Origin of the sequence: Paenibacillus terrigena DSM 21567 (assembly GCF_000374845.1) — a bacterium.
GTDB classification, from domain to species: domain Bacteria; phylum Bacillota; class Bacilli; order Paenibacillales; family Paenibacillaceae; genus Paenibacillus_K; species Paenibacillus_K terrigena.
Genome location: NZ_KB895416.1, coordinates 288,356 through 475,789 on the forward strand (window position 1 = coordinate 288,356; position 187,434 = coordinate 475,789).

Annotated in this window: 162 protein-coding genes, 4 pseudogenes and 1 riboswitch (1 of these 167 running past the window's edge); of the genes and pseudogenes, 136 read left to right on the forward strand and 30 right to left on the reverse strand. The window is 44.8% G+C overall.

Features of this window, described 5'->3' with window-relative positions:
* The 13 genes from C558_RS0115280 to C558_RS31105 form a co-directional block, all read left to right on the forward strand.
* On the forward strand, positions 1-891 hold the 3' portion of the coding sequence (locus C558_RS0115280; RefSeq protein WP_018757162.1) for a glycosyltransferase family 2 protein. It extends 168 nt beyond the left edge of the window; only the last 891 of its 1,059 coding nucleotides appear in the window; its start codon lies beyond the left edge, outside the window; its stop codon occupies positions 889-891.
* A gap of 89 nt (positions 892-980) precedes the next feature.
* Positions 981-2,099 (forward strand): glycosyltransferase family 1 protein, encoded by a 1,119-nt coding sequence (locus tag C558_RS0115285; RefSeq protein WP_018757163.1) that lies wholly within the window; start codon positions 981-983, stop codon positions 2,097-2,099.
* A gap of 19 nt (positions 2,100-2,118) precedes the next feature.
* Positions 2,119-3,222 (forward strand): EpsG family protein, encoded by a 1,104-nt coding sequence (locus tag C558_RS0115290; protein WP_018757164.1) that lies wholly within the window; start codon positions 2,119-2,121, stop codon positions 3,220-3,222.
* Positions 3,223-3,294: 72 nt separating this feature from the next.
* The gene (locus tag C558_RS0115295) at positions 3,295-4,692 is read left to right on the forward strand and encodes a lipopolysaccharide biosynthesis protein (RefSeq protein ID WP_018757165.1); all 1,398 of its coding nucleotides are present in this window, start codon (positions 3,295-3,297) and stop codon (positions 4,690-4,692) included.
* Positions 4,693-4,737: 45 nt separating this feature from the next.
* A complete protein-coding gene (locus C558_RS31100; protein ID WP_018757166.1) occupies positions 4,738-5,529 on the forward strand; it encodes a LicD family protein in 792 nt (263 codons plus the stop codon).
* Positions 5,530-5,586: 57 nt separating this feature from the next.
* Positions 5,587-5,979, forward strand: a complete 393-nt coding sequence (gene tagD / locus C558_RS0115305) for a glycerol-3-phosphate cytidylyltransferase (protein WP_018757167.1) — start codon at positions 5,587-5,589, stop codon at positions 5,977-5,979.
* Between the two features lie 114 nt (positions 5,980-6,093).
* The gene (locus C558_RS0115310; RefSeq protein ID WP_018757168.1) at positions 6,094-6,858 is read left to right on the forward strand and encodes a tyrosine-protein phosphatase; all 765 of its coding nucleotides are present in this window, start codon (positions 6,094-6,096) and stop codon (positions 6,856-6,858) included.
* A 76-nt stretch (positions 6,859-6,934) separates the two neighbouring features.
* Positions 6,935-9,268 carry an S-layer homology domain-containing protein gene (locus tag C558_RS0115315; protein WP_018757169.1) on the forward strand — a complete coding sequence of 778 codons (2,334 nt, stop codon included), beginning with the start codon at positions 6,935-6,937 and terminating at the stop codon, positions 9,266-9,268.
* A 90-nt stretch (positions 9,269-9,358) separates the two neighbouring features.
* Entirely contained in the window at positions 9,359-10,123 is a 765-nt protein-coding gene (locus C558_RS0115320; RefSeq protein WP_018757170.1) for a YveK family protein, read from the forward strand.
* Complete coding sequence (locus tag C558_RS0115325; RefSeq protein ID WP_018757171.1) at positions 10,104-10,790, forward strand: CpsD/CapB family tyrosine-protein kinase; 687 nt, start codon at positions 10,104-10,106, stop codon at positions 10,788-10,790. The genes C558_RS0115320 and C558_RS0115325 overlap by 20 nt, the downstream gene beginning before the upstream one ends.
* A gap of 34 nt (positions 10,791-10,824) precedes the next feature.
* On the forward strand, positions 10,825-11,862 hold the full coding sequence (locus C558_RS0115330) for a copper amine oxidase N-terminal domain-containing protein (RefSeq protein WP_018757172.1): 1,038 nt from the start codon (positions 10,825-10,827) through the stop codon (positions 11,860-11,862).
* Positions 11,863-12,004: 142 nt separating this feature from the next.
* Positions 12,005-12,751, forward strand: a complete 747-nt coding sequence (locus tag C558_RS0115335; RefSeq protein WP_018757173.1) for a sugar isomerase domain-containing protein — start codon at positions 12,005-12,007, stop codon at positions 12,749-12,751.
* A gap of 194 nt (positions 12,752-12,945) precedes the next feature.
* Complete coding sequence (locus C558_RS31105; RefSeq protein ID WP_425413945.1) at positions 12,946-13,293, forward strand: VOC family protein; 348 nt, start codon at positions 12,946-12,948, stop codon at positions 13,291-13,293.
* A 70-nt stretch (positions 13,294-13,363) separates the two neighbouring features.
* Here C558_RS31105 and C558_RS0115345 read toward each other — a convergent pair whose 3' ends face one another.
* The 4 genes from C558_RS0115345 to C558_RS0115360 form a co-directional block, all read right to left on the reverse strand.
* Positions 13,364-13,606, reverse strand: a complete 243-nt coding sequence (locus tag C558_RS0115345) for a hypothetical protein (protein ID WP_018757175.1) — start codon at positions 13,604-13,606, stop codon at positions 13,364-13,366.
* Positions 13,607-13,626: 20 nt separating this feature from the next.
* A complete protein-coding gene (locus C558_RS0115350; RefSeq protein ID WP_018757176.1) occupies positions 13,627-15,057 on the reverse strand; it encodes a membrane protein in 1,431 nt (476 codons plus the stop codon).
* 288 nt (positions 15,058-15,345) lie between these two features.
* Positions 15,346-15,849, reverse strand: a complete 504-nt coding sequence (gene queF, locus C558_RS0115355; RefSeq protein WP_018757177.1) for a preQ(1) synthase — start codon at positions 15,847-15,849, stop codon at positions 15,346-15,348.
* Complete coding sequence (locus tag C558_RS0115360) at positions 15,833-16,522, reverse strand: queuosine precursor transporter (protein WP_018757178.1); 690 nt, start codon at positions 16,520-16,522, stop codon at positions 15,833-15,835. The genes queF and C558_RS0115360 overlap by 17 nt, the downstream gene beginning before the upstream one ends.
* Before the next feature lie 317 nt (positions 16,523-16,839).
* On the opposite strand from C558_RS0115360, the gene C558_RS0115365 reads away from it, so the two are divergent.
* From C558_RS0115365 to C558_RS0115380, 4 genes are read left to right on the forward strand one after another with little or no spacing between them, the layout of a single operon-like run.
* Positions 16,840-17,571: a (Fe-S)-binding protein gene (locus C558_RS0115365; protein WP_018757179.1), complete on the forward strand. Its 732-nt coding sequence runs from the start codon at positions 16,840-16,842 to the stop codon at positions 17,569-17,571.
* Positions 17,568-19,079 (forward strand): LutB/LldF family L-lactate oxidation iron-sulfur protein, encoded by a 1,512-nt coding sequence (locus C558_RS0115370; RefSeq protein WP_018757180.1) that lies wholly within the window; start codon positions 17,568-17,570, stop codon positions 19,077-19,079. The genes C558_RS0115365 and C558_RS0115370 overlap by 4 nt, the downstream gene beginning before the upstream one ends.
* Positions 19,072-19,797 carry a LutC/YkgG family protein gene (locus C558_RS0115375; protein ID WP_018757181.1) on the forward strand — a complete coding sequence of 242 codons (726 nt, stop codon included), beginning with the start codon at positions 19,072-19,074 and terminating at the stop codon, positions 19,795-19,797. The genes C558_RS0115370 and C558_RS0115375 overlap by 8 nt, the downstream gene beginning before the upstream one ends.
* A gap of 43 nt (positions 19,798-19,840) precedes the next feature.
* Positions 19,841-20,548, forward strand: coding sequence for a FadR/GntR family transcriptional regulator (locus tag C558_RS0115380; protein ID WP_018757182.1), 708 nt, complete (start codon positions 19,841-19,843; stop codon positions 20,546-20,548).
* A gap of 258 nt (positions 20,549-20,806) precedes the next feature.
* Here the strand turns inward: C558_RS0115380 and C558_RS0115385 are convergent, their stop codons facing one another.
* The gene (locus C558_RS0115385) at positions 20,807-21,733 is read right to left on the reverse strand and encodes an AraC family transcriptional regulator (protein ID WP_018757183.1); all 927 of its coding nucleotides are present in this window, start codon (positions 21,731-21,733) and stop codon (positions 20,807-20,809) included.
* Between the two features lie 168 nt (positions 21,734-21,901).
* Here C558_RS0115385 and C558_RS0115395 point away from each other — a divergent pair, with 168 nt between their 5' ends.
* Entirely contained in the window at positions 21,902-23,056 is a 1,155-nt protein-coding gene (locus C558_RS0115395; RefSeq protein ID WP_018757185.1) for a Gfo/Idh/MocA family protein, read from the forward strand.
* A 28-nt stretch (positions 23,057-23,084) separates the two neighbouring features.
* Entirely contained in the window at positions 23,085-24,758 is a 1,674-nt protein-coding gene (locus tag C558_RS0115400) for a DUF4091 domain-containing protein (RefSeq protein ID WP_018757186.1), read from the forward strand.
* A 59-nt stretch (positions 24,759-24,817) separates the two neighbouring features.
* On the opposite strand, the gene C558_RS0115405 is transcribed toward C558_RS0115400, so the two are convergent.
* Positions 24,818-25,684 carry a glycoside hydrolase family 43 protein gene (locus C558_RS0115405; protein WP_018757187.1) on the reverse strand — a complete coding sequence of 289 codons (867 nt, stop codon included), beginning with the start codon at positions 25,682-25,684 and terminating at the stop codon, positions 24,818-24,820.
* A gap of 265 nt (positions 25,685-25,949) precedes the next feature.
* Here C558_RS0115405 and C558_RS0115410 point away from each other — a divergent pair, with 265 nt between their 5' ends.
* From C558_RS0115410 to C558_RS0115470, 12 genes and pseudogenes are all read left to right on the forward strand, one after another.
* Positions 25,950-26,468 (forward strand): DinB family protein, encoded by a 519-nt coding sequence (locus C558_RS0115410; RefSeq protein WP_018757188.1) that lies wholly within the window; start codon positions 25,950-25,952, stop codon positions 26,466-26,468.
* A gap of 326 nt (positions 26,469-26,794) precedes the next feature.
* A pseudogene (locus C558_RS34695) lies at positions 26,795-26,887 on the forward strand (hypothetical protein); the annotation flags it as partial.
* On the forward strand, positions 26,873-27,244 hold the full coding sequence (locus C558_RS35105; RefSeq protein ID WP_018757190.1) for a tyrosine-type recombinase/integrase: 372 nt from the start codon (positions 26,873-26,875) through the stop codon (positions 27,242-27,244). The pseudogene C558_RS34695 and the gene C558_RS35105, both read left to right, overlap by 15 nt.
* 173 nt (positions 27,245-27,417) lie before the next feature.
* Positions 27,418-27,531, forward strand: coding sequence for a hypothetical protein (locus C558_RS34705; protein WP_245583818.1), 114 nt, complete (start codon positions 27,418-27,420; stop codon positions 27,529-27,531).
* 152 nt (positions 27,532-27,683) lie between these two features.
* Positions 27,684-28,271 carry a stalk domain-containing protein gene (locus tag C558_RS0115425; protein WP_018757191.1) on the forward strand — a complete coding sequence of 196 codons (588 nt, stop codon included), beginning with the start codon at positions 27,684-27,686 and terminating at the stop codon, positions 28,269-28,271.
* 825 nt (positions 28,272-29,096) lie between these two features.
* The gene (locus tag C558_RS0115435) at positions 29,097-29,684 is read left to right on the forward strand and encodes a hypothetical protein (RefSeq protein WP_156826126.1); all 588 of its coding nucleotides are present in this window, start codon (positions 29,097-29,099) and stop codon (positions 29,682-29,684) included.
* Positions 29,685-29,921: 237 nt separating this feature from the next.
* Complete coding sequence (locus tag C558_RS0115440) at positions 29,922-30,383, forward strand: GNAT family N-acetyltransferase (RefSeq protein ID WP_018757194.1); 462 nt, start codon at positions 29,922-29,924, stop codon at positions 30,381-30,383.
* Positions 30,384-30,628: 245 nt separating this feature from the next.
* A complete protein-coding gene (locus C558_RS0115445) occupies positions 30,629-32,029 on the forward strand; it encodes a HEPN domain-containing protein (RefSeq protein ID WP_018757195.1) in 1,401 nt (466 codons plus the stop codon).
* A 191-nt stretch (positions 32,030-32,220) separates the two neighbouring features.
* Positions 32,221-32,667 (forward strand): SF0329 family protein, encoded by a 447-nt coding sequence (locus C558_RS0115450; protein ID WP_156826127.1) that lies wholly within the window; start codon positions 32,221-32,223, stop codon positions 32,665-32,667.
* Between the two features lie 227 nt (positions 32,668-32,894).
* A complete protein-coding gene (locus C558_RS32590; RefSeq protein WP_156826128.1) occupies positions 32,895-33,623 on the forward strand; it encodes a DUF5071 domain-containing protein in 729 nt (242 codons plus the stop codon).
* 201 nt (positions 33,624-33,824) lie between these two features.
* Entirely contained in the window at positions 33,825-34,178 is a 354-nt protein-coding gene (locus C558_RS0115460) for a helix-turn-helix domain-containing protein (protein WP_018757198.1), read from the forward strand.
* Positions 34,179-35,222: 1,044 nt separating this feature from the next.
* Positions 35,223-35,702 (forward strand): GNAT family N-acetyltransferase, encoded by a 480-nt coding sequence (locus C558_RS0115470; RefSeq protein ID WP_018757200.1) that lies wholly within the window; start codon positions 35,223-35,225, stop codon positions 35,700-35,702.
* Between the two features lie 487 nt (positions 35,703-36,189).
* On the opposite strand, the gene C558_RS0115475 is transcribed toward C558_RS0115470, so the two are convergent.
* The gene (locus C558_RS0115475) at positions 36,190-36,879 is read right to left on the reverse strand and encodes a helix-turn-helix transcriptional regulator (protein WP_018757201.1); all 690 of its coding nucleotides are present in this window, start codon (positions 36,877-36,879) and stop codon (positions 36,190-36,192) included.
* A gap of 177 nt (positions 36,880-37,056) precedes the next feature.
* On the opposite strand from C558_RS0115475, the gene C558_RS0115480 reads away from it, so the two are divergent.
* The 53 genes and pseudogenes from C558_RS0115480 to C558_RS0115740 all read left to right on the forward strand — a co-directional run bounded on the left by C558_RS0115480 (position 37,057) and on the right by C558_RS0115740 (position 73,328).
* Entirely contained in the window at positions 37,057-37,437 is a 381-nt protein-coding gene (locus C558_RS0115480; protein WP_018757202.1) for a RidA family protein, read from the forward strand.
* 45 nt (positions 37,438-37,482) lie between these two features.
* Complete coding sequence (locus C558_RS0115485; protein ID WP_211220763.1) at positions 37,483-38,748, forward strand: MFS transporter; 1,266 nt, start codon at positions 37,483-37,485, stop codon at positions 38,746-38,748.
* A gap of 40 nt (positions 38,749-38,788) precedes the next feature.
* Positions 38,789-39,739, forward strand: a complete 951-nt coding sequence (locus C558_RS0115490; protein ID WP_018757204.1) for a sugar phosphate isomerase/epimerase family protein — start codon at positions 38,789-38,791, stop codon at positions 39,737-39,739.
* Between the two features lie 215 nt (positions 39,740-39,954).
* Positions 39,955-41,361, forward strand: a complete 1,407-nt coding sequence (locus tag C558_RS0115495) for an aldehyde dehydrogenase (RefSeq protein WP_018757205.1) — start codon at positions 39,955-39,957, stop codon at positions 41,359-41,361.
* 30 nt (positions 41,362-41,391) lie between these two features.
* Positions 41,392-42,069 (forward strand): lysoplasmalogenase, encoded by a 678-nt coding sequence (locus C558_RS31120; protein WP_018757206.1) that lies wholly within the window; start codon positions 41,392-41,394, stop codon positions 42,067-42,069.
* 199 nt (positions 42,070-42,268) lie between these two features.
* Entirely contained in the window at positions 42,269-43,303 is a 1,035-nt protein-coding gene (locus tag C558_RS0115505) for an ABC transporter permease (RefSeq protein ID WP_018757207.1), read from the forward strand.
* A 1-nt stretch (position 43,304) separates the two neighbouring features.
* Complete coding sequence (locus C558_RS0115510; RefSeq protein WP_018757208.1) at positions 43,305-43,979, forward strand: ABC transporter ATP-binding protein; 675 nt, start codon at positions 43,305-43,307, stop codon at positions 43,977-43,979.
* A gap of 21 nt (positions 43,980-44,000) precedes the next feature.
* Positions 44,001-44,279: a hypothetical protein gene (locus tag C558_RS31125; RefSeq protein WP_018757209.1), complete on the forward strand. Its 279-nt coding sequence runs from the start codon at positions 44,001-44,003 to the stop codon at positions 44,277-44,279.
* Positions 44,280-44,547: 268 nt separating this feature from the next.
* Complete coding sequence (locus tag C558_RS0115520; RefSeq protein ID WP_018757210.1) at positions 44,548-45,069, forward strand: hypothetical protein; 522 nt, start codon at positions 44,548-44,550, stop codon at positions 45,067-45,069.
* A gap of 455 nt (positions 45,070-45,524) precedes the next feature.
* On the forward strand, positions 45,525-46,022 hold the full coding sequence (locus C558_RS31130) for an NUDIX domain-containing protein (protein WP_018757211.1): 498 nt from the start codon (positions 45,525-45,527) through the stop codon (positions 46,020-46,022).
* A 57-nt stretch (positions 46,023-46,079) separates the two neighbouring features.
* Positions 46,080-47,063 carry a P-loop NTPase family protein gene (locus tag C558_RS0115530; RefSeq protein ID WP_018757212.1) on the forward strand — a complete coding sequence of 328 codons (984 nt, stop codon included), beginning with the start codon at positions 46,080-46,082 and terminating at the stop codon, positions 47,061-47,063.
* The gene (locus C558_RS0115535; protein WP_018757213.1) at positions 47,057-47,569 is read left to right on the forward strand and encodes a GrpB family protein; all 513 of its coding nucleotides are present in this window, start codon (positions 47,057-47,059) and stop codon (positions 47,567-47,569) included. The genes C558_RS0115530 and C558_RS0115535 overlap by 7 nt, the downstream gene beginning before the upstream one ends.
* 278 nt (positions 47,570-47,847) lie before the next feature.
* Positions 47,848-48,423, forward strand: a complete 576-nt coding sequence (locus C558_RS0115540; protein ID WP_018757214.1) for a hypothetical protein — start codon at positions 47,848-47,850, stop codon at positions 48,421-48,423.
* Positions 48,424-48,643: 220 nt separating this feature from the next.
* Complete coding sequence (locus C558_RS0115545) at positions 48,644-49,642, forward strand: phosphotransferase enzyme family protein (RefSeq protein WP_018757215.1); 999 nt, start codon at positions 48,644-48,646, stop codon at positions 49,640-49,642.
* 35 nt (positions 49,643-49,677) lie between these two features.
* Positions 49,678-50,226 (forward strand): GNAT family N-acetyltransferase, encoded by a 549-nt coding sequence (locus C558_RS0115550; protein WP_018757216.1) that lies wholly within the window; start codon positions 49,678-49,680, stop codon positions 50,224-50,226.
* Positions 50,227-50,253: 27 nt separating this feature from the next.
* Positions 50,254-50,820, forward strand: coding sequence for a YdcF family protein (locus C558_RS0115555; RefSeq protein ID WP_018757217.1), 567 nt, complete (start codon positions 50,254-50,256; stop codon positions 50,818-50,820).
* Between the two features lie 161 nt (positions 50,821-50,981).
* On the forward strand, positions 50,982-51,413 hold the full coding sequence (locus C558_RS0115560; RefSeq protein ID WP_245583809.1) for an 8-oxo-dGTP diphosphatase: 432 nt from the start codon (positions 50,982-50,984) through the stop codon (positions 51,411-51,413).
* A gap of 25 nt (positions 51,414-51,438) precedes the next feature.
* Positions 51,439-51,987, forward strand: coding sequence for a GNAT family N-acetyltransferase (locus C558_RS0115565; protein ID WP_018757219.1), 549 nt, complete (start codon positions 51,439-51,441; stop codon positions 51,985-51,987).
* Complete coding sequence (locus C558_RS0115570; RefSeq protein ID WP_018757220.1) at positions 51,984-52,490, forward strand: hypothetical protein; 507 nt, start codon at positions 51,984-51,986, stop codon at positions 52,488-52,490. Before C558_RS0115565 ends, C558_RS0115570 begins: the two co-directional genes overlap by 4 nt.
* Positions 52,491-52,525: 35 nt before the next feature.
* The gene (locus C558_RS31135) at positions 52,526-52,879 is read left to right on the forward strand and encodes an NUDIX hydrolase (protein WP_245583810.1); all 354 of its coding nucleotides are present in this window, start codon (positions 52,526-52,528) and stop codon (positions 52,877-52,879) included.
* A gap of 283 nt (positions 52,880-53,162) precedes the next feature.
* Complete coding sequence (locus C558_RS0115585) at positions 53,163-53,666, forward strand: hypothetical protein (protein ID WP_018757223.1); 504 nt, start codon at positions 53,163-53,165, stop codon at positions 53,664-53,666.
* A gap of 157 nt (positions 53,667-53,823) precedes the next feature.
* The gene (locus tag C558_RS0115590) at positions 53,824-54,363 is read left to right on the forward strand and encodes a GNAT family N-acetyltransferase (RefSeq protein WP_018757224.1); all 540 of its coding nucleotides are present in this window, start codon (positions 53,824-53,826) and stop codon (positions 54,361-54,363) included.
* A 63-nt stretch (positions 54,364-54,426) separates the two neighbouring features.
* Positions 54,427-55,041, forward strand: coding sequence for a dienelactone hydrolase family protein (locus C558_RS31140; RefSeq protein WP_018757225.1), 615 nt, complete (start codon positions 54,427-54,429; stop codon positions 55,039-55,041).
* Positions 55,022-56,071, forward strand: a complete 1,050-nt coding sequence (locus tag C558_RS0115600; RefSeq protein ID WP_018757226.1) for a hypothetical protein — start codon at positions 55,022-55,024, stop codon at positions 56,069-56,071. The genes C558_RS31140 and C558_RS0115600 overlap by 20 nt, the downstream gene beginning before the upstream one ends.
* A gap of 202 nt (positions 56,072-56,273) precedes the next feature.
* On the forward strand, positions 56,274-56,879 hold the full coding sequence (locus C558_RS0115605) for a class I SAM-dependent methyltransferase (RefSeq protein ID WP_018757227.1): 606 nt from the start codon (positions 56,274-56,276) through the stop codon (positions 56,877-56,879).
* A gap of 294 nt (positions 56,880-57,173) precedes the next feature.
* Positions 57,174-57,440 carry a CD3324 family protein gene (locus tag C558_RS0115610; RefSeq protein WP_018757228.1) on the forward strand — a complete coding sequence of 89 codons (267 nt, stop codon included), beginning with the start codon at positions 57,174-57,176 and terminating at the stop codon, positions 57,438-57,440.
* A 140-nt stretch (positions 57,441-57,580) separates the two neighbouring features.
* Positions 57,581-58,630 carry a phosphotransferase enzyme family protein gene (locus tag C558_RS0115615; protein ID WP_018757229.1) on the forward strand — a complete coding sequence of 350 codons (1,050 nt, stop codon included), beginning with the start codon at positions 57,581-57,583 and terminating at the stop codon, positions 58,628-58,630.
* Positions 58,631-58,648: 18 nt separating this feature from the next.
* On the forward strand, positions 58,649-59,629 hold the full coding sequence (locus tag C558_RS0115620; RefSeq protein ID WP_018757230.1) for a GNAT family N-acetyltransferase: 981 nt from the start codon (positions 58,649-58,651) through the stop codon (positions 59,627-59,629).
* Between the two features lie 310 nt (positions 59,630-59,939).
* Complete coding sequence (locus C558_RS0115625; RefSeq protein ID WP_026263942.1) at positions 59,940-60,173, forward strand: hypothetical protein; 234 nt, start codon at positions 59,940-59,942, stop codon at positions 60,171-60,173.
* A gap of 25 nt (positions 60,174-60,198) precedes the next feature.
* On the forward strand, positions 60,199-60,585 hold the full coding sequence (locus tag C558_RS0115630; protein ID WP_018757232.1) for a hypothetical protein: 387 nt from the start codon (positions 60,199-60,201) through the stop codon (positions 60,583-60,585).
* Between the two features lie 301 nt (positions 60,586-60,886).
* Entirely contained in the window at positions 60,887-61,720 is an 834-nt protein-coding gene (locus tag C558_RS0115635) for a P-loop NTPase family protein (protein ID WP_018757233.1), read from the forward strand.
* A gap of 16 nt (positions 61,721-61,736) precedes the next feature.
* Positions 61,737-62,324 carry an O-methyltransferase gene (locus tag C558_RS0115640; RefSeq protein ID WP_245583811.1) on the forward strand — a complete coding sequence of 196 codons (588 nt, stop codon included), beginning with the start codon at positions 61,737-61,739 and terminating at the stop codon, positions 62,322-62,324.
* Between the two features lie 80 nt (positions 62,325-62,404).
* Positions 62,405-63,019 (forward strand): bis(5'-nucleosyl)-tetraphosphatase (symmetrical) YqeK, encoded by a 615-nt coding sequence (gene yqeK / locus C558_RS0115645; protein ID WP_018757235.1) that lies wholly within the window; start codon positions 62,405-62,407, stop codon positions 63,017-63,019.
* Positions 63,020-63,034: 15 nt separating this feature from the next.
* The gene (locus C558_RS31145) at positions 63,035-63,283 is read left to right on the forward strand and encodes an NUDIX domain-containing protein (protein ID WP_018757236.1); all 249 of its coding nucleotides are present in this window, start codon (positions 63,035-63,037) and stop codon (positions 63,281-63,283) included.
* Positions 63,277-63,456, forward strand: a complete 180-nt coding sequence (locus tag C558_RS35200) for an NUDIX hydrolase (protein WP_169445387.1) — start codon at positions 63,277-63,279, stop codon at positions 63,454-63,456. The genes C558_RS31145 and C558_RS35200 overlap by 7 nt, the downstream gene beginning before the upstream one ends.
* Positions 63,457-63,569: 113 nt before the next feature.
* Entirely contained in the window at positions 63,570-64,187 is a 618-nt protein-coding gene (locus C558_RS0115655; protein ID WP_018757237.1) for an NUDIX hydrolase, read from the forward strand.
* Between the two features lie 49 nt (positions 64,188-64,236).
* Positions 64,237-64,392, forward strand: a complete 156-nt coding sequence (locus C558_RS34285; protein WP_018757238.1) for a hypothetical protein — start codon at positions 64,237-64,239, stop codon at positions 64,390-64,392.
* A 4-nt stretch (positions 64,393-64,396) separates the two neighbouring features.
* Positions 64,397-64,933 (forward strand): YfiT family bacillithiol transferase, encoded by a 537-nt coding sequence (locus C558_RS0115665; RefSeq protein ID WP_026263943.1) that lies wholly within the window; start codon positions 64,397-64,399, stop codon positions 64,931-64,933.
* A 45-nt stretch (positions 64,934-64,978) separates the two neighbouring features.
* Positions 64,979-65,478: pseudogene (locus C558_RS31150) on the forward strand (NUDIX domain-containing protein).
* The gene (locus C558_RS35205) at positions 65,471-65,620 is read left to right on the forward strand and encodes a hypothetical protein (protein ID WP_425413942.1); all 150 of its coding nucleotides are present in this window, start codon (positions 65,471-65,473) and stop codon (positions 65,618-65,620) included. Before C558_RS31150 ends, C558_RS35205 begins: the two are co-directional and overlap by 8 nt.
* Entirely contained in the window at positions 65,583-66,116 is a 534-nt protein-coding gene (locus tag C558_RS0115675; protein WP_018757241.1) for a cysteine hydrolase family protein, read from the forward strand. The genes C558_RS35205 and C558_RS0115675 overlap by 38 nt, the downstream gene beginning before the upstream one ends.
* Before the next feature lie 38 nt (positions 66,117-66,154).
* Positions 66,155-66,661: a GNAT family N-acetyltransferase gene (locus C558_RS0115680; protein ID WP_018757242.1), complete on the forward strand. Its 507-nt coding sequence runs from the start codon at positions 66,155-66,157 to the stop codon at positions 66,659-66,661.
* A gap of 203 nt (positions 66,662-66,864) precedes the next feature.
* A complete protein-coding gene (locus C558_RS0115685) occupies positions 66,865-67,278 on the forward strand; it encodes a GNAT family N-acetyltransferase (protein ID WP_018757243.1) in 414 nt (137 codons plus the stop codon).
* A 17-nt stretch (positions 67,279-67,295) separates the two neighbouring features.
* The gene (locus C558_RS0115690; RefSeq protein ID WP_018757244.1) at positions 67,296-67,811 is read left to right on the forward strand and encodes a GNAT family N-acetyltransferase; all 516 of its coding nucleotides are present in this window, start codon (positions 67,296-67,298) and stop codon (positions 67,809-67,811) included.
* Positions 67,808-68,308: a 2,4'-dihydroxyacetophenone dioxygenase family protein gene (locus C558_RS0115695; protein ID WP_018757245.1), complete on the forward strand. Its 501-nt coding sequence runs from the start codon at positions 67,808-67,810 to the stop codon at positions 68,306-68,308. Before C558_RS0115690 ends, C558_RS0115695 begins: the two co-directional genes overlap by 4 nt.
* Positions 68,309-68,355: 47 nt before the next feature.
* Positions 68,356-68,784 (forward strand): NUDIX domain-containing protein, encoded by a 429-nt coding sequence (locus tag C558_RS0115700; protein ID WP_018757246.1) that lies wholly within the window; start codon positions 68,356-68,358, stop codon positions 68,782-68,784.
* A gap of 13 nt (positions 68,785-68,797) precedes the next feature.
* Positions 68,798-69,010, forward strand: a complete 213-nt coding sequence (locus C558_RS0115705) for a helix-hairpin-helix domain-containing protein (RefSeq protein ID WP_026263944.1) — start codon at positions 68,798-68,800, stop codon at positions 69,008-69,010.
* A gap of 255 nt (positions 69,011-69,265) precedes the next feature.
* Positions 69,266-69,802, forward strand: coding sequence for an orotate phosphoribosyltransferase (gene pyrE / locus C558_RS0115715; RefSeq protein WP_018757248.1), 537 nt, complete (start codon positions 69,266-69,268; stop codon positions 69,800-69,802).
* Positions 69,803-69,811: 9 nt separating this feature from the next.
* Entirely contained in the window at positions 69,812-70,534 is a 723-nt protein-coding gene (locus C558_RS0115720) for a hypothetical protein (protein ID WP_156826129.1), read from the forward strand.
* A 29-nt stretch (positions 70,535-70,563) separates the two neighbouring features.
* Positions 70,564-71,211, forward strand: a complete 648-nt coding sequence (locus tag C558_RS0115725) for an HD domain-containing protein (protein ID WP_018757250.1) — start codon at positions 70,564-70,566, stop codon at positions 71,209-71,211.
* On the forward strand, positions 71,201-72,214 hold the full coding sequence (locus C558_RS0115730) for a phosphotransferase enzyme family protein (RefSeq protein WP_018757251.1): 1,014 nt from the start codon (positions 71,201-71,203) through the stop codon (positions 72,212-72,214). The genes C558_RS0115725 and C558_RS0115730 overlap by 11 nt, the downstream gene beginning before the upstream one ends.
* Before the next feature lie 44 nt (positions 72,215-72,258).
* A complete protein-coding gene (locus tag C558_RS0115735; protein WP_018757252.1) occupies positions 72,259-72,738 on the forward strand; it encodes a DinB family protein in 480 nt (159 codons plus the stop codon).
* A gap of 2 nt (positions 72,739-72,740) precedes the next feature.
* Entirely contained in the window at positions 72,741-73,328 is a 588-nt protein-coding gene (locus C558_RS0115740; RefSeq protein WP_245583812.1) for a histidine phosphatase family protein, read from the forward strand.
* 86 nt (positions 73,329-73,414) lie between these two features.
* On the opposite strand, the gene C558_RS0115745 is transcribed toward C558_RS0115740, so the two are convergent.
* From C558_RS0115745 to C558_RS0115755, 3 genes are all read right to left on the reverse strand, one after another.
* Positions 73,415-74,161: an amino acid ABC transporter ATP-binding protein gene (locus C558_RS0115745; RefSeq protein WP_026263946.1), complete on the reverse strand. Its 747-nt coding sequence runs from the start codon at positions 74,159-74,161 to the stop codon at positions 73,415-73,417.
* 16 nt (positions 74,162-74,177) lie between these two features.
* Positions 74,178-74,837, reverse strand: a complete 660-nt coding sequence (locus tag C558_RS0115750) for an amino acid ABC transporter permease (protein ID WP_018757255.1) — start codon at positions 74,835-74,837, stop codon at positions 74,178-74,180.
* A 102-nt stretch (positions 74,838-74,939) separates the two neighbouring features.
* Positions 74,940-75,707, reverse strand: a complete 768-nt coding sequence (locus tag C558_RS0115755) for an amino acid ABC transporter substrate-binding protein (protein ID WP_018757256.1) — start codon at positions 75,705-75,707, stop codon at positions 74,940-74,942.
* A gap of 579 nt (positions 75,708-76,286) precedes the next feature.
* Here C558_RS0115755 and C558_RS0115760 point away from each other — a divergent pair.
* Positions 76,287-77,348 carry an AI-2E family transporter gene (locus tag C558_RS0115760; protein WP_018757257.1) on the forward strand — a complete coding sequence of 354 codons (1,062 nt, stop codon included), beginning with the start codon at positions 76,287-76,289 and terminating at the stop codon, positions 77,346-77,348.
* A gap of 4 nt (positions 77,349-77,352) precedes the next feature.
* Here the strand turns inward: C558_RS0115760 and C558_RS31155 are convergent, their stop codons facing one another.
* Positions 77,353-77,565: a hypothetical protein gene (locus tag C558_RS31155; RefSeq protein ID WP_018757258.1), complete on the reverse strand. Its 213-nt coding sequence runs from the start codon at positions 77,563-77,565 to the stop codon at positions 77,353-77,355.
* 144 nt (positions 77,566-77,709) lie between these two features.
* Between C558_RS31155 and C558_RS0115770 the strand changes: the two genes are divergently transcribed.
* Complete coding sequence (locus tag C558_RS0115770) at positions 77,710-78,267, forward strand: SLOG family protein (protein ID WP_018757259.1); 558 nt, start codon at positions 77,710-77,712, stop codon at positions 78,265-78,267.
* A 35-nt stretch (positions 78,268-78,302) separates the two neighbouring features.
* On the opposite strand, the gene C558_RS0115775 is transcribed toward C558_RS0115770, so the two are convergent.
* Positions 78,303-78,569 carry a hypothetical protein gene (locus tag C558_RS0115775; protein ID WP_018757260.1) on the reverse strand — a complete coding sequence of 89 codons (267 nt, stop codon included), beginning with the start codon at positions 78,567-78,569 and terminating at the stop codon, positions 78,303-78,305.
* A 157-nt stretch (positions 78,570-78,726) separates the two neighbouring features.
* Here C558_RS0115775 and aepX point away from each other — a divergent pair, with 157 nt between their 5' ends.
* Genes aepX through C558_RS0115795 form a run of 4 tightly spaced genes read left to right on the forward strand, consistent with a single transcriptional unit; the run spans position 78,727 to position 82,634 of the window.
* Positions 78,727-79,626: a phosphoenolpyruvate mutase gene (aepX, locus tag C558_RS0115780; RefSeq protein WP_018757261.1), complete on the forward strand. Its 900-nt coding sequence runs from the start codon at positions 78,727-78,729 to the stop codon at positions 79,624-79,626.
* The gene (gene aepY / locus C558_RS0115785; protein ID WP_018757262.1) at positions 79,623-80,753 is read left to right on the forward strand and encodes a phosphonopyruvate decarboxylase; all 1,131 of its coding nucleotides are present in this window, start codon (positions 79,623-79,625) and stop codon (positions 80,751-80,753) included. Before aepX ends, aepY begins: the two co-directional genes overlap by 4 nt.
* 28 nt (positions 80,754-80,781) lie before the next feature.
* Entirely contained in the window at positions 80,782-81,900 is a 1,119-nt protein-coding gene (locus C558_RS0115790) for a 2-aminoethylphosphonate aminotransferase (RefSeq protein ID WP_018757263.1), read from the forward strand.
* Positions 81,900-82,634 carry a YheC/YheD family protein gene (locus C558_RS0115795; protein WP_018757264.1) on the forward strand — a complete coding sequence of 245 codons (735 nt, stop codon included), beginning with the start codon at positions 81,900-81,902 and terminating at the stop codon, positions 82,632-82,634. The genes C558_RS0115790 and C558_RS0115795 overlap by 1 nt, the downstream gene beginning before the upstream one ends.
* Positions 82,635-82,764: 130 nt before the next feature.
* Here C558_RS0115795 and C558_RS0115805 read toward each other — a convergent pair whose 3' ends face one another.
* Positions 82,765-83,646 (reverse strand): AraC family transcriptional regulator, encoded by an 882-nt coding sequence (locus C558_RS0115805; protein WP_018757265.1) that lies wholly within the window; start codon positions 83,644-83,646, stop codon positions 82,765-82,767.
* A gap of 200 nt (positions 83,647-83,846) precedes the next feature.
* Between C558_RS0115805 and C558_RS0115810 the strand changes: the two genes are divergently transcribed.
* Both C558_RS0115810 and C558_RS0115820 read left to right on the forward strand, forming a co-directional pair.
* Positions 83,847-84,578, forward strand: a complete 732-nt coding sequence (locus C558_RS0115810) for a ThuA domain-containing protein (RefSeq protein WP_018757266.1) — start codon at positions 83,847-83,849, stop codon at positions 84,576-84,578.
* A gap of 270 nt (positions 84,579-84,848) precedes the next feature.
* Positions 84,849-86,045, forward strand: coding sequence for a Gfo/Idh/MocA family protein (locus C558_RS0115820; protein WP_026263948.1), 1,197 nt, complete (start codon positions 84,849-84,851; stop codon positions 86,043-86,045).
* 193 nt (positions 86,046-86,238) lie between these two features.
* On the opposite strand, the gene C558_RS0115825 is transcribed toward C558_RS0115820, so the two are convergent.
* Together C558_RS0115825 and C558_RS0115830 are read right to left on the reverse strand one after the other, a co-directional pair.
* Entirely contained in the window at positions 86,239-87,840 is a 1,602-nt protein-coding gene (locus tag C558_RS0115825) for a response regulator transcription factor (RefSeq protein WP_018757269.1), read from the reverse strand.
* A 21-nt stretch (positions 87,841-87,861) separates the two neighbouring features.
* Complete coding sequence (locus C558_RS0115830; RefSeq protein WP_018757270.1) at positions 87,862-89,580, reverse strand: sensor histidine kinase; 1,719 nt, start codon at positions 89,578-89,580, stop codon at positions 87,862-87,864.
* A gap of 306 nt (positions 89,581-89,886) precedes the next feature.
* On the opposite strand from C558_RS0115830, the gene C558_RS0115835 reads away from it, so the two are divergent.
* From C558_RS0115835 to sigK, 6 genes are all read left to right on the forward strand, one after another.
* Positions 89,887-91,506 (forward strand): extracellular solute-binding protein, encoded by a 1,620-nt coding sequence (locus C558_RS0115835; RefSeq protein WP_018757271.1) that lies wholly within the window; start codon positions 89,887-89,889, stop codon positions 91,504-91,506.
* 110 nt (positions 91,507-91,616) lie between these two features.
* A complete protein-coding gene (locus C558_RS0115840; protein ID WP_018757272.1) occupies positions 91,617-92,525 on the forward strand; it encodes an ABC transporter permease in 909 nt (302 codons plus the stop codon).
* 16 nt (positions 92,526-92,541) lie between these two features.
* Positions 92,542-93,456, forward strand: a complete 915-nt coding sequence (locus C558_RS0115845; RefSeq protein ID WP_018757273.1) for a carbohydrate ABC transporter permease — start codon at positions 92,542-92,544, stop codon at positions 93,454-93,456.
* Positions 93,457-93,764: 308 nt separating this feature from the next.
* Complete coding sequence (locus C558_RS0115850; protein ID WP_018757274.1) at positions 93,765-94,841, forward strand: lactonase family protein; 1,077 nt, start codon at positions 93,765-93,767, stop codon at positions 94,839-94,841.
* Between the two features lie 24 nt (positions 94,842-94,865).
* Positions 94,866-95,135: a hypothetical protein gene (locus C558_RS33815; RefSeq protein WP_156826130.1), complete on the forward strand. Its 270-nt coding sequence runs from the start codon at positions 94,866-94,868 to the stop codon at positions 95,133-95,135.
* 243 nt (positions 95,136-95,378) lie between these two features.
* Positions 95,379-96,080, forward strand: coding sequence for an RNA polymerase sporulation sigma factor SigK (sigK, locus tag C558_RS0115855; protein ID WP_018757275.1), 702 nt, complete (start codon positions 95,379-95,381; stop codon positions 96,078-96,080).
* Positions 96,081-96,267: 187 nt separating this feature from the next.
* On the opposite strand, the gene C558_RS0115860 is transcribed toward sigK, so the two are convergent.
* Positions 96,268-97,155: a helix-turn-helix domain-containing protein gene (locus C558_RS0115860; RefSeq protein WP_018757276.1), complete on the reverse strand. Its 888-nt coding sequence runs from the start codon at positions 97,153-97,155 to the stop codon at positions 96,268-96,270.
* A 142-nt stretch (positions 97,156-97,297) separates the two neighbouring features.
* Between C558_RS0115860 and C558_RS31160 the strand changes: the two genes are divergently transcribed.
* The 9 genes and pseudogenes from C558_RS31160 (at position 97,298) to C558_RS0115910 (ending at position 114,631) form a co-directional block, all read left to right on the forward strand.
* Positions 97,298-100,093: a glycoside hydrolase family 38 N-terminal domain-containing protein gene (locus C558_RS31160; RefSeq protein WP_018757277.1), complete on the forward strand. Its 2,796-nt coding sequence runs from the start codon at positions 97,298-97,300 to the stop codon at positions 100,091-100,093.
* A gap of 62 nt (positions 100,094-100,155) precedes the next feature.
* Positions 100,156-100,547: pseudogene (locus C558_RS33215) on the forward strand (sigma factor); the annotation flags it as partial.
* Between the two features lie 450 nt (positions 100,548-100,997).
* Positions 100,998-105,803 carry a discoidin domain-containing protein gene (locus C558_RS32600; protein ID WP_156826131.1) on the forward strand — a complete coding sequence of 1,602 codons (4,806 nt, stop codon included), beginning with the start codon at positions 100,998-101,000 and terminating at the stop codon, positions 105,801-105,803.
* Between the two features lie 169 nt (positions 105,804-105,972).
* Positions 105,973-107,499 carry an extracellular solute-binding protein gene (locus C558_RS31175; RefSeq protein WP_018757281.1) on the forward strand — a complete coding sequence of 509 codons (1,527 nt, stop codon included), beginning with the start codon at positions 105,973-105,975 and terminating at the stop codon, positions 107,497-107,499.
* Positions 107,486-109,369, forward strand: a complete 1,884-nt coding sequence (locus C558_RS31180) for a cache domain-containing sensor histidine kinase (RefSeq protein WP_083927195.1) — start codon at positions 107,486-107,488, stop codon at positions 109,367-109,369. Before C558_RS31175 ends, C558_RS31180 begins: the two co-directional genes overlap by 14 nt.
* Entirely contained in the window at positions 109,366-110,976 is a 1,611-nt protein-coding gene (locus C558_RS0115895; RefSeq protein WP_018757283.1) for a response regulator, read from the forward strand. The genes C558_RS31180 and C558_RS0115895 overlap by 4 nt, the downstream gene beginning before the upstream one ends.
* Positions 110,977-111,153: 177 nt before the next feature.
* Positions 111,154-112,113, forward strand: a complete 960-nt coding sequence (locus tag C558_RS0115900) for an ABC transporter permease (protein ID WP_018757284.1) — start codon at positions 111,154-111,156, stop codon at positions 112,111-112,113.
* Between the two features lie 14 nt (positions 112,114-112,127).
* A complete protein-coding gene (locus tag C558_RS0115905; RefSeq protein ID WP_018757285.1) occupies positions 112,128-113,051 on the forward strand; it encodes a carbohydrate ABC transporter permease in 924 nt (307 codons plus the stop codon).
* A gap of 89 nt (positions 113,052-113,140) precedes the next feature.
* Positions 113,141-114,631 (forward strand): extracellular solute-binding protein, encoded by a 1,491-nt coding sequence (locus C558_RS0115910; RefSeq protein WP_018757286.1) that lies wholly within the window; start codon positions 113,141-113,143, stop codon positions 114,629-114,631.
* Positions 114,632-114,720: 89 nt separating this feature from the next.
* On the opposite strand, the gene C558_RS0115915 is transcribed toward C558_RS0115910, so the two are convergent.
* Positions 114,721-116,295: an FAD-dependent oxidoreductase gene (locus tag C558_RS0115915; RefSeq protein ID WP_018757287.1), complete on the reverse strand. Its 1,575-nt coding sequence runs from the start codon at positions 116,293-116,295 to the stop codon at positions 114,721-114,723.
* A gap of 302 nt (positions 116,296-116,597) precedes the next feature.
* Positions 116,598-116,696, forward strand: a riboswitch (purine riboswitch).
* 68 nt (positions 116,697-116,764) lie between these two features.
* On the opposite strand from C558_RS0115915, the gene add reads away from it, so the two are divergent.
* Positions 116,765-117,757 (forward strand): adenosine deaminase, encoded by a 993-nt coding sequence (add, locus tag C558_RS0115920; protein ID WP_018757288.1) that lies wholly within the window; start codon positions 116,765-116,767, stop codon positions 117,755-117,757.
* Positions 117,758-117,815: 58 nt separating this feature from the next.
* Here the strand turns inward: add and C558_RS0115925 are convergent, their stop codons facing one another.
* From C558_RS0115925 to C558_RS0115955, 7 genes are all read right to left on the reverse strand, one after another.
* Positions 117,816-119,597: a stalk domain-containing protein gene (locus C558_RS0115925; protein ID WP_018757289.1), complete on the reverse strand. Its 1,782-nt coding sequence runs from the start codon at positions 119,595-119,597 to the stop codon at positions 117,816-117,818.
* Between the two features lie 36 nt (positions 119,598-119,633).
* Positions 119,634-119,978, reverse strand: a complete 345-nt coding sequence (locus C558_RS0115930) for an EamA family transporter (RefSeq protein WP_018757290.1) — start codon at positions 119,976-119,978, stop codon at positions 119,634-119,636.
* 1 nt (position 119,979) lies between these two features.
* Positions 119,980-120,384 carry a DUF2304 domain-containing protein gene (locus C558_RS0115935; protein WP_018757291.1) on the reverse strand — a complete coding sequence of 135 codons (405 nt, stop codon included), beginning with the start codon at positions 120,382-120,384 and terminating at the stop codon, positions 119,980-119,982.
* Positions 120,374-121,126: a glycosyltransferase family 2 protein gene (locus C558_RS0115940; protein ID WP_018757292.1), complete on the reverse strand. Its 753-nt coding sequence runs from the start codon at positions 121,124-121,126 to the stop codon at positions 120,374-120,376. The genes C558_RS0115935 and C558_RS0115940 overlap by 11 nt, the downstream gene beginning before the upstream one ends.
* Entirely contained in the window at positions 121,110-122,369 is a 1,260-nt protein-coding gene (locus tag C558_RS0115945; protein WP_018757293.1) for an ArnT family glycosyltransferase, read from the reverse strand. Before C558_RS0115945 ends, C558_RS0115940 begins: the two co-directional genes overlap by 17 nt.
* A gap of 271 nt (positions 122,370-122,640) precedes the next feature.
* Positions 122,641-123,876 carry a sensor histidine kinase gene (locus C558_RS0115950; RefSeq protein ID WP_018757294.1) on the reverse strand — a complete coding sequence of 412 codons (1,236 nt, stop codon included), beginning with the start codon at positions 123,874-123,876 and terminating at the stop codon, positions 122,641-122,643.
* A 5-nt stretch (positions 123,877-123,881) separates the two neighbouring features.
* A complete protein-coding gene (locus C558_RS0115955) occupies positions 123,882-124,589 on the reverse strand; it encodes a response regulator transcription factor (RefSeq protein WP_018757295.1) in 708 nt (235 codons plus the stop codon).
* A 652-nt stretch (positions 124,590-125,241) separates the two neighbouring features.
* Here C558_RS0115955 and C558_RS0115960 point away from each other — a divergent pair.
* The gene (locus C558_RS0115960) at positions 125,242-130,311 is read left to right on the forward strand and encodes a discoidin domain-containing protein (RefSeq protein WP_245583819.1); all 5,070 of its coding nucleotides are present in this window, start codon (positions 125,242-125,244) and stop codon (positions 130,309-130,311) included.
* A 52-nt stretch (positions 130,312-130,363) separates the two neighbouring features.
* Here C558_RS0115960 and C558_RS0115965 read toward each other — a convergent pair whose 3' ends face one another.
* The 4 genes from C558_RS0115965 to C558_RS0115980 all read right to left on the reverse strand — a co-directional run bounded on the left by C558_RS0115965 (position 130,364) and on the right by C558_RS0115980 (position 135,593).
* A complete protein-coding gene (locus C558_RS0115965) occupies positions 130,364-132,478 on the reverse strand; it encodes an alpha-galactosidase (RefSeq protein ID WP_018757297.1) in 2,115 nt (704 codons plus the stop codon).
* Between the two features lie 13 nt (positions 132,479-132,491).
* Entirely contained in the window at positions 132,492-133,313 is an 822-nt protein-coding gene (locus C558_RS0115970; RefSeq protein ID WP_018757298.1) for a carbohydrate ABC transporter permease, read from the reverse strand.
* Positions 133,310-134,182, reverse strand: coding sequence for a carbohydrate ABC transporter permease (locus tag C558_RS0115975; RefSeq protein WP_018757299.1), 873 nt, complete (start codon positions 134,180-134,182; stop codon positions 133,310-133,312). The genes C558_RS0115970 and C558_RS0115975 overlap by 4 nt, the downstream gene beginning before the upstream one ends.
* Before the next feature lie 91 nt (positions 134,183-134,273).
* Positions 134,274-135,593, reverse strand: a complete 1,320-nt coding sequence (locus C558_RS0115980; RefSeq protein ID WP_018757300.1) for an ABC transporter substrate-binding protein — start codon at positions 135,591-135,593, stop codon at positions 134,274-134,276.
* 203 nt (positions 135,594-135,796) lie between these two features.
* Here C558_RS0115980 and C558_RS0115990 point away from each other — a divergent pair, with 203 nt between their 5' ends.
* Both C558_RS0115990 and C558_RS0115995 read left to right on the forward strand, forming a co-directional pair.
* On the forward strand, positions 135,797-137,617 hold the full coding sequence (locus C558_RS0115990; protein ID WP_018757302.1) for a sensor histidine kinase: 1,821 nt from the start codon (positions 135,797-135,799) through the stop codon (positions 137,615-137,617).
* 1 nt (position 137,618) lies between these two features.
* Positions 137,619-139,169 (forward strand): response regulator, encoded by a 1,551-nt coding sequence (locus tag C558_RS0115995; protein ID WP_018757303.1) that lies wholly within the window; start codon positions 137,619-137,621, stop codon positions 139,167-139,169.
* A gap of 1,173 nt (positions 139,170-140,342) precedes the next feature.
* Here the strand turns inward: C558_RS0115995 and C558_RS0116015 are convergent.
* Positions 140,343-140,885 carry a GbsR/MarR family transcriptional regulator gene (locus C558_RS0116015; protein ID WP_018757307.1) on the reverse strand — a complete coding sequence of 181 codons (543 nt, stop codon included), beginning with the start codon at positions 140,883-140,885 and terminating at the stop codon, positions 140,343-140,345.
* 303 nt (positions 140,886-141,188) lie between these two features.
* Between C558_RS0116015 and C558_RS0116020 the strand changes: the two genes are divergently transcribed.
* From C558_RS0116020 to C558_RS0116125, 23 genes are all read left to right on the forward strand, one after another.
* Positions 141,189-142,283 carry a putative 2-aminoethylphosphonate ABC transporter substrate-binding protein gene (locus C558_RS0116020; RefSeq protein ID WP_018757308.1) on the forward strand — a complete coding sequence of 365 codons (1,095 nt, stop codon included), beginning with the start codon at positions 141,189-141,191 and terminating at the stop codon, positions 142,281-142,283.
* A gap of 89 nt (positions 142,284-142,372) precedes the next feature.
* Positions 142,373-143,413, forward strand: coding sequence for an ABC transporter ATP-binding protein (locus C558_RS0116025; protein WP_018757309.1), 1,041 nt, complete (start codon positions 142,373-142,375; stop codon positions 143,411-143,413).
* Positions 143,414-143,426: 13 nt separating this feature from the next.
* Entirely contained in the window at positions 143,427-145,127 is a 1,701-nt protein-coding gene (locus tag C558_RS0116030; RefSeq protein WP_018757310.1) for a putative 2-aminoethylphosphonate ABC transporter permease subunit, read from the forward strand.
* 33 nt (positions 145,128-145,160) lie between these two features.
* The gene (locus tag C558_RS0116035; RefSeq protein ID WP_018757311.1) at positions 145,161-145,955 is read left to right on the forward strand and encodes an HAD family hydrolase; all 795 of its coding nucleotides are present in this window, start codon (positions 145,161-145,163) and stop codon (positions 145,953-145,955) included.
* A gap of 468 nt (positions 145,956-146,423) precedes the next feature.
* Positions 146,424-150,311, forward strand: a complete 3,888-nt coding sequence (locus C558_RS34290; protein ID WP_018757312.1) for a LamG-like jellyroll fold domain-containing protein — start codon at positions 146,424-146,426, stop codon at positions 150,309-150,311.
* A 323-nt stretch (positions 150,312-150,634) separates the two neighbouring features.
* The gene (locus C558_RS0116045) at positions 150,635-151,588 is read left to right on the forward strand and encodes a HupE/UreJ family protein (protein WP_245583815.1); all 954 of its coding nucleotides are present in this window, start codon (positions 150,635-150,637) and stop codon (positions 151,586-151,588) included.
* 172 nt (positions 151,589-151,760) lie between these two features.
* Positions 151,761-152,060 (forward strand): hypothetical protein, encoded by a 300-nt coding sequence (locus C558_RS0116050; protein ID WP_018757314.1) that lies wholly within the window; start codon positions 151,761-151,763, stop codon positions 152,058-152,060.
* 218 nt (positions 152,061-152,278) lie between these two features.
* The gene (locus C558_RS32605; RefSeq protein ID WP_018757315.1) at positions 152,279-153,337 is read left to right on the forward strand and encodes an Ig-like domain-containing protein; all 1,059 of its coding nucleotides are present in this window, start codon (positions 152,279-152,281) and stop codon (positions 153,335-153,337) included.
* 54 nt (positions 153,338-153,391) lie between these two features.
* The gene (locus C558_RS34710; RefSeq protein WP_018757316.1) at positions 153,392-157,684 is read left to right on the forward strand and encodes an S-layer homology domain-containing protein; all 4,293 of its coding nucleotides are present in this window, start codon (positions 153,392-153,394) and stop codon (positions 157,682-157,684) included.
* 68 nt (positions 157,685-157,752) lie between these two features.
* Positions 157,753-157,914, forward strand: a complete 162-nt coding sequence (locus C558_RS35110; protein WP_342662337.1) for an ATP-binding cassette domain-containing protein — start codon at positions 157,753-157,755, stop codon at positions 157,912-157,914.
* Between the two features lie 160 nt (positions 157,915-158,074).
* A complete protein-coding gene (locus tag C558_RS0116065) occupies positions 158,075-158,950 on the forward strand; it encodes a MurR/RpiR family transcriptional regulator (RefSeq protein ID WP_018757317.1) in 876 nt (291 codons plus the stop codon).
* Positions 158,951-158,962: 12 nt separating this feature from the next.
* Positions 158,963-159,640 carry an N-acetylmannosamine-6-phosphate 2-epimerase gene (locus tag C558_RS0116070; RefSeq protein ID WP_018757318.1) on the forward strand — a complete coding sequence of 226 codons (678 nt, stop codon included), beginning with the start codon at positions 158,963-158,965 and terminating at the stop codon, positions 159,638-159,640.
* 26 nt (positions 159,641-159,666) lie between these two features.
* On the forward strand, positions 159,667-160,641 hold the full coding sequence (locus C558_RS0116075) for an N-acetylglucosamine kinase (protein WP_018757319.1): 975 nt from the start codon (positions 159,667-159,669) through the stop codon (positions 160,639-160,641).
* Positions 160,638-161,384: a sugar isomerase domain-containing protein gene (locus C558_RS0116080; protein ID WP_018757320.1), complete on the forward strand. Its 747-nt coding sequence runs from the start codon at positions 160,638-160,640 to the stop codon at positions 161,382-161,384. Before C558_RS0116075 ends, C558_RS0116080 begins: the two co-directional genes overlap by 4 nt.
* Positions 161,385-161,417: 33 nt before the next feature.
* Positions 161,418-162,782, forward strand: a complete 1,365-nt coding sequence (locus tag C558_RS0116085) for an ABC transporter substrate-binding protein (RefSeq protein ID WP_018757321.1) — start codon at positions 161,418-161,420, stop codon at positions 162,780-162,782.
* A gap of 62 nt (positions 162,783-162,844) precedes the next feature.
* Positions 162,845-163,762 carry a carbohydrate ABC transporter permease gene (locus C558_RS0116090; protein ID WP_018757322.1) on the forward strand — a complete coding sequence of 306 codons (918 nt, stop codon included), beginning with the start codon at positions 162,845-162,847 and terminating at the stop codon, positions 163,760-163,762.
* A gap of 14 nt (positions 163,763-163,776) precedes the next feature.
* Positions 163,777-164,613, forward strand: coding sequence for a carbohydrate ABC transporter permease (locus C558_RS0116095; RefSeq protein WP_018757323.1), 837 nt, complete (start codon positions 163,777-163,779; stop codon positions 164,611-164,613).
* 12 nt (positions 164,614-164,625) lie between these two features.
* Positions 164,626-168,540: an S-layer homology domain-containing protein gene (locus tag C558_RS32615; RefSeq protein WP_018757324.1), complete on the forward strand. Its 3,915-nt coding sequence runs from the start codon at positions 164,626-164,628 to the stop codon at positions 168,538-168,540.
* 280 nt (positions 168,541-168,820) lie between these two features.
* The gene (locus C558_RS0116105) at positions 168,821-170,584 is read left to right on the forward strand and encodes an ABC transporter ATP-binding protein (RefSeq protein WP_018757325.1); all 1,764 of its coding nucleotides are present in this window, start codon (positions 168,821-168,823) and stop codon (positions 170,582-170,584) included.
* Positions 170,585-170,779: 195 nt separating this feature from the next.
* A complete protein-coding gene (locus C558_RS0116110) occupies positions 170,780-171,769 on the forward strand; it encodes a Gfo/Idh/MocA family protein (protein WP_018757326.1) in 990 nt (329 codons plus the stop codon).
* Between the two features lie 14 nt (positions 171,770-171,783).
* Positions 171,784-172,713: an aldo/keto reductase gene (locus C558_RS0116115; protein WP_018757327.1), complete on the forward strand. Its 930-nt coding sequence runs from the start codon at positions 171,784-171,786 to the stop codon at positions 172,711-172,713.
* A gap of 302 nt (positions 172,714-173,015) precedes the next feature.
* Positions 173,016-174,242 carry an MFS transporter gene (locus C558_RS31200; protein ID WP_018757328.1) on the forward strand — a complete coding sequence of 409 codons (1,227 nt, stop codon included), beginning with the start codon at positions 173,016-173,018 and terminating at the stop codon, positions 174,240-174,242.
* 168 nt (positions 174,243-174,410) lie between these two features.
* Positions 174,411-175,325: a TetR/AcrR family transcriptional regulator gene (locus C558_RS0116125; RefSeq protein WP_018757329.1), complete on the forward strand. Its 915-nt coding sequence runs from the start codon at positions 174,411-174,413 to the stop codon at positions 175,323-175,325.
* 77 nt (positions 175,326-175,402) lie between these two features.
* Here the strand turns inward: C558_RS0116125 and C558_RS33220 are convergent.
* Positions 175,403-175,651: pseudogene (locus C558_RS33220) on the reverse strand (UDP-galactopyranose mutase); the annotation flags it as partial.
* 409 nt (positions 175,652-176,060) lie between these two features.
* Here C558_RS33220 and C558_RS0116135 point away from each other — a divergent pair.
* A complete protein-coding gene (locus tag C558_RS0116135; protein WP_018757331.1) occupies positions 176,061-180,914 on the forward strand; it encodes a DUF7402 domain-containing protein in 4,854 nt (1,617 codons plus the stop codon).
* Positions 180,915-181,207: 293 nt separating this feature from the next.
* Positions 181,208-187,434 (forward strand): discoidin domain-containing protein (locus C558_RS31210; RefSeq protein ID WP_051106875.1); only part of this gene is annotated, 6,227 nt, incomplete at its 3' end.

Genomic DNA, 187,434 nt, shown 5'->3' on the forward strand with positions numbered 1-187,434 from the left:
CAACATGGCTTTAAACAGGTTTTTATTACAGATAACCCTAAAAAAAGTCTAGCGGCTGGTTGGAATGTTGCTTTAAGTACGGTTTTAGGACAAATCATTATAAAAATTGATGCACACGCATCTGTTCCAAGTGATTTTGTAAGTAAAAACGTTAAATGTATTTTGAGTGGGGAAGACATATGTGGTGGTTATAGACCTAATATTATTGATGAATACACCCCATGGAAAGAGACATTGCTTATTGCCGAAAAATCTATGTTTGGAAGCAGTATTGCTCCATATAGAAGGAACAATACTGAAAAATATGTAAAATCTATGTTTCATGCTGCCTACAAAAGAGAGGTCTTTGAAGATGTTGGGGGATTTAATGAGTTGTTAGGCAGAACTGAGGATAATGAAATACACTATAGAATTAGAAGAGCAGGATATAAACTTTTTTTTGATTCAGAAATAGTATCTTACCAGCATACGAGAAATAGTATGAAGAAATTGATAAATCAAAAATATGGGAATGGATACTGGGTCGGTTTAACTTTAGGTATATCACCGAAGTGTCTTTCAGTTTTCCATTTTGTACCATTGTTTTTCATTCTTGCAATTATCTCTAGTTTTATTGTTAGTGTATTTAGTTCCAATATTCCTGCATTAATATTATGGATAGTTTATTGGATATTAGCTATTTTTATGACAATTATAGCAGTTATCAAAGAGAAAAAATGCATACAACAATTATTATTACCTATTATATTTTTCTTACTACATATTAGTTATGGATTAGGAACTTTAATTGGGATAATCAAACTTCCTTCGTGGACTTATGTAAATCGAGAAGTTAATGGAGTAGAAGAGATTAAAGAAACCATGAAGAATAATCGTCGACAGGCTCTATGATTTTCCTAATGATATAATTCTTGGTATTAAAACATATGCACATTTTCGATATAATGCTGAAATTAGTTTGTATAGAGGGGATTTAAGTAGTGAAACCTAGAAGAATTCTGCATGTAGTATCGAGTTTAGCGCGTGGCAGTGGTGTCATGAGTGTGATTATGAATATTTATCAAAATTTAGATAAATCGAATGTTCAATTCGACTTTATATTTTTTAAAGATGTAAATGATTCTTACGAAAACGAAATAACCAGTTATGGTGGGGAAATATATAAAATCCCTCGGCCGAGCATAAAAGGAATGCTTACATTTTACTCGTTTACAAGTAATTTTTTTAAAGAGAATAGTGAAAAATACACTGCGTTGCAGATTCATGAGGTATATCTTTGTTCGATTCTAGCCCCAGTAGCAAAGAGAAACGGGATAAAAAACATAATTGCTCATTGTCATAATACGATGTATGCTGATAAATTTGTTAACTCAATCCGCAATCGAGTTTTATGTTTACCACTAAAGCGAGTTGTAGATATTAATTTCGCTTGTTCAGTAGCAGCAGGCGAGTTTTTATTTGGAAAAAAAGCAATGCGAACTGGAAAAGTGCGTGTAATTAATAATGCGATTGACTGTGATAAGTATAAATTTGATCAGGATACGCGAAATAATATTAGAAATGAATTGAGTATTAATGATAAGTTTGTTATAGGACATGTAGGCAGATTCAATGAGCAAAAGAATCATACGCAATTATTGGATATATTCGTAGAAATTAAAAAGATAAGAAGTAATAGTCAATTGTTATTAGTTGGGGAAGGACCATTAAAAGATTACATAAAGGAAAAAGCTGAAACTCTCGGAATATCTAAGGATATACTTTTTCTTGGGCAACGTAGCGACGTAGATAGATTATTGCAGTCAATGGATGTGTTTATAATGCCATCATTATTTGAGGGGCTACCAGTTGTCGGTATTGAAGCTCAAGCAACAGGTTTACTATGCTATATGTCTGATGAAGTAACTGAAGAAGTTTCTATATCTAATCTTTATTTTAAATCCCTAAATGTACCGCCTCATGAATGGGCTAATGATATAATTGAGAATTTCAATGGATTCCAACGTAAAAATAATTCATTAGTAATAAAAAGAAGTGGATTTGACATTAAAGTTGAAGCAAAAAAAACAGAGAATTATTATTTAGAGTTAAACAATTGAGGCAAGGAGCACTACATCTATGTGGCTGTATTACGGTTTAGTAGTATATATTTTAATTTTAGCCTTTGTTTTATGGGGAATGCACAATGAGGATCAAAAAAAGAAAATATATTTATTTCTAACATTTGGACTTTTTTTTCTGTTAGCTGCATTTAGATCTAATTCTGTCGGTAATGATACCCTGACATATATTAAACTGTTTGAAACGACACAGTATAGTGGTATTGCAAATTTTGGTGAAAGATATGAGATTGGCTATTTAGTACTAAATAAGCTGTTGGGTTACATTTCCTCTAATCCACAAATTATCTTAATTGCAACAAGTATTATCATTATTTTTGGTTATTGGAGATTTGTTTGGAAATATTCTATGATGCCCTGGCTTAGTGTATATCTTTTTTTTACAATGGGGTATTTTGGGGCTACTTTAAACACCATTAGACATAATATTGCTATAGTAATACTGCTTTTATCATTTGATTTTATTTTAAAACGGAAATTATCTTATTTTGTTGCGCTTGTTCTTTTGGCGTCATTGTTTCACAATACAGCCATCATATTTATAATTGCATATCCGATGGTAATGCTTAGGCTAAACTATAAAACGGTATTTATTTCACTAGGTACAGCTATAGCAGGATATCTGTTCTTTCCTAAAATGCTTAATGTGATTATATCTTTTTTTCCTAGGTATAGTTATTATTTAGGCGGAAAATATCTAGATGGGAATATAAGACTAGCAACTATTGTAGATATATTGGTTTCTGTGGCAATATTATCAATTGGTTTGATTATTTATTATAAAAACACTCAAAGTATTCTTTTAAAAGAATCACAAAATGTTGAGTCAAGAGAATTTGAAATATTGACGATACTTACATTGATTGGCATTGTAATATCATTTATATCTCTTAATTTCAATCTTTTGGATCGAGCGGGAACTTACTTTCACATTTTTTCTATAATATATTTACCAAACGCTTTGAAACAAATTAAAAATAATAAATTGTACCCCATGTTGGTTTATCTTGCGATTATCTTATTTTTTGTATACTCAACAATTATTCAAATATATCGTTCAGAATGGAACGATATATTTCCCTATAGTTTCTTTTGGGGATGATATGAATAATTGTTAATTTGCGAAGGAAGGTATTATTATATTTCCAATTAGAACATCGAGATTGAGGGGAAAATGAATAAATTTAAACTACTGGTTTCTAATACATTGATTTTTGCGATTGGGACTGTACTTACAAAACTCATACTTTTCCTGCTAATGCCATTGTATACTTCGGTATTAACAACAGAACAATTTGGGTATGCTGAAATTTTAAATAATTCAGTTGAATTGTTGCTGCCCATAGCAACATTATGCATAGCAGATGCGGTGTTTAGATTTGCCATTGATGATGACAGCAATAAAACAAACTTACTTTCTACAGGAATCAATCTTTTAATAAAGGGATTTATACTTATATTAATTCTCATCTTTATACTAGATTGTTTTTATGAGTTTGATTACTCGTTCTACCTAGTTTTATTATATGTTTCAACTGCAATTAAACAGCTGTTTGCACAATTTTGTAGAGGTATCGGACATGTGAAAATCTTTACAATTAGTGGTGTGCTTGGTGCACTATCCCTATTAGTTAGCAATCTTATCCTATTGGTTATTTTTAAATTAGAAGTACCAGGATATCTATCTGCAATAATAATTTCAAATATTATTTCTGCGGTTTATTTGTTTATAGTATCAGACCTCCATAAATATATTAGTATGAAGTCAGTTGATAAGGGCCTGCTTAAAAGTATGTTACTATTTAGCATTCCAAATGTGGCTAATATGGTATCTTGGTGGGTAAACAATACCTCTAGTAGATATATTATTTTAGGGTATTATGGTGCTGGTGCTGCTGGAATGTTCACAGCAGCTAGCAAGTTACCTGCTATGATAAATTTATTATCGAGTATTTTTCAACAAGCATGGCAATACTCATCTTCAAAAGAAATTAAAAATGAAGATAGTGGTGATTTTTTTACGGATGTATATAAATATTTTTCTTCTTTTATCTTTATATCGAGTGCCCTACTGTTGATTGTCACCCCCGTTATTTCTAAATTTTTATTGCAAGGTGAATTTTATTCAGCCTGGGTTTTTGTTCCGTTATTATTGGTTTCAGCGGTATTAGGTAGTTTTTCAATCTTTTTTGGGACGTTCTATATGGCAGTTAAGAAGAATACTATGGCGATGATATCAACAGTAATCGGAGCTATTACTAACTTAATTACTTGTTTATTATTAGTGCCGATAATTGGGGTGTATGGAGCCTTAGTTGCAAGTGTTGTGAGTTATTTATTTGTAGTTATTTTTAGAATAGTAAATACGAGACAATATGCAAATGTTAATATCAATTTATCTAAATTGATTATAAATCTTATGGTTATTTTATTTCAGGCAGTAATATTGACTATCAATTCTCGTTTCTCATTATTATTGGCGCTAATCATGCTGATTACAATTCTGATTGTTAACGCTAAAGATTTTTACGGATTTTTCAAGATAGTGACAGATAGAAAAAAGAGAGAATAGTAGTTAGCAGTTTCCTTGAAAACTAAGCATTTGAGGTGAAATTTAATGGACTCAAAAGAGGTAAGTATTAGAGATGTTCAAATTCGTCTGCTTGAAATAATTGATTATATCGACGGGTTATGTAAAAAAAATGAAATTCAATATTACTTAATAGGTGGGTCCGCACTTGGGGCGGTTAGACATCATGGGTTTATACCATGGGATGATGATTTTGATATTGCTATGACTCGTGAAAATTATTTTAAATTTATTAAGGTTTGTGAAGTACAACTAGATAAGGAAAAGTTTTATTTTCAAAAGGAAAGAAGTGGGAAGTGGCCTCTTTATTTTTCGAAGATAAAATTAAATAATACCGTATTTAAGGAACCTGATGCAGTAGTCGGTGCTCATCATGGAATATTTATTGATGTGTTTTGCTTTGAGAATATAGCAGATGAGTTAATCCCCTCAATTTGGCAATATATTTGCAGTAAGTTAGTAATAGCTAAAACTCTCTCTGAGAGAGGATATAAATCTGCAACTTCCAGGAAAAAGATGGTATTAAGTGTGATGAAAATTTTTCCCAAAGTACTAGTTGATAAATTTTTACTAAAACAAATAAGAAGTAATTCGAATGAAACAAGCAGAGTTGGTTTATTATTTGGAAGGGTAAAATATAAGACGGCCATTATACCAAAAGAGTATCTTGGTTCAGGTAGGTTTATTGAGTTTGAAGGACGTATGTTACCGGTACCTGAAAAGACACATGAATATCTTAGTGCATATTTTGGAGATTATATGAAATTACCACCAGAAGATAAAAGAATCGGTCATCTTCCTAAAGAAATTCGATTGTAATGCATGTTGAAATTAGATAATAAGTATCTAGAATTGAGTAATAATTTGGAGGTAAAGATGAAAAGAGTATTAACATACGGTACATTTGACTTACTTCATTATGGTCATATAAATCTATTGAAACGCGCTAAAGAGAGAGGGGATTATTTAATTACTGCGCTATCAACTGATGAGTTTAATGGTATAAAAGGAAAAAGGAGTTATTTTAAATATGATGAAAGAAAAAAATTATTAGAGGCTGTGAGGTATGTAGATTTAGTTATACCAGAGCATAATTGGGAACAAAAAGTTCAAGATGTATTAACTTATCACATTGATACCTTTGTAATAGGTGATGATTGGAAAGGAAAGTTTGATTTTTTAGCCGATTATTGCAACGTTGTTTACTTAGAACGTACTCCTGAAATATCGACAACAAAAATAAAGGAACAATTAATGCTGCAGTCGTAGTTTGATTGAAGTTATTTACTTTTTTGCTTTGTGATTAACAACTTTATGACCTTTATGAACATTATTATTTGGAAAATATTATATAATTAACTTCTTGAGATGAGGTTAAACAGGATGATAGACATTCACTCCCACATCCTCCCCGGCATTGACGACGGTTCGCAAAGCATTGAGGAATCCATTGCTATGGCAAAGGCGGCCGTGGCTGAGGGAATTAAGACGATTATAGCAACTCCGCATCATGCGAATGGCAGATATGATAATGAAGCGAACGATGTTCAGCGACGAGTACTTCAATTGAATCAGAGATTAGCGATTGAAGATATTCCCCTGAAAGTACTTCCAGGGCAAGAAATACGAGTATACAACCAACTTATTCGGGATTTGGAGCAACGAAAAGTCAGAACGCTTGATGAGTCCAGCTACATGCTTATTGAGTTTCCGACATCGAAGATCCCGAATGATTTTTCAAATCTGTTGCATGAATTACGCGTATTAGGCATTACCGCTATTATTGCGCATCCCGAGCGGAATGCAGAAATATTAAAAGATTTAAATGTATTAGAAGAACTCATCGAGCAAGGTGCCTTGGCGCAAATGACGTCGCACTCGCTAAATGGGTTATTTGGCGCGAAGATTAAGGACATTTCCTTGGAAATGTGTGAGCGAAATTTGGTTCATTTCATCGCATCGGATGCTCATAATCTGACGAAACGTGGTTTCGAACTCGCTAGAGCTTATGAAACCGTCAGTAAACAGCTGGGCGCGGACTATACGATTTATTATCAAGATAATGCCCAAGCAATCTTAGAAGCCCGAGATATTCAGATATGGGAACCGGTTCAGAAGCAGAAGAAGTGGTATGCCTTCTGGAAGTAATAGAATAATTGATTTGGATTGATATGGGCCTGCACTTGTGTAGGCCTATTTCAAAATATATGTAAGAGGTGACAAAATGAAGTTAAGAAAGAAGATTGCACTAACAACAGTTGCAGCGGGGATGGTATTAAGTACAATTTCCGGCATTCCTCTTAGCTCTAAGGGGTTGCAAGAAGCATTAGGCGTACCGACTGCTTATGCGGCATCGGACATTCAAGTTAAGGATGCATTGGCCATCCTTAAGACTAAGCTTACTGAGATTAATGGACAGTTCGGAATTAATTCGGACTATGCCATTAAAGGAGCAGATACTTTACCAACTGTAAAGGAGAAAATTAATTCTCTAACTACAGAGATAGTTGCTCCTGTCGCGAAGTATTACGAGAAAGCGAATATTACAGATGCAGAAGCGTTGAAAATGCTGCAATCCATTGCACTGATTGCATTTGGCAATGTAGCTAGTCTTGATAACTTAAAAGAAGACAATCAAGCAGCGATTGACAAATTGAGAGACTATGCGAAGCTTGAAACTGTCTCTAAAGACGATGTGATTAACTTCGCAAAAGAAGTTCAAAAATCAACAAATGTTAAGAAAATTCTTGGATTCATTGAAATCAAGGAGTTTGATCTAGCGAAAGATGAAATTGTTAATACGCTTGTTGCTGTAATCAATAACCAAGCTTCCTCGAATCCGTTCGCTACATCGCTGAAAAATCTTAATATAAACGTAGAAGATCTGAACGATGTATTTACCAATGTTGTTTCACATGTTGGTTCTGAAAACTTGCAGCAATCCATTATTGCAATGGCCATTGCCACAGCACGTAATGAGCTAACAACAGCTCCAATTACAACAGCGGATAAAACATTGAAGCTTGTTGTGAAAGAAAATAATGAATGGTCTTCTCAGATCAATGCACTCATTGCTGATTATGCTGATGTTCTTGTATGGGAAGTTAACGGTACAAAAGTATCTGATGGAAAAATTCCTTCAACAGCAACGGGCACTGTTAAAGTCGTTGCTAAAATTGGTGTTTCCAAGCAACTTAAAGACCAAGCCATCTACATAGGTAATGTAACTGTTCCTTCTTCCGAAACTGACGGTCCTGGCGGCATCGGCGGCGGAAGCAGCACTGGCGGTGGCGCAGTAGTTATCGACAACGTTTTACCTAAATTCGATGACATTTTTGCTAGCTTCAAAACCTCGAAGGATGCACTAAACGTTAAATTCGCAGCAGCTTTGGCTAAGCTGTCTACACTTAATGTATCTTCACTCATTGTTGTAGAGAATGGCAAATCCGTCGTTTCGATCTCAGATGAGAAGGCTGCTGCTTATATCAAAGCGATCAAAGAAGCTTACGACAAACTCGTGAAGCAAGCAAAAGAGCTTGATCCGAACTTCAAAGCACCAGCACTCAGTATTACGTTAGATTTGGGCACAACCAAAACAGCGACAGCTGATGTGAAGTTATCCAAGAAATTACTAGAACTTGCTAGCGAGGCGCAAGTAAGCCATATTCGTGTATTGGTGAATGGCGCCGTATTCAGCTTGCCAGTCGCTGAGTTTAAAGGCAACGTAGTTGTTAGCATTACGAAAGAGAATGATTCCGTAGCGACTAATGTTACGAAGCTCCCACTTGCTTCAGGCGTATACAGCTTCATCATTACGGTTGATGGCAAGGCAGTGGAACAATTCAACAACAAAGTTGAATTGCAAATCCCGTTGCTAAACGCTACAGGTGCGAATGAATTCTTGACGATTGCGAAGATCGTTGACGGCAAGCTGCAAATCCTTGGCGGTAAGGTGCAAGGTAACTCCTTCAAGAAGTCCCGCAATTCGCTTTCCTCATATGTTGTTGTAGAGAACAAAGTATCTTTCAATGACGTTGAGAGTGTTGAAGCTTGGGCAGGCAAGCAAATTCAAGTTGCAGCAGCGAAAGGCATTATTGAAGGGAAAGGCGAAGGCAACTTCGATCCAAGAGCAAAAGTAACACGTGCAGAGTTCGCGAAGATGCTCATCAAGGCATTAGAGCTTGAATCGACAACAGCGAAGAATGAGTTCAGCGATGTAGCTGATACTTCATGGGCAGCAGAGTATGTTGCGGCGGCTTCATCTCTTGGAATCATCAACGGTGTTGGTAACGGCAAGTTTGATCCAAATGCAGAGATTACACGTGCACAAATGGCTGCAATGATCTCTAGAGCATTGAAATTAACAAAAACAACTGAAGCTGATGACAGTGTATTGAATACATTTACAGATGCTGATGCGATCCCAGCTTCCTTGAAATCGGATATTTCCGTTGCAGTGAGCGAAGGATTAATTATCGGTTCGAATGGTAAATTCAATCCGAATGGTTCTGCAACTCGTGCGGAAGCAGCGGTTGTGATCTACCGAGTCGTGAAGTAGTAAGATGTGAAGAACAGCCGTCTTCCTCGTAAGAGGGGGGCGGCTATTTTAACGATCATCATTAGAGTGCGAGAGAGTGGGGGTTTGATTGTGTCCAATGAGTTAGATTTGAAAGAGTATTATGTAATTATTCGGAAAAGACTAGGCCTTATTGCGACAATTGTCGTGTTATCTTGCTTAGCAAGCGGATTGGTTAGCTATTTTATTCTGAATCCAATCTATGAAGCTTCTACCAAAATTATTGTGAATCGTTCTAGTGAGCAAAGTCTTGCAAACTCGCTGGATTTGAATGAGGTCAATACGAATTTACGATTAATCGATACCTACAAAGAAATCATTAAAACACCTGCCATTATGGACATTGTTGTGAAGGAGAATCCTGATTTTGGCTTCACTTCGGCAGATTTGATGAAGAAAGTATCAGTTAGTTCTGTTAATAATACACAAGTCATGACCATCAAAATGGAAGACTACTCGTATGAGAAGGCAGTTCAGGTGGTCAATGCCATTTCTAATGTATTCAAAGATGAAATTTCAAATATTTTCAAGGTTGATAATGTAACCATTCTTAATAAAGCACAATTATCCCCAGTTCCAGATCCAATAAAACCGAATCCGAAGTTGAATATTGCAATTAGCTTTATCGTGTCGCTCATGGTAGCTGTGGGTATTGCGTTTCTGCTCGAATATTTGGATGACACCATCAAGACGGAGAGCGACGTCGAGAAGTATCTTCAGTTGCCTACGCTTGCAATGATAACTTCACTTGACCCAGAGGAAATGAAGAACGACCAAGTGCCAGCCCCAAAAAGTGAAAAGGTAGGTGAATCTAAAGTTGTCACGCTTAACCAATAAACGCCCCATTGTACTCATGAGTAACCCAAAATCGCCCGTAGCGGAGGCGTATCGTTCGCTTAGAACGAATATTGACTTCTCCAGTATAGATGAAGAAATTCGAGTCATTATGGTCACTTCGGCTGGACCGGAGGAAGGAAAATCAACGACGCTCGCGAACTTAGCGGTGTCTTATGCGCAGTCAGATAAGAAAGTCGTCATTATCGATGGAGATATGCGGCGTCCGACGTGTCATCATACGTTTGATTTGTCGAATCGTGTTGGATTATCCAGCATTATTACGGGCCAGAACGATTGTCAAGACGCGATTAAAGAGACTGAAGTCCAGAATCTCTATGTCATCCCATCTGGGCCCATTCCACCGAATCCATCCGAATTGCTTGGCTCGAAGAGAATGACAGATGTCCTAACAAAGTTAAAAACCATGTTCGATATCATTATTATCGATACCCCACCGGTTCTAGCGGTAACGGATGCGCAGATTATTTCGAGTAAATGCGATGGCGTTGTCCTCGTTATCAACTCTGGTAAGGTTAAGCGCGAAATGGCCATGAAAGCCAAAGCCAATCTAGATCATGTTCGTGCGAGAATTCTTGGCGTAGTATTAAATAACGTGAAACGTAAGAAAGAAGAAATGTACTACTATTACTATGGCAGTAAGGAATAGGTTTTTATTAATATCCAATAGAGGGTGACTTATAGTGAGAAAGAATAAGCTTGTGAAAATATTGACGATTTCGATATTAGTATTTTTTATGAATGCAGCGATTTTGTCAGCTTCCGGTACGATGATTAAACAGATGCAAGTCAATATTTTACCGATTCACTTTAAATTTAATGGATCAGAACTTGCCTCGCCGAAAGATCAACAAAGTTTCATGTACAATAATACTGTCTATGTGCCGCTTCGTTTTATTGCCTATGCACTAGATAAATCGGTTCAATGGGATACAGCAAGCAAAACAGTTACGATCGCTGAACCAACAGCACGTGAACGTATTCAAATTGAAGAGTTTAAGCTAAATGCTGAACTAAAAAGCACGACGCAATCAGTAACGCAGGTCGAGAAGGCTAAGATACAGAAGATCAATGCTGCGAATGCAGTCATTACCTATGTGATTGATGGGAAGAAGCTTGATTCGAATATAAGTAAATCGGGTTACCTCGTGAATAATGCATTGTTCGTTCCAATCCGTTTCTTATCTGAAGCGGTAGGACATCAGGTCGCTTGGGATTCCAAGAGCTTCACGGTGACGGCCAATACCAAAGATTATGTCGAGAAAGATAAAGAAACGACAACCCCAAATCAAGAAACAGGTACCGATCCGAAAAAGGGTGATCAATCAGGTAACAACGGAAAAGATACGACAGCACCTGGAGGAGCGACTGGCGGAACAGGCGGTAATGGCGATGGCAAACCCAATAACGCGTTGTATGACACGATTACTAGTAAAGCAAAGAGTACTCTAGAAGCACTTCAGAGCAGCACGGAAGATCAGTTCTATGCACTAGCTAAAAAATACGTCAACGCGACGGATGCAGCTGAAAAAACAAAAATTAAGCAAGAAGGACAGCAACTTCTGGATAGCACAACATCAAAGTTTAGCGGCATTATCGCTTCAACCAAACAACAATTGGAGACTAACGGCTTCAGCACAGATGTGATTAAGGAATACCAAGCCGAATTTGATAAACAAGTGAAATTAGGCAAAAAAATTCTTGGCGATATGGTTGACTAATGTTTGAAGAGCCCTTTTTCAGTATTTAGCTGTATTAGCTAGATATTGAAAAAGGGCTTCTTTGTGTTACTTTTCTATTAAACCGCATAATCTCTTACAGTAGAACATGGTATCCATTTCAGATAAGGGAGGTTGTCACGATATGAAGCTAGGTGCTAGAGTCATGCTGGAGGCCATCTTGGATGTTGTGAAAGAGATGGAAGCTACGCAGGTAGAGGCGATTCAAGAAGCTTCGAAGCTATTGGCTGCGTGTTTGCAGCGAGGCGGCATCATTCATGTGTTCGGGGCAGGGCATTCGCGGGCCTTTGGCATGGAGATGTGCGGTAGAGCAGGTGGACTTGTTCCGATGAAGCTTGTCGCGCTTGAAGACATTGCGCTTGCAGAAGGCACGGCTGGAATTAATCTGACGGAACTAGAACGCTCACCGGAGACGGCGCATCGATTGATGGACATTCACCAGGTGCAGGATGAAGATGCTTTTATTATTGTATCGAACTCGGGTCGGAATGGATCTGCCGTAGAGTTGGCGACAATCTGCTGGGATCGGGGACTTCCAATTGTCGCGGTCACATCGCTGAAGCATTCGACGAATACGGACAGCAGGCATCCGAGCGGTAAGAAACTCTACGAACTCGCTGATATTGTGATCGATAACTGCTGCCCTTATGGGGATGTGTTGCTTGAGATTCCGAACATGGAAGAGCGAACGGGATCGGCGTCCTCGATTGTCGGTGGATTGATTGCACAGGCGATTACGAATGAGATTATTCTTCTGTCCGTTGAGCACGGGGAATTGCCACCTGTTTATCGCAGCGCGAATTTGGATGGCGGCGACGAGCATAATCGGAATATTGTCGCGCGTTATGCGCACCGGAATATTACATATTAATTGGCAAGGGATCTCCTTTCGGCGTGGCTCCTTTTATTTTATCGCAGCTACTTATGTCCAGAGATCCTATGGTGTAAACTTGAGATAGGCTCACATCAAGCAATCCAACATTGAATCAAGGAGATGATCTCATGTCACATCGTAAGCCGAAGGTTACTCCATTTTTGATGTTCCAGGGATAAGCGGAAGAGGCAATCAACTTGTATACCTCGACTTTTGACCAATCTGAAATCTTAAGTATGATGCGCTATGGGCCAGGCCAACCGGGGACAGAGGGAAGCGTTATGATGGCCTCCTTTTCCTTTCATGGGCAAGTCTTTATGGCCAATGATAGTAACGTGCAGCATAATTTCACATTCACGCCATCGATATCGATGTATGTCACATGTGATACGGAAGAGGAAATTGACCGCGTATTCGCAACATTATCCGAAGGCGGCGGTGTCCTGATGCCGTTACAAGCGTATCCGTTCAGTGCGAAGTTCGCTTGGATCTCGGATCGATTCGGTGTATCCTGGCAATTGAGTCTGGTGAAGAGCTAGCATAGTTTCGGAAAAGAGGAAACCTGTTGAATCCTTACGCGGAATCAACAGGTTTTTTGGCGTTCACCTTCTAGTATAGAGGCTGCTGGGAGCCGGTCCCAGGCCATTGACACCCAGGAAACGGATTGACGGCTTGAATCTGACTGAGCGGATAATGCTTTGTAGCAAATTGCGTGTGGTAGAGATACTCCATCAAGTAGATTTCGCCATTTTGGACGCTGCACAGGACACCGGTTACGCCGGTACCGTCCATCATGGAGACACCGACGGGTTTACCGAGAAGTCCGTGCAGACTTTGTGCGGATACGGGCATTCTGTTACACCTCCAAGCGATTAGATGAGGAACATCGCGACAATGGTCGTAACGACAAGGCCGATGATAACAGGCTTTAGGTTGCGCCGGGCAAGCTCGAACGGATTGATGCCGCAGATGGCTGCTGCCGGGATTAATGCCCAAGGGATGATCGTCCCGCCGCCTACCCAGATGGCTGCGATCTGCCCGAGCGCGGTTAAGGTCGCGACGCCGCTCTGAATAGCTGTCCCGAACAGATTTGCGATGGAACCCGCGAGTGAGATACCTGAGAATCCAGATCCGTCGAGACCCGTGATCGCACCGACGGTGGTTAAGGTCGCGGCACTCACAGCGGTATTGACAGGCACGGTATGCGCAAGGGCGAGGCCGAGATCATTCACAATGCCATGGGAGCCGGCAGGAAGCGTCTTGCCGAAGACTTCAATGAATGCGCTGTCACCCAAATAGAAGAAAGCAGCAATTGGGATGACGGGGCCAAAGACGCGAAACCCGAATAAGAAGCCGTCGACCATATCGGTCGTCGACTGCTCTAATCCCCGGCTGCCATGCGCGAAAAGACAGATGAGCAGGAGGAGCAAGAGGGCTGTGCCACCGATGAGCGCCGTTGCATCGCCGCCCTGCAGTTTAAAATAGATCATGGCAGCGACATCAGTGAGGAAGAAAAGTGGAACGAGAATCGAGAAGACGATCCGCATCTTGCGAGGCATGAGCGAACGGGACTCAGTCTCTGAAGGTGGAACAGCACCGTCGCTGCTGACGGATGTGGTTGTTGTGCCGCTCGTTAACCCTGTCGTGAAGGTTAACGAACCGTTCTTCATATCGCGGCGAAGAAACCAGAAGGCAGCTACGGTTGTGACGATTCCCATCACCAAAACGAGCGGTACACTTGCAGAGATCACGTCCCCGACGGGAATGCCAGCAGCGTCTGCGGTAAGCTTCGGTGCGGCTTGGATGATGTAATCGCTCGATAAGGCGATTCCGTGGCCGAACAGGTTCATCGAGACGGCAACGCCGAGTGCGGGCAATCCTGCGCGAATGGCCACCGGAAGCAGCACGGCACCGATCAACGCTACAGCGGGCGAAGGCCAGAAGAACCAGGAGATGACCATCATGACTATTCCGATCGTCCAATAGGCGAGGGTTGGGGTGCGTATGAGTTTAGTGAACGGACTTACCATCATTTCATTGATGCCGGTTCGCGATAGGACGCGGCTTAAGGCGACAATGACGGAGATGATGAGGATGGTTCCGAGCAATTCTTTTAACGCGTAGATAAAGCTTGAGAAAATGCCGCTGACCGATGCTGTGAGCGATCCGGTCGCGACGAGGCCAAGCACGAAGATGCCTGCGATACAGAGCAGCGTTGTATCCCTTTTGCGCACCATGAACCCGATGATGAGTACAATACAGGCAACATAAATCCAGTGCAGAGCTGATAAGTGGACATCCATGTCTACCCCTCCAGTAGATATACGAGGTGGTTCATAAAGTTGACTTATGCCCACATCAGGAAGCGATTTTCTTGCTGATTTGCGAATAACCTGACCCAAAAAAGCGCAGTCGCTCAACAATGAATTACTTCGATAAATGGGTTATCTCATCACGATCGGTGCTGCTAAGTCAACCTTTTGAACACTTGCTATACATTATGCATGGGCCTAGAATGGGTGCGCTGAGGTGCGTGTCCAGGCATAGAAAAACCTCTAACCTTCGCAAGCGAAGAGTAGAGGCTTAGAGCATTAACGGTTATCGATTTTCTCCGGGTACATATCATGCTGGAACAGGCGCTGACGTGCGACCTCTTCCCAAGCTGTCCCAGGCTTGCCATAGTTGCAGTAGGGATCAATGCTGATGCCGCCGCGCGGGGTGAACTTGCCCCAGACTTCGATATATTTGGGCTTCATCAGTGCAACGAGATCGTCCATGATCGTATTGACACAAGTCTCATGGAAATCGCCGTGGTTACGATAGGAGAAAAGATATAATTTCAACGACTTACTCTCGACCATCAACACATCCGGCACATAGCTGATATAGATCGTAGCAAAATCCGGCTGGCCCGTCATCGGACACAAGCTCGTGAACTCCGGACAATTGAATTTGACGAAGTAGTCGCGGTCCTGCTTCTTATTCTCGAAGGTCTCTAATAGCTTCGGGTCATATTCGTAGGTGTAGACCGTGTTCTGGTTCCCGAGTAAAGTTAAGCCTTCGATGGGTTGGTTCACGTTATGCTGCGTGGTCATGATGAATTCCCTCCTGTGTATAGCTGCTTCGTGCCCATGCGACGAGCGCATAGACGAGCGGTGTTAGAATGATACAGAGTACAATCTTGATCCCATATTCCGTGCCGATGATCTTCCCAATTTCTCCTGTAGGTACACGTCCCCAAAACGCAATGAACGAGAAAATCGTCGTATCGATCAGCTGGCTGGCCATCGTACTGACATTGTTCCGCAGCCAGAGATGACGGCCATGGGTTCGCTTACGCAAGCCTAGGAACATATAGATGTCTAGGTTCTGCGAAATGGCATACGCAATAACGGATGCTAGCACGATACGCGGCACGCCGAGCAGTACAGATTCAAAGGCAGCTTGCCCTTCATAGAACGCAGCGCCAGGGAATTTCACGGCAATCGTGAACAGGCAGACCATGATGACGTTGGCAGCGAGCCCGAGCCAGACCATGCGCTGAGCGACGTGTTTGCCCCAGACTTCGGAGACCGTGTCGGCAATGACGTAGGTAAAGGGATAGAACAGGATGGCGACCGTCGCGGAGGTGAAGCCGAAGGTGACGATCTTGGTCGCGACGATATTTGCGATCATCACGCAGCAAATAAAGAGGCCTGACAACAACAGCAGCTTCTTCGAGCTGGGGTCGACAGGAATGAATGGGGGTAAAGCTTTTTTCTGTGGCATAATGTTGCCCTCCTAGTTTTGTTTTAACAGAGGCGGAGATTACGAACTCTGTCTATGTGATTATGGCTAGCCGGTCGGCAGCCTGAAACATTATAGCATGGCGGCTACCATCGGTCGAGCCAAAAAATTGCATGTACCCCATTGACGCAGCAAACGCAGCAGGCTTATCATAAATAAAAGGTATGATTTTCCTCACAAAAGGGACAATCGCATGTACGGCCTGGCGTCATGGCGTTAGGTATTTTTAATATCCAACATGTCTGACAACCTGACAATAAGATGATTGCATGAACTATGACAATAATGAGGTGTGAAGGATGAAGGTTTCTTTATTTATTACCTGCTTAAGTGATGCGATTTACCCTCGTGTCGGCGAGGCGATGGTTCGATTGCTGGCGCGGTACGGCGTTCAAGTGGAGTTCCCGAAGACGCAGACCTGCTGCGGACAACCGGCGTTCAACAGTGGCTATTGGGAGGAAGCGCGAGAATCTGCGAGAACGTTGTTGGCGGCTTTTGAGGATAGCGATTTTGTCATCTCCCCATCGGGATCTTGCACAGGAATGATCCAGCACTATTATCCGAAACTGTTCGAGAAAGATCCAATTATGATCGAGAAGGCGATGCAACTGCAAGAGAAGACCTATGAATTCACCCAATTCCTCGTACAGGTGCTCGGGGTGAAGGATGTCGGCGCGGTATTCCCGCATAAAGTCACGTATCATCCATCCTGTCATGGCAGCCGGTTATTAGGGATTAAAGAAGAGCCATTAACACTGATGGAGAACGTCAAAGGCATGGAATTGATACCGCTTCCATTTGCGGAGGATTGCTGTGGATTCGGTGGAACGTTTGCTGTGAAAATGTCTGAAATATCGGCCGCGATGGTGTCGGAGAAGGCGCAGCATGTGCTGGAGTCGGAAGCGGAAGTACTCGTCGGCTTGGATATGGGCTGTATGATGAACATTTCGGGTAATCTGATGTACCAAGGCAAGCCGATTCGCGTGATGCATCTAGCCGAATTGTTATATGAAGGGGTGAAGCAGGCATGAGTCACGGGCAGCAGGCAAGTACGGTCAAAGAACGATCGCATATTGCGCTTAACAATGAATTTCTGCGAAAAGCGGTGAAGTTCACGACAGAGCGACTGCGCAACGGGAAGAAGAAGGCGACGGAAGAGCATGGCAATTGGGAAGAATGGCGGGAGCGGGGGCGGCAAATTCGACTGCATACGATTGCGCATTTGGACTATTATTTGAATCAATTTGTTGAGAATGCGAGAGCGAACGGGGTGCATGTGCATTTCGCGGCGGACGGGAAAGAAGCTGTTGAGCTGTCGATGAAAATCGCGGCGTCCAAGCAGACACGCTCCGTCGTGAAGTCGAAGTCGATGGTATCAGAAGAATTGCATATTAATGCTGCGCTTGAAAAAATGGGGATCGAAGCGGTCGAGACCGACCTCGGCGAATATATCATTCAGCTGGCTGGTGAGACCCCATCGCATATTATTATTCCGGCGATTCACAAAAATCGCTATCAAATCGCAGAGCTGCTCTCGAAGGAAGCGGGCGAGACGCTGCCTGCAGATACATCTATCCTCGCGGGCTTCGTCCGTCGGAAATTGCGGGAGAAGTTCCTCGATGCCGAGATTGGCATGACTGGGTGCAACTTCGCGATTGCGGAGACGGGATCGATGGTCCTGTTCGAAAATGAGGGCAATGCACGGATGGTCTCCACGGTGCCGAAGACGCAGATTACGCTAATGGGGATGGAACGGATTATTCCGACGTTCGCAGATCTTGAAGTGATGGCGACCTTGCTGCCAAGATCGGCCACGGGACAGAAGCTGACGGTGTACATGTCGGCGATTTCGGGACCGAAGCGGGATGCGGATGCAGACGGACCGGAAGAGATGCATATTATTATCGTGGATAATGGACGGTCGCTACAGCTTGGGGATCCGGAATTCCAAGAGCTGCTCAATTGTATACGCTGCGGCGCCTGTCTGAATGCTTGCCCGGTTTACCGTCATATTGGCGGGCATGCCTACGGCGGCACGTATAGCGGACCGATTGGTGCGGTGTTGACGCCAGCACTTCAGAGCAATGTGGCAGAGTGGGACGATATTGCGAATGCTTCGAGTCTGTGCGGGGCTTGTTATGAGGCTTGTCCGGTGAAAATTCCACTGCATGACATGCTCGTCTATTTGCGGAATCGCAAAGTCGAGAAAGGCTACGGGCAGACGGCGGAGAAGATCGGGATGAAAGGTTTTGCAGCTATTATGTCCAATTCCAAACGCATGCGCAGCGTGATCAAGATGGGACAGATCGGTCAGAAGCTTGTCGCTCGCCAAGGGATGATCAAGACGAAGATTGGACCGCTTAAAGGCTGGAACAGCGTGCGCTATCTGCCAAGCTTGCCGAATCAGTCGTTCCGCGAACGGTGGGGAACACTGGAGCAAGAAGTTCAAGCTTCGAATCCGAAGATGAGCGATGAAGTCCGTCAGCGGATGGAACAGGCATTAGAGCAGCGGAAGAATGGAGGAAGACATCATGGCTGATCAAGAGTTGACACTGCTCGAGCAGTTAGAGAAGGAATCGCGGGCCAAGCAGGCGAAGTTCATCGGCGGCATTGCGGAGAAGCTTGGTCGCAAGGACATTGCACAGAAGCCGCAGCATCCTTTCCGTGGTGCACCGGATTTCTGGAACCAGCTGAACTGGACGCAGGAAGAGAAGATTGAGCGTTTTATGGATAATTGGCAGAGTGTCGGCGGACATGCGGCACGGTTTCAGACGATGGAGGAAGCGAAGCAGTTTATCGTGGATCGAGCGAATGAATTCGGCGCACGCCATATGATTCGGCAGAATCAACCGGAGTTGAATGAACTAGGGCTTGAAGAGGCGCTGCCGGAGACGGACATTCGCGTATGGAACAGTGATCCTGAGGAGTATTGGAAAGCCCATGCGGCAGGCGCAGATATTGGCGTCGCTGTCGTGGATCACGCGATTGCTTATACAGGAACCATTACCGTGTTGTCGTCGCCTGACAAGGGCCGATCGGTCACACTCCTGCCAACGGTCATGATGGCGATCATTCCCGTTGAACGTCTGAAGACACGGATGGGCGAAGTGATGGAGAAGATCGATGGGATGCGCCGTGAGGACTTGCCGGCAGGAATTCATTTTATTACAGGCCCTAGCCGTTCCTCGGATATTGAGAATGACTTGACGATTGGCGTTCATGGACCGGGGATTGTCTACGCGTTGATTGTAGGGTAATCTATGACTTGGATAGGTTGTACGATTGGAGCGGGTAGAACGCATGGAAATTACGAGATTGGCCAAACGAAATCACTATGAAGAAATTATCGAGCAGCTGAAGCGGCTCATTCTGGATGGCCGTGTCAAGGTTGGCGAGAAGCTGCCATCGACGAAGGAGTTGTCGGAGCGGTTCGGCGTCGGCCGGTCGACGATGCGCGAAGCGTTAAGTGCGCTCAAAGCAATGGGGTTGATCGAAATTCGTCAAGGCGGCGGCTGTACCGTGATTGCTTCTTCCGTGATGGAAGTGGAGATGCCGGAACTGAGCTCCTTGCGTATGAACCGCAGCACGGTGCTCGAGCTCATCGAAGCACGGAAGGCGCTGGAGGTTTCGAACGCGGCGCTTGCTGCCGAGAAGGCTACAGCCGAGGATAAGCAGAAGTTGCAGGCCATTGTTGTGGAAATGGAGCGAAGCATTGGCGATGACCAAGCAGGTGAGCGAACGGATCTTGAATTTCATCTGATGTTGGCACAGGCGACGCATAACTCCGTCCTGGTTAGGCTGTTCGAGTCCATTGCGGAGCAGATGGAGCGGGCGATTCAGCAGACGCGGAGGGTTGAGTTATACGCGAATCGATCGGTCTCGGAGCAGCTCTATCAAGAGCATCTCTCGATCTCCGAGGCTGTTCAGCAAGGGCAGCCGGATCAAGCAAGCCAAGCGATGAGGACGCATCTCCAACATGTAGAGAGCATTCTGACGAAATATATTTAATCTTTAAGAGGTAGTTCAAAAAGTCATCATTTGATCACGAAGTCATTCAAGAAGCATTATCGACATCAAATCTTGCGTTCACCTTCGAAGTCCGGTACTCATTTAGGTTTTGCCTAAACTCCGTTCCTCCTTCTTCAGGTTCTCGCAACCTTCTCGGTGCTGAAATGCCGACTTTTTGAACTCGATCGTAAAATATAGAAATGACGTACCACTGAACTATCGGGTTCAGGCGTACGTCATTTTTTCATACATAAATGTTTAGTTTCGGATTCTCGCCTTCACGGTTCTCGCATATTCGGTCGGGCTCATGTGCGTCTTCTTCTTGAAGCTTTTCGAGAAATAATGGACACTGCTGAAACCCAGCCTCGTCGCAATTTCCGTCATATTGGCGGTCTCCTCGCGCATGATCATTTTCGCGTGCTCCATGCGCAGGTGCATTACATATTCCATGATCGTATGGCCAGTCTGCTGCTTGAACAGGTCCTTCAGACGCGTCTTGGAGATGAGGAACCGTTGACTAAGCGACTCTAGCGTATGCATATCGGCAAGATGCTCTTCCAGATAGGCCATGATTTGCCTCACGAGGTCATCGCTAATGTTCTCTCTCGCTGCTGATGATAGTGTCTTAGTCGGTGATGGCTGTGCAACGAGATGATTGCGCAGAATGCGAATCAGGAACGTCTCCAGATAACATTTGATAAGCTGCTCGCCGCCGAGTGGTGCATTGGAACGGCGAATCATCGGGTGCCCGCAAGGAAACTGGAAGGCCTGCCGACCTTCTTCGACGATCATAGCGAGCAAATTCCGTTCCTCGTTCGCAAGCGCGATGACTTGATCCTCGAAATGCTTCATCGCTTCGGAGTGGCAATCGAAAGTCATGACGATCAGGTTCGGTGCTTTGCCTTGCAGTGCGCAGAAGCTGTGGTATTCATTCGGTTTGTGAAAAATAATCTCGCCTTGCTGCAGCGTATGGGTCGTATGATCCACTGTCACATTCACCGTACCGCGATCGACATAGAGAAACTCCCAGAAATTATGGCGTTCCCCGGTAAATTCATAGTCTTTGCTAAATTCGAAGTAGTGGAACGTTATTAAATTATGAATTTCAATGAGCTGTTGCAGCGGCGTACGGGTAAAGAAATACTCTTCGACCGGCTGGGTCGCAGGTTGTTCTTTAATGCTCACTTCGGAAGGACTCCTTTCCGTGAAATTCTCGTTAGCTTGTTCCTCTATTATATCAATTATGCTCCTCGAAAAGTACCAAAAAACGGGCTTCGAAGACAAAGAATCCTTCGCGGCTTGGTCTTATACTAGAGTTGAATTGAGCGGATCGAATGAGGAGGCTTATAGGATATGAAGTTGGGTGTCATTGGCTATGGAAGCCGGATTAGTTATGTGATATCGGAAATGATTAATCAAGATGCGCGGTGCCAAATTGCGGCGATCGTCGATGTTCGGAAGGATGAAATTCGTACGGCATTAGCAGAACAAGGGAAAACGGATGTACGATTCTATGATACGGCTGAAGCGATGCTCGAATCGGAAGCTTTGGACGGTGTCGTCATTGGTACGCGGTGTTCACTGCATACGGAGATGGCGATCAAGGTGCTCGCTACGGGACTCCCGCTCTATGTGGAGAAGCCGGTCTCTACGACGATGGAGGATTTATATCGACTCAAGGATGCTTATGAGGTATCGGATTCGAAGGTTATCGTCTCTTTCCCTCTTCGTAACTCGGAGATTGTGAAGCAAGTGAAGGAGATTATCAACTCCGGCAAAATCGGAACCGTCGAGCATGTCCAAGCGGTGAATAATGTTCCGTACGGCAATGTCTATTATCAGAACTGGTATCGGGATGAAGAAGAGACAGGCGGCCTATTCCTTCAGAAAGCGACGCATGATCTGGATTATCTTAATGATGTGATCAAGCTGAAGCCAGTTAGCATCTGCGCGATGACGTCGAAGCAAATTTTCAAAGGAACCAAGCCTGCGGGACTCAAATGCAAAGAATGCGAAGAGAATCGCACTTGTGCAGAGAGTACGGCTTTCAAGACAGATGGAACGGAAATGTGGGAATATTGCGCGTTTGCCGAGGATACGGGCAATGAAGATTCAGGCAGCTGCATCGTTCGGTATGAATCAGGCATGCATCTGACGTATTCACAGAACTTCTTCGCGCGTCGTGGTGCACAAGCACGTGGGGCTAGATTTTTAGGATACAAAGGAACGGTCGAATTCGATTTCTATACCGGTATCGTTAAAGTTCATATGCATCATACACCGCGCGTGGAGACGTATGATTTTTCACTCGGCGGCGGACATTTTGGCGGGGATACGGATTTGGCGAAAAACTTCATCGAGTTGATGCAAGGGACAGCGGAATCAAGATATCCGCTAGAAGATGGGCTGTTAAGCGCATTGATGTGCTTGAAGGCGAGAGAATCAGCGATGACGGATACATTCCAATCACTAGAGTGGGGCCATGTTCGTGAAGCTGTCCACATTTAACTAATTCATAAGAGAGAAGGTATTGAGCATGGAACAATCCAATCTGTTTCAATCGATCACATTAGATGCGTTGTCTAAAGTATTCGCAGATGAGAAGCCACAAGGGGGAGCCTATACAAAGGGTTCGGCATTATATGGGGAGACATTTGCTTTTCAAGTGGCTTACAGTGCAGAGCGATTATTCAAAAACTTGCAAGTCGAAGTCGAGTCAACGATTGGGTTACCTTTTCACGTGAGAGCGGTTGGGTTAGTGCCTTCGGAAATGCCTTGTTATTTCGACCATGATGCCGACGTATTGCGGACAACGGCAGGGTTATACCCAGATCCGTTATATGAACTGGAGCATACAGCGATCCATGCATTGCCTAAGCAGTGGCGTTCGCTCTGGATTCATGTCGATCTCGATGATACGGTACAACCGGGTGATCATGAGGTGAAGGTATCGATCAAATCGGAGGAGGGTGCTCTACTTGCGACGAACACGTTCGTGCTCAATGTGATTCCAGCGAAGCTGCCGAAGCAGCGGTTGATTCACACGGAATGGTTCCATACGGATTGTATAGCGACCCAATATGGCGTGGACGTGTTTAGTGAAGCACACTGGGGGCTGCTTGCGCAATTTGTGGGGACGGCTGTGAAGCATGGGATGAATATGATTTTGACGCCGCTATTCACACCGCCGCTCGATACGGCCATTGGTGGTGAGCGTCCGACGGTCCAGTTGATCGATGTGGAAGTGCTCGGTGATGGGACGTATCGCTTCGGATTCGACCGACTGACACGGTGGGTGGAGATGTGCCGGAATGTTGGGGTGGAATATTTCGAGTTCTCTCATTTGTTCACACAGTGGGGCGCGAAGCATGCACCGAAGATCGTCGCAACGGTGGAAGGGGTAGAACGGCAAATTTTTGGCTGGAATACGAGTTCGACGTCGGCGGAATACCGCAGCTTCATGGATCAGTTCTTGCCAGCGTTAGATGGTTACATTAAGAATAATGGAATTGCGCAGCAGAGCTGGTTCCATATCTCTGATGAGCCGAGTCAGGATCAACTGGAGACGTACATGGCGGCGAGCGAAATGGTGCGTAAGCATCTGTCGGCTTATCCGATTATGGATGCGTTATCATCCCTCGATTTCTATGAGCAGGGTCTGGTGCAGCGCCCGATTCCGGCGAACGATCATATCGAACCGTTCCTGCGCAGCGAGGTACCGGATTTATGGACGTATTATTGTTGTTCCCAGGATGATCAGGTATCGAACCGATTCTTTAATATGCCTTCCGCACGGAATCGTGTACTTGGCTTCCAATTGTATAAGTTCGGCCTGCAAGGCTTCTTGCACTGGGGCTATAACTTCTGGTACACCCAATATTCGGCGAATCAACAGATTGATCCCTTCCGTACGACGGATGCTGGTGCAGCGTTCCCTTCTGGCGATGCTTATCTGGTCTATCCGGGCGAAGCGGGACCTGTTGAATCGATTCGGCTTGAGGTGCTTCATCAAGGCTTGCAGGATTTGCGTGCGCTCGAACTATTAGAGTCTTGGATCGGCAAAGAAAAGACGGTTGCGCTGATCGAAGAGGGGCTCGCAGCACCGATCTCATTCTCGGAATACCCGAGAGGGAATGGAGAATGGCTTCTCGCTGCAAGGGAACGGATCAATCAAGCGATTGCTGCACATTGCTGTCTAACGAACGGCTAGTTGAAGAATGTAGAAAAACCTGCTGAGCTCAGCAGGTTTTTTGTATGGTTGGGAGTATGTTATTTGGCTTCTAACGAATCTGAGGATTCTTCGACGCGCAGAATGGATGGCCGCTCATTCGGATTGTGATTCGGGGCATGAAGGGCAAGGAGCAGGTTATTGTACCAATCCCGAAATAACATGCCGTGTCCACCATCTTCGACATAGAGCGGGTTCTCTTCATGCACCCATGGACCTGTAATTCTTCCACTAACAGAGCGTGCAATCCCCGTAGTATATCCTTGTTCACCAAGGCTTGACCAGATCATGAGCAGGCGGCCGTTGTTCATGTGGTGCAGGAAGGGGCCGTCCGTCACGAAGCCACCTTCGGTATTCGGCTTGACCCATGGCGCTTCGGATGCACGAAACAACAGCTGCGGCTCGCTGACAATTCGGTCAAGCGTATCGGCTAATTTGGCAGCATAGATCTCGCCGTCTGTTACTTGCAGCCACTCCCGACAGAAGATGAGCCATGGTGTACCGTCTTTCTCCATATAGAGGGTACCGTCTAAGCACTCCCATGCCTTTGGTGTAATAGGGCCTAGACTATGGAGCTCGAAGGGTCCCATCGGATGATCGGCGACGAGCACTTGCACCGCACGCGACATCCCTTTTGCTTTGAAAGAAGCAAACATATAGAATCGGTCTTGCACATGATGAACTTCAGGCGCCCAGTAATGGTGATCGGACCAGAATCCCGGCTCAGATCGGAACACGGGGAATGGCCCCTCCCAATTTAATAAATCGCAGCTGCGGTACACGTCAAAGCCTTCAGGTTTGCCGTCCCATGCGGTCGCACCTTGGGTTCCATACATATAATAAGTATTCTCCACAGGTACAGGAAGAATAAAGGGGTCTCGAAAGTGAATATCAGATAATCGTATCAAATGGTGGTCCTCCTTTGAATCATTTACTCTAGCAAATAGATTAGCATGATTTGGTATAATGCTCCAGAGGTAGCTGGGTCGTAACGGCTGTGAATATGGAGAATCATGAAATTTGTTGTCAGAGGCGGGAGCATAGTTTTGGACATGAAAAAATCTCTAGTTCTCGTTACTTGGGTGTAGGAGTTTTTTTGTATGAAAGATTTATAGGATAGGACAAAAAAGGAATTTGGCGTGCTATAATTTGTAAAAAAGGAGGTTGTACACGATGTTAATTCAGCCATTGGATGGAGAGTATGCAACTTATTATGACCAATATATAGGCCTTGTACCTGAAGGGGATATTCGGGGAATTCTAGAGCAGCAATTAGAGCGTACCACCCAATTCTTCGCGAATTTATCGGAGGAGCAAGGAGATTTCCGGTATGCACCGGACAAGTGGTCGATTAAAGAAGTGATCGGTCATATTGCGGATACGGAACGCGTGATGAGCTATCGATTGCTGCGTATTGCGAGAGGAGATCAGACACCTCTCACAGGGTTTGATGAGAATGCGTTCGTGAGCGGAGCGGCCTTCGCTTCAACACCGATGTCTGAATTGATTGAGGATCTTCGAGCCGTCCGCCGTGCTACAATTACATTATTGCGCGGAGTTACAGATGAAGCAGCAGCGAGAGTAGGGACAGCGAATCATTCGCCGATTTCCGTTCGGGCACTTGCCTATATTATTGCGGGTCACGAGATTCACCATTTGAACATACTGAAGGAAAGATATCACATTTCGTAGATTTCGAGGATCATCGAAATCATGTGCCGAAATCATCGGGGCGTATCAAGTTCGCAGGAACTTTGTACGCTCTTTTTTGTGTGTTCAAGGATGGGGGAGCTTGTTATAATTATTGGAAGGATTGATGAATTATGGATGTGCATGTGTCGGTATATGGTGAGCAGCGTATGTCGATAAAATTCAAGTTTTTTCGAAGAAGAAGCGCCTCCGGCTTCAGTTTGGATATAGATCTGAAATGGGATGCTTCGCATCATTAGCAGCCGCAGAATGAATTACGTGCAAGAGGATACAGCGCGAAGACGGTTAAAGCTTATTGCGGTCAGGTCCAACGCTTCTTCGAGTATAGGAGACAGAACAATGTAAGGTGGACTGATCATGTTGTTCGAGATTATTCCCTTTATTTATTGGATCGGTCCTGCTCCCATGCGTACGTAAACCAAGCAATTAGTGCGATCAAATTTTATTTGATCCACGTGATGGGATACCGCGAGAATGTATCGAATGTTAGGCCTGAGAAAGAGAATAAATTGCCTTCGATTCTATCGCTGGATGAGATTATGCTTATGCTCACGACCGTCAAGAATCTGAAGCATAAAGCAATTTTCTATGTTACATATTCTTCAGGCTTACGCGTTGGTGAAGTCGTTCGATTGCGTATCGAATACTTCGATCGAGCCCGCAAAACACTGCATATTCGGCAAGGCAAAGGAAAAAAGGATTGTTACACCTTTTTGTCGGATGCAGCTTTTACAATCGTGAGCAGTACGTTCGTATAGAGAATCCAGAAGGTTGGCTATTTCCGGGTCAAGAAGCAGGACGACATCTAACCGAACGAACTGTTCAGAAAATATTCAGTCAAATGATTGGAGCTGCGGGAATCAGGAAGTAAGTCAGTGTTCACTCGCTGAGGCATTCATTCGCTACGCATCTGCTAGAGGGCGGGATTGATATTCGCTACATTCAAGAGCTGCTGGGGCACCAGAGCAGTCGGACAACGGAGAGGTATACGCATGTGAGCGTGAGAGATGTGAGTCGAATTAAGAGTCCGCTGGATCAGGTGTAGGACGGTCGTGAATATGGGCGTGATGCGGGGTATTCACGAAATACGTGAATTCCCTGGCTGATGGGGGATTGGGGAAGTTCGTGAAAAAGACGTTATGTGCAATACCCTGAAAGATCTTTATACATTATTTTAATTAACAAGGAGACAAGTTTATGATTAGAAGATTTAAAACCTCTAAAGCAGCGTTCACTTTACTAATATCATTAATTTTGCTGTTTGGAATAGTATCTGTTACTTCTGCAAGTAGTACCGATTTCATAAAAGCAAAGATTTCAAATATTAAAATTATGGTAAATAATAAATCCAGAAATATTAAAGCGAATATGCTTAATGTTAACGGTGTTAATTATGTTCCACTTAAAGAGTTTGCCAATATTTTAGGCTATACAACTGACTATAAAAATTCTACAAAGACGATCGAAATAAATAAAAAAGAAGGGGAAGAAGATAGTCTTGTAATTGATGATAACGGAAATATTTTGAGTTTAGATGAGTGGGTTACAATTAGAGAATTGTCACTACGTTTCGGAGTGAAAATAAAATATGAAGACTCAAATGTAGTTCTCACATATAAAGAAAAAACAATAAATTTACGCCCGAGTAATGGAGCAAATGATGATATTCCCAATTTAATAGCTGAAACAACATATAGTTCTGAAGGTATTCCATTACTTTTTGTTAAAGGAGTAATGTACTTAAAGAAAAGCGATGCAGAATTATTTATAGAACAGAAATTATAGAAATGGATAAAGTTAATTGTATGATCAATTCGAGGAAGAGGGTACTGCACATAACATCATATCCACGCATCGGAGCCTGACGGCTCCTCGGTCCGCCCGAAGGGGATAGGCAAGGAAGCGGAATCAGGCGGACACATCCGCACCGACTAACCGCATCGCGGCCGGCTGCTGGCGCAGCCTTAAGTCGGTGGGACGTCGTGGATACAGGAACGTTATCCGAAACCTCTGAATGTATTTATTAAATTCTTGAAAGGAGTTCTTATGATAATCTTTGGATTTATTTCGGTTTATCTAATGCCATTAATAGGGTTTCTTTTTATAGTTTGCTTGCTTAGAGCTATCAAGAAAATTATAAAAGATAAATCATATACTGCCGAAGTCTTTTGGAGTGGATTTTTCTTTGCGATAATTGTGTGGACAATAAGTATGACAGTTTTAATAACAGGTAAATAAGACTTGATGTTACTCGCGCCATCATGAGTAATATTGGGTAAACCCATTAGACCCCGCGTCGCTTTTATTTTAAAGTGCCAACAAGACTAATATGGGATATAACCCCATTTAAAAACTTGAAATAATGGGCGGAATTAATTTAAGGTCTGATTAAGTTCGGATTTAAGGGCAGTAGCGAACGCGACGCGGCGTAGATACGGTGTTATCCGTTGCCTCTGACTTCTTCGATAACCCTTTCAAAATAGATATTACTGCCACTTAGCCTTGCAGGGTTGTCTGCCTGACTTCACTTCTCCGAAAACCATCGGGCAGACCAAGGACCGGCGCATGCGCGCCTTAAGCCTTTCGGGTTCGCAGATACAACAACGTTATATGAAATCGATGTTAAAGGAGAAAGAGGAGAGTTCTATTAAACGTTCATTAAAATTACTTCTTATTCTAATGACTATTTATATAATCTTTTTAATTCCCAATCTATTTTCTTGGTATGAAATGGAAAAGTTTGAAAGTAAAATAAATACTGCGCTTGGGAATTTTTTAACTTCGCAATGTAAAACTAACGTTCACATCGATTGGGTCAAAATTCATAACATACCAACTGGATTTTTAACAATAGGAAAAGACTCACAAGAATGGAATGCGCAGGTTACTATTAATTCCAATTATACTTATCCCATTGAAGGAAGTGTAGACGGTAGTTTTCATTTTTATTTTCATGAAGAATTTTGTGGAAAAAATTATCATTCAGATAAAATTGGATATAAGAGTTTAGATTTGAAAAATAAAACATTTGTAGATGAATATGACCAAAGTTCAAAGACGGGGGATATTGGTCTTAAAGAATCAAACATAATTTTATTAACGTTCTTCTTTGGCTTGATAATTATCGTTTTTATTATATCAGCAACAATTGAATTGTTCACAAATCTAATAAAAATATATAAAAGAAAGAATGAATAGTTTGTGAGTAACTCAAGATGGCATCGACATCATATAACACCATATCTACGCCATGTCGCGTTCGCTCCTTGGTCTGCCGAGGAGTTTTCGAAGAAGCTTAATCAGCATACAACCCTGCAAGGCAAAGTGGCAAAGCCACCCGGCTCGGTCGCGCCTTAAGCCTCTCGGGTTCGTAGATACAACAACGTTAGCTGAAATCAACGAAATTGTAATGGAAAATCGAAAGGAATATAAAAAATGAATCTAATCCGCATAGAACCAATTGATAAAAATAACTGGGAAGAAGCTCACTCGATATCTTTACTCAAATCACAAGAGAAGCTTGTACCTTCTGTTATCGAATCTTTAGCATGGGCTTATATAAAACCGTGGGATGAGGCCTTTGATCCATATATTTTGTGCAAGGATGATAAAACATTCGGATTTTTTTATCTTTCCTATACACCTAATAGTACGAATAATTACTGGATTGGTGGTTTTCAAATAGACAAGGAATATCAAGGGATGGGATTAGGAATACAATCTCTTAAAAGAATATTAGAATTCATTCAGGAAATGCACAGACAATGCGAAGTAATCTCTCTAACAATCGAAAAAAGTAATAATCATGCTAGAAAGCTTTACGAGAAATTAGGATTTGTCAATCAAGATAAAGAGAACCAAGATGGCGAGATTATATATAAACTAAAGTTAAAATAAACTATAAAGAACTTGTTGTACTAGGTTACTCGAAGAGGTCGTTGACATCAGCTAACATTACATTCCTGCGTCATCGCTAACGCTCCTCGGTCACCGAGAGGATTTTCGGAGAAGTTAAATCAGGCGACACATCCAACCGGCTAAGTCTGACGACCCGGCAACTTTGTTGCCTTAAGCCGTTTGGACGTCAGGAATGCGAAACGTTAGACGAAATTCTTAAATAAGATAACAAAGGAAGGGAAAATATGTTCAAAAATAATTATGAAATATTAGAAAGTCTTACTTTTTTCTTTGATATCAATGAATTTGAAAAAGCTGACATTAGAATTCATGATAAGCAAATCTTTCTACTTGAAGATATGTTAGCGCTTATACTAAGAATTTCTACCGAAGAACTGTTGTCGATGACAGTTAAAAACATAGTAGAAGGAAAAATAAATATAAATGATCATCTTAGGTACTATGCTTGGTACGGCAGTAGTGGGGGGAAATTATATAAACTTATTGGAGATAAAGTCACACTTTATAAAAGAAATTCTGAGCCAACTTTAGAAGATGATCAATTAAAATTAATATTCTCGCACGAGGCAATTGATATTTTGATGGATGATTTTAATTATAACATTAAAAATCAATTTTTTAGTTATTGTGATGAAGTGATCAGAAGGGCGAACCAATATAATAGCTACCTACAATTTATTGTTGCAGGAACAGATGAGAGTATTTCGATGCTTGAATTTAATAGCAGCTATAGTACTTTTATTATGAGTATGCCTGAACATAACATTTTTCTGAGAGAAAATTGGAATATATCTGATGTTTTTCATTATGACACGAGATTTAAAAAATCTATTTTGCCAGAGTACAAGGTAGTTTCTCTAATATCAAGTGTTAGGGTTGGCGAAATAGATGATGTGAAAAACAAAGAAGGACAGATTGAGAATAACTATATTCATGAGCTGTTATTTAAACAAGACGTAGAGGAACTTCTTCATAAATTTAAATTAATTAGGTTAGTTACTACTGCTCCAATTTACTGTACGGAAATAATGACTCAATTTAAGTATACCTTCATAGGGATTCCTCAATATCTCCAACCACCTCAGATCACTAAAACAAATGAAGCGATTTATAAATTTAATAATATTAATGCTGAATTAATTAATTCAGTATTTAATGAATTTTCCTTGCCTATTGATAATGAAGTATTAAATTTGCTTCTTGTCAATTATGATTATTCATTTTATGTACCGGACGATGTAGCAATATTAATTCTAGTAAGTTGTTTGGAAATTATTTATCATCCTGGAGATAAAGATGAATTAAAGTTCCGGATAGCTAGGAATGCTACAATATTTTTAGGAACAAACGAAGAAGAAAGCACTTTATTATTTGATGAGATAAAAAAGTTGTATGATATAAGATCATCATTAGTACACACTGGGAAATTCAATCTCTCAAAATATAGATATTCAAATAAAGAAGAAGTAATTTATCGATTAAAGAAAATAGTAAGTACTTCAATTCTAAAATATAAAAATGAAATAGTAGATAATAATGTGACTAAAACAGAGTTTTTTGATCAATTAAATAAATCTGGATTTGGTGATTATCCGTTTAACAGTTACAAAGTAAACTTATTTTAGGAATTGTTATAAGCATGACGTCGTAACCTATATCAAAGAAGAACTTCGTCTAACATAATATTCATGCATCAGGCATCCGCCCTCGGTCCGGCAGAGGGATTTCAGAAAGTTAGGCGTAGCCGGACACATCCGACTAAGTCGGACATCATGAATACAGGAACGTTAGAAGAAATACCCGAATAAATTAATAAATGAGTGAGATGAAAATGCAGTGGAGCAAATTAAAAAAACGAATTGAAAGTAACTTTTGTGAAGAATTACAAGATAGAGTTACTTTATTTAGCACTTGGTATAAGCAAGGTGGAAGTCCTGGAAAAGGAAGAGCTGCAGTATTATTGGATAAAACCGAGATTTACGAAGCTAATACTGATAAGTGGTTAATGAATAAACAAGAAACGAATGATAATATTTTAATAGAAAGATTTGAATTTCATAAATTACTGGAAGAATATTCGAGTTGTTCTATTGAAGAATTGTTAGTATCTAAGCACGAATTAATTCGAGGACTAGCAATAATTGATAAGAGAGTAGGGAAACGCACGCTAATAAATATGAACAAACTTGAAGGTGAATTCATGAAGAAATTATATAAAGTAAGATGCGAAATTGAAGGAATAAGTATAAAGGACACTATCTAAGTAGATTCAAGAAGTCGGGTACATCATCTAATATCATATCTACGCTGCGGCCTGATGCCCTTCGTCTGCAAGAAGAATTTCGAAGAAGCAAAGTCAGCAGACAACCCTGCACTGCCTAACCGCATCGCGGCCGGGACTACGTCCCTTAAGGCAGTGAGGGTTCGTAGATACATAAACGTTATGAGAAATATGACAAATAGAAAGAAGCGATTATCTTGAATGAAATAATGCAATTAATAGAAAAGCTCTCTTGGGATGCTCCGGATGAAGAAAAATCAAATGCTAAGATACAACTAAAAGAGATTAATGATAAAGATCTTCATTTTTTAGTGCAGCCCTTAACTAAAGGACATTGGGACGGAGCTGCAGAAGTAATCGTTAGCTTAGGCTATCCAAGGGTACAGAGGATCCTTCCAGGATTACTTGAATGGATACAAGATTTGAACTGGCCAGGTGCAATGGTAATTGCAGACTTTTTAAAAACAATTGGCAGTCCACTAATTCCTTTTATAAGAGATGTTTTACAACAACATTCAGACGATGATGTTTGGATAGGATGGATATTTTCTCAAATTATTAATGAATGGTCTACAGAACATATAACTCAATTAAAAGAAGAATTAATTCTGATTTCACAAAGAAGAGATAATGATATCGAAGCATCGAGATTATTATTAAATCACAAGTTATTATCAAAACAAGAAATATTATCGAAATTAGAAGAGAAGAAAAACAATACGGAACTAGAACTTCACGAACTTATTGAACAGTATCCAAATGTAGATTGCGAAAAGCTTAATCGTGAATTTCGTGATCTTATTTTCAAACCAAATTTATCTAAAGATTTTTATGAGCGCAATTTGGAACAATTTTCTTTTTGCAATAAGACATCCTATTTGAGAGAGTACTTGAATGATATTGATAGTTTTGTCGAGGAAGTGTCATACTTCGCATAACACCATATCTACGCTGAGTCGCTATGCTCCTTGGTCTGCCGAGGATTTTTCGAGGAAGAGTAATCAGCAGACAACCCATGCAAGGCAAGTGGCGAAGCCACCCAGTCGCTGACGCTCCTTTAAGCCTTTCGGGTTCGTAGATACAAGAACGTTATCTGAAATACGACAAGTGCTGAATTAATTTTTTTGGAGGTAAGGGCAATGAAGCAATTGAATTTAAGTACAATTATTAGTTCTTTTATATTAGGTATTTCAATTGTTATTAGTGGCTTGATTATTAGTAATTCTGAACAGAAAGAGGTAAGAATAAATGAAAAGCATCAAAAGGAATACAAGCCATTAATGACAATTAAAGAAACATCTGAATACCTGAATTTAAGTGAACTGCAAGTTAAAACGATCATATCAAGTGAAGAAACCATGTTAAGAGCCTCGGGTTCATATACTGGCATGATGTTACCCATTATTAGAATTGGGACCGATATTTATATAAGTACAGATGAATTAAAGGAATGGATAAAACAGTCAACAACAGAGAGAAAACAATATCAGTGATAGTATTTTCGAAGAAGGTCGTACTTCAGATAACATCGTTTTCCTGCATCGCAGCTTACGCTGCTCGGTCCGCCCGAAGAGAGAAGAAATTCATTACGAAGTTGTTTCAGAAGCAAGGAAGTAAATTCAGGCGGACATATCTGCAAGGCTAAGTGGCAGAGCCACCCGGCGAGAATGAATTGCTTCGCAATATTTATTTAGCAGCTTAAGCCTTACGACATCAGGAAACACAAACGTTAGAGGAAATTAACGAAAGAAGGGGAGAATATAAAAAATAAATATACTATAGTCATCTTATTCTTTTTTATATTTTTAATAGTTTTAACTTCGCCAGTATCTATAAAAGCTATTAATAGCTTTGTACAAACCGAAAGAATTGCGAAGGATGTTGAAGAAGCAATAAATGCATACTTTAAAGCTAATTGTAAACCACCAATACTAATTCGAAATCTGTGGATAAAGAAACATGATTTTCGTATTGGTGGTCCTGAATTTTATTACGGATTTGAATATAATTATGAAGGACTATGGAGAGAATATAGCGATCCTGCAGGTGGTGAAGACTATATTTATATATCATTATCAAACCAAATTAACTGTATTAAGAACGACAATAAACTAGTTTATGATGATACTGAAAAAAGAATAGTTATAGAAGATGAAAATAAAAATTATGATATTAATGTATGGATATGGGGTAGCTTTGAGAGAGGTTTGTTATTAATTTATTCTGGGTTTATTTTTATTATTGATCTATTAATATCTATTATTTGGGCAGTTGTTATTTTCGTGAAAGCAAAAAAGTGATTAGTGATTCGAAGAAGTCGTTAACTTCCTCTAACACCGTATCTACGCTGCGGGCTACACCCTTGGTTCGCAAGGAGAGATGGCAGAGAAGTGGAATCAGCTCACAACCCTGCGAGGCTAAGTCCGTTGGACCCGGCGCGTATGCGCCTTAAGCCTCTCGGGTTCGTAGATACAAGAACGTTATCTGAAATAACTTGAAACTCAACACATATATAAAACAAAGGTGGTAACACTTTAATGAATTATAAATTAATTCAAGCTTCTAAAAAATATGAAGATATCATAAGAAACCTAATGCAATTTTATATTTATGATTTCTCTGAATTTGTAAAATGTGATGTAGAAGATGATGGATTATTTGGAGCATATCCATATTTGGAAGAGTATTGGAAAGAAGTTAATCATCGATTTCCATATGTCATTAAGCAAGAAGATAAGTATATAGGTTTTGTGTTAGTAAGATTTATTGAATCAGAAGAGCGGAATTACTACTCGATTGCGGAGTTTTTTATTATGAAGAAATATAGAAAAGAAGGAATAGGTAAAGCAGTAGCAAAACAAATATTTGATTTACATAAGGGGCAGTGGGAAGTTTATCAATTAGAAAGCAACAAACCAGCTCAGGTATTTTGGAATAAGGTCATAAATGAATACACGCAAGGTGAATTTAAAGATCGGATTGAAAATAGTAGAAAGATACAAGATTTTAATAGCTAAATCAAAGAAGTCATGTTACATCAGATAACACCGTTTTCCAGCTGCGTCGCTTTCGCTCCTTGGTCTGCCCGATGCATTTCGAGACAACCCTGCGTGGCTAAGTGGCGAAGCCACCCAATCGCTACGCTCCTTAAAGCCTCTCAGGTTCGTAGATACAAGAACGTTATCATGGTGCTTTTTTGTGGGCTAATTTAAGCATGCTTCCTTTTTACCAGCCAATCACAGTCAAGATTTAGTAAGTTTAAGGCTTCAGAACTCCAATGAATGCGGCCTAACCAACTAAATCGGGGTATGAATTCTTAACCCAGTGCTAATCTTTTAAGCATAAAAGAAAAAGCTCATCCCCGATTGATTGGGATGAGCTTAATATACCAACACCATGTTCACGCATCGGGCTTCCACACTTACTAACCGCATTGCGGTCGGCACCTGACTGTGCATTAAGTCGGTGGGACGTCGTGATTTGTATTACGTGGTGCCACCTCGTTTATTTTATTTTATTCAAGTATCTGTAGATCGTCGCTTCGGAAGCTTCCAAATGTTTGGCAACCTCGCTTACGCCACCTTTAAGCAGAAATACCCCTTTTTCGTTTAACTTTCTAACGACATCGATTTTCTCTTTAGGCGACATGCGCTCAGGCGCGATTTCGCTCTCAGATAATACGCCTTTAATCAATGATAAGAGGAGATCTTCGATGTTGTCCTCGAAGCTTTCCAGTACGTTAAGATCCAACGCCGATTTTTGCTGCTCCGTATGATTTGGTTCGTTGATAGCCATGGTTGTAAAGTTGGCAAGCATAATGGCATCTTCAATAACACTTCGTGCCGATATAAGATCGGATAGGTCGACGTTCACGCAGATCATGCCGATAATTTCATTCTGTTCATCCTTGATAAAATAACTCGAAGAACGAAAAGGCTTCTTGCTCTTGCCGACGCTTTCGTAATTGCAGATGAAATGTTTGTCTTTATAGTTTTTATCCTTCAATACTTTTAAAGCAAGGTCCGTAATGGGGCCGTTCACTTTTCTGCCGCTAATATGTCCATTAACAATCTCAACGATTGAGTTGTCCGGCTTCGTCACATCGTGCAGCACAACCTCGCAATTCTTACCCAAGATTTCACCAATAAAGTGAACAATCGGAATATACATCGTGAGTCTATCTGAATCATCCATTTTTACCACTCCTTTACCTTCCGGTTCTCATATTCCGAGTCTAACAATAAAGAATTATTATTTCAATAAAAAATTCTCAAAAAAAGTATTGTAATCATGAGAAACATGTATTAAAATAAAATCATCGCAATAATAAATTATCATCATGATAATTATTCACTATTAGGAGGACATCACATGCATACAACAATTTCAACCCAGAATGCTCCAGGAGCCATCGGACCTTATTCTCAGGCTGCTAAGATCGGAAACCTTGTTTTCGTATCCGGCCAACTTCCGATCAATCCTCAAACGAATGAAATGCCTGAATCTGTCGAAGAGCAAGCCAAACAATCGCTCGAGAATGTAAAAGCAATTTTAGAGGCTGCAGGCTGCAATTTGAAGAACGTTGTGAAGACGATTATCTTTTTGAAAGATATGAATACATTCGCAAAGGTAAATGAGGTTTACTCTTCGTATTTTGAAGGCAACTATCCGGCACGAAGCACGATTGAAGTTGCACGGCTGCCAAAGGATGCCTTGGTAGAAATCGAAGTAACAGCTTTTATTGAAGAATAAGAAGTTGGGGAAGGGAATGAGTAGAATATGAATTCGAAAAGTGTAGTGGCAAAAAAATGGTTAACGCTTGCCGTACTCATTCTGGGCGGGGGGACAATTTTTAAATTACCGTATCTAAAAGATGCGTTTTATATTCCGATGATGGAATATTTTCATCTAACACATACGCAAATCGGTGTCGCGTTGTCTGTCTACGCCTTTATTCAAACGTTTGGTTACATCACCTCGATGTACATAACAGACCGATTTTCCAAGAAGAAGCTGCTCCCCATCGCCTTGGGCGGAGTAGGGTTACTTGGATTTTACTTAACAACGTTTCCAGGATATTATGAAATATTGGTATTATGGGCGCTATTCGCTTTGTTTGCTGAACTTGCGTTCTGGCCCGTCCTGATCAAAACGGTAAGATTGCTCGGGGACAGTAATGAGCAGGGCAGAATGTTCGGCTTCCTGGAAGCAGGAAGAGGGATTGTAGATACGATTGTAGCGTTTACGGCACTTGGTATCTTCCAATGGCTGGGGGCAAATGCTGCGGGCTTAAAAGGCGCCATCATTTTCTTCTCTATTACGGCAATTGTAACCGCTATCATCTCGTACTTCCTTATTGAAGATGACATCATTCAAGATACAGATGAGCATGGCAATAAAATCAATCGAAGCAAAATGGCATTTGATGGAGCACTAAAAGCCCTCAAAATGCCTGAAATATGGGTCGTCTCATTTACGATCTTCTCTGTATACTCCGTGTATATCGGATTGACTTATTTCATTCCGTTCCTGAAAGATATTTACGGAATGCCTGTAGCGCTGGTCGGGGCGTACGGGATTATCAACCAATACTGCTTGAAGATGGTCGGTGGACCGATTGGTGGTTTCCTTGCTGATAAAACATTCAAATCCTCAGCTAAATTTTTGAGAATGACTTTTGTTTTAGCTATTATCGGTATGATCATCTTTATCATGCTTCCGCACGAAACAATGAATATCTATGTAGGTATGGTGTTTACACTCGGTTATGGCGCAATTATTTTCTCACAAAGAGCTGTGTTCTTCGCTCCGATCGAAGAGGTTGGCATCCCGCGTGAAATTAGTGGTGCGGCGGTATCCATTGCTTGTATGATTGGTTATCTTCCATCCATGTTCGCCTTTACGCTGTATGGAAATATGCTGGATCGCACACCGGGGATTAATGGATATAAACATGTGTTTATGACTATGATTGGGTTTGCCGTGTTTGGTTTAATCATCAGCAGTTACTTAGTAAAAATCGTTAAGAAGAAAAAAGCGCAAGAACAAGCTCAAGTTCAGTAGTTCATCATGTAAAAAAACAGAATGTATGGAGGAGAGACATATGAAAATCGGTTTAGAAACAGAAAGCTATCACTTGCAGTTTATTACAGGTAGAATGGATATTTTCAAATTTATTCAAAAGACCGCAGAGCTCGGGCTAGACGGGGTAATGATCAATATCGTGAAATGGCCGGGACTGCCTGGATGGGGAACACTCGAATCGTTCGAACCTGAATACCTGAAAAGAGTAAAGGCTGAAATTCAGAAATATGGATTTTTCGCTGAGATCGATACGAATGGTACAGACCCGGATCACTTGTCGCAAGTGATTGAAGTTGCTCATCAAATCGGAGCGGATGTCATCCGGACATACACATGTATGGGCGAATACGACGCTGCACGGATGGCTGAAGCACCTGCAAACATTAAGAAAATTGTTCCTTTGCTGCAGCAATACAGAATTAAGCTTGCTGTGGAAAACCATGAGGAAGAGCTAGCGGATGAGGTTATTCAGATCATTGAGGAAGTGAACAGTCCTTGGGTTGGCGCTCATTGCGATCTCGGTAACGGCATGATGGCGTGGGAGGAGCCGGTTGATGCTGTGACCAAGTTGGCACCGTATGCATACACCACCCATTTTAAAGACCATATCATTGTTCATGATGGAGAAGACTATAGAGTATGCGGTGTTCCTGCGGGAACAGGCAACATCGATTTGGATCAACTGTTCAAAATCCTTGTGGAGAAATCGACATTGACTCGTATCAACGTAGAAATGTGTTTCCCATACGCGATCCATTTCAAAAGAGAGCCTGGCGCTGGCGGCGTGTCCAAAGTTGGTGAAGGAGCATTTAAAGTCGAGGAGCCACCTTATGACTTGTCCGTGATTAAGCCGTTAGATTATTATTACCCACCGCAAGAGCTCATGGAGCAAATGCTTGAAGATCAAGCAAGAGGCGTGGAGCAATCCGTCAAACATGCGCTGGCTTTGAGAGATAAGTATTGCCGGTAGACGCTGGCTACGGATTCGTGAAAGTTGCAATAACCGTATAAAGGCTTTAGGACAGAGGGACGTTGCTCTATGCGACGTTCCTCTTTATTGTTTCCTGATCGGTTGTATTCCATCCAAGCAAGAACATCATGTGCGATAAAACCCAAGTCTATTTCCCATGATCACACCACTTATGATATGGTTATTTATATGAATGAGAACAGGAGTGCATAGGTATGTCTAACTTAGAACCAAGCTCAAACCTGCAGCACGAGAATATATATTCAGCATTAATTCATAAGCAAAAGGCCTTCTTTGGCACGCATCAGACCAAGTCACTCGCCTTTCGGAAGGATGCACTGAACAAATTAGGCGATGCCATTCGGAAATACGAGCAGCCCATCATTCAAGCGTTGAAGTCGGATCTGAATAAATCCGAATTTGAGGCATATTCCACGGAGGTTGGTATCTTACTGAAAGAGATTCGCTTCTTCTTGAAGCATCTACATACTTGGGCGCGGCCCAAAAAGGTGAAAACCCCGCTCACTCACTTTGGCTCCAAAAGCTCCATTTATGCAGAGCCTTATGGGGTTGTTCTGATTATTGCGCCTTGGAATTTCCCATTTCAGCTCGCGATTGCGCCGCTGATTGGTGCGATCGCCGCTGGGAACTGTGCCATCATCAAACCATCCGAGCTTACACCTAAGACTTCAGAGGTTATAGCCGCACTTGTTCAAGAGACGTATGCCGAAGAATACATCGCTGTCGTACAGGGAGATGTTGGAGCAAGCCAAGCGCTGCTGCGCGAGAAGACAGATTATATCTTTTTCACGGGAAGCATTCCTGTAGGCAAAGTCATTATGGAGGCGGCTGCAAAGCATTTAACGCCAGTCACGTTAGAGTTAGGGGGCAAAAGCCCTTGTATCGTTCACAAGGACGCGAACCTGAAGCTCGCGGCGAAGCGAATTGCATGGGGAAAGTTCATGAACGCAGGTCAGACTTGTGTAGCGCCAGACTATATTTATGTCCACCGGTCCGTTAAAGCATCATTAATTACGCACTTAAAGGACGCCATTCAACAATTATATGGAGCGAACCCGCTCGATAACGAGAACTATACACGGGTTGTCAGCGACAAGCATTTCATGCGGCTCGAAGCCATGCTTCATGAAGGTACGCTTGTTGCAGGAGGCAGAAGCAATCGTGATACTTTACGTATTGAGCCTACGATTCTGACAGACGTCACAGCGAATGACCTCGTGATGCAGGATGAAATTTTCGGACCCATTCTGCCTATCCTTGAATATGATCGTATTGAAGATGTTCTTCAGGAAATCGATAGCTGCTCGAAACCGCTTGCCCTGTATATTTTCTCCGAGAATCGAGAAATTCAGCAGCAAGTGCTGACGCATGCTTCTTTCGGCGGAGGCTGTGTGAACGATACCGTATATCATTTCACCACTCCGTACTTGCCTTTCGGCGGGGTTGGCAGCAGTGGAATGGGCAACTATCACGGGAAGGCCGGTTTCGATCTGTTCTCCCATCGCAAAAGTGTGTTGAGACAGACTACCCTATTTGATATTCCGTTTCGTTATCCACATATCAAGGACGGTCTCAAACGAATCAAGATGTTTCTCAAATAGAATCTATCCCATTGTAAAGGAGCTGTCGCTATGAACAAGTACCGATTACCCTTACTTATTCTAGTCATGGGCTTACTGTACATATTCGTGATTCCATCTGAGCCGGTTGCAGTTAAGCTTCTATTCAAAATCATTCCGATGCTGCTCATCATTACGTATGCCTACGTACAAGCACCGCATCCGAAACAATATTACGAATGGATGCTGTTAACAGGCTTATTCTTCTGTATGCTTGGTGATAGCTTCATCATCGGCTCATTTATCCTTGGATTAGTAGCCTTTCTCATCGGGCATCTCTTCTATATGACGGGATTCTTCCGCAAATGGCGCTTCTCGAAGCTTCGTTTCGCGGCAATCATCCCCATTGCGGTATACGGCTATCTCGTCGGCGGGGAGATCATTCACGCGTTGATTCGAGACAACAACAATTCACTAATTGTGCCTGTACTGCTCTACATGACCGTGATTTCATTGATGATGTGGTCCGCCATCATGACCGGCAACAAATGGGCTATCATTGGGAGCATTACGTTTGGGATCTCAGACTCCATTCTATCATGGAACATGTTCGTAACCCCATTCGCATCCGCGGATACGCTCGTTATGATTACTTATTACACCGCCCAATTCTGTATAGCCTACAGCCTTCAGGCCAAAGTAAACCAAGCTTCCGGTCATTCTACTGCCAGCAAAAGCATCCAAGACTGATTCTAAATCCATATGGTTAAACACACAAAAAGCAATAAACGTTGTCCTTAGGACGGCATTTATTGCTTTTTGCGTACAGCGCCCCAACGATAAAGAACCCCGTCTCGCGATAATCTCCGTAAATGTAATTCTCCGTTCATACTCCGTTCATAGAACAAGCCTATACTCATGTTTGTAACAAAGAAATGGAGGGTTTTTCATGAATATGGCATGGAAAGAAATGAAGAAGAGCAAAGCGAAGTTTATTATATTAGGGTCTATTATATTCCTTGTAAGTTTTCTAACCTTTATTGTTTCGGGATTGGCCAATGGATTGTCCCAAGATAATGCGGCGTTGATCAAGGATATGCCTCAAGGTCATTTCTATATGAATACCGATGCGAAACAAACGTATAATCTTTCCCAAATCGATCCAAAGGTACAAGACCAAGTGTTACAGGAAAACAAGGATGCCGCAGCATTTTCCATTCAGATGGGCTTTGTGAACGATGCAGAGGAAAAGCAGCATACCGTAGCGTTCGTGACTTCAACGGATTCCCCGTTATTCGAAAAAGTCGGTCCGGGAGAAATCGTGTTAGACCGTTCCTTGGAGAAGGATGGCATTAAAGTCGGAGATGTACTCACGAATAATCAGTTCAGCGGCGAATTCAAAGTCGTCAAATTCGTGGAACAGAAGAAATACAGCCACGCCCCTGTCGCCTATATTAACATGGATAACTATAAAGAGATTTACCGTGCGAAGGGCTTGCAGCTGATGTTCATCCCTGGACAAGATACGGCACCGTCGATCACGGGATTACAATCCTTTTCAAATAACGAGTTTCTTAACACCATCTCAAGCTACAAAGCAGAGAACATGTCCCTTAATATGATCATTTGGTTCTTGATTGCCATCAGCGGCTTGTTGTTCGCGATTTTCTTCTACATGATGAATGTGCAGAAAATCGGACTATACGGCATCTTGAAAGCGATCGGAGTAAAAACAGGCACGCTATTCCGTATGATGTGGGCTCAAATGTTCTTCATCACCATCACGGCATTGGTCTTGTCCGTAGCATTAAGCCTAGGCTTTAATATGATTGCACCGAAAGGCATGCCGTTTAGTCTGACAATAGAAGGGACGATGCTATTATCCATCCTTTTCTTAGTCATCGGATTTATCGGCGCTACCCTCTCTGGCTTACAGATTCGGAAAGTGGAACCTTTACAAGCTATTCAACAAGGAGACATGTAATATGACAACCTTCACAATACAAGACGTTACCAAATCATTTACTACTGGCGAAGTTACGGAACAAGTACTCAACGGAATCAACCTTTCCCTGAAAAAAGGGGAACTCACGGCTCTCGTAGGTGCTTCCGGTTCCGGGAAGAGCACGCTGCTCACCATAGCTGCCGGCCTTCAACGTGCTTCCAATGGGCAGGTGCAATTCGAAGGGAGCAACATGACCGCGATGACGCAGGAGGAGATCCGGAAGATACGTGCAAGCAAATTTGGATTTGTGTTCCAATCTGCTCATCTGGTACCGTTCCTTACCGTAGAAGACCAGCTCATGCTCATGCTCGACGTCTCAGAGTCCAAAATGTCCAAACGCGAGCAAAAGGAAGAAGTCGCCAAAATTCTCAAGTTAGTCGAAATGAATCATCGCAAAGACGCTTATCCTGCTTCTTTATCCGGTGGGGAAAAACAACGGGTTGCTATCGCTCGCGCTATCATCCACAAGCCTAAAATCCTGTTCGCGGATGAGCCAACGGCAAGTCTGGACTCAAAGCGTTCACGGGATGTAATGACGCTCATCCGTGATCTGACCAAGACACTCAACATCACGACCTTGATGGTCACCCATGATGAAGAAATGCTCTCGTATGCGGACCATATCATTACAATGAAAGATGGATTGATTGTATAATAAAGAGGAAGTCGTATATTCATGACGAATATGCGGCTTTCTTTTTTTTGGCCGTTTTGTGGTGGATATAATTATCTTGCTCACTTTTTTATATTGCGTAAATATCGTAAACAAGGCTTAGGAAGAGAAGTTGCTAGAACTATATTTAATTCCAGGTTAGGCGAATGGGAATTGTATCAATTAGTACGCAATAAACCCGCCCAGCTATTTTGGACAAGAGTGATAAATGAATTTACAAACGGAAATTATGAGGAAAAGTATGAAGAAGGAAGAAGATATCAAACATTTTTTAGTAAGTAGCTCGAAGTTGTCTTGTCATTTCATTTATATCAGCTAATCAAAATCAAGGTTTAGGAAATTTAAGATTTCAGAACTCAAATGAAATAAGTCTACTCCTAAAAGTAAAATAATGGTAAAATATACCTAACGAGGTTTCGTTATGTGGTCTGAAAAGGCGTCGCTACTCAGGGGAACCTGGTTATGTTCACTTTATACGGCGAGATCTAGAACGTCGTAAATGTGGAAACGTTATTGAAAATTAATGCAATCATTAGGAGGAGTATCAAGGGTGCTAATTGATAAGTACTTAGATGAATGGGATTTTGCTAAGAAAAATGATATAGAAGTAAGAATCCCAACTCCTCCAATGATTCAATATCTTTATGATATTGATTATGGTAAGTCAAGAATGATTAAGGTGTTATTTTCATTACGTGGCCTCCCGAAGCGAATGGTCTCATTAAGAGGCATTTTTGATACAGGATTTATTTTATTAGAAGAGGACCGGACCGAGATAGTCATTGGGCTTGTAGCTCAACCTTGGAAGTTCAACGGGAACATCATAAAGTTGAGTCCTGAGCAATTTATGGTATTTAGGGATCAAGACTTCGTGAAGATTACATGGAATTTTAAATTTGAAAAGAATCGAGAAAGATATGTAAATATAAGTACAGAAACAAGAATTTACTGTACGTCACGTAAAGCTAAAAGATATTTCTCATTTTATTGGTTTTTCATTGGTTTTTTCAGTGGGGTTATACGGAAAGAGATGTTAAAGATTATTAAAGAAGAACTTTTAAAGAGCAGCTAGGGTAAAATCGTTAGAAGGACTGATTTAATTGAAAATAAAGACAATTATTGTTCTTATGTTACTTGTATTAGCTGGATGTATAGAAAAGAAGGTAGAATCAATTGAAATTCACAATAAACAGCATGTTACATATCTGAATGACTATGGCTGGACTGCTGACTCTACGCATGGAGAAAACTTATGTTTGAATCAATCCTATCCCTTTTAATAAATAGTATAATGCCATTTTCACTTGGGTTGTTTTTTTACGTTATCTCACCGTTAATTAGACAGAAAGACATCAAAGTATCAGAAGTTTCAAGAATAAGTGGAATTGTTATACTGATAATCGTTTGTATTTGAATTATAAAGAGTTATTTGGATATCCTGTTTCAATCCTGAAGATGAGTAAGGCATCGTCAGTTTCCAATGAAGTGAACCCAATTTCATTACTTCTTTTCTTGGAGGAGATCAATATGTCCAGTAATTGGGGAGATTCGTATGCCGGGAAACTCAGGTCCATTTTAGGCAATCAGAAACTCATTATTCCGTCGATTCGAGCCATTATCACTGATGAAGAAAATAGAATTCTTTATATCGAACGAAAGGGAAATAAGAAATGGGCATTACCAGCGGGAGGAATTGAATTAAATGAATCCATAATGGAATGTCTTAAACGTGAAGTACTAGAAGAGACAGGGATAGAAGTCATAAAGGCAACACTAATCGCGATGTATACGGGCAAAGAATATTCTATAACCAATCGATTTGGTCATGAGTATCAAGGATTTGAACTTTTATTCCGAGTTGACGAGTGGACAGGAACACTCTTAGTAGAAACAGATGAAACCACGAATATTGGGTTCTTTTCAATAGATAATCTACCTCAATTTGAATCTGGATACTTTGAACAACATGAGAAAGAAGTATTAGAAGATCTTCAAAAATTTAATGGAACCCCAATAATTAAATAAAGATTTTGCGAAATAAAGCAAAGAATGCGAAACCCCAAATAGATTAGGAATGATCGTATGATAGATACTAAAATAATTCTTGTCGAAGGTTTGCCTGGATCAGGAAAATCAACGACTGCTCAATTCATATCCCAATGCCTTTCAGACAGCGGAATTGCGAACAAGTGGTGGTATGAGGAAGAAGAAGGGCATCCTGTATATATGTTTAATGATGATGAATCTATGAAAGAAGTCATAAATGATCTTGCTAATGGAGATTATCAAAAAGTAGTGAATAACGCTTTAGAACAATGGAGGAGATTCTCCGACTCTTTAATGAGAATAGATCAAGTAATCCTCATAGATAGTACTTTTCTAGGGTATTTAACTTGGACCTTATTTCCATTGGACGTGCCAGTTAATGAAATTGAAAAATATTTGGCTGAAGTTGAGCGTATTATTAGTCCATGGAAACCAGCTTTGATTTACTTCCATCAACGTGACGTGCATAACTCACTAAAAAAAATATGTGACAAGAGAGGAGATACGACTACAGAGCGATTTATCCAAAATGCCAGTGAATCCAAATATGGCATTGCAAGAAAATTAGTGGGATTTGACGGAATGGTTTCATTCTGGAAAGATTATCGTCATTTCACGAACAGCATCATTGAAAAAACACGAATGCGGAAGCTTTCAATTGAGAATTCTGAAGGGGATTGGGATAAATACCTACTAGAAATCATGGAATTCTTAGAGATATCAATGTCTAAAAAAGTAGTAATTCGAACTGAAGATATGGATTCTTATACGGGGATTTATAAATGCGGCGAGATGATATGTGAAGTATATCGAATGAATAATGAGTTGTATATGAATGGAATACAACAAATTTGGCCTAATAGCAGACTTTTACCAAGAATGAAGAATCAATTTGAAGTCGAATCATTACCCATAAAAGTGACTTTTAGTTCTACGAAGATTCATATGGAAGGGCCAAGATTATTCGATGGAAGTGTAGAGAAGGTGTTTAGTAAAGGGGGAGATTCCACCACATGCTAGGTCTACCAAAAGGGCAAGTATTTATCGTCCCTTGGAATGAAAAATGGATGCTTGACTACGAACAAGAGAGTCATAGAATAAATACAAAATTAAATAAATTCAAAGTAACGATACATCACATAGGAAGTACCTCGATACGTGACCTCAGTGCTAAACCTATTATTGATATTGCGGTAGAACTAGATCATTTTGATGATGGTTTGTTATGTGTTTCTGGTCTAGAAGAACTTGGTTATCGATATCATGGTACCAATCTACTGCCAGAAAGACATTATTTTAATAAAGGAGAACCACGGACACATCAAATCCATATGTATGCGAAGAATAATCGATATCTAAAAGAACAGCTTTTATTTAGAGATTATTTGAACTGTAATGAAGAAGCAAGACAAGAATATCAAGAGCTCAAGGAAAGGCTTTCGAAAATATATAGCACGGATAAGCACGCTTATGCAGATGCAAAGACGGAGTTTATAAATAACATTATTCTAAAAGCAAGACGATAAGTAGACGAGCAAAATAAAGTATGGGGACAGGGATGATTTAATGATAGCAGGTACTATGGTCTTGGATTTATGGTAAATAAGAAGTTAAACATTTGGAAAATAGTCAGCTTAATTATTATGAGTGGAGGCGTTTTGTCACCAATTGGTCTAGACCCTAAATGGATATATTTTGTAACATTTTTACCAGGAAGTGTTCTATTAATTATCGTTAACCGGTACGAGGTGAAATTTAGAAATAATATTGATTAAGGTGGTTCTTATGAACGGGGGATCAATAGATGTTTGAATACGTGACGCACTACTATAAACAAAATTCAGTGCCTTTTCAAAGTTTGTCCGCATTATCTGAGCCGGAAGCGCTCAAAATTATGGAAGAACTTCGAGATAATTCGCCTATGTTTGAGAGGTTTAATCATCCGATGGAATATTTGGAGAACAGAGCTCAGACAGAAGTATGGTTATGGAACAGTTTCATTCAAAAAGGCGGTAAACCTCCAGAGCGGTTTCCAATCTACATGGTGCTGGGCCATTCTTCTTGGCTAGATACGCGTTCATTCGATTATGGTCATGCAATCAATTCCGTACAAATACCGCTATCGATTTTTAGTGAAGATGATATTACGTTTACGGTCCCGGATAGTATGGTTTCGTTCAGTTATAACAAAGATAAGCCGCAGCAATATTATCGTCCTGAGTATCATGGGCACATATTCACGCTTAGTGAGGCTAAAACATTATTCCATCCCGAACTGAATAACATGTTAGAGACAGAATTGCCGGAGGGTACCATTCCATACATTGAAGCGCAAGTGTGGAATCATCAATTAATTCGCACGCATTTTCAGATGGATTAGATCGTTATATTTTCCGCATGGGGGATCTGCGCGACGTAGATTCCTTTTTCATATGCCGCTAACATCGGTAACCTCTTGACTTGGGTTTATTTAACATACAAGATAATAATAGCAATTATTTTCGAGAATCTATGCTGTGATTGAAGACGTAGACTAACGATGGATTGCCGTTGGCAATAAAAACCAACATGGGGATTTAGCATAAGAAGAGGTGGATGTCATGGAACAACAAGTCAAAGAGCTGATGAATGACCGACTGCTTGATCAAGCGGCGATTACTTTTGGATTACGTCTATCTGATTTACAGGTGATCGGTGGGTTTCAAAACTTTGTCTATGAATATGAGAAGAACGGCAAGAATTACATCTTTAGAATGACGCATAGCTCCCATAGGAATGCAGATCAAGTGCGAGGAGAGCTCGAATGGATTCAATATCTCTATGATCATGGCGTGTCAGTCAGCAGACCCATCCCTTCACAGCATGATCGACTCGTTGAGGTTATTGAACAGGAAGATTCCTATTTTATCATCACTTCATTCGAGAAAGCACTTGGTAAGAAGATCTTCTATCCAGAATGTATGAATAATGATTCATTGTCAGAGCTGTGTGGAGAGATAACGGGGCAAATACATGAATTTTCTAAAATGTACGTACCTAGCAGCAAGTCAATTACGCGTCATCATTGGACAGATAATTACTATTTAACACATATGAAGAAGTTCATCCCTTCACATCAGCACGAAGTTCTCAAAGGCTTTGATCAGCTAACGAATCAGATCAATCTTTTGAATAAAGAGGCTCGTTATGGGCTTATTCATGGCGATATCAATGTCGCGAATTTCATGCTCGATCACAATAAAATCATGCTTTTCGATTTCGATGAATGTCAGTACAGCTGGTATGTCGAGGATATTGCCATTCAACTTTTCTACATGGTCTATGTTGTACTTAATGATTCGATTGATGAGAGAAATAATCAGGCTAGGAGATTTCTACATCATTTTCTTAAAGGCTATGAACGATACACATCCATGGATAGTGAATCGCTTCAACACATCAGCTTATTCCTGCGACTTAGGGAATTAATTGTTTATATTGGGATGCACCGAAGTTTTGACCTAACCAATTTAGATGATTGGACAAGTACATATATTCAGGAAAGCAGAGCAAGGTTGGAAAAAGGAATTCCGATCGTAGAAGGACTTTTAGGATTATGATTTTGAAATCTGGTCAAAGAAATGGAGGTAGTTCAATGGAAATCAAAAAATTAGTGCACTTAACAATGGATGAAGTCGTATCTTTAGGCGATTTTGGGTATGTTTCCAGTCAGAAATATGAAGTGAAGAAAGAGGAGTCTTTGCAAGCAGTTTCTATCAACATGAATCTGATCGATCTTGATGAACCCTATGTTAAACAAGAAATGAACGAAGAAGATGATCTTAACCGATATGAGGAACTCGTTAAGCAAGGCTATTCGTTAGGCCTCTACATCGATAATAAACTAGCAGCGCTGGCCATCTCAGAAGGGCAGACTTGGAATAATACGCTCATGTTATGGCATCTGCATGTTCACGAAGATCATAGAAGGCAGAAATACGGGCACATGCTGCTGAACAGGGTCATTGAACTGGCGCAAGAAAATGGCTTTCGAGCGATAACCTTAGAAACGCAAAATACGAATGTTCCAGCGATCCAGTTTTATAAACAATGTGGCTTTGAGATCGAAGGCATTGATTTGTCTATGTACGATTTAGGTGAAGGAAATGAAGAGGTTGCACTGTTTATGAGAAGAAAGTTTTGATTCGAGGTATATAAAGGAGCGACAGACATGCGTTATCCTTTTGATTGTATTACGGAATTCATGTTTTTCGAGACAGGCGTAGAGCAATCGGATCTAATCCTTATCCCTGGCGGCAGCCATCCTCAACTCATGGAGAGGGCTGCGGAACTGTATCATCAGGGCATGGCCCCATATATATTACCGTCTGGGGGACCAACCTCTCACGTTAACTCAACAGAATGGGAGTTCCTACAAGATGTCGGAATTCGATTAGGTGTTCCGGAACATGCGATATTACGAGAAGACCGTGCTACGAATACCTTTGAAAATGCAAGATTTTCGTGGAAGGTCATTCAAGAACACGGATTAGTCCCCAAGAAAGTCATCTTAGTATGTAAATCATACCATGCAAGACGTGCCTTACTTACTTATCAGACTGATTTTCCGATGGATGTTACTTTCTATGTATGCCCCGTTACGGATAAAACAGGTACAACCAAGGATAACTGGTTTACTGAAGATACGAAGATCAAATATGTCATGAACGAACTCGTTAAGGTAGGCCAGTATTTTGCGCATCACATCCCCAACTGGGTTAACCGTGAACAAGATTAATATAATAGAGTTTCTCAATCAAAAACGATAAAGAATTCGTTCACCGTTTAAGTAAGGCTGACAATGCTGTTGACATAGCAGAGGCATACGTTCGAAGAAGTTTAAGATTTTTATTATTTTTAAAGGAAGTGTTCCCATTGCCCAACGTAGAAATGACCAACATGTGCATGATTTATGATCCAACAACGGACAAGGTGCTTGTTCAAGATCGGATTAAGTCTTGGAAAGGCATCGCATTTCCAGGAGGACACATCGAAGATGGCGAGAGCATTATCGATTCTACGATCCGAGAAATAAAAGAAGAGACGGGGTTAACGATATCTGACTTAGAGCTATGTGGGATCGTATACTGGTACAACGATGCAACGGGTGATAGATATCTCGTGTTTAGTTATCGGACAGAGGTGTTCAGCGGTCAGTTGCTAGATGAGACCGAAGAAGGTCGTCTTTTCTGGGTAGATAAAAATGAATTATCATCCCTTCCTCTAGCAGAAGGTTTGAAAGAACGGTTACCACTGTTCCTGGATAAGAAATATTCTGAAGGCTTCGGGATTTGGAATGAACATCATCAGACGGAATTGAAATGGCAGTAAATATGGAGCAAAAGGGAAAGAGGGAATGATCATTTTAAACAAAGACGGTGTCATCATACGTACCCTAGCCGAAAGCGATGCGCTGCTGCTCCTTAAATGGCTGTCAGATCCTCGTGTTTTAGAATTTTTTGCGGGTCGAGATAGACCCTATGATCTTGCATTGGTACGCGAACACTTTTTCAATGAAGAGGACGATGCAACGTGTTGTATCATTCAATACGATGGCGTGGATATCGGGTATATTCAGTTTTACCCCATATCTGAAGAGGATTACGAGGAATTTGGATATCTTCAAGATGAACGCATTTACGGTCTGGATCAATTCATCGGTGAAGTGGATTATTGGAATAAGGGTATAGGAACCAAGCTCGTGAAGGCAATGGCGGAATATTTAGTGAAGGAAATCGGAGTGGATAAGATTATCATGGATCCTCAAACATGGAATACGCGGGCATTAAGTGTGTATGAGAAGTGTGGATTCCGGAAAGTGAAGCTATTACCTGAACATGAGTGGCATGAGGGCCAGATGAGAGATTGTTGGTTAATTGAATATGATGGAGCAGAGGATTCTTGAACATAAGACGAAAACATTGGATTCTTATCGTAGTATTACTCGCTATCCTCATCCCATTTACGATAAGCTATCTCAACTATTCGAAAATAAACGTTAGTGACCAATATGCGGATGAATTCAGGAACAATCTATTCGAGAACTTGAATCGTAAAAAGCCGTTCACCATGGACGAAGTGACCAACTTCGCGTGGGACCGGATGCATGTCTTTGGCCCCTACCTATCTCGGGAGCAGATGCAGCAAGTGACTGGCAGGAAATGGACTAACAATCGCACCTATATCGGATATCTTTTAGGGGGATTAGGGTTGGATGATTTTCCGCTGCTAGACGAGGGTTACCACAAGCTAGTATTTATCAATCAAGAGAAGGTTGTCCTGGACATTACATTAGAACGCTATAACGTCGATTTTTTATCGATCAAGGAACTGCGCAACAACGATCGAACCAAACTTATTGTAGAGGATGGTACTCATGTTAAGCTTGATCACGGAATTGCCGACTGATAAGTCATTGCGTACCCATACTACCGGATGGAAACATGATGATGGTCTGGGATCGGGATGAGCAGGGATTAACGACGATCGGTGGCAGGTTGGAGGCGAACGAGACATTAGAAGCTGGTTTAGACCGAGAAGTCATGGAAGAGGCAGGGCTCTTATTGGCAGATGATCGAATCCCATTTGCAGCTTGGTACTGGGAGAGCACGGATACCTATACGGTATGGTTTCTAGCCAAAGTCAATACAATGGTACAAATGCCTGAAGGGTTCGAGAAAACCGGCTGCGTGATCATGAATTTTGAGACGGCCATACAGATGATTATGCGATTAGAAGGTATGGGGGAGCGGGTTGAGATCATTAGAAGGGCAAGAATCTTGGCTGAGCAAGGCTAATGAGGAGAGTACATGAGTAAACGTTGGATAGGTGGTGGCTGCTGTCATCGCAAACGTTGCAGTCGTCATTTGGATCCAACTGGATGATGTTAATGAAATATATAACCTCACAGAGAGATACGTCGCTGGACCAGCAAAGACGATGGAAGAAGCGAACTGCAATTGCTAGGAAAATAATAGAAGGTAGATGAATGTAGGAGATACGGTCATCACCCAATAATCTGCTAGTGAAAAATTAGAATTGTGATTATAATAGATCATTATGCTTCTAGGAGGAAAATTCTTGAAAATAGCACTTCTATTATTAATGCTCATGGGTTCCTACAGTCATGAGGGGATAAATTCAGGGGATATTAATGTCCTGCAAACACACCCTACCGACAAAGAGTTACGACTTTATATGGATGAGAACAAAATCAAACCCCTAGATATACATGTTCAACCAAAGGAAACGCTAATTCTAACGGAAAATGAACTCATCCGTGTTGAGAAAGACCCGATCGAAGGTGAATTGTTGTCCATGGGCGTTGGATGGGAGCCTGCATCAAGCGAAGTGAAGGCCTATGCAAGAATCAATGATGGATTGCTGTATTTTGTCGTGTATGACGACGAACTGATGAAGAAAACCCATACACTAGATATCGGTAATTCCAAACAAAGTAGAATCATTGAATATCATGGGCAAAAAGGAATGTTTGTTGACCTAGGAGATGAATTTGACGCAGGTGGATCAATCAATTTCTTGGATAAAGAAGGAGATATCATTCATCAAGAGGCTTTCTGGTAAACCACCGGCGGAGGATCGCCGAAGAGAATAGACTTCAATGACTTGCCAAAACCGATCAGGGTATTTGGCTATTTTTTTATCGGGGCATTGATCATGATGGCCGTGATCATATTCATCAGTGCATGGATGAAATAACACGAAAGCGAGGAGAACGATCATGGAGTTTCCTGTCTTAGAAACGGAAAGATTAAAGCTTCGACAACTGCGGCTTGATGATGCATCAGACTTGTATGATTATTTTTCCAATGACGAGGTAACGGAGTACTACGATTTAGCCACCTTTACAGAACGTAAACAAGCGGAAGATTTGATTCAAATGTGGATAGACAGTTTCAGCCGTCTACGTAGCATTCGATGGGGCGTCACATTGAAATTGGAAGATCGCGTCATCGGAACCTGTGGTTTTCATAAATGGTCGCAGAAGAATCGCAGAGCTGAGATCGGCTATGAATTATCTCCTGCGTACTGGCGTCAAGGGTATATGAGTGAAGTATTGGATGCGGTTATCAGGTGTGGATTTCATGAGATTGGATTGAATCGAATAGAAGCGCAGATTTTTCAAGATAATATCGGTTCGAGAAAAGTGTTGGAGAAAGCAGGGTTTGAGGAAGAAGGTGTGTTGCAGGACTATTTCTATCTGAAGGATAGATTTGTGGATGCCGCGATTTTTGCGATATTGAAGAGGGATATATGCTGATTCGAAATATGGCTAAAATCGGATTTTTAGTAATGTGATAGACGAAAGACGGAGGTTTCCATAATGAATACTAACGCACGAAAAAACGCACTTGTCATCATCCTACACGAAATATATGGGGTCAACGATCATACATACTATTACCGGGACATGTTGGTCCAAGAAGGTTATGACGTGCTTACCCCCGATCTGTTACATGGTCAAGCATTTACATATGACCAAGATGAGCAAGCGTATCACTTTTTTGTGAATGAGATTGGGTTCGATCAAACGGCTGCTGAAGTAAAGCAAATGGTGCTCGCGAACCGGGAGCGTTATGACCGAATCTTCCTGATGGGCTTTAGTGTCGGGGCAACCCTTGCGTGGATGAATAGCGAAATTGGTGTAGACGGCATCATCGGATTCTATGGATCAAGAATTCGAAATCACCTATATATTGTGCCGGAATGCCCTGCTTTATTGTTCTTTGCGAACCATGAGAAGTCATTTGATGTATTGGCGTTAGCGGAGAGACTTCAAGGAAAGAGTAACACAACAATTGAGGTAATCGAAGGCGAACATGGATTTATGAATCCGTTCCATCCAGCCTATAAATCGGATGAATCTATGACATGTATAGCGGTGACCAAGGAATTTCTTCACAAGGAGGTTTATAAAGTTGGAGCGAATCAACCATAAAGTCGAGTTGGACAACTATCATTTTAGCGGCTTAGAGGCATCACAGATTGGAGCTCTTCTATCTGTTCTGAACTATTACAAGGTGCCTACTTCCGCATCATGGATCTATGGGATGACAGGCATGGCTTTTCTTCTGGTGCATGATCACGGTTTCAAGAAGCCCAATGCTGGACCACCAGAATCGCAGATTTTCAAGCTGGCGCGCAATATTGGATTGGACATAGAAGGGGTACACACTTACGCGGAGCAGGATCAGTTCAGAGCGCTTCAGCAAGACATTTGGCATCAAGCTTACACCGCTATTGATCAGGGATACCCTGTTTTTGCGAAAAATCTAGATATTGAAAATCAAACCTCTCTTGTCTATGGGGTGGATGCAGAGGGGTATTATACGCACTCGTGGCATGGCGGTGAGGGACATGAGAATTGGGATGATGTCATTCCGTGGGATCAGCTTGGTCTTTCTTATTGTCCATGTCGTTACTGTCGCAACCGCAGCGCTCTAAATCCTATTGCTAGTGGACCAAGACTCATCTCATTACATTGGGCGAAAATAATCCCAGCAATCGAGCCATTGGATGCGCTAAGAGAAGCTCTTCAATTTGTCATTGCCTTGAATCAGCAGGGTGTGATGTATTGGCATCACCATACGTATGTTGTAGGCGAACAAGCATATATCGGGTGGATGAAGGCGCTTGAGCACAATAAAATAGAGAAATATTATTTTAGCCTCACCCTCGAAGCGATTGCGGATGCAAGAAGAAATGCCGTTCACTTCTTCAATGAATTGAAGGATTTAGGGCTTGGAATCTCTTCAGATCTGATCGACGAAGCGATGGAGAAGTACACCCAGATTGCAGCAAATTATACGCATTTGGTTCACAAGTACCCTTATGAACAGCCGCGTGAATTACTGGATGACATGGACAGACAAGCGTGCATCGAGATCTTGCGGAAATTGATGCAAGACGAGAAGCAAGCGCTAGGAATCCTCGTGAAGCTGCTTGAACAGATCGAGACGATGGGGTGAGATGATGTATGGCGTAGTCATTCATTTCGATCCGAATACAGAACAAATCATCAAGAAGCTCTGGACTGAGCTAAGGGACAGAGGGATTTCTAACTATGTATAACAATCAATCGAGTCCTTTATCTCAGCCCATCCAGAAGTGTACTAAATAGATATAGCATCGCATTGACATAATAACTGCTAACTTCATGGAGGTATCATCGTGAACAAAGACAAGCTTATACATAAATTCGATAAACAGGCACGCGTGTATGATCGCAGAAGGAAGAACGCCTCGGACAGAAAATGGAGGGAACCACTGGTATCTTGCGCTTATGGCAAAGTACTAGAGATTTCTGTTGGCGCGGGTGCTAATTTTCCATTTTACCCGAAGGGTGTGGAAGTCATTGCCGTGGATTTCAGTCATGAAATGCTGTTGTCCGCGCAAAGGGGCGCTGCGGAACATCGCCTGAACGTAGAGTTCATTCGTGCAGATGTTGAGTCCCTATCATTCGATCCGAATACATTTGATACGATCGTGTCGACGTTATCTTTTTGCGGTTACGAGAATCCTCTGGTCGTGCTAGCTTCATTGAATAAGTGGTGCAAGCCTGATGGGCAGATCCTTCTGATGGAGCATGGTGCAAGCTCCAAACCGATGGTTCGGCATATGCAGAACCTCATCAATCCCATGTTCCGGCGAATGGTAGGCTGTCACTTGAACCGAGATACGATGGGCATGCTGCAGCAGGCAGGCCTTAGCGTAGAGCGGGAAGAGCACCATTGGATGGATATGATCCATTTGATATGGGCACGTCCTAAGAAGTGATCATGATTCTGTAGCGATTTATTGAAATCATATCCTACAGAGGAAGAAATATGTTATAGTTAAGGGAATTTATGGTTGATTCACCATCAACATGAGAAAGGAGGCTTCGTATATGTGTTTAACCAGATTTATAATCAGCTCCATGCAAGTCTATATTACGAACAACGGCGGTTGTTTGTGTGGAGCTATAAACTAATAACCGTCATCCATTGATGCATGAATGCATGGTCATGTTCGTCATATAGACTTTGCTACCTTAAAAAAGCAATATAAATTTTAAGGAGTAGAGCGAATATGAAATATATCAATGCAGATGTTGTCCTTCCCGATCATTTACTGAAGGAATTACAGAAATATGTGCCAGGCGGCATGTTATATGTCCCGAAGCCAGCAGGGCTTCGCAAGAAATGGGGCGAAAAATCGGGAAGCAGGGTGTATCTTAGCCGTAGAAATGAAGAGATTCGTCAGAAATTCTCGGTGGGTACCTCGATCGATCAGCTATCAGACCAGTTTTGCCTATCCTATGATAGCATTAAGAAAATTGTATATTCAAAAAAGTAGTTCATAGAAGTCACATTGGATGTCATACTAATGTGGCTTTTTTGTGCATAGAACAGTTTGAAATATTTTCTGCCTATATTTGTCGTTATTTCCTTATTTATAATGTTGAGATATACCAGACTTCAAAGCGGGGGTACGACATGCAAGATTTTTTTCAAATGGACACGGATGAGAAACGGTCATCCTTATTAGCAAGGGCAAGGCAAGTCGCTCTGTCCGCCATGGAACAATACCATTTAGCGTGGGAACACATTACATTCATTCAATTATCCGACTCGATTACGTATAAAATAGAAACTTCTTCAGGAGAAACGTATCTGCTTCGCATTCATGCCGATCGATGCACGAAGGAGCAAATCCGCTCCGAGCTTATTCTGCTGCAATTCCTGAGTCAAGAGGCTGGGATGACGGTACCCACGGGGCTGGCGTGCAAGGATGGAGCCTGTATCTTGGAGGTAGCTACGGAAGTGGGCTATCGAAGTCCTTATGTCACCATCATGCGCTGGGTGGAAGGGGAATCGCCGTCAGGTGAGATGACAGATAGCGATGCCTACAATATGGGCGTCATGGCGGGCAAACTGCATGATGCTGTGGCGCAATTCAACCCTCCAGGTCATTTTGTTCGACCAACATTGGGTGCAGAGAGTTTTAGAGAAGAAGTCGCTCGATTAGAGACCTATCATGATCGGTTTCTATCGAATGCAGCTTGGGGGATGTACCGGTCTGCTGCGGATCAAATCTTAGCTTCCCTCGCGGATATAAATAAGAATAACGATAATTATGGTCTTATCCATGGAGACCTGCATACCGGGAATATCGTGTTCCATGATGGTATGCCTTTTCCGATCGATTTCGGCCGCTGTAGTTACGGATATTATCTGTATGACGTGGCCAGCACGATCCTTGGCTTATATCCGAAGCATCGAGCCATGTTCATGCAAGGCTATCTACAGGTTAGAAGCTTGACGGAGGAGGATCTTCAACATCTGGAGACTTTCTTCGTCATGGTGCTGATCGGAAATTATTCGCATCATGCTGCCAATCCAGCAGAAATAAGCAATTTAATCGGTGAACAACCCTATGCGCAAGCGATTATCCGGGATTTTTTGCGAGTAGAGCCGTTTCTATTTCAAGAGATTAAGCCGGTGGAGATTGAGAGTGGATCTACGAATGCGACGATTATTATATAGAATTAGAGGAGAATATCGATGAATATTATTATTCGACCAATGGTCGTTCCTGATGATTATGATGATGTAGCGAAATTGATCAATCTCATTGCATCGGAATTGGTTACGGCTAAGGATTTAGCGGAGGATGATGCACGGATTCCTGCTGTTGGTTCGCTAAGTCGCGATGAAGAAGGACGGTTAACCGGGCATGATCGACCGCGTTGGATTGCGGAAGACGGTGAGGGGAGAACGATTGGATATGCACATGCTTGGCGTGCGCCGTGGTCAGCGCCAGGTGTGTTATATGAGCAAATCATTGTGGATCCAAGTGTACGGAATCAGGGTGTAGGGTGTGCGCTCTATGAAGTGCTAATGACGTATACGTCGGAGGTGCAAGCGAATCGCGTGATTTCCGATCTTCGAGATGATGATCCGGGTTCTTTGGCATTTACAGCCAAGCGAGGCTTCACACAAGAGCGGCATTTGTTCGAATCATGTATTGAATTATCTAATTTCAGCAGTGAGTTATTAGAGCAGCCTGCCCATTTCGATAACGATTCCTTACAAATGGTAACATTAACCGATCGGCCTGGTGAGGCCTTTGAACAATGGTTATATGAGTTGTATCGAACGACGCACGAAGATATTCCTGGCTTTGAAGGGGTGTACATGTGGTATAGCGAATGGCGCAAGTGGACGCTCGATAAAGAGGACTTTGACAGGTCATTGGCACTGTTGGTTCTTGATGATGACCGCCCAGTTGGCGTCGTGCAGCTTACGGCACATCCAGAATCGGAGAGTCTGTACAACAGCTTTACGGGAGTAGATGGCGCGTATCGAGGTCAAGGGATTGCTAGAGCGCTGAAAATACAATCGATTCGTGAAGCGTTAAAGAGAGGCTATCGTTATATTCGCACGAATAATGACTCGCTCAACGCGCCGATGCTGAATATCAATCGAAGCCTTGGATACCAACCGGTTCCTGGGTATTACATGATGACGCGTAACATCGAGTAGCTGTGGTGAAAATAAAGGCTAGAGTGTATTTGCGCAAGAGATAATGGTTTGATCATAAGGCTTGATGTCTTTCCTTTGAAAGGCAAAGGGTCTTTTTTTTTGCAGCAAAATTGTACCGGATTCTGAGGTCGACGCCCCTCTGACAAAAGGAGTAAACACTTAAAGGAAATTTAGGGTTTGTTCCCATAGTTACGATTTTCGCCCATATGTTATAATTATCCTTATGGTGAACATTATGTTAATTTAGGGATATCCCACATACCATGTGGGTTTATTTGTTATCACGTAATGGGAAGAGGAAGTGTTCAATATCAGTAATATTGACAAACGAAACAGATTGGATGAAGAAATATTCACTTACAAACAGACGAAGGATAACAAAGTGTTCATCTATTGGATGGGTAAGCAAGTGACGATTCTATCTGGGAAGCATAGCGAGAAGTTTATGGAGAGAATCGCGAATACGGATTTCAAGGAAGCCCAGTTAATCATGGCGAAAGTCACGGGGAATTTTAAACGCGGAAATGAGAAGGACAATAAATAATAAATACGTTTGCCGAGGTGAGTTGATGAAGTTCGTTCGCAAGGGATGGAATCGTTATGTGTTCTTTATTTTTCTTACGGTTGGATTGATTTTTCTAGCCTCTTATGGAATCAGTTATTATTATGAATTCGTATATTCGACCGTGACCTTTGTAATTGGATTAATCGTATTGCTGATTGGTATTTATGGATCGATGCAGGGACGGTCCTTTGGTAACCGAATGGTTGTGCCTGGGTATAACTCGATCCATTCGACAATAGAGCTAGAGCGGGAAATGCAAGAGATTAAGCGCCAAGGACCATACATGTATACATTAGAAAATAGAGTGATGAGATTCCGAAGCGTGCCGTTCGCATTGATTATCTCGGGGCTGATTAGCTTTGGGATTACTTATTTTATTGGTTCAGCTTAGTTACAAAAGTTGAAAACTCGCCTTGCATCAACAATGGAGCCTTCTTCTGTTCAGAAGAATCATTCAAGATGAGCTTGGACGGGTTTTGTTTATTAAGGGAAGGTTGAATATTGTGAATCGAAGATTGCCCGGAAAAGCTAGATGGATCTTTCATTCGCTGGGTCTGGAACTATAACAAGCAGACAAGGCAACAGGTGCTGCAACGGCTTAAAGGACTGGATTCCAGTAAACGTATATTCGTATTGAAGAATCGAAGAGATGTGAGAGAGCTGATAGAGCAGCTTCAGAAGGAGTAGTGCACATGAACCCAACAAAACTCATTATAGTCGAAGGTATACCCGGATCAGGGAAAACATCTACAGCTCAATATATCAAGGACAAGCTTGATATGGACCAGATTTCGAATCGTCTATATCTAGAGGGAGATGTGAATCATCCGGCTGATTATGAATCAGTGGCATGTCTTAACGCAAGTGAGATAGGAAACCTTCAAAGGAAGCACCCTTTGTTTATGGAAGCGATAGCTCCCTTTATACAAGTTGTCGATGCATATCATCTAATCTACTATGGAATATATCAAGAACAACATCCTATCGATGTGGATCAGGATGCCATGGATGAATTGCGTAGATTCGATGTATATGAATTATCCGTTGATACATATCAAGAGTTGATAGCACGCAGATGGCAAGAATTCGTTAGTAATGCTCAGAAGTCCAAGGAGATCGTTATTTTAGAATGCTGTTTTCTTCAGAATCCAATGACAATGATGTTCGGTCGACATAATTGTTCCCTATCCGTAATAAGTGAGTTTATCAAGAGATTAGTGGCTATTATTCAACCGTTAAGTCCGAAGTTAATTTACTTCTATCAGGATGATATTAGAGCTTCATTAGATCGAGTGATCCAAGAACGATCGAAGGAATGGCTGGAATACTTCATTTGGTATTTCACAGAACAGGGGTATGGAAAATCTAATGGGTATGAAGGGCTGACCGGGCTATGTGAAGTGCTAAAGAAGCGTAAACACTATGAGTTAGACATCATTGATCAACTTGATCTTTATAAATTGGTCATTAATAATTCGGCACGCGATTGGGAAGACGTCTTACAGAAAATAAGCAAATTTATTTAATAAACACGGAGGGATCATGATGGAAGATCACAACAATATTCACGTTCCTGCTTCAACTTCAATCCTTGTTCATAAGGCATCAGAAATCGGTTTTATAGCCTCATGTGATGAACTAACGGGAAGTTTCCTTCGGATGCTTGTAGCGTCCTATAGACGTGCCAATATTCTTGAATTGGGTACTGGTGTAGGGTTTTCAACCGCATGGATTCTGGAAGGGATGGATCAGGAGAGTCGTTTAACCACCGTTGAAATGGATGAAGTTTGTGCAACCATTGCCAGAGAGATTTTAGGAGATGATCCACGGGCAACCTTTGTGACAGAGGATGGTGGACATTTTATCGAAAAGCATGCGAATGAGCAATACGACGTGATCTTCGCAGATACGTGGCCCGGAAAATTCTATTCAATCGAAGAAGCACTGAACATGGTAGCTCCAGGGGGATTGTACATCATTGACGATCTGAATCCGCAGCCCAATTGGCCAGAAGGCCATGGTTCCAAGGTGGAGGCGCTGATCGCGTATTTGGAGACGAGAGAAGATTTCTTTATGAGTAAATTGAACTGGTCCACCGGATTGATCCTCATGACGAGGAGAACTGCATGATCTTGTTGACGGGATCGCCGCGCACATAGGGATCAGATTGTAGAAGAAATAGCAGAAAATATTTTTATAGGAGTGTACTTATGAAATTTGTATTGCTGCCTTTTATCGAAGGATTTAATCAAACGGGTGACTTAACGCAAGATATCACGTACTTTTTTCAGATGAACGATGACCTCAGAACGTTAGAGCATACTTTGCAGGTCGCGAGAGAAGCTGAGCGCATTGCTGGGCTATATGGATTAGATCCAGAGCAGGTTGTTCAAGCCGCACTGCTTCATGATATTAGTAACGTTATTCCGATTTCTACGATGTTAGATGCAGCTGAAGCGCTGGACATTGAAATTCTCGATGAAGAACGGAAATACAATCGAAGTGTACACCAGAAGCTATCCAGCTGTATGGCGCGTGAGATTTTTGGCATTACAGATCAGGACATATTGGATGCCATCGAGAGCCATACAACACATCAGGTGAATGCGAGTCTTATTGCCAAAGTATTATTTGTCTCTGATAAAATTTCATGGAATCTACCTGGGGAACACCCGCACTTACAAGAGATGAGACGCCATGTGGATGCACTCGAAATCGATCAAGCGATACTGATCTACCTCAATCAGATTTGGGAGCAAAGGCATAAGCTGAAACTTGTCCACCCATGGTTGATCGAGGCGAGGGAAGAGCTGCTGAGAAAGTAGGTGCAAGGAGAACCCATGAAACTAATTAAAGAAATCTATCAACAGGGTGCGAAATCACCAGATACAGAAATGCCGTACCGCATTCGCAAAGCTGCAAGAGCCATCGTATGGAACGATGCCAAGGAAATGGCGCTCATGCACGTGTCATCGGACGGTTATTATAAGCTCCCTGGTGGAGGAATCGAAGCAGGAGAGAGCAATGAGGAAGCGCTTCGACGCGAGGTGCTCGAACCCCTGAAGAAATTGCCCTGCGGGAAGTGTTAGAAGAGACAGGGTACGAGTGCACTATCATCGCTCAGATTCCAGGAGAGTATGTGTCAGATACATGCACGACAAAGTATTTTTTGATGAAACCGACAGGCGTAATCACGAATCATGACTTCGAGACAGAGGATGTTGCGTGGTGTGACCCAAGCGAAGCATTCGAGAGGATCTAGCTAAGCAGGACACCAAAAGGAGTAGAGCGAGATACCCAAGCGCTGAAAAACGCTATCGAGACACGGAAACGATTCGTCGTATCAACATAAGACTGTATGAGGAGGTTTTTAACATGCAATTGAAATGGTTAGAGTGGGCGAAGCAGATCCAAGCCATTAGTCAGAACGGTCTGGCATATTCCAAGGACATCTATGATCTAGAACGATTTCAACAATTGAGAGATCTAAGTATCGAGATTATGCGAGAGTACGCTGATGTGGAGTCTGAACAGATTCGGGCGCTTTTTGCCAATGAGACAGGGTATGCTACGCCGAAAGTGGACGTACGTGGTGTTGTTTTTAGAGAGAATAAGATTCTCCTGGTCAAAGAACGTCTGGATGGAGCATGGGCATTGCCTGGGGGTTGGGGAGACATTGGTCTATCACCGAAAGAGGTCGTTGTCAAAGAAGTATGGGAAGAGTCAGGATTTGAGGTTGAAGCGGTTCGTCTCCTAGGCGTGATCGATAAGAAATTTCATAACCACCCGCCTTCTCCGTTCCACGTCTATAAGTTCTTTATTCTGTGCAACATCATTGGCGGTGAGGCCAAAGAGGGGATGGAGACGCTGCAGGTCGCATTTTTCGACGAGGAGAATCTACCTGAGCTGTCAACGGAGAGGAATACGGAAGAGCAAGTGAAAATGTTGTTTAACTACCTTCGAAATCCGGGGCTTGACGTATTTTGTGACTAGAAGGTTAAGTGAGTAAGTGAGATTATCCAAAGGGAATGAGGGATGAGCAATGAGTTTTTCGTGGGGATTAGCCATCATCCAACTGTTATGGATCTTAATCATTGGTGTATCTATTTACCTGCTGGTACTTCTAATCAAGCTTGCTCGTCGAGGGATCCAAGCACTTGATAAATATATTGCAGACCGACCAACACGGAATAAATAGGCATATGGATAATAGAATGCTAGACCCTATACGGTTTCCCATCGGTCAGTTCGAACCAACAATAAATATAACGGATGAAGATCGTAACAATCTGATCCATCAGATCCCCGAAATGAGTCATCGATTGAGAGCAATAACACAGGATCTCAGTCCAATTCAATTAGACACACCCTATCGGCAAGAAGGATGGACCATTCGGCAAATCATTCACCATCTTGCAGATAATGATATGAACGCATACCTTCGATTCAAGCGGGCATTGACGGAACATGAGCCAATGTCGAGCACATATCGAGAAGATCTCTGGGCGGAACTTCATGATTATCAGCATATTCCTATCGAAGATTCAATATTTTTGCTTGAGCTGCTTCATCGGCGTTTTTACATCCTTTTGCGTGGAATGGAGCCTGTGGATTTTCATAAGAAGCTGCGAACTGCAGTGTTAGGAAACATCACGTTGGATATTGCGCTCCAACGATTTGTATGGCATAACCGCCATCATATGGCACAGATCGAATCATTGATTTACAAATACTGCTAGGAAGTGATCCCATTGGCAGATGCATTAACGCATAAAATATATACGATGTGTATGGTACAGGACGGCTCGAAGGTACTTCTTATCAATCGACCGGATCAAAAAGGTTTTCCAGGTTATATCGCACCGGGGGAAAGGTGGATTTTCCAGAGAGTATCGTTGACGGTGCGATCCGTGAAGTTCGAGAAGAGACAGGGCTAATCGTGAAAGACATTATATATAAAGGTCTGGATGAATTCTGTGAACCGAATCAAGGGCTAAGATATATGGTATTCAACTATTTGGTTACCGCTTTTGAGGGTGAATTGCTTAAGAATCCGCCAGAAGGCGAGTTGTTATGGGTTGAAATCGATGAGGCTCTTCAACTGCCGATGCAGGATTGGTTCAAGCGCAGGTTGCCATTGTTCTTTGAACCGGGAACATTCGAGCTCAGTTTTATATGGGATGATGTGCAGCAGAAGACATTGCATGAGACGGTAAAGAGTTATGGTTCGGGAGAAAGCGCTAAGGTGGGTTCGATCTCGAAAGGGGAGTGTACCCATGTCTAGACTTATCGGAGATCGCATCCTTTTAAGAGAATACCGTCAAGAAGATATTCATTGTATACGGCAATGGTGTAATGATCCGGAGATTGTAGACGAAGAGGTGAACTATGAGGACATCGAATCAGCAAGCATTAATTATCATTGATGTCCAGAATGCAATGTTCGATCCATCGGACCCAGTCTATCAGGGTGAAGCATTGCTTCACAAGATTCAGGGCTTGATCACCAAGGCTCGCTCAAATCACATACCGATTTTCTATGTGCAGCATGAGGAAAGGGAAGGTACGCCGCTTGAACGTGGTTCGCAGGGGTGGTTGATTCACCCGTCTATTGCGCCGCAAGAGACAGATGTGATTATTCACAAAGAAACACCGGACTCCTTCTTTGAGACGAAGCTAAGACAGGAACTGGTACAGCGGGATATTAACGAAGTTGTCCTCGCAGGGATTCAGAGCGAAATATGCGTAGACACGACATGTAGAGCAGCTCGCAGCCAGGGTTATCAAGTTACGTTAGTGAAGGACACGCATAGTACATGGGATTCTAACGATCTTACGGCGGACCAGATTATTCAACATCATAACAATGTATTGCAATGGTTCGCGAGCTTGAAGAATGCGGATGAGGTCACTTTCGAATAAATATCAGCAAGATAACAATCAGGAAAGTAGGGATTTCGATGAACATTCAGTGCCGAACCATACATGAGGGCGATCCGGCGATCATCTCTAGTGCATTCGCAGAACAGGGTTGGAACAAGCCGCAAAGCCTGTATGAACGATACGCTCAGGAGCATCAGAAGGGCGAACGCGTTACGATCATCGCTGAGGTGGACGGTGTTTTTGCGGGATACCTGAATGTGCTGTGGCATTCGACTTATCCATCTTTTCGTGCACAGGGGATTCCCGAAATTAATGATTTTAATGTCCTCATCCGATATCGCCGTCAAGGCATTGGTTCGATCTTAATGGATCAAGCAGAAGCCGTTATCAAGGAGAGATCAGCGGTAGCAGGAATAGGTGTGGGCCTATTCTCCGATTACGGGAATGCTCAGATTTTGTATGCGAAGCGCGGTTATATTCCAGATGGGAAAGGCATACATAACGGGGAAAAGTATATCGGGTACGGAGATCATATTCGGATTGACGATGATATTGCTCTATTTTTAACGAAGGAATTGCGGTAAATGAAAGCTACCTCGGCCAGTGGGAGCTCCAGACCAATCCGACGGAAAGCAATAAGAGAGCACAGTCCTTCTGGAGAAGAACGATTCAGCAGTATACTTCTTCCGGTTTCAAAGAGGAGCAGCGCGAGACAAGGGATGACGGGGAAAAGTTGATATTTAGATTCAACAATGCAAAGAAATAAGCAGCGATAGGGGAAGATCTTATGAACATGGTATTTGGTGATATTCTGATCAGCACGGATCGATTGAAATTAGATTTTGATAAGATCTATCAGTTGCTATCGATGACATATTGGGCTGACAATAGACCCGTGGACAAGGTGCGCAAATCAATCGAACATTCGTTATGTTATGGCGTGTATCAAGGGAATCGGCAGATTGGTTTCGCACGTGTCATTACAGATTGGGCGACAACCTATTGGCTGTGTGACGTGGTGATCGATTCCGAGTTTAGAGGGCAAGGCATTGGCAAGAAGCTCATTGACACGATCATTCATAGCGAGGATTTACAAGGCTTATCTGGATTTCTGGGAACGGCGGATGCACATGGACTTTATGAGCAATATGGATTTGTGAAGGACGACAATCGATTTATGGTTCGGCGGCCTCAAATTTGAAGGTGAGGGAAGCAAAGATGCGTATCCGATTAGCCATTGAAAAGGATATCGAAGGGATAGCTCATGTTCATATGGAGAGCTGGCGGTCCACGTATCAGGGAATCATCTCAGAGTCGGTTCTATCTAACCTGACCATGGAAGGACGCATCAAGAAATGGGCTCAAATCTTCGAACGGGGTCACTCCGATAGCGTGATTTATGTGCTGGAAGATGAAGACGGGACGATCAATGGATTCTTTCACGGTGGGAAGAGCAGACAACCTGAATTAGGGTATGATGCTGAACTCTATACCATTTATTTGTTAGAAGAAGTCCAAGGGCTCGGGTATGGCAGACAGCTCTTCGATACTTTCGTGGATGCGCTCAAACAGTGGGATTATTCATCATTCATGGTCTGGGTACTCGAAGATAATCCATCACTTCATTTCTATAAGAAACTCGGCGGACAAGTAATAGCAAGCAAAGAAATCAAAATCGGGGAGGATCGACTTACGGAAGTCGCACTCGGTTGGGGAAAGGATGAAGAAGCATGAGACAGCTTATTAAAGATTCCGTCATACAACTCGCTGAACAATTACAATTGCCGGAGAAAGTTATCCATCAGGATGACTTGCCGTGGGTGCCTTTTGATGAAGGTGAAATAAACTGCTATTTCAAGCCGTTAAGGTTTGATCTGTCGACAGGGACATGGACGTATTTATTCCGAATCAAACCAAACAAAAGATTAACGCGTCATCGACATACCGGAGGTAGTGTCATCGGGTATCATCTGAAGGGGCAATGGCGGTATGAAGGACGGGACTGGATCGCAACGCCGGGTACATTTATTTTCGAACCGCCTGGAGATATTCATACGTTGATAACGGGGGATGAGGAGGTAGAGACGTTATTTATTCTTGGCGGGGCACTGCAATATTTTGATGAGAATAATCAAATCATTGGCCAAGACGATGTCTATACGGTGCTGAAGAAGTATCGAGATTACTGTGCGGCACATGGGATTTCAATTCGGGAAGAGTTGATCTATTAGAGGTTGTTCAAGGATTATAAAAAGAGGACTGCAAGGAGTAACATGCCGTGATAATCAGAAATTCCGTCAAAGCAATCATTATACAAGACAATAAATTACTCGTAACGAAGCTGCAGGACGAAGATGGAATGTATTATCTACTACCTGGTGGAGGACAAGAAGTCGGAGAGAAAATGCATGACACGGTGATCCGAGAATGTATGGAAGAGACTGGCTTTGTTGTTGAAGTTCAGGAGTTGATGTTCATTCGAGAGTGCTTCCTCGTACCAGGCATCCATCGTGTGGAAATGATCTTCCGATGCCATGTGGTTGGTGAGTCACAGATAACGAACATGGATCAGAACCAGCTGGGATTTGAATGGATCGATATGGATCAGATAGAGCATGAGCCATTATTCCCAGCTGAGCTTCGAACACGAATTAAGCGATCTCATTCGAATATAGAGCAACCTGTTTATTTGGGTGAAATCCATTAGTTCTGGAGGAATAATGATGAATAAGAAGCTTACTAGCCCAAATGATATCCCTAGCCATCTATCACAGCCTGCACTACGTGCTCTTGCAAACGCAGGGTTAACGAATTTAGAACAAATTTCAAAGCTATCATTAAAAGAGTTTAAGAATCTGCATGGGATTGGCCCAGGGACGGTTAAACCGATTCAAGAGGCTCTGAAAGCGAAAGGTTTGTCTTTCACGGAGTAAGGATTTGTCCAAGCTCAAGCATGTATTCACCCAGACAAGTAGCAGGAGGGCACGAACATGAAAATAAGTAAAGCCAACGCAGACCATTATCTATGGGGAGCATCTTCAATCGTTCTGAAACAGATATCGAGTTTCTAGTGATTTCGCAACCAACAACTTCAGGGGATCGGGTCGTTGTAGATTCATTGGATTAATTAAACATTGGTTATTTCTGGAACCTATATTATAATATATGGAAAATCTCAGGAGGAACCTATGAATCTATCCAATCTTGCTAGAGAGATTTACGAAGTCGCACACCTGACAGGGAGCTTTACACTCAGATCGGGGCAAGTCTCACAGGAGTATTTTGACAAGTATCAGTTCGAGGCAGAACCACGTGTTCTAGATCGAATATCGCAAGCATTGGTTGGACTTATTCCTGAGAGAATAGAAGTGTTAGCAGGTCTTGAAATGGGGGCTGTACCCATCGCAACAGCACTCTCGTTGAAATCCGGGATCCCCGCAGCATTTGTTCGGAAAAAAGCGAAAGCCTACGGCACCGCGAAATTGGCGGAAGGTGCAGCGATTAATGGGAAGCGGGTTTGCGTTATTGAAGATGTGATCACGACAGGCGGGCAAGTACTCCTAAGTACGCAAGATTTAAGAGAAGCAGGTGCAATCGTCGAGGATGTGATTTGCGTGATCGAACGTGATCCTGAAGGTCGTCGGAAATTGGAAGAAATCGGGCTCCACGTGCATACGTTGTTTAAGATGGAAGATTTAATCGAGGCGGGTAAGATTACATCTTAAGGAGTCTGAATGATGAACGAACTAGAATTATTCAATAATATGCAAGTGATGAACCTCTTTCGGACAGCATGGCAGTATTTTATCCAAAACTTCCTTAAGATCTTAAGTATTGTATTGATCATCGCAGTACCCGTAGAGGGGCTCATCTATTATTTTTTTCAAGATACGATGGAAGGTAAGGTTTATGGTCTTCAGATTCTATTAAACTTGATAATGAGTGCATTGTTGACCATCATTCCATCGACAATCATCTGTATGATGTTCCCGAAGATCGTGAATGGCGAAGAGGTAGGGCTGAGGGAAGCATTTCGCAAAGGACTCAAATATTGGTTCAAACTCACGATTTATGTGTTTGTTGTAAGAATTATCTCTGCGTTGGGGTTACTGCTTTTCATTATTCCAGGGCTCATCTTCGTGGTACGTATGCTCTTCGTGGATTATATTATTATGCTGGAAGGCACCTATGGCAATAACCCGATTAAACGAAGCAATGAGATGATTAAGGGCAGGACAGGAGAATTTATGCTAATCATGGTGGGGGTCGGCATCGTTCAATGGGGACTCGACTATGTGTTTCGAACTTACATTCATCTGGATCCATGGCTTCTCTCGCTAATCTCAGGCGTGATCTCAGAGTTATTCATAGAGTTCATGACAGTACTGTTCCTGATCGCCTATCTCTACATCCGAAAATACGAAAATCCAGAGCAGATTATAACTCTCGACGAATAGAAGGAAAATGACATCAAAGGGGGTGGCATATGCGCAGGAAGGAAGGACAAATGATAGAACTTGCCGAGCAATTTGCCCGGGCGTTCTTAGCGTCGGATCCGAGCGGGCATGATTGGTGGCATGTTCATCGTGTTCGCAACTTAGCCCTTGAGATCGCGGATCGTGAGCATGCGGATGCTTACATTTGTGAATTGGCAGCACTGCTGCATGATGTAGCGGATGTGAAGCTTAATGCATCGAAACAAGAGGGTTTGGATCGTGTACGAGATTGGCTAGAGCGTGTGGGGGAAGACCCAGCGGTCATTGCACCGGTCATGGAGATCATTGCGAACATGTCTTATAACGGTGGAAGCAATGTGCCGATGACGACCATTGAAGGTCAGGTGGTGCAGGATGCGGATCGTCTAGATGCGATCGGTGCGATCGGGATTGCACGAACTTTTGCCTTCGCAGGGTCGCGTGGGCATCTGATTCACGAGCCGGGGGAGCATCGCTCGAACACGAAGACAGCGATCGCCCATTTTCACGAGAAATTGTTGAATTTACAAGAACTAATGAATACGGGCTATGCCAAAGAGCTCGCAGCAAACAGACATCAGTTCATGGAGGCGTTCTTGCAGCAATTCCATGCGGAATGGTCAGAACATAGGGAGGAAGACAGAACAGATGATTCCTGAAATTAAGGCATTATATACAGATCAAATTTTACATGATGCAGCTCGTCGTTATGGTGTCGAACCGGAGGAGGTTCGATCGCTGGGCGGGTTTGAGAGTTTCGTCTATGAATATACGAAGCAGGGCGAAGATTACGTTCTCAAAATAACACATACCCTGCGCAGAAGCGTGAATTACATTCGCGGGGAAATCGAATGGGTGAATTATTTAGCAGATCAAGGCATCAAAGGCTCCCGCGTGGTTCCATCCGAACAAGGGAATCTCGTCGAGGAAATTGCTGCAGACCAGGGCTCTTTTCTTGCGATTGTCTACGTCAAAGCACGAGGAATAGCTATCACGGCGGATGTGTGGGATGAGCCGCTATTCGAGCAATGGGGCGCCATGCTCGGCCGAATGCACCGTCATACGAAGGATTACGAAGTTAGCTCTCCGCTTATTCAACGCCAGACGTGGGATCAAGAGGAACAATTGCGAGCCGACAAATATTTGCCGGCAGATGATCCGGTCATTGGCATCTTAGAGGAACGATTGAAGACTTTACGCTCTCTGCCAATAACGCGAGATACTTATGGTCTCGTGCATGCGGATCTTCATCAGAAAAACTTCTTTATTGAGCATGGCGAAATCTATCCATTTGATTTCGACGATTGTGAGTATACGTATTTTGTCAATGATATCGGAATCACCTTATATTATGCGATGCGATATGCTCCTACGAAGAATGATGATATGACTGATTATGCGCGCACATTTTTCCGTTGTTTTGTGGAGGATTATCTGCGGGAAAATTCAATAACAATCGAAGAAATTGCTTATATCCAAGATTTCATTAAGCTGCGCCATACCCTGTTGTATATTGTATTCATTCAAGTTGGCCACCTGTCGAGGGAAAATGAGGAGCAGCTACAAAGATTATTGCAGCATCAACATGAAGTCATCTCCGAAGAACCGTTAGTACCGCTCGATTTTGTCGCTGAATTCCGCCAATTGCAGGGTTTATCGTAACAAGTCAATGCCAATAGACTAAATAATTGATAGGGGTTGAGCGTATGAGTCATTTTGTATTTAATCAGCAGCGTTTCGTTCGTCAAATGTTGTTAAAAGTGGTTGATGGCGTTTCCGAGGAAATGGCGAATCAAGTTCCCGATGGGTTTCGGAATCATATCCATTGGAATTTAGGTCATATTTATGTCGTGTTCGAACGATTCGCATTTCAAAACATTGGACTTCCGATGCAGCTTCCTGAAGGCTTCAAAGAGCAGTTCGAGAATGGTACGTCACCCCTTACGCGACCGGAGTCGGTTCGTGTTCCGAGCCTTGAAGAACTGAAGCAGCTTTTAGCGCAGCAGAACGAGCGAGTTCAAGCAGCGCTTGAACATCGTCTGCAGGAACCCATCGATCCGCCATATACGACATCAGCGGGGATGGTGCTCGCCTCCCCTGAGCAATTTCTAACCTTTAATTTATTTCACGAAGGCATGCATTTGAACACGATTAGACAGTATAAAGTGCTGCTTTCTCAATCCTAAAGGTGAACAACATACGAACGAATATCTACATGGTGAGGCATGCCGAGTCCCCTTTTCGATACGGAGAGGAACGCACACGAGGCATTTCCGAAGCAGGGGCTCAGGCAGCAAAACGGGTGGCAGATATTCTTCGCAACGAAGCGATTGATGTCGTTGTCTCGAGTCCGTACGCCAGAGCTATCCTGACGGTTCAACCTTTGGCAGATCAGGCGAATCTGTCAATTCTTCCGTACGAAGCATTGCAAGAGCGATTCGTCGAAGGACATTATCATGTGTCGTGGGAAGAGAAAAAACAGGCGGTTGCGAAGTCATTCGATGATATCGACTATGCGATGGATGGCGGGGAATCGACGAGAGCGGCGCAGCAGCGAGCGATCCCCGTAATCGAGGAGTTGCTGTCTACCTATGGTGGCAAGAATATCGTGATCGGGACCCATGGCAATATCATGACGGTCATCATGAACTATTATGATTCGAGGTATGGATTTGATTTCTGGAATCAGACATCGATGCCAGATATTTATCGCATGACTTTCGAAGGGAATCGGCTCCAGCAGATAGACCGATGTTGGAATTTAAGCTGCTCATAGCGAAGCGTCTTGCTTGATGTACTTGTAAATGAATCAACAAAGACCTCTCCATCAGATCGATTGGATCCATTGGAGAGGTCTTGTTATTAAGCATAACTGTTGTTCAAAAATGCTCGTGTGCGTTCCGATTGCGGGTTCGTGAACAATTGCTCCGGCGTCCCCTGTTCGATGATTTCTCCACCATCCATAAATAGGACCCGATCCGCGACTTCTCTCGCGAAGCCCATTTCATGGGTAACGACGATCATCGTCATTTGCTCTTCTGCTAGCTGTTTCATAACTTGCAGGACTTCGCCCGTTAATTCCGGATCCAGCGCGGAGGTCGGCTCATCGAAGAGTAGAATGTCCGGATTCATCATGAGTGCACGCGCGATTGCCACACGTTGCTTCTGCCCGCCGGAGAGCTGCGACGGTAGGGCATCTGCGCGTTCGGTGAGTCCGACCTTTGCTAGTAATGCCGTACTTCTGCGCCGAACGGCGTCTGCAGACTCACGCTTGACCTGCAGCGGAGCGAGTTCGAGATTCTGTGTCACCGTCAGATGCGGGAATAGATTGAAATGCTGGAACACCATTCCCATCCGTGAGGTGATGTCTCGGATTTCCTGCGCCTTCCCATAAGTTCCTTGCTGAACAAGGGGTTGACCTGCAATCCGAATACTGCCGCCTTGCACTTCTTCGAGATGAATCAGGCTGCGCAGCATCGTGCTCTTTCCTGAGCCAGAAGGTCCAATGACCGCGATCACTTCATTTGGATTCACGTCAAAAGAAATTTGTTTCAAAACTTCAACTGATCCATAAGATTTCTTCAAATGAGATACTTCGATAATCCCCATATTCGCCATTCCTTTATTAATCAAATTTCAATCGGCGCTCCAGCCATTTGAAGAAGAGGGTCAATAGGAGCGTCATAAGCAGATAAATGATCCCCGCATAGATGTAGGGCATCAATGTAAAGTCACGATTCACAGCGGTCTGTGCAAAATGTAATAGCTCCGGTACGGCAACCGCATAGAGCAGCGCGGTATCCTTCACAAGGGTAATCGATTCGTTCGATATAGCCGGCAATGCGATTCGGAACATTTGCGGGAGAATAATACGTACGAGTGTCTGTCTGCGATTCAGGCCAAGCACTTGTGCGGCTTCGTATTGTCCTTTGTCAATTGCGAGAAGTCCGCCTCGGAATATCTCAGCATAATAAGCCGCATAGTTCAGAATGAAGCCGAGGCAAGCGGCGACGAACCGATCTAAGACCAAGTATTGGCCTATGCCTGGAATCATCGGGAGTCCAAAGCAAATCACTAACAATTGTAAGAGCAGCGGTGTACCGCGCATCAGATAGATATAGATTCCGGCCAGACGCGAGAGGAGCTTCACGCGGCTATTTACGGCGAGCGTAAGTAGAAACCCTAAAGGAACAGAGACGATGATGGCAATGAAGAATAATAGGATCGTCATCTGCGCGCCTTCCAGCAGCGGTTTTATAATTTTGATGAAATAATCGGTAGTCATAGCGTACAGTCCTCTCCAGGTGAAACGAATAAATACGTAATCTGAAACAAAACAGGCTTTCTCGAAGAAAGCCCAGCTTGTTCATTATTTTATATCATTTGCCTACTTAAGCACTTTATCCTCACCAAACCATTTATTCGAGATCTTCGCGGCCGTGCCATCTTGATTCAATGCATCAAGTGCCTTTTGCAGTTGGTTCAGTAAATCTTCGTTGCCTTTTTTCACGCCAACACCATACTCTTCTGGAGCCAGCGATTCATCGAGCAGTTTGAAGCTATCTTTTTCTTTGGCCATGTAGTATTTAATAACAACCTCATCGATGACCACCGCATCAATGCGTCCGGATTTCAGATCACTCAAGGCAAGAACGTTATCCGCGAATTCTGTAACCGTCTTAACACTTTCATGAATTGGGCTTGCAGCTAGTGCATCCGACGCGGATGAGAGCGTCTGGAGCCCAACAACTTTGCCATTCAAATCAGCAAGCTTAGTGATGGGGGAATTCGCCAGTGTTACGACAACCTGAGCATTTTTGAGATACGGCTTCGTGAAGAGTACTTTTTCTTTTCGTTCATCGGTAATGGTATAGCCGTTCCAGATCAAGTCGATTCGACCGCTGCTCAATTCAGATTCTTTGGTCTGCCAATCGATGGGTTGGAATTTCACCTTCTTGCCCATCTTCTCGACAGCTGCAGTCGCATAGTCAATATCAAATCCAACAAGCTCATTACTATCATCTCGGAACCCAAGAGGTGCGAACTTGTCATCGATGCCAATGACGATCGTATCTTTGTCGGTAGAGCCGGAACAGCCAGTAAGAAGAGCGAAGAGTGCAACGAATACGAGTCCAATAATTGCTGTACGTTTCATGAAGGATGACCACCTTTTATCGAATGTCAAACACTTTAGTGTGTTACCACGTTATCAGAATCCTATGATAACATACTAAAGTGAAATCTGTCGACAACTCATGCTAATAATATTTGTTGATTCATTAATTTGGAATTAAATGGTTATAAATAATAGAGGACCGTGTTACATTTGAAGAATAAGTAAAAAAATTGATGGGAGATGAAGGGGTGAGGTTCATTGATTTCGTCAAAGAAGTATTGCCCAGGAAATTCATAGCAGTGATTGCGACGTACGGTGTGGCCATATCGTTCTTCAGTGATTATTTCACTACGGTCATGTTAAGGCAGTGAAGCCGAATCCTAGTATTTTGTTGTATCTGCTTGTCTTCACATCGGATCTGTGGTATCACGCCATCTTTAGCCTGTTGATTCCGCTTGCAATCCGGTTAGGATTCATGTCCATCGTGTGGTATCGGGGTTAAATATTACGTAAGGATTAGCAATTAATTGTTGGAACGGAATGGCTGTAATTGCGTATAGGTATGATATGTGTCAAAAATCATAAGATAGAGATAAGTGTCGGGGTAGGAGTGAATGCATGGTTAATTTTTTACGAAGTAATGGGTTTAAACGCGTTATTATTCTAATCGGGATCGCTCTTGCACTGTATTTGATGCAGAGTATGATCAATCTTATTCTTATCACGTTCATCTTCACCTTCTTGATGAATCAACTCTCCACAATTACGACAAAAGGAATTAGGCGAATCGTTCCGATCAATGAGAAGGCCGTGATTGCTACGCTCTATCTCCTCCTTGTCGCCGGGATCGTTGCCGTCATTTACAAGTATTTACCGGTCGTGACCCAACAGATTACACAGCTGATTGACCTCATTACCGGATTTAGTCTCGATCCGAATGATAATGAGATCGCGAGGTATTTGGCTCCGACGATCGAGAAGATTGAACTCGATAAATACTTGGGGCAAGGTTTTGACCTCATCCTCAAAAATATCACGAACATCGGTAAGATCAGCATGCAGGTGTTCATGGCCCTAATCTTAAGTTTGTTCATTCTCCTCGAGAAGAAACGAATTACGGAATTCACAGCGAAATTCAAAGACAGCAAGATTGGACCCTTCTATGAGGAGCTAGCGTATTTCTGCAAGAAATTCGTTAATTCATTCGGTAAAGTGATCGAAGCACAATTCATTATTGCGGTTGTGAACTGTATTCTTTCTGTTATTGCCCTTTATTTCATGGGCTTCCCGCAATTGATTGCACTCGGCATTATGATCTTCCTACTCGGATTGATTCCTGTGGCAGGGGTTATTATTTCGTTGATCCCGCTCAGTATTATTGCTTACAGTATCGGCGGATTGATGTATATTGTCTATATTCTGATCATTATTATGATACTGCATGCGATTGAGTCGTATATTTTAAATCCGAAGCTGATGTCGGCGAAGACCGATCTTCCGATCTTCTATACGTTCATCATCCTGATCTTCTCGGAACATTTCATGGGTGTATGGGGATTGATCATCGGAATTCCGATTTTCATGTTCTTACTTGACATTCTAGAAGTCACATCTTCCCCAGAGGATGAGATGCATAAGCAGCTCGCGATACAAGAGGATAAGGATAAGAGAACCAAATAATATTTCAGATGAAAATAAAAATGGAATCATCGCTCTTATGCGTGTGATTCCATTTTTGTTTATATTTGTTCTGTTGTTTGGCAAGTGCTTCGCGAAGTGTTGGCGTCGTGCGTTCAACAGGCAGGATGCCATGCCATGTTCCTCTTCGATTGGCTGGATCATATTTTCCTTCACGGATTTGCTTTTCTCTGCGTTTTCTGGATTTTGTTGCTCCCATGTGTAGTGCCTCCTCAAATCATTCATTTTTATCGTACCTCTGTATTGTACGCAGTATTCAACTGTAAGTTGCAGTAGCATGGCATGTTCTTGGCAGAACCGCTATAATGAGAGGATTATGAGGTTATCGGACAAGGAGCAATATATGAAAAATCTGCTGGTCACCGGGTATCGCGCACATGAGCTTCAAATTTTCAGTCAGAAGCATGTTGGGATTGGGTACATACAGAAAGCGATCGAGAATCGGCTCAGACCTTTGATCGAAGAAGGGTTAGAATGGATGATTACACCTGGGCAGTACGGGGTTGACTTGTGGGCCATCGAAGTGGGCATTGCGCTCAAGGCAGACTATCCCCATTTCCGTGTCTCCATCATGACGGCGTATATGAACCCTGATGAGAAGTGGAAAGAGGACAAGCAGAACTATTATCAGAAGCTGCTGAAGGGTGTGGACTATTACGCATCGGTGAGCAAAGAGCCGTATAGCGGAGGTTGGCAGCTAAGGGCAAGGGACGATCTGCTCTTCCGCAAGACTGACGGGATTCTCTTGTTCTATGATGAAGATGCAGCAGAAGGCAGTCCACGATTTTATAAAGAACGCGCTTTGAAGAAGCAGCTGGAAGAAGACTATCCGATTATTGGCATTTCGTCGGAGGAGATCCAGAGTATTGCAGAGGAAGAGAATCTCAGGTACATCGAATGAGTTGAGATCCTCACCCAGCTGCTATGGTTAAATCCTTATGATGGTCCCATCACTGCTCTTTGCTGCTTGTTGCGGCGAACGAAGATGAACAGTACAAGTGCAGTGATAGCCACAGCTGTTGGAGCAACGAGCCAGATCGCTGTCGCGCCGAACCAGTTCGGCAGGATCCAGATCAGTGGGAGGAGTAAGATCAAGCCTCGACTAAGAATAATGGCAAGCGACTTCCCTGTCTGATTAATCGATTGATAATACTCGGCGTACACCAAGGCGAGATCGTAGCATAGATGGATCCATAGAAGCATTTGAACCTTCAAAATCTTGAAGGAGTCAAATGCTTTTTTTCATCTTATTAAGAGGGCGGTTCAACGGACAAGAAGCCTACAACAATTCGAATGAAACGGAATAAGTATATATCACAGATTAATGCATATCTCAACAACGACAGAGAGGATACAGCTGATGAAGAAAGCGTCACAATTCAAGCAAATCGTTCATTCACCTCATTTGGATTTTTTGATGGAGGCCCATAATGGCTTGTCGGCGAAAATTGTAGAGGAGGCAGGATTCAAAGGGATTTGGGCCAGCGGATTATCGATTTCCGCATCATTGGGTGTAAGGGATAATAATGAAGCCTCCTGGACACAAGTTCTGGATGTTCTAGAGTTTATGAGCGATGCGACGACGATCCCGATTCTGTTGGATGGAGATACCGGATATGGAAACTTCAACAACGCAAGACGATTGGTGAAAAAGTTAGAACAGCGTCATATCGCAGGCGTATGTATTGAAGATAAGTTATTCCCGAAAACGAACTCATTTCTTAACGGCGAGGCCCAGCCGCTTGCAGATATTGAAGAGTTCTGCGGTAAGATCAAAGCGATGAAAGATACCCAGCTTGACGACGACTTTATGGTTGTGGCGAGAGTGGAAGCCTTTATTGCAGGTTGGGGTCTAGAAGAGGCATTGAAACGATCGGAGGCTTATCGACAGGCTGGTGCAGACGCGATTTTGATGCACAGCAAAAGTTTGGATATTACAGAAATTGAAGCTTTTATGAATGAATGGGCCGGTAGGCATCCGGTAGTGCTTGTACCCACCAAGTACTATTCTACGCCGACGGAGCGTTTTCGGGAACTGGGGGTCAATGTCGTTATCTGGGCAAACCATAATATGAGAGCATCCATTGCTGCAATGCAAAAGACATCCCAAAAAATTTTTAACGAAAAAAGCATTGTTGATGTCGAAGGCAGCGTGGCCACTTTAGAAGAAATCTTCCGGTTGCAAGAGGCAGAAGAGCTTCAAAAAGCAGAAAAGAAGTATCTGCCATCCACGGAAAAGCTTTCAGGTGATCTTCAATGATCAATACCAAACGGTTCGGAGAGGAACTGCACAGATTAGGATTTTCTTTTTATACTGGGGTGCCGTGCTCATATTTGAAATACTTGATCAATTATGCGATCAACGAATGTGATTATATTGGGGCAGCTAACGAGGGAGACGCGATTGCCATTGCTTCGGGCGCCTATCTAGGTGGGAAAAGGTCCGTCGTTCTTATGCAAAATTCGGGACTAGCGAACGCTGTATCGCCTTTGGTTTCACTCAATTATCCGTTTCGGATTCCGCTTCTTGGATTTGTCAGTTTACGTGGTGAACCGGGTGTTCCCGATGAACCGCAGCATGAATTGATGGGACAGATCACAACGCAAATGCTGGAACTTATGCAGGTGGAATGGCAGTATTTATCCTCCGATTTGGAGGAAGCCAAGAAGCAACTATTACAGGCCATTCACGTCTTGGATCAGAATCGGTCGTTTTTCTTTGTGGTAAGAAAAGAGACCTTTGAACAAGAAACGCTGCAAAAACAAGAACAATTCCTGATTTCAAATGAATCCAAAGAGATAAAACGTGCAGAGGACCAGTTACCGTCTCGAATTGAAGCATTATCTTGCATTGATGCAATGAAAGACAAGGTTACGATTCAGCTTGCTACTACAGGAAAAACTGGTCGGGAGTTGTATGAAATCAACGATGATATCGGCAATTTCTATCTCGTAGGTTCTATGGGATGCGTTAGCTCCTTGGGACTGGGATTGGCGCGGACTCGTAAACAGAACGATATCGTAGTTATTGACGGAGACGGCTCCGTTCTGATGCGTATGGGATGTTTGGCGACAAATGGAGCGTATGGACCGCCCAATATGCTTCACATTTTGCTGGATAATCACGTTCATGACTCGACAGGGGGACAATCAACCGTGTCCGATCATATCGATTTTGTGGAGATCGCAGCTTCCTGCGGCTATAGAAAATCTAGCTACATTCATACCTTGAGCGAGCTGGAATCGTCCATAAAAGATTGGAAAAGAACAAAAGGATTGACGTTCCTTTATATGAAAATTGCCAAAGGGTCCAAGGAAAAGCTTGGCCGACCTCACATGAAACCCTATGAAGTCAAAGAACGATTAAAGACGTTTTTGGATATGTAACCTTGAGGTCAACAAAGGGAGAATAATAATGACGCCCATCAGACGTAACATTTTGTTGAACCCCGGCCCAGCCACAACGACGAATACCGTGAAATTCGCTCAAGTTGTGCCGGATATTTGTCCCCGTGAAGAGGAATTCGGCTTACTAATGGAAGAAGTATCCTCGGAGTTGACTCGTTTCGTGACAGATGAGGATGGTTATACGACTGTTTTGTTTGGAGGTTCAGGCACAGCCGCGGTGGAATCCATCCTCAGTTCTGCCATCGGTGACGATACCGTGCTCATCATCAATAATGGTGCTTACGGAAAACGGATGTGCGAGATTGCCGAAGCCTACGGCTTGCATTACTTAGAATTTCCAAGCCCTCCCGATCTACCTATCGATATGATCGCACTCGAATCTATAGTCGGCTCTCACGCGATTTCGAATCTCGCTGTTGTCCATTTGGAAACAACGACAGGGCTACTAAACGACATCACTTCCATCGGAAATCTATGTAGAAGGCATAACATTGATTTCATTGTAGATGCAATGAGTTCTTTTGGTGCGGTTCCAATTCGAATGGCCGACATGAACATTAGTTTTTTGGCAGCGAGCTCCAACAAATGTCTTCAGGGTATGCCCGGCGTATGCTTCGTCGTGGCTAATAATGAGAAAGTGACTGCACTAAAGGACAGAAAGCCCAGAAATTATTATTTAAATTTGTATGAACAGCACCGACATTTCGTAGAAACTCGTCAAATGCGGTTTACGCCTCCTGTTCAAACGTTCTATGCGCTTCAGCAGGCCATTTTGGAATTGAAACAGGAAGGTGTTATAGAGCGGTATGAGCGGTATAAGAAATCATGGGAAACGATAGTCGATGGAATTACGCAACTTGGCCTAACCTTTATTGTGAGTAAGGAACATCACTCCAAGATCGTAACGTCCATTGTCGAACCGGATTGCAGCGGATACGATTTTCAGGAGATGCACGATTATTTATACGATCAGGGTTTTACGATTTATCCCGGCAAGCTGGATAATCGTAAAACATTTCGGATCGCGAACATCGGGGATGTTTCGCACGAAGATATGACAGCATTCTTAAAATCTCTTGAAAATTACCTGCGGACAATTGATTTCTTTCGAAAGGCAGATGAGTGATGAGCGGAGCTGAAAAAATTAGAAAAAATGAATTTATGAAGCAAGACGATCGGCTCAGGCCGCATATTCCTGTAACGTTAAAGGCAACCCCAACTAATTTCAGAGAGCTGCTCGATAAATATAGCGATATCATTTTTAAACCGATTAACGGCAGTCGCGGCAGAAATGTCTATCGGGTAACATCACTTAGAAGCGGTCGATATCGCATTCATCATGAGTCTAACATTGTTCATGTGTATAGCAAAGAAGAAGTCTTCAATCGCATTCAGCTTCACTCCAGGACGTATGATTATTTAGTACAGCCTCGGATTAGACTTGCGAAGATAAATGGCCGGCCATTCGATTTGCGGGTCATTGTTCAACGCAAGAGAAACTCAAAAAAATGGAAAGTAACAGGTAAAGTTGCTAAGGTAGCAGGAAAAGGATATATTGTTACAAATATCACAAGAAGCGGAGGAACTGTTCGTAAAGTTCGGACTGCTATTCGGCAAAGTTCACTACAACCTTCCAAGAAACGAAATTTGCTGCCCGCAATTAATCGACTAGCAGTCACAACAGCAAGCCGATTAAAACAAATCTATCCAAGTCAACGTATTTATGGTCTCGATATGGGAGTGGATAAATCGGGGCATTTATGGATCATCGAAGCAAATAGACGGCCAGCCATGTCTCATTTTCTCAAACTGCGGGACCGCACCATGTATCGACGTATTCGGAGGTGGAAGTCTAAATAACAAGTCGGCTATAACTTCTATATCTGCTTTCTTAATGAGGCTGTTGCAAAAGTTCGAATCAGAACTTCTGTCACAGCCTCGTTTGGGTATTTCAGCGTGATAAAGTTGAGTTCTTCCAAGTCGGTAGGTATCAAATAAGATCCCCTTTATACTCACTGGGTGACATACCCACATATTTCTTGAAGACCTTGCTGAAATAATAAGGGTCTTCTAGACCCACGAGATAACCAACCTCGCCGATACTTAGATGGGTGGCATCTAGCAATTCCTTCGCATGATTGATCCGAACTTGATTGATATATTTCGTAATCGTATGCCCTGTCACTTGGCTGAACACGCGATTCATATAGTCGAAGTTGCATGCGAATTCCTGCTCAATATCAGCTCCGGAAATTTTGCGCGCATAGTTCAAATGAATGAAGTCTAGCAGCGCATTCAGTTTGATTAACGACTTCGTGTTCTTCTGATGATTGCTCTGCAGCTCCGTCATCAAATATTCTCGGGAAATCTCAATACAGAGCTCGGATAACCGCATCGCTGTAAGTGTTCGGTTGTAAGAGCGACCGTGATAGAGCTGCACCATCTCGCTTAGGACATGGTAGAAATGCTGGAGTCTTGAGCTCGTCGCAAACCGAACATATTTCGGCAGATAACAGATAGAAGGTTCTATAGGCGTTCCGCCCCCGCCTTCCTCGAGAAGAATACGTCTTGCAAGCGTGTGGAGATCCTCGACCTCAACGGATTGAATCTCTGGATGCGTAAAATGAATATAGTAATAGTCGCAGGCATGCTTCGCCGTTCCCTCATGCTCAAGGTTCGGTTCCAGCATGAAGGAGTCGCCTTTTTTTAGAATATATTGAACGCCATTCTCCTGGATATGCATCTCGCCGCTCTTCATGAAGTAGAGGATATATTCGTTCACATTGCGTCTAAAATGACGCCACGGCGTCTTATATGATACATAACCGACAAGCTTGATCGTGGGCAGTGTGTCCATAGGAATTGCAAGCATTGATACTCTCCTTCATTCATCCAAAAGTCGCTTTTGTACAAAAGTGTCTTGATCCGACATTCTCAATTATTCTATCACAACCTATACTAAGGTAGAAAATGTTATCACCACGACAAACTTATCAAGTTAAGTTAGACGCAATACTACAATCTTGTACAGAGGCAGGTTCGTTGGATCACACTACCTTAGGAGGATTAATGATGGCACACATTCAAGTTACCGTATGGAATGAATATCGACATGAACGTCACAATGAAGTGGTAGCAGGCATTTACCCGGAAGGGATTCATAACGCGATTGCCAGCTATTTGAAAAAAGAAGATACATTCGAAGTGAAGACAGCTGTTCTGGATGACCCGGATCATGGGCTAAGCGATGAGACGCTTGCGAACACGGATGTATTGATTTGGTGGGGGCATATCGCTCACCAAGAAGTACGTGACGATATCGTTGAGAAGGTCCGCAGCAGAGTGTTAGACGGCATGGGATTAATCGTGCTTCACTCCGGTCATGCATCCAAAATATTCGAGAGATTGCTCGGAACAAAAACAGGCGCGTTAAAATGGCGTGATGACGGCGAGAAAGAACGGATCTGGGTCATTGAGCCAGGTCATCCGATTGCGGAAGGGCTCGGCGAATATATCGAAATTCCAAAAGAAGAAATGTACGGCGAGCGCTTCGAGATTCCTGCACCGGACGAATTGGTATTCATCTCTTGGTTCGAGGGCGGCGAAGTGTTCCGCAGCGGCTGCTGCTATCGCAGAGGCCAAGGGAAAATCTTCTATTTCAGACCGGGTCACGAGACCTTCCCTGTGTACCATCAGCCAGAAGTCTTGAAGGTGATCTCGAACGCAGTCCGCTGGGCAGCTCCAACGCAAGCGCCGAACGTGACTTATGGCCGCGTAGATCCAATCGAGAAAATCGGAAAATAGAAAATCTTCATAGGGACTGCCCGAGATCATCCATCGATGACCTAAGGGCAGTCCTTTTTCTATATGGACCTTAAAGTCATGCGCGAAATGATGATTGATTTCATCATTTATATCGATTTTTTTGTTCTTTCTTTTGATATAAAAGAAAATTTTTGTGACAAAATGGAAGGAATGAGGGGTGGTCATCAGGAATATTTTAGAGGATGAATCAGAGACCTAAGGGTCAGGTGGCCTTTGGGCATAATCATGAAGGCGATGGAGGAGATCAGCATGAAGTCGAAAATGAAAATCGGCGTGATTGGATTAGGCGGACGAGGCATCGGGATGATGCAATTAATGCTGCATATGGATGATATCGAAGTGGTTGCGGTCTGTGATCTGTATGAAGATCGCTGCGAGCAGGCGGCGAAAATCGTGGAGCAGTCGGGACAACCGCGTCCGATGACGACGAAGGATTATACAGAGATTGTAGAAATGCCTTCGGTGGATGCGATCGTGGTCACCACCTCGTGGGCGGACCATATCCATGTGGTGGTCGCCGCGATGGAGCATGGCAAATACGTGGCCTGCGAAGTTGGCGGGGCATATTCCATCCAGGAATGCTGGAAACTGGTTGAAGCCTATGAGCGCACCAAAGTGCCTGTCATGATGCTGGAAAATTGCTGTTATGGGCGAACAGAGCTGATGCTCCTGCATATGGTGCAGCAGGGCGTGCTTGGGGAGATTGTTCACTGTACAGGTGGATACATGCATGATTTGCGCTATGAGATCGCCTATGGCAAGGAGAATCGCCATTATCGCTTGAACAATTATATTCACCGCAACTGCGATAATTATCCGACACATCAGCTCGGACCGATTGCCCGCATCCTCGACATCAATCATGGCAATCGGATGGTATCGCTCGTCTCCGTCGCGTCCAAGTCGGCAGGGCTTCATGATTACGTGAAGAACGTGAAGCAGGACGAGGAGCTCGCGAAGGTGAACTTCCTGCAAGGCGACATTGTAACGACGACAATCAAGTGCGCTCGTGGCGAGACGATCACGCTGACGCTGGATACGACGCTGCCACGGTATTATTCGAGAAACTTCTCGGTTCGCGGAACGAAAGGCATGTACACGGAGGATAACGATTCGTTGTTCATCGAAGGCGTACATAACGAGTTCGAGGGGGATTGGCGAAGCCAATGGGGCAATATCGAGCAGTATCGGGAGCAATACGATCATCCGATCTGGGAGGCGTATCAGAAGGAAGGCATCAAGCAGGGCCACGGCGGCATGGACTGGCTAGTTCTACGAGACTTCTTCGACAGCGTGCAGCAAGGAACGCAGACGCCGATCGATGTCTATGATATGGCGAGTTGGATGAGCATCTCGGCGCTTAGCGAGAGTTCCATCACCACGGGCGGTCAGGCGGTAGCGATCCCGGATTTCACGAATGGTAAGTGGATGAATACGAATCGTTAGGCAAGTGAGATGTGTATCGGATAAAAAAGCAGTTGCAACCCATTTGAAGAAGATGGGGCAACTGCTTTTTTTCTTGCATTTTATCGTTTGGTGCGCTGTCGAAAAGCCGTAGCAAACACAAGCTATAGAATGTATCAAGCCAAGTTCGCTTCCTTGCGAATTTGGCTTTTTGTTATTGCAAATAACAACTATCTTATTTTATGTCTGTGAAGTCTTTCTTATATTCATTCGGTGTACAGCCGACATCTTCTTTGAAGAGCTTGGAGAAATAAGAATAGTTCGAATACCCTACTTTCGTTGTGATTGTAAATAGAGGTAAATGCGTTGTTTTTAACAAATGCTTGGCAGCGGAAATTCGGACTTGAATCACATAATTTCCGAGGGAGATACCCGTTTCTTTCTTAAATAGCCTTGCGAGATAGTCGGGATGGAGATAGACGATTTCAGCCAGATTGTTGCGTGTGAGATCGTCACCGTAATGGGAATGAATATATTGCTTGATTTCGTCGACAACAGATTTGGGTTGTTCGGCGAAGTTCCTGTATTCCATCGCGGTATTCACTAGATAGGTAAGGTATTCCTCCATATCCTCGATCGAATACAAGGAATGCATGAATAATTGGTCATTGGTTTTCCCTGTGTATAATTTATGAGCTTGAATCCCTTTGTTTTTGAGAAAAGAATATACGAGCTGCACCATATCCAATCGGAACAAGCTAAGGCTCGAGGTTCCAAGCGTGTTACGATACAACATATCACTTAAGTATTGGGTTGTTTCTTGCAGAAAAGCAGTGGATTTGTTCTGGTTCAACAGCTCTTCCAAATGGGCCAAGTTAGGAGGGATGTAGCCTACTTGATTTTGATGGTAATATTCTACGAAAAAAGTTTGATTTCGAGATTTCGTCATCTCTTCATTCATGGTTAACAATTGCTTAATGATCAGGCTGATTCCCTCAAGTCCTCTAGATAAGCCGACATTGCAGCAAACATCGCATTTCAGATATGGGTTCGCTTTCAGTATGAATGAAGAACAGAGTTCTTCAAGCATTTGTGAATCGGGGGAATGATCCCATTTGAATATGACGATCCAATTATATTCTTTGTATTCTAATAGGGTCTCAATTGAAAAATAAGGGCTCTGAAATAATTCATGCATCACATTGATCAGCGCATAATCGAAAAGTCCTTTTTCTTCTTTTCCCATGCTCCCAGCGTAAGGGAAGATATTGAATAATAAGGGCTGGAAGATATCAAACGGCTGATAGGACAGATTATTATCTTCGATAAAATTGAGTATCGCTGATGATTTCATCGGATAAGAGGTACTGCTATTGATGAGTTTACGCCAAAAATGTTCAACGATTTTTGGTTGATTTTTTTGCCAAAGCGTGCCTTCCTGTATCGATTTTTCATTTTGTTTATCTTCTTTTGCTCTTGTAACAGCTTTTTGGATGATAAGCATCAATTTATCAAATTCGATCGGCTTGAGGAAATATTCAAAGCTTTGCAATTCAATAGCCTTTTGCGCATAGTTGAAATCTGCGTAATTCGTCAGGAATATGGCTTGAACGCTGTAATTCTCTCCACGAATCCACGCCAGAAGCTCCAGTCCGCTTCCTTGAGGCATTTCAATATCGGAAATCAAAATTTGAACAGCATGTTTTTTGAATATTTCGCGTGCTTGAGCTACATTGTTAGCGGTATAAATGTTTTCAATCCCGAGTGATTTCCAGTCGATTTTTTGTTCGAGTGCGGATACGACAAAGTAGTCGTCATCAACAAGTAACACATTCATATACTGCTCCCCCATTCATAGTTACTTCGGTAGATCCGGAAGGTATAAGATGACGCAAGCCCCGCCACCCTCTATATTAGAGAAGCTGACTCTTTCTTTATTAAGATAGAGGTATTCGAGTCTCTGCAGGGTATTCATAATGCCGATGTGTGTACCATCGCTTTGCTCTAGGTGCTGTCCTGCATTCAATTTCGCTAGGATGGCGGATGGAAACCCAGGGCCGTTGTCTGCAATTTGGATGACGGTCATTTCTTCTTCTATAAAGCGATCAACTTTCAGTACGATATGGACTTCATTGTCTCTAGAAACCGCATATTTCACCGCATTTTCGATGAAAGTCTGAAGTACAAGCGGTGGGATTTGCACATCACTAGCCTCATCAGCATGTTCAATTCGATATATAAATGCATTGCGGTAACGGCTTTTTTGAATTTCGAGATAGATTCTGACATGTTCAATCTCATCTTTCAGGTTTACGAAATTCTGATCATTCTGGAAGATATACCGAAAATATTTAGAGGTCGATAATGTCATATGTTCGATTTCCGCATACATTTGCATTTGAGCCATACTGTAGATCGTCGTTAGACAATTCAGAAAGAAATGAGGTTTAATTTGGAGCTGCATATAATTCAGTTGTATGTTTTGCTTCTCTAACTCACGTTCGTAAATATCTATTTTATACTGTTTGATTTGATCAACGAGATGAAGAAACTGCTTATTGGCTTTCTCCAGTTCGATGATTTTGCTGCCTTTCATCTCCATCGGATCGCCGCCGTCGTTCCAGAAGGTGAGGTTATAGGAAAATGTTTTAATAGGCGTCAACACTTTTTTCTTAAAATAGAAGAGCAGGAAACAAAGATTGCAGGCGATAATAACAGCAAGAAGGACAATAAGCAGCTGGGCAATCATGATCTTCTCGAAGGCTCCGAATTGAATGACGAGCTTGACGTAGAAAGAAGCATTCGTGAATTCACCGTTTACGGTGGTTCTCGTCTGGACAAGATTCAGGAGCGTAGGCTTATCCGGCTGGCTGCTAATCGCTTTTCCATTGTTGGATATGGGACTCGTGATGTTCTGCTCCGACTCATCAATCAAGGAGACAAAACCATTCTCGCCAAGATTGATTTGCCGCAAAGGGGAAATGAGCTCATCCGCAGGGATCATGCTAATCATGTAACTGTTTTGATAAGGTACGATATTAATGATGTAATACGTGTTGTTCACTTGCATCGAAGTCCATCTGGAATAAAACTTCTCATATACATCTTGATCTTCGAGATGGGACACAACCTGTCTCTTGAGCTCTTTAAAATCTGAATAGGATAGGTTCATCGGTGAGCAATTCAGAAAAAGCTGCTGATTCTCTAAATAATAGAAGAAATTAAATTGCTGTTCATAGTTTTTTTGCAGTTCTGTAAATCGTTTGCGGATGTTCTCGTTCGCTTTTAGAAACTCGATGCTGTTCATGTCGCTGTGATTCATCGTCTTCATATTTTCATCGTTTGCAAGAGTCCATCCCATATAATGATTAATGTAGGAAAAATCATGATTAATGCGGTTGATATACAAATCGGCCGTGTCCTGTAAACTTCGAGTAGACTGTTGCTTCACGATGGAAATCGTAGCTACACTGATAATGAGGTCTAGCAGGAGTACGATGAATGAGATGATTAAGATAATCTGGATATAATGCCGCAGGGGATATATTTTGCTGTTGGTATTTGTGCCAGATGTCACGACAACGCGTCCTTTCAAGTGGATCCATATTATGAATGCGCTTTATTGTTCCTGTTAAAAGTATTATAAAACTTCTGCATAGAAAAAACAGAGAGAGCGAAGTGATTTCACGTCAAAGTCTGAAAATCGCAAGGAAAAGTCTGAATACGACAACAGGTAATCATTGAATTTGAACATGACCTCTTTTTTTGTTATGTAAGCGGATTCAGAAGTCTGAATAATGGCTTGAAAGTGTCTGAATTACCGAAACGAAAGAAGCTATGATAAAGATGTTCATAAATCAGAAATGTTGAGGGGGAATCGGGAATGGGCAAACAGCCACAAAAGCCTTGGTATCGAATAATTACCGCGCTTCTTCTTGTAACGGCATTGATTGGGAGTCTTGCGGCATGCAGTGGTGAGAAGAAAGAGGAGAGCTCTACGAAGACGAATACAGAGACGGAGACGGGCAATATGAACAAAGAAGGCCTGCCGATTGTGAAGGAACCGGTTACCTTAAAAGTATTGACCGTTCGTTGGGGCAATATGGGGGACACGTTTACACAGAATCAGTGGCTTAAAGACCTGGCGAAGAATACGAATGTGAAAATCGATTGGCAGGTCATGTCATCTAATGATTGGGCCGAACAGAAATCGATTATGTTAGCCAGCGGCACACTTCCGGACGTGGTGATCGGCAACCAGACCTTCTCAGATTCCGATATCGTCAATAACTTGAGCTACTTCCGACCCTTAGACGATTACATTGATCAATATATGCCAAATTTGAAAGCCGCGATGGAAGAAACACCTGATATGAAAAAGATCAGCACCTTCCCGGATGGGAAGATCTATTCGTTGCCTGCACGATTGCCATCTCGTCCGAAGAGTTCGCGCCAACCGGTCAATAACAAAACATGGCTCGATAAATTAGGGCTGAAGGCTCCGACTACGGTTGATGAACTTTACAATGTCCTCAAAGCTTTCAAAGAACAAGATGCAAATGGAAATGGCAAGCATGATGAAGTTCCTTATGTTGAAGCAAGTAATGACATGATCAGTCCATGGGGGATTGCTGATCTGAATACGAACTTCATGATCATTCAAGATGGAAAACCCGTATACTATCCGACCACAGATGCTTATAAAGAAGGTCTTAAGTGGGAGAGTAAATTGTATGCAGAAGGTTTGATTGACAAAGAAGTATTCACGCAGGACGATACGATGAAAATGGCGAAGTTCCAAAACCCGGATGCGCCAATCGTAGGTTTTACGTATCAATGGACACCGGATGCGGTATTCGGCAAATGGGGAGATCAATACGAGACCATTCCTCCGATTGCGGGTCCGGACGGTAAGCGCTATACGATCGGGAATCCAGTGGGGATGAATCTATCTCGTAACGAGTTCTTGATTACAACATCGAATAAGTATCCGGAGATTTCTGCACGGTGGGCAGATCAATTCTATACGAATGAAGCAAGTATTCAGAACTTCTGGGGGGCAATTGGAACCGTTATTCAGAAGAATGACGATGGTACGTATACGCTCATGGATCCACCAGCAGGTACGAGCGCAGATGCCTGGTACTGGGATCAATCGCTTCGTGATTTCGGACCGAAATACGTAAGTCCATCCTTCGAGAAGAACATCATTCTAAACCCGAAGGCGGGAGACGGTCTGAAATTACAACTGGATAAGCTGGGAAGCGATTACGTAACGACGCCGTATCCGAACGTGATGTACACGTCGAAGGAATTTGAGGAACTGCCGACCTTAACCACGGATATTGACACCTATGTGAATACGATGCGGGCCCAATTCATTACGAAGGGCAATATTGACGAAGGCTGGGATGCGTATGTCAAGCAGCTCAATGATATGGGTCTTGAGAAGTTAATCCAAATCCGTACGGATGCGTATAGTCGTTACACGAGCGTTAAATAATCATTGCTCTTTCTAGATGCCGCTTCGCAGCGTTTCCTGTGAGGCGGTATTTTTACAAGAATATATGCCGCTATAGGAAGTTATCAGATATGAAGGAGGGGTATGTTCAAATGAATGCAGGGCGGACATTCGGACAGGTCAAACGAAATTGGGGACTGTATTTATTGCTGCTTCCCGCAGTGGTGCTTACGTTATTATTCGCGTACAAGCCGATGTACGGGGTGCTTATTGCCTTTAAAAATTACAGCCCTGCGCTGGGGATTACAGACAGCCCTTGGGCGGGATTTAAGTATTTTGAGAAGTTTTTTAATTCCTATCAATTCTCAGCAACCATTAAGAATACGTTGATCATCAGCTTGTACAGCTTAATTACATTTCCAATTCCGATCATACTAGCGTTGGTGATCAATCATATGAGAGCCAACCGGTTTCGGAGGTTCTTTCAGACGATATCGTACATGCCTCATTTTATTTCGACGGTTGTTATGGTCGGTTTGATGATGATTCTGCTCTCGCCAAGCACCGGGTTACTTGTCAATTTGTTCGGATTGATCGGCAAAGAGGCGCCGGATCTGATGGGGTCTGCAGGTTTATTCAGCAGTGTCTATGTCTGGTCAGATGTGTGGCAGCATGTCGGGTGGGACAGCATTATCTTTATCGCCGCATTGTCTGCTGTAGATCCAAGTCTCTACGAGGCTGCGACCGTAGACGGTGCGAGCCGCTGGCATAAAGTTCGCTATATCGATATTCCGATGCTCATGCCGACAGCGATTACCTTGCTGATTTTACGCGTCGGTGGATTGCTTGGGGTTGGTTTTGAAAAGGTGTATCTAATGCAGAATGACCTGAATATCACCTCAAGCGAAATATTGTCTACGTATGTCTACAAAATCGGTCTGCTCAGCAGCCAATATAGCTTCTCTTCGGCGATTAACTTATTTAACACCGTCATTAACTTTATTCTGCTGATCTTGGTCAATCAATTGTCCAAAAAGGTTAGCGAAAACAGCTTGTGGTAGAAGGAGGAGGAACAACATGGAAGCTGTAACGAGTACGCGTGTAAGAAAAATAAAAAATAACCGATCATCAGATAGCGTTATGGAAGTGATCATATACGTATTTGCAGTAGTATTTCTGCTCATCTTGATTTATCCGTTGTATTTTATCGTCATTGCTTCATTCAGCGATCCCTCTGCCGTGGCAGGCGGGCAGGTGTGGTTGTATCCGAAAGGGTTCACGTTCGATGGCTACAGGGAATTATTGAAGCATGATAACATCTGGATTGGGTATCGCAATACCATTCTGTATACCGTCGTGGGAACCGTGATCGGGTTAGTTGTCAATATTTCAGCAGCTTACGCACTATCGAGAAAGGATCTTGTCGGACGCAAGCTTTTGTCGCTGTTTTTTATTTTCACGATGTTTTTCAGCGGCGGGTTAATCCCTACGTTTCTAACCATTCGAGATTTCCATATGTATGATACCTTCTTGGTTATGGTCTTGCCTTTCTCCGTTATGGTATACAATATGATCGTCGCACGGACCTTCTTCCAGTCGAGTATCCCAGGAGATTTGTGGGAAGCAGCGCAGATGGATGGTTGCGGCAACCTGCGTTATTTCATTACGGTCGTTCTACCATTGTCCAAGGCGATTATCGCGGTACTCGGCTTATGGATTGCCGTCGGCTACTGGAATTCGTATTTTAACGCTTTGATTTATCTGAAAAATCCGAACCTGTATCCACTTCAGTTGATATTACGCAATATTCTGATCACCAACCAAATGCAGTCCGGGATGGGATCCGGCGAAGCCGCGCAAATCGCAATGCGTCTTGCTAACATGATGCGTTATTCCGTCATTATCGTTGCCACCGTTCCGATCCTTTGTGTATATCCCTTTGTACAAAAACATTTTAACCAAGGGGTGATGATCGGCGCAGTGAAGGAGTAGAAGCTTGCATAAATAAACCGGTAGGGGTAAGAAGTATTGAAAACGGCATGTGTGTTAGAGTTTGTTAATGGATGGGAAGCTTTGTTGTTCGGAAAATTGTTCTCCCAATTGAGATATAGTTAGTATAGTTCATTTTATTAGGTCAATCAGATACATATCTGGTTGGCCTGTTTGAGCTGATTGAGGCAATGCTTTCTTTTAACTGATGTTATCGATAAGTTGACCTTCTTGATTTTCCTCCTGTATCAAGTGTAAAGTTATGAAACAGCAACATACATACTATCGATGTACTGAAGGAGGTTACCTCAATGGAACCACGCATGCTCGTATTCGTAGGATCCTATGCCGAAGCGGATGCTCCCGGCGTATATGTGTATTCATTTGACGAAAAGTCTGGATCGTTGACCCAGCTGGATGAAGTGTCGGGATTGAAAAATCCGACCTATGTAAATGTAGATATGGATCATCAAAGGCTGTATGCCATCGCCGAAAATGCAACGGAAGAAGGCAAGAAGATCGGAGAGGTCGTCAGCTACTCGATCGATACAGTGAATGGTAAGCTGAATACGATGAACCGCGCGAAGTCACTAGATGCTCCGCAGTGCCATATTCAGCGGGACCAGCATAGCCGCTATCTGATCGTATCCAGCTATCATGGGGGATGTGTAGGATTAGTCGCGCTTGAAGCGGATGGACAAGTTGGTCAGCAACTTGATGTACAGCAGCACCACGGTCACGGGCCGCATCCGAATCAGAGTCAACCACATGTGCATTCGGCCTTTTTCAGTCCGGATGAGCGTTATCTCTACGTATCGGATCTGGGCATTGATCGCGTGAAGTGTTACACGATTGATTCCGATCGTAATGTTCTTGTACCGCAAGGAGAAGCTGCGGTTCCGGCAGGTTCAGGTCCGCGACATCTGACATTCCATCCGAATGGCAAATTCGCTTATGTGATTAATGAGCTTAGTTCCTCCGTGAGCGTCTTCGCTTATCATTCGGAATCGAGCGAGCTGAGCTTGATCGAGACCGTGTCCACGCTGCCGGATGATTACAACGGCGAGAATGGCTGCGCGGAAATTGCTTTTTCTGCCGATGGACGCTACCTATATGGATCGAACCGCGGACATGACAGCATCGTCGTCTACGAAGTTCATCCTGAATCAGGTACCTTGACGGTCATCCAGCATGTATCGACCGAGGGCCGTCATCCACGCCATTTTGCACTAACGCCAAGCGGGCAATATGTACTCGCAGCGAATCGCGACACGAACAATATTGCCGTATTTCGCGTCGATGCATCGACAGGGAAGCTGAACTATACCGGGCAATCGGTTGAAGTTTCCAAACCGGTATGCGTCCAGCCTGTATATTGTAATGCCTAATCATATGAACGAAGAGATTGGTTGTTGTGCAAGATACGCTGTCGCCGCTTCAGTTCTCGCCGTGACGAAGTTCGGCGTACAGGACGGCATGACACTGTAGTTGCAGACGGTGTTATCGAAGAGGAAGGCCAAGTTCGCCAAGTGCGGGCTTGGCTTTTTTCGTTGTTTGGGCGCTCCGGCGGGCAGCGATGTTCTAACGAATCGTATGGACGCTATTTGAGCAAATATGGGGTGATTTTCACGCTAACGAACTCCAGCGGCGTTATTGTGCTCAGAACGGACAATTTTGTGTAGTTTTGATGGGAATAGCGCTCGTGGAGTTCGTTAGAATTTTTTCAGGGCATCATTCGGCGGAATAAGGCTTCTGGGATTCGTTAGCAGCAGCTCGCACGTTACAGCGCTTTTGGCCGACGCTACGGGGGAGCGCTGGAGGATACTATTTTCCCGCGTACAGGCACAGATAGGCTTCCGCCCACATAGAATGTAACGATCTCAGTCATTCGGATGGAGACCGTGCACGTCTTAGGAGGTGGAGTAATGCTTGGATTTTTGTCAACGATCGCCATGTTCATTAAGCAGCTTTCTCTGTTGGTATCCTATGTTAAAAATAACGCGTTCCCCCAGCCATTAACCGAAGAGGAAGAGATGAAGCATCTGCAGCAGATGGCGGAGGGCAATGCGTATTCGCGGAATATGCTCGTGGAACATAACTTACGGCTCGTCGCGCATATCGTCAAAAAATTCGATAATACCGGCGAAGACCTCGAGGATCTGATCTCGATTGGTACGATTGGCCTCATCAAGGCGATCGAGAGTTTCCAGCCGAACAAAGGCACGAAATTAGCGACATTCGCGGCTCGGTGTATTGAGAACGAGATCCTAATGCATCTCCGCAGCTTGAAAAAAACTCGTAAGGATGTTTCCTTACATGATCCAATTGGGACTGATAAAGAAGGTAATGAAATTACGTTAATTGATATTCTCGGCTCCGAAGCCGACGACGTCGTGGAGAAGGTGCAGCTGAAAATTGAGAAGTCGAAAATCTACCAAAATCTCGAGATCCTGGACGATCGTGAGAAAGAGGTCGTCGTTGGCCGCTTCGGACTCGAAGCCGGCGGCGAGGAGCGGACGCAGCGGGAGATCGCGAAGGAACTCGGCATCTCGCGTAGCTATGTGTCGCGCATCGAGAAGCGAGCGCTCATGAAGTTGTATCATGAGTTTTATAAGGCGAAGCGGTGAAGGGATTTTATTCATCGATTTTGTGAATATTAACATGTTGGCACCCTTCTATTGTTGGAAGGGTGCTATTTGTTTTGAGTATTTCATCGATTTGAATTCTGAGTCGAGAACAGCGTTATACTCGAGCTGGCGTAAATTGGAAAGACTATGAATTGCTCGAATGACAGCTAAATTACTTAGGCGAGAATCAGTATAAATTTGTTTTTCTAAAACTCGCCGGAGGAGGGAGCTCAAGCCGTTTAAAAACTTGATACATATAGTAGTGGCTAGAAAAACCACAAGCATCAGCTACCGCTTGCGTGCTTAGGGTAGAATGATTCAACAAGTGTTTAGCTTGAGAGACTTTGTATAGTAAAAGTTGTTCGTTAAAGGTATAGCCTACATGTCTTTTCATAATCCGATTAATCTGTTTAGGGCTAAGGAAAATCAGCTTAGACAAATCATCGATTGTAGGGGAAAGGTGATAGTTGTTTTCGATAAAATTCATAATCCGGGATACACGGACATCACTTTGCGGATCAGGCATATGGGTATGATCAAGTGTGGTAATCACAGAGCGAAATAAGCTTACAACTAAAAGGAATAATAGTGGTTGAATTTGCAAAGAAAATCCTGGGAGTTTAAGGGAGGTTTCTTGGATAATGGAATCAAATAACCCCATGGCGCCATAGTTGTCTTGGAAGGTGCGGGGGTAGGTAGTCGAAAGGACATTGATGAAAAATTCTGTGTCCTCTGACGAATTAAAGTAGGTGGAATCTGGTGTATCAGATCGGCTAATTTCACATTGTAGACAGTATTCTACCATAGGATTTATAGGATCAGATACTTGTTGGTGTGTCACATAAGGTGCCGTGATATAGAAGTCTCCTTCTTGAAAAGAGAGTGTTGAGCCCTCAATCGACACAATACCTTTCCCGGATTTAATCATATGAAATTCAAAGTAAGTATGAAAGTGATCTTCTTTTTCCCAATGCGGTCCAGCATCTAATACAGCAGCATCTAGTACTTTGATCTGAAGTCCACTAAGGCTAATGGTGAAATTTTTAGCAGTCAGATAACTAATGATGTTAGCCATAATAGACCCTCCCATGTCGTTATTTCTCAATCTAATGTCCAGCAGACTTAAAGATTCTTATACATAGATATTGTACACTAAATTCTACGATACCCCCAAAATTTGATGAGATCTCTCATTCCAACATAAGGAGGAACCAGCGATGCTTGAGAAATTAACCAATAGATTACGAAATAAAAAACTAACCTATCAAGAAGACCGTGCAATGACACAAATGAAGTATGCAACCCTTTTGTCAGCAAGACAAGAAGGGGCATTTGATGATCTTATTGAAGAAGTGGAGAAGGATTTAGTAGAGGGATATGACGAGCAAGGGGCTATCACCAATGAGCTGGTAATTAAGATGGAGCAAAAACTCATGCCACTACAAGAAGAAGCCAAGCAGTTTGAAATGTTATGTGTGGCCCATGCGCATATTGATATGAATTGGCAGTGGGGCTTCGATGAAACCGTAGGTATCACTTTAGATACATTTCGAACGATGTTACAAATCATGAGAGAGGTTGAGGATTTTACTTTTTCACAATCTCAAGGTTCGTTGTATAAGATTGTAGAAACCTATGACCCAGATATGTTAGAAGAGATTAAACAAAGAGTGGCCGAAGGCAGATGGGAGATTACCGCGTCTACGTGGGTTGAGGCAGATAAAAATATGCCAAGTGGAGAGAGCCAAACGAGACAATTGTTATATACGAAAAAATACTTGTCTCAACTGTTTAATCAGCCATTAGATTCCTTCAACATTGATTTTGAACCCGATACCTTTGGACATAGTATCAACACACCGGAGATTCTCACCAAAGCTGGTGTGAAGTATTACTATCACTGCAGAGGGCGCAAAGAGGGCCCCACACTATATAGATGGCAAAGCCCTTCAGGAGCTGAAATCATCGTCAATTGGGAACCGCAATTTTATAATGCGTTTATTCATTCTGACATGTGTCTTTGTGTACCCGATCTAGCGGATCGAACCTGTATACCTTCTGTTTTAAAAGTCTATGGAGTAGGTGACCATGGGGGCGGACCAACAAGAAGAGACATCGAACGAATCAAGGATGTTGCCACGTGGCCGATCTATCCTAAAGTGAGATTTTCGACGTATCAAGAGTATTTTGACATCGTTGAACATTATAAAGAGCAGCTGCCTATTGAATATCAAGAACAGAATTTCATCTGCGATGGATGCTACAGTTCTCAGAGTCGGATTAAAAAGGGTAATAAAACCTCTGAAAATGGGTTATATGAAGCAGAGCTCTTTAGTACATGGGCGGCTGTAACCCAAGGGGCCCGTTATCCACAGCAAAGTTTTGAAAAAGCCTGGAAATCCGTATTATTTAATCAGTTCCATGATATTTTGACAGGTTCAGGGGTTGATGCCACAAGAGATTATGCTCTAGGCCTTTATCAAGAGGTTGCAGCAACAACCAACACCAACAAGAAACTAGCTCTTCAAAAGATCGCTCAGCAAATTCATACGGCTGATTTTGTCGTAAGTGAGGGCGAGGATGAGCCGGGCTTGGCTTACGGTGCCGGTGCAGGATCTTCACAGTATGAGAATGGTACAGGCAAAAACCGAATGTATCATGTGTTTAATCCAACGATGCGGACCCGTCAAGAAGTGATTGAATTGATGATCTGGGAATGGCCATATGACCACGAGCGTATGTTGTTTACCAATGAACAAGGTGAAGTCATAACACATCAGGTATTAGAAAAAGACTTTAATCACTACTGGGGACACAATTATTTAAAAGTAGCATTGGAAGTAGATGTTCCCGCTTGCGGCTATGCAACATATATGTTAACGGAACATGCTATGGAGCGGGTTAAAGTAAGTTATTGGCATGAAAAACGTACCCAAAATGAACCATGCTATACATTAGAAAATGAGAAGATTAAAGTTGTGTTTAATAGCTTAGACGGATCGATTGACTCCATGATTGATAAAGCAACTGGGAAAGAAATGATAGATGCTGCGAGAAAATCAGGGATATTTAGATTAGTCGATGAGGCAGACCATAAGGAGATTACAGATGAGGGTACAGGCATGTCCTCTTGGTTTGTTGGACGCTACAAACATATTGAGTGGATTCATCAAAATCTAGAAATCACAAGTGCAGCAGGTACATTAAGAAGCCAAATAGCTTATGAGTTAAGTTTTAGGAATTCAAAGCTTAAAGTTATCGTTTCCTTAGATAAAGGCAGCAGTCATCTAGAATTTAAAGTGGAATGTGATTGGCAAGAGGTGGGGCGTCTTGGAAAAGGCGTACCGCAACTGCAATTCTATATGCCGCTTCATGATTCATGTGCCATGTATCATTATGATGTTCCTTTCGGCAGGGTTACGCGACAAGCACTAGACATAGATCTTCCAGGGAATAACTATATCTATGGAGAAGATCAGGACGGATCAGCAGGTGTGATGCTCATGTCCAAAGTAGGTTATGGATTTAGAGGCGTAAATAATAGTCTTACCCTTACCTTACTCAGAGGCTCTTACGATCCAGATCCATGTCCAGAGTATGGAATCAATCATCTCGAATTTGGATTAGGTGTTATGCAATCCAGCAATCCCAAAGTGCTACATGACTATGTCCAAAAATATAACCACGAAATGACTGTAGTAACAGGGTTAAGACAACAAGGGAAGCTTAATCCAAGACATTCCTTTGTAGCATTTGAGTGTCAGACCTCTGTAGTTTCTTGTATCAAAGGAGCAGAGGAAGGGGACAGAAGTTTCATCGTGCGTTTTTACGAGATGGAAGGGAATATAGACACCATCACATTGATTTGTCCAGAACGAATCAAGCATGCCTATTGGACAGATATCAATGAACAAAAGGTAGCATATAAGGAAGAGCTAAGGGTAGAGGATACAACACTCAAGATGGTCATCCAGCCTAATCAAATAGGTACAGTAAAAATAGTGCTTGAGTAGACAAATACGATTAGTTATTAAGTTTGATGATACAACGGATCAACAACGATTTTAAAAAATGTGTCCTCAAGAAATTCGACAACACAGGCGAAGACCTTGAGGATTTGATTTCTATTGGGATGATCGGTCTCATTAGGCGATCGAGAGCTTCCAGCCGAATAAAGGGACGAAATTAGCGACGGTTGCGGCTCGCTGTATCGAGAACGAAATACTTATGCATTTGCGCAGTCTGAAGAAGACGCGGAAGGATTTATCTTTGCATGATCCCATCGGTACGGATAAAGAAGGCAACGAAATCACGCTAATCGATATCCTCGGCTCCGAAGCCGGCGGCGAGGAGCGCACGCAGCGGGAGATCGCGAAGGAGCTTGGCATCTCGCGGAGCTATGTGTCGCGCATCGAGAAGCGGGCGCTCATGAAGTTGTATCATGAGTTTTATAAGGCGAAACGGTGAGATAGATATTCAAAAATGCAGGCAGGCCGGATAGCGGATGCCTGTTTTTTTCAATATAAAAGCGGATATTCCTCTCAAAATGAAGGCCAAAGGAGAGCATATCAAGCGACTCGAAGCTGAGAAAAACTATCAGCTCGGTGATGTTGATAGAGAGGGGTCGAATAGAACGTTAGTTCAACAAGGAACTCTTCGATGGAACAGAGAATTTTTTTTAGTAATCATAATTGGGAATAGATTTGCAATAAAATTAGTATTATTAAATAGGGCGCGTTACTATTCAATTAGGCGTAAACTCACGGAAACAGGCTTTTGTCTGCTTCCGTAGAGTTTACGCCTTTTAGACGTCATAAGGAGGGATGCTACGAAAAGGCAGGCAAAAACGGTAAATATGATTATGCGAGATACGAGGGAGGAGAAAAGAAATTGAATGCGAGGAATGCGATAAAACGTATGATGGCAATTGCATTGGTATTGGTCATGACACACTCTTTATTCGTGGGGGCGGTGTCGGCGGCCGTATCACTTCCCAATGAAAAAACTACAAATCTGGCGCTGGGTAAGGATACTAAGGCGTCTGGTGTAAGCGCTTTCGCAAAAGAAAATGCGGTGGATGGCAACACGGGCACCCGCTGGGCTCATGAAGTGAGCTCCGCCTGGATCAGTGTGGATTTGGCCGCGCTCTGTAAGCTGGAGAAGCTAGAAATTGAGTGGGAGAATAATTCCATTGATATGGACTACTCACTCCAGTTTTCAAACGACAACGAGGTGTGGAGCGAGGCGATCACCGGGCAGAAGGTCGGCACGTCGCACAGCACCATCATATTGGACAGCGGCGTGACCGCGCGGTATGTCAAGGTCAGCGCCAAGGTGACAAAAGGCTATCCGTCGGTTTCCATCCGCGAGCTCGAGATCTGGGGCGTTGCCCCCGATACTCCCCCGCCGCCGACTAACCTCGACCCGGCGAACATCGCCCTGGGCAAAGCTGCGACGGCATACAAGAGCCCCATCAATTACTGGGGGCCAGATAAGCTGACAGACGGAATTGTCAACCGTAACGCCGACAAGCCGGCTCAGTCCCGCTGGTCCAGCGAGGCGGGTGCGCCGGGCTGGGTCACCATCGACCTCAAGCAGCAGCAGGTCTTTGATCGGTTGACCCTCGAATGGGAGCAGAACGTCGTCGAGGATTACCATATTGAGGTCTCGGACGACAACAAGACATGGTCGAAGGTCTATACAGCAGATACAAACAAGGAGGGCTATCCTTTTACCGACCAGGTCGTCTTGAAGAACGCGGTAACTGCGCGGTACGTCAAGCTGTCAATCGACAAACTCAAACAGGGCGCATACCCTAGCGTCTCCCTGTATGAAATCAAAATTTGGGCGCCCGATGTGGCTAGTATTAATAAGGCTCTTGGCAAAACGGCGAGCGCGTCGAAGGACGACGGCACGCACAAGCCTAATTTTGCGGTGGATGGGATTGTCAACCGCGACGCCAACAGTCCGAACCAGTCCCGCTGGGCGAGTGAGCCGCAGGGAAAGGGCGCATGGCTCATGGTGGATCTCGGTGTGCCGCTGGACTTCAACCGCGTGGCACTCGATTGGGAGACCACGGATATCAAGACCGACTTCCATATTGAGATCTCGAGCGACAACAAGACATGGGAGACCGTGTACACTGTAGGCACGCGTGATTACGCGCTGCATGAGGAATTCATGTTGGCGGCCATGTGTACCGCACGGTATGTCAGGCTGGTGGCTGACAATGTGGACGGCTATCCGTCGGTCTCACTCTATGAGTTCGGAATCTACCAGGATCTGGACTTTGTTAGCGCAATCGACAAGGTGAAGAAGCAGATCAAGGACATCACCCTGAAGCCCGAGGACACCGAGCTCCCGATGCCTACCGGACTGCCAAGCGGCGTGGAGGTTACTTACGGCGGCACTGACTACGAACAGGTCATCGACGCAAATCGCAAGATCCACAAGCCGCTGGTTGACACCGAGGTAGCGGTGGAGTTCAAGATCAAGTTTGCGGGCGGCAAGGAGACCGAACTGTACGAGGTCAAGCTGACCGTTCCGGGCAAATACGACAGCGTGCAATCGAAGAACGCCAAGCCCAAGGTGCTGCCCGAGCTGCAGCAGTGGTTTGGCCGCGAGGGCGACTTCATCATCGAATCGGCGAGCAAGATTGTAGTAGATCCAGCGCTGGGTCAGGCATATCAGGACATGGCACAGACCTTTGCGGTGGATTTTAAGGAGATCACAGGAAATGCGATCAACGTGGTGACCGGCACCACGCCCGCCGCCGGGGACTTCTACTTCAAGGCCAGCACCGAGAAGCTTGACAAGGAAACCTACGACATGGAGATTGGGGAGTATGTGACCGTCTCGGCCAGCGACAGTGTGGGCGCGTTCTGGTCCACCCGTACGATCTTGCAAATCCTCAAGCGCGACAGCACCAGTATCCCGAAGGGGCTTGTGCGCGACTACCCGTTATATGAGGTGCGCGGCTTCATGTTCGACGTGGGGCGCAAGGCGATTCCGTTAGATTTCCTGGAGATGTGGGTCAAGCAGATGTCATGGTACAAGATGAACGACTTTAACCTCCATCTCTCCGACGAGGCATTCGACCTTAGCTACTGGGGCTTCCGCCTGGAGTCTAATGTACCGAAACTGACCAGCACCGACATCTACTATACCAAGGATGAGTTCCGCCAGTTACTGATCGACAGCAAGGCACAAGGCGTGAATATCGTGCCCGAGTTCGATACGCCGGGTCACGCTTCGGCCTATACTCACGCACGGCCAGATCTGGCGCGGCCGGGTAAGAGTAACTATCTCGACGTAGAGAACCCGGATTCGCTCAAATTCATGAAGGAAGTCTTCGCAGAGTACATGGAGGATGAGAACCCCGTATTCCTGCCGGATACTGTGGTACACATCGGAACCGACGAGTACAAGGGTGGCAGCCAGGCGGAAAAGGAAGCGTTCCGCGTTTATCAGGATGCGCTGCTCAAGTTTATCCGTGACGACATGCACCGCACGCCGCGCGTTTGGGGTTCGCAGACCGAGAACAGCGGAACGACCCCGGTCACCGTGGAGGGCGTACAGATGTACATGTGGTATCCGGGTTACGCGAACCCGAAGGCGATGTACGATCTTGGGTACGAGATGATCAACATCCACGACGGTAACGTATACATCGTACCGGGCGCGGGCTATTACTGGGATTATTTGAGCAAGTCCAATATTCTCAACAGCTGGAAGCCGAGCAACATGATGGGCCTACAGCTCCCTGCGGGAGACCCGCAGGTCAAGGGCGGCTCTTACGCGCTGTGGAACGACAAAACCGGCGTTAAGAACGATAACGGAACCACTGACGTGGAGTTATTTGACCGTATGTTCGACATCCTGCCCACCTTCAGCGAGCGGCTGTGGAGCAGCGCCAAGGATTACAAGGTGGCGGACATCGACGCGCTAGCGGCGCAGATCAAGTACGCGCCGGGGACCAACCCGACCTATGAGGTGAAGAGTAAGGGTCAGGTCGTGCAGTACTATGCCTTTAATGAGGGCAACGAAAAGTCTGATGCATCCTCAAACAGCTACAATCTTAAGAGCGATGCGGTCAACGCGGCCTTTGTTGAGGGGCGGGATGGCCAAGTGCTCCAGCTTAAGGGCGACGAAAGTTACGTGGAGACGCCGGTGGACAACATGCGCATCAACTCCACGCTGGACTTCTGGGTGAAGCGCACGGCAGATGACGACGACACGGAAAAGGTTCTGTTCGAGTCCGATATCGGCGCGATCAAGGCTGTGCAGAAGGGAACCGGCAAAGTGGGCTTCTCCCGCGACTTCCGCGACTACTCCTTCAATTACACGCTGCCTAAGGGCGAATGGGTGCGCCTGACGCTGGTGATGGAGTACACCAAGACCACGCTCTATGTTAACGGCACGAAGATTCACACGCTGGAGAGGACAGAGCAGGGCGGCAACAAATGGGCGTCGCTGATCACGCCGCTGTCCCGCATCGGCAGCAAGATCAACGCCTTCAGGGGTGAGCTCGACAACGTCGCGCTCTATAACTTTGCGGCCAAGGCGGAGCAAGTGAATAACCTGCCGGCGCCGGACTTTATCCACACCATTACCTTTAAGACCAATGGCGGCAGCGCGGTTAGCGCAGCTACCATTAAGGACGGCGAGAAGGCGGAGAAGCCCGTCGACCCGACACGTGAAGGGTATATCTTCGCTGACTGGTACACGGATATGGATCTGACGCAGGCCTATGACTTCAACACCAAGGTTACAAAGGATCTCATCCTGTACGCCAAGTGGGAAGTCCCGGGAATGGAAAAACCGGACGCGCCGACTGCGAAGGAGGTAACCGTCACCCGGCCGACCGTAGACGCTGCAGTTGGCCAAACTCTGATTACGATCAGTGCTGCTTTAGAGTTTAGAATTACTAGTGCATCCAATGTGGTAAAACAAGCGTGGACCTCGGGAACAGGAGAAGCGCAAAAGACCTCGGCAACTCCGGCGCTCGTTGCAGGAGACAAGATCGAAGTTCGCGTGAAAGCAACCGATTCTACCCCGGCTAGTGAAATTTACACCTATATCGTTTCTGTCGATGACATTGGCAAAGCGGGGGAGGAATCGGAAATAGAAACGGTGCTAACTGGTCCGGCTACGGTTTCCGGGGATCAGACATTCACTGTTAACATGGGGCTCAATCATGTGAAGAATCCAGCTTATGCCCTGGATATTTCGCTGGCCTACGATGCGGATCGATTTGAGTTTATGTCAGCAGTTTCGATTATGGAAGGAATCGATATCGTAGGATTGCGTCAGGAAGCGGAAGGGAAAATTCGTCTACTTGTCGCAAGTGGTGGTGCAGACCATGCAGTCGCTGATGACGCGCAGCTACTGGCGTTTACCTTCAGAGCCAAGACGGTTGCGCAGAACACAAAGGGAAGCATTGCCGTCACTAATATGGCGTTTGGCGATGCGCAGGGCAATGAATATATCGGCAAAAATTCTATGATGCAAATTGAGATTAAAGGCGCAAATCCAGGCATGAAAGAGGATATTAATGGCGATGGGAAAGTCAGCATTGGAGATTTAGCCATTGTAGCTTCACGTTATGGAAAAACTTCGGCCGATGCAGATTGGGAAGAAGTAAAACGAGCTGATCTAAACGGAGATGGAATCATTGATTTACAGGATCTGGCTGCAGTAGCTTTAAAAATAGTTACTGAATAAGATGCAAAGGGATATCCGAAAAAGTCGAATGACTACGGAATATCCCTTTTTTCTTGATCAGGAAATATTTTGAAACAGGTAAATGCATATATGATAAACTGTTGAATTAGCAAAAGCAAAATACAACCCATGATGTAGATTTTGAGCAGCAAAGGAGGGATTAGAGAGTATGAGGAGCAAATTACGATTCGGTTCGACGATTATTGTAACCGCTTTCTTATTTAGCGCGGGATGTGATGTTCCGGCTAGTGAGAAGAACAGGGAGGAGCAGCACAAAGGCGCAGCCAAGTCTATCGGCATTGTCATTTCTAATCTGGGGATGACGTTTCCTGCCGGAATGGACGAGAACGACAACCGCTACCTGAACTATATTGAGGCGCAAACGGGACTGGATATTAAGATTACGACACCCCCTACGGAAGTGTACGACGAGAAGCTCGATGTGATCATGTCCTCCGGGAATCTGCCTGATATGCTCCATGTGTACAAGGCGGTATGGTTTGGCAACTATGCGAAGCAGGGAGCTTTTCAGCCGCTTGACGAACTCATTGATCAATACGGACCTCATCTGAAAGAAAAAATCCCTGCTGAGGCGTGGGATCGGGTCAGATATGGCGGGAAAATATACGCCATTCCCAGCTTGAATGAGGTTAGCGGCGTTGAGCTGATGTACGGCAGAAAGGACTGGCTTGACCGTCTCGGACTGCATCCGCCCGAGACGCTGGAGGAATACCATGAGGTCATTCGCGCGTTTACACAGGACGACCCCGATGGCAATGGCATCGACGATACGATTGGTCTGGCCTTGATGATTGATCTTGGACGATCATCCCCGTTTTTCGGCGCTTTCGGAACACAGCTGGATACGTGGGTTGAACGGGACGGAAAGCTGGTCAACGGCAGCATTTTGCCGGAAACGAGACAAGCGCTGGCCTACCTAGCCGGCTTATATGAGGAAGGCCTGCTAGACCGCGAGTTTCCGCTGAATTTGCAAAACAACCTTTTCGAAAAAATCCAGGACGGCAAAGTTGGGCTTTTCTCGGCCACCTGGTATGACACCCGCGGCCCCATTGCGGCCAACAAGCAGAAAGATCCGAAGGCCGAATGGATCGCTCTTCCGTATCCCACCGGACCTGAGGGACATAAGGGAGTATACGAAACAGATATGATTCGCGGTTATAATGTGATCCCGGCCAGCTCTCTGAGCGCGAAGGAGGTCATTCAGTTCCTTGATTTTATCGCGAGCGATTATAAAAATTTGAAGCTTGGCTTTGAGAACGAAATATGGAAATGGGAGAACGGCAGGATGGTGACGGATTTCGAGAAGCACGACGAGCAGCTGTACAGGGGCATTTATCAATCGCTGGTGGATGTGCCGGATCCTGTTCTGTCCAAGGAACGGCTGGATTCCTTGGGGGATTTCCATTTATATGACAATCTGGAGATGATACGCCAAAACGTGATCCACAACGAGTTCTACGGCATTCCCACGTGGGCCATGAGCAAATACGACAAAAAGCTGAGTGAGCTTCAAGGCATTTTTACGAATATCATTTTAGGGATTGAGCCGATCGAGTCGTTTGACCGTTATGTGGAGCAGTGGAAGCGGGAAGGCGGGGATGAAATGACGAGAGAGGTGAATCTATGGTTTGAGCGCAGTGGGCGGCAAATGGTCAGGAGGAATGAGGGTGATTAATGTATTTCGCAGGGTAACTGACCGCTTTGCCAGTAACATCCAGACCAGGCTGACCGGTTATTTTCTGCTCATTCTCCTGCCGCTCGTCCTCATCAGCCTGTTTGCAGTAGAACGTTCAAGGGATATTTTATACGAGCAGGCCGTGAAAAGAACGGAGGTAGCTCTGTCTTCGGCGATGAACCACTTTGATCTGGCGCTGCAAAATGTGGAGGAGATCTCCACGCTGATCTCGGCGGATCCGAACTTGAATGAGCTATTGAACAAGAACGGAGCGGATTTCTCGCCAAGATCGATCGTTGATTTCTCCAACGTGCTTCAGCAGCTGTCGAACTCGGTCTCGGTCAACCGATTTGTATCGCAAATTTCGGTATACCACCAAGCTACGCACATGTTCATCTCGACTCATTTCGGTGGTCGTAAGCTGACATCGGAGCCTGAACAGGAATGGCTGGTGGAATCGGCCCGGAATAACGGGACAGGGATTTCGTACGTCATGGCCGATTATCCGGTATCGAACGCCCGGACGTTCGGCAAGCTGACGGGAACGGACAGCGTTTCTTTGATTCGTTCCATGGATCTATATAATATGGATCGTAAGTCCAATCTGCTCGTGGTTACCTTTAACCGGAGCAAGCTGCTCAACATTCTGAAGACGCTGCTTCCGTCGGAGAACAGCCGGGTATCGCTGTTCAATGATCGAGGGGAAGTTATCGTCGAGACGGGGAAGGCCGCAGTAAGCGGAGCTCCTTCTTCCAAGGATATGGAGGTATCGATGGACTCCGAATATTCCTCCTGGCGGCTCGCGCTCGTTCAGCCGAAAAGCGAGCTCTATCGGGAGACCGATCAGCTCCGGCTGTTCACTTTTACGATTATCGGGATCAGCATCCTGCTTGCTTTTATTATCTCTTGGGTCGTGTACAGCGGAATCGCTTCCCCGGTGCTCAAGCTGTCGCGCGGGATGAGGTGCCTGAGCAGCGGTGAAATGAACGTCCACGTGGAGACCCGAAGGCAGGATGAGTTCGGCTTCTTGATCCAGTCCTTTAACCGAATGGTATCCGTGCAAAAGCATTTGATTGAGGATCATTACGAGCAGCAGCTCCGGCTCACGACAACAGAACTGAAATTTTTGCAATCCCAAATCAATCCGCATTTCTTGTATAACACGCTGGATTCCATCTACTGGGCAGCCAAAAATTATGAGGCGGACGAGATCAGCGAGATGGTGATGAACCTGTCGAAGTTTTTCCGTCTCAGCCTGGATAAGGGAAGGCAAGTATTTACCGTTGAAGAGAGCATGACCCACCTGCACTATTATATTCGGATCCAGCAGCTGCGTTTTCTAGATAGCTTTGAAGTAGAGTATAGGATTTCTGATGAAACGAGAGCACTTCCGATCCTGAAGCTGCTGCTTCAGCCACTCGTGGAAAATGCGATTTTGCACGGGCTGGAGGGGAAGGAGAGCGGAGGAAGGCTCATTGTGTCTAGTCGGATGGAACAGAACAGGGTGGTGATCAGTGTACAGAACAACGGCCCAGGGATCGAGGAGGAGCGTCTGTCTTATATCCGGAGCGAGCTCGGGCGGATGAGGTCCCGGAGCTTTCCATCCCTGTCGCAGGATGAGGAGAACATCAAGGATTTGTTCGGTCTGCGGAATGTCTTCACACGAATGAGGCTGTACTACGGGGAAGAGGCGGATTTGACGATCGAGAGCATGCCCGGGACCGGCACGATTGTTGCGATTCGAATCCCCGTGAATCCGGCAGGCAGCGGCAACATGGAGACGGATGCGGTGCTGGTTCCACGGCAGAGACCGGAGATCCAAGATCGAGGTCGTACATATGACCCCTATGAAGGAGGGCGGGAAGTTTGAATTTAATTATTGTGGAAGACGAGCCCAGGCTCCGAAATTCGCTGGCGTACAATATCCCCTGGGAAGACCATGGGATTGAGGTGGTTGGTCTCGCGGCGAACGGGGTAGAGGCGCTTCAGTTGGCGGAACGCAAAATGCCGGATTTGATGTTGATCGACGTTCAGATGCCAGAAATGGACGGCTTGACCTTGATTGCCCGGCTGAAGGAAAAGCAGGTCGGTAAGCGATTTATGAAGATGATTATTTTAAGCGGTCATGACAATTTCGATTTTGCCCAGCAGGCGATGGAGCATGGGGTGTCTCGCTATTTGTTAAAGCCTGCCGGGGAGGAGGTTATTTTGAAGGTGGTGCTTGAGGCTCGTGATGGGCTCCGGGAGGATTTAGAGCAGTGGAGAGGGAAGGCAGAGCTTGAACGGAAGTGGAGGGACCATATGCCGAGCCTTCAGAACGACTTCATTCTGAATTGGGTGAGCGGCAAATATGATGAACGGGAGATACTGAATCGGAGCAGCGAGCTGTATATGGACTTAGAGAAGGAGACGCAGCTGGCCGCAGCCGTCTTGGACTTGGATCCCGTTCCGGAACATGATGCCAGGTTCGGTCCGAACGACCGTGAGCTGCTGCGGTTTACGATCCGATGTCTGGCCGGGGAACTGATGTCGAAGTCCTCCTGCTGGGTATGCACGGACCCGGATTCGGACGTACTTCTTGTGTTTAGGGCAGAGCCCAGACAAAATCCGAAGGAATTCATGCTGCACATCAATGCGTCCGTCGTCAAGCTGCTCTCCCATGCGAAGGAAATTTTGAAGCTGACGGCGAGCGCTGGCATTTGCGGTAGGGCGGGAAGGATCGAAGAGCTGCCACAGCTATATTCGGAAGCCTGTAGAGCCCTCCAGGAAAGAGTCGTGTACGGGCCGGATATCGCCATTCCTTACCGGGAAGAAGAAAGAGGGAACAGGCCTGAAATCTCCGTGCAGCAGCATCTAGAAAAAATGCTGGAGATTGCGCTGGAGACGGCACATGAGGCTAAAGCGGCCGAGGCCGTGGAGGGCCTATGGCAGGAGCTATTCGCTCGTACCGGGACATCGCAGCAGTTCCAGGAGGGCGTAATGTATATGAACAGCTTATTCATTCGGATCATGGTCAAGCAGGGCTGGAGCATCCGGGAGGTGATAGGCGAGGACTGGGCATTTATGCAGAACATCCAACTCCTGAACACGAAATCGCAGACCCGATCTTGGCTGGAAAGAACCGTAGGCCGTATCACAGATTATATGAAAGGTCAGCGTAAGAGCAGCAGTCATCAGATCGTCCAAAAAATAGCGAGCCTCATTGAGCAGGAAATCGATCAGGATATTACGCTGCATACCGTGGCCGATCGGTTGTACGTCAATTCCTCCTATCTGAGCCGGCTCTTCAAACAGGAGATGGGGATGGCTTTCTCGGCTTACGTGCTCGAGCAGAAAATGGAGAAGGCCAAGCGGGTCCTGCAGGGCGGGCAAAAGGTGTACGATGCCGCAAGGCAGACGGGTTACCGCGATGTCAGTTATTTTACGAAGGTGTTCCGTAAGTACTGGGGCGTCAATCCGGGGGGGTTCAAACCGTAACACGAGTAGATTATTAGATAAGGCATCCCTTGAAGGGATGCTTTTTTGCGTGCGCCAAAGGAGCATCAAATTACCACAAACAGTAATGATTGTCGCCTACCGGGCTTTTTAGCCTCGCATTACAATTTTAGATATCGAAGTTAGAAGTTAGTGCTCATTCATCAGAGGGGGAATTGCATGAAGCCAGGATCGAAGAAACTGCCTGTACCCGGACCGAACCGCCGAGGATATTTTCCCTCGCTGTGGAGCGATATCTGGAAGGAATGGGATTTGTACTTGCTACTGGTTCCGGGGGTTCTGTTTATTTTGCTGTTTAAGTACACGCCCATGTACGGCATTACGATCGCGTTTAAAGACTTCAACATATTTGCCGGCTTTGCGGATAGCCCCTGGGTCGGATGGAAGCATTTCGAGAAGCTGTTTACCTCACCGGACTTTGCACGGGTATTCCAAAATACCGTCATCATCAGCCTGCTGAAAATCATCATCCTGTTCCCGCTGCCTATCATCGTGGCGCTGATGCTGAATGAGATGAAGAACATGATAATCAAGCGCTCGGTACAGACCGTCATTTACCTGCCGCACTTTCTATCCTGGGTCATCGTAAGCGGCCTGTTCATCGATCTGTTGTCCACGAACGGCGGTTTGGTGAACAAGCTGTTGGTATCGCTCAACCTGGAGCCGGTCGCTTTCTTTCTGGATAACAGCGTGTTCCGAAGCGTGCTGGTTACCTCGGCTGGATGGAAGGAAACCGGATGGAGCACGATCGTGTACCTTGCTGCTTTTAGTATGGTCGATCCGACCCTGTACGAGGTAGCCAAAATCGACGGGGCAGGCAGATGGAAGCAACTGTGGCATATTACGCTTCCCGGCATCGCTCCGATCATCATTCTCATGTTCATCCTGCGCCTGGGAAACATTCTGGAAGCGGGAACGGAGCAAATCCTGGTCATGTACAACCCGGTGGTGTATAACGTTTCGGATGTCATCGGCACGTATGTATACAGACAGGGCCTTGGCAATCAGGATTACAGCTTTACGACGGCTGTCGGGCTCTTCGAAGCTGTGATCTCGTTCACGCTGGTCATTGTCGGCAACGCGCTCAGCAAAAAATACCTGCAACGGGGAATCTGGTAAAGGAGGGGAGCACGATGAGACAGGATCTCGATTTAAAAACCATTTCCGCAGGTGCAGGGCTTAACGCCATCAAATCTTCCACGGGAGAGAAAGTTTTTACCGTATTCAATTACTGCGTTTTCATCTTGATCGGGATTACGACACTGGTTCCTTTTATTAACTTATTGGCAAAATCCCTCAGCAGCGAGGATGCGGTGGTGTCTGGGCGTGTCGGGCTATTCCCGGTCGGCATTCAATTTGACACCTACAAATACGTTCTACAGGACTCGTTGTTCCTGACTTCCCTGAAAACATCCGTGCTGCTGACGGTGATCGGGACGGGGCTTAGTCTGATCATGACCACGATAACCGCCTATCCTCTCTCCAAGATCCGGCTGCGCGGGCGTAAATGGCTGCTGCTCATGTTCGTGTTCACGATGCTGTTCAGCGGCGGTTTGATTCCAACGTATCTACTTATGCACAACCTGAATTTGGTCAACACATTCGCGGTTTTATTTTTACCTGCAATGGTAAACGTTTTCAATATGCTGATCATCAAAAATTACTTCGAGGGGCTGCCGGACTCGCTGGAGGAATCCGGTAAGCTGGACGGCGCGGGAAATATTCGGATTTTGATTCATATCATGCTTCCGCTTTCCCTACCGGTACTCGCTACGATCGCGCTGTTTTTTGCGGTTGCCTTCTGGAACGATTATTTTACCGCCATGATTTACATTACCGATCCGGAGCTTAAGCCGCTCCAATTGTACCTGAAGGAGTTGATCGTTTCTTCCAGCGGAGATTTTCTGAAAAATAACGTGGATCTGGCTATTAACATGACCCCGCAATCGATTCAAGCGTCGTCCATTTTGCTCGCGACCATCCCGATTCTGCTCGTATATCCATTCCTGCAGAAATATTTCGTCAAGGGCGTACTTGTCGGCTCAGTCAAGGGCTGAAGAGGGTACAGATCATTCCATAAAGGCGGTGATGCCCTCTTACACAAGGGTTCGGCGTAACGGTTATCCCATTCCAAGGAGGTTAACGCATGAGAAAAAGAAAATCGATGGTTGTCGCGTTGCTGGGTCTGAGTCTAGCGGTGTCCGGCTGCGGCGGAGGAGCTTCAAAGACGGAGTCGCCAGGAGCCTCTTCAGAGGGGACGAAGGGAGGGGACGGCAAGAAGGAGATCCGCATGATCATGCAGTACGGGCTGTTTGATCCGGCCAAGGAGTATATCAGCCAGTACATTAACGAGAAGACGGGATACAACGTCAAATACGAAATGCTGCCGGCGGAAAATGGAAATGAAAAGCTGAATCTGCTCATGGCCAACAAAGAAAGCTTTGATGTGATGAAGCTGAGTTCCGAACAATTCTATAATCTCGCGACGTCGGGTGCGCTGGAGCCGATCGATGATCTTCTTGCCGCTCACGGCAATTACATCAATCAGGCGATCAAACCGGAATCGTGGGGCAGCGCGACCATCGACGGCAAGAAGTACGCCATTCCGGAGACGGGGACGGGCGCGACCGTCGGCGAGGAGCTGGTCGTACGCCAGGATTGGCTGGATGAGCTGGGCTTGTCGATTCCGACCACGACGGATGAATTGTACAATATGCTGAAAACGATCAAGGAAAAGAAAAACATTATCCCACTCACCGGCAGCAAGGACTCCATCTATGGCGATATCGCGACGACGTTCGGCGTGCTTACCGACTGGAAAGAGGTTGACGGCAAGCTGATGCACAAGGCCGAGCTTCCGGAAATGAAAGAAACCCTGGCCTTTATGAACAAGCTGTATAAGGAAGGGCTGCTGGATACGGAAATGCCGATTAACACAGCGCAAAAAGCAATAGAGAAATTTACAACCGGCAAGGCGGCCGTTTACAAGCTGGCCTGGTGGAACGCGGGCAGCACGATTTCCGCGCTGAATAAGAACTTTCCGGATGCCAAAGTAACGGTTATCCCTTATTTGAGAGGGAAAGATGGTAAAGCTGTCACCGGAGTTGACACGAAAACCAACTGGTTCATTGCCATACCGAAGTCCTCCAAAAACAAGGAAGAGGCGATGAAATTCCTGAACGCGAAGCTGGAGCCGGAGACTTTTAAAGGTCTCGCCATCGGTAAGGAAGGCGTTCACCATGAGGTGAAGGACGGCAAATATTATCCGATTCTTCCTAAATTCAATGATGATTTGGGTAATGCCAGTGCGTTCATCACCGGCGTTGACGAGGAGAAGTATCCGATTTATTGGCAGGCCCGTGTCCGGAAGGATCCGGTACTTCAGAATTATTTTGAAACGTTCCAGAAAAATGCCGAGGGCATTATCGTGATTGATCCGATGTCCGTTGCGCCGCCGATTGATGCCATTTCGAAAAATACGCTGAAGCTCAGAACGCTGCTCGATGATAATGTGCTGAAATTCATCAGCGGTTCCGAGCCTTTGGAAAACTACGATACGTTCCTGCAGCAATGGCGCGCGGAAGGCGGAGCCGACATGGTGAAGGCCGCTAATGAGTGGTATAAGACGAAAAAATAAAAACTTGTTGGATATATTATACTTAAAGAGGCATTCCCCCGGTCTTTTTGGACTAGGGGAATGCCTCTGTTTGCCGTCAGGGCAGCCATTCAAACCGAGTGAATGGACGGCCACGCGAGCTCGATGCCCTCTTGGCTGAGCCGCCGCTGAAAATCGACTAGCTCGGTCTTGTTGTTCCGCACGGCGGAAGGAATAAGCCCGCGGTCGAGACAGTAGCTCGCGCAGTATCCCGCGGCTTCTCCGATATTCCACTCCACGGGATGGAGACGGTAGCAGCCGTTCGTGATATGGGTGACCCCGATATTTTTGCAGGCGGCAAGCATATTAGCGATCCGTTTCGGAACGAGGCTGCCGAGCGGAATTTGAAAGGGCACGGAGGAGATGTCGATATAAGGCTGGCCGCCGGTGCTCGGATGTAGATCGATGCGGTAGCATCCGATGCCGACCGAATCGTGGAACGTCTCCGCTCGTCCGTCCGGACGGCATTCGGTGGCTACATGCTGCTCAAGTACCGTAAATTCCGCCTGAATCCGTCTGGATTCGCGGATGTACGGATACATCGCCAGTCCGTCCGCTGTGCCGACGACATCCGGGCGGAGGCGAAGGCCGGGATAGCCCTGTCCCCCGTCCGGACGGGGAGCCTCGGTCTGAAGCCAGTAGAGCAGGGAAAGGCTCAGCTGCTGTGCTCCATACAAATGGCGATTTCGTTCCTCTTCACTTACGTCGATGACCGGTCCGAGCCAGTAATCGTTCTGCGGCCAGTTCACGAGCGTGACGGGGCTGCCGAATAGTCCGTCCCGAAACAGAGAGGGATTCAAAATTTGGCGGTATTCGTACAGAGAAAACTTCCCAAAGCCGGGAAACAGCTCGTAGGAGACAGGCTCCATCGTTGACGGCTTGACACCGGTCAGGCTGAGCAGACGATCTGGCCAAAACGCCGGCTTATAGTCGCGCCAAAAGGAATACTGCTCCGGTTTGTCGATCGTGTGGTCTTCACTTTCTGCATAATCCAGCGCGTAACACCAGGTAAAGCCCTGCATATCCATCGGCTGTGCCTCCCCTTCCACGGCATGGGGCTCACCTGTCTGGCTTTGGGACTCTGCTCCTGTCACGTATTCGATGCCGGCTGCGGGAAGAAGGTCGCCGCATTCCGTGGCGTCCAGGTAAAAAGGTGCGATGAGCTCAACCAAATTACCGGTTACGCTACATTGAACGGTGACGCTCACGATCCGGTCGCCGGACGTTTCGGCCCTCAGCAGTTTATGCCGGTGCAAAATAATCAATCGTCCGCTGTGGATGTATGGCGCCAGCATTTGCTCCAGCACGGCCAGCGCCGCGCGCGGCTCATGGCAAAGCCTGCTGACGATGCCGCCGCCGGGGTTTAGAGGAACGGCTCCTCGCCCGTCGTCCTTTAAAGGAAAAAAGGTTCTGTAGTACTGGCGGACTCCATCCCTGAATGTTCGATAGCTTGCCGTGCAGCCGAACGATTCGATCCATGGGTGCTCATCGGGCGGCACCGCCTGGCTGGTCAGCTGACCACCGATCCACTCGGTCTCTTCGGTCATAATGACTCTTTTTCCGGATTTGGCCGCCGCGAGCGCCGCGGCCGTACCGCCAGTTCCGCCTCCGACAATGATGATATCGGCATGCATTTCTTTACTCATCCGAAAAACCTCCTTTTTACTGCAAATTTCTTTATCTATGCCTAAGATGGCAGCCGGAAGGCAGCCATCTCTAGTGTAAAAGCTAAAGCGGCGGAACTGTACGGTTCAGCGGTGACCTTTTATGGTAATTTGATGCGGAGTTGGGCAAAACTACTGACCGAAAAAACTAAGCTTTCAAGAACTATTACCTGATTAGCAAGGGTTTTTTTTTATAAAATGATGAAAGAATGTGAGGGTTTCCTGTGTCTGGTGTTAGGCACCATATTGACAATCTAAACTTTTTTTATTATCCTTTAAAAACATTTATGAATTGAATAAAATTTCGTATAACTCCAATAATATGGTTTGGAGGTCTCTACCAGGAACCGAAATTCCTGATTACGAAGAAAGTACAAGATTTGTATTTTCTCCGTAGTCAGGAATTTTTTTCTGGTTTTTTTTGTAAAAAAATTATTTCAGGAGGTCAAAAATGAACTTTTTAGCATTGCCAAAAATCGAACTTCACTGTCATTTGGATGGAAGCCTTAGGGGTGAAACTATTATCGATATTGCCCAGAAGGAAGGCATACAGTTACCCTCTTTTGATAAGGATGAACTGCAAAAGGAGCTGATTGCTCCGTTAGAATGTGAATCCCTTGATGAGTATTTAAAACGATTTTCTCTTCCTAATTTGGTCATGCAGTCCAAGGAGAACTTAAGAAGAATTACTTTTGAGCTATTTGAGGATGCAACAAGGGAAAATGTGAAATATTTAGAAGTCAGATTTGCCCCGTTACTTCACACATTAAAAGGTCTTGATGTTGAAGAAGTTATTCAATCTGTTATAGAGGGGATGAGGGAAGCTGAAAGCTGTTACGAAATAAAGGGAAATATCATCCTGTCTTGCATGAGGACGATGTCTGTAGAAAGTGCATTTGAGGTGGTTGAAAAGGGGAAAAAGTTCCTTGGAAAAGGTGTAGTGGCCATTGACCTATGTGCATCAGAAGAAGAAGGTTTTTGTGAAAGATTCGTAGATCCAATCGCATTAGCCAAAGAATATGGCTACAGGGTCACGATTCATGCTGGTGAAACGGGAATTGGTAGAAACGTTCTAGAAGCTGTTGAACTGTTGGGTGCTGAAAGAATAGGACACGGAGTATTTATTAAAGAATGCGCTGAGGCTTATAAGATCGTGAAAGAAAGACAGGTAGTGCTTGAAATGTGTCCAACAAGTAATGTCCAAACGAAAGCTGTTCTTCATTATTCTGAACATCCGATTTATAAGTTTCATAAAGATGGAATAAAAGTGACAATTAATACGGATAACAGAACAGTATCTGATACTACAATGGCAAAAGAAATTCATTTAGTTGACAAAGAATTTATTCTAAGCGAAGAAGATTACCGGCTAATTTATTTAAATAGTGTAGAAGCATCCTTTGCCGACCAAGAAACGAAAGAATGGTGCATAGCACAATATTAAAAGAAAATTAGACTGCCGGAAAAGCCCGTCAAAGCATTTGCGCTCTGACGGGCTCTTTCTATTTCTTCGAGAGGGGCATAAAAAACAAGGCAAACGGCAAATTGCTGCCGGAGGCGGGGGATAGCCAGATTTCGACTTTCTCCTCCTGGTCTTTGGTCCGGTACAACACCGTGGCACTTTGCTGGGATCCGCTAGACTTAATATCGACGACTTGCTGGTTGACCCTTGCCGAACCAAAGTATCTTCCGCCTCGAGGGTTAAAGGCGATCAACGTACCTGGCACGACGTGATTCAAGGTGATTTTGTACAGCACGCCGTAATTGCCTGAATTAATAGCGACGGTGTTAAGGATCCCGTCCATCCCCTCCTGAAAACGATCTGTTTTGTTATCGGTTAGCGGCAGACGTTCCGGCTTTTGTCCAACGATACCATCATATGTGAACACTCGGGTTGAATCTGCAAACGTTCCGCGGACGATCGCTTCGTTAGGGTTCAAGTTAGGCAGGGAGGGCAGAGCCGCGATGGGGTCTTGATCCGCCCGGACCATTAACATAGTGTATTCAATCGGCCCATCGCTGGTCAGATCGGCGTTCATCGATACGATATCTCCGGGAGCAGCAACGGCAGCATTGAGTTGAGGGAAGATCGCCACACTCTGACCTGGCTCTATTTGTTGGCTCGACCGTTCATTACCGGTTAGGGTAGACTGCAAATACCTTGCGCCAGCCATCCGTCCAGTCACCTCGGGATGTGGAGACGGACCGGCTAAGCCTGCGCTTTCAATCTGGATCGAGACAGCCGTGTCATTCCGATTGGTGGCAATCAAGTAAAATCGAGCCTTGGTGTTGAGACTATTCTTGTGATGAGCCATCAGGCGGGTTGGCCCGGAAATGGTGTCCCGATATAGAATTCCTTCCTCATTGACGGATTCAGGTCCGCTAGTGCGGAATAAAATATATGGTTCGATCGTGTAAGTATACGGCAGTGCATCAAAGGATAAAACCATTTCATTAATATCGATAGAGGTACCCGGTGGAGCGATGCGCTTGCCGTATTCTTCCTTGGTGTACATCACGTCGGACGTTATCTCGATTTGTTTGCTGTAAGTCGAAGTGAGCCCGTGCTTATCTTTCACCGAAAGCTTGATTTCGACCATGCCGGCTTCGAAAAAGACGGGTTCGTTGTTCACCCAGTCCCGGCTAGTAATCGCGTTTTCGTCATCGGTACTCTCGTCATAGATCGTCACCGGTTCACCGATCTGATATTGATCCTTAGCCGTTCTAAAATAAGCTGTGGGAGGTTCATTCTGCGGTATTCCCGCATCGGTTCCCGAACCCGAGCCCGCATTCGGGTCACCGAGGGACAGCGTGATTCGATCCCCATCGAGCTTATAGGGGATACGAAAGGCGGCCGTCAGCGAGGTGAACGGAACCATGAGGACGCCTTTGTTCTCGTAGGCTGCACCGCTCATCGGTTGCACGCTTCCGTTGACTTCGTACGTCTTCGTATTTACCCGGAACCGGGCCACAGTGCCGTCTGGTGCTGCTGTGTTGACTGCTTTGGCGGCCGCATCGTAGGTGACCGTATAACCCAAGATTCCGGCGAGAGAACGGAGACTAACATAGGTGACGCCTTGCTTCACCACCGTGGTGCCGCTTAAGGTCTGGGTGGCTCCGTTATTCTCGATCCGGTTGCTGTTCAGATAGAGGATCGTTTTTGCGGAACTAGGGTTTGCCTGTAAAGCGGACTCGATCTGTGGGGGTTCTGCGAAGGCAGAAGGTACTTCATAAGAGGAGAGCAGAATTGCGGTAGTGAGTAAAATGACTTTTTGCAGTTTCATGTAAGTGTATAACTCCTTTGATATTAATTAAATGATTCATTTTGCAGCAATGATGGCCGCTCCCAGAACGATGACGGCGGCCCCGATCCAGCGGTTCAGCGGAACGCTCTCGCCGAAGACATACCAGGCGGCAAAAATGCCGATCACATAGGCCAGACTTTGCAAGGGGTAGGCCAGACTCAATGGCAGGCGGGACAATACGACGAACCACAGTCCAGTAGCCAAAGCGTATAGCGCAATTCCGAGCAGGATCAAAGGCGAGAACAAGACCGAAACGAGATTTCCGAAATGGATGCCCCCGGATTGCTGCAGGCCAATTTTCCAAGCGATCTGCCCCGCAACAAGGAGAATGATATTGAGCATAAGCATCGAGTACGCCATGTCAACGAATCACCTCTGTCATCTGGATGTGGGAGTGAGCCTGTGTCGGTTGAACAGACAGGGCCTCGAGCTCTTTGATCCGCTGCTCCTGAAGGCCCAGCGTCTGGGTCAGAATAATGACCCGATGCGTAAGGGAAGAGACGGCCATCGTCAGATGGAGCAGAATGAATAGCACGGCCACCACGCTTAGAAAATAAAGCAGGGATGGGGGATAATATATATGAATCCACTGCGCGACAACGTCGAGCAAGGACGGGAACAGAGACAGTGCCATCATGACCGAGCTCATCAGCAGCCAGAGAAGCGCATATTGCTCCCGCAGTTTGCGTTTTCGGATCAATACTAGAATCGTGCCGGCGAACGCCAGGCTAATGCAGAAACTGATGAGGTAAATATTAAGATTCATAGCGATTTTCCCACGCTTTCCTTTTCATCGTCTTCATGAGCAGGACGGACAGGATGACCTTGGACATGTAATACACAGACTTTAGCGCCGATATGCTCGATACGCCGCCCTGACGTTCATGCATGACAACCGGAATTTCGGTAAAGGACAGCTCCCGGTTATGGAGCAACATCAATGCCTCCACTTCGGGATAATCGGTCGGGTACTCCCGGGCGAAGAGGGAGATGGCTCGTCTTCCGCACAGACGGTAGCCCGAAGTAGGGTCCGTTACAGTCCTTCCTGTCAACCCGCTCAGGAGGGTTGACAGGACACCGATCCCCATCTTACGGGCAAAGGTGGATTGAAAGCCTTCCTTGGTGATAAACCGGGAGCCGATCACCATGTCGGCATTGGTATCGAACATGGCGAACAGAAGCCGGCCCAGATCGGACGGGCTATGCTGTCCGTCGCCGTCAATTTGCACAGCATAATCGTAGTGATGCTCCGCCGCATAGCGATATCCGGTCTGAACAGCACCGCCGATACCCAAATTGCAGGTGAGGTCGATGACGTTGACCCCGGAGGCCCTGGCAATTGTGCCGGTCGCGTCGCTGGACCCGTCGTTGATGACAAGAACGTCTGCGTAAGGCGTTTCCCGGCGAAGCCGGTTGATGACCTGTGCGATGCCCTCGGCTTCGTTATAGGCAGGCACAATGACGAGCACCTTGAGGGATTGATTATGGATTTCAGTTTGGTTCGACATGAGAAACGTCTCCTTTCTGTGAGCGGGTTAATGACTGGGTTAATTTTATCCATATGGAGCGGAGGATCGCCGCAGCGCTCACCGCATCCATCATGATAATCAGCGGCATGACGGTGTAGTTGTAGCGGTACTCGGGCACGAATGCCAGACGGGTGACCGTCATGACGACGACGATCAGCATTAGCAGCGTTAAAGGCTGCTTCCACCTACGAAACGTTGCGATTAAGGCAATCGGGCAGAACCAGACAAGCGCCAAATGCAGCAAGCTGCCCAGCGGACTCGGAAGTACGCGGTATAGCGGGCCGTGGCCGCTGCCGAAGTACATATTTGAATAAATGTACTTGAGCTTCCCGACGGTGTACCACTTCATAAATTCCCAGGTATGCTGCGTAAAGCCGATTTTCAGCCGCTCTTTGGCGACTTCCATCTGAGTTTTGCCATGGCGGTCGACCAGGCCGTCTTCGTAGTTTTTGTCCGGGTAGGTGCCGGCCGTAAAAGGATTAACCTGGGTCGAAGCGACAACCACCTCGTGCAGGGAGACGATATTACGAATCACCCATGGCGAGAGGACAATGGCTGTTCCGATGCAGGTGAATAGCAGCAGCTTTAGCGTGATACGATGTTCCTTTTTCCAGAGAAAATGAAATATGTACACCGGTACAATTAAGATTAGAAACTCTGGTCGGGTCAGTACCAGCAGACCCATGACACTTCCGCTAAGGAGAGCGAGCGTCAGTGTCTTGTTCTCAAAGGCCGCCAATTGCAAGCGAATATAGAGAATTAGGAAAAAGCAGGCCAGAATCTCCGTGAGTATGGCTCCGTTGCTCCAGACAAAGGGCGGGTATACGCTGCAGATCAGCAGCACGATGATGGCTGCCTTCGTTCCGGCCAGCTTGCGTGTGATCGTGTACGTCAGCCATAGCGTGACCAGACTCATGATGAACTGGATATATCTGATGTGTGGGAACGGGTCATGGTGCTGGTAATCGACCAGTTTGTACACCGCTGCCATAAACAGAGGGTATCCTGGGGTAACCTGAGCATTCGGCTCGGTGTCTTTATAAGCGTAAATCCCATTTTCCAGCAGTTGTCGGACCATCACGTCGTAGTTTTTGGTATCGTGTGAAACATGGTGGTTTACCGAGATGAGGAAATCGAGCCGCAAATACGTTGCCAGTGTGAAGATCAACAAGATCAACATGACGAGCAGCGGCTTTTTATAAGTGGGTGAAGCCTTGGACATTCTAGTTCTTCTTGTGTACATTCGAGATTCGTACTCCTTCCTCTATAGACATTCAAAGTATCGGGATGATTCGTCCGATGGAGATGTCTTTATCTGTATCCAGAGTACCGGAGACTTCTTAACGGGCGACTACCCAAACGCTTAACAAATGCTTAAGTATTTTAGTGGATTTTGGTAATTATTAATCGGAAGGATGGCGGTAAGCGTGAACGCAAAAAAGCTCCCGCCTAGTGGCGAGAGCTGTCATTGCATGCTTCAATGATCGTACGTTTCAATCTAATGGCGACGGGACTGCAGCGGGAAACCGGGTTTCAAATACCGTCTGTTTGGTAGAGCTCTCTACGGAGATTTGTCCTCCGTGTACCTCGATAATGCTCTTCGTGATCGCCAGTCCGAGTCCGGTGCCGCCGGTCGATTTGGAACGGGATTTTTCGACGCGGTAGAAGCGATCAAAAATGAAAGGAAGGTCCTGCTTTGGAATCGGTTCCCCGTAGTTGCAGATGCGCACGTTGGCATGCCCGTCCTCCTGAGCGATATAGATGTCGATATGCTTGCCGCTGCTTCCGTATTTGATCGCATTGGAAACCAGATTTTCATACGCACGCACCAGGTGATCCCCGTCGGCGCGTATCGTCACCGGCTGTTTGGGGGCGTGAATTTGAAGGGCCATGCCCGCATGATCCAAGGTGGGAACGAATTCTTCAGCTAGCTGTTTGAAGAACCCGCCCACATCCAGCTCTTGCAAATGAAGAGGCATGCCGTTGTTGATCCGGGTATATTCGAACAGATCGTCGACGAGCTTTTTGAGGGTGAGTGATTTTTCATAGGCAATATTCATGTAATAGCGGAGCTCCACCTCATCGGTATAACGGTCCTTATCAATGATTTCTAGGAAACCAAGTATAGTGGTCAGCGGGGTCCGCAGATCATGGGAAACGCCTGTAATCAAGTCGTTTTTCGTCTTCTCGGCGTTACGTTCTTCCTGAATGGAACGGCTCAGCTGTTCGCTCATCGCGTTGATGTTGTCCGCAATCCGGCCGAGCTCATGGTTCTCCCTGACCGGGATTTGATAATCGAAATGTCCCTTGGCGATTTCGGTCAATCCGTAATGGATTTCTTCAAGATACGAGTGTATCTGTTCGGATAAGCTGTTGATATTCTCAGCGATCGTACCAAGTTCATCGGCGGTTTTGACATCAGTGGAAGCGTGAAGCCTGCCGCTCGCCATATCCTCCAGAACAGCGCCAAGTTCCTTGGCATTCCGTACGAACGGCCGAGTGGCGTATACGTAGAGAAGCACAAAAAAGCTTAAGCCTAATACCACGGCCGTGGGCTGGGAACCGATATGGTTGATCACCCATATGAGGGGCCGGTTATAAGGGGGATAATTAATCAAATAGGTGACGAGCAGCCGGCCGAGCAGGACGAACAGCAGCGTGAGTCCGAAACAAGCGACGATTACTGCAAGGAACTTCCAGCGTATGCCGATGGATATCTTGGTCTTCATGGCAGCTACACCTCCTTCGTCGATTTCATTTTATAGCCGATGCCCCATACGGTTTTTATGAAATCGGGGTGCTGGGAGTCCTTCTCGATTTTTTCACGGAGTTTGCGAATATGGACCATGACCGTGTTTTTCGATTCCATGAAAGGCTCGTTCCATACTTCTTCATAAATCTTGTCCATACTGAGCACGATTCCTTGATTGAAAGCAAGCAGCTTCAAAATATCGAACTCACGGGGCGTCAGCTTCACCTCTTGATCCTCAACCGTAACGGTATGCGTTGCGGTGTTGATGACCAAGTCGTCGATGACGATCTCATTTTCAGCGGGCTTGCTGCGATAGTTCAACAGCTTGTACCGGCGGATCTGAGATTTGACCCGGGCGACCAGTTCCAGGGGATTGAACGGCTTGGTGACATAATCGTCAGCACCGATGCTAAGGCCCGAAATTTTGTCGATATCCTGGCTTTTCGCCGACAGCATAATAATCGGGGTATTGTTCTCCTCGCGGATTTTCATACATGCTTGGATCCCGTCCATTTTGGGCATCATGACATCGAGAATAATCAGATCCACCGGATGGCTGCGCAGGATGTCCAAGGCTTCTAGGCCGTTAGCTGCGCTATATAGAACGTATCCTTCATTTTTAAGATAAACTTCGATCAGTTTAATGATTTCTTTCTCATCATCAACGAGAAGAATGGCTTCTCTGGACATGCTGTATTTACACCTCTTTGAATGATATAAGAACTAAGCGTTAGCTATACATAGGATTATACACCATAACCCTTAACAGGTAGGTCATCAAATCCTTAACATTCGCTTAAGTTCCTGGTTGATGATGTGAGCATTCTGCATCATTCTGTGGTTGAAAATTAGATAGGGGGAGCTAACGGATACGATTATAATCGGTAAAGTTGATATTGAAGACCTGGCAATTGTAGCCAAAGCGATTCCGATTCTGCAATAAAAGAATTACTTTGCATTTTGTTTGAATGGAAGTTTTGTTAGACGGGGGAGACGATTGTCTCCCCTCTTTTTTTATTCATAGTCCCTATATTCAGAGGGGCTTTTTTCTGATGAATTGAAGCGGATATTCGAGCGGTGTCATACGAAGGGGATTACAAAAATGTCCACATCAACAGGCTAGTTTTATCCATGTAATTCCTCATATAAAGGGATATATGATCAAGGAGGGGAATTGTTAGGGCCGCGATCGTTCTAAAATGATCCTTTTTATTTTCTCATGCTTGTAAGCGCTTAAAAAATAGAAAGGGGGATTTCTTTCAAGTAAGCTCGAATTTCGCTCACCAGAATTCACTGACAATAAAAGCAATCTCTATTATGGGAGGGTTTATTGGTGTCCAAGATGATGCGCAAATTATTTATTCAATCCCTTGCGTTTACGCTGCTTTCCACTTCGGTTATCAGCGTGGATCTGGCCAAGCCAGACGTTACACATGCCGCAAGTGGCCCAGGACAATCATCGATGTTGAACGTGGATTATGATAGTCTAGTCTCGCAGGCAGACCTTTATTTTAATAAACAAGTATCGGCTAGTTACTTGGGAATGCCGATTGGCAATGGTCGCGTAGGCGGCTTGGTGTGGACGGAACCGACGAAGTTGAAAACGCAAGTCAACCGAGTTGATGTATTTGGTCACAATGGGGCTTCGTCCGCGACAAGCCTGCACGGTGATTACTTCGGTGCTGTTGGCAACGTAAGCGTCGATTTCGGTGGAACAGTATTCCCGTCCGATAACGTTCCGCAGTATCTCTCCATGTATAACGCGACAGAGAACATCCAAGGAACGAATTTGACCGCGGATATACTGGCATGGAGCGATCAAGACGTTATTGCCATTCAGGTGAACGACACCCGCACGACGCCTACACCAATCAACATTGATCTGTCCATGACCCGGTCGGGGCCGCTAGAAACCAAAAACAATTACTCAGCGACTTCGGTTATTAGCGAGAACAACGACAAGATCATTCTTACTCAGAAGTACGAAGAACCTACAGATACCAACCTCCCCATCAACAATTTCTACAATATGTCGGCAGCCGTCATCGACGTAGCAGGAAGAACGGCAACGGCAAGTCAGCTGGATGCCAAAACGATGAGGCTCTCCATTCCAGCAAGCACAGGAAGCTTTACCATTTTGATTGGCAGTGCTGCAAGCATGAATCGTACAGATGATGTGACAGCAAGCGCAACGACAGCGGTTGATCATGCTAAGAGCGCCGGCTACACCAATATATATACCTCCCACACGGCATGGTGGCACGATTATTGGTCCAAGTCGTTCGTCTCTTTCCCGGCCGTTCAAGGAACGGGATACGACAAAGATTATGGCGCCCATTTCGTAAATTTCTATTACCTCATGGCCTCGTGCTTTAGAGGCGAATATCCTGCTAAATTTAATGGGCTACTATTCAACACTGATAACGGCAAGGCAATGTGGGGAACGGAATACTGGATTTTTAATGACAGCAGATCTTATTACGGGCTGGAAACCGGAAATCATTCGGATCTGCTCAATCCGTTCCTGAACATGATTACAAGAAATCTGAATAAATACAGAACAGCAGCCCAGCAGCAGTGGGGGAGCCAAGGGATCTATATTCCCGAGACATCGCCATTTGACGGACCCGAGGTATTGCCGGACAATATCGCGGCTTCGCTACAGAATAGCTTGTTAAACGGTCTTGACCTCACGACGGAGGTAAAGAACTTCAGAAATAAAAGAATTGCCGGTGCGGATTCAAGATGGTCTATAGATGGAACGGGAGGACAGTGGAAATCGGGTTGGCATTCCCATCTCGTCTACGACGCTGCCGACATCGCGAATATGTATTGGGATCGGTATTTGTACACGATGGATCTCGATTATTTGAGTACTACCGCATATCCGGTCATCAAAGGAGCCGCGGAGTTCTACCGTACATTCCCGAACTTGAAGAAAGGACCCGATAATAAATATCACATCTACAAGACGGGCTTTGCGGAAACGATCTGGGGAGCCGACGATATCTTGAATGACTTGAACTATATCCGAGGTCTTTTGCCGACAGCGATTAAAGCAGCGCAGTTATTAAATGTCGATTCGGATTTGATCCCATTGTGGCAGGATATCCTCGACAACTTGGCTCCGAATCCGTTGAGCAGCGATTCGAACTCGATACTCAAGAGAACAAGAGCGGATGGTAAACCGACTTATGCTTTGGGGAGAAGCCCCATCATTTATTTACTACAGAGCGCTCCGACGGTCTGGGATGAGTACCAGGTAGAACTGCTTGATTTCGATCAGGTCAATCTTGAATCCAAGGCAAGCGGCGTTAACCTAAATGCATGGGACTTGAACATGAATACGTTGGAAACGCAGCAAGCATATACGGACTATATGAATGGTCAAATTGCAGGTCTAGGCGTACGCTCTTGGTCCAGGTTTATGACCGATGCAGCCCGAATGGGTCGCAGCGACTTGGTGAAATTGGGGCTGGCTTCGAATTTGAAGCAATGGCAAACTTTTGAAGTGTCCAATCCGAACCGTCTACCGTCCACGAACGGCGGAACACAGACGATGTCTATTCAGGAAGACGGCGTATTTGTAGAGGGAATACTGAACGGATTGCTTCAGTCGCTAGCCAAGGGTCCGGGCGAAAACCCTGTGATTCATGCATTTGGAGCGTGGCCAGCGGATATTGATGCTGCGTTCCAACTGCAAGCTAAAAAAGGATTCACAGTCACGGCATCGCAAAGATCGCAAAACATTGAATTCGTCGAAATTTACTCCAGTCTCGGGCAAACCGCCGATCTTAACAACCCATGGGGAGCCGCGCAGAGCGTTGACTTATATCGGAATGGTGTTATCGCTGAGACACTTACGGGAAGATTGCTTAGCTTCCAGACATCTGTAGGGGAAGACGTCGTAATCGTTAAATCGGGAACAACGCCTGACCAGTATAAGAGGACGATTTCTTATCCTAAGCCAATCTTCGTGAATGCCGTAAACACAAAATTAACGGCGGGGGATTCGGTTCAGCTAGCTTCCAACACCGGAGCGGATTTATCCGGCACTTCGATGTCATATACCAGCAGTGACTCTACTGTAGCTTCCGTTGACAGTCACGGTCTTGTGACCGGGGTTTCACCAGGAACAGCAGTAATCACTGTGAAAGCGATGTCAGGTCATACGACTGTGGCATCCGGACAAATCAGTGTAACGATAAAACCTGCCATAATTCCTCAGTCTCAAATGACGGCAACGGCCACAAGTCAGGAGACGATCGGCGATAATAATGCGGCATCCATGGCGATTGACGGAAACCCTCAGACGATGTGGCATTCCAAGTGGGACAAATCCGACGTTCTCCCGCAATCGATTACCTTAAAACTTGGAGGAACCAACAAGATCAACAAAGTTATGGTTTTGCCAAGGTCAGGCGGCGGCAATGGGAATATTACAGCTTACAATGTATATGTAAGTACGGATGGGGCGACTTTTACCAAAGTTGCAAGTGGCAGCTGGGCCAATGACGACACGGAGAAAAATGCAGATTTTACACCGGTAAATGCATCATATGTCAAGCTCGAAGCAACTGCGGGCATAAATGGCTGGGCATCGGCTGCGGAGATCAATATAGGTCTTGCACCAATAACGGGGAAGCTTGTTGGAATCACACCGCCAGCTGCCGTCACAGGGGTGGAGAGCGGAGTGGCGAAGACAGCCAGTGCCCTTGGACTGCCTGCTAAAGTCGAAATGGTTACCGATGCAGGAATAGTGAATGCCAATGCGACATGGAATGTAGAGGCTTCGAGCTACGATCCTGCTCTGACGACTGCACAATCCTTCACTGTCAATGGAACTGTAGCTCTGCCGTCTGGCGTTATAAACCCTGACAATGTAGCATTGACAACAAGTATTAGCGTAACTGTAAACTCTGTCAATGCCGTTCAGATGGTTAACGACACGGATTCTAACATTTTCTATACCGGATCCTTTTCTTACTCCCAATACAGAGGGAAAGGCGATTATATGAACGATGTGCACCAAACTCAAGGTAATGGTGACTACTTCCAATATACGTTTACCGGAACGGGTATAGATTATATCGGTGTTAAGAACGGAGATATCGGGAATCAGGAAGTCTATATTGACGGCAAGCTTATGCAAACTGTAAGCGGAACCGCTCCAAGCTATACTGCCCAGGGGGTCATATACAGCAACAAGAGTCTTGTGAGTGGAACTCATACGATCAAAGTTGTAAAGAGGTCGGGGAACTGGATGGTATTGGATGCATTGAAGGTATATCGGGATTCGGAGTTGAAAACCATCACAGTACCTGCAGCAATCACAGGCGTGGCGAACGGAACGGCAAAGACGGCGGAAGCCCTCGGATTGCCTGCTAAGGTAGAACTGGTTACGGATACAGGAAGCATGAATGCCAATGTGACATGGAATGTAGTGGCTTCAAGCTATGATCCGGCTGTGAAGGCAGAACAGACCTTCAAGGTGGATGGAGCCGTAACCTTGCCGGATGGCGTAGATAACCCGAACAACGTAGCCTTGACAACAAGCATTCAAGTGACGGTGCTTCCAGCATCAACACAGCCGCAATCCTCATTAACAGGTGCCCATCAAGTAGCTCCTGACCAAACATTCGATATAACAATGGGACTAAGCGGCGTTAAGGAAAGCGTATATCAGCACATGTATGCGCAAGATTTGACGCTTCACTATGATTCGACGAATTTGAAACTCGACTCGGTTACATCCTTGAAAGATGGATTTAAGGTCATCGAACAGAAGGAACTGATGCCGGGACATATCCGAATTGTGGCTGCCAGCGTGGGTGCCAACCAAGGCGTGCAAGCCCAAGGCGATGTGTTATCCTTCACATTTACGGCCAAATCTGCTGCACGGGAAGCCGAAACGACCCTTTCTGTAGGAAATGTTGTCATTGCCAATAGGGAAGGGAATGAGCTTCAGGTAGGCGGAGCTGCCCACGAACTGCAAATCAGTATCGCTGTAGATAAGTCAGGCTTGAATACTGCGATTGCTAGTGCTCAGGCTAAGCACGATGCAGCTGTAGAAGGCAACGAGCACGGTCTGTATGCAATTGGCTCTAAAGCTCAACTGCAGTCGGCAATCGATGCGGCGCGTGCGACAGCAAGCGATCCGAATGCTACGCAGCAGCAGGTGGACAGCGCGAAGGCGGCATTGGAAGCAGCAATTCAAGTGTTTGAAAGCAAGAAAATATCCGCAGATGTCAATGACAAAGACGGCATCACAGTAGGAGACTTGGCGATTGTTGCGGCAGCGTACGGCAAGCAAGAAGGTCAGCCGGGCTGGAATCCGAAAGCGGATGTCAATCATGATGGTAAAGTAGATATTGAAGACCTTGCAATCGTAGCCAAAGCGATTCTGCAATAACGAAAGAGGCTCATATGCATGCATATGAGCCTCTTTCTCTAATCCAATTCGATTACGGAGCTTCAACTTTCCTTATACGGATAACCTTACTTTGAAAATCGCCATGGAATTCAAGCTTGATTCCGATAGCCATTAGTGCTTGCCCGCTAAAGAGCTGTTCCACCCCATCGATCTGATAGAGCCAATCGCCCCGCAACCCCTTCAGTCGCAATCTAGGAAGATGATTCATGAAGTTCCTTGCGTGCAAGAAAACGAATACGACGGCTTCTTCTTGCTGTTCTCCCACATACATCACCGATGCCAGCGGGCCTTCACTAGGTGATTTAAGCCGATATTGATCTCCATCTTGAACGATATGTCTGATTTCCTTGTATAAATGGATGAGTTCGCGGGCCTCTTGCTGCTCTTCGGGACTCCATTTTAACAAATTATCACCGATACCCAAATTGCCCATCATGGCACAATGAAAACGATAAGCCAATGTCAGCTTGCGACTACTTATCCAACTTACTTCATCGGTGACCCATGACTCCATAATTTTAGAACAATAAGCATAAGAGAAGCCTTCTTGAATCTTCAATCGGTCGAAAGCGTCGGTGTTATCGCTCGTCCAGACTTGGTCGAAGTAACGTAGAATGCCCAGGTCAACCCGTCCCCCACCGCCGGAGCAAGATTGAAATATAACATTTGGATGGGCTTGCTTTAGTTTTCGAGCGATTTCGTATACACCTTCCGCATGCCGGAACCAAATTTCCTTCTGTTCTTCTCTCGGAGCTGACGGATAACCAGGTTCACTGAAGTTGCGGTTCATATCCCATTTGATGAATCGAATGTTATGATCCGTTAGTAGACGATTGATGCTTTCGAAAAGATACTGCCGTACGTCGGCTCTAGCCAAATTCAAAATGAGCTGATTACGAATCAGTGTGCTGTCTCTCGTTGGAAAGTGATAAACCCAGTCCGGATGCGTTCGGTATAGATCGCTATCGGGGTTAACCATTTCCGGTTCGATCCAAAGTCCGAAATCCATGCCTAACGCATTGACTTCCTGAATTAAATTCTGAAGATCATTCGGGAATTTGTCGGGATTGACGATCCAGTCTCCAAGGCCAGCTCTATCGGAGTTTCTTGCTCCAAACCAGCCGTCATCCATGACGAACAATTCTACGCCGATCGACGCGGCGATTTTTGCTAAATGGATTTGTTGATCCTCGTTGACGTCAAAAGAGGTGGCTTCCCAAGAGTTATAGAGCACTTTCCTAAGACTTGAACGGTGTTCGGCCGGAAGAACTTCTTCCCGCTGGTAGCGATGCAGATTTCGACTGACGGCACCAAAGCCTTCTTTTACGAATCCAAGGACGGATATCGGAGTAACGAAGTTGTCACCGGGCTTTAAATTCCAGGCAAAGTCGAAATCATTCGTTCCCGCGCTTATCTTGACCATACCTAGCCTGTCTTTCTCAAACACGATTTTCCAATTTCCGCTGAATGCCAATGCTCCGAAATAAACCTCGCCATGATCTTCTTGAGAATTGCCGCCACGATCTAGCATGAAGAACGGATTGGTAAAATGGCTGGTCGTGCCTCGTCTGCTCTCCAGAACCAGCTTGGTATCCGGGAGCTCCGTATGACTAAGCTGCGTTTCGCCTGCCCATTTGCCCGATAGGTACGTTAATCTGTAAGGTTCATCACGTGGTACATATAGGGAACCTGATAGTACTTGCTCCAATTGGATGTTTCCACTTCCAGAATTTATTATTTCGCTGTGCAATTCGAGCAGATTATACGCTGGAACAATCTTATAATGCAGGATAACCTCAAGTGGATAAAAAAAGTCTTTCATTCGAAATGAAAGAACGCTGTCCGAAATCTTGAAATTGATGAAAACCAGCTTTAAGTCTCTGACGCCGTCTTCGAACGTTGCCTTCAAACAGGGTTCCGTATAGGTAGCTTTTCCAAAGCCCATAAATGTCTCTTGATATACTTCACTGCCACCCGAATATGGATACTCCGCGATAAGCTCAGGTTCCGGATAATCTGACAAGTATGGAAGCTTTTCGCCGAAATAGGTTTGAACGATTGTCCCTGTTTTACTTAACCCCAATGCGTATGCGAAGCAATCTCCCTCAAGTACCCATATTTTGCGTTCAGAATCATGTTTAATCATGACGTTTCACCTCTTATCCCTTGAGTGACCCCGACACCATGCCGGAAATGATATATTTTTGACCGATCAAATATAGAAACAGCACGGGTAACACGGTAAGCACGATAATTGTAAAAATCATATTCCATTCGTTGAAATGGACGCCGAAATAGTTGTATATCGCATTAATCATGCCTAATTTATCCTGCTTGTTCAGAAGATAAAGCGGAGTAACAAAATCGTTCCAAGCCCCTAGAAAATTTAAAATGAATCCAGTAATCGTGACGGGCATTAACAACGGAAACACAACGTTAAAGAAAAGCCTTCCTAATCCGCATCCGTCAATAATCGCGGCCTCGTCCAGTTCTGTCGGGACGCTGCTAATGAAACCATAGAAGAGGAATACGGCGAACGGAATCCCAAGCGTCGCGAACACGAGAATAATGCCCGGAAACGTATTTTGCAAATGAAGCGCCTGCAATACTTTGATCGTCGTAACGTAATTTAAAGGTGCAACAAGCCCCAGAAAAAAATAGTTATAAATCATCTTGTTCCACCGATCTCTATTGCGTACGAGAACGAAAGCCGCCATCGAGGTGACCAGGATGCTGATTGCTGCGGATACAGACGACATAAGCAAACTGTTGAAAAAGGAATGAAGAAGGCTGCCGCCTTCGAACGCTTCCATGTAATTAACCCACTGCAGCTTGAGAGGAAGGTTCATGGTTACGGTATTCGCTTCCGTAGCCGTCTTGAGTGAATTGACGACAATTAAACTCAAAGGGCCTAAGATAGATAAAGCAAGAAGCCAGGTCATTGCCTCTTTCATGATCAGCAAGAGCGGTTTTTGTCTCACGATGCAGCCTCCTCGCGTGAAGACACAAGCTTAATCAGGTAAGCGATCATAAGCGTAAAGATGAATGCGACCATGCTCAGCGCATTGGACATGCCGTATCTCCCCATAGAAAATTCCTTGTAAACCTGGGTGTTGATGACTTCGGTCAAGTCTCCAGGTCCACCATTGGTCAAAGCATAGATGATTTCGAATACGCGAAGTCCGTGGATCATGTTCAGAATCATCGCGATCATCAGCGTTGGCATAAGGAACGGAATCGTAATCTGCGTGAACTGCTTCCATCTTCCTGCGCCATCCAAGGAGGCTGCTTCATAGTAGGACTTCGAAATCGTCTGAAGCCCAGCCAAAATGATGACCATATTCCATCCGACCATCCGCCATATTTCAACGCCCATCGTGGAACCGAGTACGACGTTTTTCTCGGTCAGCCAGCTATGAGTCAAGTGATCCAGCCCAATAAATCTAAGCACCATATTAAGCGGTCCATCCGGACCTAGAATAGAGATGAAAATGATCCCGATAATGAGTGGTGACAGCATGTAAGGTAAGAAGAACACGGTTCGTAACACTTTTTTCGTTTTTAAACCTTCATTTAAAAGGAGCGCTAGAACCAAGCCGATGCCCAATTTGAAAACAACGGTATAGAGCGTAAAAGAGAGCGTATGATAAATGCTTTTCAGATATGAACCTGATGAAAAGAAGATTTCTTTGTAGTTATCCAGCCCGATAAACGTAATGGTTGGTTTCATAGCGGACCAATTCGTAAACGAGTAATACAACCCCCCAAGGACAGGGAGGATGAAAAGAATCGTATACAGAACGAATGCAGGCACTACAAAAAGGCGGCTGTAGATTTTTTTATTTTGCATACAGATATCTCCTATTGTCTTGAGTGAAAAGAAGAGGAGCCTGATGGATGAACGAATTGTCTGACTGCCAGGCTCCCGCTTAATAGCTCTATTATTGGAACATTTTCGCTCGGTCCGAATCGATGGCTTCCAGCACTTGTTTCGGTGTTTTTCCACCGAGATACAGATCCTGCACCAATTTGCCGATGACAGATTGGTTCCAGAACTTAACCCCGCCTTCGAAGTCTAGCCCCGTTCCATCCGCTGCATTTGCAATAACAGAAGTGTATGCATTGCTTGTTTTACCTTCGACGTCTGTAAAGGAGATCGGTCCTAGATCGGGACGAGCAGCATAGTACTTCTTCAAGTTTTCAGTCTTTGCCAAGAAGTCGAAATATTGTTTAGCCGCATCAATGACTTTAGATTCCTGGTTAATGGAGCGAACGACACCGCCGGAGCTGGTGGCCCAGGTCTTGTTGTCCGCAAGAGGAAGAGGGAACATACTCCAAGTATCGGCTTTGCTATCTGGGTATTTAGCCAATACTTCATTCTGGAACGTTGAGTACGTCAGCATCATGGCGTATTTGCCGGAGCCCATCGCGTCGACCGAATTTTCCCACGTTTGAGACAAGAAGTCCTTGCCGAAGAATCCTTTGTCCGCGAGTTCTTTCAATTGCGTCAATCCTATTTCTAAATCCTTCTGATCGGCCATTTTAGCTTGGTTTGTATTGAATTGATCATAGATTCCCGGCGTTTTCTTCGACAGCATGGATCCCATTGTATTTAACAAAACTTCTTGATGCCATTCTGCTTTCCCTGGCTCGTATATTGGCGTGATTCCTTTGGCAAGCAGCGCCTCGCACACTTTGACGAAATCTTGGTAGTTCGTCGGTACGGATACTCCGGCTTGCTCGAACAATGCGGGATTGTACAGCACTCCCCAACCGTCCACAGACCAGGTATTAAGCGCAATGACTTTGCCGTTATATGTTGTTCCGGCTTTGGCCCAATCGGCATATCTGGATACCCATGACTCGCTGCTTAAATCAAGCGCATGCTGGTCTGGCAAGAATTGTTCCATCGCAACGCCGCTCGGAGTCAAGTACACGTCAGGACCTTCGCCGGTTTGGAACTTCGATTTCAATACGTTAACGTATTGATCATCCGGAGATATAAGGAATTCGATTTTATTGCCCGTTTGAGCTTCGAAATCTTTGGCAAGCTCCTTGTCAATGTCTTTGGTCCAGTTGGCGGAGGTCGCTACGGTAATCGTAACGCCATTCTGTTTGTTCGCCTCAGTGTCGGATGCGTTAGCTGAAGAGGCTGTGGAAGAATTGGAATTCGACTCGGAAGAACTGCAACCTGCCAATAGACTAATTAATGCGACCAATACGAACATTTTGCTGACCCACTTTTTCTTAAAGCTGCTCATAATAACTGACGCCTCCTTGTATAATCTCTATCTTTTGGGTGGCCAACCTTGAGAATATAATAAGATATGTAGGAAATAAGTTACATGGATATTTTAAGCGTTTTCATGTGGATATTTTCGCACTCGCAGCTCAAAAAAATGTTTGTAACTCTTAATTTCGATCTATATAATGTGGGTAAATCTTGCGAGAGGATTTTCGCCCTATGAAACCGAAAAGTATTCAAGCAAAGTTGTTTTACAATTATTCGTTATTAATGATTAGTGTCATTATCGTCATCGTCATTTCGTTTTACTTTTATATTTCTGATATATTACAGAGGAGTAAGTCCGAAGCGTTATTTCAATTATCCGCACACATCTCTACCGAATTCGATTCTCAAATTAGAAATATGAACTCCGCGTCCACCAAAATCTTGTTTTCCGATCCACTTCACGAGCTATTCTTCTCCGAGATGTTCGAAATCAATAAGTCTTCCGTTGAACGGCAGCGCCGGTTCACCAATATTATTTTTCCGATCATAGGCTATGACAATCCCTTTAAACAAATCAACATGTTTCACTTATCCGGCGAATTCGCCAATATTGGTGACGTTTCACGATTCATGTTGATGTCACCAAGCAGCATCACATCTGTCCCTTGGGTTAAGGATACAATTCTATTAAAAGGAAAACGTTACATCTCACTACCTCATTCGGATTCTTGGAAAGTGGGAGACGATATCGTTATTTCTTTAAGCCGGGCATTCCCGCCTGCATGGGGGGAAAAGGTGTCCAGCATTCTCGAAGTGCAGCAGGATTATCAAGTATTTACGAATATTATTGAGAATGCTCAAGTTAATCCGAATTTACAAACAAATAAGGATATCGAAATTTACGTGCTGAACGAACAAGGGCACCTGATTTATCCTCTAGGCTGGGAGACTAGCGAGGCCAAACCCCAAGCTTATTGGAAATTAGTTAATGAGCACCGTCATAACCGTTCTTCCAATTCGCTTATTAACTCTGATGGCAGAGATAATAATATCATCGCATATAGTTACTCGGATGTATCGAATTGGACCGTTATCGCAGTGGAATCCAAAGAACGGCTTCTAGCACCCGTCAATACGTTTCGCAACATCATTTTACTGCTAGGAATTATTACGATCTTCATCACCTTGGCTATCTCCTATTTGGTCTCTAGATCACTGACAATTCCGATTAAGAAAGTCCAGAAGTCTATTAAACTTCTAAGTCTAAATACGCTTCCTCCTAAGAACGAATCCGATGAACCAAGCAATCTGAATGAACTAGAACATCTGAATCTGGCATTTAACGAAATGCGCTTAAGATTACAGCAATCGCTCGAGGAGACTGTGGCATCGCGTGCACACGAGCTGGAAGCCCATAATTTCGCATTGCAAGCTCAGATGAATCCGCATTTTCTCTACAATACAATTACCAACATCAGCATTTTGGCTGAGGAGAACGGTCAACAATCGATTGTTGAATGGTGCGAGCGCTTATCGCAAATGTTGAGGTACATCTCATCGAATCATGCTGCTCCCGTTCTATTGTCCGAAGAGCTGGAGCATACGGGCAACTATTTAAATCTGATGAAGCTGCGCTATGAGGATAACATTCAATTCATTATTGATGTACCCGAGTCACTCCAACAAGTTGAAGTGCCGAAGCTTATCATTCAGCCTATTGTCGAGAATGCCATGAAATACGGGATTCATGTTGATCCACCTTGGATTGTCTCGATTACGGGAACCCTTCATGCGGATCGATGGGAGCTGGTCATTCATGATAATGGTCAAGGCTTTGACGAGGACCGAATTCGACAATTATCGGAACAGTTCGAAACGACCGATCCTTTAGTCAAAATCCCAACATTGCGAATAAGCGGGATGGGGCTTCTGAATATCTACTCTCGCTTGAAGCTGTTATTCGGTCATCGGTTCACGATGAACATCTCGAATCATGCTCGCGGCGGTGCGCTCGTATCTATTATCGTCAAACATGAACCTGGGAGAGATTAAGATGAACAATTCTAAGCACAGGGTCGTTATCGTGGAAGATGAACCTAGAATCCGAAGAAACATCGCTCAAAAAATAGAAGGAATGGATTCCTACGAGATTGTCGGGATGGCTTCGAACGGAGTCGAGGCTTTGACCGTTATTATGGAGCTAAAGCCCGATGTCGTCTTTACCGATATCAGAATGCCGAAGATGGATGGGCTGGAGTTGATACGTCGGATCAAGGAAAACAGTCCAGAAATTCACTTCGTTCACTTCGTGATCATCAGTGGATATGGCGATTTCGAATATGCTCAATCCGCGATGAAACTGGGCGTTCGCGACTATTTGCTTAAACCCGTCAGTCTTGCAGCCTTAGAGGAATGTTTGAATAATATAAGTGTTATTCTACAGAACCGAAACTATCAAATGACCAGAGAGCTGCTCACGTTATCAATCAATGGGGCTCAGGAAGGATTAGAGCCAGTTGCACTATCCAATCAATCGTTTGCTACCTTTCTGGTCTGCATAGGTAATCTTTACGCTTCCGTCATTCCGCCGGAACAATATGCATTTTTCCGCGAGCTATGGAGAGACGTATCCTTTGAATCGATCAAGAATCGTTTCCACGGGCAGAATAGTCTCTGGGTCGTCGTCGACGAGAAAGTGCCGAATCAGAAATTTATACTCGTATCCGCAGAGGATAGACATCCAGAAGAAATCCCAGCTATGGCTGCAGAGATTCAGGCTTTTCTCTCTAAATATTCCGGGGGTCTACCCGTTCAAGTCTGCCATCATGAGTTTTTTGTAGATTGGACTGATATTTGGAAGCAAGCTCAGACGATCCGAGGTCTCCTGGACCGCGAACTGGTACCCTGCAAATCCAGCATTCTATGCACCTCTAATAAGTCGGAAAACTCATTCGCCTCTCATATGGCAGATCAGGTGTTGAAAAATAAAGTGAATGCGCTGATCCAGTCCGGACAGATGAATTTACTTAAGACCGAGCTCTTCCAAGCTTTCAAGCAATGGGGAAATGCCGAGTACCCTCAACGGCTCCTGGAGAAGGTTACGATGCATTTGATCAGATCCGTTCATTTACAAACGGGAGTTCTCTCTGAGGAGAAGCTGTTTTCATTAGAGTCCGCGCTATATTCCAGGCTGGCTGTTTGTCGTGAACTATCTGTTTTCTTCGGCGAACTATGGGAGTTGATAGGGAAGATGATTTTGATCGGGGATGAGGATTATGATGCATATCAGCTTATCAAGCATGTCGCCAATTATCTGGAAATAAATTATACAAAAGATATCAATCTCGAGGAATTAGCGATGAGATATCATTTTACGTCGTCGTATTTATCCAAGATGTTTAAAAAGCACTACCTGGTTACACCGCTAAAATATATCATTAAACTAAGAATCGATGAAGCGAGGAGATTGATCATGGAGAATCCTGAACGAGAAGTTGGTAAAATCGCTGAAATCGTTGGGTACGCCGATCAACATTATTTTAGCAGAGTATTCAAGAACGTGACCGGGCTGAGTCCTTCCGAATTTAGATATCAAAATCAATAATAATGGTCTTTCTCCGTTTTCATTAGAAACTGATGATGCAGGTCAGAAGTGGAAAAAAGACCAGATAAGGAATTCATCAAATATCTTCAAAATGTCCTGCCTGAATGGGTTGAAAGTATTGATCAACATTTGAAAAATAGAAATAATATTTACGAATAAAACCGAGCGCTGTAAGGTCACAGCATGAAGCTGTTTCATGAATTTTATAGATGCGAGAAGAAGCTCTCCATCGAGGCGTTGTCATGACAATTGCCTCTCCGAGACATGCTGATTTGGGCGCCAAGTGTTCAAGTAAATCTTATTAGACCTACAAACACTTATTAGTGGTTTTTGGGGGTGAAACGGGGAATATCATCATGGATTCTGTGGTAATACTATTTATTGCATTTTGGGTTACTGGTTTTTTTCAATCTACGCAAAATGATGGTGTCTTTTCTGTTTTTGTTTCTAGATGGTTTAACATATTTTTATTTTTTAGAAATAAGAGTTCTCAAGTCTTGTTATCAGCAGTATTATTGCAGCTTATACTATATTTAACTACATTTATATTAATTGCTTTTTCTCTTGTTTATAAATTTACAACAGAGAGAATTCTATTCATATCATCAAATCTTTTTTATACATTCATAGTTATATATGGTTTAATAATTTTTGGTGATTTATTTTTGTGCTATTTACGTAAGAAGAAATAATCAACTTGTTTTGGTATTTAACAAGAAAGAAACATATACAATGCAATAGAAGTCAAGCGATGGAATTGAGCCCGAAGTTGAGGGATCAGCAGCTGTTAGAAGAAGAGGTCGTCTCAAAAGTAGTTTTAACTACGGAGAGACGGCCTCTTTTCCATGATTTCATAAATAACTATTGCAACTAGGAGGTTTCCGTGCATAATTTCTCAGAAGTCGTTGCTCGTAGATATAGATATTATAAAAGGAAACAGCTTGAACCATTTGAAGAGTAGGGATCATCACATCATGACAGATCCGCCTTTGCGTAACAGAACCATCCTCGAACAGATGAAACATTTCTCCTGTAATAAGCAACCCCGCCTCATCATAGTCACTCCAATAGTTCATCAGGCCCGATCAGGTTGGAGCTACCCGCTGACCACATTTGATATAAAGGTGGGGGTTGAAATCTGATTAGCTGGTCACCCTCATTTATTTTACAGACTCAAGAAAAATCTTTGAAATATTCTCCTCGTTTCAGGGCATCGACAAACTTCTGGAGCCATTCGTAATAGGTTTGTCCATGCCGGAGTTTATATAAATCTTGCAGAGCAAGATTACGCTCCTGGTCTGTAATATGTTCATCAATAACCATTTCTGTTAATTCAAGAAGAGATTTGCTAATGGCTTCTGTCATGACATTGATTTCACGCTGGAGCTTGATCGTGAAGAAGTTTTGAAACGCAAGGAAAAAATCAACTTCCGCGAGATACAGTTCTTTTCGATCCTGTTTTTCTTCTAACTTTTTGACCATTTGAGATTCTACCAAAGATCTAACCGCATAGCTCATGTTGCTTTTACTCATATTCATTCGTACTTTCATCTCATCAAGAGTCATCGGTCTATTTTCAAAGAACATAATTCCGTACAATTGACCGGATGAAGGAGTGGCACCGTACAAATCCATCGTTTCCGCAATAGCGTCAATTACTTTTTGTCTGATATGCAATCTTTGTTCCGATATGTAGTTTTCCCTGTCTTGAGACAATAGACTTTTCACTTCCTTATTTCTGCATAAATGGCAGATTCAATAGATTTCGCTTTTATTATATCAGCGGTTTCGTGAGGAAGGGAAACTGAATTTTTCATTTACGTAATCTTAACGCTGAGTTAACAATCGTTTGACACAAACTAGGAAATTCTTGTGTACAATAAAATTTGTACGGATCAATAATTTCAAGTGTTTGGAGGTTTTGTTAGTATAAATTCAATTAATATTGAATTTTAAATGGGATTATCCTAATTTCTGCAAACATCAATTAACGACTAAATCGTGAAAAGGGGATTAACTATGAAGACGAGATGGAAATCACTTACGTCGATGTTACTCATTACTGGTTTATTGGCAGGTTGCGGCACAGCGAAGCCAGAAAGCACAACGCAAAACAGTAGCCAACCGAGTTCGGAAGGAACTGCTGCAGCAAGCGAATCAGGAGAAATTACCGTATATTCCGCAATAGAAGAAGAACAAATTAAAACCTATCTGACCTCTTTCAAGTCTCAATATCCGGATATCAAGGTGAACATTGTTCGTGATTCAACAGGGATCATGACAGCCAAGTTAATTGCAGAGAAAGATAATCCTCAAGCCGATGTCATCTGGGGATTGGCAGCAACAAGCTTACTCGTTATGGATGATCAAGATATGTTGGAGCCTTATGCGCCTAAAGGTGTCGATCAGGTGCTCCCGGAGTTTAAAGATAAATCGAGTGTTCCAAAATGGGTCGGAATTGACATCTGGGAGACAGCCATCATTGTCAACAAGGTGGAGATGGAGAAGCGTCACCTAGCCATTCCCCAATCTTACGAGGATCTAGTTAAGCCGGAATACAAAGGATTAATCGCTATGCCGGATCCGGCATCCTCAGGCACGGGATATTTGACCGTTAATGCACTTATCCAACTGTACGGCAAGGATAAAGCATGGTCTTTCATGGACAAGCTGCATGAAAACATGATGGTATATACCCATTCCGGATCCAAACCGGCGAAAATGGCAGCTTCAGGTGAAGTTCCGATCGGTATTTCTTATGGATACAGCGGTATTCAGGAGCAGAAAAAAGGTTCACCGATTGAAGTCATCTTCCCTACAGAAGGATCGGGCTGGGATATGGAAGCCAACGCACTCGTGAAAAAGAAAGAAATGAAGCCGGAAGCGAAGTTGTTCCTGGATTGGGCGATAAGCGCTGAGCCGATGAAGGAATACAATAAAAACTACGCGATCTTGAGTATTAAACAAGAAGGCACTACAATTCCTGACGGCTACAGTAAAGATCCGGTATCTCAATTAAGTAAGTTGGATTTGTACCAAGCTGCTAGAGACCGTGAATCTGTGCTGGAAGAATGGACTACAAAATACGCTTCCAAGTCAGAACCGAAAAAATAGATTGTAGAACGAAGGGGTGCCGATATTGGGCATCCTTCCCGTTTTTCGGAGAATTATTTGGGTAAATTAGGTAAAAAGGGGCATTTGTTATGAAGCTGGGATATTTATCGCTGCGCAACCTGTCAAAGCATTTTGGGAAGCAAACAGCGCTGCAGGAAATAAATTTAGATATTTATCAACATGAATTCATCTGTCTGTTGGGGCCGAGCGGATGTGGTAAAACAACGCTGCTGCGCATCCTTGCGGGTCTGGAAAAAACGGATAGGGGTCAATTGACCATTGGCGGGAAAGATATCACTTCTGTACCTGCCGGAAAACGAAACTTCGGCATGATGTTTCAATCGTATGCTCTATTTCCAAATCTATCGGTTTCCGAGAATATTGCGTACGGGCTTCGCAATCGCCTAACCAAGTCCCAAATCATAGATCGTGTGGACGAGCTATTAGGATTAGTGGAATTGAACGATCAGCGCGACAAAGTGCCCGCTCAATTATCGGGAGGCCAACAGCAGCGGGTAGCACTTGCACGGGCGCTCGCGTTTTCACCGGACTGTTTGTTGCTCGATGAGCCATTATCCGCTCTTGACGCTAAGGTGCGCGTCAAGTTGCGGCGTGAAATCTGCCGTCTGCATCAACAATTTGGTATGACGACAATTATGGTCACGCATGATCAAGAGGAAGCTTTAACGATGGCTGATCGCATTGTCGTGATGAACCAATCGCGAATCATTCAAGTCGGCGCCCCAAATGAAGTGTATGAACGTCCGAATAGTCCCTTTGTTGCCGATTTTATTGGAGCAGTCAGCTTTATAGAACCGGATGGCGGACAACAAGGAAACCCTATCATGGCTATACGTCCAGAGCATGTTCAATTGGTTCGGGAAGGCCAAGAGAAAGGTAGGCAGGGAATCGTACGGGAAATCGAATATCGAGGGACTCATTACCGTTTGGTTCTAGAGTTATTAGATCATCAGGATGCTCCGCGTCAGCAATTCCTTACCGTTGATCTGCCAACGCAAGATATGGCGACTTTTCATATCAAACCCAATCAAAAGGTAACGTTTAGCTTGCTGCCTGAACACATTATCCGGTTTGATACGGTATCCAATACCAGTATTGCGGTTGGGTGAGGAGGTTCATGGCATGGAAACGTGGTTAAAACGAATACGACCGAATGCTAACGGATGGAGTCAAAACGGATTCATATTAATAATGATGCTCATCTTAATGTTTACGATCCTGTTGCCGCTTGGTGAGCTCTTGATCAAAGCCGTAAGCAATAAAGAAGGGAACTTTATTGGATTCGCCAATTTTGCTAAATATTTCTCCACACCGACACTTGTAACTTCATTATGGAATTCCATTAAGGTTTCATTGATTACGACCTTAGTCGCTGTACCACTTGCATTCTGGTTTGCCTATGCGCTTGAGAGAAGCGGAATTCGGGGAAAATGGTTTTTTAGATCCGTAGCGCTGCTTCCGCTTTTTGCTCCTTCGATGCTGCACGGACTTGCGTTAATCTATTTATTCGGCAATCAAGGACTCGTTTCTACAGGGTTCTTCGGTCTGCTGCCTGAATTTCGAATTCAGCTTTATGGGCAGTTCGGAATTGTACTGTCCGAAATTTTATATACGTTTCCACAAGCATTTCTTATCCTGTCAGTTGCTTTTGCAAGTTCGGATTATCGGCTATATGAAGCGGCGGAGACGCTTGGTGCGTCAAAATGGCGTACGTTTTGGACAGTAACTGTACCAGGTACCAAATTTGCGCTCATTAGCACGGTTGTTGTTTGTTTTGTCCTGACATTTACTGACTTTGGGGCGCCCAAGGTTGTAGGAGGACAATACAACGTTCTTGCAACCGATTTGTTCAAGCAAGTGATTGGTCAACAGAATATGCAAATGGGGGCCGCTGTCGGTGTGCTGTTGTTAATCCCGGCCGTGATTTCATTTGCCATAGACCGAATTTCACAGCGGAAACAGAGCGGGTGGCTTAGCGCAAAATCATTGCCGTATCGGATTGAAGCGAACAAGACGCGTGACGTCCTGTTATTCATTCTTTGTTCGATGGTATCTGCTGTCATTCTAAGCATTATTCTTGTGGCTATCTATGGATCAATCGTGAAAGTATGGCCATATAACTTACAACTTTCTCTTTCCCACTACGAAGGTTTTCTTGACGGGGCGGGACCGTTTGTGAACAGTTTGCTCATTTCGGTTGGCGCTGCAGTGATTGGCAGTATAGTGACATTTATGTTTGCTTATCTCATTGAGAAATCTAATGGTCATGCATTATTGCGAAATGCGGCATATTTGCTGTCCATGCTGCCGCTTGCGTTGCCGGGATTGGTGCTTGGTCTCGTCTATGTATTCTTCTTTAATAATCCGAACCAACCCTTGCATGGACTATACGGGACCATATGGATCATGATCATATGTAATATTGTGCATTATTATTCGGTTTCGTTCTTAACGGTAACCTCGGCACTTAAAAAGCTGGATAGCGAGTTCGAGGCTGCATCAGAAACGATGAATGTACCTTGGTATAGGACACTTGTCAGAGTAACGTTACCCATGTCATTGCCATGTATCTTGGAGATTTTTATGTATTATTTTATCAACAGCATGGTTACGGTGTCGGCGGTCATCTTCTTGTATGCGCCAGACTTGAAACCGGCAGCTGTAGCGATTGTAAACATGGAGGACTCAGGCGATATAGCCCAGGCGGCTGCGATGTCATTGCTAATCATACTGGCTAATCTGATTATGCGATCTGTTGTTATGTTGCTGTCAGGCAAAATGCGCCGGCGAACGGAAGCACTTTTGGTTAAGAAAGATAGTTAGTTTTTATTATATGAGACCTCAGGAGCGATTGGTATGCCGAAATTGATGATTAACAAGAGAAGCTATTCTGTGAAGGGGGTTTTATTTGATAAGGATGGCACGCTTCTCGACTTTATCAGTCTTTGGGGATGTTGGAGCGAGTCGTTATACCGGAATTATTCAAGTAAAGTCTTGGCTCTTGCAACGGATGGGGTCATCGATCCTATCTCGGATTTGTGGGGAACGGTTCATAATGCCGCAGGGCATGTCACTGATTATAATAGAAACGGTCCATTGGCCATGGGATCGATTGGCGATATGCTCGCTATATTAGTATGGCAAGGCTACCGGCTAGGACTCCCTTGGAGTGAATCCATGCGGTTTGCAAGGGAAAGTAAGCGTCTGGCTGATGAAGAATTGGAACAGGTTCGACCGGCTTATCCGTTGCCGGGAGTTATAGACTTTCTGAAGCAATGCCATGATCAAGGCGTGCCAATGGGCATTGTAACGGCTGATGAGACAGCGGAAGCGGAAAAACATTTGGAGTGGATGGGCATTCGCCAGTTTTTTAAAGTTATTATCGGGAACGATTTGGTGAAACAGGGAAAGCCTTTTCCAGACATGTTAAATAAGGCTTGCCTAGAGCTTGGCTTAGCACCGAATCAGGTGGCCTTGATTGGGGATACCAACAGCGATATGCAGATGGGGAAATCCGCAGGAGCTGCAGTCACTATTGGATTAATGATGAATAATGCGTCACAATCTAGCGAATACTGGCTCAATGATGCGAATGTACTAGTCTCTTCATACGCTGAACTTCACTTGGAGGAATCCACAGATGAAGGGTGAGGGCGGTATGGGATGGATACAGTTATTATTCGGATAGTTTGCATGGATGAGCTCGATGACCACTTCGTCGATCTCATCCTTTTTTTGATATGGGGGATTGCAGCCTCATGTTTACAATATAAAAATCTAGATTTTACATGCAATTAACCTATTAATCGCGAGTTTAATGTACAGTAATTTTTGAACAGACATGAAATGAGAGATTATATCATGTGAAAATTTTAATAATAAAAAATATCTTGAACGTAAGTCATAAACGAATCATTCACTTTCGATATGCAAGTTTTTTCCATAGGGAAGAGAGAATTTGTGGGAGGTGGTGCTTACGGATTGAAATGGCTTTTATTTATCGCATAGTTCGGCTTTGATTGCTGCACACCTATTCGCTACGTTCCGTTTTGCTTTTTACTTAATTTTACGAGATTTGAATGGACTCTTAAAAAACATAAAGTATGGAGGTTTTCTGTAGTGAAAAGAATTTTATCCTTTACCCTCGTATTAACGATGATATTCGGTATGGTATCAACCCCTGCAAACGCAGCAAATGATACAGGCAGCGCAAGTGCCAACCCCCTTATTGCATCAATCAAATTCGACAATAATTTGAAGGACGATGTAAATCAACAAGATTTGATCGCAAAAGGGAATTATAGTTTTGTAGACGGTATATTACCAGGAACCAAAGCTCTGCATTTAGAAAGTGGAAACGGCAATTATGTCAGCACGCCGCAAAGCTTGAAATTTGGTGAACAGAGCTTTACCGTATCCTTCTGGTATAAGGGCGACACGAAAGATAATCAGGTCATCTTATCGAACAAAGATTTTAGTAACGGCTCTAACGCAGGCTGGGCAGTTTACACCTCAGCCAGATCGGTCAAAATGAATATCGGATTCCCGACCGCATCAGTGAAGAACATTTCCTTTGGGCGCAACACGTTTGATGCTTCCGATTGGCGTTATGTGACATTTGTTGTAGACAGAGATAAATTGCTCGCGTCGTTATATATTGATGGTTACAAGATGGATGATACTCCGCTGAGACACGGAGCTTTAGATACATCGAACCCATTGAATATAGGTTCCGACGGATTGGGCAACCTCGGCGGCAATGCATTCGATATCGCTGATCTGATGATTTGGAAAGGCGTATTAAGCACTGATGCGGTTCAAGCGAATTATGATAGTTACGCGGGACATTCAGTAGATATGAAGGCACTTAACGACGCCATATCAGAAGCAAATACAATCATAGCAGGCGGTCTCGGCAGCGGCTTCAGCCAAACCGATTTTGATTATTTGAACAAGGTTTATAATATGGCCAATACGGTTGCAACAACGCAAAAAGTAAAATTTTATACCCAGGAAACGATCAATTATTACGTCCGTGAACTAAACAATGCCATCTTCATTTATCAAAAAAGCAATAAAACATCAACTCCTGCCGATTTAAATATAACTGTGCACAGCGACCCGGAAATCAATGGTCATCCCGGTTCAAAAGAGAACATAGAAAAAGAGATTAGAAAATCCTTGAGTACATTCCCTCAGTCCGACGTCATGTTGATGCCTGGCGACATTACTGGCGGTAACAATGCCAATGAGTATGTGTGGATGGGTTTGATGACGGACGTAGTCAATAAACTTAAAAGTGAGGGCTTATTTGACCATACGAAGTTATATATGGTAAAAGGCAACCATGATATGAACGGCTCCGAAACATTAATACCTATCGGTTCGGCGGGCGCGTGGAACGAATCAAAGCAGTCGTACGATAACGATTTTTACAACAGTGCTTATAGAGTAAAGATAAAAGGATATAATTTGATTGGTTTTGACGGAAATATTAACAACAATAACACAGTGGGAAAAGCTACAAATTTCCTCAACGAAATTAAAAGTGAACCAGATTATGATCCAAAAAAACCGATATTTGCAATGTCTCACTACCCTATTAGCGGAACCGTGTGGGGATCGGCTTGGAGCAGTGGTGCAAGTAATAATTTCGGCAAATTTATTGCCGACAATAATTTTTCGCAGGTGTTCTATATGTCAGGTCATACGCAATACGATCCGACCGACGAACGTTCTCTTTATCAAGGTGCGGCTACGTTTCTCGATTCCGGTGCGGTGTCATATTCCAGTTATCAAGATGACGGTCCGTACGGCGGATATATAGAAGGTGCGTATGGCAGTTATAAAACCACACCCAAAATCGTAAATTTCCTGGAAGTATACGGTTCGAAAATTATTCTCAAACAGTACAATTTAGCTACAGATGAATTTGTAGGCACACCTCGTGTAATAAACGTTGGCGAAGGCAAAGATGCCTTTACGTATAGCAGGAGCGATACAAAAGACCTCATACCTCCGCAGTTTGATGAGGGAATTAAGGTCGATTCCTTAAAAAGCGGCGAAGTTACTTTTACAATAAAGCAGGCAAATGACAATGTGCGCAATTTTGAATATAATGTTCAGCTTACCAACAAGCTCACTGGGGAAGTGGACAAGTCGTTCAACAGCCTTTCGTATCCGATGGACAAGCCATACGACGAATACAGGCAATACAAGATTACAGGTTTAATGCCGAAAACGCCATATTTACTCAGGGTATTCGCCGATGATTCCATGTATAACCGTTCGTACCAGGAAATTGACATTACAACTGAGGGTGCGAAATTAAATAGTATCACTGCGCCTGCAGCGGTATCTGCGAGCAACGGTTCGAACAAGACAGCGGCAGCTCTTGGATTGCCAACCAAAGTAACTCTTGTAACCGATGGAGGAAATGTGGATACAAGTGTGGATTGGGATTTAAGCGGTGTTAGCTACGATCCGGCTATCAAGACGACGCAGACCTTCTCGGTGCCAGGGACCGTAACCCTGCCTTCCGGAGTTGATAACCCGAACAGCATACCATTGACAGCAAGCATTGATGTAACTGTTCTTGCAGCTGGAGAAAGATCTCTATCCCTAGACAAATCCCAGTACAACAAAGGGGAAGCCATTACCCTATCCTATTATGGGGCAGCGTCAAACGGGAAGGATTGGGTCGGCATCTACAAAACCGGAGCTGTTCCTCCAGGTGCCGGTGTATCTATTACATGGAGTTATTTAAAGTCTGGAAACGGAAGAGTTAGCTTAAGCAATGGACTGGCCCCTGGCACTTATGATGCACTCTTTATGCTCAATGACGGTTATACGATAGTGGATCGCAAGACATTCGAAGTCGTTCAACCTGTGATGTTAAAGAGCATAACAGAGCCCGCAGCCATCCAAGGATTGGCTAACGGAACAGAAAAGACTGCAGCAGCCCTTGGCTTGCCTTCTTCCGTTGAACTGGTTACCGATTCAGGAAGTAAGAATGCCAATGTGTCATGGAATGTAGATGCTGCAAACTATGATCCAGCACTAAAGATAGAACAGACCTTCACGGTAAATGGAACGGTAACCTTGCCTGCAGGTGTGACAAATCCGAACAACGTAGGATTGACAACAAGCATCAGCGTGAGTGTTCTGCCGGCGACAACAATGGCTCAGTCTACATTGACAGGTTTGCAGCAGGTGGCACCTGGCCAAACATTCGATGTAACGATGGGATTGACTGGCGTTACGCAAAGTGTATACCAGCAAGTGTATGGTATGGATGTGACTCTTCACTATGATCCGCAGAATTTGAAGTTCGACTCGGTTACATCGCTAAAAGATGGATTTCAAGTCATCGATCATAAGGAGTCGGTACCTGGACAAGTCCGGATTGCGGTTGCCAGCGTGGGCGCGAACCAAGGAGTACCTGCCCAAGGCGATATGCTCGCATTCAAATTTACGGCCAAAACGGGAACTCAAGCTACCGATAAGACGACAATTTCTCTAGATAATGTCGTAATTGCAAATGGACAGGGTGATGAGCTGAAAGTCGGTGGTGCCTCCCACGAGATACAAATAAGTAAACTTGTAGATAAGTCGTTCTTGAATGCGTTGATCACAAGCGCTCAGGCCAAGTACAATGCTGCAGTGGAAGGCAATGGAGACGGTCTATACGCGATTGGCTCCAAAGCTCAATTGCAGTCGGCAATTGCTGCGGCGGGTGCAACAGCAAATGATCTGAATGCCACTCAGCAGCAGGTGGATAGTGCGAAAGCTGCATTGGAAGCGGCAATTCAATTGTTTGATACCAAGAAAATAACTGCAGATGTCAATGGAGATGGAAGAATTTCTATTGGAGACTTGGCTATCGTTGCAGGGGTTTACGGCAAACAAAAAGGTCAAACAGGCTGGAATGAGAAAGCGGATGTAAATCATGACGGCACTATTGATATTGTAGACCTTGCGATCATAGCCAAAGCGATCTTGCAATAAAACAACGCCGTACCTTGTTTGCTTGATCACATCAGTGAAATTCAGGATGGGTTGGAAATACAATGAGGGGGATATTTAATAGTATCCTCCCATTGTTCCTCTCCCTCTGAATGCTTTGAACCTTCACCCTCAAGTAAAAACACTTTTGGAAGGCTTGAACTAATGAAATAATGGTAGAAATGGTGTGAAAAGGGGCCCATCAGATGAACTTACGAACTTTCCTATCCTTCATAATCATCGCATTATTGTTGGGGACTTCCACTACTTCATATGCGCATTCCGCAAGCATGGGTTACTCGGCGATCGCCGTGAAAGGGAATGAGATGAACTATGAACTATTTCTTGATCAAAGAGACTTGCTTGTTCAATTTGATACCAACAAGGATGGTAATTTGGAGAACGAGGAACTGCTATCGGAAAAGGAAGGAATCCAATCGTTTTTACAGAAAGATCTTCAAATCGAAGTAGATTCGAAACCCTTGACGATGGAAATGCTTTCGATGGACGTGACAACAAAGGGTTCTACAAGAGGCGTAGTGTTTCAATTAAAGTTAACCGCCGATGAGGCGATCGAACAATTTAATATTCATTACAATCTGGTGTTTGCAGATGCGCCTGTTCATACGAGTGGACTCTCGGTTCATTCAACGAATTTTTTCTATCAGGATATTCTTGATATCAATAGAAAAGATATTCAGATCACCTTACCTGAGGCCGAGAATGCTCCGTCTGAGACTGGATCCGTCCTGTGGAAATACTTTATACTTGGAATCGAACACATTTTGACAGGTTATGATCATTTGGTATTTTTGTTATCCTTAGTATTAATTGCAACCCGCTTTAAGGATGCTTTGAAAATTGTTACTGCGTTTACAATCGCCCACAGCATTACACTATTCTTGGTGGCGTCGGGCCGTATGCATGTCATCCCGTCTTGGGTCGAGGCGTTGATTGCGGTGACGATATGTTACGTGGCCGTGGAAAATATATTTGTTCAAAGGGCGAAATGGCGGTGGGCATTGACAGCCATATTCGGCCTGATTCACGGCATGGGCTTCGCTGGGGCTTTGGCTGAAACAGGACTTCCAAAGGACAATCTGATTGGCACGCTCCTGATGTTCAATTTAGGTGTAGAAACGGGCCAACTGATGGTCTTATGCCTATTACTGCCCCTCTTGATTTGGCTGCAAAAGTTCCCGTGGTATCGTAAATTTATGATTTCAACATCCTGCCTTATATTCGTTCTAGCATTTTATTGGTTGATTGAAAGATTGTAATTAGGCCATACGAGAGTTAGCGATTTTAAGTGCAGTTCATTTGTGAAATGCGGATAACGATTATATAATATTTCTATAATGTAATGTATAAGCTAATCGGAGGAGCCTGTCACCAAGGCTCCTTTTTGTCGTTTTTCGGGCATTATGCGCTTTTACGTGAAGGAGGGAAATAATGAATTCGATCGCAGCATTGTCCTATTACAAGGTGGAGAGGAACATTTCCGGATTAGAACAAACGATTCACAAGCAGGACAGATGGATCTATTTATACCAGGAGAAGGTTGTTACAGCGCATCGAGAGTTTCCAATTCAGGAGGTATTCGATATTTCTTATCGATCCATGGGAGGGGATGGAGGTATGTTGTACTTGCACACGCTGCAAGGTGTTTATTCGTATACAATTACTGAAGATCCTCAATCCTTCCTTAAAGCGTATAAGGCTCTTGTTCATGAAGAGGCCAATACAATCTGAGACGGAGATGAAAAGAGAAGTAATATTTATCAAACAAAGAGATTGTGTCTATCGACACCATCTCTTTTTTAATACAAATTTATTTGTATTCACGGATGCGAGCAAGGAAGGGATTTACATAATATTCACGTTGGATTAATAGTCTGTTGACAGTGTTATCGTACAATATTTTTTGTACGGAAGAAAGATGACATAATGATAGAAATGGGGATTGGCAATTGTACAAAAAACGAAATCGAAAAATGCTGCGTCTAATCGGTTATTTTGCGTCAATCATGATGTTGGTTGTTAACTTGTCCGCAGCATCTTTCATGCCTGTTGCTGAAGCAGCTGCAGGCCAGACGTTAACAATGGACAAACTCCAGTACCTCAAGGGCGAAGCCATTACGCTATCGTACACAGGGGCTGGCGCAAACGGGGCGGATTGGGTCGGCATCTACAAAGCCGGAGACGTTCCTCCAAATTCCGGTGTATCGATCATATGGGATTATATAAAGTCTGGAGACGGGAAAGTTAGTCTCAGCAATGGGTTGGCCCCAGGTAAGTATGATGCGCTTTTCCTGCTCAATGGCGGGTATGAGATCGTGGATCGCAAGACATTCGAAGTCGTTGAACACATCCCTGTTGACGGGGTGACACTTGATCAACAGAACGTAACTATGACTGAAGGTGAGACCGCAACATTGACGGCTACGGTTACGCCGGCTAATGCGAACGATACCCAAGTTTCGTGGACAAGCAGCGACCCTGCTGTAGTATCTGTCACCGCAACTGGCGGCAGCGCTTCGCTGACTGGCAATCGTCCTGGAACGGCGACAGTGACGGCCACAACTTATGATGGAAATTTTACGTCTTTCGCGAATGTGACAGTAGAGGCAGATCTGACGTTACAGAACATCATCGGAAACGCCCAGTCTAAGTACGATGCAGCAGTGGAAGGCAACGAGGACGGTCAGTATGTGGCTGGCTCCAAAGCGCAATTGCAGTCGGCTATCGATGCAGCGAGTGCGACAGCAAGCGATTCGAATGCGACGCCGGAGCAGGTGAATCAAGCGAAAGCGGCATTGAAAGCGGCTATTCAACGGTTTGACAAGCAGAAAATCAGCGCAGATCTGAGTGGAGACGGAAAAATCTCTGTTGGCGACTTGGCGATTGTTGCGGGAGGATATGGCAAGCAATCAGATCAAGCGGACTGGAATGAAAAAGCTGATGTCAATCATGACGGTAAGGTTGATGTTATAGACCTTCAAATCATAGCCAAAGCGACTCTGCTATAAAAATTACTTTGCAACTGGATGGCTTTTACTTAAAAATATGGAGGTTTTTCTGTAATGAATAGAATTTTATCCGTTACGCTCGTACTAACGATGATGTTCGGTATGGTATCGACCAGCGCATACGCAGCAATCGATACTGCCAGACCAAATGCCAACCCTCTTATTGCATCGATGAAATTCGACAATAATTTGAAGGACGATGCGAACCAAGAAGATTTGATAGCAAATGGGAATTATAGTTTTGTAGACGGTGTATTACCTGGGACCAAAGCGCTGCATTTAGAAAGCGGAAACGGCAATTATGTCAGTACGCCGAACAGCTTGAATTTTGGTGAAGAGAGTTTTACCGTATCCTTCTGGTATAAAGGCGACACGAACAAGAATCAGGTCATATTATCCAACAAGGATTTTAGTAACGGTTCTAACGCAGGCTGGGCGATTTACACATCAGCCAATTCGGTCAACATGAATTTAGGCTTTCCGACCGCAAAAGAAAAGAACATTTCCTTTGGGCGCAATACGTTTGATGCATCCGCTTGGCGTTACGTGACCTATGTTGTAGACAGAGATAACATGCTCGGATCGCTTTATATTGATGGTTACGAAATGGCTGAAACTACGCTGAAGCATGGATCGTTAGATACATCGAACCCATTAAAAATCGGTGTCGACGGATTGGGCAACCTCGGCGGTAATTCATTCGATATCGACGATCTGATGATTTGGAAAGGTGTATTAAGTAGTGATGTCGTTCAAGCGAAATATAATAGTTACGATGTAAATAAAGTAGATTTGACCGCACTTAACGACACAATAGCAGAAGCAGATGCAATCATAGCAGGCGGTCTCGGCAACGGCTTCAGCCAAACCGATTTTGATTATTTGAACAAAGTGTTTACGACTGCAACTACGGTTGCAACAACGCAAAAAGAAAAATTATTTACACAGGAAACGATCAATTATTACGAACGTGAACTAACCAATGCCATCTTCATCTATCAAAAAAGTAATAAAACAGCAACGCCCGCAGATTTAAATATGATTGTGAACAGCGATACGGAAATCAGTAGTAATCCGGCTGCAATCGCGCGCGTGGAAGATGATTTCAGAAAAAGTCTGAAAATATTCTCGCAAGCCAACGTCATGTTGATTCCTGGCGACGTTACCGGCGGTAACAATGCCATCGAATATCTATGGATGAAAGAGCTGACAAACGTCTACAACAAAGTGAAAGATGAAGGCTTATTTAACAATATCGCGCTTTATTTGGTAAGAGGCAACCATGATATGGGCGGCGCCGAAGAATTCATTCCTGTCGGTTCGGCGGGGGCGTGGAACGAATCTACGAAATCGTACGATAACAATTTCTTTAACGATGCTTATCGTGTCAAGATCAATGGATATAACCTGGTGGTATTTGACGGCAATTATGACAACAGCAACACGTCTGGAAAAGCCAAAAATTACCTGGACCAAATTACAAAAGAACCGGATTACGATCCAACCAAACCGATATTTGTATCTTCTCACTTCCCTATAAGCGGAACCAATTGGGGATCGGCATGGAGCACCGCGGGAAGTAATAATGTAGGTAAATATATTGCTGACAATAATTTGTCGCAGGTCGTCTATCTGTCAGGTCATACGCATTATGATCCGACCGACGAACGTTCTCTCTATCAAGGTGCGGCTTCGTATTTCGATGCTGGTTCGACGAATTATTCTAGTTATATTGATGGCGGTCCGTCCGGCGGATATATTGAAGGTGCATATATCAACTATCATACCACACCGCGCATCTCGAATTTCATAGAGGTTTATGGTACAAAAGTTATCATCAAACATTATAATTTAAGCACAGAAGAATTTGTAGGCATACCTTCTGTAGTCTACGTTGGCGAAGGCAAAGATGCCTTTACGTATAGCAAGAGCGATATTAGAGAACTCATCGCTCCGCAGTTTGATGAGGACCTTAAGATCAAATCCTTAAAAAGCAACGAACTTACTTTCACAATGAAGCAAGCCAATGACAATGTGCGAGTGTTGGAATACAATGTTCAGCTGATCAACAAGCTTACGGGAGAAGTTGACAAATCGTTCAACAGTCTTTCACTGCCGCTAGACAAGCCATTCGATGAACACAGGGAATACACGATTACAGGTTTGTCGCCGAAAACTCCATATACACTCCGAGTATTTGCTGCGGATTCCATGTATAACCGTTCATCGCAAGACATTGACATTACAACGGAGGGTGCTGTATTAAGCAGTATCACTGCACCAGCTGACAAAACAGCAGTGGACAACGGAACAGCAAAGACAGCGGAAGCTCTTGGTTTGCCGAAAATGGTGAAAATGGTTGCCGATGATGAAAGCAGCTTTGATGCCAATGTGACATGGGATGTAGACGCATCAAGCTATGATCCATCTCTAAAGACTGCGCAAACCTTCACAGTAAATGGAGTTGTAACCTTGCCTGCAGGGATGACAAATCCAAATAACGTACCATTAACAACAAACATCAAAGTAACGGTAGATCGTGTACCGGCAGTCTTTATGAAGGCAGCTGACTACACTTCCATGAACAATGTACAGAAAGAAAACACAGGTGACATTGGCGGTGGACAGCATGTCGGATATATTGGTGTGGGCTCTTGGATGGAATACACGGACATTAATATTCCAGTAACCGGAACATATACCCTGCAATACAGGGTGGCTGTTAATAAAACGCCAGGATCTCTCAGTTTTCTAGTAGACGGGGTTCCGCAAAAGACGACCATATTACCAAGTACGGGGAACTGGAGTAATTGGTCAACAGTGTCCGATAAGGTTACCCTAACGGCCGGAAAGCATACCATTAGACTTCAGGCAAATACAGATGGATTTAACATCAACTGGTTCAAGCTGTTTGAAGAGGAGGTTAAGTTACCTCAGTCTACTCTGACAGGGTTACAGCAGGTGGACCTGGGTCAAACCTTTGATGTAACAATGGGATTGACCGACGTTACGCACAGCGTATTCCAGTCGGTGTATGCCCAAGATTTGACGCTTCACTATGATCCGACGATTTTGCAGCTCGATTCGATTACATCATTGAAGGATGGATTCCAAGTCGTCGGTCAAAAGGAGACAGCGCCGGGACAAATTCGGATAATGGCTGCCAGCGTGGGTGCGAACGTGCCTGCTCAAGGCGATTTGCTTGCATTCAAATTTACGGCCAAAGCTGCAACGCAAGCTTCTGCTAAGACAACAGTATCGATCGAAAATGTTGTCATTGCAAACGAACAGGGAAATGAGCTGCAGGTAGGTGGTGCCTCCTATGAGGTAGCTGTATCCGACGGCGGTCAAGTTGGCACAATTCCTGCTGTACCTACAGGTTTGAAAGCAAAAGCAGCAGGTGCGTCACAAATCAATGTAACATGGAAAAATTCAGCAGATGCAACAGGCTATGACTTGATGGTGGATGGGGCGATTCACACGGATGCTGCAAATCCATTCGCACACACAGGTCTTGCAGCAAACACAAGCCATACCTATAAGGTGAGAGCTAAAAATGCGGCAGGAGCTAGTGAATGGAGTACACAGGTAACTGAAAGCACTAAGAGCGAAAAGCCAGATCCAAAGCCAGATCCAAAGCCAGATCCAAAGCCAGATCCAAAGCCTGAACCAAAGCCGAAAGATCATGTATTCAACGACAAGATTGTTAATGTTGATCAATTCATGGAAGCGATCAAGGCCAAAGTAGAGGAAGCCAAGAAAACGAATGAAGAGCTTAACTTGGCTGACTTGAAAGGACACTGGGCCGAAAAGATCCTTACTGCGTTCGCGAAACTGCAAATGATCACAGGGTTTGAGGATGGCACATTCCGTCCGAACAGTCCAATTACACGCGCTGAGTTTGCAGCGATCATCGCTCGCGTATTCGATATCCATGGCAGCAGCGCTAAAGATGTGGTTGAACTGAAAGACATTAACAGTCATTGGGCTAAAGACGCGATTAATAACCTTGCAAGCGCAGGCGTTATTAACGGATATGGAGACGGGACCTTCAAACCGAACAAAACGATCAGCCGCGAAGAAATGGTTATCATTCTGTCCCGTATTGTCAATCTGAGTAATGTTGACAAAGATGATTCCAAAGGCAACTTCACGGATATGTCAAGCGCAAGCTCTTATGCCGTAAATCTAATTAAAGATGCGGCAAAAGCTGGCATCATCAACGGCAAGGGCGATGGGGTATTTGATCCGAAAGGAAACTCCACACGTGCAGAGGCTCTGACGATCATCCTGAATGCATTGAACCTTAATCCTCAAATTAAAACAATCTTAAACAGCTTGAACTAATCCTCTTCTGCGGAGGAAGTAAGATTTAACAAAAAAAGAGATGGTGTTCTTTCGACACCATCTCTTTTTTGCAAATTTTCCTGGTAATAAATATTAACCATTTATCTGGCGGACAACAGCAGCGGGTTGCGATATCAAGAGCGCTGACGACGAAGCCTTCCTTAAGCTGTCTCCGGTACTTTACTGGAGACAGCTTATTTAGCTTTCGTGGCGGTCGATGTTGGTTATAAAATCGGCGCAGAATTTTAAAACAAATATTGAAAAAGACTAAAAAATAGATCGTGAATAAAATATTTATTCTATTTAATTTTAAGAAAAAAATATTCTTGCCAAGTTTTTAGGCGGGTGCTATACTGATTTCAACATAAGCCCGAAGGAGGAAGATCAGCAGTGAGCGACACATTGCCGCCTGTTCAGGATCGAACAGGAGAAGGACTCACATTATTTGCAATGATTCAGAATGCTTATGATAGCTTCAGCGTCACGGAGAAGCGGATTGCCGATTTGATTCTCAATTCGCCCGAGACGATTATTTATAACACGGTGACCCAAGTGGCCGAAGGTCTGGAGGTAGCGCAATCCACGGTGACGAGATTTTGTCGGACGATCGATTTGCGCGGTTATCAAGAGCTCAAAATCCGCTTGGCTCAAGAGCTGGAGCGCAGACAGCCTGCGATGCCGGAGCAAGAAGCGCAGAGCCTTCCCGGACAGCTCGCGAATAATGCGGCGAACAGCATCCTGGATGCAGCCATGCATATCGAGGAGTCCGTGTTCGAATCGGCGGTAGTTGCCATTCTGGGCGCGCGAAAGATACATATTTTCGGTCTTGGGGAGTCGGGGCCGATGGCTCAGCTGCTGAAGATCAAATTGCTGGGGCTTGGCCTCATGGTCGATGCGCAAGTTGATGTCCATCTGCAGATGATAGCAGCAGCGCATCTGGATTCGGGTGATGTGGCGATCGGAATTTCGCAACAGGGCAGCACGAAGGATATAGTGGCCGCCATGCAGGCGGCACGCAAGTCTGGGGCGAAGACCATTGGCATCACGGGGCATGGGAAAGCACCGATCACGGAGGTCTCGGACATCAGCCTCGTCTGTATGAATCGCGGGCTGAGCAATATCGTGGAGAGCTTCAAGAGTAAGGCATCGATGCTGTACGTCATTGAACTGTTAAGTATTAGTTTGACGTTGAAAATGTCCGATCAATCCCTGGAGATCAAAAAATTGTGGAAGACGACCGATTCCATTCTCGACAAATTGTATTGAGGAGTGTAGTCCATGATAGCATCGATGAAAAATAAAATTATCGTATCCTGTCAGGCATGGCCTGGAACACCATTCTATGGTGATCCGAGGCTGATGCGGGCGATGGCTGAAAGCGCTTTACTTGGTGGCGCGGGCGGCATTCGCGCGAATGGTGCCGACGATGTTCGTGAGATTAAGAAGACTGTCGATCTGCCGGTGATCGGTATTAACAAGCTGCCGGATCGGTACGGTGTCCGTATTATTACGCCGGACTTCGAGAGCGCGCGCGTATTGGCGGAGGCAGGCGCCGATATGATCGCACTGGATGCCACCTTCCAGGCGAGAGGAGATGAAGCGGAGCTGCAGCAATTGATTCATGCGATTCAATCCCATCTAGCACTTCCGGTCATGGCGGATATTTCTAACGTAGAAGAAGCTGTGCGGGCTGAACGACTCGGCGCAGATGTCGTCGCGACGACCATGGCGGGCTATACCTCCTATACGGAGCAAGATAAAACAGAAGGTCCGGATTTCGAATTAATTACTCGCATCGTCGAGCAGGTCAACGTACCGGTCATCGGTGAAGGGCGGTTTGCGCTTCCGTCCGATGCTCACGAGGCGATTACGGTTCGCGGTGCTCACAGCGTCGTTGTCGGCACATCGATTACAGCGCCGTGGGAGATCACTGCGAGGTTCGTCAGAGCGATTTAATGGGTATGCAGGGGAGGAAATGATTCATGCTTCTACTGGGAATCGACGGAGGGCAGACGTCCACGAAATCCTGCCTGTATGATCATGAGAACGGCATTTGTCTATTCGCCAGCGGACCGCCGATCGATCATATGCTAACGTTCAATGGGCAGGTCAAAACCAAACAAGCTATCCAGCAGTCGCTGCAAGCGCTGCTTGTGCAAGCGAAGCTGATCCGCAAAGTCGATATGGCATTTGCCAGCATCAGCGGCGTGCATAAAGAGCATGAGGAATTAATAAAAAGCTGGATAGCCGAATGCGTTCAAGTGGATGCCTACATGATCGAAGGCGATGTCAAAGCCAATCTGTCAGGCGCTTCGAACGGGAAGAATGACGGGGTGTTAATTATTGCGGGAGGTGGTAGCATAGGATATTACTTCGAAGGAAGACGGGAGTTCGTAGCCGGCGGATACGGTCATATTTTGGGGGATGAAGGGAGCGCTTATTGGATCGGACTTCAATCGATTAAAGCTGGAATTCGAGACAGTGAATCGCGCGGCCCGAAGACGGTACTCGGCAAGCAAATTCTTGATCATTTCGGCGAAGAATCGTTCTGGGGAATCAAAAAACGAATTCACGCAGACAAAATTCAAAGAAGCGATATGGCGCAGTTGTCGCTGTTGGTGGAGCGGGCAGCGGCCGATGGGGATGAAGTTGCACGGGACATTCTGCAGCGGGCAGGAGAAGAACTTGGCGGACTGGCCGTATCCGTACTGCAACAGGCAAGGGCGTATGACAGCACGCTGAAGCTGGATCATGTCTATATGACAGGCGGTGTCGTTCATTCCGAACGGGTCGTCGCCAGCCTGAAGGACACGGTTCATCGATATGATGCAGCTGTACGTATTTCCAAGCCGCAATATCCGCCTGTGGTTGGGGCGTTAATCCTATCGGCGCAAGCGCTTCAGGTCCGCATGGATATGTCGATCGTAAATCTGGCATTGCAAGGAGACGAGATATGAGCATTGGAGCGAATGAAGTATTCAGAGCCATGACGTCGATCATCGAGCAATTAGAACGTACGCAAATGGGCAATGTGAGCAAGGCTGCTGAAGAGATGTTTCAAAGTTTGTTGAAAGGGGGGATCGTGCATATCTTCGGCGCGGGACATTCGCGCGCATTCGGTATGGAGATGTGCGGCAGAGCTGGAGGACTGGCGCCAATGAAGCTGGTTGGTCTGGAGGATATCGCTGCATTAGAAGGGACGAGGGGCATTAATCTAGTAGAGTTAGAGCGGGATCCGCATACGGCTCACCGATTGATGGAAATGCATGCGGTTCAGCCCGAGGACGCCTTCGTCATCGTATCGAATTCCGGCAGGAACGGCGCATCGAATGAACTTGCGCTGGAGTGTCAACGCAGGGGGATCCCGGTCATTGCCGTGACTTCGCTGGAACATTCGCAGCATGCAGACAGTCGTCATCCGAGCGGCAAGAAGCTCTATGAGATCGCAGACGTTGTCATTGATAATTGCTGTCCCTATGGTGATGTATTATTAGAAATTCCAGGTCTAACAGAAAAAACAGGCTCGGCCTCCAGCGTTGCGGGCGCGATGATCGCACAATCGCTAACCGCAGAAATCATTGCGCGCTTTGTCCAAGCGGATCGCACTCCGCCGGTATTCATTAGCGCCAATGTGGATGGAGGCGACGAGCATAATCGAGCCATCGTCCAACAATATGGACATCGACAAATCACTTATTAGACTCATCGTATCATAATTGAGGAGGCCAATACAATGAAGCAGCATAACCGTGTGACATGGCGGGTATTCATCATATCCATCATCCTGTTGATTGGTTTGACGGGCTGTGGCGGGAACTCCAAAGATATGACTTCCAATGAGAAACCAACGAAAGAGAACACGTCGCAAGAGAATGCGAGTACGACTAACGATACGAAGGACGTTAAGCTTGTGTTTTGGCATTATTTGAATGACCGTCATGACTTATTGAAAGAAATGGCTGCGGACTTTGAACAGAAAACGGGGATCCAAGTCGATATTCAATTATTCGGCGGCGACGGCTTTAAGCAAAAGATCATGGCATCGGCTCAAAATAACGCTTTGCCGGATGTGATGACCTTTGCAGGTGGTGCCGGAGATCTGGGACAGCTCGTCGAGTCGGGCAACGTCATGGAACTTAGTGATATGAAAGATATATTCGGCAAGTTTCCTAGCACCATTTTGAAAACGTTTACTTACGATGAAGGCAACATTTTTGGCGTGAAAAAATTAGGTACGTATGCGCTCCCGATGGATACGAACAATATCCAGTTCGTCTACAATACGAAGCTATTCGAAAAAGCAGGCATTACTTCTGCGCCAACGACATGGGAGGAGCTGCTAGCTGATGTCGATAAGCTCAAAGCGGCAGGCATCGTTCCATTCGCAACAGGCATTGGCTCATGGGTGGCCGGTTCGCTGGCAGCGCCCTATGAGATCGCATATCTGGGCGAAGAGAAGTTAGTGAACGTGAAGAAGGGCCAAGAGCCGCTCATGGATTCAGGTTACCTGAATGTACTGAAGCGATTCGAGGACCTGTACAAACATGGCGCGTTCGCGGAAGGCATCGCGACGATGGATTTGCCAACGGCGGAGCAAATGTTCGTCAATGAAGAAGTTGCGATGATCTATGACGGTTCATGGGCTATCGGTGTGTTCAATCAGATGAATCCCAATTTTACGCAATATGATGTATTCTCGCCGCCAAAACCGGCGGATGCGACGCATGATGTGAAAATACCAGGCGGTATCGGCGTTCCGCTCGTCATCAATCAACACACGCCTAATAAAGAAGCGGCTATGCAATTCGTCAGATTCCTCGTCGAGAAGGAGCAGCAGCAAAAATACGCATCCAAAAGCTTCAATCTGCCTGCCAATATGGAAGCGGCGACATCGGAAGGCGGCATGACACCAGCCTTGCGCAACTTCTCGCTCGGCATGAACCATATCATCGAGAACGGTGGCACTTACCCGGCTCCAAGCGTAGAGACCGTGCTGCAAAAAGGAATTCAGTTAATCGCCATTGGACAGTCGACGCCAGATCAGGTGTTGAAGGAAATGGATACGGAGCTGCAAAAGGCATTAAAAGAAAAGAAATAGTAGCCATGCAGGGATCAGCGGTCAGTCAGGCTGTTCGTCCTGCTTAACACAGAGGTGATTCGATGGACGCAAGCAGCTTGCCAAGCACGAAAGGGAAGTCATACGGCAATCGAAAGAAAATCATCATGCGCTATTTTAATTTGGCTTATGTTTTGCCAGCGTTGCTGTTGTTTATTTTATTTTCATTGCTTCCGATCATTCGCACGGTTCAATACAGCTTTACGAATTTCAATGGCGTGAATTCGAATTATCAATTCGTCGGTTTCAAAAACTATGCCGCGGCAATAACCGATACGCGTTGGTGGGAAGCGGTGGGCAATGGGGTCATTTTTGCGCTGTTGTCGCTTGTGTTCATGAATACGATTGCACTGCTGCTGTCCGTCGCGGCGAACTCGAATATTCGGGGCGGCAAGTTTTACCGCGTCGTATTCTATATCCCGCCGATCCTGTCTGGCATCGTCGTGGGATACATTTGGAAATGGATCTATGAGCCGAAGGGACTTCTGAACGGTGTGCTGAGGGATATTGGCCTTGACCAATTCACGCATGTATGGCTAGGTTCGATCGACACGGCGCTCTATGCGGTAGCGGTCAGCTCGATGTGGCAAGGGGTCGGCGGCTCGTTTATTTTATTCCTGGCGGGACTCCAAGGCATACCCAAAGACTTGTATGAAGCGGCCAGCATCGACGGCGCGAGCCGGTCACAGCAATTGCGCTACATTACGATTCCATCGCTGCGCAAGGTATACACGTTGGTTAATATTTTGACGATCCTCGGGGCGCTCGGCATATTCAATCACGTCTATGCGATGACGATGGGGGGACCCGGCTACGCGACAGAGGTACCTGCGCTGCGCATTTATCGGGAAGCCTTTACCAATTCCAATTTCGGCATGGCGAACGCCTTCTCGTTAATATTTGGGATTATGCTGTTTATTTTATCGCTCATCCAATTAAAGCTGTCCCAGAAGAAAGACTAGAGAGGGGATAACGTATGCAGAGTAAAGGCACGTACTTGTTCAAAGGCATCACTCATTTATCCCTGATCGTGTGGACTGTGATCTCCATTTTTCCGCTTGTGTGGATGGTCTCGACCTCACTGAAGCAGCGGAATGAAATTTTTACGAACCGGAGTCTGATTCCGAATAATGCGTTTAATCTCGAAAATTACAAGGATGCATGGTTTCAGGGCAATTTTAATGTCTATACGTTCAACAGCGTCTTATATTCCGTGATTGTCGTGGTGTGCGTGGTTCTATTCGCATCGTTGGCCTCATACGCGATCGCGAGATTGGATATGGCAGTGAAGAAGGTCATTTTCTTAGGTTTTATGGCTACGTTAATGATCCCGATTCCTGGTGCCTTTATTTCTATCTATCTTGTGGTCAGCAATTTGGGACTCGCGAATACGAGAATAGGCTATATTTTACCGCTCATTGCCGCAGCTCTTCCGGTGTCGATTTTTATCTTAAAAACATTTTTTGACGAGATGTCGCGCGAATTGGAGGAAGCAGCGATCATCGATGGCGCCACCAGCTTCCAAATCTATTATAGACTCATGCTGCCCATTGCCCGGCCGGCACTAGCGACGATCGTGATCCTTAATACATTATCGGTGTGGAACGAGTTTATGCTGGCCTTAGTGCTGTTCTCGGAAAATAGGCTGATGCCGATTCAGATGGGCTTATCCGTGTTCGTCGGACAATACACGACGCAGTATGAGCTGTTGATGGCGGCTTCTACGATTATGGTGCTGCCGGTCGTGCTCGTGTATATTGCGATGCAGAAACAATTCATCCAAGGGATAACATCAGGTGCGATAAAAGGCTAAGGAGGAACTTAAATGGTTCATTTAAGAAAAGGAATTGCCTTTATTATTATTGCAATGATGCTGATAACGTCAGCCGCTCCCGGTTATGCCCATGCAAACGCTGGCGACGTGGCAGAAGGGTACGATGCAGCGAACGATGCGAAGGATACAAGCGCCAGGTATCAAAAGATTATCGATGCCGAAGCAGAATGGATTGCCAGCCTGCAATTCGACAATGGTGCGATTCCAACGTATAGCAAGGCGATTGATAGCTATAACGGAAAATACAAAGTCATTCCCTATTTCTCGCATATTGCTCTGCTCGGCTTGCTGGAAAAGCCGGAATATGCGAACGTCGTGAAAAAATACATGGATTGGTACTTTGCCCATTTGAACGAAGGGAAAGGACCGGATGCGCCGGATGGATCGGTCTACGATTACATCGTAGAGGCGGATCGTCAGACAGAAACGCCTACGCTCGATTTCGACTCGACGGATTCCTATGCGTCTACCTTCTTGAACGTGCTGCGCAAATATGCAGAGGTGACAGGGGATACGGCATATGTAGCGGAGCATAAAGAAAAAGTCCTGCAGATCGCTTCGGCAATGCTCTCCACGCAGGAGGCGGATGGCCTGACATGGGCGAAGCCGACCTATAGAGTGAAGTATTTGATGGACAACACCGAGGTGTATCGAGGACTCATCGATATGGCATGGATCGCTGAGCATATTTTTGGAGACACGGCCGAAGCAGCCAGATTTGAAGCAATCAAAGAGCAGGTTCATACGGCAATTCAATCCGAGCTATGGCTGGAACAAAAAAATATGTATTCGCCGGGGAAAACAGATTCGGGGACACTACTGAATCCGGATTGGCGGACATTCTATGCCGATGCGACGGCTCAAATCTCCCCGATTTGGGCAGGCGTCATCGCGCCCGACAGCGAGCGGGCGATCCAGTTGTACAATAGCTTTAATGAACATCATCCCGGTTGGCCGACACTTGCGAAGAGCGATGCTTTTCCATGGGCGATCCTCGCCAGCGCGGCAGCATTGATGGGAGACAAGGTGCGCGTCGATCAATTTCTACAATCGATTGAAGCCGCTTATGTGGATAAGGATCATCCGTGGCCATGGTACGTCATGGAGAGCGGCTTAAGTATGCTCACGGCTGCCCAAATGCAGAAGATGACGGATACGCCGGTTCAATTCGAAATGGCCTCGATGGAAGAGGGGACCGTTATCGAAGCGCTTCCTTATCAAGTGACAGGCACAGCTGTCGGCCTGCAGGATATCGAAGTCACATTCATCCATCAGCTGACAGGCGAGCAGAAGGTCTTTCATGCCGTACCTGAAGCGGGAACGTGGGGGATAGCGCTGCAAGGGCTGGTCAATGGCGATTATCAGGTCCAAGTAAAAGCCAAGGATCGCTTTAACAACGTTCATTTTACGCGTGATTTGATCGTCGCCGTCCGTCTAGGGGCCGAGGGGGAAGGCATGGCTAAAGTCACGATCAAGGCAGAACGCGAATTGTTGCGTCGTAACGAGAGCACGTCGATCGTGATTGAAGCTTTCAATAAAGACGGCAAGCAGCTCGATCTGTCGGATGCGCAAATTGCGTATCATATGGATTTAGATAACCTGCTGGCGCAAGAAAGCGCGAATCGCTTTACGTTGCGCGGCTTGCCTCTTGATCCGGCTACTCAGCAGATCAAGCTGTGGGCGTTCGTCACGAGAGGCAATGACGTGCTGAAGACGGATGAGATTGCGATCCGCATTTCGCGCGCGGCTGCTTCAAAACCGGATGACATATTGGATGCGATGTTGGGCTGGCTGGTTGGGCGCCAGCTTCCTAATGGAGCTGTGACGCTTAATGAACAGCAGAAGGAGATAGATCCGGCTGCGTCCAATACCGCTTCGCTCGGTTTCTTGTTAAGGCCGGAGACGATTGAACTCGCAGAGAAATATATTACGAATTATGTGGGCAGCTGGAATTGGGGAGACCGCTTCGGCGTCTATGGTACCAAATATGAAATGAAGCTGAATGAGGAGAGCGGCGAGTGGGTTTCGACAGAGGACTATCAGAGCGCTGCTGCCAGTATCGCTTCCTTTATATCGCTGCAGCGCGCCTATTTCGAGCGCACGGGCAAGTTCGTCATTACCCAGTACCAGCTTGATATTCTGACAGGCGGACTGGGGTTGATGGCTTTGCAGGCTGCCGATGGTCTCATGTGGACGAAGAAGGATGGGCAGATCAAATCGTTACAGGACAATTTACTCGTTCTGACAGGGATGCAGGATAGCTTATGGTTGTTCAGGAATCATTTTAAGGATGAAGGTCCAGCAGCTTACTTCGAGAAGTATATGGAAATGCTGCGTGAAGGGATCAAGTCTAAGCTATGGAATGAAGAGGCGGGGGCATACGCCATGTCAATCGATGCCGCAGATCAACCCACTCCAGCAGATTGGACGAAGTGGGAGGATGCCGGCGCTCAGCTTACGGCGATTGCTGCAGGGGTTGTTGCTCCGGATAGCAGCGAGGCGGCAGCTCTATATGCGGCTTTGAACCAGAATTTTCCGAAGTGGGCTTCCGAGGGCGATCTGAGCGGCCTGCATGGTGTTGCCGCGTATGTCGCGACGTTAATGGGTGATGCCGACCGGGCGATGGCTAGCCTGACACGGGTGACGGATGCGCTCAAGGCAGGTCGTCTGCCGGCTGACTGGAATGTATCGAGTGCAGGTTATGCCATGCTGGCTGCGCATGCGGTCAAGGATCTGGTGAAGTCGGATAAGACGAAGTTGGAAGCTCTGATATCGCAGGCAAATCAATTGTATGCGCAGGCACAGGAGGGGACGTCTGCCGGTTATTACCCCGTCGGATCGAAATCTCGACTCCAGGCGGCGATGACCGCAGCCGAGGCTGTGATGCAGGATGGGGCGGCGATGCAAGAGGCTGTCGATGCAGCCGTGGCAGCTCTTACGCAAGCTGTCGAGACATTCAAGAAGTCCGTCAATGTTGATCAACCGACGAATCCGGGTAATCCAAGCAATCCAAGCAATCCAAGCAACCCCTATAATCCATCTACACCTTCCGTGCCGAAAACCATTGACAAGACAGCACTGAATCAGGTTATTGCAGACGCCAATTCGAAGCATGCAGCAGCCGTAGAAGGCAGCACACCCGGAGAGTATAAAGCAGGGGCGAAGAAGGCTTTGCAAGCGGCGATTGATGCAGCCGTCGCGATCCAGAAGCTTGGCAACGCAACGCAGCAGCAAGTGAATGAAGCTGCGGCAGCCCTGAAGCGTGCGATGACTGAATTTATGAAGCAAGTCGTCGTTGCAGAAGGAAGCAGCGAGGAGAACAACGGCAGTCAAGGGATTAAATTCAACGACATGCAAGGCCATTGGTCGGATTCCGTTGTAGCCAGAGCGGCAGCGCTTGGCGTCGTCAAAGGTTTTGCCGACGGCACCTTCCGCCCGAATCAGCAAGTGACGAGAGAGCAGTTCGTGACGATGCTTGCACGCGCTCTGCAGCTTTCTGCCGGTTCGGTAGCGGGGAGCGGGACTGCATTTAAAGATGATGATCAAATTTCGGCATGGGCTAAATCCGACGTCACAGCAGCGGTTGATGCGAAGCTGATTCAAGGATTCCAGGACGGCACCTTCCGTCCTGCGCTGTTGATCACGCGTACGCAGCTCGCCGTGCTGGCTGCCCGTGCAACAGGAATAGATTCACAATTAGCTGACGTCAAGCAAGTGAACTATGCGGATGCGAACCAAATTCCATCCTGGGCCAAGACGGATGTTGCGGCCGCAACATCTGCTCACTTCGTTCAAGGCAAAGACGCAGACCGATTTGACCCTCTGGCAGCAGCAACGAGAGCGGAAGCGGTGAAGGTGATCATGGCTGTACTCGATTATATGGGCAAAGGGAATAGCAAAAATTAAGGAGGCGTCTCTTAAGCATCGAGTTCGTGTTTAAGTAAGAATGTCAAAAACACATCGATTAAATCGGTGTGTTTTTTGACGTAAGGATGTCTCTTTGCATGATTCAATAGGAACGGAAAAAGAGGGGAATAAAATAACGCTTATTGATATCCTCGGATTACACCTAACATAATCATATAAACACTAACGGTTTCATATGGAATATTTTGATATCAACTGTTAGTATATGTAAGATATTGAGTTTTATTGATGGCATGGGAAAATAGGAAAGAGGTGTGACATGAACAAACAAAGTACTTTTTTTCGGTTGTTAAAGTATATGAGAAGATATAAGTTATTATATGTTTGTTTGATCATCACGATGGTGGTGGGTACCTTTCTAGAACTCTTTACCGCGTGGTTTTTGTCTTTTATAACAAATGCTGCTGTAAAAGGCGAAGTTGAGGCTTGGCCTAGTTTGATTCTGTTGGCCGTTGGAATGTTGTTCTTTATTGCCCTGAACACATATGCAGATACGTATTTTAAACAAAAGGCATCTTTAAAAGTAAGAAATGACATTCGGCTGGATACACTTGATCATGCCTTAAGGTTACCACAATCGTATTATGATAAGAATCATTCAGGTGAGCTGCTAGCTCGTTTCACAAGTGATAATCAAGCTGTGGGAGAAGCAAGTGGTAATACCATAATGGGTCTGATTAGAAATCCGTTACTAGCACTTTGTGCTTTTATTTATTTATTAAACATTAACTGGCCACTCGCCTTGATTTCTATTTCAATAGGACCGCTCATGATATTGGTAGGGAAACTATTCGGTGAAGCGATGCGTAAGAAAAGCATTATTTTGCAAGAATCTGTTGGGAGTGCAACCTCTTTCTTGCAAGATGTATTGGGGGCCAGTGTTCTATATAAAATTTTTGGTCTTGAGAAGAAAATTTCGAAACAATATCAGCAGTACAGTGCAAAAATCTCTGAAATTGAGCGAAGTCAGGGTAAAATACAGGGAAGTGCAAGTGCTACATCAGGAAGTATTGCAACACTAAGCTTTATGATTGCAATCCTTGTTGCTGGTTTTTTTGTTGCAAAAGGAAATCTAGAAGTTGGTGCTATGATCGCGTTCATTCAACTCATGAACTACCTTGTGCAACCGTTCTCGCAACTCCCTGGGCTTTGGTCAAGTATGCAACAAGCATTAGCAGGTGCTGAGCGAATCTTTCAGATCATCGATGCTCCTAAGGAATATGAGGAACTCCCAGATCAGGGGCGTGCCAAATTTTTTGGGCGGTTAACCGTATCTAGTGTCGGCTTCTCTTATACAAATTCAGAGGAAGATATGATTCTGAGTAACGTTCACTTCGATGTAAAGGCAGGTCAGACGATAGCCATCGTAGGAGCGAGTGGTGGAGGGAAGTCTACATTATTTAAATTGTTGCTCGGACTGTATTCTCCAACGAATGGATTGATTGAAATTGATGGTAGAAGTCAACAGTCCATGGGCCTAAGGGAATATCGAGACTATTTCTCGCTTGTTCCTCAAGAGACAATTCTTTTCACAGGGACGATTAGAGATAATATATTGGATGGTAACATGGCGGCTGATGAAGCAAGTGTTATTGCTGCAGCAAAGAAAGCAAATGCTTATGATTTTATTATGAAATTAAGTGAAGGCTTTGACACAGAAATTGGGGAACGCGGTAGTCGGTTGTCCGGTGGACAAAAGCAAAGGATTGCCATTGCAAGAGCGATTTTGCGAGATGCACCCATATTGCTGTTAGATGAGGCGACAGCAGCTTTAGATAATGAATCCGAGAAGATTGTACAGGATGCTCTTGCAAAATTAATGGTAGGAAGAACAACGTTAGTCATTGCACATCGTCTGACTACTGTTCAAAATGCAGATTTAATTGTAGTCATGGAAAACGGGAATCTAGTTGAACAAGGTACACATAACGAATTAATTCTAGCTGGTGGTCGATATCATTCTCTGTATTATGCTCAATTAGAAGAAAAAGAAGGTACGGAAAGTATTCTTATGGAAATATAGCTAGCGGTGACGGAGAAGACAGACTACAAGTTGGATGTAGTCTGTCTTCTTTTAGTTGTTTGTGCGCTTCCGAGTTTTTTACGGCACTGTGTGGCAGTATCGTCGCAATCTTGTGGTTGATCGTCTCGTAAGAATGATTTATATTGTTTTTGTACACATCAGCCAAATATGTAAACTATTGAAAGAAGGTGTCCGATGACAAATCGTCCTTTGCGTTTCGGAGTTATTGGGTGTGCGGGAATTGCCGTAGGGTCAGTCATACCGGGAATCAAGCAATCCACAACAAGTGTTGTGCAAGCGATCGCAAGCCGAGATTTGCGTAAAGCTCAAGAAACGGCTGATAAGCTGGAAATTCCGACGGCTTATGGCAGTTATGAAGAATTGCTTGCGGATTCGAGCTTGGATGCGGTATACATTCCGCTGCCGAATCATCTGCACATGGAATGGTCCATTCGTGCGATGGAAGCAGGCAAGCATGTACTTTGCGAGAAACCAATGGCATTAAATGCAGGCGAGGCTGCTAGAATGCTAGAGACGAGCCGCAGCACGGGGAAACACTTGGCAGAAGCATTTATGTATCGCAATCATCCGAGATATGGTCGAATTAAGGAAATCATCGCATCCGGTGAGATCGGCGAGGTCCGAGGGATTCACGGGACCTTCACTTTCAATAATCATGCCGATAAGAACAATGTGAGGTATCGTAGAGATTGGGGCGGCGGCTCCATCTATGATGTAGGCTGTTATCCGATTAGTGCGGCCCGTTTGATTCTGGGAAGCGAGCCAGAAGCGGCAACGGTTCATGCGCTAATATCGCCTGAGCATGACCATGTAGACATGATGGCCTCGGGGGTCATTGAATTTCCGAACAGCGTAGCGTTGACCTTCGACTGCAGCATGTGGGCAGCATTTCGGAATACGCTTGAGATTCTCGGTACCGACGGTCGGATAGAAGTGCCATCGGCATATATTGGCGATCCAACCTTTTATGTACATACGAGCGCAGGGAAGCGGGAAGAGCAGCAAGAAATGCTCAATCAGTATTCACTTCAAGCTGATCATTTCGCCCGAATCGTATGGGGAGAAGAATCCGCGCGATTTGGTCCTGAAGATGCTGTCGCCAATATGAAAGTCATTGACGCTTGCATTGAATCCGCTTACAGACGGCAACGCATTCAAATCTAGAGGAGATGAATGAGATGAAGAGTTTATCCTTTCCAAGTCTTAGGAATCATGTGTCTTCATTAATTATGGGTTCGGATTTTTTTGCGCCGGAGACCTTCGATGAGGTTTGCAGGGTACTGGACGGTTATGTCGCAATTGGCGGCAACACGATTGATACGGCTTTTATTTATTGCGGAGGAAAAAGCGAGCAGGCCATTGGCATGTGGATGGAAGAACGCAAGAACCGAGACCAGATCAACGTGTGGACCAAAGGCGCGCATCCGAATCAAGATGGTTCCCGCGTGAACCGCACGGCGATTTATGAAGAGCTGATGATTAGTTTGGAACGGCTGCGGACCGATCGAACCGATCTTTACGCGCTCCACCGTGATGATCCAAGCGTACCGGTTGGAGCCATTCTTGAAGCGCTGAATGAACATGTGGAAGCGGGAAGAATTGGAATATTCGGTGCATCCAATTGGACGACGACGCGTCTTGAGGAAGCGAATCACTACGCAAATGAGCACGGGTTACGCGGTTTTTCTTTCAGCAGCCCGAACCTGAGTTTGGCGAAAGCCATCGAACCGTATTGGCAGGATTGCATTAGTATCGATGAGGAGTCCTTGTCTTGGTATGAACATTCGCAGCTTCCGATTTTGTCTTGGTCTGCGCAGGCTAGAGGATTTTTCACGGGGCGGTATACCCCGGAAGATCGTTCGAATGCGGATTTGGTGCGTGTATTCTACAATGATGCGAACTGGGAGCGATATCGCCGTGCGGAGCAGCTTGGCGTTGAGAAAGGGTATACGACCATCCAAATTGCGCTGGCCTATGTGCTGAATCAACCATTTTCGTCTGGGGCGATTATTGGTCCACGGAACGATGAGGAACTGAAGTCCTGTCTTGAAGCAACGAAGCTTGTTTTAACACCGGAAGAAATTCGATGGTTGGATCTGCGGAGTTAATATGGAGTTGGTGCTTACTACTTAGTTGATTGTGCTATAAGTGGCATAATAAATAAAGCGGATCCAAATCGGATCTGCTCTTTTTATTACAAGTAAGTTCTCGGACCTCTTGTTTTCTTCAAAGAAGATAACATATACACCACCCGGCGCTCCTGCGTTCGGGTCTGTTTTACGTGTAAAGGAATTCGAAGTCAGAAGCATGATCTAACATTTGACAAACTGGAGAATGTTGGAGTAGCATGGTAAATGACCTTATGGTCATTATAAGAACTGTAAAGTTCTAAGAGAAGGAGATGGGGAGATTGTCAGTACCAAAAAGAGGATCCGGTTCGCTGATTATTCTAATGATTAACATGTTTATCGCCATGGTTGGGATGGGATTGATCATCCCAATCATGCCGAAGTATGTGACGGAGTTTGGCGTAACAGGTCAAGCCATGGGTTATCTCGTAGCGGCATTCGGGTTAACTCAGTTTCTGTTCTCGCCTATCGCAGGCGAGCTGTCGGATAAGTATGGCAGGAAATTGCTTATTGTATCCGGGATGGTAATCTTTACGATCTCACAGCTGTTGTTCGGCGTTGCTACAGAATTATGGATGCTTTATCTTTCCCGCTTATTGGGTGGCATGTCGGCAGCTTTGATGACCCCGCCCATGATGGCGTATGTAGCGGATATTACGACGGAAGAGAAACGCGGCAAAGGACTTGGGCTGCTGATGGCTTCCATGACGCTTGGCGTTGTCATCGGTCCTGGCATTGGAGGGTTCTTGGCGGATTACGGGATTCGAGTGCCATTCTATTGTGCTGCTGCACTCGCGGGTATATCTGCAATCGTGTCGATACTGTTCCTGCCGGAATCATTGTCGGCAGATGAAAGAGCGCGTGCAAGAAACAGTATGCAGAAGCGCGAAAATCTGCTCCGTCAGCTTGTCGCTTCAACGAAAGCACCTTACTTCATGCTGCTGGTGCTCGTATTCGCCTTGTCATTTGGATTACAGAACTTCGAAGCGATCTTTGGCCTGTATGTCGATGTGAGGTATGGCTTTACACCGAAAGACATTTCACTCATGATTACGCTAGGTGCACTGATCGGTGTGATATGCCAAGCTGTGCTGATTGAACGCTTGCTGCATCGATTCGGTGAGAAGAAGTTGCTGATCTCCATGTTTATCTTATCCGCTGCAAGCATGGTTGCGATGTTGTTCGTGTCCAATTATTTCCTGATCTTCGTCGTGAGTATGTTATTCTTCATTGCGACTTCAATTGTGCGGCCAGCGGTGAACACGCTGCTGTCGAAGATGGCAGGAAATGAGCAGGGATTCGTGGCAGGGATGAACAATGCGTATATGAGCTTGGGCAATATCATCGGCCCCTCCATTGCAGGTATTCTGTTCGACGTCCATATTCAAATCCCGTACGCCTTCGGTGCTGTTATTTTGTTGATCAGTGCAGCCATGTTCCTCATGTGGGGGAAGAAGTCATCCTCTTCGTCATCGGCTCAGCAGGCTAGGCACTCACAGTCATCGTAATTTTTCTCTCTACGCAAGTGTCGTGTTCAATTTTATATGATCTCTACGTGGTTGCAGCTAATAACCGCTTTTGTTATCATGAAAGAAAGTTAAGAGGTTTTCTCATGATGTAGAGAACTTGGTAGTCATAATAAGAACCTTGGTGATTATTGCGTAGGGGGCAGCGTGATGGAAGAACATATGCCAGTGAAGAAGAAGCAGATCATGCTCTCAGCGATGAAGCTGTTCGCAACGAAGGGTTTCTCGCATACGACGATGCAGGAGGTAGCCTCCTTCTGCAAAATGTCGAAAGGAAGCGTCTATCAGTACTATAGTTCCAAAGATGAGTTGCTGTTGAATATTTTCATGTATCAATCCAAGTTATTGGAAGATCGTATGCAAATGATAGAACGGGCAGGCAACCTTGATCCACGAGAACGGCTAATACGTAAAATCGAAGTGTATCTTAGTATTTGGAACGAACATCCTGAATTTATTAAAATGCAAATGCGGGACAATGCGGACCATGTCCATAAGGATATTCGTGATTTTATGTTCAATATGAGTAAGCAAAGTATCGAGATGCTGGTCGAAAGTCTGCGAGATCTATATGGGCAGGAATTCGAGCCTTATCTGATGGATGGCGCATCGATGCTTAGCAGCTTGGTATTCACCTATATGTGTCTTAAGTTATTCGATAACATTCCGATTCAGATCGAGAAGATTAGCGAGTATATTATCGATATCATGGATTACACGGCAGAGGGAATGATGAAGCATCGTCCAATTCCATTGTTGAATGTGCGAATGTTCTCCTTCTTGGAGAGAGATGAAGCAAAGACGAAGATCGTGCATCCCCTCGTCCTCGTGAAGCAAATGCGAGAGGCCGTGGAAACAGCTTCGATTGAGATGACGAATAAGCAAGATGTCATGGATTCTATCCTTGTGCTGGAAGAGGAATTGCTCCAGGTGCAGCCTCGCAAAGTCATCCTATTGGGCATGTTGTCGAATATTAAAGAAGTTGCGGCTTGGAGTTCATTGTATGAGCAGCTATGCCAAGCGATGGATTCTACGTGTCGATATGCACCAGGCACTTTTCGTTGAGCATTGTCACCGAATAATAGCCATGCTAGATTTACGCTAGCATGGCTTTTGTGAACACAGAACGTGATTTGTCGGAATCAATCTTCACTGAACTCTTTATTTACAGCTTCCAAGGCTGCGCCTATGATTTGGTGCATATCATAATATTTATAGGTTGCCAATCGTCCACCAAAGATCACATTCGTTTCATGGTCGGCTAACACTTTATATTTATAATACATGTTGTTATTCTTATCATCGTTGATTGGATAATAAGGCTCGTCCCCAGTCTTCCACTCTGTTGGATATTCTCGAGTGACGACCGTTTTGTCTTGCGTGCCAAATTCAGACTCGGATCAGATAAATTCATTGCCGAGAAACAGAAACAACTGGATGCGTGGGCGCAAGCAAAAAAGTAACTCGTGATTAGTTTAATGAAGCCATTGATTCCTTGTTTATGGGATCACTGGCTTTTTTTCATGCGGTAGAATCGAAAATATCACAATTTTAATGAAAAGTGCTTATTTTATAGACCTATAATAGCCACTTTCAGAGGGAAATCTCCTTTTTACAGTATTCTAGATTTGTCAGATCTACTAATGTGAAACTGTAATCTTAGGACTGCACACTTTGAACACGGGGGAGGATGCTTATCTGATAGTTCCTCATGGTCTGTTATGATCACGATCGTTATGTAAACAGGTTTTCATGATGTTTTGACTAGGTGCGAAACGAAAGGAACGGTGAGGAATCATAATGTTACGTAAACGATTTAATATTCTAATTTTACTGTGTATGCTAACGATCACATGGTATGTCCCAGGAGCCAATGTGCATGCAGCCGAAAGTGTTCCTAATGTAGTCTCGGACAATATACAAACGAAGTTTTTTGTGTCACCGTCAGGCAGCGATTCGAATGACGGTTCAGTTGATCACCCATTTGCTACGTTACAAGCGGCCCGCGATGCTGTGCGTTTGATTAATAGCCAAATGACAGGCGACATTATGGTATATATTGCTTCGGGCGATTATTACGTCAACAATCCTATTTCCTTCGATGAAAGAGATTCGGGGACCAATGGGCATAACGTCATCTATACCCAGAAGGATGGACTCGGAACCGCGAAATTCATTGGCGGCAACAAAGTAACCTCTGTATGGAATAAGGTAACGCGGACAGGCGTTGATGCGGATCTGCCAGCTTCTGCTGATGGAAGCGTCTACAAAACAAATGTGGGTACAAATATTAACTTTAACACCTTATATGTCAATGATGCCAGAGCGACGATGGCACGAACAAAAAATCTAGCAATCGATCCGAGATTTCCGGCTTCATCGACTGCCTATATGAGATCAGCAGGAGGCGGAATCGATACTCTGATCTATAAATCAGGCGATATTGATTCCGAATCATTGACAGGACTTGTCAATGCGCAGAGTCGAGGAGATTTGGACGCTCAGGTCTATATGTGGGACGGCGGTTACTGGGATTGGATGACAGACACCATTCCCATTGCAAGCATAAATACATCTACACGAACACTTACATACAAAACGGACCCTAATAATCGAGCGGCCTATCGCCCCAAATATAATACCGGAAGTGATGCAAGATATTTTGTGCAAGGGAATCTTGGATTTCTAGACCAGCCAGGCGAATATTACTTCAACAAAAAGACGGGGTATCTGTATTATTATCCATTAGCCGGATCAGGTAGTATCAACGATCAAGATATCGTGATCCCTGCTGTAGAAAAAATCATCGATATCAAAGGCGCGTCCCGTACAAGTATGGTATCGCATATCACATTCAGCGGTTTGACGTTTAAAGACACCAACTTTCCTGACTATTATAGCTATGGCTGGAACTGGGGAGACGCAGGAGTAGGCCTAGGGTATTATCCTCCCGAAGCGGCGGGAAGCACACAACCTTCATACAGCGAACAGTCTGAAAGGAAAGAGTTCCAGGTGGGTGTCATCACCTTGAGTAATACCAACAACATCACGATATCTGAGTCCCACATCAAGAATGCAGGGATGTTCGGCATAGAACTTTATTTAGCGAATCAGTATACGAACATCAATAACTCGCTTATCGAATATACCGGGCATGGCGGCGTCAATATCGAAGGAGGTTATCCGGGTGTAGGCGGCGATGCCAATGGCAATGGATACAGCAATCATAATACGGTGACCAATACGATTATTCATGATATCGGTCAACTGGTGGGTCAAACCTCAGGTGTTACAATCAACAACTCCGGCTATAATACGTTATCGCATTTAGAAATTTATAATACGCCAAGAAGAGGTATATTCTTAACCGCCGGTTACAGCCGGAACCCTGGTACACCATTTCCCAATGGGGATGCCAATTTCAATATTATGAAGGATATGTATTCACATCATAATACGTTCGAATATATCTATTTGCACGACAGTCAGCAGGATGGCGGGGATGACGGGGCTTTCTTCGCATGCTATCTATACAGGGGATCGACCAATTACAAGCCGAACTACATCAACCAGATGCTCATCGATCGGGTCGGGGCTAACCCAAGCATGAGAGATATCGCACCGAACGGCATGAACCTGGATATGGGCGCATCAGGATTTGAAGTAAGTAATCTGAAAATTGTCAATCCGCAGCATTTTAATGCTGAAGTAGAAACGACAACACACAATGGTGATAAAATTATTTTTACTAACACCAACATCGATTTTGGCACACATACCAATCAGCTGAATAGTTTCAATGATTCGTTGATGGACTATGAGAACATAGGTGTAGGGGATGACTATCCTAGCATCTATAAGCCTGCAAGTAACACATTCCAAGAACCTGCCGACCTCTATTTCAAAGATGATTTTGAGAACGGGTTGGATTTATCCAAATGGCTGTACAGTGGGGTTAAGCCTCGAATTACAACGGAATGGATGTCAGAGGGCATTTTTAATGGCAAAAAAGGTTTGAAAATTGATAGTGACGGTGCCGGAGCAGGCATAAAACCCGTCCTATATAGAAATTTTGAGGTTCCACTCAATAAAATCGTTACCGTAAAACTGTTCGATCGGCAAAATGGATCGCAAGCCCCCTATAGTTCAGGGGTAACGATTGCAACGACCGTCAAATCGCTGGCGAGGGTAGACAATGGTGTGAATGCAGTAGGCTTGGGTCTGGATACGACCGTGAACAACGATTATTATGTTATTTTGGACGGTTCAACAGAAATGGCAACGTCCGTTCCTCGTACGTATGGTTGGCATGAGTTGAAATGGGATTATACCAGCGGTACGGATGTCAAGTTGTATATTGACGGCGTACTCGTTAAGACATTGAGTTCAATAACAAATTTCAATCAAGTTGCTTTGGGGTCTGATGATGGCCGGGGCGTCAGCTATTACGATCAGCTATACATCTATGGCGGAACAACAGCACCGCCGCCGTCTACGCTGCCGACAGAGCCTGAGAACTTGGCTCAGCGTGCGACGATTACGGCTTCTTCTTTTCCTGCTAATGATCCTAGGTATGTCCCTCAGAACGTAGCAGATGACATCATCGGTGTATGGGGTGCTGGAGAATGGGCATCGAACGGTGAAGCGAATCCTTGGATACAGCTGGATTGGAGCAGCAGTCAGACGATGAATACAATATTCCTCTATGACCGTCCGAATTTAAGCGATTGGTCTCAAGGGGGTACACTTACATTTAGTGATGGCAGCTCGGTGCAAGTAACTGATCTACCGAATGATGGTACGGCTAAAAAAATATCTTTTGCAGATAAGCAAGTTACATGGGTCAGATTCCAGGTAACAGGCAGTACAGGAAATAATGGCTTGTCAGAATTTCAGGTCTATCATGACAAGACGTCCCTGACTATACCTACCGGACTTACAGCGACTGGAGTCAGCAGTTCCGAGATTCATGTGGTATGGAATGCTGTCCCTGGTGCAACAGGCTATGATCTCGAAGTTGATGGCGGAATTATAAATAACGTAACGAGTCCATATCTGCACAAGGGAATCACTGGAACGTCAAAGCATACCTACAAAGTAAGAGCAAAGGATGCTTCTGGCATCACGTTATGGAGTGCGCCTGTCAATGCTGAATCACCGGCCCAAACATTAGGTAAATTTGAGGCGGAAGACTACGTCGCCATGTCGGGAATCAAGACAGAGCCAAGCTCTGAGGGCGGACTGAACGTGGGGTATATTGATGCCGGGGATTGGATGGAGTATAAAGTCAACATACCTGCTGACGGAACCTATACTGTCAAATATAGAGTTGCAGTAAATACGGGCAATACAGGTGAAGTGCAATTTACGATCAACGGCGTGAATAAGAAAACCACTTCTTTTCCTGCAACGGGAGGCTGGCAGAATTGGACAACGGTCTCGGATACCGTTACATTGCCTGCAGGAACACATACCGTGAGACTCTATGTTAGTAAAGGCGGTTGGAACTTCAACTGGTTTGAGCTAATTCCTGTCGACAGCACATTACTGAGTATTCAAGCGCCTGCAGCGATAACCGGAGTGGCGAACAGAACAGCAAAAACAGCGGCAGCACTTGGATTACCAGTAACGGTTGCACTGGTTACGAGTGTAGGGAATGTAAATGCGAATGTCGCATGGAATGTGGATGCATCATCCTACGATCCGTCCAAATCAACGGAGCAGACTTTCACGATAAGCGGAAAGGTCACACTGCCAGCAGGTGTGGTAAACCCGAACAGCGTCGATTTGACAACAAGCATCCAAGTGACGGTACTTCAAACATCAACACGTCCTGGGTCCACTTTGATAGGTGCACATCAAGCAACTCCTGGTCAAACATTCGATGTAACAATGGGACTAAGTGGCGTTAAGGAAAGCGTATATCAGAACATGTATGCGCAAGATGTGACGCTTCACTATGATCCGTCGAAATTGCAGTTCGAATCGGTCACATCCATGAGAGATGGTTTTGAGGTCATCGATCACAAGGAGATCGTGCCAGGACACATCCGGATTGTAACAGCTAGCGTAGGTGCGAACCAAGGTGTGTCGGCCCAAGGGGATCTATTGAAATTTAAATTTACGGTCAAATCTGCTGCACAGGCTGGCGATGCAACCGTTTCGGTAGCCGATGTAGCCATTGCGAACGGCGAGGGAAATGAGCTGCAACTGAATGGAGCCTCCCACAAGGTGGAAATTAGTATCTCAGTTGATAAGTCAGGCTTGAATGCTGTGATCACTAGCGCTCAGGCTAAACACGATGCAGCTGTGGAAGGAAACGAGCACGGATTGTATGCGAAAGGCTCCAAAGTGCAATTGCAGTCGGCGATCGATGCAGCGAAAGCAACAGCGAACGATCCGAATGCGACGCAGCAGCAAGTAGATAGCGCGAAAGCAGCATTAGAAACAGCCGTTCAATTGTTTGAAAGTAAGAAAATCTCAGCGGATGTCAATGGCAAAGACGGCATCACGGTCGGAGACTTGGCAATCGTTGCAGCAGCATACGGCAAGCAAGAAGGACAGCCGGGCTGGAATGCGAAAGCCGATGTCAATCATGACGGTAAAGTAGATATTGAAGACCTTGCGATCGTAGCGAAGGCGATCTTGCAATAATCAGTTTAAGGAAGCCATTGATTCCATGTTTATGGGATCAATGGCTTTTTTTACGCGGCGAGAAGCAGAAATATCACAATCTTAAAGAAAAGTGCTTATTTTAAAGACCCGTCATAGCCACTTTTCAGAGGAAGATCTCCTTTTTTCTGTATCCAAGATTTGTCCGTTCCACTACTGTGAAATTGTAATCATATGACCTCATTTTTGAGCACGGGGGAGGATGCTTATCGGTACATAAGTGAACGGCATGTAATCGCGCGGAAGTTAGAGAACGAAGGAGGAAAAGGGTAGAAATGATGAAAATCAGTACGAAATTCACTTCTAGCGTATTGGCAACCACAATGCTCTTAGGATTATTCATGGTTGGCTTTCTCGGTACGAAGGCATACGCACAGCAGACAACAGGAAACGCTCCGTTTATTAACTCGTGGCTGGTATCAGGTCCATTCGATTCGCCTGTCGTAGACAACATTTATGAATGCCAAGTCGGTGAGGTCGTAAATTATGCGCCGCTGGCATCTGAAATAACAGCGTCATCATCGACGCTTGCCGTGAACCCTGTTTCATATCTCGTGGATGGAAGCACCAAGAAACAGTGGGTGACCGAAAATGATTCTAATCCTTGGGTCAATCTGAAATGGAAGGATCCGATTGCCATCAACGAAGTAAAAATCGCGCAATGGGGCGATTCGCGTCACGTGAACAATTGGTATCATCTAATATTCACGCTTGAAGACGGCAGCAAAGTCGAATCCGGAAAGGTGAATAGCACGTCGGCGAGCTCAGCCGAGCCAACGGTCTATACGATACAGTCTGGGCTGAAGAAGGTCGTGGAGATGAAGGTCGAGATCGATAAAGGACGTACGCCTTATCCATCGGTTACTGGTATCTCCGAGATCGAGGTATATCAACACTCCGTAACGGAGCAGATTGAAAGGCCAATGGACGGTAACTGGGCGAGAGCAGCCGACGCGACTGCAAGCTCCACGTGGAAAACCAGCGCTGTTGATTTTCCGACAGGAACAGATTCCTCTAGTGTTCTTCCCAAATTTGCTATAGATGGCGATAAAAATACCAATTGGGTCTCTCAAATGCATGATACTGCTGGAAATCCCTCGTCTTGGCCGAAATGGGATCCTGCACCGACCTTGTATTTAACCTGGAAGCAGCCGATCAAAGTGAAACGAATTGAGGTCTTTGATCGTAATAATCCCGCTTGGCCTCCCAATACGTCAGATGTCCAAAAGGTTAATTACACGATAAAGGACGCGAGTGGGAATATTCTAAAAACCGGTGTCATCACCGATATTGATCCTTTGGGGCAAAACCCTGGTGTAGTTGAGCTTGAGCAGCCAGTAAATAATGTTGTCAAGGTTGAACTGCTGATTGTATACGACGGACAGAAAAATCTTAAAAATGTCGGTCTTGGTTTTACGGAAGTTAATGTTTTTGATGGAGATGGTATCATTCCGCCGGGTAACCAGGAACCGGGAGGCAGTATTACACCGAAAGTCGGAGAAATGCTTGTAAACAGTAAGAAATGGGAGTACTTTGATGACCGTCTCTGGAATCGAAACTACGATGATTATCAAGATTTGTACGGTTATTTTACAGTCAAAAAAGGTGTCGATACAAAAAACAAATATGTATACGCGCACACTTACATCTACAGTCCAGTCGAGCAGCAGGCGTATTTCAATGTAGGCGCCAGCGGATCTTATCGGCTGTATGTCAATGATCGCTGCGTATCTTCGCCGACTACGCCTGTGGAAGTGCAGAAGGATTTGACGAAACAAGCTATCCAGTTGAAACAGGGCTGGAACAAATTGATGATTCAAATCAAACATACGTACACCGAAGACGTGAATGCCAACAACGTTCCGATCGGGGCAGATCAGAATGTGGCCTATCTTGGGTTTTATGGACGCGTCACAGATCAGAACGGCAACCGTATCAACGGAATCATGAATTCGGTGGAAGGGGATGCCGGCTCCCTCAAAATCGTCTCGCAAGGACTAACGACCGAGGATGCCATCAAAACGCCGCTGCCAACTCAAAATATGCCCATGGGTTACAAGGAATGGCCTTATGTATGGAATAAATCGAAAACAAGCAATAAATACGGTGTTGCAGCATCGGCATTCCAATTTATGGCAAGCGGAGGCGCACCTGGTTATACGTGGAGCATTGTAGAGGGGAAATTGCCTGAGGGCTTGGAACTCAATAGCGATGGTACCATCGCGGATGGGTTAGTGAATGGCAATGTTGATCTCAACAGCAGTAAAGGCATCATCAGTATCAACAGCGAGCCGGGAGACTATAACTTTACCGTACAAGTCGCTGACCGTAATGGAAATAAGGCGACGAAGAAGATGACATTGACCGTCAAGGAACGCCCGAATAAATGGTTTGAAGAGGGTAGAGTTGGCGCATTAAGCCACACGATTGTCACGTACCCCTACTTCGTTGATCCGAATTTCTCCGCCGATTTATGGGCAGAGCGAGCCAAACGTCAGGGACATTCACTCGTCTCGATTGAAGCGCTGCAACAAAATTATTATTGGCCGTCCAAGTTTTCCGACCCACAGCATGAACGACAGAAATATTACCCGAAAGACGAACATGGCCAAGTGATCGACGGATTAAAACAGTTTGAAGAAGCTGTCAAACGTTATGGGATAAAATTCGGCTTGTATTATGCAACGGAGGGCGGCGGCTTGCAGCACTACTCTACAGATGTGTTTGTACAGAATGTGGAGGATCTGATTAAGCGCTATGATCCGGCATACCTCTATTTCGATGGTCCGCAAGCCATGAAGAATGCCAATTATGACGTGATGTACAGTAATGTTCGCAACTACAGTGATGACATTATTATCAATTCCAATGCATGGGGCGAAGAGTATGGAGATCCGGATCTAAGAACCGCCGAAGCCAGTCATATTTACGCCAATACAGGCGCAAATCATCTCGTAAAACGTACCCCTATGGAGCCATGGAAGTCTGTTCACACCAAGAACAACTTTACGCCATACTATGCGAAACGCGATGATTACCGTCAGGTTGCCAAAGAAATGATCGTGAATGCCGGCAGAGGCTACGTGGACAACAATGACCAAATGCCATTAATGAGCCGCGGAACGAACTGGGATTCGCCAGAAGATGTTGCAACAAGATACCCTAAATCCATTCAAGAGTTCATTGATGTGCGTGAAGGGCTTGCGAGCTGGTTCGCGCCTGACGGCAAGCCGGAAAGGCATGAGTCTACAACGGGTACAATGCCATATTTCTTGTCTGGCTATGGCTACGAAGATGATGGAAAAGGAAACTACGATAAGTTTGCCTTCCCTAACAGTACCACTGGTCCGCAATGGGGATATGCGACGTCTAGAGACAACAATGTTTATCTTCATATTATGAAAGGGCCTGATGGCAAGCGAGGGTTTGATGTCATTACCGGAAAGTCTTTAACGATTCGTCCAGTTAAGGATCGGGTGACATCCGTGACATGGTTGAACGAGAACCTGCCTGTTACCTCGTTCGTGCAGACGGGTGACAGCTTGACCATCGATCTAACCAACGTACAGGAAGATGCCATAGATACGATTATCAAGATCGTAACGGACAATCCGAATCGTAAATATAAACTTACGAACGTCAACGCAGCGGGAGAACAAGTAACGCCTTCGTCACTCCAAATCCATGCTGAAGGCTATATGACATTCCCGGCGCTTAAAGCTCCGTTGTCCGGTTTGACGTACCAAAGTGCAGATTCCGGCATCGCAGCGGTAAACGGTAGCGGGATCGTGACGCCGGTATCGAATGGAACAACAACGATCACCATAAGCGGTACTTACGAGGGAGTAACGAAACAGGATACATTGAAAGTAACAGCAAAAGACGGCAAAATTTACGTTGGAGAGCGCATGATCGGAGCAACCTTGCTTGTAAATGACAAGGAATCCTATGGCGAGTTCCGTACGTTAGAGAAACTTCGCTATCAAATCGAAGGCAGATCAGCGAAAGGCGGAGCCATCGGACTGGATGCCTCGCAAATTGTATGGCATGGCGGTATCGTCGATCTGAAAGCGGGCGATAAATATAAACCGGTCGTGATCAACGAAGTAAATACGTTTACTTTCAATAATAATGAAATCATAACGCCTTATGTGGAACAACCTGCACGGGGAGTTATTTGGGCTGACGTAACGCAGGGCGGCAAGACATTTACGACAAATAAAATTTTCATGGACCTGCTGCCGTATCAAAATCTTGCAAAGACAGCTGAAATTACAGCTAGCCATAATCAAGCTGCAGTCAGTCAATTGGTTGATGGCAAAGCGATTGAGGGCATTCATTTGGATCAATCCAAATGGTCGGTAGCGGCAAATGAAAAGGCGTGGGTTCAATTTAAACTGCCGACGAAGTCCGAGATTGCGAGTATAAATATCAATTTTAATTCATTAGAACAAAATTATGTCAATACACCGAAAACAATCAAGATTCAAACGAGCGAGGATGGCACGGCATGGAAAGATGTTAGCACCGTTAACGGCCCGACGGGGAATGCTTATTTTGGATTCTATAACCAATATCCGATTAACGCGTCAGCGCAATACGTCAAACTGATCATGGACGGCGGTTCAAACGGATTGACAATGGATTTGCTTGAGGTGGCCATCAACGGAATTGATAAGTCCAATTTGTTGGATCACTTCGAATATGCGTATAAGCCAGTCAATGTGACGACGGGTAACTATGAAATTAAGGCTTATACAGGTGCCGGAGATCTGATCGATACAGATGTCGAAGTTACGGTAACAAGTGAAACCCCGAATGTGATTTCGGTGAATGATTCCAACCTGGTCACGGCTGTCTCCGAAGGTATGGCCAAGATGAAGATTCGAGTGACGATCGGCGGACGTTCAATCGAGCAAGTGACGTATCTATACGTGGATAAGTCGGGACATATCTATCTGAACTCCTATTTAGACAAAATCAACGTTACGCTGAGTAAATCGACAGTTCAACCGAACGAACCGATCGTTGCTTCCATTGAAGGCTTGTTAAGCTCGGGAGAGAAGACTGATTTGTCTAAGGCCGCAATCGAATATCAATTTAGCGATAAGAGGTTATCTGTCGTTGAAGGCAGCAATACGATCGTGGTGACAGGCGACATCGGAAACGGGTTTAAGGTAACCGTTGTTGTAAAGGCGACTTTAGACGGGGTGACCGTTCTAAGCGAACCGATCACGATTGCAGCGATTGGAAGTATTGTACCTCAATCGCAAATGACAGCAACGGCAACAAGCCAGGAAACGAGTGGAGATAATAATGCAGCATCTATGGCGATTGACGGAAATCCACAAACGATCTGGCATACCAAGTGGGATAAATCCGACGTTCTCCCTCAGTCGATCACTTTAAACCTTGGAGGAACCTACAAAGTAAATAAAATCACTTATTTGCCAAGACAGTCGGGTGATAACGGGAAGATTACAAGTTACAACGTGTATACAAGCACTGATGGCGCGACCTTTACGAAAGTGGCCAGCGGAAACTTTGCGAACGACAGCGCGGAGAAAGCCGTAAGCTTTACGGGAACGAATGCATCGCATGTCAAGCTTGAAGCGACGGCGGGTATGAGCGGATGGGCTTCGGCTGCGGAGATTAACGTGTTCAAAGTAAATGAGGACATCGTAAAATCCATCGTCGATTATAAGTCGGTAGCAGTGGATACGAATGTAGGCATCATCCCTGTTCTTCCGGCACAGGTTGAGGCTGTCTACAACGATGGAACAACAGGGCTCGTAGACGTTACTTGGGAACCGATTACCAAAGAGATGGTTGCTAAAGCGGGCGTATTTACCGCTCAGGGAACGGTCGCGGGCAGTTCGGTCAAAGCAAAAGCGACTTACAGAGTCGCCGGTCAACCGTCCGAAGCGTTCACGCTCAGCCTGAACCAACCGTCCTACAGCCTGACCATTGGCGATACACTTCCAACGGTCGTGTCAGCGACCTACAAGTATTCCGGCACCGTGAAGGATGTTACTTCGCTTGCCGTATTTACGACGGCGGACGGAACTATCGCCTCCGTCAATGGCAATGGTGTATTAACGGGGATCGCGGAAGGAAACACGACCATCAGTGCATCCTATGGCGGCGAAACGGTGACGGCGCAGGTTCATGTGACGAAGCGTGATGCGCAGCAAACGGCCGTGCAGCTGACAGGTCCAGCTTCGGTATTAAAGGGTGAGCCGTTTGCCGTACGCCTTGGTCTGAAGCAGGTGCATGAGCCGGTCTTTGCTCAAGATATGCTGATCCAGTACGATCCGAATCTCTACGAATTCCAGGATGCGGTCCCAATGCGCGAAGGCTTAACGGTCTACAAACAGCCATCGCAGACGCCAGGACAGCTTCGTTTGATTCTTGCAAGTCTGGGAGCGGACCATGCGATTGCACTTGATGCGGATGTCGTCGAGTTGAAATTCGTCGCGAAGCAGGTATCGCAAAGCGCAAG

Bases quoted from the DNA above. Each gene is read 5' to 3' on its own strand.
- C558_RS0116025 (WP_018757309.1), top strand. From the start codon at position 142,373: ATGAAGCTGGGATATTTATCGCTGCGCAACCTGTCAAAGCATTTTGGG.
- C558_RS0115820 (WP_026263948.1), top strand. From the start codon at position 84,849: ATGAAGTCGAAAATGAAAATCGGCGTGATTGGATTAGGCGGACGAGGC.
- C558_RS0116125 (WP_018757329.1), top strand. From the start codon at position 174,411: ATGGAAGAACATATGCCAGTGAAGAAGAAGCAGATCATGCTCTCAGCG.
- C558_RS0116085 (WP_018757321.1), top strand. From the start codon at position 161,418: ATGAAGCAGCATAACCGTGTGACATGGCGGGTATTCATCATATCCATC.
- tagD (WP_018757167.1), top strand. From the start codon at position 5,587: ATGAAAAGAGTATTAACATACGGTACATTTGACTTACTTCATTATGGT.
- C558_RS0115930 (WP_018757290.1), bottom strand. From the start codon at position 119,978: ATGGCGTACTCGATGCTTATGCTCAATATCATTCTCCTTGTTGCGGGG.
- C558_RS0115410 (WP_018757188.1), top strand. From the start codon at position 25,950: ATGTTAATTCAGCCATTGGATGGAGAGTATGCAACTTATTATGACCAA.
- C558_RS0115955 (WP_018757295.1), bottom strand. From the start codon at position 124,589: ATGTCCAGAGAAGCCATTCTTCTCGTTGATGATGAGAAAGAAATCATT.
- C558_RS0115805 (WP_018757265.1), bottom strand. From the start codon at position 83,646: ATGCTTGCAATTCCTATGGACACACTGCCCACGATCAAGCTTGTCGGT.
- C558_RS0116095 (WP_018757323.1), top strand. From the start codon at position 163,777: ATGCAGAGTAAAGGCACGTACTTGTTCAAAGGCATCACTCATTTATCC.
- C558_RS0115900 (WP_018757284.1), top strand. From the start codon at position 111,154: ATGAAGCCAGGATCGAAGAAACTGCCTGTACCCGGACCGAACCGCCGA.
- C558_RS0115665 (WP_026263943.1), top strand. From the start codon at position 64,397: ATGGATAATAGAATGCTAGACCCTATACGGTTTCCCATCGGTCAGTTC.
- C558_RS0116035 (WP_018757311.1), top strand. From the start codon at position 145,161: ATGCCGAAATTGATGATTAACAAGAGAAGCTATTCTGTGAAGGGGGTT.
- C558_RS0115490 (WP_018757204.1), top strand. From the start codon at position 38,789: ATGAAAATCGGTTTAGAAACAGAAAGCTATCACTTGCAGTTTATTACA.
- pyrE (WP_018757248.1), top strand. From the start codon at position 69,266: ATGAATCTATCCAATCTTGCTAGAGAGATTTACGAAGTCGCACACCTG.
- C558_RS0115315 (WP_018757169.1), top strand. From the start codon at position 6,935: ATGAAGTTAAGAAAGAAGATTGCACTAACAACAGTTGCAGCGGGGATG.
- C558_RS0115940 (WP_018757292.1), bottom strand. From the start codon at position 121,126: ATGTCGAACCAAACTGAAATCCATAATCAATCCCTCAAGGTGCTCGTC.
- C558_RS0115360 (WP_018757178.1), bottom strand. From the start codon at position 16,522: ATGCCACAGAAAAAAGCTTTACCCCCATTCATTCCTGTCGACCCCAGC.
- C558_RS0115350 (WP_018757176.1), bottom strand. From the start codon at position 15,057: ATGGATGTCCACTTATCAGCTCTGCACTGGATTTATGTTGCCTGTATT.
- C558_RS0115925 (WP_018757289.1), bottom strand. From the start codon at position 119,597: ATGAAACTGCAAAAAGTCATTTTACTCACTACCGCAATTCTGCTCTCC.
- C558_RS31155 (WP_018757258.1), bottom strand. From the start codon at position 77,565: ATGGGAGCAACAAAATCCAGAAAACGCAGAGAAAAGCAAATCCGTGAA.
- C558_RS0115750 (WP_018757255.1), bottom strand. From the start codon at position 74,837: ATGACTACCGATTATTTCATCAAAATTATAAAACCGCTGCTGGAAGGC.
- C558_RS0115345 (WP_018757175.1), bottom strand. From the start codon at position 13,606: ATGCCCGTATCCGCACAAAGTCTGCACGGACTTCTCGGTAAACCCGTC.
- C558_RS0115915 (WP_018757287.1), bottom strand. From the start codon at position 116,295: ATGAGTAAAGAAATGCATGCCGATATCATCATTGTCGGAGGCGGAACT.
- C558_RS0116115 (WP_018757327.1), top strand. From the start codon at position 171,784: ATGAAGAGTTTATCCTTTCCAAGTCTTAGGAATCATGTGTCTTCATTA.
- yqeK (WP_018757235.1), top strand. From the start codon at position 62,405: ATGAAATTTGTATTGCTGCCTTTTATCGAAGGATTTAATCAAACGGGT.
- C558_RS0115950 (WP_018757294.1), bottom strand. From the start codon at position 123,876: ATGAAGACCAAGATATCCATCGGCATACGCTGGAAGTTCCTTGCAGTA.
- C558_RS32615 (WP_018757324.1), top strand. From the start codon at position 164,626: ATGGTTCATTTAAGAAAAGGAATTGCCTTTATTATTATTGCAATGATG.
- C558_RS0115635 (WP_018757233.1), top strand. From the start codon at position 60,887: ATGAACCCAACAAAACTCATTATAGTCGAAGGTATACCCGGATCAGGG.
- C558_RS31180 (WP_083927195.1), top strand. From the start codon at position 107,486: ATGAGGGTGATTAATGTATTTCGCAGGGTAACTGACCGCTTTGCCAGT.
- C558_RS0115370 (WP_018757180.1), top strand. From the start codon at position 17,568: ATGAGTCACGGGCAGCAGGCAAGTACGGTCAAAGAACGATCGCATATT.
- C558_RS0115745 (WP_026263946.1), bottom strand. From the start codon at position 74,161: ATGGGGATTATCGAAGTATCTCATTTGAAGAAATCTTATGGATCAGTT.
- C558_RS0115540 (WP_018757214.1), top strand. From the start codon at position 47,848: ATGTTTGAATACGTGACGCACTACTATAAACAAAATTCAGTGCCTTTT.
- aepX (WP_018757261.1), top strand. From the start codon at position 78,727: ATGAAGAAAGCGTCACAATTCAAGCAAATCGTTCATTCACCTCATTTG.
- C558_RS0115440 (WP_018757194.1), top strand. From the start codon at position 29,922: ATGAATCTAATCCGCATAGAACCAATTGATAAAAATAACTGGGAAGAA.
- C558_RS0115565 (WP_018757219.1), top strand. From the start codon at position 51,439: ATGATCATTTTAAACAAAGACGGTGTCATCATACGTACCCTAGCCGAA.
- C558_RS31125 (WP_018757209.1), top strand. From the start codon at position 44,001: ATGACGAATATGCGGCTTTCTTTTTTTTGGCCGTTTTGTGGTGGATAT.
- C558_RS0115730 (WP_018757251.1), top strand. From the start codon at position 71,201: ATGATTCCTGAAATTAAGGCATTATATACAGATCAAATTTTACATGAT.
- C558_RS0115980 (WP_018757300.1), bottom strand. From the start codon at position 135,593: ATGAGCAGCTTTAAGAAAAAGTGGGTCAGCAAAATGTTCGTATTGGTC.
- C558_RS0115935 (WP_018757291.1), bottom strand. From the start codon at position 120,384: ATGAATCTTAATATTTACCTCATCAGTTTCTGCATTAGCCTGGCGTTC.
- C558_RS0116030 (WP_018757310.1), top strand. From the start codon at position 143,427: ATGGAAACGTGGTTAAAACGAATACGACCGAATGCTAACGGATGGAGT.
- C558_RS0116110 (WP_018757326.1), top strand. From the start codon at position 170,780: ATGACAAATCGTCCTTTGCGTTTCGGAGTTATTGGGTGTGCGGGAATT.
- C558_RS0115640 (WP_245583811.1), top strand. From the start codon at position 61,737: ATGATGGAAGATCACAACAATATTCACGTTCCTGCTTCAACTTCAATC.
- C558_RS32600 (WP_156826131.1), top strand. From the start codon at position 100,998: ATGATGGCAATTGCATTGGTATTGGTCATGACACACTCTTTATTCGTG.
- C558_RS0115770 (WP_018757259.1), top strand. From the start codon at position 77,710: ATGAAAAATCTGCTGGTCACCGGGTATCGCGCACATGAGCTTCAAATT.
- C558_RS0115630 (WP_018757232.1), top strand. From the start codon at position 60,199: ATGAAGTTCGTTCGCAAGGGATGGAATCGTTATGTGTTCTTTATTTTT.
- C558_RS31130 (WP_018757211.1), top strand. From the start codon at position 45,525: ATGTCCAGTAATTGGGGAGATTCGTATGCCGGGAAACTCAGGTCCATT.
- C558_RS0115990 (WP_018757302.1), top strand. From the start codon at position 135,797: ATGAAACCGAAAAGTATTCAAGCAAAGTTGTTTTACAATTATTCGTTA.
- C558_RS0116080 (WP_018757320.1), top strand. From the start codon at position 160,638: ATGAGCATTGGAGCGAATGAAGTATTCAGAGCCATGACGTCGATCATC.
- C558_RS0115675 (WP_018757241.1), top strand. From the start codon at position 65,583: ATGAGGACATCGAATCAGCAAGCATTAATTATCATTGATGTCCAGAAT.
- C558_RS0115560 (WP_245583809.1), top strand. From the start codon at position 50,982: ATGTGCATGATTTATGATCCAACAACGGACAAGGTGCTTGTTCAAGAT.
- C558_RS0115545 (WP_018757215.1), top strand. From the start codon at position 48,644: ATGGAACAACAAGTCAAAGAGCTGATGAATGACCGACTGCTTGATCAA.
- C558_RS0115620 (WP_018757230.1), top strand. From the start codon at position 58,649: ATGAATATTATTATTCGACCAATGGTCGTTCCTGATGATTATGATGAT.
- C558_RS0115590 (WP_018757224.1), top strand. From the start codon at position 53,824: ATGGAGTTTCCTGTCTTAGAAACGGAAAGATTAAAGCTTCGACAACTG.
- C558_RS0115810 (WP_018757266.1), top strand. From the start codon at position 83,847: ATGGCACACATTCAAGTTACCGTATGGAATGAATATCGACATGAACGT.
- C558_RS31120 (WP_018757206.1), top strand. From the start codon at position 41,392: ATGAACAAGTACCGATTACCCTTACTTATTCTAGTCATGGGCTTACTG.
- C558_RS0115470 (WP_018757200.1), top strand. From the start codon at position 35,223: ATGAATTATAAATTAATTCAAGCTTCTAAAAAATATGAAGATATCATA.
- C558_RS0115695 (WP_018757245.1), top strand. From the start codon at position 67,808: ATGAGACAGCTTATTAAAGATTCCGTCATACAACTCGCTGAACAATTA.
- C558_RS0115395 (WP_018757185.1), top strand. From the start codon at position 21,902: ATGAAGTTGGGTGTCATTGGCTATGGAAGCCGGATTAGTTATGTGATA.
- C558_RS0116075 (WP_018757319.1), top strand. From the start codon at position 159,667: ATGCTTCTACTGGGAATCGACGGAGGGCAGACGTCCACGAAATCCTGC.
- C558_RS0115835 (WP_018757271.1), top strand. From the start codon at position 89,887: ATGGGCAAACAGCCACAAAAGCCTTGGTATCGAATAATTACCGCGCTT.
- C558_RS0115775 (WP_018757260.1), bottom strand. From the start codon at position 78,569: ATGCTTCTATGGATCCATCTATGCTACGATCTCGCCTTGGTGTACGCC.
- C558_RS0115400 (WP_018757186.1), top strand. From the start codon at position 23,085: ATGGAACAATCCAATCTGTTTCAATCGATCACATTAGATGCGTTGTCT.
- C558_RS0115380 (WP_018757182.1), top strand. From the start codon at position 19,841: ATGGAAATTACGAGATTGGCCAAACGAAATCACTATGAAGAAATTATC.
- C558_RS0115705 (WP_026263944.1), top strand. From the start codon at position 68,798: ATGATGAATAAGAAGCTTACTAGCCCAAATGATATCCCTAGCCATCTA.
- C558_RS0115690 (WP_018757244.1), top strand. From the start codon at position 67,296: ATGCGTATCCGATTAGCCATTGAAAAGGATATCGAAGGGATAGCTCAT.
- C558_RS0115535 (WP_018757213.1), top strand. From the start codon at position 47,057: ATGCTAGGTCTACCAAAAGGGCAAGTATTTATCGTCCCTTGGAATGAA.
- C558_RS0115680 (WP_018757242.1), top strand. From the start codon at position 66,155: ATGAACATTCAGTGCCGAACCATACATGAGGGCGATCCGGCGATCATC.
- C558_RS0115530 (WP_018757212.1), top strand. From the start codon at position 46,080: ATGATAGATACTAAAATAATTCTTGTCGAAGGTTTGCCTGGATCAGGA.
- C558_RS0115825 (WP_018757269.1), bottom strand. From the start codon at position 87,840: ATGAATGTGTTACTTGTTGATGACGACTACTTTGTCGTATCCGCACTC.
- C558_RS0115860 (WP_018757276.1), bottom strand. From the start codon at position 97,155: ATGGCTAACATCATTAGTTATCTGACTGCTAAAAATTTCACCATTAGC.
- C558_RS0115975 (WP_018757299.1), bottom strand. From the start codon at position 134,182: ATGCAAAATAAAAAAATCTACAGCCGCCTTTTTGTAGTGCCTGCATTC.
- C558_RS31175 (WP_018757281.1), top strand. From the start codon at position 105,973: ATGAGGAGCAAATTACGATTCGGTTCGACGATTATTGTAACCGCTTTC.
- add (WP_018757288.1), top strand. From the start codon at position 116,765: ATGAACTTTTTAGCATTGCCAAAAATCGAACTTCACTGTCATTTGGAT.
- C558_RS0115310 (WP_018757168.1), top strand. From the start codon at position 6,094: ATGATAGACATTCACTCCCACATCCTCCCCGGCATTGACGACGGTTCG.
- C558_RS0115375 (WP_018757181.1), top strand. From the start codon at position 19,072: ATGGCTGATCAAGAGTTGACACTGCTCGAGCAGTTAGAGAAGGAATCG.
- C558_RS31140 (WP_018757225.1), top strand. From the start codon at position 54,427: ATGAATACTAACGCACGAAAAAACGCACTTGTCATCATCCTACACGAA.
- C558_RS0115365 (WP_018757179.1), top strand. From the start codon at position 16,840: ATGAAGGTTTCTTTATTTATTACCTGCTTAAGTGATGCGATTTACCCT.
- C558_RS0115435 (WP_156826126.1), top strand. From the start codon at position 29,097: ATGAAATCGATGTTAAAGGAGAAAGAGGAGAGTTCTATTAAACGTTCA.
- C558_RS0115615 (WP_018757229.1), top strand. From the start codon at position 57,581: ATGCAAGATTTTTTTCAAATGGACACGGATGAGAAACGGTCATCCTTA.
- C558_RS0116050 (WP_018757314.1), top strand. From the start codon at position 151,761: ATGAATTCGATCGCAGCATTGTCCTATTACAAGGTGGAGAGGAACATT.
- C558_RS0115425 (WP_018757191.1), top strand. From the start codon at position 27,684: ATGATTAGAAGATTTAAAACCTCTAAAGCAGCGTTCACTTTACTAATA.
- aepY (WP_018757262.1), top strand. From the start codon at position 79,623: ATGATCAATACCAAACGGTTCGGAGAGGAACTGCACAGATTAGGATTT.
- C558_RS32590 (WP_156826128.1), top strand. From the start codon at position 32,895: ATGCAATTAATAGAAAAGCTCTCTTGGGATGCTCCGGATGAAGAAAAA.
- C558_RS0115505 (WP_018757207.1), top strand. From the start codon at position 42,269: ATGAATATGGCATGGAAAGAAATGAAGAAGAGCAAAGCGAAGTTTATT.
- C558_RS0115450 (WP_156826127.1), top strand. From the start codon at position 32,221: ATGAGTGAGATGAAAATGCAGTGGAGCAAATTAAAAAAACGAATTGAA.
- C558_RS0115720 (WP_156826129.1), top strand. From the start codon at position 69,812: ATGATGAACGAACTAGAATTATTCAATAATATGCAAGTGATGAACCTC.
- C558_RS0115845 (WP_018757273.1), top strand. From the start codon at position 92,542: ATGGAAGCTGTAACGAGTACGCGTGTAAGAAAAATAAAAAATAACCGA.
- C558_RS0115475 (WP_018757201.1), bottom strand. From the start codon at position 36,879: ATGGATGATTCAGATAGACTCACGATGTATATTCCGATTGTTCACTTT.
- C558_RS0115725 (WP_018757250.1), top strand. From the start codon at position 70,564: ATGCGCAGGAAGGAAGGACAAATGATAGAACTTGCCGAGCAATTTGCC.
- C558_RS0116090 (WP_018757322.1), top strand. From the start codon at position 162,845: ATGGACGCAAGCAGCTTGCCAAGCACGAAAGGGAAGTCATACGGCAAT.
- C558_RS0116105 (WP_018757325.1), top strand. From the start codon at position 168,821: ATGAACAAACAAAGTACTTTTTTTCGGTTGTTAAAGTATATGAGAAGA.
- queF (WP_018757177.1), bottom strand. From the start codon at position 15,849: ATGACCACGCAGCATAACGTGAACCAACCCATCGAAGGCTTAACTTTA.
- C558_RS0115495 (WP_018757205.1), top strand. From the start codon at position 39,955: ATGTCTAACTTAGAACCAAGCTCAAACCTGCAGCACGAGAATATATAT.
- C558_RS0115290 (WP_018757164.1), top strand. From the start codon at position 2,119: ATGTGGCTGTATTACGGTTTAGTAGTATATATTTTAATTTTAGCCTTT.
- C558_RS0115905 (WP_018757285.1), top strand. From the start codon at position 112,128: ATGAGACAGGATCTCGATTTAAAAACCATTTCCGCAGGTGCAGGGCTT.
- C558_RS0115965 (WP_018757297.1), bottom strand. From the start codon at position 132,478: ATGATTAAACATGATTCTGAACGCAAAATATGGGTACTTGAGGGAGAT.
- C558_RS31145 (WP_018757236.1), top strand. From the start codon at position 63,035: ATGAAACTAATTAAAGAAATCTATCAACAGGGTGCGAAATCACCAGAT.
- C558_RS0115795 (WP_018757264.1), top strand. From the start codon at position 81,900: ATGAGCGGAGCTGAAAAAATTAGAAAAAATGAATTTATGAAGCAAGAC.
- C558_RS0116045 (WP_245583815.1), top strand. From the start codon at position 150,635: ATGAACTATGAACTATTTCTTGATCAAAGAGACTTGCTTGTTCAATTT.
- sigK (WP_018757275.1), top strand. From the start codon at position 95,379: ATGCTTGGATTTTTGTCAACGATCGCCATGTTCATTAAGCAGCTTTCT.
- C558_RS35205 (WP_425413942.1), top strand. From the start codon at position 65,471: ATGTCTAGACTTATCGGAGATCGCATCCTTTTAAGAGAATACCGTCAA.
- C558_RS34285 (WP_018757238.1), top strand. From the start codon at position 64,237: ATGAGTTTTTCGTGGGGATTAGCCATCATCCAACTGTTATGGATCTTA.
- C558_RS0115335 (WP_018757173.1), top strand. From the start codon at position 12,005: ATGAAGCTAGGTGCTAGAGTCATGCTGGAGGCCATCTTGGATGTTGTG.
- C558_RS0115295 (WP_018757165.1), top strand. From the start codon at position 3,295: ATGAATAAATTTAAACTACTGGTTTCTAATACATTGATTTTTGCGATT.
- C558_RS0115655 (WP_018757237.1), top strand. From the start codon at position 63,570: ATGCAATTGAAATGGTTAGAGTGGGCGAAGCAGATCCAAGCCATTAGT.
- C558_RS0115850 (WP_018757274.1), top strand. From the start codon at position 93,765: ATGGAACCACGCATGCTCGTATTCGTAGGATCCTATGCCGAAGCGGAT.
- C558_RS0115790 (WP_018757263.1), top strand. From the start codon at position 80,782: ATGACGCCCATCAGACGTAACATTTTGTTGAACCCCGGCCCAGCCACA.
- C558_RS0115460 (WP_018757198.1), top strand. From the start codon at position 33,825: ATGAAGCAATTGAATTTAAGTACAATTATTAGTTCTTTTATATTAGGT.
- C558_RS0115995 (WP_018757303.1), top strand. From the start codon at position 137,619: ATGAACAATTCTAAGCACAGGGTCGTTATCGTGGAAGATGAACCTAGA.
- C558_RS0115550 (WP_018757216.1), top strand. From the start codon at position 49,678: ATGGAAATCAAAAAATTAGTGCACTTAACAATGGATGAAGTCGTATCT.
- C558_RS0116070 (WP_018757318.1), top strand. From the start codon at position 158,963: ATGATAGCATCGATGAAAAATAAAATTATCGTATCCTGTCAGGCATGG.
- C558_RS0115445 (WP_018757195.1), top strand. From the start codon at position 30,629: ATGTTCAAAAATAATTATGAAATATTAGAAAGTCTTACTTTTTTCTTT.
- C558_RS0115840 (WP_018757272.1), top strand. From the start codon at position 91,617: ATGAATGCAGGGCGGACATTCGGACAGGTCAAACGAAATTGGGGACTG.
- C558_RS31135 (WP_245583810.1), top strand. From the start codon at position 52,526: ATGATGATGGTCTGGGATCGGGATGAGCAGGGATTAACGACGATCGGT.
- C558_RS34710 (WP_018757316.1), top strand. From the start codon at position 153,392: ATGAATAGAATTTTATCCGTTACGCTCGTACTAACGATGATGTTCGGT.
- C558_RS31160 (WP_018757277.1), top strand. From the start codon at position 97,298: ATGCTTGAGAAATTAACCAATAGATTACGAAATAAAAAACTAACCTAT.
- C558_RS31100 (WP_018757166.1), top strand. From the start codon at position 4,738: ATGGACTCAAAAGAGGTAAGTATTAGAGATGTTCAAATTCGTCTGCTT.
- C558_RS0115760 (WP_018757257.1), top strand. From the start codon at position 76,287: ATGGTTAATTTTTTACGAAGTAATGGGTTTAAACGCGTTATTATTCTA.
- C558_RS0115480 (WP_018757202.1), top strand. From the start codon at position 37,057: ATGCATACAACAATTTCAACCCAGAATGCTCCAGGAGCCATCGGACCT.
- C558_RS0115755 (WP_018757256.1), bottom strand. From the start codon at position 75,707: ATGAAACGTACAGCAATTATTGGACTCGTATTCGTTGCACTCTTCGCT.
- C558_RS0116020 (WP_018757308.1), top strand. From the start codon at position 141,189: ATGAAGACGAGATGGAAATCACTTACGTCGATGTTACTCATTACTGGT.
- C558_RS0115610 (WP_018757228.1), top strand. From the start codon at position 57,174: ATGAAATATATCAATGCAGATGTTGTCCTTCCCGATCATTTACTGAAG.
- C558_RS0115910 (WP_018757286.1), top strand. From the start codon at position 113,141: ATGAGAAAAAGAAAATCGATGGTTGTCGCGTTGCTGGGTCTGAGTCTA.
- C558_RS0115735 (WP_018757252.1), top strand. From the start codon at position 72,259: ATGAGTCATTTTGTATTTAATCAGCAGCGTTTCGTTCGTCAAATGTTG.
- C558_RS0115685 (WP_018757243.1), top strand. From the start codon at position 66,865: ATGAACATGGTATTTGGTGATATTCTGATCAGCACGGATCGATTGAAA.
- C558_RS0115510 (WP_018757208.1), top strand. From the start codon at position 43,305: ATGACAACCTTCACAATACAAGACGTTACCAAATCATTTACTACTGGC.
- C558_RS0115555 (WP_018757217.1), top strand. From the start codon at position 50,254: ATGCGTTATCCTTTTGATTGTATTACGGAATTCATGTTTTTCGAGACA.
- C558_RS0115960 (WP_245583819.1), top strand. From the start codon at position 125,242: ATGATGCGCAAATTATTTATTCAATCCCTTGCGTTTACGCTGCTTTCC.
- C558_RS0115945 (WP_018757293.1), bottom strand. From the start codon at position 122,369: ATGTCCAAGGCTTCACCCACTTATAAAAAGCCGCTGCTCGTCATGTTG.
- C558_RS0116135 (WP_018757331.1), top strand. From the start codon at position 176,061: ATGTTACGTAAACGATTTAATATTCTAATTTTACTGTGTATGCTAACG.